Annotated in this window: 174 protein-coding genes and 2 pseudogenes (1 of these 176 cut by a window edge); 85 read left to right on the plus strand and 91 right to left on the minus strand. The window is 73.1% G+C overall.

The window, feature by feature from the left end:
- Positions 1–360: 360 nt before the first annotated feature.
- Entirely contained in the window at positions 361–2,310 is a 1,950-nt protein-coding gene (locus ABT369_RS25395) for a WD40 repeat domain-containing protein (RefSeq protein ID WP_350615478.1), read from the plus strand.
- A gap of 308 nt (positions 2,311–2,618) precedes the next feature.
- Here the strand turns inward: ABT369_RS25395 and ABT369_RS25400 are convergent, their stop codons facing one another.
- Positions 2,619–3,155 (minus strand): DUF4240 domain-containing protein, encoded by a 537-nt coding sequence (locus ABT369_RS25400; RefSeq protein WP_350615479.1) that lies wholly within the window; start codon positions 3,153–3,155, stop codon positions 2,619–2,621.
- Between the two features lie 118 nt (positions 3,156–3,273).
- Positions 3,274–4,065, minus strand: a complete 792-nt coding sequence (locus tag ABT369_RS25405) for a leucine-rich repeat domain-containing protein (RefSeq protein WP_350615480.1) — start codon at positions 4,063–4,065, stop codon at positions 3,274–3,276.
- Positions 4,066–4,494: 429 nt separating this feature from the next.
- Between ABT369_RS25405 and ABT369_RS25410 the strand changes: the two genes are divergently transcribed.
- The 5 genes from ABT369_RS25410 (at position 4,495) to ABT369_RS25430 (ending at position 8,688) form a co-directional block, all read left to right on the plus strand.
- Complete coding sequence (locus ABT369_RS25410; protein WP_350615774.1) at positions 4,495–5,523, plus strand: IS630 family transposase; 1,029 nt, start codon at positions 4,495–4,497, stop codon at positions 5,521–5,523.
- Between the two features lie 616 nt (positions 5,524–6,139).
- Complete coding sequence (locus ABT369_RS25415) at positions 6,140–6,367, plus strand: hypothetical protein (protein WP_350615482.1); 228 nt, start codon at positions 6,140–6,142, stop codon at positions 6,365–6,367.
- A gap of 295 nt (positions 6,368–6,662) precedes the next feature.
- A complete protein-coding gene (locus ABT369_RS25420) occupies positions 6,663–6,944 on the plus strand; it encodes a hypothetical protein (protein WP_350615484.1) in 282 nt (93 codons plus the stop codon).
- A gap of 313 nt (positions 6,945–7,257) precedes the next feature.
- On the plus strand, positions 7,258–7,728 hold the full coding sequence (locus tag ABT369_RS25425) for a hypothetical protein (RefSeq protein ID WP_350615485.1): 471 nt from the start codon (positions 7,258–7,260) through the stop codon (positions 7,726–7,728).
- Positions 7,729–7,926: 198 nt separating this feature from the next.
- A complete protein-coding gene (locus ABT369_RS25430) occupies positions 7,927–8,688 on the plus strand; it encodes a hypothetical protein (protein WP_350615487.1) in 762 nt (253 codons plus the stop codon).
- 192 nt (positions 8,689–8,880) lie between these two features.
- Here the strand turns inward: ABT369_RS25430 and ABT369_RS25435 are convergent.
- The 5 genes and pseudogenes from ABT369_RS25435 to ABT369_RS25455 form a co-directional block, all read right to left on the minus strand.
- Positions 8,881–9,207, minus strand: a pseudogene (locus ABT369_RS25435) (transposase); the annotation flags it as partial.
- Positions 9,208–9,321: 114 nt separating this feature from the next.
- Positions 9,322–9,660: a hypothetical protein gene (locus ABT369_RS25440; RefSeq protein WP_350615488.1), complete on the minus strand. Its 339-nt coding sequence runs from the start codon at positions 9,658–9,660 to the stop codon at positions 9,322–9,324.
- Positions 9,615–9,947 carry a hypothetical protein gene (locus tag ABT369_RS25445; RefSeq protein ID WP_350615490.1) on the minus strand — a complete coding sequence of 111 codons (333 nt, stop codon included), beginning with the start codon at positions 9,945–9,947 and terminating at the stop codon, positions 9,615–9,617. Before ABT369_RS25445 ends, ABT369_RS25440 begins: the two co-directional genes overlap by 46 nt.
- Complete coding sequence (locus tag ABT369_RS25450) at positions 9,944–10,870, minus strand: NADP-dependent oxidoreductase (protein WP_350615492.1); 927 nt, start codon at positions 10,868–10,870, stop codon at positions 9,944–9,946. Before ABT369_RS25450 ends, ABT369_RS25445 begins: the two co-directional genes overlap by 4 nt.
- Positions 10,863–11,297: a MarR family winged helix-turn-helix transcriptional regulator gene (locus tag ABT369_RS25455; RefSeq protein ID WP_350615493.1), complete on the minus strand. Its 435-nt coding sequence runs from the start codon at positions 11,295–11,297 to the stop codon at positions 10,863–10,865. Before ABT369_RS25455 ends, ABT369_RS25450 begins: the two co-directional genes overlap by 8 nt.
- Positions 11,298–11,495: 198 nt before the next feature.
- Here ABT369_RS25455 and chvE point away from each other — a divergent pair, with 198 nt between their 5' ends.
- From chvE to ABT369_RS25475, 4 genes are all read left to right on the plus strand, one after another.
- Positions 11,496–12,617 carry a multiple monosaccharide ABC transporter substrate-binding protein gene (gene chvE / locus ABT369_RS25460; protein ID WP_350615494.1) on the plus strand — a complete coding sequence of 374 codons (1,122 nt, stop codon included), beginning with the start codon at positions 11,496–11,498 and terminating at the stop codon, positions 12,615–12,617.
- Positions 12,618–12,680: 63 nt separating this feature from the next.
- On the plus strand, positions 12,681–14,216 hold the full coding sequence (gene mmsA, locus ABT369_RS25465) for a multiple monosaccharide ABC transporter ATP-binding protein (RefSeq protein ID WP_350615495.1): 1,536 nt from the start codon (positions 12,681–12,683) through the stop codon (positions 14,214–14,216).
- Entirely contained in the window at positions 14,213–15,427 is a 1,215-nt protein-coding gene (mmsB, locus tag ABT369_RS25470; RefSeq protein ID WP_350615497.1) for a multiple monosaccharide ABC transporter permease, read from the plus strand. Before mmsA ends, mmsB begins: the two co-directional genes overlap by 4 nt.
- A 118-nt stretch (positions 15,428–15,545) precedes the next feature.
- Positions 15,546–16,757, plus strand: a complete 1,212-nt coding sequence (locus ABT369_RS25475) for an endo-1,4-beta-xylanase (protein ID WP_350615499.1) — start codon at positions 15,546–15,548, stop codon at positions 16,755–16,757.
- Between the two features lie 68 nt (positions 16,758–16,825).
- Here ABT369_RS25475 and ABT369_RS25480 read toward each other — a convergent pair whose 3' ends face one another.
- Both ABT369_RS25480 and ABT369_RS25485 read right to left on the minus strand, forming a co-directional pair.
- Positions 16,826–18,082, minus strand: a complete 1,257-nt coding sequence (locus ABT369_RS25480; protein WP_350615500.1) for an alpha/beta fold hydrolase — start codon at positions 18,080–18,082, stop codon at positions 16,826–16,828.
- Between the two features lie 9 nt (positions 18,083–18,091).
- The gene (locus ABT369_RS25485; protein WP_350615502.1) at positions 18,092–19,642 is read right to left on the minus strand and encodes a CocE/NonD family hydrolase; all 1,551 of its coding nucleotides are present in this window, start codon (positions 19,640–19,642) and stop codon (positions 18,092–18,094) included.
- A 107-nt stretch (positions 19,643–19,749) separates the two neighbouring features.
- Here ABT369_RS25485 and ABT369_RS25490 point away from each other — a divergent pair, with 107 nt between their 5' ends.
- The gene (locus tag ABT369_RS25490; protein WP_350615504.1) at positions 19,750–20,235 is read left to right on the plus strand and encodes a TetR/AcrR family transcriptional regulator; all 486 of its coding nucleotides are present in this window, start codon (positions 19,750–19,752) and stop codon (positions 20,233–20,235) included.
- Here ABT369_RS25490 and ABT369_RS25495 read toward each other — a convergent pair.
- On the minus strand, positions 20,212–21,066 hold the full coding sequence (locus tag ABT369_RS25495; RefSeq protein ID WP_350615505.1) for a fumarylacetoacetate hydrolase family protein: 855 nt from the start codon (positions 21,064–21,066) through the stop codon (positions 20,212–20,214). The genes ABT369_RS25490 and ABT369_RS25495 overlap by 24 nt on opposite strands.
- A gap of 25 nt (positions 21,067–21,091) precedes the next feature.
- Positions 21,092–21,781, minus strand: coding sequence for a FadR/GntR family transcriptional regulator (locus ABT369_RS25500; RefSeq protein ID WP_350615507.1), 690 nt, complete (start codon positions 21,779–21,781; stop codon positions 21,092–21,094).
- Between the two features lie 79 nt (positions 21,782–21,860).
- On the opposite strand from ABT369_RS25500, the gene ABT369_RS25505 reads away from it, so the two are divergent.
- Positions 21,861–23,351: a branched-chain amino acid ABC transporter substrate-binding protein gene (locus tag ABT369_RS25505; RefSeq protein WP_350615508.1), complete on the plus strand. Its 1,491-nt coding sequence runs from the start codon at positions 21,861–21,863 to the stop codon at positions 23,349–23,351.
- Between the two features lie 20 nt (positions 23,352–23,371).
- Here ABT369_RS25505 and ABT369_RS25510 read toward each other — a convergent pair whose 3' ends face one another.
- Positions 23,372–25,051 carry a GDSL-type esterase/lipase family protein gene (locus ABT369_RS25510; RefSeq protein ID WP_350615510.1) on the minus strand — a complete coding sequence of 560 codons (1,680 nt, stop codon included), beginning with the start codon at positions 25,049–25,051 and terminating at the stop codon, positions 23,372–23,374.
- 239 nt (positions 25,052–25,290) lie between these two features.
- On the opposite strand from ABT369_RS25510, the gene ABT369_RS25515 reads away from it, so the two are divergent.
- Both ABT369_RS25515 and ABT369_RS25520 read left to right on the plus strand, forming a co-directional pair.
- Entirely contained in the window at positions 25,291–26,046 is a 756-nt protein-coding gene (locus ABT369_RS25515; protein ID WP_350615512.1) for a DUF2334 domain-containing protein, read from the plus strand.
- Positions 26,043–27,146 (plus strand): glycosyltransferase, encoded by a 1,104-nt coding sequence (locus tag ABT369_RS25520; RefSeq protein ID WP_350615513.1) that lies wholly within the window; start codon positions 26,043–26,045, stop codon positions 27,144–27,146. Before ABT369_RS25515 ends, ABT369_RS25520 begins: the two co-directional genes overlap by 4 nt.
- Positions 27,147–27,198: 52 nt before the next feature.
- Here the strand turns inward: ABT369_RS25520 and ABT369_RS25525 are convergent.
- Positions 27,199–27,975: pseudogene (locus ABT369_RS25525) on the minus strand (DMT family transporter); the annotation flags it as partial.
- A gap of 96 nt (positions 27,976–28,071) precedes the next feature.
- Between ABT369_RS25525 and ABT369_RS25530 the strand changes: the two are divergent.
- On the plus strand, positions 28,072–28,569 hold the full coding sequence (locus ABT369_RS25530) for a GNAT family N-acetyltransferase (RefSeq protein WP_350615515.1): 498 nt from the start codon (positions 28,072–28,074) through the stop codon (positions 28,567–28,569).
- Here the strand turns inward: ABT369_RS25530 and ABT369_RS25535 are convergent.
- From ABT369_RS25535 to ABT369_RS25545, 3 genes are read right to left on the minus strand one after another with little or no spacing between them, the layout of a single operon-like run.
- A complete protein-coding gene (locus tag ABT369_RS25535; RefSeq protein WP_350615517.1) occupies positions 28,521–33,401 on the minus strand; it encodes a DNA repair ATPase in 4,881 nt (1,626 codons plus the stop codon). The genes ABT369_RS25530 and ABT369_RS25535 overlap by 49 nt on opposite strands.
- A gap of 17 nt (positions 33,402–33,418) precedes the next feature.
- Positions 33,419–35,494 carry a flotillin family protein gene (locus ABT369_RS25540; RefSeq protein ID WP_350615519.1) on the minus strand — a complete coding sequence of 692 codons (2,076 nt, stop codon included), beginning with the start codon at positions 35,492–35,494 and terminating at the stop codon, positions 33,419–33,421.
- Positions 35,491–36,066: a hypothetical protein gene (locus ABT369_RS25545; protein WP_350615521.1), complete on the minus strand. Its 576-nt coding sequence runs from the start codon at positions 36,064–36,066 to the stop codon at positions 35,491–35,493. Before ABT369_RS25545 ends, ABT369_RS25540 begins: the two co-directional genes overlap by 4 nt.
- Positions 36,067–36,147: 81 nt before the next feature.
- Between ABT369_RS25545 and ABT369_RS25550 the strand changes: the two genes are divergently transcribed.
- Positions 36,148–36,603 carry a hypothetical protein gene (locus ABT369_RS25550; RefSeq protein WP_350615523.1) on the plus strand — a complete coding sequence of 152 codons (456 nt, stop codon included), beginning with the start codon at positions 36,148–36,150 and terminating at the stop codon, positions 36,601–36,603.
- Positions 36,604–36,793: 190 nt separating this feature from the next.
- Complete coding sequence (locus tag ABT369_RS25555) at positions 36,794–40,156, plus strand: 3-keto-alpha-glucoside-1,2-lyase-like domain-containing protein (protein WP_350615525.1); 3,363 nt, start codon at positions 36,794–36,796, stop codon at positions 40,154–40,156.
- A gap of 4 nt (positions 40,157–40,160) precedes the next feature.
- Here the strand turns inward: ABT369_RS25555 and ABT369_RS25560 are convergent, their stop codons facing one another.
- Both ABT369_RS25560 and ABT369_RS25565 read right to left on the minus strand, forming a co-directional pair.
- Entirely contained in the window at positions 40,161–41,192 is a 1,032-nt protein-coding gene (locus ABT369_RS25560; protein ID WP_350615527.1) for an alpha/beta hydrolase, read from the minus strand.
- A gap of 261 nt (positions 41,193–41,453) precedes the next feature.
- Positions 41,454–41,915: a hypothetical protein gene (locus tag ABT369_RS25565; RefSeq protein WP_350615529.1), complete on the minus strand. Its 462-nt coding sequence runs from the start codon at positions 41,913–41,915 to the stop codon at positions 41,454–41,456.
- 465 nt (positions 41,916–42,380) lie between these two features.
- Here ABT369_RS25565 and ABT369_RS25570 point away from each other — a divergent pair, with 465 nt between their 5' ends.
- Complete coding sequence (locus tag ABT369_RS25570; RefSeq protein WP_350615530.1) at positions 42,381–43,868, plus strand: cellulase family glycosylhydrolase; 1,488 nt, start codon at positions 42,381–42,383, stop codon at positions 43,866–43,868.
- A gap of 267 nt (positions 43,869–44,135) precedes the next feature.
- On the opposite strand, the gene ABT369_RS25575 is transcribed toward ABT369_RS25570, so the two are convergent.
- Positions 44,136–44,855 carry a nicotinamide mononucleotide transporter family protein gene (locus tag ABT369_RS25575; protein WP_350615532.1) on the minus strand — a complete coding sequence of 240 codons (720 nt, stop codon included), beginning with the start codon at positions 44,853–44,855 and terminating at the stop codon, positions 44,136–44,138.
- A 198-nt stretch (positions 44,856–45,053) separates the two neighbouring features.
- Here ABT369_RS25575 and ABT369_RS25580 point away from each other — a divergent pair, with 198 nt between their 5' ends.
- Positions 45,054–46,484 (plus strand): fibronectin type III domain-containing protein, encoded by a 1,431-nt coding sequence (locus tag ABT369_RS25580; RefSeq protein ID WP_350615534.1) that lies wholly within the window; start codon positions 45,054–45,056, stop codon positions 46,482–46,484.
- 582 nt (positions 46,485–47,066) lie between these two features.
- A complete protein-coding gene (locus ABT369_RS25585) occupies positions 47,067–48,347 on the plus strand; it encodes an EAL and HDOD domain-containing protein (protein ID WP_350615536.1) in 1,281 nt (426 codons plus the stop codon).
- Positions 48,348–48,419: 72 nt separating this feature from the next.
- Here the strand turns inward: ABT369_RS25585 and ABT369_RS25590 are convergent, their stop codons facing one another.
- The 6 genes from ABT369_RS25590 to ABT369_RS25615 all read right to left on the minus strand — a co-directional run bounded on the left by ABT369_RS25590 (position 48,420) and on the right by ABT369_RS25615 (position 55,027).
- The gene (locus ABT369_RS25590) at positions 48,420–49,613 is read right to left on the minus strand and encodes a sensor histidine kinase (protein ID WP_350615537.1); all 1,194 of its coding nucleotides are present in this window, start codon (positions 49,611–49,613) and stop codon (positions 48,420–48,422) included.
- 101 nt (positions 49,614–49,714) lie between these two features.
- Positions 49,715–50,527 (minus strand): hypothetical protein, encoded by an 813-nt coding sequence (locus ABT369_RS25595; protein WP_350615539.1) that lies wholly within the window; start codon positions 50,525–50,527, stop codon positions 49,715–49,717.
- Complete coding sequence (locus ABT369_RS25600) at positions 50,524–52,812, minus strand: hypothetical protein (RefSeq protein ID WP_350615540.1); 2,289 nt, start codon at positions 52,810–52,812, stop codon at positions 50,524–50,526. The genes ABT369_RS25595 and ABT369_RS25600 overlap by 4 nt, the downstream gene beginning before the upstream one ends.
- Entirely contained in the window at positions 52,809–53,363 is a 555-nt protein-coding gene (locus ABT369_RS25605) for a sigma-70 family RNA polymerase sigma factor (RefSeq protein WP_350615542.1), read from the minus strand. The genes ABT369_RS25600 and ABT369_RS25605 overlap by 4 nt, the downstream gene beginning before the upstream one ends.
- A gap of 144 nt (positions 53,364–53,507) precedes the next feature.
- A complete protein-coding gene (locus ABT369_RS25610) occupies positions 53,508–54,167 on the minus strand; it encodes a response regulator (RefSeq protein ID WP_350615543.1) in 660 nt (219 codons plus the stop codon).
- A 2-nt stretch (positions 54,168–54,169) separates the two neighbouring features.
- The gene (locus ABT369_RS25615; protein WP_350615545.1) at positions 54,170–55,027 is read right to left on the minus strand and encodes a hypothetical protein; all 858 of its coding nucleotides are present in this window, start codon (positions 55,025–55,027) and stop codon (positions 54,170–54,172) included.
- Between the two features lie 272 nt (positions 55,028–55,299).
- On the opposite strand from ABT369_RS25615, the gene ABT369_RS25620 reads away from it, so the two are divergent.
- Positions 55,300–55,941 carry a response regulator transcription factor gene (locus ABT369_RS25620; RefSeq protein WP_350615546.1) on the plus strand — a complete coding sequence of 214 codons (642 nt, stop codon included), beginning with the start codon at positions 55,300–55,302 and terminating at the stop codon, positions 55,939–55,941.
- Between the two features lie 40 nt (positions 55,942–55,981).
- Here the strand turns inward: ABT369_RS25620 and ABT369_RS25625 are convergent, their stop codons facing one another.
- Complete coding sequence (locus ABT369_RS25625; RefSeq protein ID WP_350615548.1) at positions 55,982–58,405, minus strand: hypothetical protein; 2,424 nt, start codon at positions 58,403–58,405, stop codon at positions 55,982–55,984.
- A gap of 185 nt (positions 58,406–58,590) precedes the next feature.
- The gene (locus tag ABT369_RS25630) at positions 58,591–58,878 is read right to left on the minus strand and encodes a YbaB/EbfC family nucleoid-associated protein (protein ID WP_350615550.1); all 288 of its coding nucleotides are present in this window, start codon (positions 58,876–58,878) and stop codon (positions 58,591–58,593) included.
- 298 nt (positions 58,879–59,176) lie between these two features.
- Between ABT369_RS25630 and ABT369_RS25635 the strand changes: the two genes are divergently transcribed.
- Positions 59,177–59,419: an anti-sigma factor family protein gene (locus ABT369_RS25635; RefSeq protein ID WP_350615552.1), complete on the plus strand. Its 243-nt coding sequence runs from the start codon at positions 59,177–59,179 to the stop codon at positions 59,417–59,419.
- A gap of 9 nt (positions 59,420–59,428) precedes the next feature.
- Here ABT369_RS25635 and ABT369_RS25640 read toward each other — a convergent pair whose 3' ends face one another.
- Genes ABT369_RS25640 through ABT369_RS25665 form a run of 6 tightly spaced genes read right to left on the minus strand, consistent with a single transcriptional unit; the run spans position 59,429 to position 64,126 of the window.
- Positions 59,429–60,040: a hypothetical protein gene (locus ABT369_RS25640; RefSeq protein ID WP_350615553.1), complete on the minus strand. Its 612-nt coding sequence runs from the start codon at positions 60,038–60,040 to the stop codon at positions 59,429–59,431.
- Positions 60,030–60,179: a hypothetical protein gene (locus tag ABT369_RS25645; RefSeq protein ID WP_350615554.1), complete on the minus strand. Its 150-nt coding sequence runs from the start codon at positions 60,177–60,179 to the stop codon at positions 60,030–60,032. Before ABT369_RS25645 ends, ABT369_RS25640 begins: the two co-directional genes overlap by 11 nt.
- A gap of 29 nt (positions 60,180–60,208) precedes the next feature.
- Positions 60,209–61,129, minus strand: coding sequence for a carbohydrate ABC transporter permease (locus tag ABT369_RS25650; RefSeq protein ID WP_350615556.1), 921 nt, complete (start codon positions 61,127–61,129; stop codon positions 60,209–60,211).
- A complete protein-coding gene (locus ABT369_RS25655) occupies positions 61,126–62,394 on the minus strand; it encodes an ABC transporter permease subunit (RefSeq protein WP_350615557.1) in 1,269 nt (422 codons plus the stop codon). The genes ABT369_RS25650 and ABT369_RS25655 overlap by 4 nt, the downstream gene beginning before the upstream one ends.
- On the minus strand, positions 62,394–63,689 hold the full coding sequence (locus tag ABT369_RS25660; RefSeq protein WP_350615558.1) for an ABC transporter substrate-binding protein: 1,296 nt from the start codon (positions 63,687–63,689) through the stop codon (positions 62,394–62,396). Before ABT369_RS25660 ends, ABT369_RS25655 begins: the two co-directional genes overlap by 1 nt.
- Positions 63,686–64,126, minus strand: coding sequence for a TOBE domain-containing protein (locus tag ABT369_RS25665; RefSeq protein ID WP_350615560.1), 441 nt, complete (start codon positions 64,124–64,126; stop codon positions 63,686–63,688). Before ABT369_RS25665 ends, ABT369_RS25660 begins: the two co-directional genes overlap by 4 nt.
- A 218-nt stretch (positions 64,127–64,344) precedes the next feature.
- On the opposite strand from ABT369_RS25665, the gene ABT369_RS25670 reads away from it, so the two are divergent.
- On the plus strand, positions 64,345–65,454 hold the full coding sequence (locus tag ABT369_RS25670) for a uroporphyrinogen-III synthase (protein ID WP_350615562.1): 1,110 nt from the start codon (positions 64,345–64,347) through the stop codon (positions 65,452–65,454).
- 6 nt (positions 65,455–65,460) lie between these two features.
- Here the strand turns inward: ABT369_RS25670 and ABT369_RS25675 are convergent, their stop codons facing one another.
- The 4 genes from ABT369_RS25675 to ABT369_RS25690 all read right to left on the minus strand — a co-directional run bounded on the left by ABT369_RS25675 (position 65,461) and on the right by ABT369_RS25690 (position 68,792).
- Complete coding sequence (locus ABT369_RS25675) at positions 65,461–66,441, minus strand: carbohydrate ABC transporter permease (protein WP_350615564.1); 981 nt, start codon at positions 66,439–66,441, stop codon at positions 65,461–65,463.
- Entirely contained in the window at positions 66,441–67,649 is a 1,209-nt protein-coding gene (locus ABT369_RS25680; protein ID WP_350615566.1) for a hypothetical protein, read from the minus strand. Before ABT369_RS25680 ends, ABT369_RS25675 begins: the two co-directional genes overlap by 1 nt.
- An 11-nt stretch (positions 67,650–67,660) precedes the next feature.
- Positions 67,661–68,248 carry a response regulator transcription factor gene (locus ABT369_RS25685; RefSeq protein WP_350615568.1) on the minus strand — a complete coding sequence of 196 codons (588 nt, stop codon included), beginning with the start codon at positions 68,246–68,248 and terminating at the stop codon, positions 67,661–67,663.
- Positions 68,249–68,363: 115 nt separating this feature from the next.
- Positions 68,364–68,792, minus strand: a complete 429-nt coding sequence (locus ABT369_RS25690; RefSeq protein ID WP_350615570.1) for a hypothetical protein — start codon at positions 68,790–68,792, stop codon at positions 68,364–68,366.
- A 147-nt stretch (positions 68,793–68,939) separates the two neighbouring features.
- On the opposite strand from ABT369_RS25690, the gene ABT369_RS25695 reads away from it, so the two are divergent.
- The 9 genes from ABT369_RS25695 to ABT369_RS25735 all read left to right on the plus strand — a co-directional run bounded on the left by ABT369_RS25695 (position 68,940) and on the right by ABT369_RS25735 (position 81,728).
- A complete protein-coding gene (locus ABT369_RS25695) occupies positions 68,940–70,484 on the plus strand; it encodes a S8 family serine peptidase (protein WP_350615572.1) in 1,545 nt (514 codons plus the stop codon).
- Positions 70,471–71,229 (plus strand): carbohydrate-binding protein, encoded by a 759-nt coding sequence (locus ABT369_RS25700; protein WP_350615573.1) that lies wholly within the window; start codon positions 70,471–70,473, stop codon positions 71,227–71,229. The genes ABT369_RS25695 and ABT369_RS25700 overlap by 14 nt, the downstream gene beginning before the upstream one ends.
- Entirely contained in the window at positions 71,226–73,991 is a 2,766-nt protein-coding gene (locus tag ABT369_RS25705) for a right-handed parallel beta-helix repeat-containing protein (protein ID WP_350615574.1), read from the plus strand. The genes ABT369_RS25700 and ABT369_RS25705 overlap by 4 nt, the downstream gene beginning before the upstream one ends.
- Positions 73,992–73,994: 3 nt before the next feature.
- Complete coding sequence (gene eccCa, locus ABT369_RS25710) at positions 73,995–78,038, plus strand: type VII secretion protein EccCa (protein WP_350615576.1); 4,044 nt, start codon at positions 73,995–73,997, stop codon at positions 78,036–78,038.
- 22 nt (positions 78,039–78,060) lie between these two features.
- A complete protein-coding gene (locus tag ABT369_RS25715) occupies positions 78,061–79,428 on the plus strand; it encodes an EsaB/YukD family protein (RefSeq protein WP_350615578.1) in 1,368 nt (455 codons plus the stop codon).
- A gap of 35 nt (positions 79,429–79,463) precedes the next feature.
- Entirely contained in the window at positions 79,464–79,775 is a 312-nt protein-coding gene (locus ABT369_RS25720; RefSeq protein WP_350615580.1) for a hypothetical protein, read from the plus strand.
- Positions 79,765–80,865 carry a hypothetical protein gene (locus ABT369_RS25725; RefSeq protein ID WP_350615582.1) on the plus strand — a complete coding sequence of 367 codons (1,101 nt, stop codon included), beginning with the start codon at positions 79,765–79,767 and terminating at the stop codon, positions 80,863–80,865. Before ABT369_RS25720 ends, ABT369_RS25725 begins: the two co-directional genes overlap by 11 nt.
- A 128-nt stretch (positions 80,866–80,993) precedes the next feature.
- Positions 80,994–81,383, plus strand: coding sequence for a WXG100 family type VII secretion target (locus ABT369_RS25730; protein ID WP_350615584.1), 390 nt, complete (start codon positions 80,994–80,996; stop codon positions 81,381–81,383).
- Between the two features lie 33 nt (positions 81,384–81,416).
- Entirely contained in the window at positions 81,417–81,728 is a 312-nt protein-coding gene (locus tag ABT369_RS25735; RefSeq protein WP_350615585.1) for a WXG100 family type VII secretion target, read from the plus strand.
- 52 nt (positions 81,729–81,780) lie between these two features.
- On the opposite strand, the gene ABT369_RS25740 is transcribed toward ABT369_RS25735, so the two are convergent.
- The 3 genes from ABT369_RS25740 to ABT369_RS25750 all read right to left on the minus strand — a co-directional run bounded on the left by ABT369_RS25740 (position 81,781) and on the right by ABT369_RS25750 (position 95,167).
- Positions 81,781–89,388 carry a hypothetical protein gene (locus tag ABT369_RS25740; protein WP_350615587.1) on the minus strand — a complete coding sequence of 2,536 codons (7,608 nt, stop codon included), beginning with the start codon at positions 89,386–89,388 and terminating at the stop codon, positions 81,781–81,783.
- Positions 89,389–89,514: 126 nt separating this feature from the next.
- Positions 89,515–94,536: a hypothetical protein gene (locus ABT369_RS25745; protein WP_350615589.1), complete on the minus strand. Its 5,022-nt coding sequence runs from the start codon at positions 94,534–94,536 to the stop codon at positions 89,515–89,517.
- Positions 94,537–94,627: 91 nt separating this feature from the next.
- A complete protein-coding gene (locus ABT369_RS25750) occupies positions 94,628–95,167 on the minus strand; it encodes a hypothetical protein (RefSeq protein ID WP_350615591.1) in 540 nt (179 codons plus the stop codon).
- 158 nt (positions 95,168–95,325) lie between these two features.
- On the opposite strand from ABT369_RS25750, the gene ABT369_RS25755 reads away from it, so the two are divergent.
- The 4 genes from ABT369_RS25755 to ABT369_RS25770 all read left to right on the plus strand — a co-directional run bounded on the left by ABT369_RS25755 (position 95,326) and on the right by ABT369_RS25770 (position 105,918).
- On the plus strand, positions 95,326–95,760 hold the full coding sequence (locus ABT369_RS25755; RefSeq protein ID WP_350615592.1) for a hypothetical protein: 435 nt from the start codon (positions 95,326–95,328) through the stop codon (positions 95,758–95,760).
- A gap of 28 nt (positions 95,761–95,788) precedes the next feature.
- Positions 95,789–102,919: a hypothetical protein gene (locus ABT369_RS25760; RefSeq protein WP_350615594.1), complete on the plus strand. Its 7,131-nt coding sequence runs from the start codon at positions 95,789–95,791 to the stop codon at positions 102,917–102,919.
- Between the two features lie 349 nt (positions 102,920–103,268).
- Complete coding sequence (locus tag ABT369_RS25765; protein ID WP_350615596.1) at positions 103,269–104,069, plus strand: hypothetical protein; 801 nt, start codon at positions 103,269–103,271, stop codon at positions 104,067–104,069.
- A 34-nt stretch (positions 104,070–104,103) separates the two neighbouring features.
- Positions 104,104–105,918, plus strand: coding sequence for a hypothetical protein (locus tag ABT369_RS25770; protein ID WP_350615598.1), 1,815 nt, complete (start codon positions 104,104–104,106; stop codon positions 105,916–105,918).
- A gap of 4 nt (positions 105,919–105,922) precedes the next feature.
- Here ABT369_RS25770 and ABT369_RS25775 read toward each other — a convergent pair whose 3' ends face one another.
- Positions 105,923–107,098, minus strand: a complete 1,176-nt coding sequence (locus ABT369_RS25775; RefSeq protein WP_350615600.1) for a hypothetical protein — start codon at positions 107,096–107,098, stop codon at positions 105,923–105,925.
- Between the two features lie 166 nt (positions 107,099–107,264).
- On the opposite strand from ABT369_RS25775, the gene ABT369_RS25780 reads away from it, so the two are divergent.
- Together ABT369_RS25780 and ABT369_RS25785 are read left to right on the plus strand one after the other, a co-directional pair.
- The gene (locus ABT369_RS25780) at positions 107,265–118,277 is read left to right on the plus strand and encodes a zeta toxin family protein (RefSeq protein ID WP_350615602.1); all 11,013 of its coding nucleotides are present in this window, start codon (positions 107,265–107,267) and stop codon (positions 118,275–118,277) included.
- Positions 118,278–118,360: 83 nt separating this feature from the next.
- Positions 118,361–125,416, plus strand: a complete 7,056-nt coding sequence (locus ABT369_RS25785) for a hypothetical protein (RefSeq protein WP_350615603.1) — start codon at positions 118,361–118,363, stop codon at positions 125,414–125,416.
- 6 nt (positions 125,417–125,422) lie between these two features.
- Here the strand turns inward: ABT369_RS25785 and ABT369_RS25790 are convergent, their stop codons facing one another.
- Positions 125,423–130,966 carry a hypothetical protein gene (locus ABT369_RS25790; protein WP_350615604.1) on the minus strand — a complete coding sequence of 1,848 codons (5,544 nt, stop codon included), beginning with the start codon at positions 130,964–130,966 and terminating at the stop codon, positions 125,423–125,425.
- Positions 130,967–131,156: 190 nt separating this feature from the next.
- On the opposite strand from ABT369_RS25790, the gene ABT369_RS25795 reads away from it, so the two are divergent.
- From ABT369_RS25795 to ABT369_RS25805, 3 genes are all read left to right on the plus strand, one after another.
- On the plus strand, positions 131,157–132,173 hold the full coding sequence (locus ABT369_RS25795) for a DUF1996 domain-containing protein (RefSeq protein WP_350615605.1): 1,017 nt from the start codon (positions 131,157–131,159) through the stop codon (positions 132,171–132,173).
- A 94-nt stretch (positions 132,174–132,267) separates the two neighbouring features.
- Positions 132,268–132,624, plus strand: a complete 357-nt coding sequence (locus ABT369_RS25800) for a ricin-type beta-trefoil lectin domain protein (RefSeq protein ID WP_350615607.1) — start codon at positions 132,268–132,270, stop codon at positions 132,622–132,624.
- A gap of 14 nt (positions 132,625–132,638) precedes the next feature.
- Complete coding sequence (locus ABT369_RS25805; protein WP_350615609.1) at positions 132,639–133,160, plus strand: RICIN domain-containing protein; 522 nt, start codon at positions 132,639–132,641, stop codon at positions 133,158–133,160.
- Between the two features lie 60 nt (positions 133,161–133,220).
- On the opposite strand, the gene ABT369_RS25810 is transcribed toward ABT369_RS25805, so the two are convergent.
- Positions 133,221–133,622, minus strand: coding sequence for a hypothetical protein (locus ABT369_RS25810; protein WP_350615611.1), 402 nt, complete (start codon positions 133,620–133,622; stop codon positions 133,221–133,223).
- Between the two features lie 309 nt (positions 133,623–133,931).
- Between ABT369_RS25810 and ABT369_RS25815 the strand changes: the two genes are divergently transcribed.
- From ABT369_RS25815 to ABT369_RS25825, 3 genes are all read left to right on the plus strand, one after another.
- Complete coding sequence (locus ABT369_RS25815; RefSeq protein WP_350615613.1) at positions 133,932–135,275, plus strand: dihydrolipoyl dehydrogenase family protein; 1,344 nt, start codon at positions 133,932–133,934, stop codon at positions 135,273–135,275.
- Between the two features lie 30 nt (positions 135,276–135,305).
- Entirely contained in the window at positions 135,306–135,755 is a 450-nt protein-coding gene (locus ABT369_RS25820; protein ID WP_350615614.1) for a VOC family protein, read from the plus strand.
- A gap of 321 nt (positions 135,756–136,076) precedes the next feature.
- Complete coding sequence (locus ABT369_RS25825; protein ID WP_350615616.1) at positions 136,077–136,373, plus strand: zinc-binding dehydrogenase; 297 nt, start codon at positions 136,077–136,079, stop codon at positions 136,371–136,373.
- Here the strand turns inward: ABT369_RS25825 and ABT369_RS25830 are convergent.
- From ABT369_RS25830 to ABT369_RS25840, 3 genes are read right to left on the minus strand one after another with little or no spacing between them, the layout of a single operon-like run.
- Positions 136,370–137,029 (minus strand): methionine ABC transporter permease, encoded by a 660-nt coding sequence (locus ABT369_RS25830; protein WP_350615618.1) that lies wholly within the window; start codon positions 137,027–137,029, stop codon positions 136,370–136,372. The two genes, ABT369_RS25825 and ABT369_RS25830, sit on opposite strands and share 4 nt — an antisense overlap.
- A gap of 1 nt (position 137,030) precedes the next feature.
- Positions 137,031–138,059: a methionine ABC transporter ATP-binding protein gene (locus tag ABT369_RS25835; RefSeq protein ID WP_350615620.1), complete on the minus strand. Its 1,029-nt coding sequence runs from the start codon at positions 138,057–138,059 to the stop codon at positions 137,031–137,033.
- Between the two features lies 1 nt (position 138,060).
- Positions 138,061–138,987, minus strand: a complete 927-nt coding sequence (locus ABT369_RS25840; protein WP_350615622.1) for a MetQ/NlpA family ABC transporter substrate-binding protein — start codon at positions 138,985–138,987, stop codon at positions 138,061–138,063.
- Positions 138,988–139,059: 72 nt separating this feature from the next.
- Here ABT369_RS25840 and ABT369_RS25845 point away from each other — a divergent pair, with 72 nt between their 5' ends.
- On the plus strand, positions 139,060–140,364 hold the full coding sequence (locus tag ABT369_RS25845; RefSeq protein ID WP_350615624.1) for a M20/M25/M40 family metallo-hydrolase: 1,305 nt from the start codon (positions 139,060–139,062) through the stop codon (positions 140,362–140,364).
- A 15-nt stretch (positions 140,365–140,379) separates the two neighbouring features.
- Here ABT369_RS25845 and ABT369_RS25850 read toward each other — a convergent pair whose 3' ends face one another.
- The 6 genes from ABT369_RS25850 to ABT369_RS25875 all read right to left on the minus strand — a co-directional run bounded on the left by ABT369_RS25850 (position 140,380) and on the right by ABT369_RS25875 (position 147,736).
- Positions 140,380–141,024 (minus strand): sulfurtransferase, encoded by a 645-nt coding sequence (locus ABT369_RS25850; RefSeq protein ID WP_350615626.1) that lies wholly within the window; start codon positions 141,022–141,024, stop codon positions 140,380–140,382.
- A 157-nt stretch (positions 141,025–141,181) separates the two neighbouring features.
- Positions 141,182–142,741: a nickel ABC transporter ATP-binding protein NikE gene (gene nikE, locus ABT369_RS25855; protein ID WP_350615628.1), complete on the minus strand. Its 1,560-nt coding sequence runs from the start codon at positions 142,739–142,741 to the stop codon at positions 141,182–141,184.
- Complete coding sequence (locus ABT369_RS25860) at positions 142,728–143,636, minus strand: ABC transporter permease (protein ID WP_350615630.1); 909 nt, start codon at positions 143,634–143,636, stop codon at positions 142,728–142,730. Before ABT369_RS25860 ends, nikE begins: the two co-directional genes overlap by 14 nt.
- A complete protein-coding gene (locus tag ABT369_RS25865; protein ID WP_350615631.1) occupies positions 143,626–144,567 on the minus strand; it encodes an ABC transporter permease in 942 nt (313 codons plus the stop codon). Before ABT369_RS25865 ends, ABT369_RS25860 begins: the two co-directional genes overlap by 11 nt.
- A gap of 74 nt (positions 144,568–144,641) precedes the next feature.
- Entirely contained in the window at positions 144,642–146,264 is a 1,623-nt protein-coding gene (locus ABT369_RS25870; protein WP_350615632.1) for an ABC transporter substrate-binding protein, read from the minus strand.
- Between the two features lie 92 nt (positions 146,265–146,356).
- The gene (locus tag ABT369_RS25875) at positions 146,357–147,736 is read right to left on the minus strand and encodes an NtaA/DmoA family FMN-dependent monooxygenase (RefSeq protein ID WP_350615634.1); all 1,380 of its coding nucleotides are present in this window, start codon (positions 147,734–147,736) and stop codon (positions 146,357–146,359) included.
- Between the two features lie 303 nt (positions 147,737–148,039).
- On the opposite strand from ABT369_RS25875, the gene ABT369_RS25880 reads away from it, so the two are divergent.
- A complete protein-coding gene (locus ABT369_RS25880) occupies positions 148,040–148,702 on the plus strand; it encodes a GntR family transcriptional regulator (protein WP_350615635.1) in 663 nt (220 codons plus the stop codon).
- 65 nt (positions 148,703–148,767) lie between these two features.
- Here the strand turns inward: ABT369_RS25880 and ABT369_RS25885 are convergent, their stop codons facing one another.
- The gene (locus ABT369_RS25885; protein ID WP_350615637.1) at positions 148,768–149,442 is read right to left on the minus strand and encodes an alpha/beta hydrolase; all 675 of its coding nucleotides are present in this window, start codon (positions 149,440–149,442) and stop codon (positions 148,768–148,770) included.
- 111 nt (positions 149,443–149,553) lie between these two features.
- Here ABT369_RS25885 and ABT369_RS25890 point away from each other — a divergent pair, with 111 nt between their 5' ends.
- A complete protein-coding gene (locus ABT369_RS25890) occupies positions 149,554–149,889 on the plus strand; it encodes a winged helix-turn-helix transcriptional regulator (RefSeq protein ID WP_350615640.1) in 336 nt (111 codons plus the stop codon).
- Positions 149,890–150,159: 270 nt separating this feature from the next.
- On the opposite strand, the gene ABT369_RS25895 is transcribed toward ABT369_RS25890, so the two are convergent.
- Complete coding sequence (locus ABT369_RS25895; protein WP_350615642.1) at positions 150,160–150,504, minus strand: ArsR/SmtB family transcription factor; 345 nt, start codon at positions 150,502–150,504, stop codon at positions 150,160–150,162.
- Between the two features lie 51 nt (positions 150,505–150,555).
- On the opposite strand from ABT369_RS25895, the gene ABT369_RS25900 reads away from it, so the two are divergent.
- From ABT369_RS25900 to clpB, 9 genes are all read left to right on the plus strand, one after another.
- Positions 150,556–151,851 carry an enoyl-CoA hydratase/isomerase family protein gene (locus tag ABT369_RS25900; RefSeq protein WP_350615644.1) on the plus strand — a complete coding sequence of 432 codons (1,296 nt, stop codon included), beginning with the start codon at positions 150,556–150,558 and terminating at the stop codon, positions 151,849–151,851.
- Positions 151,848–152,855, plus strand: coding sequence for an MsnO8 family LLM class oxidoreductase (locus ABT369_RS25905; RefSeq protein ID WP_350615646.1), 1,008 nt, complete (start codon positions 151,848–151,850; stop codon positions 152,853–152,855). Before ABT369_RS25900 ends, ABT369_RS25905 begins: the two co-directional genes overlap by 4 nt.
- A 140-nt stretch (positions 152,856–152,995) precedes the next feature.
- Positions 152,996–153,613, plus strand: a complete 618-nt coding sequence (locus tag ABT369_RS25910) for a DUF2267 domain-containing protein (RefSeq protein WP_350615776.1) — start codon at positions 152,996–152,998, stop codon at positions 153,611–153,613.
- Between the two features lie 293 nt (positions 153,614–153,906).
- The gene (locus ABT369_RS25915; RefSeq protein WP_350615777.1) at positions 153,907–154,338 is read left to right on the plus strand and encodes a YflT domain-containing protein; all 432 of its coding nucleotides are present in this window, start codon (positions 153,907–153,909) and stop codon (positions 154,336–154,338) included.
- A 51-nt stretch (positions 154,339–154,389) separates the two neighbouring features.
- On the plus strand, positions 154,390–156,297 hold the full coding sequence (gene dnaK, locus ABT369_RS25920; protein ID WP_350615648.1) for a molecular chaperone DnaK: 1,908 nt from the start codon (positions 154,390–154,392) through the stop codon (positions 156,295–156,297).
- Between the two features lie 3 nt (positions 156,298–156,300).
- Positions 156,301–156,843, plus strand: coding sequence for a nucleotide exchange factor GrpE (locus ABT369_RS25925; protein ID WP_350615650.1), 543 nt, complete (start codon positions 156,301–156,303; stop codon positions 156,841–156,843).
- Positions 156,836–157,798, plus strand: coding sequence for a DnaJ C-terminal domain-containing protein (locus ABT369_RS25930; protein ID WP_350615652.1), 963 nt, complete (start codon positions 156,836–156,838; stop codon positions 157,796–157,798). The genes ABT369_RS25925 and ABT369_RS25930 overlap by 8 nt, the downstream gene beginning before the upstream one ends.
- Positions 157,795–158,094, plus strand: a complete 300-nt coding sequence (locus ABT369_RS25935; protein ID WP_350615654.1) for a chaperone modulator CbpM — start codon at positions 157,795–157,797, stop codon at positions 158,092–158,094. Before ABT369_RS25930 ends, ABT369_RS25935 begins: the two co-directional genes overlap by 4 nt.
- A complete protein-coding gene (clpB, locus tag ABT369_RS25940; RefSeq protein WP_350615656.1) occupies positions 158,076–160,718 on the plus strand; it encodes an ATP-dependent chaperone ClpB in 2,643 nt (880 codons plus the stop codon). The genes ABT369_RS25935 and clpB overlap by 19 nt, the downstream gene beginning before the upstream one ends.
- Before the next feature lie 48 nt (positions 160,719–160,766).
- Here clpB and ABT369_RS25945 read toward each other — a convergent pair whose 3' ends face one another.
- On the minus strand, positions 160,767–162,137 hold the full coding sequence (locus tag ABT369_RS25945) for an ATP-binding protein (protein WP_350615658.1): 1,371 nt from the start codon (positions 162,135–162,137) through the stop codon (positions 160,767–160,769).
- Between the two features lie 44 nt (positions 162,138–162,181).
- Here ABT369_RS25945 and ABT369_RS25950 point away from each other — a divergent pair, with 44 nt between their 5' ends.
- The 5 genes from ABT369_RS25950 (at position 162,182) to ABT369_RS25970 (ending at position 167,115) form a co-directional block, all read left to right on the plus strand.
- On the plus strand, positions 162,182–162,307 hold the full coding sequence (locus tag ABT369_RS25950; protein ID WP_350615660.1) for a hypothetical protein: 126 nt from the start codon (positions 162,182–162,184) through the stop codon (positions 162,305–162,307).
- Between the two features lie 324 nt (positions 162,308–162,631).
- On the plus strand, positions 162,632–164,023 hold the full coding sequence (locus tag ABT369_RS25955; RefSeq protein ID WP_350615661.1) for a sugar porter family MFS transporter: 1,392 nt from the start codon (positions 162,632–162,634) through the stop codon (positions 164,021–164,023).
- A gap of 232 nt (positions 164,024–164,255) precedes the next feature.
- Entirely contained in the window at positions 164,256–164,693 is a 438-nt protein-coding gene (locus tag ABT369_RS25960) for an enolase C-terminal domain-like protein (protein WP_350615662.1), read from the plus strand.
- Positions 164,694–164,829: 136 nt separating this feature from the next.
- The gene (locus ABT369_RS25965; protein WP_350615664.1) at positions 164,830–165,963 is read left to right on the plus strand and encodes an alpha/beta hydrolase family protein; all 1,134 of its coding nucleotides are present in this window, start codon (positions 164,830–164,832) and stop codon (positions 165,961–165,963) included.
- A gap of 393 nt (positions 165,964–166,356) precedes the next feature.
- Positions 166,357–167,115 (plus strand): SDR family oxidoreductase, encoded by a 759-nt coding sequence (locus ABT369_RS25970; protein WP_350615665.1) that lies wholly within the window; start codon positions 166,357–166,359, stop codon positions 167,113–167,115.
- Here the strand turns inward: ABT369_RS25970 and ABT369_RS25975 are convergent.
- Positions 167,105–168,214 (minus strand): epoxide hydrolase family protein, encoded by a 1,110-nt coding sequence (locus ABT369_RS25975; RefSeq protein ID WP_350615666.1) that lies wholly within the window; start codon positions 168,212–168,214, stop codon positions 167,105–167,107. The genes ABT369_RS25970 and ABT369_RS25975 overlap by 11 nt on opposite strands.
- A gap of 113 nt (positions 168,215–168,327) precedes the next feature.
- Between ABT369_RS25975 and ABT369_RS25980 the strand changes: the two genes are divergently transcribed.
- Entirely contained in the window at positions 168,328–168,807 is a 480-nt protein-coding gene (locus ABT369_RS25980) for a MarR family winged helix-turn-helix transcriptional regulator (RefSeq protein ID WP_350615667.1), read from the plus strand.
- A gap of 31 nt (positions 168,808–168,838) precedes the next feature.
- Here ABT369_RS25980 and ABT369_RS25985 read toward each other — a convergent pair whose 3' ends face one another.
- From ABT369_RS25985 to ABT369_RS26010, 6 genes are all read right to left on the minus strand, one after another.
- Positions 168,839–170,692, minus strand: a complete 1,854-nt coding sequence (locus ABT369_RS25985) for an Hsp70 family protein (RefSeq protein WP_350615669.1) — start codon at positions 170,690–170,692, stop codon at positions 168,839–168,841.
- Positions 170,689–172,638: a hypothetical protein gene (locus ABT369_RS25990; protein ID WP_350615671.1), complete on the minus strand. Its 1,950-nt coding sequence runs from the start codon at positions 172,636–172,638 to the stop codon at positions 170,689–170,691. The genes ABT369_RS25985 and ABT369_RS25990 overlap by 4 nt, the downstream gene beginning before the upstream one ends.
- An 8-nt stretch (positions 172,639–172,646) precedes the next feature.
- Positions 172,647–173,750, minus strand: coding sequence for a hypothetical protein (locus tag ABT369_RS25995; protein WP_350615673.1), 1,104 nt, complete (start codon positions 173,748–173,750; stop codon positions 172,647–172,649).
- Entirely contained in the window at positions 173,747–174,838 is a 1,092-nt protein-coding gene (locus ABT369_RS26000; RefSeq protein WP_350615675.1) for a hypothetical protein, read from the minus strand. Before ABT369_RS26000 ends, ABT369_RS25995 begins: the two co-directional genes overlap by 4 nt.
- Positions 174,835–176,763, minus strand: a complete 1,929-nt coding sequence (locus ABT369_RS26005; protein WP_350615677.1) for a protein kinase domain-containing protein — start codon at positions 176,761–176,763, stop codon at positions 174,835–174,837. The genes ABT369_RS26000 and ABT369_RS26005 overlap by 4 nt, the downstream gene beginning before the upstream one ends.
- Before the next feature lie 160 nt (positions 176,764–176,923).
- Positions 176,924–178,174, minus strand: coding sequence for a diguanylate cyclase domain-containing protein (locus ABT369_RS26010; RefSeq protein ID WP_350615678.1), 1,251 nt, complete (start codon positions 178,172–178,174; stop codon positions 176,924–176,926).
- 90 nt (positions 178,175–178,264) lie between these two features.
- Here ABT369_RS26010 and ABT369_RS26015 point away from each other — a divergent pair, with 90 nt between their 5' ends.
- The 4 genes from ABT369_RS26015 to ABT369_RS26030 all read left to right on the plus strand — a co-directional run bounded on the left by ABT369_RS26015 (position 178,265) and on the right by ABT369_RS26030 (position 181,100).
- The gene (locus ABT369_RS26015) at positions 178,265–179,053 is read left to right on the plus strand and encodes a DUF4097 family beta strand repeat-containing protein (RefSeq protein WP_350615679.1); all 789 of its coding nucleotides are present in this window, start codon (positions 178,265–178,267) and stop codon (positions 179,051–179,053) included.
- A 120-nt stretch (positions 179,054–179,173) separates the two neighbouring features.
- Positions 179,174–180,307 carry an RNA ligase RtcB family protein gene (locus tag ABT369_RS26020; RefSeq protein ID WP_350615681.1) on the plus strand — a complete coding sequence of 378 codons (1,134 nt, stop codon included), beginning with the start codon at positions 179,174–179,176 and terminating at the stop codon, positions 180,305–180,307.
- Complete coding sequence (prfH, locus tag ABT369_RS26025; RefSeq protein WP_350615683.1) at positions 180,304–180,912, plus strand: peptide chain release factor H; 609 nt, start codon at positions 180,304–180,306, stop codon at positions 180,910–180,912. Before ABT369_RS26020 ends, prfH begins: the two co-directional genes overlap by 4 nt.
- Positions 180,913–180,956: 44 nt before the next feature.
- A complete protein-coding gene (locus tag ABT369_RS26030) occupies positions 180,957–181,100 on the plus strand; it encodes a hypothetical protein (RefSeq protein ID WP_350615685.1) in 144 nt (47 codons plus the stop codon).
- Between the two features lie 23 nt (positions 181,101–181,123).
- On the opposite strand, the gene ABT369_RS26035 is transcribed toward ABT369_RS26030, so the two are convergent.
- Positions 181,124–181,792 (minus strand): hypothetical protein, encoded by a 669-nt coding sequence (locus ABT369_RS26035; RefSeq protein ID WP_350615686.1) that lies wholly within the window; start codon positions 181,790–181,792, stop codon positions 181,124–181,126.
- An 81-nt stretch (positions 181,793–181,873) separates the two neighbouring features.
- Between ABT369_RS26035 and ABT369_RS26040 the strand changes: the two genes are divergently transcribed.
- The gene (locus ABT369_RS26040) at positions 181,874–183,520 is read left to right on the plus strand and encodes a methyl-accepting chemotaxis protein (protein ID WP_350615687.1); all 1,647 of its coding nucleotides are present in this window, start codon (positions 181,874–181,876) and stop codon (positions 183,518–183,520) included.
- 64 nt (positions 183,521–183,584) lie between these two features.
- On the opposite strand, the gene ABT369_RS26045 is transcribed toward ABT369_RS26040, so the two are convergent.
- Together ABT369_RS26045 and ABT369_RS26050 are read right to left on the minus strand one after the other, a co-directional pair.
- Positions 183,585–184,121, minus strand: coding sequence for a DUF6114 domain-containing protein (locus ABT369_RS26045; protein WP_350615688.1), 537 nt, complete (start codon positions 184,119–184,121; stop codon positions 183,585–183,587).
- Between the two features lie 6 nt (positions 184,122–184,127).
- Complete coding sequence (locus ABT369_RS26050) at positions 184,128–184,739, minus strand: DUF6230 family protein (RefSeq protein ID WP_350615689.1); 612 nt, start codon at positions 184,737–184,739, stop codon at positions 184,128–184,130.
- 149 nt (positions 184,740–184,888) lie between these two features.
- Between ABT369_RS26050 and ABT369_RS26055 the strand changes: the two genes are divergently transcribed.
- Both ABT369_RS26055 and ABT369_RS26060 read left to right on the plus strand, forming a co-directional pair.
- Positions 184,889–185,719 (plus strand): hypothetical protein, encoded by an 831-nt coding sequence (locus tag ABT369_RS26055; RefSeq protein WP_350615691.1) that lies wholly within the window; start codon positions 184,889–184,891, stop codon positions 185,717–185,719.
- Positions 185,720–185,729: 10 nt separating this feature from the next.
- The gene (locus tag ABT369_RS26060) at positions 185,730–186,410 is read left to right on the plus strand and encodes a Tat pathway signal sequence domain protein (protein ID WP_350615693.1); all 681 of its coding nucleotides are present in this window, start codon (positions 185,730–185,732) and stop codon (positions 186,408–186,410) included.
- A gap of 35 nt (positions 186,411–186,445) precedes the next feature.
- Here the strand turns inward: ABT369_RS26060 and ABT369_RS26065 are convergent, their stop codons facing one another.
- The 4 genes from ABT369_RS26065 to ABT369_RS26080 all read right to left on the minus strand — a co-directional run bounded on the left by ABT369_RS26065 (position 186,446) and on the right by ABT369_RS26080 (position 191,306).
- Entirely contained in the window at positions 186,446–187,555 is a 1,110-nt protein-coding gene (locus ABT369_RS26065; RefSeq protein WP_350615695.1) for a serine hydrolase domain-containing protein, read from the minus strand.
- An 80-nt stretch (positions 187,556–187,635) separates the two neighbouring features.
- Positions 187,636–188,454 carry a CPBP family intramembrane glutamic endopeptidase gene (locus ABT369_RS26070; protein WP_350615697.1) on the minus strand — a complete coding sequence of 273 codons (819 nt, stop codon included), beginning with the start codon at positions 188,452–188,454 and terminating at the stop codon, positions 187,636–187,638.
- A gap of 459 nt (positions 188,455–188,913) precedes the next feature.
- Complete coding sequence (locus ABT369_RS26075) at positions 188,914–189,588, minus strand: response regulator transcription factor (protein WP_350615779.1); 675 nt, start codon at positions 189,586–189,588, stop codon at positions 188,914–188,916.
- Positions 189,589–189,908: 320 nt separating this feature from the next.
- Entirely contained in the window at positions 189,909–191,306 is a 1,398-nt protein-coding gene (locus ABT369_RS26080; RefSeq protein ID WP_350615698.1) for a sensor histidine kinase, read from the minus strand.
- A 150-nt stretch (positions 191,307–191,456) separates the two neighbouring features.
- Here ABT369_RS26080 and ABT369_RS26085 point away from each other — a divergent pair, with 150 nt between their 5' ends.
- The 4 genes from ABT369_RS26085 to ABT369_RS26100 all read left to right on the plus strand — a co-directional run bounded on the left by ABT369_RS26085 (position 191,457) and on the right by ABT369_RS26100 (position 196,321).
- Positions 191,457–192,899 (plus strand): M28 family peptidase, encoded by a 1,443-nt coding sequence (locus tag ABT369_RS26085; protein ID WP_350615700.1) that lies wholly within the window; start codon positions 191,457–191,459, stop codon positions 192,897–192,899.
- Positions 192,900–192,966: 67 nt separating this feature from the next.
- Entirely contained in the window at positions 192,967–193,899 is a 933-nt protein-coding gene (locus tag ABT369_RS26090) for an ADP-ribosylation family protein (RefSeq protein ID WP_350615702.1), read from the plus strand.
- 66 nt (positions 193,900–193,965) lie between these two features.
- Complete coding sequence (locus ABT369_RS26095) at positions 193,966–194,958, plus strand: S66 family peptidase (RefSeq protein ID WP_350615781.1); 993 nt, start codon at positions 193,966–193,968, stop codon at positions 194,956–194,958.
- Between the two features lie 82 nt (positions 194,959–195,040).
- Positions 195,041–196,321 (plus strand): multidrug effflux MFS transporter, encoded by a 1,281-nt coding sequence (locus ABT369_RS26100; protein ID WP_350615704.1) that lies wholly within the window; start codon positions 195,041–195,043, stop codon positions 196,319–196,321.
- 210 nt (positions 196,322–196,531) lie between these two features.
- Here the strand turns inward: ABT369_RS26100 and ABT369_RS26105 are convergent, their stop codons facing one another.
- Together ABT369_RS26105 and ABT369_RS26110 are read right to left on the minus strand one after the other, a co-directional pair.
- Positions 196,532–197,536 (minus strand): NAD(P)-dependent alcohol dehydrogenase, encoded by a 1,005-nt coding sequence (locus tag ABT369_RS26105; protein WP_350615706.1) that lies wholly within the window; start codon positions 197,534–197,536, stop codon positions 196,532–196,534.
- Positions 197,537–197,897: 361 nt separating this feature from the next.
- Positions 197,898–199,022, minus strand: a complete 1,125-nt coding sequence (locus ABT369_RS26110) for a sensor histidine kinase (RefSeq protein WP_350615707.1) — start codon at positions 199,020–199,022, stop codon at positions 197,898–197,900.
- Between the two features lie 172 nt (positions 199,023–199,194).
- Between ABT369_RS26110 and ABT369_RS26115 the strand changes: the two genes are divergently transcribed.
- On the plus strand, positions 199,195–201,945 hold the full coding sequence (locus ABT369_RS26115) for an Hsp70 family protein (RefSeq protein ID WP_350615708.1): 2,751 nt from the start codon (positions 199,195–199,197) through the stop codon (positions 201,943–201,945).
- A gap of 6 nt (positions 201,946–201,951) precedes the next feature.
- Here ABT369_RS26115 and ABT369_RS26120 read toward each other — a convergent pair whose 3' ends face one another.
- The gene (locus ABT369_RS26120; RefSeq protein ID WP_350615785.1) at positions 201,952–202,170 is read right to left on the minus strand and encodes a hypothetical protein; all 219 of its coding nucleotides are present in this window, start codon (positions 202,168–202,170) and stop codon (positions 201,952–201,954) included.
- A gap of 76 nt (positions 202,171–202,246) precedes the next feature.
- Positions 202,247–202,507, minus strand: coding sequence for a hypothetical protein (locus ABT369_RS26125; protein ID WP_350615709.1), 261 nt, complete (start codon positions 202,505–202,507; stop codon positions 202,247–202,249).
- A gap of 46 nt (positions 202,508–202,553) precedes the next feature.
- Between ABT369_RS26125 and ABT369_RS26130 the strand changes: the two genes are divergently transcribed.
- Positions 202,554–204,572 (plus strand): hypothetical protein, encoded by a 2,019-nt coding sequence (locus ABT369_RS26130; protein WP_350615711.1) that lies wholly within the window; start codon positions 202,554–202,556, stop codon positions 204,570–204,572.
- Between the two features lie 57 nt (positions 204,573–204,629).
- On the opposite strand, the gene ABT369_RS26135 is transcribed toward ABT369_RS26130, so the two are convergent.
- Positions 204,630–205,745, minus strand: a complete 1,116-nt coding sequence (locus ABT369_RS26135; RefSeq protein WP_350615712.1) for a GH12 family glycosyl hydrolase domain-containing protein — start codon at positions 205,743–205,745, stop codon at positions 204,630–204,632.
- A gap of 301 nt (positions 205,746–206,046) precedes the next feature.
- Between ABT369_RS26135 and ABT369_RS26140 the strand changes: the two genes are divergently transcribed.
- Together ABT369_RS26140 and ABT369_RS26145 are read left to right on the plus strand one after the other, a co-directional pair.
- Complete coding sequence (locus tag ABT369_RS26140) at positions 206,047–206,346, plus strand: carbohydrate-binding protein (protein ID WP_350615714.1); 300 nt, start codon at positions 206,047–206,049, stop codon at positions 206,344–206,346.
- A 118-nt stretch (positions 206,347–206,464) separates the two neighbouring features.
- Complete coding sequence (locus tag ABT369_RS26145) at positions 206,465–207,256, plus strand: hypothetical protein (RefSeq protein WP_350615715.1); 792 nt, start codon at positions 206,465–206,467, stop codon at positions 207,254–207,256.
- Between the two features lie 6 nt (positions 207,257–207,262).
- Here the strand turns inward: ABT369_RS26145 and ABT369_RS26150 are convergent, their stop codons facing one another.
- Both ABT369_RS26150 and ABT369_RS26155 read right to left on the minus strand, forming a co-directional pair.
- Positions 207,263–207,682 carry an NUDIX hydrolase gene (locus ABT369_RS26150; RefSeq protein ID WP_350615717.1) on the minus strand — a complete coding sequence of 140 codons (420 nt, stop codon included), beginning with the start codon at positions 207,680–207,682 and terminating at the stop codon, positions 207,263–207,265.
- Between the two features lie 64 nt (positions 207,683–207,746).
- A complete protein-coding gene (locus tag ABT369_RS26155) occupies positions 207,747–208,343 on the minus strand; it encodes a TetR/AcrR family transcriptional regulator (protein ID WP_350615719.1) in 597 nt (198 codons plus the stop codon).
- Between the two features lie 96 nt (positions 208,344–208,439).
- Here ABT369_RS26155 and ABT369_RS26160 point away from each other — a divergent pair, with 96 nt between their 5' ends.
- Complete coding sequence (locus ABT369_RS26160) at positions 208,440–209,021, plus strand: hypothetical protein (RefSeq protein WP_350615720.1); 582 nt, start codon at positions 208,440–208,442, stop codon at positions 209,019–209,021.
- 92 nt (positions 209,022–209,113) lie between these two features.
- Here ABT369_RS26160 and ABT369_RS26165 read toward each other — a convergent pair whose 3' ends face one another.
- Positions 209,114–210,046, minus strand: a complete 933-nt coding sequence (locus tag ABT369_RS26165) for a GNAT family N-acetyltransferase (RefSeq protein WP_350615721.1) — start codon at positions 210,044–210,046, stop codon at positions 209,114–209,116.
- Between the two features lie 132 nt (positions 210,047–210,178).
- Between ABT369_RS26165 and ABT369_RS26170 the strand changes: the two genes are divergently transcribed.
- On the plus strand, positions 210,179–211,402 hold the full coding sequence (locus ABT369_RS26170; RefSeq protein ID WP_350615723.1) for a hypothetical protein: 1,224 nt from the start codon (positions 210,179–210,181) through the stop codon (positions 211,400–211,402).
- Here the strand turns inward: ABT369_RS26170 and ABT369_RS26175 are convergent.
- Positions 211,323–212,642, minus strand: a complete 1,320-nt coding sequence (locus ABT369_RS26175) for a phenylacetate--CoA ligase family protein (RefSeq protein WP_350615724.1) — start codon at positions 212,640–212,642, stop codon at positions 211,323–211,325. The two genes, ABT369_RS26170 and ABT369_RS26175, sit on opposite strands and share 80 nt — an antisense overlap.
- Positions 212,643–212,860: 218 nt before the next feature.
- On the opposite strand from ABT369_RS26175, the gene ABT369_RS26180 reads away from it, so the two are divergent.
- On the plus strand, positions 212,861–214,771 hold the full coding sequence (locus ABT369_RS26180) for a family 43 glycosylhydrolase (RefSeq protein ID WP_502891822.1): 1,911 nt from the start codon (positions 212,861–212,863) through the stop codon (positions 214,769–214,771).
- On the opposite strand, the gene ABT369_RS26185 is transcribed toward ABT369_RS26180, so the two are convergent.
- Positions 214,768–216,363 carry a sodium:solute symporter family protein gene (locus ABT369_RS26185; protein WP_502891824.1) on the minus strand — a complete coding sequence of 532 codons (1,596 nt, stop codon included), beginning with the start codon at positions 216,361–216,363 and terminating at the stop codon, positions 214,768–214,770. The two genes, ABT369_RS26180 and ABT369_RS26185, sit on opposite strands and share 4 nt — an antisense overlap.
- A gap of 35 nt (positions 216,364–216,398) precedes the next feature.
- Positions 216,399–216,614, minus strand: a complete 216-nt coding sequence (locus ABT369_RS26190) for a DUF3311 domain-containing protein (RefSeq protein ID WP_350615728.1) — start codon at positions 216,612–216,614, stop codon at positions 216,399–216,401.
- Between the two features lie 153 nt (positions 216,615–216,767).
- Between ABT369_RS26190 and ABT369_RS26195 the strand changes: the two genes are divergently transcribed.
- Positions 216,768–216,965 carry a hypothetical protein gene (locus ABT369_RS26195; protein WP_350615730.1) on the plus strand — a complete coding sequence of 66 codons (198 nt, stop codon included), beginning with the start codon at positions 216,768–216,770 and terminating at the stop codon, positions 216,963–216,965.
- Positions 216,966–217,021: 56 nt separating this feature from the next.
- On the opposite strand, the gene ABT369_RS26200 is transcribed toward ABT369_RS26195, so the two are convergent.
- The 6 genes from ABT369_RS26200 to ABT369_RS26225 all read right to left on the minus strand — a co-directional run bounded on the left by ABT369_RS26200 (position 217,022) and on the right by ABT369_RS26225 (position 221,834).
- Positions 217,022–217,762, minus strand: a complete 741-nt coding sequence (locus ABT369_RS26200) for an SDR family NAD(P)-dependent oxidoreductase (RefSeq protein ID WP_350615731.1) — start codon at positions 217,760–217,762, stop codon at positions 217,022–217,024.
- Complete coding sequence (locus ABT369_RS26205; protein ID WP_350615733.1) at positions 217,759–218,424, minus strand: type 1 glutamine amidotransferase domain-containing protein; 666 nt, start codon at positions 218,422–218,424, stop codon at positions 217,759–217,761. The genes ABT369_RS26200 and ABT369_RS26205 overlap by 4 nt, the downstream gene beginning before the upstream one ends.
- Before the next feature lie 12 nt (positions 218,425–218,436).
- Positions 218,437–219,477 (minus strand): phosphotriesterase family protein, encoded by a 1,041-nt coding sequence (locus ABT369_RS26210; RefSeq protein ID WP_350615735.1) that lies wholly within the window; start codon positions 219,475–219,477, stop codon positions 218,437–218,439.
- 34 nt (positions 219,478–219,511) lie between these two features.
- Complete coding sequence (locus ABT369_RS26215; protein WP_350615736.1) at positions 219,512–219,940, minus strand: DJ-1/PfpI family protein; 429 nt, start codon at positions 219,938–219,940, stop codon at positions 219,512–219,514.
- Positions 219,941–220,027: 87 nt separating this feature from the next.
- Positions 220,028–220,993 (minus strand): ROK family protein, encoded by a 966-nt coding sequence (locus ABT369_RS26220; protein WP_350615737.1) that lies wholly within the window; start codon positions 220,991–220,993, stop codon positions 220,028–220,030.
- Entirely contained in the window at positions 220,986–221,834 is an 849-nt protein-coding gene (locus tag ABT369_RS26225) for a cupin domain-containing protein (protein ID WP_350615739.1), read from the minus strand. The genes ABT369_RS26220 and ABT369_RS26225 overlap by 8 nt, the downstream gene beginning before the upstream one ends.
- A gap of 136 nt (positions 221,835–221,970) precedes the next feature.
- Between ABT369_RS26225 and ABT369_RS26230 the strand changes: the two genes are divergently transcribed.
- On the plus strand, positions 221,971–222,726 hold the full coding sequence (locus ABT369_RS26230; RefSeq protein ID WP_350615741.1) for a GntR family transcriptional regulator: 756 nt from the start codon (positions 221,971–221,973) through the stop codon (positions 222,724–222,726).
- Between the two features lie 11 nt (positions 222,727–222,737).
- On the opposite strand, the gene ABT369_RS26235 is transcribed toward ABT369_RS26230, so the two are convergent.
- Genes ABT369_RS26235 through ABT369_RS26245 form a run of 3 tightly spaced genes read right to left on the minus strand, consistent with a single transcriptional unit; the run spans position 222,738 to position 225,824 of the window.
- A complete protein-coding gene (locus ABT369_RS26235) occupies positions 222,738–223,562 on the minus strand; it encodes a carbohydrate ABC transporter permease (RefSeq protein WP_350615743.1) in 825 nt (274 codons plus the stop codon).
- The gene (locus ABT369_RS26240) at positions 223,559–224,518 is read right to left on the minus strand and encodes a carbohydrate ABC transporter permease (protein ID WP_350615745.1); all 960 of its coding nucleotides are present in this window, start codon (positions 224,516–224,518) and stop codon (positions 223,559–223,561) included. The genes ABT369_RS26235 and ABT369_RS26240 overlap by 4 nt, the downstream gene beginning before the upstream one ends.
- 4 nt (positions 224,519–224,522) lie before the next feature.
- Entirely contained in the window at positions 224,523–225,824 is a 1,302-nt protein-coding gene (locus ABT369_RS26245; protein ID WP_350615747.1) for an extracellular solute-binding protein, read from the minus strand.
- 317 nt (positions 225,825–226,141) lie between these two features.
- Here ABT369_RS26245 and ABT369_RS26250 point away from each other — a divergent pair, with 317 nt between their 5' ends.
- Positions 226,142–227,500: an IS1634 family transposase N-terminal domain-related protein gene (locus ABT369_RS26250; protein ID WP_350615749.1), complete on the plus strand. Its 1,359-nt coding sequence runs from the start codon at positions 226,142–226,144 to the stop codon at positions 227,498–227,500.
- Here ABT369_RS26250 and ABT369_RS26255 read toward each other — a convergent pair.
- Both ABT369_RS26255 and ABT369_RS26260 read right to left on the minus strand, forming a co-directional pair.
- Positions 227,451–228,395, minus strand: coding sequence for an amidohydrolase family protein (locus ABT369_RS26255; RefSeq protein WP_350615751.1), 945 nt, complete (start codon positions 228,393–228,395; stop codon positions 227,451–227,453). The two genes, ABT369_RS26250 and ABT369_RS26255, sit on opposite strands and share 50 nt — an antisense overlap.
- Complete coding sequence (locus tag ABT369_RS26260) at positions 228,392–229,354, minus strand: acetylxylan esterase (protein ID WP_350615752.1); 963 nt, start codon at positions 229,352–229,354, stop codon at positions 228,392–228,394. Before ABT369_RS26260 ends, ABT369_RS26255 begins: the two co-directional genes overlap by 4 nt.
- A gap of 131 nt (positions 229,355–229,485) precedes the next feature.
- Between ABT369_RS26260 and ABT369_RS26265 the strand changes: the two genes are divergently transcribed.
- Both ABT369_RS26265 and ABT369_RS26270 read left to right on the plus strand, forming a co-directional pair.
- The gene (locus tag ABT369_RS26265; protein ID WP_350615754.1) at positions 229,486–230,598 is read left to right on the plus strand and encodes a C45 family autoproteolytic acyltransferase/hydrolase; all 1,113 of its coding nucleotides are present in this window, start codon (positions 229,486–229,488) and stop codon (positions 230,596–230,598) included.
- A gap of 43 nt (positions 230,599–230,641) precedes the next feature.
- Positions 230,642–230,686, plus strand: partial view of a FadR/GntR family transcriptional regulator gene (locus ABT369_RS26270; RefSeq protein WP_350615756.1) — the 5' portion only. It continues 633 nt past the right edge of the window; only the first 45 of its 678 coding nucleotides appear in the window; it begins with the start codon at positions 230,642–230,644; its stop codon lies beyond the right edge, outside the window.

The following is a 230,686-nucleotide window of genomic DNA, read 5'->3' on the forward strand; positions in this document are numbered from 1 at the left end:
GGCGACTCGAGGCGGGTGCCGGGGGTAGGAAATGCAGCCATGTATTACGGTGCGTCACCAGCCACGATGAACGCCAGAGCCTCCGCCGCGGCAGATGTGTGCACCGGTGTGAGGAGGTTAGTCGTCGGCCTGAATCCGGCGGGTCACCCTATTTCGGTCAGGCGGAACATTCGCGACAAGGGCCTGCTCGATCAGCCCGTTGCGGTAACCCGACGTGAGGAAGCGCCGGCGCGAGCTCGGCCGCGGTCCAAAGACAGGCATGCTGGTTCCTTGTTCGAGAGCGACGGGTGAGCGCCCAGCGTGGACGATGGGCGCCAGCCGGCGGGTTCGCCACTTGCGGGCACTTCCTAGCATGCTGCCGTGATCACAGCCCAGACGGCGTTCGCCGATACCACCGCTTGGCGGGTGCGGTGGACGAACGAGCCCACCCGGCACAGGGAACTCGGCGTACCGGCGGGTGCGTCGGTCCACAACCGGCACCAGGCCCGGATCTGGGTGGTGACGACCGCGACGCTCGACGGCCGGCCGGTGGCGATCTCCGGCAGTGCGGACCGGACGGTGCGCATCTGGGACCTGCTCAGCGGGGAGCAGGTCGGTGATCCGCTGACCGGTCACGCCGACGTGGTGGGGGCTTTGGATGTCACGACCGTCGAAGGACGACCGGTGGCGGTCAGCGGCGGCTGGGACGAGACGGTGCGCATCTGGGACCTGCTCAGCGGCGAGCAGATCGGTGATCCGCTGACCGGCCACCTGAACGGCGTGACAACGGTGGCCACCACGATGATCGACGGTCGGCCGGTGGCCGTCACCACCGGATTCGACCGGACGGTCCGGGTCTGGGACCTCGTCGAGCGACGCCAGGTCGCCGAGATGACCGGCCACGCCGACGGCCTCTCCAGTCTGGCGGTCGCGGTGGTCGACGACCGGCCTGTCGCGGTCACCGGCAGCACGGACCGCACCGTGCGGATCTGGGACCTGGCCACCGGGCAACAGATCGGTGACCCGTTGACCGGGAACACCGGCATCGTGTTTCCGGTGACGATCACCGCCGTCGACGGACGGCCGGTCGCGATCACCGGCAGCAGCGACGAAACGGTGCGGACGTGGGACCTCATCGATCGGCGCCAGATCGGCGAACCGATGACCGGCCACGAAGGCGTCCTGAGCACAATGGCCACCACGACCGTCGACGGGCGGCCGGTGTTGATCGCCGGTGGTCAGGACGACCTGCTGCGGATGTGGGACCTGGCCACACGGGAGCTGCTCGGTGCCCCGTTGGCCGGCCACACCGGCTGGGTCCTTTCGGTGGCCACCACGACCATCGACGGCCGGCCGGTGGCGATCAGCGGCAGCACGGATTGCACGCTGCGGATGTGGGACCTCGCCCAATACGTCGAGACACCCGCGCCCGCCGCTCGACGCCCGGTGCGCGCGGTCACCACCGCGCTCGTCGGCGGCCGGCACGTGGTGGTCACCGGCAACGGCGACGACGGCATCCAACTCTGGGACACCGCCAGCGGCGCGCCCGCCCGCGCGATCGACACCGGCGACGACCCGGTTGACGTACTCGCGACCGCCGAGCTCGACGGCCGCGCCGTGGCCGTGACGGCCGGCGCCGACCACACGATCCGGACCTGGGACCTGGCGCTGGGCACACCGGTCGGCGCACCGCTGACCGGCCACACCAGCCCAGTCTCGGGGATCGCCGTCGCCGCAACGGACGGAGCACCGGTCGTGGTCACCGCGAGCCACGACAAGTCCGTGCGGGTCTGGAACCTCACCGACGGCACGCAGATCGGCCCGCCGCGCGCCAGGGATCGGCGATGGGTCCGGGCCGCCGCCACCACCACGGTCGACGGCCGGCCGACCGCCGTCATCGGCAACCGGAACGGCACGCTCAGCCTGCGTCCCCTCACCACCAACCGGGATATCGCCCGAGTCGCGAGCGGGGCCGGCGGCAAGCCGATCCTCCACGTCGCCGCTGCGACCGCCGGCGGCCGGTCCTTCGCGATCACCAGCAGCGAGCAGGATGAGACCGTCAGGCGCTGGGATCTCGCAGACCAGGACGTCACCGGCAGCCTCGCCGTCGGCTACGTCACCGCGGTCGCCGCGACCACCATCGACGACCGAGCCGTCGCGGTCACGGCCGTCCTGGCAGAGGTACAGGTCTGGGACCTCGCCACCCGTGAGCAGATCGGCCCGACCATGAACTTCCCGGAGACCGTCACCGCCGTCACCATCGACCCCCAGGGGCTGATCATCGCCTGCTTCGCCGGCAACACAGCCGTGCTGACGCCGCTGCCCGGCTGACGCGCGTCACAATCGGTCCAACCGCTCAAATCGAAAGGCTTCCGCACAGCCACCAGGTGGTATCCGCACGCCACCGCCGGCACCGTTGTCCCGTGCTAGCAGGATCCTACTCACTGGCACCCCACTGACAAGCCAGCATTTACGGAGCGTGACGAGTTGCCGACGAGTCAGAGCGCGGAACTTGCGGCAAATCCGGATGCCATGATCTTCCGTTGAAGTTTATGGCTCATGTCGGGCTTTTCGCCGCGCGTCGCGGTGAGGCACGCTGTCGCGATGCGGGCGCGGCCGATGGCGTGAGGTCGGCATGGTCAGTCCAGCAGCAGCGCGGCCAGGTGCGGCAGCCGATGCCGCACCTGTCGTTCGTCGTCGAAGTCCCACGTCGGCTCCAACGGCGGGTAACCGCCACCGACCGGCTCGGGCAAGTCCATCGTCCCAGTGAGGACCTGATAGGCGTCCCAAACCACGCCGTACATCGACTCACACTCGAAGTCGAACGGGTCCTCGGTCTCGGCTGCGCCGCGAACGGAGGGCAGATCCGCGAGAACGTCGGGATTGCCCAGCGCCTGATCGAACACCGCACGGCCCTGGGCGATCAGCCAGCCGCGGAAGTACTCGAAGCCGTCATCGGAACAGCCGCCATTCAGCAGATACGCGGCGCCCCAGAGATCCCACCGATACGAGACCGCACGGAGGTCCCATAGCGGCTGCGCCAACGCCGCCACCTCGGCCGCCGGCGGTCCGACCAGGAGCGACAGCGTTCGCTGCGCCACCTCCTCAGCGTCGAACCGGTCCTCCGCTGCAGCCAGGGCCTGCTCCACAACGCTCCAAAACCTGTCCACGCTCATAGCGCACGATCCTCCCAGGTGGCCCTCGAGCGGTTACCGCCGCCGCAGCGGACACCGGAGCACCGGCCCGTCCATCAGCGCTCGACCGGCGGCATGTTGGTGTGCGCTGCCCGCTTCATCACCGATGGGAGGGCTCAGGTTGGGGGACGTAGCGGCCACCCTGATGCGTCGTGGCCACGTAGCCCTCGGGTGGGTCCGGAAGCGCGCGGACGCAGTTTTCGGAACAGGCGTTGACCAGCAGCGGCAACACGTCGGTTGCGACCCGAAGGGAGATCCATACCTGTCGGAACCGTACCGGTTCGATCGGCCCGTCGCAGACGCTACAACTCCGGATCGTCTCGGCGCCCCAGATCTGCGGATCAAGATCGTCGCGATCGGGAACCTTGGCCAGTGCGCCCTCTGGTTGGAGCTGCGGAAAGTCGTATCGGTACTTGTAGTTGCCGTAGAGGGCCCGCGTGCTGACGGTGCTCCTGCCCAGATTCGCACACCTCGTCAGCTCCAAAGGGAACCAGTGCAACGCGTACGAGGTGTACGGCTCGAACACCTCCAGGCTCGCCATCGCACCGATCTCCGGAGGAACCCGAACGAGTGGACTGCCGTACAGCACGAGATGACGGACCCGCGTGAGCTTCGCGATGGTGGGCGGCAGCGTGACAAGGTCGGCCCGCTCGAGCGGGGTGAGGTCGACCAGCGGCCGGAACACCTCACGACCGTCCTCCACCGCCTCGTCGATCAACTCCAACAGCCGGCGCCAACCGGGCGAAGCAGTGTCCTGGCGTTCTCCATGAAATCGAACCCGTGTGTTTGGCTGCCGGAAACACGCCTCGTCGACGCGCCGGCTTCGGCCGGAGGCATCGACCGCGAACCGGTTACCGAAGACCCGCGACGCGCCGGGCATCGAGTCAGTCACGACCCGAGCCTACGCGGAGATCGCCGCCTCCCCGACGCCCACGGCCAGGCGCGCGGCCGGCCGGCACGAGGCAGCGCGAGCGCGGATTGCGTTCGAACACCAACGGAGTCCGCCCTGCCGACTCGTTCACTACACCCAATTCGGCAGCTCCGCACCTGCCGGCTCGGCCAGCATCCCGCCGCGTAGCGCGCATGCATCGCGGCATGAGCGCGCACGGTTCGCGGCCGCCGCACTGTCTTATGACCGGCTGACTCAGGATTGCTCGGGAACCACGTAGGGAGCCGGTGGTCGATCGTATTCACCTAAGCGGGTTGCCTGAAGTTATGTCCGTAACTCGCCCAAGTTGATCGATGAGGGCATGGAAAGGCCTCGTCGAGTTTGGATTTGGTTACCACACACAAGTCCGACCACGACGAGGCCTCGACCAGTATGCGCCCGGCGCACATCTACGCCAACCTGTCCGACGAGCAGCACACCGACCTCGTCACCGCCCTGCACCAGCAATGGCGGGTCGCCGCACGGGCGGTGATGGTCCTGCTGTCCGCCGGTGGCATGTCCGCCGCGGAGATCGCCGACGTGCTGCACTTCCACCCCCGCACCGTGCGCAGGTGGATCGCCCGGCACGACCTGCACGGCCTCGACGGACTCCCGGACCGACCCCGCAGCGGCCGGCCCCGGCTCGGCAGCCCCGGACTGGGCAACCGCATCCGACGACTGCTCTGCACGCCGAAAGCCTGGACCACCGCCCGGATCTGGCGAGCCCTCGGCCGACCGAACCTGAGCCTGCGCACCATCTACCGCCGGACCCGCGAACACGCCCGCTGGTCCCGACCCCGCCTCATCGCCAAAAGCGTCCCTGAGCACGACCAGATCTGCGCCGCCATCCGCGACCAGATCGCCGCCCTACCCACCGGATCAGTCGTGCTCGCCGAGGACGAAACCCACCTCGACCTCCTCGCCCGTGTCCGCGCCTGCTGGATGCCCGAAGGCGTCCGGCACCAGGTGATGACCCCGGGCAAAAACGTCCGCCGCACCATCCACGGTGCGGTCAACCTGATCACCGGCACCTGGCATCATCACATCTCGATCAAAAACGTCTCGGTCGTGTTCTGCTACTTCCTGGACCTGCTCCTGACCGCATATCCCGACGCCCCGATCGTCGCGGTGATCTGCGACAACGGCACAACCCACCACAGCGGGATCACCCAACGGTGGCTGGCCGAGCATCCCCGCCTGCTGCTCATCGAAGGCGCCCGCTACAGCCCCCAGGACAACCCGGTCGAACGAATCTGGGCCGTCCTGAAACAGCACATCGCCAACACCGCCCCAGCCACCATCACCGACCGAGTACGACAAGCCCACGCCTTCTTCCGCAACCGCACCAGCGACCAAAACCTCACCACCGCCGCGCCCTGGACCTCACCCTGGCTCCCCGAGCGTTACGGACAGAACTATTGATCAGGCGCTTAGGGCGTACCGCAGCCGGTGATTGAGATCGTTGATGGCTTGCCGGAGGTCTCGTTCGGTTCCACCGGGCGGCAACAATCGTGCGCGCTCGAGGCGCTCCCGAAGGTTACCGGCCAACTGCGGGCTGGCGTGGCCGGCCATGAGCTCGCCCTCAATGACGGCGAGAACTCCGATCAACGCCGACAGATCCTGAGCCTCGCAACTTCGCGGAGCTGGACACGCTGCCGAACCTGCACTCATACCCCGCACCCTAGCGAAGGGCGTGGCCAGTAGGAGCGAATCGCAAGCGCCTACGCGCCCTGACAGCGCCTGGTCAGGACGTCGGGCGCTGAGCCGGCCACTCGTGCCAGCAGCGATCACAATCCGGCATAGTGCAGTGCATCCAGCCGCCGCAGATCTCATCCGGCCCCCACAGCACGTGCTCGCTGATCGGATGCGGGCACTGGTCACACACCACCGGCGGCGAGAACCGCTCAGGTCCGCGATCGATCACCGCCACATTGTCACCCGCGAAGGCCATCAGCAGAGGTCGACCACCTCGACCAGTGCCGGACGCCCGAGGCGGCATGAGCGGATGCCTCCGAACGTTGGCGATCATGGTGGGATGATGTCGAGGCCGATCAGATCGCAGTCCGAGCGCATGCCCGGCTACCAGCGGGCGCTCGAGGCAAGAAGCCCCACAACGTCCTCGGCCCGGCTCCGCGAGCTCGCCACCGACGACGTCCGGCCTGTCCGAGTCCTGGTCGCCCGCAACTTCAACACCCCGCGCGAGACCCTCGAACAGCTCGCCACGACGAGGACGAATACGTCCGATGGAGCGCCGTCCACAGCCTGAACTTCGCCGAGATGGCCATGCGGTGGCGCGTCAACGGCGGACAGATCGCTCCACCAGGCCAGGAACTCAGCGGCTTCCTCCATGACGTCGTACACCACCTCGATGTGCCAAGGCCCCTCCGCGACGAGGTCCTCGCGGCCGGCCGGTGCCCAGACAGATGCCTCCGCCGACGTTACGACGACTTGGAGTGATCCAGTTTCAGCCCATCGTGCGCGACCGCATCGCGGCATGACAGGATGGTGCTGAGCTCAGGCCAGTCCGGTCGACTGCCTTCACGGGGCACAGCGGAGATGTCGTGGAACGTCGATACGCCGAATACCAGCCTGTGACGCCGTGGCGCCGGTTCCGGCGTCATGTCAAGCTGTTCCGCAGTGTGCAACTGAACGTGGTCGGCTGGTCGGCGGTCGCGGTGCTGTGTCTGGCTGGCGCGGGAGTCGGTTACAGCGGCGCTCGGCTCGTTGGTCTGCCGGTCGGGCCCTGCCTGGCCGGAGGTGCCGCGGCGGTACTGGCCGGTCTGCTCATTCTGGATCGTCGGCGATGGGCCCGGCATCGTGACCACGGCGCGTCCGAACGCTGACCGCTACGCCGCTGAACCATCGCTCCGCAGCGCAGGCGACCGCGCTGCACCCAGCGCCGGAAAGCGGGGTTGCCCTGGCGTCAGGCAACCAAGATGTTGCTGTGTTCTATGTACCCGCCGGCTGAGGCTGACGTCGGTGGTCATCACCGTCAACCCGTCCACGTGGTGTAGGTGAGGTACCCCCGCTTCGGCTCGTTCTCCATGCGCGCCAGGACGCCAACCGCGCCGTGCTCACAACCCTGGGCACGCCGGACTGACCCGTCCGGGCCCCGGCGGCGGCGGGGCAGCGTGCACGCGCCGGTACCCTCGCCAGGTGACCTCCAGCGACGATCCGGCCGACGGGCACGCCCGATTCCACCAGCTCAGCACCGCCGTGCGGGAGAGCGGGCCCGATGACGACCCGGCGCTGTTCGCAGCTCTGCTCGCCGAGCCTGACCGGCTCATGGCGGAGTCGGTGCTGATGTCTCTTGTGGACACCCGGGCCGACGGGCTGGCCTCGGCGGCGTCGTTCGCCGCGTGGGCGGAGCCGCTGGTGGACGCGGTGGGCGCCGACGGGTTCATCGCGCGGCGCGTGCAGGAGTGGGTCCTGTTCAAGGCGCTGCAGTCCGGCGAACCGGTGGATCGCGAGGCGGTGGCGGCCGCGTCGAACTGGCTCCAGCGCAAAGTGGTCGAGGAGGCCGACTCAGCCGCGGTACTGGCGGTGCTGGGCGAGGCCGGCCGCACGAAGCGGGTCCGCAACCTCGCGAAGACCCGCGCCGGGCGCCTGCGATCCCCAGGCCGGTGACCTGCAGACTCCGCCGCACCCCGGCCCGGAGTACCGGCCCCTGAATCGCACCGGCGCCAGACTCGCCCGAAGCGCGGTCCGGTCCCTGGGCCGGGCGTCGTTGGCCACGCCCTGTTCACAGTGCTGGCTGCGCCGCCGCGGCGGGACGCTTGATCGACCGCGCACCAGCCACTCTCCGCGAGAGCACTCCTTGTGCAGATGTACCACAAGCTGCGCACTGACGGCGGCATGTCAGTGCGTATGCTTCCCACCGTGAATTGGAGGGCATTTCTCAGGGGTCACGAGTTCGACCTGTACGAGCTGTGCGCGCTGTTCTCGTCCGGCGATACTCAGGTGATCAAGGACGGGGAAGAGTACTACCTGTCCTCGGTGGAGATCGACAATCGTCCGGAGAGTGAGGAGTTCTACCGCGCTGCCGAGCGGGTGCTGGCGATCGTGAACGGTATCGGCCAGGCCAACAATGGCAGCTATCGGCCGGTGGCCCTGGTTGGGCGATTCCAAGAAGGCGACAGCAAGCAGCATCAGGTCGTCTTCCCCGAGGGGATAGAGGCACGCGTCCGCTTGGGTGCCGTTGCGGTGGTCACCGATCCGGAAGGCAATGAGGTGCCGCCTCCCCCGCCGCTCGGTCCAGAGCGAGTGGGTAAGGCGATGCGGCACCCAGATGCTGCTGAGGCGCTCCAGATCATGGGCAGGCCCGAGCGGACGACCTGGATTGACCTCTACAAGGTCTACGAGATCATCCGCGAGGCGAAGGGCGGGGAGGCCGACCTCATTCGATCTGGCCTCGCGACGAAGCCCGACATCAGCGCGTTCACCGGGTCTGCGAACTTGCCGAGCGTTAGTGGCGAGAGTGCCCGGCACGCGCGCTTGGCCGGCACACCGAAGCGGACTATGCAGATCGCGGAGGCTCGCGACTTTATCGGTCGGCTACTTACGACATGGATCGATTCTCTTCAGTAAGGGTGCGTCGAGTGTCCAGGTTTTGAACCGACATTACACGCCTGACCTAGACAGTTGGGCAGGCACCGGAAGCACGCTCATCTCGGCATGAGCGCGCACCTGATCAGGCTGGTCGAGCGTCTCGATGGGTCGTGGATCGCGGCGCCGCTCCGCTCGTGATCGTGTCGCGATCGAGGCGGCTTGGACCATGTCTCATTTGGGGTGTTTAACCAGTTTGCGGTAGCAGATGAGGGCGCAGGCGATCGTGGCGAACGCGGCGAAGTGCTCGGCGTAGCGGTCGTAGCGGCGGACCAGGCGCCGGTAGTGCATCAGCCAGGACATGGTGCGCTCGATGACCCAGCGGTGTCGGCCGAGGCGTTGTGAGGACTCGATCTTCTTGCGGGCGGTGCGCACGGTGATGCCGCGCCGGCGGACCGCAGCCCGCAGTGCTTTGTGGTCGTAGGCTTTGTCGGCGTGCAGCTTGTCGGGCCGGCGGCGAGGGCGCCCGACCCGGCCGGAGACGGCGGGCATGCTGTCCAGCAGCAGCAGCGGCAGCAGCACCGCCGCGGGCGGGAGCAACGGGCCTGCGATCTCCCACAGAGCAACAGGACACCAACGCTCCACATCGGACACGCCGGAGATTGAACATCACGCTCAAGCCGGTGTCAGCCCCAAATGAGACGCGGTCTCAAGGTTGTGTCGGCGCCAGATGGGCGCGGCGCACGACGGCGGCTCCTCGACCCAGCCCCGGTTCGAGAACCACTCCGCGTCCCACCGCTCGAGCGGCCCCGACAGCACCGCGCGGGCCTGGACGGGGTCGGCGGGCACGGTCACGAAGATCTGGTAGTCCTCGCCCTGGCGCACCTCGATGACCCTCCGGCCGTCGCGGGGCCGGGACCGGGGACGGGCCGCGAAGAGCCCGCGCGGCAGCGTCAGGTCGTTGAGGATCAGCCGCTCGTCCGCCAGCGACGGCTCCTCGGCGGCCCGGCGCACCTCGGCGTCGTAGGCGTCGGCGGCGAAGGTGAACTGCGGTCCCGGAAGGTCCAGCGCACCAGGTCGCCGTCGCGCACGATCGTGGCGTCGTCGTGCCAGTCCTCGAAACCGCAGGACGGGCAGGACGCGATCGGCACCGTCGAGGGCGTCGGCCCCGCGAGGAAGCGGTTCACCGGCAGCAGCGCCTCGAACACGTCGATGCCGCCGTCGCCCGGCGCCACGAACTCGCCGTCGATGTGCGCCATCACGCGGTAGCGCTCGATCGGCAGGGTCAGCACCGACATCACGGGAGCAAGACTATTTTGCCGCGGGTGTGGCGGCGGTCCAGCTCCTCGAAGGCCTTCGCCACGTCGTCGAGCGCGTACGTGCCGGCGATCGGGATCTCCAGCGTGCCGTCGGCGACGAGGCCGGCCATGTAGGTCAGCACGTCCACAGTGGACGAAACCTCGCTGCCCTCCGCCCGCACGCCCAGGCGCGCCGCGGCCTCGAAGGCGATGATGGTGTTGACGCGGTCCTTCGGGATGCCGAGCTCGAGCGCCAGGTCGACGTACTGCGGCCCGAACAGGTCGATGAAGGCGTCGATCCCCTCGGGCGCCGCCGCGCGCAGCCGGTCCGCGAGGCCGTCGCCGTAGGGGATCGGGGTGGCGCCGCGGGCCGCGAGCCAGTCCGCGTTGGACGGTGACGCGATGGCCAGGACCCGCGCGCCGAGGTGGCGCAGCAGCTGGACGGTCACCGTGCCGACGCCGCCGGCCGCGGCCGACACGGCGATCGTCTCGCCCTCCCGGGCGCCGACGGCGCGCACGGCCGCGTAGGCGGTGCAGGCCACCACGTACAGGGAGCCGGCCACCTCCCACGACAGCGCGGCCGGCTTGGGGATGAGCTGGGTGACCGGCACGGCGGTGTGGGTGGCGTGGCTGGAGCGGGTCCAGGAGAAGCCCAGCACCTCGTCGCCGGTCGCGAAGCCGGTCACCCCCGGCCCGACCGCGGTGACCACGCCCGCCAGGTCGCTTCCCTCGCCGCAGGGGAGGCGGGTGGGGTACCTGAATTCCAGCGCCCCGCTGCGAATCCCGCTCTCACCCGGGTTGATGCCGGCCGCGCGCACGGCGACGACCACCTCGCCCGCACCGGGTGACGGCATCGGGATCCCGGTCACGTGGAGCACCTCGGGCCCGCCGAAGGTGTCGAATCGGACGGCTCGTGCCTCAGGCATGCTTCCTCCAGGTGCGCAGGGTGGACAGCGAGCGGGCGAAGCTGCGCAGGGCGCTACCCGTCAGCGCGCCGCCGAACCACTCGGCCAGCTCCGCGTCGAAGATCTCCTCGGCGGCCGTGAGCGAGGCCGATCCGGCTTCCGTGAGCTCCACAATGGAGGATCGGCGGTCGGCCGGGTTCGGCCGCCGGGCCAGCAGCTCGCGCGCCACCAGGCGGTCGACCGCCTGGCTCGCGCCGCCGATGGTGATCGACAGCGCGTCGGCGATGTCGTTCACGCGGCAGTCCGGCGTCCGGGCCACCACCTGCAGCACGTTGAGGCTCCCGAGGGGGACGGCCCCGGCCTGCCGCAGGCGCGCGTCGACGCCGTTCCAGAGATCGGTCTCGAACCGCACCAGGTCGTCGAAGACCTGCCGAAGATCCACGCTCACGGGAAGTACATTAGCAGTAATTAGATTAGAGCTTAAGGACTGTGTTTCGAAACATGTTGCCAGGTAACGGAGTTGACCATGGTGTTATCGATCTGTGACCTCTGATCACCGGTCCGGGGAGGTATGTTCGCGGCCATAACAAACCCCCGCACCCTGCGCGCACACCCCCTCCTCCCGATTCGAAAGGAGGCGTCAGGGATGGGTAAGACTCTCCGGATCCTGGCCGCCACCGCCCTGGCTGCCCTGCTCGCCACCACGTCGGCGTGCAGCAAGACCCGCTCCGACGACAACGCCGGGGGCGGCGGCGACAGTGGCCCGGCGCTGGTCGGCATCGCCATGCCGACCCGCAGCCTGGAGCGCTGGAACAACGACGGCGCCCACCTCGAGGACCTGCTCAAGAAGGCCGGCTACAAGACCTCGCTGCAGTACGCCGACAACAAGGTCGACCAGCAGATCACCCAGCTCCAGAACATGATCAACGACAAGGCGAAGATCCTGGTCATCGCCTCGATCGACGGCACGGCGCTGGCCCCGGTGCTGCAGCAGGCGGCGGACAAGAAGGTCAAGGTCATCGCGTACGACCGCCTGATCAACGCCAGCCCCAACGTCGACTACTACGCGACCTTCGACAACTACAAGGTCGGGCAGCTGCAGGGCCAGTTCATCGTCTCCAAGCTCGGCCTCGACGCGGGCAAGGGCCCGTTCAACCTCGAGCCGTTCGCCGGTTCCTCGGACGACAACAACGCCAAGTTCTTCTTCGCCGGCGCCTGGGACGTGCTCAAGCAGTACGTGGACAGCGGCAAGCTGGTCATCCCGTCGGGCAAGAAGCTGGCCAGCAACGACGACTGGAAGACGGTCTCGATCAACGGCTGGAAGACCGAGGGCGCGCAGGCCGAGATGGACAACCGCCTGAACTCGTTCTACACCGGCGGCAAGAAGGTCGACGTCGTACTGTCCCCGAACGACTCACTCGCGCTGGGCATCGCGCAGTCGCTGGACTCGCACGGCTACAAGCCCGGCGGGGACTGGCCGGTGCTCACCGGTCAGGACGCCGACCTCGCCAACACCAAGAACATCCTGGCCGGCAAGCAGTCGATGACGGTCTGGAAGGACACCCGCACCCTCGGCGACCAGGTCGCGAAGATGGTCGACGCGATCTCCAAGGGCACCGCGGTCGAGACGAACGACACCAAGACGTACAACAACGGCGTGAAGGTCGTTCCCTCCTACCTCCTCCCGCCGGTCGTGGTCACGAAGGACGACGTGAAGTCGAAGCTCGTCGACTCCGGCTTCTTCAAAGCCTCGGACCTGGGGTTGTAACCGATCAGCCGTACCGGGCCGGGTCCGCAGCCGCGGGCCCGGCCCACTGTCGCGGGAGGCCCCATGCCCTCACTGCTCAAGATGCACGGCATCAGCAAATCGTTCCCCGGCGTGCAGGCCCTGCGGGACGTCACCATCAGCGTCGCCGAGGGCGAGGTCCACGCGATCTGCGGTGAGAACGGTGCCGGAAAGTCCACCCTGATGAAGATTTTGAGCGGTGTGTACGCGCACGGCTCCTACGACGGCGACATCGTCTTCGACGGCGAGCCGTGCCACTTCAAGTCCGTGCGCGACTCGGAGCACCGCGGGATCGTCATCATCCACCAGGAGCTCGCGCTCAGCCCGTTCCTGTCCATCGCCGAGAACATCTTCCTCGGCAACGAGCAGGCCCGCCGCGGCATCGTCAACTGGCCGCAGACCAACCGCCGCGCAGCCGAGCTGCTGGACCGGGTCGGGCTGCGCGAGCAGCCGGACACGAAGATCCTCGACATCGGCGTCGGCAAGCAGCAGCTGGTCGAGATCGCCAAGGCGCTGTCGAAGCGGGTGCGGCTGCTCATCCTCGACGAGCCGACGGCGGCGCTCAACGACGCCGACTCCGAGCACCTGCTCGGCCTGATCCGCCAGCTCAAGGGCCAGGGGATCACGTCGATCATCATCTCCCACAAGCTCAACGAGATCGCCGCGATCGCCGACACCACGACCGTGATCCGCGACGGCCGCACGGTGGCCACGTTCGACATGCGCGGATCCGTGTCCGAGAGCCAGATCATCCGCGCGATGGTCGGGCGCGACCTCGCGCACCGGTTCCCCGAGCACACCCCGCGCATCGGCGAGGAGGTGCTGCGCATCGAGGACTGGACCGTGCACCACCCGATCGACCGCGGCCGGGTCGTGGTGGACAACGCGGCGCTGAACGTGCGCGGCGGGGAGATCGTGGGCATCGCGGGCCTGATGGGCGCCGGCCGGACCGAACTGGCGATGAGCGTGTTCGGCCACAGCTACGGCACCGGCATCTCCGGCCGGATCTACCTGCACGGCCGGGAGGTCCGGGTGCGCAGCGTCGACGAGGCCATCGGGCACGGGATCGCCTACGCGACGGAGGACCGCAAGCGCTACGGCCTCAACCTCATCGAGGACATCAAGCGCAACATCACCGCGGCCAAGCTCGCGGCCGTCGCGCGCCTCGGCATCGTCAACAACGCCGAGGAGGTCCACCGGGCCGAGCGGCTGCGCCGGGAGATGCGGGTCAAGGCCGACTCCGTCGCCGTGCTCACCGGCAAGCTCTCCGGCGGCAACCAGCAGAAGGTCGTGCTGAGCAAGTGGCTCTTCACCGAGCCGGAGGTGCTCATCCTCGACGAGCCGACCCGCGGGATCGACGTCGGGGCGAAGTACGAGATCTACGAAATCATCAACGCGCTGGCCGATGCCGGCAAGGCGGTCGTGGTCATCTCATCCGAGCTGCCGGAGCTGCTCGGGATCTGCGACCGGATCTACGCGATGAGCCAGGGCCGGATCACCGGCGAGATGGACCGCGCCGAGGCGACCCAGGAGGGCCTGATGCGATACATGACGATGGACCGGAGCGGGGTCTCGCGGTGAGCACTGTCGAGACCGTCGCGCCGGAGACCGAGCCGACCGAGGTGTCGTCGCTGCGGGGCTATCTGGGGCAGAACCTGTGGCAGTACGGCATGCTGACGGTTCTGATCGCCATTGTCATCACGTTCCAGGTGCTGACCGACGGGCGCCTGCTCTACCCCGACAACGTGGCCGCACTGGTGCAGCAGAACGCCTACGTGCTGATCCTGGCGATCGGCATGGTGATGGTCATCGTCGCCCAGCACATCGACCTGTCGGTCGGGTCCATCGTGGCGTTCATCGGCGGCGTCTGCGCCCTGATGATCACCCACTGGGGCTGGCCGTGGCCCCTGGCGGTGGCCGCGTCCATCGTCATCGGCGTCGTCGTCGGATGCTGGCAGGGCTTCTGGATCGCGTACGTCGGCATCCCCGCCTTCATCGTGACGCTGGGCGGCATGCTGCTCTTCCGGGGCCTGGCCGTGCTCGCGGTCAGTCAGACGGTGCCGGTGCAGGACAAGGGCTTCGGCGCCATCGCGGCCAAGTCGCTGCCCAACGCTCTGGGCTTCGTGGGCAACCTCGACGGCATGACGCTGCTCGTGGGTCTCGTGGCGATCGGCGGCCTGGCCTTCTTCCAGCTGCGCACCCGCCGCGAGCTGATCCGCTACGACCTGCGCCTCGAGCCGCAGGCCGCGTTCATCGGCAAGCTCGTGGTGTTCACGGCCCTCATCGGCTACATCACCTACCTGCTCGCCGAGAGCACCGACGGCACCCCCAACGTGCTCGTCATCGTCGGCGCGCTCGTCATTCTGTACACGTACATCATGGGCAACACGGTATTCGGCCGGCACATCTACGCGATGGGCGGAAATCTCGCCGCGGCGAAACTTTCGGGCGTGAAGACGAAGCGTGTAACTTTCCTCATCTTCGTCAACATGGGCATTCTGGCCGGTGTCGCCGCGGTCGTCACCACCTCGCGCGCCGGGGCCGGTGTCGCGGGCGCCGGCACGAACTACGAACTGGACGCCATCGCGGCCGCGTTCATCGGCGGCACGGCCGTGACCGGCGGCATCGGCAAGGTCACCGGGGCCGTGATCGGCGCGCTCATCATGGGCGTGCTGAACATGGGCCTGTCGATCCTCGGCGTCGACGCGGCCTGGCAGCAGGCCATCAAGGGCCTCGTGCTGATCGCCGCGGTCGCCTTCGACATCATCAGCAAGCGGGTGTCGCGCCAATGATGTTTCGATAACGGAGGCTTGTTGACTCGCCTTTCGTGTGGCAATAGCGTCGATGTCTCAAGGCGAATCCGGAATTGTTTCGAAACAATCGGGAGCCACCCTCATGACATTACGCAGAATGGCCACGGCCGGCCTTTTGGCGGCCGTGGTCGCGGCCACGCTGGGCGCGGTCGCCGCGTCGGCCGGCGGTCCCCGCCCGCCGGCGACGCAGGACCAGAGCCTGCGCGGGCTCGCCGCCCGCAACGGCCTGGCGTTCGGCACCGCCGTGGACGCGGCCGCCTACGCCGACGCGGCCGACCCGCAGTACCGGTCCATGGTGGACAGCCAGTTCTCCACCGTCACCGCCGAGAACGCGATGAAGTGGGAGAGCCTGGAGCCCACCCGCGGCACCTACGACTGGGCCGCGGCCGACGCGTTCGTCGCCGCCGCCGAGCGCAACCACCAGCAGGTGCGCGGCCACGTCCTGGCCTGGTACAGCCAGCTCCCCGGCTGGCTCAGCACCGGCATCCAGGACGGCACGATCGACGGCCCGCAGCTGCGCGCCCTGCTCAAGCGGCACATCACCGACGTGGTGGGCCACTTCCGCGGCAGGATCTGGCAGTGGGACGTGGTCAACGAGGCCGTCTCCGACCCGTGGGAGACCCCGGCGGCGATCCACCTCGGCGGCAACACCGGCTCGCTGAAGCAGAAGTTCGCCGACCTGCTCGGCCCGGACTACCTCGCCGACGCCTTCCGCTGGGCCCGCGCCGCCGACCCGAAGGCGCTGCTGTTCTACAACGACTACAACATCGAGGCGTTCGGCGACGGCGGCCCCGGCGACAAGACCCGGTTCGTCTACGACATGGTCCGCGGGCTGCGCGCCCGGGGCGTGCCGATCGACGGCGTCGGGAGCCAGGGCCACCTCAGCACCCAGTACGGCAACTACGACGTCTTCGCCGTGGCCGACGCGCTGCAGAAGTTCACCGACCTGGGCCTGGCCGTCGCCTTCACCGAGGCCGACGCGCGCAGCCTGACGAAGAACGCGTCCGACCCGGCGCTGGACGCGGCGGGCGCCGACCTCAACGCCCGCGACCAGGCCTCGGCGTACAACTACCACGTCCTGCTCCAGGCGTGCCTCATGAACCGCCACTGCCTGTCGTTCACGGTGTGGGGCTTCACCGACAGGCACTCGTGGATCCCGGGCTGGTTCAAGAGCCCGCCGGAGGGCTCCGGCTGCCTGTGGGACGCGAACTACCAGCCGAAGAAGTCGCTGCGCACGGTCCAGGGCGACCTGGCCGCGGCGGGTCCGCCGCTCGTGCAGCCGCGGGTGCCGCAGAAGCCGCGGCGTTAGAGCCTCCTGGGGGTCAGGAGACGGGGCGGGCGCCCGATCGGTGCCCGCCCCGGCGTCTGTGAGGCGGGTCAGAGCTCGCCGCGGACCATGCCGATCAGGCGGTCGAGCACCGGCCCGGAGCTGACCCGCAGGGCGTCGTGCTCGTGCTCGTTGGTGACCCAGACGCGGGCGCCGCGGATCGCGCCGGCGGTGGCCATCGACAGCTCGCGGTCGACGTACATGTCGTCGTAGTACACCGCAGCCGCGACCGGGATCTCGTTGCGGGCCAAGGCCTGCGGGTCGTAGAGGCGGGGCCAGGCGTCGCGGGCCGCGAGGAGCTCGGCCGCCTCGCGCAGGGGAGCCAGGGCCGGGTCGTTCGCGAACTCCCACGGATACGTCATCTCGCCGGTGAAGTAGACCGGGGCGTCCGTGGCCAGGGCGTCGAACTCGGGGTAGTCCGGGCGCAGGCGATGGGCGGCCCAGGCGGTGGCGCCGGGGCCCTGGCCGTAGATGGGCTCGTGCAGCAGCGGGAAGACCGGCCGCGTCGCGTAGCTCAGGCGGTGGTGGACCTCGGCGAGGAAGGCGTCGCAGAGCACGCCCGGAGCCTCGAAGGCGTCCTCGGTCAGGTAGTGCAGCTCGTGGGAGCCGGTGCTGGAGCCCAGCGCGACGCCCAGCGTCTGGAAGGCCTCCACGGTCAGCGGGGCGCCGTCGGGGAGCCGGACGTCGTGGGCGCGCAGGTGCTCGGCGATGGCGCGGACGGCGTCGACGTCGCCGGGGTAGCGCGCGTAGTGGGCCGCGTTCCTCGCCGCGACGCGCGGGTAGGTGTGCCGGTAGACGTCCTCGGCCCGCGCGTGCAGGCCGGGCAGCCCGCCGGTGACGATGACCTCGCGCAGTCCTTCGGGGGCGAACGACAGGTAGGTGACGGCGCAGAAGCCGCCGAAGCTCTGGCCGAGCACCGTCCACCGGGCGTCGCCGAGCAGGTGGCGGCGGAAGCACTCGGCGTCGCGGACGATGCTGTCGGCGCGGAAGTGCGACAGGTACGCGGCCTGCGCCCGCGGCCCGCCGCGCCGCGTGACGCTGTGGCGGCTGACGCGGGCCGAGCGGCCGGTGCCGCGCTGGTCGAGCAGCAGCACCCGGTAGTCGTCGAGGGCCCGGCCCACCCAGGACTCGCGGCCGAGCGGGCGCGGCGAGGCGCTGCCGGGGCCGCCCTGCAGGAACACCAGCCACGGCCTGTCCTCGCCGCCGGGGGCGACGACCTCGCGGGCGTAGACGGCGATGGTCTCGCCCGCGGGGTCGTCGTGGTCGAGCGGCACCTCCAGGACGTGGTCGGTGCGGATGATGTTCATGCACCCGTTCTACCTGATCGGCACGTCCACATATGATCCGCCCGCGATGGTGACGGTGCCGCCGAGGGCATTGTCGTCGTAGTAGAGCGGATCCGTGGTGTCGACGACGAGGGTGAGCGAGTGCCCGGCCGGCATGTCGTACGCGGTCGCGGACAGCGCCACATCGACGGAGCTGCCGCCGCTCCAGGACACCGGGGCGTGCGTGATGAGCTTGGCGTTGCCGAGGCTGTCGAGGTCGTACAGGTACGCGATCAGCGTCCCCTTCGGCGCGCCGGTCAGGTTCAGGTGGACCCGCGGGATGCCGCGGATGCGCAGCGCCGACCCGGGCCGCTCCGACGCCCACACGCCCGCGCGCAGGCGGTCCACGGCGGGCAGCCAGATCTGCGGCTGCTGGCCGGTGAACGCGCCGACGCCGTTGGTCAGCAGCACCACGCCGCCGTTGGCGACGGTGTCGAGGTCGCCCGGCAGCGTCTTGCTCCAGCCGGTGCTCGGGGCGCCGCCGAGCAGGCCGGTGCCGTCGAGCCAGCGGACCGCGCCGAGCCCGTAGCGCTTGACCGAGGTGTTCAGCGCCGACCACGACGCATACTGCTCGGCTCCCGCGTTCAGCGGTTGCAGCTGTACCGCCGGTTCGGCGCCGATGCCCGTGTCCACGCCCGCGAGGTACTGGTCGAACCAGCGGTACAGACTCGTCCAGGCGCCGTTGGGCAGCCCCAGGATGCCGGTGAACTCGGCGATCGCGTGGTCCCCGGGGCGCAGCTCGAGCCGCTTCGGGGTCTGCAGCCGGCCGAAGAAGTCCACGAGCTGGTCGGGCGGGAAGAAGGAGTCGCCCCACGCGTTCGCGATCATCACGGCCGGCTTGTTCGCGTTGATGGCGTCGAGGTACGTGGCCGCCGAGCGCACCCGGGCCCAGGCCTTCACCGCCTCGACGTTGCGGTTGGCGTTGAAGTCGGCGAGCTTGCCGCTCAGGTCGGTGCCGGGGTGACCGAGCAGGCTCGCGGCGAGGCTGAGCAGCCCGGCGGACTGCTGGTGGCGGGTGTTGTCGCCGTAGAGGCTGTAGACGAGGTCGGTCCAGCCGCTCATCATGACGACCGCGCGGATGCGCTTGTCGAACGCGGATCCGAGCAGGCTGATCCCGGCGCCGTAGCTGACGCCGGCCGCGCCGATGCGGGCCGGGTCGGCCGCGGTGTTCGCGATCGTCCAGTCGACGATCTTCGACAGGTCGGCGAGGTCCTGCGGCCCGGCGGTGTCGATCTCGCCGCCGGAGGCCCACCAGCCGCGCGGGGTGTAGGAGACGACGACGTACCCGCGCCCGGCCAGCGCGCCGGCCTGCGCGAGGTACTCGAGGTCGTTGAGCCCCCAGCTGGACGGGAACACGATCGCGGGGTGCTTCGCGGTGTCGGCGGGGGCGACGACGTTGGCCTTGAGGGTGACGCCCCCGGCTCCGGCGATGTCGACGAACTTCGTGGTGGGCGCGGCCGCGGCGGCCGGCGGCGCCTGGAGGGTGACCGCGGCGAGGACGGCGGCGGCGACGAGGGCGATGGTCTGGCGGGAACGGGTCATGCGCACGCTCCTGGCGGGGTAGCGCTTCGTGGTGGCGGGAGCCTAGGAGCCCGTTCCGAGAATTAGAAGTTCGTGACATTATCATTACCGGTCGGTAACATGCTTTGGTGCTCTACGGGGTTCCGACGCCGCAGCGGCGCGACGCGCAGCGCAACCGCTCGGCGATCGTGCGCGCGGCCAGCGAGCTGATGCTGAGCCGGGCCGCGGTGCTGATGCCCGAGGTCGCGCGCCGCGCCGGCGTCGGGCAGGCGACGTTGTACCGCCACTTCCGCGACCGGCCCACCCTCGTCGACGCGGTGGTGGTCGACCAGCTCGCCCGCTTGGAGGCCGACGACTCGCGCGCCTTCCGGGAGCTGCTCGCCTCGGCCCTGCGCCTGTACGCGGTCGTGCGCCCGCTCAGCGCCGCGCCCGACGGCCTCGACCGGCGGCTCGCGGCGGCGCTGGCGCCCGCGCTGCGCCGCGCGCAGGAGCAGGGCCGGGTGCGGCCCGACCTCGTGCCGGACGACCTGGCCCTGCTCTTCGCGATGCTGCCGGGGGCTTGCGGGGATGGTGAGCGTGCGATCGCGCTCCTACTCGACGGTGTGTGCCGTTAGCGTCTGCCGCTGGCGCCCCAGGCCCTCGATCTCCAGCTCCACCACGTCGCCCGCGCGCAGATACGGCTGACCGGGCAGGCCCATCGCGACTCCCGCGGGCGTGCCGGTGTTGATGACGTCGCCCGGGTGCAGGACCATGAACTGGCTGACGTACCACACGAGGTGCGCGACGTCGAAGATCATGTCGGCCGCGACCTCGTCCTGCCGCGCCTCCCCGTTGACCCAGGAGCGCAGCCGCAGCGCCGGCACGTCGAGGTCGTCCGCGGTCACCAGCCAGGGGCCGAGCGGGTTGAACGTTTCGCAGTTCTTGCCCTTGTCCCACTGGCCGAGGCGCTCGAGCTGGAACTCGCGCTCGGAGACATCGTTGCTCACGGCGTAGCCGGCGATGTGCGCTCCGGCGTCGGCGGGGCTGTCGAGGTACCGTGCCGCCGTGCCGATGACGACCGCGAGCTCGACCTCGTAGTCGGTCTTGACGCTGGCCTTCGGGATGCGCACGTCATCGTCCGGCCCGACCACGGTGTCGGCCGCCTTCAGGAACACGATCGGCTCGGAGGGCGGCTCGGCCCCCGACTCGGCGGCGTGCCGCGCGTAGTTCTGCCCGATGCACACGACCTTGCCGATGGCCGCCACCGGCGGCCCGATCCGGGTCCCGGCGGGGACGTCGAGGCGGGGGAGGGTACCGAGCGCGGCGCGGGCCCGGTCGAGGCCGCCGCCGGCCAGGAAGGCGCCGTCGATGTCGCCGGTGACGGCCGACAGGTCCAGAAATGTCCCGTCCTCGGCGACCACCACGGGCCGCTCCTCACCGGCATTGCCGATCCGCGCAAGTCTCATACCGGCCAAGCTATGCCCGAGATGGTCAAGTGGTCAAGCCAATCGGCCCGGCTCCGGCGGCGGCCGCGATGCGCCGCAGGTGCTCGGTCATCGCGGCGCGGGCGGCGTCGGGGTCGCGGCGGTCGATGGCGTCCACGATCGCCGCGTGCTCGGCCGCGGTGCGGCGCAGCACGCCCGGGCGGGTGGCGGTCATGGCCCGGCTCGCCCGGCCGAGCACCGAGAGCGTCTGCAGCATCGTGGCGAGCAGCGCGTTGCCGGCCGCGTCCGCGATCAGACGGTGCAGCGCGACGTCCGCGGCCACCCGGTCCGGCTCGGCCAGCGCCGCCCGCATCGCCGCGACCTGACCCGCGTCCGCACGCGAGGCGGCGAGCGCGGCCAGGGCGGGCTCGATCAGCAGCCGCGCCTCGAACAGCTCGTCGACCGTGCGGCCGCTGAGCGACATCACGAACTGCAACGGCTCCAGCAGGGCCGCGGTGTCCAGGGCCGCCACGTAGGTTCCCGACCCGTGCCGGCTCTCCAGGATGTTCAGGCTGACCAGTGACCGGATCGTCTCGCGCAGCGTGGGCCGGCTGATGCGCAGCATCTCGCTGAGCTCCCGCTCGGCGGGCAGCCGCTGCCCGGGCGTGAGCCGGCCGTCGACGATCATCTCCTGGATGAGCCGCACGGCCTCGGCGGCGGCGGAGGAGCGGTGGACCGGGGTGAACTCGGCGGTCACGGGTTTCTCCCAGATGACTTGGTGGCCTGGCCAGTTTAGGACGTAGCCGCGGTTTGGCGCCGACCTCTATCGTGACCGCATGGAGCTGCCCGACGGCCGTCTGCCGGAGTCGTTCGGCGCGCCGGCGTTCCCGGAGCCGAGGCCGTTCGAGATCGGCTCGCCCGCCCGGCCGGTCACGCCGCCCGAGACTCCCGCCCCGCCCCCGATGCCGTCCGCGCCGGCCGCCCGGGCCGCGCCGCGCGGCAAGGCGGCCCGCAGGCCCGCGAGCAAGGGGGCGGTCAACAAGGGGGCGGTCAAACGGCCGCCCGCGGTGCCCGTGCTGCAGCCGCCGCCGAAGCCCGCGGCGCGCAAGGCCGGTCCGGTGGTCATCGCCCTCGTCGCGTTCGCCGTCATGGCCGCGGTCATCTGCTGCGCGGTGGCGCGCAACGCCCGCGACGAGGCCGCGGGCGTTGCGCCCGGCGAGGCCGCGACCACGGCTCCGGCCCGGGCGGTGGAGGCGGTGGCGGCGCCGTCCGAGGTCTCGGGCCCGTGCCCGGCGATCGGGTTCCTCGGCGCCGACGAGCTCGGGCCGGACGCGGTGGACGCGCGGCGGGCGGTGCAGCTGGCGGTCAGCCGGCACAACGAGAGCGGTTCCCCGGCGTGCCAGGTCCGGCTGGTCGAGGCCGACACCGGGCACGGCGGCACGGGGGAGGCCGGCGCCGCGCTCGCCCGGTTCGGCGACGACGTCATCGGGGTCGTCGGGCCGCTGCGCGACGCCGACGTGTCGCTGCTGGGCCGCGACTTCGAGCGGCGGGACCTGCCGTTCGTCACGCCGTGGTCGGGCGACCCGGCCTCCGCGACGCTGGGCCTGACGGCGTTCCATCGCCTGTACCCGACCGACCTCGACGTCGCCGACGCCGCCGCGCGGCTGCTGAAGACCAGACTCAAGGCCAGCAAGCTGTTCGTGGTCCGCCACAACGCCGTCGCCGACCAGCGCATCGCCGACCGGCTCCGGCGCAGCGTCGACGTGTCCGTCGTGGCCACCGTCCAGGTCGAGGCCGCCGCGAAGGACTACCGGGCGCTCGTCGAGCGGATTCGGGCCTCCGGCGCCGAGGCGGTCTTCTTCCGCGGCGCCCCGGACGAGGTGGGCTACCTGACCATCGCCCTGCGCGCGGCCGGCTTCGGCGGGCCGGTCGTCGGCGGCGAGGCGCTGCTCGATCCCGCCTACGCCCAGTTGGTCGCCCAGTCCGGCACCAACACGTTCGCGCTGTGCGGCTGCGCGGACGCGGCCGACGAGCCGTTCCTGGCCGCGTTCCGGCGCACGTTCGGCGCGGCGCCGGGCCGGCACGCGGCCACCGCCTACGACGCGGCGACGCTGCTGCTCGACGCGATCACCGCCCGGGCCGGCTCGCGCGCGGACCTGCGGGCGGCCCTCGCGCGCGGCCCGTTCAAGCTCACGCAGGGCACGTTCGCGTTCACCACCACCGGCGACCTGGACCGTTCGTCGGTGGTCGTGCACGTGTACCGCCCGGACACGGCCACGGCCACGAGACCCGCGATGCTGCCGGTGACCGCGATCCGCCTGACCTGAGGCCCGGCGGATCGCGGGGCTCAGGAGCCGTTCACCTCGAGCTCGTAGATGCGCGTCGCGCCGTCGACCTGGTTCGGGGTGGTGACGCTCAGGCGCACGTACCGCGCACTGCGCGCGGCGATCGCGTGGGTCGTCACGCCGTCGGCGTTCGCGGTCACGGTCACCGCGGTGCTCCACGTGGTGCCGTCGGTGCTCGTCGCGATGGTGAAGGCGCGGGTGTCGTACGCCCCCTGCTCCCCGCCCGCCCCGGCGTGGCGCACCACGAAGCGCCGCACGGTCCGCGCCGAGCCGAGGTCGAGCTGCAGGCTCGCGCCCGCGACCCCGCTGCACCACTTGCTGTTGCCGGACACGACCCCGTCGACGGCCTTCGCGGCCGCCTCGGCCGCGACGCACGGGGCCGAGCCGGTCGCCGCGGCGCCGAGCGCGAGGTTGACGCCCGGGAAGGCGCCCGCCTCGTCGGCGATCGCGATGTCGTCGACGTAGCCGCGGAACGGCCCGGTGCCGCCCGGCCGGTCGAACCCGACGTCGATGCGCGACACCGTCCGGCCCGCGAGCCCGCCGAGGCTGACGCGCACGAGGTTCCACTGGTTCACCACGAGCCGCCCGCCCTCGCCCTGGAACTGCGGGTGGGCGCGCACCCCGTACTGGTCCACCGCCCCCGAGTCGCGCAGCGCCGAGCCGTCGGTGAACTGCAGGTCGACGGCGACGAACGTGCCGGTCGCCTGCTGCGGGTAGATCCAGTACGACAGCACGCTGCTCGCGCCCAGGGGCAGGTCGGCGGCGAAGACACGCTGGTAGGAGTACGACTGGGTGGCCGAGTTGTCGGAGCCGGAGTACATCAGCGCGCTCGTGCCGCTGTGCGCGACCTCGGCCCGCGGGGAGGACTCGGCGGCGGTGAGGGCGCAGCAGTACCCGCCGACGCCGATCGCCGCCGCCGCGCTGTCCGCCCACGTGGGGGCCGCGTCGGACGGCTCGAACGCGGTGGCGAACAGCGGCCAGTCGCGCCCGTCGCCGAGCACCGGCTCCAGGGCGGTGTACCAGCGCACGGCCATCTTCGCGTAGCCGGTGTCGTTGGGGTGCAGGGTGTCGTTGAGGTCGCTCGCGCTCAGCCCGCTGAGGTCGGCGATGCGCGTGCGGGCCTTGCCGGACAGCACCCCGGGGATCGCCGCGTTGAACGTGGTGATCCGCGACTGGATGGTGGCGTCGAGCGCGGGCACGATCTTCGCGACCACCACCGTGGCGGAGGGCCGGTCGGCGAGGATCTGGTCGACCAGGGCGGCGAGGCGCTGCGGGGCCGTGGCGACCTGGTAGTTCTGGTTCATGTCGTTGGTGCCGATGTGCAGCAGCACCACGTCGGGCTGGTAGGTCGCGAGCCAGCCGTCGATGTTCGCGGCGATCTGGTCGATGCGCCAGCCCGAGTGGCCCTCGTTGTCGGGGTCCGGCAGGGCGCCGGACTGCTGCGAGCCGACGAAGTCCACGCCGAAGCCGGCCTGGGTCGTGAGGCGGTTCCACAGGGCGGCGCGGTAGCTCGAGGTGGTGGGGCTGCCGACGCCCCAGGTGATCGAGTCGCCGAGCGGCATGATCTTGATCGGCCGGCCGGTGACGGCGGCCGTGGCGGCGTGGGTGGGCAGGACGACGGCGGCGGCGAGCAGGAGGAGGACGACGAGTAGGCGGCGCATCGGGAACCCCCAGGAAGGCATGGTATCGACCAGCGTCGCTGTCTGTGCGAGCTTTGTCAACCATTGACAAAACCCCGTCCGTTCATGCCCGGTTCATGTGGTCGCGAGCTGATGTTCATCGATGTGATCGTGACGTGCGCCGCATTGTCGGGCCGCGGGTGGTCGGGGTCGCGGGCGGTTGTGCGGCACGTGCTAACGTCCGGCGACAGGTACCCCGACTCGACGCGGCACGCCGCCCTGACCTGCTGTGATGGGCCTAGATGACGACCGTAGAACCGTTGTTGGTGGTCAGCGTCCACGACGTGGCGCCCGCGACCGCCGACGAGACCGCCCGCTGGTGCGCCGACGCCGACGCGCTCGGCATCCCGGTCTCGCTGCTGGTGATCCCCGGCCCGTGGCGCGGGATGGCGCTGGCCGAGCACGGGGACTACGCGGAGGTGCTGCGCGACCGCGCCGCCCGCGGCGACGAGCTCGTGCTGCACGGCTGGTGCCACCAGGCCGGGCCGGAGGGGCGCCCCGTGCGCCGCGCCGTCGGCCGGGCCGTGGCCCGCGGCGCCGCCGAGTTCGCCGCGCTCGACGAGGGGCAGGCCGCCCGCCGCCTCGGCGACGCCAAGGAGGTGCTCGACCGCCTCGGGCTGCGCACCACCGGCTTCACCCCGCCGGGCTGGCTCGCCTCGCCGGCCGCCGAGCGGGCGCTGGCGGGGGCCGGGTTCCGGTACACCACCGACCACTTCGGCGTGAAGGACCTCCGCGGCGACGGCCCCACCCGCGCCCGGCGCGGATTCGCGCTCTCGCACCGCCCCGGGGGCACCGGCGAGCGGCTCGGCGCAGCGGTCCTGCGCACCGGCGCGGCCTGGGCCACCCGCCGCCGCGGCCTGGTGCGCGTCGCGCTGCACCCCGACGACCTGCACCGGCCGCGCCTGCGCGACGACACCCTGCGGGCCATCGAGGGCGCGCTCAAGGCCGGCGCCCGCGCCACCACCTACGGCGCCGTCCTGGACGCGGCGGCGTCGTGAGGATCGTCCAGCTCGCGAACTTCTACACGCCGGTCTCCGGCGGGCTGCGCACGTGCGTGGAGCAGACCGGGCGCGGCTACATCGCGGCCGGCCACGAGCGCGTCACGCTGGTGCCCGGCACCGAGGATCGCGACATCACGCTGCCCGACGGCCGCCACCTCACCGTGCGCAGCCCGCTGCTGCCGGGCACCGGCGGCTACCGGGTGCTCACCGCCCGCCGCCGCGTGTGCGCGCTGCTGGACAAGGTCGAGCCCGATGTGCTGGAGGCCAACGACAAGCTCAGCATCGGATGGCTCGCCCCGTGGGCGCATTCCCGGGGTGTACCGCTGGTGCTGGTCTCGCACGAGCGCATCAACGCCATCCTGCGCACCCGGGTGCCGCGCTGGTTCCCGCTGGACGCCGCCGCCACCGCGGCCAACCGCCGCCTGCACCGGCTCGTCGACCACATCGTGCTCACGTCGGCCTTCTCCGCCGCCGAGTTCGAGGTCTTCGGCCGGGAGAAGATCCACCGCGTCCCGCTCGGCGTGGACCTCGACACCTTCACGCCGGTCGAGCACGAGCCCGGCGTGCGCCTCGTGACCGTCACCCGCCTGTCCACGGAGAAGCACCCGGAGCTGTCCATCGAGGCCCTGCGCGAGCTGCGCCGCCGCGGCGTGCCCGCCACCCTCGACGTGATCGGCACCGGCCCGCTGCAGCGCCGCCTGACCCGCCTCGCCGAGGGGCTGCCGGTGCGCTTCCTCGGTCACGTGGCCGAGCGGGGGCGCCTCGCCGAGCTCGTGGCCGGCGTGGACATCTCGCTGTCGCCGTCGCCGGCCGAGACCTTCGGCCTGGCCACGCTGGAGTCGCTCGCGTGCGGCGTGCCGGTGGTGGTCCCGTCGAAGGGGGCCGCGGGCGAGCTGATCCTGCGGCCGGAGTCGGGCCGGGTCACCGACGGCACCGCGCACGCGCTGGCCGACGGCGTCGAGTCGCTGCTCAGCGCGCCGCCGCAGCGCCGTCGCTCGGACGCGCGAGCGGTGGCGGAGCAGTTTCCGTGGTCGGCGACGGTCGGTGGTCTGCTGGAGGTGTTCGCCCGGGCGACGGGGCGCCAGCGCGTCCCGTAGCGAGCAGCGCCACGCCCGCGACGAGCATCCCCGCGACGACGACCTGGCTCCAGGGCCACCACAGGGCGCCGCGCCAGCCCGCGTGGAAGACGGTCGCGTCGAACAGCGCGCTCGCGAGCGGGTCGGCGATGCTGATCGCGGTCAGCGCGGTGGGCAGCGAGCCCGCGGCGAACGCATCCTGGGTGAGCAGGGCGCTGGCCGTGGTCGAGGCGGCCAGGGCCAGGATCGACCAGTCGTGGGCCAGGCCCCGGATGCCGTCGCGGGCCAGCGTGTCGGTGACGAGCACGACGAACACGGCGGTCAGGCACGTGCACACGCCGGCCGCGACCCCGGCGAGCGCGCCGCGCAGGCGGGCCTCGGTCCGGGCCGGGAGCAGGTGCGCGCCGACGACGAGCGCGGCCATCACCGCCGCGGCGAGCCCCACCGCCGGAGGCACATCGGTTCGCACGAGATCATGCGGCACCGACGGACGGGCCACGACCAGCAGCGCCAACCCGGCACACACGGCGACGGTGCCGAGCCAGGCCGTGGCCCGTGGCCGGCGGATCGTCAGCAGCGCGAACAGCAGCTGTGACACCAGCAACGCCTGCACGATCGTGAGCGATCCAAGGTGCAACGCAAGCGCGTGCGCGGCGAAGGCGAACAGGTTGAGCACCCAGCCCGCCAGCCACCAACGATCCCTTACGAGCGTCCGGATGAGCAGAAACACCCGCACGGGCAGCGCGCGATCGTGCACGTCCGGCGCGGCTCGGTGCGCCGCGCGCTGCTGCATGGCCGCCGAGAAGGCGAACATGGCGGCAGCCAGAACCGACAGCACGACAGCGAACATGATCAGGGGTTGTACCGCAACCGCACGACCACCCGGCTACCAGCACATGGCCATGCGGTGTTCACAGGAGTTGGGTTCAAGTTCTAGACTCAGCTCATGCTCATCCGGCCATGGCAGACGGGCGACGAGCACCTGGTGGCGGCCGCCGAGCGGCACCTGTCCGCGCGCAGCATCGACCGGCGCTTCTGCGTCGGCAGCGGCGGGCGCCTGCCCGCGTTCTACCTGCGTCATCTGGAGGGCGGCCCGCGGCCCGAGTGGGACGCGCAGGTCGCGCTGGACGACGGCGGGCAGCTGTGCGGGTGGGCCGAGTACGGCCGCCGCCCCGCCTGCTCGCCCGCCGCCGACCTGGCCGTGCTCGTCGCCGACCCGTGGCAGCGCACCGGCTTGGCCACCGCGCTCGTGCGCGCCCTCGTGCCCCGCATGGCCGCGGCCGGCGTGCGCACCATCGAGGCCGACGTGACCGGCGCCAACGCGGCCAGCAAGGGCCTGATCCGCGCCCTCGCCGGCCCCGGCCTGCGCCCGACCTACCAGGACGGGATGGTCCACTACGCCTTCGATCTGGCGGTCGTACCGTTCGCGCCGGTGACCGTCTGACCTGACGCGGCCGCCCGGTCGATCGCCGCCCCGACCGCGCCGACCCGGTCCGCGAGCAGTCCGACCGCGCCGACGGCCCGGCTCATCGGGTCGTCCTCGGCGCCGCCGAGCGCCTGCGCCCGGCGATAGGCCGCCTTGACCTCGGCCCACCGCTGCGCCCGCTCGGGGGTGAGGCGGCCTCGCAGCTCGGCCAGCTTGAGCAGGTTGGCCTCGGCCCCGGCGGTGAGCGTCTGCGCCTCGCCGGCGTAGTGGTCGTCGACGGCCGCCTCCAGCTCGGCGTCGTTCATGACCGGCACGACCCGCTCGGCGAGCTTGTTCATGTTGCGGTACGAGCCCTGCAGCAGGAACGGCGGCTCGGTGCGGGACGCGTCGGCCTGGGCCGCGGAGGCGATGTACGCGCGGTTGGTCGCCAGCACCACCTCCTGCACCCGCAGCAGCTTGCGCAGCACGGCGAGGATCCGGTCCACCTCGACCGCCGAGTACGGGTGGGCGAGCTGGTCCGGCCGCACGGTGCCGTCGCCGCGGGCCAGCCGCACCAGCAGCTCGACGTCGCCGCGGTCCCGCGCGGACAGCGGGGCGAGGACGGTGTTGGAGGTCAGGGCGTTCTCGATGTAGCTCAGCGCGAACACCTCGTCCCGGCCGGTCAGCACGTCGCCGAGGTTCCACACGTCGGCGCGGTTGGCCAGCATGTCGGGGATCCGGAAGCGCTGCCCCGACTCGGTGTACGGGTTGCCGGCCATGCACACGGCGAACCGCTTGCCCCGCAGGTCGTACGTGCGCGTCCGGCCGTTCCAGACGCCCTCCATGCGCCGCTGGGCGTCGCACAGGGAGATGAACTTCTGCAGCAGCTCCGGCGACGTGTGCTGGATGTCGTCGAGGTACAGCAGGACGTTGTTGCCCATCTCCAGCGCGAAGTTGACCTTCTCGATCTCCAGCCGGGCGGTCGCGTTCGGCGCCTCCGCCGGGTCCAGCGACGTCACGTGGTGCCCGAGCGCCGGCCCGTTCACCTTGACGAACGCCAGCCCGAGGCGGCTGGCCACGTACTCCATCAGCGTCGTCTTGCCGTAGCCGGGCGGCGAGATGAGCAGCAGCAGGCCCATCTGGTCGGCCCGCTTCGCCTCGCCGGCCGCGCCCAGCTGCCGGGCCAGGTTGTCGCCGATCAGCGGCAGGTACACCTCGTCGAGCAGCCGGTTGCGCACGAAGGCGCTCATCACCTTCGGCCGGTACTCCTCCAGCCGCAGCCGCTCCCGCTCGCGGGCGGCCAGCTCGTTGCGGCGGCGCTGGTAGGCCCGGAAGGCCGGGACGCGTTCGAGCCGGAACCGGCGGGTGCGGGCGAGCACCTCGTCCAGCCGCAGCTCCATCCGGCGCCCCTCGATGCGCGGATGGGTGCCGAGCAGCCCCTCGACGGTCGCGGTGAGCTCGGCCGCCGACTCGCGCCGCGGCAGCTCGGGGCCGCAGAGCACGATGGCGGCGGCCTCCTGGAGGTCCGGGCTGTCCGGAGCGAACGAGGTGAGCCACGCCGACACGAGCTGGCGGCGGGCGGCCAGATCGCCCTCGATGGCCCGCAGGTCCTCCGCGAGCTCGTCGGACGGCACGGCCCGCCGGAATCGGTCCAGCAATGCCCGCGCGCCCGCGCCGGTGACGAACCCGAACGGCGAACCGCTCAGCTCCTCGAACAGATACTCGGCGGCGAGACCCGAGGCACCCATCGACTGCTGGAGCTCCGCGCACAGCTCGCCGACCGCGGCCGAGGGCCCGAACGCCGCCCGGGCCCGGGCCAGCGACCGCGCCCGCCGGGTCCAGGCCGCCTTCGCCTCGTCGCCGGCGCCGAACGCCCAGAACAGCTGCGCCTCCGCCCGGTCCGCCCCCGGATAGCGCAGGAGCCCGGCGCCCGCGTGCAGCCGGAGCAGGGCCTCGAGGATCAGGGCCGCGTCGTGGTCGTGGACGCCGCGCTCGTAGCCCTCGTCGTACCGCTCGTCGGCGAAGCGCCGCACCAAATCGAGGAGGTCGCCGTCGGCCGGCCCGGTGCCGTCGAGGACCAGGGCGGCGAGGTGCTCGGCGCGGTACACCTCGGGCGACTCGGAGGCGACGAGCTGCCCCCAGAACGGGCGCGCCGCGGCGATCTCCGGGTCGTCCACCGGCGCGCGGTAGTCGGTCGCGGTCACGGTGAAAGCCAGCCCGTCGCCGTGCGGCACGAGCGTGAGGTCGATCGCCTGGGTGTTGACGGCGAACCGGTGGCGGCCGAGGCGGATCAGGTCGGCCGAGCCGTCGAAGAGGTCGATCCGGTCCCGCAGCAGCCGGCCGGCCTCGAGCCGGGCCCGCTGGATGCGGCCGTCCAGCTCCTCGGCGCGGACCTGGTCGCCCAGCTCGCGCAGCTCGCCGGCCAGGCGGCGGACCCGCGCGACCATCGGGTCGGTCGTGAAGTACGTGTTGACCTCGTCGGCCGACGTCATGGTGGCGACCCGGCGCCCGACGCCGGCGAGGATCCGCTCGGCGGACTCGGCGAGCCGGTCGGCGCGGCGGGCCCGCTCGTCCAGCAGCGCCTGCCGGCGGGCCGAGAACGCCTCGTAGACGTCGGTGCGCTTGTCCGCGAGCTGGGCCAGGAAGTCGTCGAACTCGCCGAAGCGGGACTCCAGGTTCTCCAGCTGCAGCATGAGCCGGCCCAGCTGCTCGTCGCAGCGCTCGGGGGTGCCGGCGTCCGCGAGCGCGCCGGTGACCGCCTGCCCGAGCAGCGCGAACTCGGCCGCGAACTCGGCCCGGCCCTCGACGGCGAGCAGCTCGCGGCGGCGGGCGTCGAGGGTGGCCCGGGCACGGTTGACGCCGCCGAGCACCTCGCCGATGCGGGCCAGGATGCCGACGCGGACGGTGGCGTCGGCGATCTCGAGGGAGCCGACCACCTCCGTGACGATCTGCAGCGCCTCCGCCTGCGCGGCCAGCCGCTCGCCGACCGGCGCGGCGTCGGCCACGGTCCGGATCGCCTCGGCGTCGGCGACCAGGCGCTCGACGCCGGTGTGGTACGCGGCGAAGGCGTCCTCGTGCTGCAGGAACCGCACCGCCCGCTGGGCCGCCGCCGTGAGCTCCGCGCCGAGGCGGGCCTGCAGCGCGGCGACCCGCTCGGTGTCGACGTAGCGCAGCTCGGCCAGCGGCACGAGGGAGCCCTGCGCGCGGCGCAGGTCGGCCAGGCGCCGTACCCATGCGTCGGTGTCGGCGGGCGTCTCGCCCTGGGAGCGGCGGATGAGCGACTCGATCCGCTCGCCCTGCGCGCCGAGCGCGGCGGCCGCCTCCTCGGTGAGCGCCCGCACCCGCTCGAACTCGCCGAGCACCTGCTCGGCGGTGTCGCGCAGCTCGGTGAGCGGGTGGCGCAGGTCGCCGAGGTCGGCCTCGCCGAGCCAGTGGTAGTGGTCGAAGGCGCGCCGGCACGCGGCGATGATGGCCTCGAAGACCGCCGCCGACGGGGCCATCTCGGCGACCATCCGGGCCACCGACAGGGCGTCGGAGATGCCGCGGACGAGGTCGGCGTTGCCCACCCGGTCCAGCGGCCCGGTCCCGATCGGCTGGGCGGCGGCGTACGTGTCCGACTGGTACGGCGTCTGCCAGACCTGCATGGTGTGGACCCGGGCCGGCTCCTCGGACTCGGCGCGGAACACCACGAGGGTCCCGTCGTCGAACAGCGAGTAGCCGTGGCACACGATCGGGTTCTCGACCGCCTTGCGGATGACGTTGTACGGCAGCAGCAGCGATCGGCCGTCGGCGCGGGCGTGGAAGACGTAGAGCACGTCCTCGCCGTTGACGGACCGGATCACGCGCTCGAACTCGAGCTCGGCCACGTCGGTGTCGAAGGTGCGGGCGACGCCGGTGGCCAGGTAGTAGCCGCCCGGGAAGATCAGGCCCTGGTCCTCCGGCAGGCGCTGGCAGCCCTGGCCGATCCCGTCGAGCCGCACGACCGCCCGGGTCCTCGTGTTGAAGACCAGAAAGCGATAGGCGTTCTCCTTGTACGGCCTGATGCGCAGCAGCACCAGGGCGCCGATGCGGGCGTAGCTCACGTCGGCGTCGGCGAGGCTCTGTAGCGGCTCGTCGACCGGCTCCCGGTAGATGCCCTCGCCGGTCTCGGTGTTGTTCTCCACCTTGACGGTCAGGTCGCCGCCGACGGTCTCGACGAACACCACGTCCTCGATGGAGATGTGCGGGTGCCGGCCCAGGACGTGCTGCTCGCGGCCGACCGGCGTCCACTCGAAGTCGTGCGACGGCGGGAACACGTGGTCGCGCTCGCCGCGGTTGTCCACATAGGACACGGTGCCGTCCGGGCCGACGGTCCAGCGCAGCACCTTGATGTCGTCGGTGCGCGGCCCGGTCTGGAAGACCGCGAGGAGCTTGCCGTCGAGGCGGCGCAGCTGCAGCAGCCGGGTGTCGCGGTAGTACTTGTAGACCTCGCCGAACTCGCGCAGCAGCCGCGGGTCGCGCAGCAGCGCGGCGTCGTCGTCGCCGGTCGGCCGGTCGAACCGGAACGCGTCGCCGTCGCGGGCGAAGCGGTGCACCGAGAACACGTCGTCGACCGTCGTCTCCGGCTTGAGGCCGATGAAGACGTTGTACCCGAACAGCATCAGGCCGCCGACCGACACGATGTCGCGCGGGACGCAGTTGTGCTCGGTGCGGATGCGCTCGGTGCCCAGCAGCCGCAGCTGCGCGCCCCCGAACACCTCGGTCCGCCGCGCGTTGAGGGCCTCGGCCCGGCGCGTCAGCTCGGCCGCCTGGGCGGCGAGCCGGTCGCGCAGCACCTCGTAGGTGCCGGCGTCCAGGCTCGCCGCCGGGGCCGCTTCGGTCTTGTCGCTCACCGCCGCGGTCGCTCCGGTCACCGCTGGGCCGCCGCCAGGGCCGCGACCGGCTTGTCGGCGATGCCGAGCCGGTGGGCCGTGTCGAGCAGGTCGCGCAGCTTGTCGCCGTCGGCCCCGCCGCGCTGGATCTGCTGGGCCAGGAACGCCGACAGCGTCAGGTTGGACACGTCCGCGGTGCTCATCGAGCCGAGCACCCGCCCGAGGTCGCCGACCAGGTCGCCGTTGCCGTTGAGGTAGGCCGCACCGACGCCCTGCACGACGTCGGAGTGCTGCACGAGCCCGTCGATGCTCTTGCCCAGCGTGATCGAGCCGAGCAGCTTGTCGAAGAAGACGCTGTCGCCGCCGACGATGTCGATGTTCGCCTTCTCCAGGCCCGCGGCCAGCACGAGCGCCTGCTGCTCGGCCACCTGCCGGTGCACGTCGATGCCGGCCAGGCGGACCTCCTTCTCCATCTCCAGGCGCAGGCGGTACTCCTCGTGCCCGCGGGTCGCGGAGTCCATCGCGGCGAGCGCGGCGGCCTTCTCGGTGAGCCCCTCGGCCTCGCCCTTGAGCTTGTCGCGCAGCGCGTCGGCGAGGGTGATCGCCTTCTGCCGCTCGACCGAGGCCTCGGCCAGGCCGGCCTTCTCGATCGTCTCGGCGTGGGCGACCGCCTTCTCCCGCTCGACCACGGCCTCGGCCCGGCCGACCTTCTCGATCGCCTCGGCGTTGCGCTCGCGGACCAGCACGTCGGCCAGGCCGGCCGCGGCCGCCTCGGCCTGCACGCCCTCGGCCAGGCGGATCTTCGCGCGGGCCTCCAGCTCGGAGGTCTGCTGCCGGGCCTCGGCCAGCACCAGCTCCTCGCGGGCCCGGAACTTCGCCGCCTGCTCCGCCGCCTCGGCCGCCTTGATCCCCTTGACCAGGTTCTCCTGCGCCTCGGCCTCGGCCGCGATGATGACCGCCTGGCGGGTGCGCTCGGCCTCCTCGACCACGCGGAGCCGCTTGATCTGCTCCTCCTGCTCGGCGACGGTCCGCTCGACCGCGATGCGCTCCCGGACGACCTCGGCGATGGCCCGCTTCTCGGCCTCGACCTCCTTGTCCTTGGCGATCGTGCTGAGCTCGGTCTCCCGCTGCCGGGCGATGACCTCGAGCATGCGGTCCTTCTCGATGCGCTCGGACTCGATGGCGATGACCCGCTCGCGGTTCTTCTCGGCCACCGCGATCTCGCGCGACTTGTTCTCGTGCTGGATGCCGACCTGCTCGTCGGTGCGGATCTCCGCGGTCTGCGACTTGAGCCGCTCCTCGGCCCGGACCCGGGCGGTCTCGGCGTCCTCGCGGGCCCGCAGGGTGTCGACCTCGCGCCGCTGCTTGATCTCCGCCTCGGCCTGCCGGCGCTCGAGCTCGAGGATGGCCTCGCGCGCGTCGACGTCCTGGCGCTTGATCTCCTTCTCCTCGGTGCGCCGGTACTCGTTCGTGCGCACGTGCTCGATCGCGGTCAGCTCGGTGATCTTCCGGATGCCCTGCGCGTCGAGGATGTTGGAGCCGTCGAGGCTCGACAGCGGCGTCTGCTCGAGGAAGTCGATGGCCGCGTCCTCGAGGCTGTAGCCGTTGAGGTCGGTGCCGATGACCCGGACGATCTGGTCGCGGAACTCGTCGCGCTTGGTGTAGAGGTCGACGAAGTCCAGCTGCTTGCCGACGGTCTTGAGCGCCTCGGAGAACTTGGCGTTGAACAGCTCCTGCAGGGTCTCCTGGTCGCTGGCGCGGACGGTGCCGATCGCCTGGGCGACCTTGATGACGTCCTCGACGGTCTTGTTGACCCGCACGAAGAACGAGATCCGGATGTCGGCCCGGATGTTGTCGCGGCAGATCAGCCCCTCCCGGCCGGTCCGCTCGATCTCGATCGTCTTCACCGAGATGTCCATGACCTCGGCCTTGTGCAATACCGGCAGCACGACCGCGCCGGTGAAGGTGACGTCGACCTTGCTGACCTTGGAGATGATCAGCGCCTTGCCCTGCTCGATCTTGCGGAACAGCCGGCTGATGGCGACGAGCACGCCGATCGCGGCGAGCACGATCACGCCGAGCACGACGAGGAAGCCGGTGGTAAGAACGGTCATGAAAGCTCCCTGTGTCCGGGGGTGGGTCCAGTTGGAGCGGGGACGACCCAGAAGAACTCGCCGTCCCGGTCGTATTCGTAGATCACCGCGACGCTGCCGGCGGTGAAGGTGTCGGCGCCCGTCTGGCGAACCTGGACGATCGCGCTGGAGCCGTCGTCGGCGGTGACCTCGGCCTGGCCGAACGACTCGGTCACGGTGCCGGTGCGGATCACGCACGACCGCCCGACGAACGCGGTGCGGGAGCCGCCGCCCGTCGCCGGGGTGAGCCGCCGCAGCGGGATCGCGGCCAGCCGGGCCGCCAGCCACCCGGCCGCCAGGGCGACGAGCAGCACGGCCACCCGGGGCAGGGCGCCGCCGGTGACGGACGCGCCGGCCAGGCTGACGAGCCAGGCGACCGGCACGAGCACCGAGAGCCCGACCGCGACCGGCGCCCCGAGCAGCCCGTGCCCCACGTCGATCAGGTCGGTGTCGGCGCCGCCGAGGAGCACGACGAGCCAGTACGCGATGACGAGGACGAGCAGGACGGTGAACAGGACGGTCGGGAATCCGAGAATTGCGCCGAAAAACTCCATCTGCCCCTCTCGTCTCCCGTCACTCGCGTGTCCGAATGGTGACAGGCCGCGTCAAGACCATGTTCGCGATAGCGTACGGGCATGAAGGCCGCCGACCAGGTGCCCCTGGGCCGCCTCGGCCTGGACCGCGTCGGCGTGGTGCACGTCCACGACCCGGACCTGGACTACGGATCGGTACTCGCCGCCCGGCTGGCCGAGGCCGGCCCGCGCCGTGGCGTTCACCCGCCGGCCCTGCGCTCGCTCGATCTCACGGACGCGACGCTGCTCGGCTCGCCCGCGCTTCCGGGCGCACTGGGGAGCCTGGCGCTGCGGCTGGAGCACGGCACCGACGCCGAGGTCCGGCGGCTGCTGGACGGTCCCGTCGTCGCGGAGCGCCTGAGCCTGCACGGCACGCCGGTCACCGACGCGCTGCTGGCGGAACTGGCCCGGCACGGGACGACATCCGTGGACGTCTCCAGGACCGCCACCACGGGCGAGGGGCGGGCGCGGTTCCGCGCCGAGCACCCCGATCTCACGCTGCCCCCACGGGACAAATAGCGCGAAACGGTCGAACTTTTCACGCACGCAGCGAAAGTTATCGACATCTCGACGGAAGTCCCCTAGCGTGTCGTGGCATATCGACGGTCGTCGGTTCCGCCAGTGCCGATGAACGCCTCGATGACCCGTGCCCGTCTTCGGCGAGCGCGCGCGGGAGTCCGTGACCGGCTCCTACCCCTTGGAGCGTTCCGTGAAGCGATGGACGACCCTCTTCGCCGTGCTGCTCGCGGGCGTCGGCCTGCTGCCGGCGATCCCCTCCGCGGCCGCGGTGCCACCGCAAGAGCCCGGTGTCACCCTGCGCGTCTTCGACCTGCAGACCCCGCAGAGCTCCATCTGCGTGCTCAAGTCCGGGCAGACCCCCAACGTCGACAAGCTCATGCCGACCGTCAACTGGACCACCGCCGCCGACTTCGGCGGGCTCGAGGACTACTTCCAGGCCCAGGTCATCGGCAACGTCAACATCACCGGCGCCGGCACCTACGCGTTCCGGCTCACCAGCGACGACGGCTCCCGCCTGGCCATCGACGGCGCGAACGTCATCAGCAACGACGGGCTGCACGGCGCGACCGCGGTCGAGGGCAGCGTCGCCCTCACGGCCGGCTACCACGCGCTGCGCATCGACTTCTTCGAGCGCACCGGCGGTCAGCAGTTGACCCTCGAGTGGCGGCCGCCGGGCTCGAGCGCCTACGCGCTCGTGCCGAACTCGGTGCTGAGCACCGATGCCGGGGTCGTGCGCGTCACCGCCCCCGGGCGCAAGGAGTGCGAGGGCTCCGCGGACTCGCCCGGCGACGGGCTGCCGCTGACGTCGGTGCACCCGGGGTACACCCTGACGAACCTGCGCCCGAGCGGCTTCAACCCGCAGGTGAGCGCGATGGACTGGTTCCCCGACGGGCGCCTGGCCATCGCCACCTGGGGCGGCAGCCTCAACACCACGGGCGAGGTCTACATCCTGCGCAACGTGACGGGCGCGACCTCGCCGTCGCAGGTGCAGTACACCCGGATCGCCTCCGGGCTGAAGGAGCCCATGGGGCTCAAGATCGTCGACGGCATCATCTATGTGTCGCAGAAGCACGAGCTGACCGAGCTCACTGACACCAACGGCGACGGGCAGATCGACCGCTACCGCACGGTCGCGACCTGGCCGTTCGACGGGAACTTCCATGAGTTCGGGTTCGGGCTGCTGTACCAGGACGGGTACTTCTACCTGAACCTGTCCGTCTCCATCAACCAGGGCGGCGCGACCACCGAGCCGCAGGGCTCGCCGAACCGGGGCACCAGCCTGAAGATCAACCGCTCGACCGGCGCCGTGCAGTACGTCGCCGGCGGCCTGCGCACCCCCGACGGCATCGGCTGGGGGCCGGCCGGGGAGCTGTTCGTGACCGACAACCAGGGCGGCTGGCTGCCCGCGTCGAAGCTGGTGCAGATTAAGCAGGACCGCTTCTTCGGCCACTACACCAACCCCGACGGCCCGTTCGACGGCCAGCCGGTCACCCAGCCCGTGCTGTGGCTGCCGCAGAACGAGATCGCCAACTCGCCGAGCACCCCGTTGGTGCTCCGCAATGGACCGTACGCCGGGCAGCTGGCGTTCGGCGACGTGACGTACGGCGGCATCCAGCGCGCCTCCCTGGAGCAGGTGAACGGCGAGTACCAGGGTGCGGTGTTCCGCATGACGCAGGGGCTCGAGATGGGCGTGCTGCGCATCAGCGAGGGCCCCGACGGCGCGATCTACGCGGGCGGCCTCGGCGCCGGGGGCAACTGGGGCCAGGAGGGCAAGCTCACCTACGGCCTGCAGAAGATCACCGCGAACGGCGCGAACGTCTTCGACTTCAAGGCGATGCGCGTCAAGCCCGGCGGCTTCGAGCTGGAGTACACCCAGCCGGTGTCGACCGAGACGGCGGCCCAGCTGGCCTCGCGCTACACGTTCAAGCAGTGGCGGTACGTCCCCACGCCGGCCTACGGCGGCCCGAAGGTCGACGAGGAGTCGCTGCAGGTCACCTCGGCCACGCTCTCGGCCGACCGGCTGAAGGTCAACGTCCAGGTCGCGGGCCTCAAGCCGGGCCGGGTCGTCTACGTGCGCTCGCCGCGGCCGTTCACCTCGACCACAGGCCAGTCGCTGTGGAGCACCGAGGCCTGGTACACCCTCAACGCCCTCGCCGACGGCACGCTCCCGCCGACCGGCCAGCAGGAGGCCGAGTACTCGGGCCTGAGCGGCAGCGCGGGCGTCGCGACCGACCACAGTGGATACACCGGCACCGGCTTCGTGGCCGGGTTCGGCAACGCCGGCGCCGCGGCCACGTTCAGCGTCGCCGCCCCCAGCGCCGGCTCCTACAGCGTGGCGCTGCGGTTCAGCAACGGTCCCAACCCCTCCGCGGGGACGAAGACCGTCAGCCTGTACCTCAACGGCGCCAAGGTGAAACAGCTGTCCCTCGCGGACACGGGCAACTGGGACACCTGGGCGACGGCCACCGAGACGCTCCAGCTGCGCGCGGGCGGCAACGCGATCTCCTACCGCGTGGACAGCGGCGACATCGGCCACGTCAACCTCGACAACATCACCGTCGCGCCGGCCGGCGGCGGGGGAGCGGCGGACCACACCGGCACCATCACCGGCATCGGCGGCAAGTGCGTCGACGTCAGCAACGCCGGCACCGCCAACGGCACGAAGATCCAGCTGTGGACCTGCAACGGCACCACCGCGCAGAGCTGGACCCGCACCGGCGACACGCTCCGCGCGCTGGGCAAGTGCCTGGACGTCGACAACGGCGGCACCACCAACGGCACGAAGGTGCAGCTGTACGACTGCAACGGCTCGGCCGCCCAGGTGTGGCAGGCCGGGGCGAACGGCACCCTGCGCAACCCGCAGTCCGGCAAGGTGCTCGACGCGGCCGGGGGCGCCTCGGCCGACGGCACCCAGCTACAGATCTGGGACGCGGCCGGGGTACCGCAGCAGAGCTGGGTCCACAATGGAGCCTCCCGGGTGACCTTGTTCGACGGCGGCAGCCTGAACGCGTTCGCCAACGCCGACGGCACCGCCCCGACCTGGCCCGTCTCGGGCGGCTCGGCGGAGGTGCTGGGCGGGGACATCCGCACGAAGCAGGCGTACGGCGACTTCAAGCTCCACGTCGAGTTCTGGCTGCCGAACCTCCCGGCCGACGTCACCGGCCAGGCCCGCGCGAACTCCGGCATCTACCTGCAGGACCGCTACGAGGTCCAGGTGCTCGACACCTACGGCAAGACCCCGCTGGCGAACAACGAGTGCGGCTCGATCTACCTCAAGCGGGCGCCCGACAGCAATCCGGCAACGGCGCCGGAGACCTGGCAGACGTACGAAATGACGTTCCGCGCGGCCCGCTGGAACGGCACCACGAAGACCGAGAACGCGCGGGTCACCCTCGTGTGGAACGGCGTCACGGTGCACAACAACGTGGCCGTCGACGGGCCGACCGGCGCGGGCGCGGCCGAGAGCCCGGCGGCGCTGCCGATCCGGCTGCAGGACCATGGCGATCCGGGCGCGAACGTGCGTTACCGCAACATCTGGATCGAACCCGTGTAAGGGTTCAAGGGGACAGGCGCTCGCTGAGCCAGGCCAGCGCGAGCGGGTAGCGGTACTCGATACCGCCGTGGCCGGCGTCGAACAGCTCGAAGTACACCCGTGGCTGTTGGACGCCGGCCGCGAGCACCTTGTCCAGGAACGCGGACGCGCCGAGGTCGAGGAAGTACTCGTCGCGCCGACCGGCGTCGATCCAGATGCCGCGCATCGAGCGCAGCGCCTCGGCGTACTCGGGCTTCCCGGCCATCACCACGGGGTCGCGGTCGAGCCACCGCTGCCACACGTCCGGGATCACGGCGCCGTTGGCGTCGAACGGCATGCGGACCGTGCCGTCCTCGTCGGCCGAGTACGCCGCGGCGTACGCGTAGAGCTCCAGCAGCTCGATGTCGCCGTCGCGCGGGATGCTGCGGCCGCGGAACTCCCGCAGGAACGCGTCGTAGGAGCCGCCGTACTGGTCGCGCAGCTGCCGTGCCAGCCGCGGGAAGGCGAGCTGGTTGCTCACCTCGAACAGCGCGTCGCCGGCGTGGGTCGCGAGGGCGCCGAACACGTCGGGGCGCAGCATCGCGGTCACCATCGCGCCGTAGCCGCCGCTGGACTTGCCGCTGATGCCGCGGTGGTCGCGGCTCGCGAGGGTCCGGAAGCGACCGTCCACAAAGGGCACGACCTCCTCGCAGAGGTACGTGTGGTAGCGCCCGGTCGCCGGGGAGTCGAGGAACTGGCTGCCCCCGAGCGCCGTCCAGGCGTCGAAGAACACCACGATCGCCGGCGGCGCCTCACCGCGGGCGAACATCGCGTCCATCAGCTCCGGGTACGGCTGCCGGAATGCGGGACGGTTCCACCACATGCCGAGATGCCCGGTGTACCCCTGGCCCACGTAGACCGCGGGGTAGCGCCGCGACTGGTCCTCGTCGTAGCCGGGCGGCAGGTACACGAGCAGGGGCCGCTCGTGCGGATCGCCGAGCGGGTTGCCGCGCAGGACGGCGCTGTCGACGACGAGCTCCTCGAAGCGCCCGGCCGGCTCGGATTTCCAGGGCAGCATTCGTACCTCCAGTGCCTTCGCAGATCCCGACGGCGCCCGGGGGCGGCGCGACCCGCGCGGTGCCGGGCGCCTTCACCCTACGTCGGCCGGTCTGCGGCGCGGCGGCTCCCCGGCCTCGTCCGGTCTGTGGCGCGGCGGCTTCCCGGTCTCGTCCGGTCTGTGGCGCCGCGGCTCCCCGGTCTCGTGCGGGGTGTGGCGTGGCGGCTCTCCGGCCTCGTCCGTGGCAGAGCATGCCCGGCGCTTGCCGCGGCGGCCGGTCCGTCACGCCGCGCCGAAGGCCGCCCAGTCGACGAGCCGGCCGTCGAAGGCGCCGCCGTCGCGCAGGATGTTCGCCACGCCGTCGCGCAGTGGGACGCTCATCTCGCGCAGCTGGTTCGCGACCAGCGGCTCGAACATCGCCGGCCGCAGGTGCCACCACCAGGCCATCAGGTGCTCCGGCCCGTAGCGGGACGGCTCGGCGAGCAGGTCCCGCCACTCGGCCCGCAGCGTCGGATACTCCTGCGGCAGCCGCTCCAGCACCCCGAACCAGTTTCCCCAGCTCACGACCATGAACAGCCGCAGCCGATCGCGGGCCCAGCGCAGCGCGGCGTCGTTCCCGGCCGCGCCCGCGTCGCGCAGGACGCCGGCGAGGTACTCCTCGACGACCGCGGCCGCACCGCTCACGTCGATCGTCCCGCGGTGGCGGATGGCGTCACGCAGCACGGCGAGTTCGAGATCGGGCACGGCGCCATTGTGCGCACGCGCGCACCCGGCATTGCACCGCCGTTCGGCCACCGCATTCCGGGATCCCCGTCGATCCCCGGCTCCAGCGCTCGCGTCCCTTCCCCGGCCCATCTTCCCGGCCGGTCTTGTGTTCATTCCTGCCGGGCTGCCTTCCGCCCGTCTTCCGCCCGTCTTCCGCCCGTCTTCCGCCCGTCTTCCGCCCGTCTTCCGCCCGTCTTCCGGCCCGTCCTCCGCCGTCTTCTGCCCTTCCTGGCGGCGCGTCGCAATGCCCGGCTTTACCGCGAAATGTCGAAGCGCTTCGAGGTGAATATTTCAGTCTTTGTGCTCGATTAACTCGCAGGTCAGAGCCCTTGTCCCGGGACATTCCGCCGCGCTGCATTTGAGCGGCTCAGCGGCGGTGCGTGACGATCCCGATCCCGGGCGAGCCAGCCGCCCGGCTCGACCCGTACCCGGAGGAACATCGACATGAGCCTGCTCAAACGTCTGCCGCGCGGCCGCACCCTCGGGGTGGCCGGCGCCGTCGGGGCCCTCGTGGCCGGCGGCCTGATCCTGGCGCCGATGGTCAACGCGTCCGCCGCGTCGGGCTGCCGCGTCACCTACACCACCAACCAGTGGCCCGGTGGCTTCACCGCGAACATCGCGATCACCAACCTCGGCGACCCGATCAGCGCGTGGACCCTCGGCTGGACGTTCGGCGACGCCGGGCAGAAGGTCGGCCAGGGCTGGTCGGCGGCGTACACGCAGAGTGGTACCGCCGTCACCGCCAAGAGCCTGGACTACAACGGCAACCTCGGCACCGGCGGCTCGACGAGCATCGGGTTCAACGGGACGTGGACGAGCGCCAACCCGAACCCGGCCTCGTTCACGCTCAACGGTGTCGCCTGCACCGGCTCGGTCGGGACCCCGTCGCCGACGACCGCCTCGCCGAGCCCGTCCAAGAGCGTGAGCCCCAGCCCGAGCCGCAGCGCCAGCCCGAGCCCGAGCACCAGCTCCACGCCGCCTCCGCCGCAGGGGACCACGCCGCTGGCCATCAACGGGCAGCTGCACGTGTGCGGCGTGAATCTGTGCAACCAGTACAACAAGGCCATCCAGCTGCGCGGCATGAGCACGCACGGCATCCAGTGGTTCGCGTCGTGCCTCAACAACGCCTCGCTGGACGCGCTCGCCAACGACTGGAAGGCCGACCTGCTGCGCATCGCCATGTACGTGCAGGAGCAGGGCTACGAGACGAACCCGTCGGGCTTCACCGCGCAGGTGAACAACTACGTGGACATGGCCGAAGCGCGCGGCATGTACGCGATCATCGACTTCCACACGCTGACCCCCGGTGACCCGAACTACAACCTCGACCGGGCCAAGACCTTCTTCGCCTCCGTCGCCCAGCGCAACGCGAACAAGAAGAACGTCATCTACGAGATCGCCAACGAGCCCAACGGCGTGAGCTGGCAGGGCATCAAGAGCTACGCCGAGACGGTCATCCCGATCATCCGCGCGGCCGACCCGGACGCGGTCGTCATCGTCGGCACCCGCGGCTGGTCGTCGCTGGGCGTCTCCGAGGGCTCGAACGAGTCCGAGATCGTGAACAACCCGGTGAACGCGACGAACATCATGTACACGTTCCACTTCTACGCGGCCTCGCACAAGGACGACTACCGCGCGGTCGTGGCCCGGGCCGCCCGCTCGCTGCCGCTGTTCGTGACCGAGTTCGGCAGCGTCACCTACACCGGCGGCGGCACGGTCGATCTCGCGAGCACCGGCACCTGGCTGGACCTGCTCGACCAGAACAAGATCAGCTACGCGAACTGGACGTACTCGGACGCGAACGAGAGCAGCGCGGCGTTCAAGTCCGGCACGTGCGCGGCGGGCTCGTACACGAACGCGAACTCGCTGAGCGAGTCCGGCACGTACCTGCGCAACCGCATCCGCACCGCCGACAACTTCCCGACGAGCTGAGCCTTCCGCCGAGCTGAGCCTTCAAGGCTGGCTGGCCCTTCCGCCGAGCTGAGCCTTCCCGGCGGGCTGAACCGAACGAACCTGAGCACGACCGATTGAGCGAAGGTCCACTCGCGCCGGGCGGAGCGCACAACTCCGCCTGGCGCGACTGTTCGGACACCATCGCATGAGCGAATGGACAACCAGGCGAGCGAGCCCTGGCCGGACAGGAACGAGCACCATCGCGTGAGCGAATGAGCGGCCGACCCGAACCGGCTGCCGGGGCGCTCAGGCGGGCTCCAGCGTCGGTGCCGCCGACCGGCGCTGGGGCCGCTCGCGGCGCGAGATGCGCAGCCAGACGGCGAAGCCCCACAGCACGAATCCCGCGTAGACGGCGTAGAGCGCGGCCGACGGGTAGTAGCGGAAGTGCAGCAGTTCCGGGACGCCCACCAGATCGACCGCGATCCAGCACAGCCAGAAGTCGACGAATCCGCGCGCCATCGCGTACGTTGCGGCGATCGAGCCGACGAAGATCCAGGAGTCGGCGAGGTAGTACCACCATGGCACGGGGAAACCCGCGCCGACGGCCCGGAACACGTAGAAGCACGCGACCACGGCGACCGCCGACCCGGCCAGGAGCGCGAGCCGTTCGCCGCGCGAGGCCCATCGCGGATGCACGGCGGGGCCACCGCCGGATGAGCGATTGTGTTTCCAGCGCCACCAGCCGTACACGCTGGTGAGCACGAAGAACACCTGGCGCGACGCCTGGCCGTACAGGGGCGTGGTCGCCTCCTCCGAGCCGGCCGCCTGCCCGACGAAGACGGTGAACAGCAGCAGGTTGCCCACGATCCCCACGGGCCAGGCCCACACGCTGCGGCGCAGCCCGAAGAGCGCCGACGCGAGCCCGAACGCGTTGCCCACGATCTCGCGGTAGCTGATCGACTGCCCGGCGGTGACCTGCCAGTGGGCGTCGTAGAAGCGGTCGATCAAGTCGGCGAACCAGTGCACGAGCCGCACGGTACAACTGCTGCGTTTTGGTCGTCGACCCCCGTGGCCAATCGCCCTCGCCGCCGTGGCCCTCATCACCTGCGTCAACCGGGCCGGCAACCGCGACGCCGGCGATCTCCGGCTTGCACAGCCCCCGACGCGGAGTTCGGGAGCCACGCGTGCCGGTAACTTTTGCCCTATTTGTGCGTTTAATGCAGCGTGTGGTCTCCGCGCCTCGCCGCCGCGCTCGTCCTGCCCGCTCTCGCCACGCCGCTCGCCACGCCGGTTTTCGCCGCCGGACGCCCAGACACGATCACCCGTTTCGCCGGTACCGCCGGCCTCGCGCAACTGACCGCAGACGCTCAAGGCGGCCTGGTCGCAGCCGATCCGAGCGGCGATCGAGTGGTGCGCATCGCACCCGACGGCGCCGTGACGGTCGTGGCCGCCGGCCCGGAGGCAGGACTCGACGAGCCCGAGGGCGTCGCGGTCGGGGGCGATGGCACGGTGTACGTCAGCGACGCCCGTCACCGTGTCGCGATGATCACGCCTGATGGTCGAACGCGCACTGTGGCCGGCAACGGTGTGGCCGGCGCTCCGGTGCCCGGCCCGGCGCTCGCGTCTCCGCTGGGCGCCCCGGCCGGCCTAGCCATGGACCGCGAGGGCAACCTGTTCATCGCCGACGACGGCGCCGTGTTGCGCGTTTCCCCATCCGGCACGCTGTCCGTCGCCGCCGAGACGACAGATTCGCGCACTGTCGCTGTCGACTCGCTCGGAAACCTGTACGTCTCCGGTCCCGGCTGCAGCATCGAGCGCATCGCGGCGGACGGTGTGCGCTCCGCGTACGCGGGGTCGGGCTGCGGCCACCCAACACCCGGCCCGGCACGGGAGTCGCGACTGGACGCGATCGAGCACTTGAGCGTGGACGATCGCGACAACCTGGTACTCGCGACGGACAACGGGGTCGCGATCGTCGCGCCGGACGGCACGCTCACCCTGCGTGGTGAGGGCGTGCGTGGTGAGGGCGTGCGTGGTGAGGGCGTGCGTGGTGAGGGCGTGCGTGGTGAGGGCGTGCGTGGTGAGGGCGTGCGTGGTGAGGGCGTCCGCGGAAGGTCGGCGGTCGCGAGCCTGACGGGCGCGGTCTTCGTCGGCGGCCCCGACGGCGTCGCCCGGATCGGTCCCGCCACACCGAGCGCCCCGCGCGATCTGCGTATCACGCCGCGCGATCGCTCACTCGAACTGTCGTTTCGCGCACCGCTGGACCCGGGCGCCGATCCGGTCATCGGCTATCAGGTCAGCCTCGACGGCGCCCAGACCTGGCAACCGCTGGCGACGGAGCCTGACGGGGACCGGCTGACGGCCGCCGTTCCGCGGCTGGACAACGGCGTGCAGTATGCGGTGCTCGTATCTGCTCGAAACACCGGTGGCGTGTCGCCGGGCAGCGTCATTCTGCCCGCCGTGCCCGGCGCGGCGTTCCTGGCGGTGACCGGGCCGGATGTGGCGGTGCTCGGGTGGGCCGGGCTGTTCGCGGTGCTGGTCGGGACGGGGCTGGTGGCGGCCGGAGCGGCGGAGCCGTCGTGCCGGCCGTACCGTGTGCGGCGTTTGTGGCGGCGGCGGGTGCTGCCGTGGTCGGGCTTGGCGGGGTCGGGCTGACTGGGTGCGGCGTTTGTGGCGGCGGGTGCTGCCGTGATCAAGCTTGGCTGGGACGGGCCGATCGGGCGCGGCACCATTTCCGTTGAGGGCACGGATATCACCGAGGCCGCGCGTGCCGAGACGGTCACGGGCTGCTCGGGGTGGCGCGGTCGGCGGCTGCGGCGGTTGACGAACGGCCGATGGAACGGGATGGAACGCGGGATAAGCGGAGTCCGGTCAGCCCCCTGACCCGGCACGGCGGCCCGCGTGCATGTTCTACCGCCTCGATGCCCGGGCGGGACCGGACCCGCCGGTGGCCCGCCCGGTTCGGTCGGTCCAGGGCCACCGGCCGGGCTGGCCGCCTTGCGCCGATTTCGGGCACGCCCGGCAGTGAAAGGCGGGTGCCGTTGTGGCCTCGAAAATCGCTGTCGAAGTGGCCGTCCTGGCCTGCGCAGGCAGCCGCGACCGGCCCCAGTTCAAGCGCGGGCGTCCGCTCCTGGTTCGGCCAGCCGACGCCCCTCGTGCCGGTTGCGAGCCCCGGGGTTTGCTGTCGATTTGCCGGTTTTGGCAGCATTGATGGGGGCTGGGGCCGACAATCGACGGGTGGAGCAACTGGGCACTGGTGGCGGCACGACCGCGCATGTCGGGCGGCAGCCGATCTACGACCGGGACGGGGCCGTTGTCGCGTATGAGCTGCTGTTCCGGGCCGGCACCGATGCGTTGAGCGCCGCGCGCACGGACGATCACGCCACTGCGCGCGTTCTTGTCGCGGCGTTCACCGAGTTCGGCCTCGAGGAGCTCACCGGCGGCAAGGTGTGCTTCCTCAACGTCACCAAGGCGTTCCTGACCGGGATGCTGCCGCTGCCGTTCGACTACAGCCAGGCCGTGCTCGAGGTGCTCGCCAGCGTCGAGGTCGACGATCAGCTCGTGGCCGGGCTGACGGTGTTGTCCGAACGTGGCTTTACGCTCGCGATCGATCACTTCGTGTGCGGCGGGCCCCGTGAGGTGCTGCTGCCGTTGGTCAGCTACGTGAAGATCGACATGCTCGGGGCCGACGAGGCGGGAGTGCGCGCGTGTGTGGAGCTTTGCCGGCGGTACGCCCACCTGCAGCTCGTCGCGGTGCGCCTCGAGAGCGCGGAGTCGCTGCGGCTCGCCTTCGAGCTCGGGTTCGATCTGTTCCAGGGGCACATTCTCGGGCGGCCGCACGTCGACACGACCTCGGCGCTCGCCCCGGGCAGACTCGCCCGGCTGCGGCTGCTCGCCGCGCTCACGGCGGACGACGTGGAACTCGACGAGGTCGTGGCGCTCGTCGGCCAGGATGCCGGTTTGAGCATGCGCGTGCTGCGCGCGACGAACGCGGCCACGTTCGGACTGAACCGGACGGTCACGTCGGTGCGCGAGGCGATCGTCGCGATGGGGCTGAACCGGCTGCGGCAGTGGGTCACGCTCATGCTCGTCTCGGACCTCACCACCGCCGACCACGAACAGCTCGCGCGCATCCTGGTCCGGGCGCGGCTGTGTCAGCTGCTCGTGGACTCCGCCGAGTTCCCGGGGGCCGAGGGGCAGGGCGACGCGGCGTACCTCGGCGGTCTGCTCTCCGCCGTCGCCGACCACTTCGCCGTCCCCGTCGACGAGATCGTGGACGGGCTGCCGCTGGGGCCGGAGCTGGGCGGGGCGCTGCGGGCGGGGGAGGGTCCGCTCGGCGCGATCCTGTACGCGGCGCGCGCCTACACCGACCCGGACCCGGACAACGACCACGGCGAACCGGGCGCGATCGTCGCCGCGTATCTGTCGGCCCTGCGCTGGGCCAACGGCGTCCTCGGCGAGCTGAGCCAGGAAATCCCGGACCGCGCCGAGGAACGGCTGCACGCCCTCGCCGGCTGAGCGTTCGAGGAGAAGGCGGGCATGCTGCGCATCGCCACCACTATGCGGGTGTGCGGCGCGATGCGGGCGCGTTCAGGAGGGGCGGCCGAACCTGACGGTCAGTGTCGTCCCGGCGCCCGGGGCGGTCTTCAGCCTCAGGTCGCCGCCGACCCGGGTGGCCCGCTCGTGTATGCCGACGATGCCGAAGTGGCCGTCGGCGTGCCAGCTTTTCAGGTCTCGCTGCTCGAATCCGCGGCCGTCGTCGTGGACGATCAGCTCGATCTGCCCGGCGGTGTCGGTGACGCGGACCGAGACGTGCGTCGCGGCCGCGTGCCGCTCCACGTTCGTGAGGGCTTCCCCAAGGATGCGTACCAGTTCGTACCGCACGTCCACCGGTGGTTCCACCCTGCCGACGCTGACCGCCGTCTCCACGCCGGCCCGCTCCGACCACTGCCGGCAGACCATCCGCACGGCGTCCGGGAACGGCTGGTCGGCGGTGTCGACCCGCAGGCCCTCCACGACCTCCCGGGCCTCCCGGGCCGCGGCTTCGGCGCCCTGCGACACGGTCATCGCCAGCTGCTCGGCCAGTGCCGGCTGGCGGCGCAGCGACTGCGGCAGTGCCAGGGCCGCGAACGAGATGCCGCGCAAGGTCTTGGCGACCGAGTCGTGCAGCTCCCGGGCCAGCCGTGCGCGCTCCGAGGCGGCCGCGGACTGCTGGGCGCGGCTGATGGTGTCGACGCTGAGCGCCATGAAGCGCACGAGCGCGTTCGTCGCGGTCGCGGCGCCGAAGCCGGCCAGGATGCACAGCACCGGGAACGCGGCGATGAACGCGGTGACGTCCGGCGAGGTGCGGGTCTGCTGCAGCAGCGTGTCGGAGGTGGCGAAGCCCAGCGCCGCATAGCCGAACCACACCGGCAGAGCGCGCATCCCGTTCAGCGAGCCGGCGAGCGCGGCGGAGCCGGCGAGGTAGCAGAAGTAGGCCATGCCGGCCATGCCGGCCTCGAGGAGCCCCAGGGCCACCGCGAGGTCGGCGAGCAGCGCCAGGTACGGGTGACGTACCGTCTGCGGCCACCGGGTCAGCACGCTGACCATGACGACGGTCGCGGTGGCGGTGATGGCGAGCACGGCCGCGACGCGCCACGGCTCGTCGACGACGAGGAGCCCTGAGCCGGACGCGACCAGCACGACCGCCGCGCGCGCGAGCAGCAGCGAACGGCAGACGGCAGCCGGTGCCACGGACGGGTCGATCCGGGCCACGCGGTGTTCCGGCGACGGCAGGGACGTCATGGGCCGATCGGTTCCCCAACGATGATCGTTTCGCGGACGCTGCCCATCGTCCGGTTTCGGGCGCCCCGGCGCAACTACTGCCGCTCACCGGGTGGCGGCGGCTACCCGGCGGCGCCCCGCGGGCGGGCGACGATCGACCAGCGCGCGCGGGGCACGTCACCGACGAGGACGAGGACCGTCGGCACTCCACCGGGCCCGGCGGGCGGCGGCGTCCCGCGCGGCCCGGCGTGGAACACGACGGCGAGCGCGCCGGAGGCGGGATGCGGCGTGTCGGAGCGGCCCATCAGCTCCTCGCCGGCGACCACGGTCGTGCCGCCGGCGAGCAACTGGCCGGCGAGGTAGCGGGCGTAGCGGATCCGGTCGGCGTGGGCGCCGGTCACCGTGATCACGTCGGGGGCGGCGGCGAGGTCGACGACCAGGGCGCCGTGCTCGGGGTGCACGCCGAGCACCACGGTGGCCGGCCGGTAGGCGCTGGCCACGCCGGGCGCGGTCCAGCGGAACGCCGGCGCCCCCCGATACGGCCGCGCGCCGATCAGGCTGACCGCCGCCGCAGTCGGACCGGCCACGACCTCGGCCCGCACGATCGCGTCGGCGTCCCGGCCGGACTCCTCCTCGGCGCCGTCAGAGACTCGCCGGCCGAATGGCTCGTCCGGCTCGTCGAGCGGGTCGTCGACGGGTTCGCCGGGCGTGTCGTCCCAGGCCTCGGGCGGGCCGGGGTCCGGCTCGGCGGCCGGGGCCGCACCGAGGGCGAGCGGGGCGCGCGGACGGTGGTGGGGCCGCGGGCGGGCCCGCAGCCGCCAGAGGGCGAGCTGCAGCACCGCGCCGGCACCGAGCAGCGCGACAGCGACGGCGAGCGCGGCCTGGATCAGGGGCCCGGCCTGGGAAAGCGCTGCGACGGCCTGCGACACGCTCATGCCGCCAGATCCTCGTGGCGGTCGCGGACGGCCCGGGCCAGATAGGCGGCGACACTGCGCCCAGCCCCGTGCGGCCGCAGCTGCCAGTGCGCGCCGCGGGCGTCGGCGAGGGCCACGACCTGGGTGGCCCGGTACGCCCGTCGCGGCAGCAGCAGCCGGGTGCCGGCGTCGAGGAGCCGGCCGGCGTCCGCCCGCACGGCCGGCAGGTCGGCGAGCCGGGCCGCGGTGGAAGCGACGTCGAGCGCGTCACCGGACCGGACGCGCAGCGTGGCCAGCCGGTGTTCCCGGTCGGGTGCGGGCGGGCGCGGGAGCAGGGCGAGCCCCGGCGGGGGACCGGTACCGACGGGGAGCAGCGCATAGCAGCGGCGGTACCTCCGCAGCGGGGCCGGCCAGACCGCCGACTCCTCCGGCAGGCCGGCGATGCCGTGCCCGGCACCCAGGCACCTGATCCGCACCGGCTCGTGCGGCACCGGCTCGGCGCCGATCAGCTCGCCGCCGGAGACGCGCAGCGCCGACACGGCCCGGCAGCGGTCCAGCCAGCCGGCCGGCAGCACGAACGCCCCGAGCCGGGCCGCGGCCAGGCTCGTGGAGCCGGGGGCGACGGCGTCGCTGGCCGGGACGTCGACCGCGCCGTGCCGGCCGACCTCGACCTGCAGCAGCCAGCCGTCGCGGACCTCCCCGGCCAGCTCGCCCGGGTCGAGCCGCCCGACGAGGAACAGCCGCGGGCTTGCCACACCGGCCGCGGGGTCGCCGCCCGCGGCCACGTACAGCGTGAACGGGTCGGCGTTGACCTGCGGCCGGTCCGGCAGCCAGGTCAGCGCGTGGCTGCGGTCGCCGCGGGCCGCCGACTCCAGCCGAGGCCCGAGCACGGGCCCGGCCGGCCAATCCAGCTGCTGCTCCGCCGGCCAGTCCACCGGCGGATCGGCGGGTGGGGCCGCCGCGGCGCCGGCGGCCGGGATCAGCCAGCCGTCGCGGCTCTCCCACCGCGGGGCGGGGTCGTCGCCGACGCGGACCCAGGTGCCGGGCCGGCCGTCGACGCCGACGACCCGCGGCAGATCGTCGGCGACGACGATCTCGGCGCCGGGCGCCGCCAGGTGGACCGTGCGGCTGGGCGCGGCGTGGCGCAGGTAGCGGCACAGCCCGTCCAGCTGCCGGCCGGTCACCGTCGCCAGCAGGGCCACGTCGCGGCCGACCGCCGCCGGGTCGCCGAGCATCCGGCCCAGCCGGGCCGCGCCGACGGCGAGGACGCTGCCGTCGGTGCACCGCCCGGCCAGCCGGCCGTCATCGAGCACGGTCAGGTCGGCGACCACAATGCCCTGCCGGGGCCGGACGCGGGGGTAGACGGACAGCAGGTCGCGGTAGCGGTGGTCCGGCACCGACACCGCGGCCACCCCGCGGTACCGGCGCACGACGAAGCCGCCGGCGGGCACGAGGCGTCCGTCGCGGTCGCTCTCGAAGCGGGGCGGCCCGGCCCGGCCGGGGCGGAACGCCTCCCACGCACCGCCGCTGACGGTGAGGTCACCGCAGTCGTCGGCGACGCGCAGCCGGGCATCCGGGCCGGGAGCCCAGACGACGGCGCCGGTGGCGCGGGCGAGCCGCTCGAGGTTGGCCCGCAGCCGTTGCCGGTGCCGGGGATCACCGGGCCAGTCCAGCCACAGCCGGACGTCCCGGCCGTAGAGCGTGAGCGTCGCCAGCTCGGCGGCGAACTCCTCGCCGGTGCGGTGCCGGACACTGCCGTCGTAGCCGCCGGTGAGCAGGTCACCGGCGGCGGTGCCGGCGCCGATCGTGACCAGGCCGGGGTGCCCGGGCGCGAGCCGGGCGGCGCGGGCCCGCCAGACGGTGAAGTCGTCGGCGGTGGCGAGGCACAGCCCGCCGGCCAGCGGGATCGTCACCATGCCGTGCCGTGGGCGGACCATCCCGGCGGTCAGCGTGAACCAGGTCGGCAGCGGCTGCCCGACGTCCGGCTGCAGCACGAGCCAGTCGGTGCGGCAGCAGGTGGCCCGGTCGACCGGCACCGGTTCGGGCCCGGTCGAGGCCGGCACGGAGCGGATGTCGGCCCCGGCCGGCGCGATGAACACGTCACGGCCGAGGATGTGCGCGACACCGGCGAGGAGGTCCCGGTGACGGGCGCCGTCGGCGAGCAGGACCCGCACGCCGAGGGCCGCGCCGTCGACCAGCGCGGCGATCTGCGGCGCCGACAGCGGACCGCGGACGCCGGGTGCCGTGAGTCCACGGTCGCCGCAGGGCGTCAGGGTGAGGTCGGCCAGCCCCGGCAGCGCGGTCATGCGGCGCGGCCTTCGGTCGGATCGTCGTCGCCGAAGCCGCGGGCCAGCAGCTCGACGCGCAGCGCCTTGAGCGCGTAGAAGGTGCGGGACTTGACCGTGCCGGGCGGGACCCCGAGCCGGTCCGCCGTCTCGTTCACCGGCCGGTCGTGCACGTACACGGCGACCAGCACCTCCCGGAACCGCTCGGGCAGCGCGGCGAGCGCCTCCCGCACCCCGGTGGCGTCGACGACCTGCTGGGCGAGGCCGTTGCCGTCAGGCCGCTCGTCGATCTGGCAGTCGCCGAGCTCGGTCGGCCGGGCCCGGGCCGCCCGGATGCCGTCGATGAGGATCCGCCGGCTCACCGTGCGCAGCCAGGCCCGGCTCCACGTGCCGTCCGGGCGCCGCGCCTGCGGGTGCCGCCAGGCCCGGATGAGGGTGTCCTGCAGGACGTCCTCGGCCCAGTGACGGTCCCCGCCGGTCAGCCGCAGCAGGTAGGTGAGCAGCGACGACGCGTGCTGGTCGTACAACTGCCGCAGCGAGTCGTCGATTCCCCCCGGCACGGATCGTGTCATCGTCGTCGTCCTCATTTCCGCCTCGATGCCGACAGCGGAAACGGTACGGATCAAGGTCCCCCGGCGGATGGGGCGAAGATCCCGGTTCACGGCCGGGGGAGGGTCCCGATTTCCGGGACAGGGGATCCCCCTTTTGGGGCACCGTCAGGACGGCGTGTTCCAGCGCACCGCGGCCTCGGTGCGGCTGACCACCTGGATCTTGGCGAAGACGCTGCTCAGATGGTTCTTCACGGTCTTCTCGGTGAGGCCGAGCCGCTGTCCGATCGTCCCGTTGGTCAGGCCGGCGCCGAGCAGCGTGAGGATCTCGCGCTCGCGGGCCGTCAGCCCGGTCCGGCGGGCCAGGTCGGCCCGCCACCGCTCGAGCCGGTCGTCGTCGTCCTCCTTGCGCAGCGCCGCCGTCGCGATCGGTACCGCCACCGGCGACAGCCAGCCCTGCCCGGCGGCGACCGCGCGCACCGCCCGCACCAGGTCCGGCGCGTCGAAGTGCCCGTGAACGAGATAGCCCTGGGCGCCGCCGCGGAGCATCGCCGCGATGACCCGCGGGCTGTCGTCGCTGGTCAGGGCGAGGACGGAGGTGTACCGGCTGAGCTCGGACACGACGTGCAGACCGTCGGCGACCGGCATGCGGTGGTCCAGGAGGGTCACGTCGGGATCGGTCTGGCGGGCCAGGTCGAGGGCCTGCTCGCCGTTGCCCGCCTCGCCGACCAGCACGATGTCCTGCTCGTTGCTCAGGATCGCCCGCAGCGCGGACCTGACGATCGGGTTGTCGTCCGTGATGAGCACCTTGATGGGCGAGTCGGTCATGGTCACACGAACGCGATGTCGTCGACGAAGAACCGGTAGGCGTGCGGCACGGCCTCGTGCACGACGGTCAGGTCGATCCGCTGGACCGTCTGGCCACCGGCGGGCAGCAGGTCGGCGACCGGGAAGGTGAAGTCCGTCCAGACGTCGGCCGGCGCGTTGACGAGCACGGTCCGGCTGCGGTTCGGCTCGGTCGTCGAGGACAGCGAGAGCCGGGCCACGGTGCCGTTGACGCGGCCGCCGTAGATCCGAAGCCGCAGCGAGGCCGGCATGGTCGCGGCCGTGGCGGCGCTCAGCCACACCGTCGTGCCGTTCTCCTTCGGCTCGATCCGGATGGCCACCACGTCGGAGCCGGGGACCCGCTCGGCCGCGAACACGTTGCCGTTCGCCGCGGCGACCTGCCAGCCGGGGCCGAGGGTGTTGGTGTAGACGGTGCAGGCCGGCGGCGACGCCGACCCGCCGGAGGTCGCGCACGGCACCGCACCGGAGCGGTCCGTCGCAGGCGGGGAGAAGGCGGCGACGGTACCGCTGGTGGCCGACGGCGCGGTGCCGCTCGGCGCCGCCGTGGCCGGGCCGCTCGAAGGGCCGCCCGACGCCCCCGCACTCGCCGACGGCGCCGCCGCGGTGCCCTGACTCGTCACCGCGCCCATTGCCGGCCCCGCACTGGGCTGGGCATCGTCGGCCGCGGGATCGTCGCCCGGGATGAGCAGTGGCGGCACCGCCACCGTGATCAGGCCGATCGCGGCCATCAGGCAGATGTTGCGCCAGCGGCGAAGCGTGGCGGCGCGCTGTGTGCCGTCGGCGTGCCGGCGGCCGCGGCCGGGCTGCTCGGTGCTCTCGGAGCCCTCGGTGGGAGTTGCCATGGTCGGAGTCGTCAGATCCATTCGCTGCACAAGCCCTTCCCCCAACAGGGGACCATGGTGCGGTGAAAATGATCGCGGCGCAACCACCGGCGGAGTCGTCCAGGTTGACGGTTCGTGTCCACCGCCGCTACGGGCGGGGCGTCCGTGAACCGGCCTGGCCCGGCGTACGTCATCCGGTCGTGACCTCCCCGGGTCCGGGCACTGATCCGGTGCGGGGACGGGTCGCCGAGGGGTGGCCGCCGGTGCCGGCCCGGATGAGGAGGATCGCCATCATGCTTGCTGTCGCCATCGTCGATGACCACCCGGTCCGGCGGGCCGGGCTGGAGAAGTTCATCGCCGAGACGCCGGGCCTCTCGGTCGCCCAGTCGGTGCCGGCCGCCGACGAGCTCGACGCCCACACGCGGTTCCGGGTGGCCATCCTCGATCTGCCGCAGCTGGCGAGCACGCCGGTCCTGGCCGCGATCGAGTGCCTCGGCGCGCGGGCGCCGGTCGTGGTGAGCTCCTCGTGGGAGGGGCCGCTGACGTTCGGTGCCGTGCTGCGGGCCGGCGCCTGCGGGTTCGTCTCCAGCCACTGCGACGGCCCGGTCATCGTCGCCGCCCTCGACGCGGTCGGTCACGGCGGGTTCTACGTCTCGCCCGGGCTGACCGGCCGGTTCCGCGGCGAGGTCGTGCGCCACGTCAGCGAGGACCCGGCGGGGCTCGCGCCGCGCGAGGTCGAGACGCTGCGCTGGATCGCCCGCGGCCTCACCCACGCCCAGATCGCCGGCCGGATGGGGCTGACCGAGGCGACCGTCAACACGTACGCGAAGCGGATCCGGGCGAAACTCAACGCCGGCAACAAGGCGGAGCTGACCCGCCTGGCGATCGAGCTCGGCCACATGTCCGGCGATCTTCGGCGCTTTCCGGCCGCCTGACGATTCGGCTTTGCCGGCGGTACCGCAGCCGCGGTGCCCGTCACCCATGAGCGTGCACTGTCTGCGTGCCGGAGACGGCCCAGCCGGCGAGCGTCTGCCCCTCGGCGCCGGGCCGGCGCTGCCAGCCGCCGGCGTCGTAGCGGTACTCGCGCAGGATCGTCGTCTGTGCGTAGGACCCGGCCGGCAGCAGCAGGTCGACGCCGTCGTCCGTCAGCCGCTCCGCCCGGCTGCGCAGCGCGGACAGTCGCCGCAGCGTGGTCGCGGTGGCCGGCACGTCGACGGCCGCGCGCCGCCCGACTCGCAGCTCCAGCAGCCGGTGCCCGGCCGCGGGCGCGGGCCGGTGCTGGTGCAGCCGCAGCCAGGTGCCCAGCGGCTCCGGCGACTCGGGGACGACCACGAAGCAGGAAACGGTGGTCCGCAGCGAGCTCTGGGGCCACCGGACGACCTCGTTCGGCAGCCCGGCCACGCCGTGCTCCGCGCCTTGGCTCTGGATGCGCAGCGGCCGGCCGGTGAGCCACCGGGGCGGGGCGACCCCGCCGGGCGTCACCCGGTACGCCGCCAGGAGGCTGGCCCGCGACAGCCACGCGGCCGGCAGGAGGTACACGTCGTTGTGGCCCAGCGCGGCGCGCAGCCGGTCCGGGACGACGGCCTCGCTCGCGGTCACGTCGACCGCCCCGCCCGGGCCGACCCGGACCGCGACGAGCCACTCGGCGTCGGTCCGTGCGGCGAGCCCGCCCTGGTCGAGATGGCCGAGCAGGAACAGGTGCGGGCTCGGGACGCCGTCGGTGACCATCCGGTCGGGGGTGGTCGGGCAGGCGATGTGGACCTCGAACTCCTCCGAGTTGGCCTGTGGCTGCGCGGGCAGCCAGCTGATCCCGTGCGGGGGCGTGCCTCGCACGACCGGCTCGATCCGAGGCCCGTCGAAGAACCGTGACGAGCTCGGCCGCGGCGGGCTAGCCGGCTCGCCCAACGGCTCGCCCAACGGCTCGTCCAATGGCTCGCCCGACGGCCGGTCGCCGGCCACGGGAGCGGCGGCCGCGCGCCGCATCTGCGCAAGCCACGAGTTTGCGGGCTTGTGCGCCGGCCCGGACTCGTCCGGCGGCGGGGCCTGCGCGGGCACCGCGACGGGCCGCAACGGCACCGCCGAGACCGGCATCTGTTCCCCGGCGCCCCCGATGGACGCCTCCTCGGGGCGGGGCCGGCTCGTGCCGGAGGTCCGGTCCCGGAGACGGTCGGCCGTGGACGGCTCGGCCAGCTCGACCGGCGCCCCGAGCTGACGGGCCAGATCGGCGGCGTGCTGCTGGGCGCCGGCCACCTGCTCCGGGGAGAGCGGCGACAGCAGCGTCACGGGACCGCCGGCCCAGCCGGCGTCGCGCAGCAGCCGTTCGAGCTGCCGGGCGCCGGCCGCGAGGAAGCCGCCGTCGGCGTACCGCAGCGCCAGCCGTCCGTCGGCCAGCACGGCGAGCTCGAGGCCGAACGCGGCGGCGGGGTCGGCCTGTCCGTAGCGCTGGGCCAGCTCGCGTTCGCGGTCCGGATGGGTGCTCAAGAGCATGCCCGGCAGGGCCTGGACACGGACGCCGCCGGCGGGGACCAGGCGTCCGTCCACATCGGACTCGTAGGCGGGCCGGCCGATCGCGCCGAAGGCCTCCCAGCCGGTCGGTTCGCCGTCCGGGCCGATCGCGGTCAGGTCGTGACAGCCGTCGAGCAGCGCGGCGCGGGAGCCCTCGCGGGGCGCCCAGACCGTCCCGCCGGTGGCGTCGGCGAGATCGAGCAGCCCGTCGCGCAGCCGCGCTCGGGCGCCGCCGCCGGCCGGCCAGGTCAGCCACATCCGCAGCTCGGCCCCGTAGAGCGGCAGCTGCGCCAGGCCCGCGGCCAGGTGCAGCCCGTCGTGACCCCGGGAGCGCCCGCTGTACTCGCCGATGACGAATGCGCCGTCGCGGACCCGCACGCAGACCGTGACGATCCCGGGATGCCCAGGCCGGATCGCCTCCGCGGCGGTCCGGTCCGGTCCGAAGGTCTCGCGGGTCGCGAACATCAGGCCGCCGCCCGGCAGCCGCAGCGTCACGGGCCCGGTACGCGGCAGCACCGGCTCGCCGACGAGCCGGAACCATGCGGCCACCGAGTCGATGCGCCCGGACGCCGGAATCGACCACCAGTCGGCCGGGTCGCTGTCCGCCCCGGCCACGGCCGCCGGGCGTGCGGGCCGTGGCCCGGCCGTGGCCGGCGGGAACAGGATCTCGCGGTCGAGCAGCCCGGCGAGCACGGCCAGGGTCGGCAGGTGCTGCTCCCCGACCGGTGCGGCGATCCGCACCGGCCCGTCCGGCAGCCCGGCCCGCCCGACCAGCGCCGCGAGGTCCGTCGCGCTCAGCGACCGCCCGGGCGCTGCGGGCCGGGCCAGCCCGCCGTCGTGCGCGGCCACGAGCCGCAGCTCGAAGGGGCCGCCGGTCGGCGTCTCGGTCCTCACCGCACGCACCCCGCCCGGCCCCGGCGGCAGCCGTCGCCCGGGTGTCTCGTCGTGATCGTCATCAACCGGCCCTGCCTCCTCGGTAGGTTCGCGGGGCACCGGTCGATCCGGCCGCGCGGGCCACGACCGTGACCCGCTGGTGGAACAGCTCGGGTCTGTGCTGACCGGCGGCCTCGTCGAGGCCGTCACTGCGGTGGTACGGACGCCTGGGCCACGAACGCCCGCAACGGGCCCAGCATGTCCTCGGCCCGGCGGCGGATCGTGTCGCCCACGGCCGCGTGGGCGAGCAGCAGGTGCCGTTCGATGGCCGCGACGTCCTCCGCGGCCCGGGCGTCGATGTGCACCGCGGTGAGCCGGCCGGTGAGGGTCATGGTCAGCCGGACGCAACCGGAGGCTTCGGTGACCTCCGACTCCTCCATTGTGGACGCCGCCGTGGCCAGCTGGTCGCGGAGCGCGAACGCCTGGTCCAGCATTGACGCAGTGTGCTCGGGCTGAGTCATCACGCCTTCCCTCCCGGTGTGGTGGCCGGTCGACGGTGGTCCCCGGCATCCAGGGAACGAGCACCGCCCGGCGTCCGGTTCATCGCGCGGCGGTGGTTCACGCGCGGTGACGGCCGGATGCCGCCCGTGCGCGCGTGGCACCACCGGCGGCACATTCGCCGCCGTCTGTCACCGCCCGGCCACGATCAGCGGCTATGCTGCTCGGCCAGGCGCACGAATAATGGAGACCTCGATCCATGACCCGATCAAGGTGCGGGAGTACGGGGGCCACATGAGCGCACATCCAGGCGTCGAAGCCGTGAACGTGCACGTTCTCGACCAGCTGGTCGCGTACTTCCAGGACGACCTCAGCCCGGACGAGGAGTACGCCGTCGAGGCGCACGTGCTGCGGTGCGAGGGCTGCCAGGCCGAGTTCGACGAGCTCAGCGCGGTCGTCCTGCAGATCGTCCGGCATGCGCCCGGCCTGCTCGCCAAGCCACCGGCGGGCCCCGGCCCGGCGGCCCCAGCGGCGTAGGCGTCGCGTTCACCGCCGGACCGTCCGCGTCGCCGGGCGGATCGTGGACAGCAGGGTGATCACACCCTGCCCGGCCACCTGGATCGTCTGGTAGCCGCGGGCCGGCCGCGCCCGGCAGGTCACGCCCAGCACCTGAGCCGCCCGCACCAGCAGCCGCACCGACGACCGGTGCCGCTCCCGCACCCGCAGCCCGGACGCGGTCACCTTCGGCCCCGCGGTGAGCAGCGCGGAGCGCCAGACCGCCGCGGCCCGCGCCCGCAGCTCCGAGCCGGCCACCCCGCGGCCGTCGAACAAGAATCCGGCGTTGCGGTTCCACTCCTCGCGCAGGCGCTGCACGACCGACGTCGGCTCGGCCCCTTCGACGTCCACGACGAAGGTCTCGTACCGCCGCCGGATGCCCGTCACGCGCCGGCGCATCCAGCACTGAGCCTCCGGAATGGACCCCATCAGGTCGATGAACCGGGCCGCCGCGGCCGCCGAGTCGAACTCGACCCGCAGCGGCGCGCCCGTGGCGAAGGCGTCCCACGGGTCGGGCGGCCCGCCGCGCTGGACGACATGGGGCACCGCCGCGGCGGCCAGCAGCATGAGGCTCGCCTCGAACAGCTCGCCGTCATCGGACATGGGCGTCTTCCTTCCGCCGGGCCGGTCCGGCGATGCGGAACCAGGCCTGGGTGAGGACCTCGTAGGAGACGGCGCGCTTGTACCACTCCCGGTGCGCGGGGCCGGTCGCCGGGAACTGCGCGGTGCGGTGCTCGGTCATGAGGGGTGTCCCGTCTGCGGGGGTGCGGGTCATCGGACGGAGCCGGCGAGCACGCTGTGCAGGAAGTAGCGCTGGAAGAGGAAGAAGACCGCCAGCGGTACCGCCATGGAGACGAGCGCACCGGGCGCGATCACGTCGATGTTGGAGGGGAAGGAGCGCATCTGCTCCTGCAGCACCGACGTGATCGGCGCGCTGTCGGAGCGGGCGAGGACGAGCGCGACGACGAGGTCGTTCCACACCCACACGAACTGGAACACGGCCAGCGAGGCCAGGGCCGGGCGGGCCGGGGGCAGCACGACCCGCAGAAAGATCGCCGCCTCGCCGCCGCCGTCCATCCGCGCGGCCTCGATGAGGTCGGCCGGCACGCCGGCGTAGAAGCCGCGCAGGAGGAAGATGGCGAACGGCAGCCCGAACGCGACGTGGAAGGCCACGACGGCCGGGATCGTGCCGGACACGCCGAGCAGGCGGAACAGCCGTGCGTCGGGGATGATCGCCGTCTGCACCGGCACGGCGATGAGCCCGGCGAGCACCAGCGTCACGACGGGCCGGCCGGGGAAGTCCAGCCAGGCGAGGGGGTACGCCGCGGCGGCGGCGATGACCACCACGAGCACCGTCGACGGGACCGAGATGAGCACCGAGTTCCACAGGGCGTGCCCGATCCGCCCGTCAGCGAGCACGCCCTCGTAGTTGCGCAGGGTGAGCTGGGTCGGCGCGGTCAGGACCGTCCACCAGCCGGTGTCGGCGTTGTCGGCGGGGCTGCGCAGGCTGGTGACGGCGAGGCCGACGGTCGGCACGAGCCACCACAGGCCGACGACGACGAGTACTACCCGCGCGGCGCCGCGGCCGGCCCGCCGGGCCGCCCGCACGAGCGGATGCACCCGGGGCCGGGGGTCGGGTTCGGTTCCGGCCGGCTGCAGCCGTGGCACGGAGATCGGCGCGAACAGGCTCACCGCTCGCTCCTTCGCAGGCGATGGACGTTGAACAGCACCCCGGGCAGGGCGAGGACGAGCAGCAGCACGCCCAGGGCGCTGGCCCGCCCGATGTCGCCGAACGAGGAGCGCCACATCTCCAGCGCGAGGACCGACGCCGGGCCCTGCGCCGACTCCGGCGCCACGACCAGCACCAGGTCGAACACCTTGAGCACGTTGACGGTCAGGGTCAGCAGCACGAGGACGATCACCGGCCGCATCAGCGGCACGGTCACCTTCCGCAGGATCTGCCAGTCGCCGGCGCCGTCGACCCGGGCGGCCTCGACGGTCTCCTTCGGGATCGCCGCCGACCCGACCGAGATGAGCACCATCGCGAACCCGGCCCAGACCCAGATGTACACACCGATCATCGCCGGGGTGACCAGCGCCGGTCCGAGCCAGGTCAGGCCGGCGAAGGGCTCGGTGAAGTTGGCGGCGGTGAGCCGCACGACGTAGCCCTGGCCGGTCAGCTGCGGCAGCCGGAACGTGCCGTCGCCCGCGGTGCGGGTCCGGGCGACGACGGCACCGTCGCGCAGGATCTCGACCTCGACCTGCGGCAGGCCGAGCTCGCCGGGGTCGATGACGCCGGGCCGCCCGCCGGCCGCGGTGAAGTCCGACCACACCACGCCGCCGATCCCCGCGCCGGGGGCCGGGGCCGGGGCCGGGCGGGCCGTCGGCGGCAGCCGGTCGGGTTCGAGGCCCAGCAGCGGCAGCAGGACGGTCTCGCCGGCCGCGACGGTCCGGCCGGTCTGCACGGCACCGCCGCCGGCGACCAGCCCCTGGCCGTCGCGGGCCCGGGCGCCCGGGTACGGCGCCGGCGGCACGAATGCGTCGTGGACACCCACCACGACGGCGTTGACGACCCCGCGGTCCGGGCTCTCGTCGTAGACCAGCCGGAACGTGATCCCGGCGCTGACCAGCGAGATGGCCATCGGCATGAACAGCACGACGCGCACCGCGGCGGCGCGGCGGACCCGCTGCGCCAGGACGGCCACCAGCAGCCCGGCCGCGGTGACCAGGTTGGGTGCGACGAGGATCCAGACGGCGTTGTTGAACAGCGCCTGGCGGATGCGCGGCGTGGTGACGACGTCGGCGTAGTTGGCGCCGCCCACCGCGCCGCGGCCGGTCGCGTCGTGGAAGCTCCACCACACCGTCTGCCCGATCGGGTACAGCACCAAGGCCCCGACGAGCAGCACGGCGGGCGCGAGGAACCACGCGGCGGGCCAGCTCCGGGCGGTGCGGGCCATCACGCGCCGCCGTACGCGATGGCGGCGGCCGTCTCGAGCCGGGCGGCGACCGTTGCCGGGTCGGTGCCGGGCGCGGCGAGGAACTCCTGCAGCAGCCGCCACATGCTGGCCCCGTTGCCGCCGCCGAACCCGGCCGGCGTCATGTCCGACAGGTCGAAGCGCACCGTCGTGGCCCGCTGCAGGCTCTCGGCGAGCGCGCGCGTGGTCGCGTCGGGGTAGACGGCGGCGTCCAGGCCGAGGTTGACCGACAGGAACCCGCCGCGGCGGGCCATGATCGCGGCGGCCTCCGGCGACGCCAGGTAGGCCATGAGCGCCATCGTCACCGGCCGGTCGGTGAACGCGACCGCGGCATCGCCGCCGGCGACGATCGCGCCGCCGGTGCCGTCCACGGACGGCCAGGCGAAGTACCGTGCGCCGTCGCCGATGCGGTACCGGCCCAGCCGGGCGATCTCGGTGGTGACGAAGTCGCCTTCGTACAGCATCCCGGCCCGGGGCCGTTGCCCGAAGACGTCGGCGACGGAGCGGGTGAAGGTGGTCTGCAGCGCGCCGGCCGGGCCGCCCTGCAGGAACCGCGGCGCGGCCCAGTAGCGGCCCATCGCCCGCAGGGTGTCCACGACCGCCGGGTCGGTCCAGGGCAGCTGCCGCGCCGCCAGCCGGTCGTAGGCGTCGGCGCCGGCCAGCTGCAGGAAGAGGTTCTCGAACCAGTCGGTGAGCGGCCAGCCGTCGGCGCCCGGCACCGCCATCGCGGTCGTGCCGGCGTCGACAAGCGTCTGCGACACCGTCGTGAGGTCGTCGAGGGTCGCCGGTGGCGTGACGCCCGCCGCGGTGAAGGCGTCGCCGCGGTACCAGATGACCGACTTGTTGGCGGCCTTGAAGTACACGCCGTAGAGCCGGTCGCCGACGCTGCCGAACCGTTGCCACTGCGGCGAGAAGTGCGTGCGGACCGCCTCGGCGGCCGAGCCGGTGATGGGTTTCGCGGCGCCGGAGGCCGCGTACCGGGCGATCACCCCGGGCTGCGGGATCATGGCGACGTCGAACGGCACCCCGGCCGCGACCTGCCCGGAGACCAGCACGCCGAGATCGCCGCCGCCGGAGGTGTACCGCACGCGAGCCCCGGTGCGGTCGCCGAACGCGCGCAGCACCCGTTCGAAGTTGGCCTGCTCGGCGCCGGTCCAGGTGCCGGCGACGTCGAGCGACTGCCCGGCGAACGGCTTGGCCGGGCCCTCGGCGGCGTCACAGCCGGCCAGCAGCAGGGCGGCGCACAGCCCGGCGGCCACGGCTCGGGCGGCCCTCACCACAGGCTCCGGCCAGTGTGCGCGTCGAACAGCATCAGGCGGGCCAGATCGATGCCGAGCATGATCGGACTGCCGACCCTGGCGGCCCAGCCGCCGCCCATGCGGGCCACCAGGGTCGGTGCCGGCTGGTCGAGGCCCTCGCCGTCGGCCAGCTCCAGGTGGACGAGCCGGTGCCGGCCGACGGGGAGGATGTCGCGCACCGTCCCGTGCAACACCAGCGCCGCTGATCCCGCGGCGGCGGGCCGGCGCTCCATCGCGTCTCGCACGTCCCCGGGGCGGACCCCGAGCACGACGGGCCGGCCGAGGTGGCGGCGCAGGCCCGGGCGCTGTCGCACCAGCGCGCGGACCGGCACCTGCTGGCCGCGGACGGCCAGGACCGGGCAGCCGAGCCGTTCGACGAGCAGCGCCGGCACCCGGTTGACCGCGATGTGTCGCATCGGTCCCTCCCGGTCGCGCTCGACGGCATGTGGGCCAAGTGTTGGCGGCCGGTGCCGGCGCACACCAGAGCCGGCGGCCAGGTGTGACGGTGCTGCAAGGCACCTCACAAGATCAGCAACCGGGTCGCCGGTCGTGAACTTGCGGGCACCCACGGGCGTTCCACAGGCGACAGCCAGGAGGAGACCCGGCGACCCCGCACCGGACCAGGAGGGCGACCGTGGCGCAGCAACCCGCGGTTGACCCGGATCTCCTGCGCGGCTTCACGATCGCGGTCGTCGGCCACCGTCGCCGCCACCGCGTCGCCGACCTGCTCGAGCGGCACGGGGCCCGGATCGTGTCGGTCCAGGGCGTCCGGGCGGTGCCGCAGCCGGACGCGGCGGTGCTGCGCCGGGCCACGGCCGCCTGCCTGCACACGCCGCCGGACGACGTGGTGTTCTCCTCCGCCGCCGGGGCACGGGCCTGGCTGCGGGCGGCGCCCGACCCGGACCGTCTGCTCAAGATCCTGCGCGCCGCCCGGCTGCTGGCCGCCGACGCCCGCACGGCCGACGCGCTGCGGGCCGCCGGCCTGCGCGACGTGCTGTCGACCGAGACCGGCACCGCCGACGGCGTGTACCGGCACGTGCTGGCCGCCCGGGCCGGCGGGCGGCGGTTCGCGGTCCAGCTCGACACGCCGGACCAGGCGGAGCACTGCCGGCGGCTGCGCATGAGCGGCGCCGACGTGGTGGAGGTGCCGACGTATGTCACGGCTCCGCCGAACGACGTCGTCGGCGTGCGCCGGATCGTCGAGCTGATGGGGCGCCGGCAGGTCGACGCGGTCGCCTGGCTCGACCCGGTCGCGGCCGGGCACATCCTGCGCTTCGCCGACGCGCACGGGCGTCTGCCGGCGGTGGCCGCCCAGCTCGGCGTCCACATCCCGGTCGTCTGCCGCGGCCGGCTCGGCGCTGCGGTGCTGCACCGCCACGGGGTGGAGGCGACGATCGCACCGATGCCGTTCGACGAGGAGACGGCCGCGGTGCTGGCCCGGTCGGTGCTCGACCGGGCCGTGCACGCCACCGTCGGCGGCCGGGCCCTGGAGGTGCGCGGGCACGCGGCGCTGCTGGACGGGGCGCTCTACCCCATCCAGCAGAGCCCGGTCGAGGTGCTGCGGCTGCTGGCCGCCGAGCCGGGCAAGGTGCTCTCCAGCGCGGACATCCGGCGGCGCCTGCCCAGCCCGGCCGACGTCGACGACCACGCCATCGAGATGGCGGTGTCCCGGCTGCGGCGGTCCCTGCCGGACGTCGGCCTCGTCCAGACGGTGATCAAGCGGGGGTACCGGCTGGCGGTCTGATGCCCGCTAGGTGTTGCGGCGCAGGCGGCGCAGCTGGAGCAGCGCGATCGGCACGACGAGCACGAACAGCAGCACGGCCAGCGCCGAGCCGCGGCCGCTGTCGTAGGACCGGAACGCCTGGTTGTACATCTCCAGGGCCAGGACGCTGCTCTCGAACTGCCCGCCGGTCGACGTGCGCACGATGTCGAAGACCTTCAGCGTGGCGATGGTGATGGTCACGATGACGACCACGACGGTCGGGCGGATGCTGGGCATCGTCACCCACCAGAACATCTGCCGCGGGCCGGCCCCGTCCAGTCGGGCCGCCTCCGCGATCTCCACCGGCACGTTCTTGATCGCGGCCGACAGCACGACCGTGGCGAAACCGGCCTGGATCCAGACCAGCGTGACGATCATGTAGAAGGTGTTGCCCGGGGCGTCGGTCAGGAACCGCTGCGGCCGGCCGCCCACCGCGACGATCACCTGGTTGAGCAGGCCGATCTGGTCCTGGCCGGCGTCGCGGTAGGCGTAGACGAACTTCCAGATGATCGTCGCGCCGACGAACGAGATCGCCATCGGCATGAAGATCAGGGTGGTGGCGAGCCGTTCCCGGCGGGAGTTGTTGACGAGCACGGCGTAGGCCAGACCGACCACTGTGGACGCCAGCGGCACACACACCACCCACAGCAGGGTGTTGCGCAGCATCAGCAGGGTGTCGTCGTCGGTGACGATCCACGCGTAGTTGTCCACGCCGACGAAGGAGTCGCCGGCGGCGTCGAAGAACGAGAGGTACAGCGTCCGCAGCATCGGGAAGGCGAGCCCGGCGCTCAGCAGCAGGAGGGTCGGGCCGAGGAAGACGGCGACGTACCACGGCCGGCCGCGGCGGCCCCGGCCGAGCACCGCGTCGAGGCGCAGGACGACGAGCGCGACCGCCAGCATGAACGCGCCCATGTACAGCAGGGCCGTCACGATCTTGCGGCCCTCGCCGAGGAGATCGAGCCCGGCCATCAGCGGCCGTCCCCGGGCGCCGGTTGGACCTGGACCGACCAGCGCGACCCCCGCTCGGCGCCGACCAGGACGACGACCGTGCGAGGGGCCTGCCGGATCGTCAGCTCCCGGATGCGGGCCGTGTGGTCCGGCTCCGCGGTGTCGCAGATGACGACGACCGGCTCGGTTGCCGACGGGAAGCCGGCGGCGTCGGCCAGGGACGCCACCGCGTGCACGTCCGGAAGGGTGGGGCCGGCCGCCGGGCCCACGACCACGACCGCCACGCCCGCCTCGGCGAGCTGGCGGGCGAGGCCGGCCGCGAGACGGCGGGCGCTGGGCGTCGGGCCGGTGAGGGTGAGCACGTCGGGGGCCTGGGCCAGGTCGGCACACAGCGCCGCGTCATCGGTCCAGCCGAGCGCGACGACGGTGGGCCGTGGCGGGCGTTCGGCGTCCGGGTCGAGCCAGAGCCACGCGGGTTCGTCGTGGTGACCGCGGCGGCCGGCGAGCCGGACGACCGCCCGGTCCTGCCCGGTCAGGGACATGACCTCGGCCTCGATGACGTCGCCGTCCGGCTGGTCGCCGGGTCCTGGCCGGTCCGGCGCCGGTCGTCGTCCCGGGACCGGCGGTGGCGGCGGTGGTTCGGCCTCGGCCGGGTAGTCGAGCAGCCGGCCGGGGACCTCCGGGCGGTCCCATGCGTCGGCATCGGTCGTGGCCGGCCCGGCCGGCACGGGTTCGTGCCGCCACGCCCGCCCGCGCGTGCGCAGCAGCAGCCACAGCGCCGCGACCAGGACGACGATGAGCACCACGGCCATGAGCGGCCGGTGCTGCCCACCGCCTCCGGTCGCCGCCTGCGGGGCCGGCCCGTCGGTGGGCGGGAAGCCGGGCGGTGGCCCGTCGTGGACACCTGGGCCGGCCGCGTCGGGCGGCAGGAGCAGGACCCAGCCGGGCCGCAGCGTCGCCGGGTCGCTGAGCTGCCCGCCGTCGGGCTGCGGCCGCCCCGCGTTGAGCTGCAGGATCTCGGTGTAGCGCCGGCCGTTGCCCAGGGTGCGGGCCGCGATGTCGAACAGGAACTCGTTGCGCCCGTTCACCGGCGGGCCGACGACGTAGTACTTCCCCACACCAGCGCTCGGCGCGTGCGCCACGGCCGGCGGGCCGGGGACGACGGAGCCGAGCACGACGGCGGCGAGCGCCGCGACCAGCGCCCGCGTCCACCGGATCCGTAAGAGCATCGTCGTCTTCCTCAGCCGGCCGGGTGCGTCTCGTGCCGCGGCGGCAGGTGCCCGAGCTCGATGGCCAGCCGGGTCAGCTCGGCCTTGTTGCTCACCTTCAGCTTGGCCCGGATCCGCTTGGCGTAGGTGTTCACGGTCGCCGGCGACAGCCCCATCCGGGTCGCGACCTGGGCGTGGGTGTAGCCCAGCGCGATCCAGCGCAGCGTCTCGATCTCCCGGGGAGCGAGGCCGTTCGGGTCCTCGTCGGCCGGGCGGGCCAGCTCGGCCCGGAACTGCTCGACGAGCCGCGGGCACACGTAGAAGCCACCCTGGGACACCACACGCAGCGCGTCACGGACCGCCTGCTGCTCGGTCCGGCGGGTGATGCACCCGCGGGCCCCGGCGCGCACGGCCGCGGTCAGCGCCGGCGGCTGCTCCCAGGTCGAGCAGATCAGCGGATGGCCGATGCGGGCCACCGTGGCGATCACGTCGACGATCACCGTCCGCGCCCGCAGCGGCAGGTCGAGGATCACGATGTCGAACGTGCGGTCCAGCGCGTCCACCGAGGCCACGCTGGCCAGCACGGCCAGGCTCCCGTCCTCCGAGATGAGCTTCTCCATCCCAGCCCGGGATACCGGCTGGTCACCCACGATCGCGGCGGTGAGCACCAGTATTTTCCTGCCTTTCGCGGGGTCGTCGCCGTCCCCTGAAGGACGGCTGGTGACGGACGCCGGTTCACGGACGTCCGGGATCGGCGTGCAGGTACAGCGACACCACGGCGACCCGGTCGGCGCCGGGGGCCGTCAGCCGGGCCAGCACGGTGCAGGATCTGGCCGCGCCGACGGGCCGCCGCCGGCCGAACACCACGGTCGGGGCGCTCCCGTGGGGGGCGGCGACGGCGGTACGGCCGGCACCGAACCGGGCCTCGAGGCCGGCGACCGGCACGTCGCCGGTGAGCACTGCGGTGACGAAGGCGACCCGGTCGGTGCCGCCCCGCTCGAGCACCAGCTCCAGCTGCTCCACGCCCTCCGGCGCCGGGCAGCACAGCTGCGACCCGACGCGGGTGACGAGGGCGCTGTCGATCCCGAGCGCGGCCATCACGTCGGCCGACGCCAGGGACGGGGCCTCGCACACGGCATCCGCCCAGTGCACGAACTCGATCACGGCCGACCGTCCTTCCCCGGGGTCCGGCATGACCCCCAGGGAACGTCCCGGTGATGCGTGCCGGTTCACGTGAACCGGGACCCCTCCCGGCTCCGTTCCCCAGGCGACACACACTCGTTCGAGACCGGAAGAGGGTCGGCACCGAACATGGCGATGCCACAGCGGCGACGACGCGGCCTCACAGCCTGCCTGCTCATCCTGTCCATCGCGGCACTGGCCCTGACCGCCGCCGGCCCGGCCGCGGCGCGGGCGCCGTCCGACGAGTTCGTCAAGTACTACGTCGTGGCCGCCGCCCGGACCGGCGGCACCGAGACCCTGTACCAGATCGCCGAGCGTCTGCTGGGCAGCACGTCGCGGTTCACCGAGATCATGGACCGCAACCAGGGTCGCCGCCAGCCCGACGGCGGCGCGCTCAGCGACCCGGCCCGGCTCACGCCCGGCTGGGCGCTGGTCCTGCCCTGGGACGCCTACGGCGACGGCGTCCGGGTCGGCCTGCTGCCGACTACGATGCCCGCCGCGACCCAGAGCCCGGCGCCGAGGGCCACGACCGGCCCGTCCGCACCGGCGACGGCATCGGCCCCGCCGACCCCGGCCGGGTCCGGGCCGCCGGCGACGGCGAGCGGGTCGGCCTGCCAGGCCACCGGCGCGACCGCCTCCGGCCCCGACTGGGTGGGCTCCCGCATCGCCGTCACCGAGGCCTGGACCCGGACCAAGGGCGAGGGCACGACGGTCGCCGTCGTCGACTCCGGGGTCGACGCCAGCCTGACCCGGCTCGGCGAGCACGTCGTCGACGGCGCCGACATCGTCACCGGCGCGGCCGGCGGCAACGACGACTGCTTGGGCAGCGGTACCGCGATGGCCAGCCTGATCCTCGCCAAGCAGGTCGACGGCGGCGGCATGTACGGCGTCGCCCCGGACGCGACGGTCATGCCGATCCGGCTGATCGGCAGCGGCGGCGACCCGGCGCCGACCGACCAGGCGGTCGCGATCGACGTCGCCGTCACCACCGGCGCCCGGGTGATCGCGCTCGGCGCCTACGTCGACCCGGAGGCGCCGGACGTGGCCCGGGCCATCGCCAACGCGACCGACCACGACGTCGTGGTCGTGGTCGGTGCGCCGGTCGGCGCGGCCGCGACCGCCGCCGGCGAGGCCCGCCCCGGCGTCCTGCGGGTGGCGGCCGTCGGGCCGGACGGCAGGCGGGCCGCCGACTACCGGGCGGGCGCCGTCGACGTGGCCGCCCCCGGTGTCGAGGTGCAGTACCTCGGCCCCACCGGCACGGGCACCCGGAGGGGAACCGGCACCCAGTACGCGGTGGCGGTGGTCGCCGGCCAGGCCGCCCTCGTGCGCTCGGCGCACCCGAAGCTCTCGGCGGCCCAGGTGGCCGACCGGATCAGGTCGACCGCCGAGCAGCCCTCCGGCCTGATCAACGTCGCCGCGTCGGTCGCCCGCGACCTGCCGGCCCCGTCGGTCGCGGGTGCGCCGCCGGGCGACTCGTCCGGCGGCTCCGGCGGCACGCTGCTGGTGGTGCTGATGGTCGTGGTGGCGGTCGCCGCCGTCGCGCTGGTCCTGGTCCGGGTGCGCGGCATGGTGCGCGGCCGCGCGGCCGCGCGCGACCGTGCCGACGGCGACGCCGACGCGCACCCGATCGAGGCGCCGGCGCCGGTGCCGGAGGTCCACCATGGTCGCGGCTGAGCCGGACCGGGCGGCCCGGGCCGCCCGGCTCGAGGCAATGACGGTGCGCGGCGAGTTCGTGCGCGCCTACACCGAGCACCTCGGGCCGCGCCCGGCCAGCGAGCTGAGCTCGGCCCGGCTGCCGACCCTGCTCACCGTCGCCGCGCTGACCGCGGCCGGCGCCCTGGTCGTCGGCGTCTTCTGGCAGATGCTCAGCCCCCGGCAGGGCAAGGCCGTCGCCGCGGGCACGACGGCGGCGAGCGCCACGGCCGTCGCCGGGTGGGGCTGCCGCAGCGCCGGCGACCGTGGCTTCGAGGCGCACGGCCGCACCGCGCAGTGGCTGACCGTCCCCGGCGGTGGCTGGTCGGATGGCGGCTGCAACGGCACCTTCCAGACCATTCCGGCGAGCGGCCAGGCCGGCGCCGACGACCCTGGGCAGTTCGCGATGTTCTGGTTCGCGGTGCCGTCCGCGGTCGAGTGTGCGATCGAGGTGTACGTCCCGCAGGCCCCCGACGCCGGCATCACGGCCATCGCCGCGCACTATGCCGTGCACGCCGGGCGCGGCGGCACCGCCTACGCCGAGTTCGTCCTCGACCAGACGGCCCGCCGCGGCCAGTGGGTCGCGGCAGGGTCATTCCCGGTGAAGCCGCCGGAGCTCGCCGTCCGGATCACCAACCGCGGCCCGGACGGGCGGATCGCCGTGTCGCAGGTCCGGGTCACGTGCGGCTCGGCCGGCCGGTCGGTGGCCCCGCGGAGCTCGTCGTGACCGCCACGTCCAACCCGAGCGCCGGGCCGCTGGAGCGGGTCTCGCAGCGCGTCTGGAGCCGCCACCGCACGATCGGCGCCGCCGTCCGCGCGGCCAGGGACGGCGCGGTGATCGCCGTCGCCGGCGGGGTGTACCGCGAACGCCTGGTCCTGGACAAGACGGTGACGATCGTGGCCGACGACGACGGCGAGCGCGTCGAGCTGGTGCCGGTCGACGGCCCCGCCCTGGTCGTCACCGGCGCGGCGACGGTCCGCGGCCTGGTCCTGCGGGCCGGCGCGGACAGCGACCGTGCGCAGGCCCTCGTCGCCGTCACGGCCGGATCGCTGCGGCTGGAGGACTGCCAGATCGTCGGCGGCCCGGTCGCGGTGGAGGGGCGGGCCGCCGTCGAGCTGCGCGGCTGCGCGCTGCGGGCCGCCCCGACGGCCGGCCTGGTCGTCTCCGACGGCGGGCAGGTCACGGCCGACGGCCTGCAGGTCGAGGACATCGACGGCGTCGGCGTCTACGCGACCGGTGCCGGCGTCGTACGGCTGCACCACGCCCGGATCGTGCGGACCAACGGTCCGGGCGTGCAGGTGACCGGCTCGGCGAGCGTCACCCTCGAGCACACCGACCTGAGCCGGATCGTCGGACCGGCGCTCAGCGTCGACGGCGGAGCCCAGGCCCGGCTCGCCGACTGCCACATCCATGACGTCTCCGGCGACGGCGTGCAGGTCATGTCCAGCGCGCCGTTCCCGGCCGGCTGGTGGGACCCGCTGCGCCCCGAACGGGACCACGCCGGCGGCGACGAGGACCGGCTGCGCGAGCCCGACGGCGACGGCGGGGTGCGCATCGCGCGGTGCGAGGTCAGCCGCACCGGCGGGGCCGGCCTCGTCGTCGACGGCCCCGCCCAGGTCCTCGTCGAGCTGACCACGGTGGAGCAGTCCACCGGGGCCGGGGTGGTGGCCGGGCAGGACGCCCGGCTGGCGCTGCTCGACACGAAGATCGTCCGGCCGGGCGCGACGGCGCTGGCGATCCGGGACCGGGCCGAGGTCCGCGGCGCCGGCAGCGCCCTGCTCGACGCGGCGGCCAACGCCGTCTTCGCCGCCGGGTCGAGCCGCGCCGTGCTCACCGGGTGCGAACTCGCCCGGCCGGCGTTCAGCGCCGTGCACCTCAACGGCGAGGCCTCGCTCGCGCTGCTCGACGGCGCCATCGCCACCACCCCGGAGTACGGCGTGCGGGCCTCCGACCGGTCACTGCTGCGGCTGCGCGCCACGACGGTCGAGCACGCGCAGCTCGGCGGCGTGTGCGTCGACGGCACCGCCGACGCGTGGCTCGACGAGGTCCGCATAACCTCGTGCGGCACCGGCGTGCGGATCGACACGCCGCACCGGCCGCTGCTGGTCGGCTGCGAGATCACCGACATCGTGGAGACCGGGATCGAGGTGGCGGCCGGCTCGGGGCCGCAGCTGCGCGCCTGCCGGATCGTCAACTGCGGCGCCGCCGGCATCTTCGTCGACGCCGGGGCGACCCCGGCGATCGACGACTGCGAGGTGTCCGCCGTGGGTGGCACCGCGGTCGCCGTGTGGGGTGCCGCCGCGCCGATCGTGCGGGGCCTGACCGTGCGGGAGTGCAAGAAGAACGCGGTGTTCCTCGGCCCCGGCGCGCACGGCGTGCTCGACGGCTGCGACCTGTCCAGGAGCGAGTACCCGGCCCTGTTCGTCAGCGCCGGCGCCGACACCGTCATCCGCCGCTGCCACATCCACGACGTCGACGAGGACGTGAGTCTCGCCCCGGGCGCCGCCCCGGTGTTCGAGGACTGCTGGACCACGGCCGTCGTGCGCTCCGCGCTGCCCGCCTCGGCGTCCGCCCCGTCCGGCCCTTCCGGCTCCGCGGCCACGGCCGGGACCGGATCGGGGGCGCGCACGCCCGGCCGGCCGGCGCCCGCGGCGGCGGAGCCCGGGGAGACCCAGGAGGAGCTGCTGGCGAAGCTGGACCGGCTGGTCGGCCTCGTCCGGGTCAAGCAGGACGTCGGCACCCTGGTCCGGCTGGCCCTGATGGTCAAGCGCCGCCAGGACGCGGGCCTGTCCCCGCCGCCGATGTCGCGGCACCTCGTCTTCGCCGGCAACCCCGGCACCGGCAAGACCACCGTCGCCCGTCTCTACGGGCGGCTGCTGGCCGCGCTGGGCATGCTCGCCAAGGGCCACCTCGTCGAGGTCGACCGCGGCACCCTGGTCGGCGAGTACGTCGGGCACACCGCACCGCGGACCCAGGCGGCCTTCCGCCGGGCCCTCGGCGGGGTCCTGTTCATCGACGAGGCCTATGCGCTGACGCCCGGCGGGCAGGGCAACGACTTCGGCCAGGAGGCGATCTCGACCCTGGTCAAGCTCATGGAGGACCACCGGGAGGAGCTGGTCGTCATCGTGGCCGGCTATCCGCAGGAGATGCGCCAGTTCATCGACGCGAACCCCGGGCTGTCGTCGCGGTTCTCCCGCACGCTGACCTTCGACGACTACACCACCGAGGAGCTCGTGCAGATCGTCGAGCTGCAGGCGGTCGAGCACGACTACGCGCTCGCCCCGGACGCGCGGCAGCGGGTCTTCGACCACTTCGTGGCCGTGGCCCGCGGTCACGGCTTCGGCAACGGCCGGTACGCCCGCAAGGTGTTCCAGCGGATGACCGAGCGGCACGCCGACCGGGTCGCCGACCTGGCCGACGCGGGCACCGAGGACCTGCGCATCCTGGTCGGTCCGGACGCCGACGTCGACGCCGAGCCGGCGGGCTGACGGGTGAGCCGCCGCGCCTTCCACCGCCCGGCCCGGGCCGTGCTGCCGACGCTGCCGTCCGACCCGGTGAAGCTGCCGCTGCCACCGGAGATGCCGGCGGAGAACCCGCAGAACACCGCCTGGAGCCTGGTACTGCCCTTGCTGAGCAGCGTCGGCATGGCCGCCTACATGATCACGTTCGGCCGGCCCGAGCTGATCGTCATCGGCGTCGTGTTCTTCCTGACCTCGACCGGCGCCGTGCTCGGCATGCGCATCAGCCAGCGGGGCATCGGCGGGCGGGCGATGCGCAAGCAGCGGGCCCGCTACCGGGCCCACCTGCAGGCCGCCCGCGACCAGGCCCGCACCGTCGCCGCCGCCCAGCGCACCGTCGCCGCCCACCTGCACCCGGAGCCGGCCCGGCTGCACGCCATCGCCGTCGACGAGCGGCGGGTCTGGGAGCGGCGCCCCGGCGACGAGGACTTCCTGCGCGTCCGGGTCGGCACCGGCGAGGTCGGGCTGGCCACGCCGCTGCAGCTCGACCCGAAGCTCGACCCGCTCGGCGACTACGACTGGCACTCGCTGCAGGCCGCGAAGCGGCTCGTCGCGCGCATGGCCCACGTCGCGGGGCAGCCGGTCACCGTGGACCTCGCCGACGCCGGCGTGGTCAGCGTCCTCGGCCCGCCCGCCCGCACCCACGAGCTGATCCGCGCGCTGCTCTGCCAGCTCGCCGTGCATCACGCGCCGGACGACGTCCTGGTCGCCGTCGACACCTCCGGCGGCGGCGAGTGGGGCTGGGCCAAGTGGCTGCCGCACACGTTCGAGCCGCAGGCCCGCGGCCCGGCCGGGGGCCGGTCGCTGATCACCGACGTGCCGGAGCACCTCGACGACTTCCTCGCCGCGCAACTGCGCCAACGCGCCGACGCGCACGCCAGCCGCCGGCTGGTCGGGTCGGGCGACCCGCGGCCACCCCAGCAGCGCCTCCTCCTCGTCGTCACCGGCTTCGTGCCGTTCTCCGACTGGGGCCGCTCCGAGCTGCTGCACGGGCTGCTCACCGGCGCCGGCGCCAATCTCGGCATCACCCTGGTGTTCGTCGTCGAGCGGGAGACCGACGAGCCCGGCCGGGTCGACCTGCAGATCCGCTTCGACGAGCACGACCACCTCGTCCTCGAACGGCGCTCCGGCGGCGCGCCCGGGCCGCGCGGCGCGGTCGGTGACCACGTTCCCGTCCGGCTGGCCGAGCTCATCGCCCGGCGGCTGGCCCCGCTGCGGCTGTCGGACGAGCCGGACCAGATCCTGGCCCGCACGGTGTCGCTGGCCGAGATGGTGCTCGCCGGCGACCCGGCGACGGCCGACATCGCCGCCAACTGGGCCGGTGTCGAGGACGCCGGGCTGCTGCGCACGCCGATCGGTACCGACGGCGAGGGTCTCCCGGTCGTGCTGGACGTCAAGGAGTCGGCGCAGGGCGGCTCGGGCCCGCACGGGCTCGTCGTCGGCGCGACCGGGTCCGGCAAGAGCGAGCTGCTGCGGACCCTGGTCACCGGGCTGGCCCTGCGGCACTCGCCCGACGTGCTCAGCTTCGTGCTCATCGACTTCAAGGGCGGGGCCACGTTCGCGCCGCTCACCGACCTGCCGCACGTCGCCGGCCTGATCACCAACCTGGCCGACGACGCCGCGACGATCGACCGGGTGCTGGCCGCCCTGACCGGGGAGCAGCAGCGGCGGCAACGGATGCTGCGCGACGCCGGCAATGTCGACACGGTCCGGGAGTACCAGCGGCGGTGGTCCGCCGGCGAGCCCGGCCCGGATGGGCGGACCCTGGAGCCGCTGCCGTACCTGCTCATCATCGTCGACGAGTTCAGCGAGCTGCTGTCCGGCCGCCCCGAGTTCGTCGACCTGTTCGTGCAGATCGGCCGGGTCGGCCGCAGCATCGGCATGCACCTGCTGCTGGCGACCCAGCGGCTGGAGGAGGGGCGGCTGCGCGGCCTCGACTCGCACCTGTCCTACCGGATCTGCCTGCGCACGTTCAGCGCCAACGAGAGCCGCGCGGTCATCGGCACGCAGGACGCCTACCAGCTGCCGCCGATTCCCGGCTCGGCGTACCTGAAGGTCGACGAGTCGATCTACACCCGGCTGCGGGTGGCGCACGTGTCGTCCGCCTACGTCAGCGCCACCGACCGCTCCGCGGCCGGCCCGGCCGAGGCCCGGATCGTCGTGTTCGGCCTCCGCGCGGCCGGCGAGGCGGCCGAGGCGGCCGAGGCGGCCGATACGGTACCGCCGGCGCCCGCCACCGCAGGCCCCGGCGCACCGACGGAGTTGCAGGTCGTCGTGGACCGGATGCGGTCGCTGACCGCGCCCGGCCACCAGGTCTGGCTGCCGCCGCTGCCCCCGGCCCTGGCCCTCGACCACCTCATCGGCGCGCCGTCGGTGCAGGCCGGGCGCGGCTACGTGTCGCGGCTGTGGCCGGTGTCGGAGCCGCTGCGGATCCCGATCGGCGTCATCGACATGCCGCTGCGCCAGGAGCAGGAGTCGCTGCTGATGGACTTCGCCGGCGCGCACGGGCACCTGGCCGTCGTCGGCGCGCCGCAGACGGGCCGCAGCACCCTGCTGCGCACCATCATGCTGGCCGGCATGCTCACCCACACCCCGGACGAGATGCAGTTCTACGCCATCGACTTCGGTGGGGGCACCCTGCACCCGTTCGCCGCCGCCCCGCACGTCGGCGGCGTCGCCGGCCGTAACGACCCGGAGCTGACCGCCCGCATGCTGGCCGAGCTGCGGGCCCTGATCGGCGAGCGGGAGCGGCTGTTCCGCCGGCTCGGCATCGACTCGATCGCCGAGTTCCGGGCGCGGCGGCAGGCCGGGCGGCTGCCGGCCGGGGCCCGGGCCGCGGACGTGTTCCTGCTCATCGACAACTGGGGCGCGATGCGGGCCGAGCACGACGGCGCCGACCAGATCCTCACCGAGATCGCGGCCCGCGGCCTGGGCGCCGGACTGCACATCGTGCTCACCAGCGGCCGGTGGGCCGACCTGCGGGCCGCGCTGCGCGACAGCATCGGCAGCCGGTTCGAGCTGCGGCTCAACGACCCCAACGAATCCGACGTCAACCGGCGGCTGGCCGCCCGGCTGCCGTCGAACGCACCCGGCCGGGGGCTGGTCCAGCCGGGCCTGCAGTTCCAGCTCGTGCTGCCCCGGGTCGACGGCGCCGACACCACCGGCGGCCTGCGCGAGGCCCAGGAGGACGTGCTGGCCAAGATCGCGGCGGGCTGGACCGGACCGGCGGCGCCGCCGATCCGGCTGCTGCCGGCCCGCGTCGCCGTGTCGGAGCTGGAGCCGGGCACGGGGGAGGGCGTACCCGTCGGGATCGCCGAGGCCGACCTGCGACCCGTCGCCATCGACCTGAGCGGCCAGGAGCGGCACCTGGTCGTCTACGGCGACGTCGGCTCCGGCAAGAGCACCGCCCTGCACACGTGGCTCACCGGGCTCACCGGCCGGTACACCGGCGACGAGGTCCGGGTCGTCCTGCTCGACTACCGGCGCTCGCTCATGGACGTGGTGCCGGCCGGGCACCTCGGCGCGTACGCCGGCGATCCGGCCCGGGCCCAGGTCTACGTCCAGCAGGTCGTCGAGAAGCTCAGCCAGCGGCAGCCGCCGGCGGGCATCACCCCGGCCCAGCTGAAGGCCCGCGACTGGTGGACCGGCGCCGACATCTACGTCGTCGTCGACGACTACGACCTCGTCGGCGTCGGCGCGCAGAACGTGCTCGCCCCGCTGGTGCCGTTCATCCCGATGGCGAACGAGGTCGGCCTGCACCTGGTGCTGGCCCGCCGGGTCACCGGCCTCACCCGCACCGCGATGGGCGACCAGGTCATGTCCCGCATCCGCGACCTGGGCTGCGCCGGGCTGGTGCTGTCCGGCGACCCGCGCGAGGGCGTGGTGACCGGCGACGTGCGGGCCGCGCCGCGGCCGCCCGGCCGCGGCGTGCTGGTCGTGCGGGGCCGCCCGCCCCGGCTGGTGCAGGTGGCCGTGGCCGACGACCGTGCGCCGGCCGAGCCGGTCGCCGCCGGGTAGCCGGACCGGAAGGAGGAGAACCGTGGCCGACGATCTGAGCCGGGTGACCGTCATCGGCGAGGGCAGGCGCATCGACGTGGCCGTGCCCGCCGCGACCCCGATCGGCGAGTACGTGCCGAGGCTTGCCCGGATGTGCGGGCAGCACCACGACCCGATGCTGCCGCCGGCGTGGTCGCTCGCCGTCGCCGGGGAGCGGCCGTTTCCGCTGAGCGCGTCGCTGAGCGAGCTGGCCGTCGACGACGGGCAGGTGCTCTACCTGCGCGACCTGGCCCGCGAGCCGGGCGAGGCGCCGCGCGTGGAGGACCTCGACGAGATCGTCGAGCTGGAGACCCGCCAGAGCCGCCGGCGGCTGGTGTGGCGCGGGCCGGGCGTGCTCGTCTTCGGGCTGCTCGCCACGACCGTCCTGGCGGCCTGGCTCAGCTGGCACCCGGCCGCCGCCGCGCCGGTCGCCGTCTGGCTCACCCTGCTCGCCCTGCTGCTGGTCGGGCTGGCGTGGCTGCTCGGGCAGCGCGGCACGGCCGTCGCGCGGCCGCTGCGCCTGGCCGTCGCCCTGACGTCGGTGCCCTGCCTGGCCGTGGCCGGGGAGACGGTCGCCGAGCACCTCGGCGGCCCCGGCGCTCGCTGGGCCGGGCTGGTCGCCGGGGGCAATCTGGCCGGGCTCATCGTGCTGGCCGCCATGGCCGACGTGGTGCTGGCCGTGGTGGCGATCCACCTGGCGGTCGTCGGCGGCACCCTCGCCGTGCTCATGTGGGTCGGTGCCAACCGGGTGCAGGCCGCCGGCTTCGTCGTGCTGGCCGCCTTCGGGATCTTCGGGGTCGTACGCCGGACCGCCGCGACGATGGCCGCCTGGGCCAGCGGGTCGATGCGCACCCGCGCGGCGGCCGCCGACGCGACCGTCGGCCTGGTCCACGAGTCCGGGCGGCTGCTGACCCTGCTGCTGGTGCTGCCGGCCGGCGCGATGGTGCTCGCCCTGCCGATCCTCGCCATGTCCGGCGGCTGGTGGGCGGTCGCGCTGGCCGCAACGGCGAGCGCCGGGCTGCTCGCCCGGGCCTGGCTGGCCGGCCTGCCGGGGGAGATGCTGCTGTTCACCGGCGGCGGCCTCACCGGCGTGTTCTTCGTCCTGGCCGCCGCGGCCGGGATGCTGTCCATGTCGCTGGGCATGTCCTCGGCGATGTACGTCGTGGCGGCCGTCGCGCTGATCGGGGCTGGCGTGGCCATGACCCTGTACGGCCCGGAGGACCCGACCGCGCCGAGCACCACCCGGCCACCGCGCCGCCGGACCCCCGCCGCCGTCGTGAGCACGGTGTGCAGCGTGCTCGTCGCGCCGCTGGCGATGGGCGTCTTCGGCGTCCTGCGCGACCTTGTGGAGCTGGGCCGCGGCCTGTTCTGACCCAAGCCCGTCCACCGAACGAAGGGAAACGACCCATGGGGCAACCGACACCGGACGACATCGGCCCGGCGCTGCCGGCCGGGCTCGTGGTGACACGCTACGACGACCAGGGGCGCCCGGCCGCCGGGTTCCTGCCCCGCCGGGGCGACGCGCCGGGCCGCGCCGTCACGATCGCCTACACCGAGGCCGGCCGGCCGTCGTGGGCATTCGTGGACCCGCCGGTGACCGCCGACCCGATCGGCCGGGTGGCCCGCCGGATCCACGAGGTGAGCCGGGCGTGGCCGGTGCCGTCCCGCCCCGCCGCACGGCCGGTGCTGCGCCATGACGGGGGCCGGCATGGGCACTGAAATCACGTACCACGACGGCTTCATGGTGATGACCGATGACGACGGCACGGCCACCACCTACAAGGCCGACGGGGCGGGCAAGTGGATCCCGATCCAGTTGGAGTCCGAGGGCTGGCGGTACCAGCTGGACTCGCACGGCAACCCGGTCAGCGGCGAGAAGCTCGACGACAAGGGCAACCCGATCACCGACCCGAAGCTGCAGGAGACGGTGACGATCGTCAACGTCTACGACCGGCAGGGCGAGCTGACCGGCAGCACCTGGAACTACAGTGACGGCTCCGTCGTGGTCCGCGACGGACACGGGGTCCCGACGTCGATGACCGCCGACGGCTGGACGTTCGACACGTTCAACGCCGACGGTCATCCGCTGTCCGGCCACAAGGGTGAGCTGACCGTCACCATCACCTACACCGACGACGGCAAGGTCGTCTGGGACCTCGGCAAGGACCTGCCGAAGCTCACCTACGACGACGAGGGAAACCTCGAGCGCATGGAGGGCTCGGACGGCTGGGTCTACGACCGGTTCGACAAGGACGGCTTTCCGCTGCACGGCGTCAACACGGCGGCGAAGCTCACCGTCGACATCAGCCGGCTCGGCGACGGCTCCTGGGAGTACGACTACTCCGACGGCTCCACGCTCATCACCGACGAGCACGGGGTGCCGATCGAACAGTGGGTGCCGGACGGCCAGGGCGGCTTCCTCGACCTCGTCTTCTCGGTCGATCTGGCCAAGATGCGCGACACGATCGAGCTGACCACGAAGCATCAGGCCGGCATCCTCGCCTCGTTCGACTCGCTCAGCAAGAAGGCCGCCGCGGCGGCGGGGGCCTGGCAGAGCCCGGCCGGCCGGTCCTACGAGGCCCTCGTCGGGGACGTCGAGGGCGTCGCGAGAAGGTTCAACGCCCTGTTCGACGAGGCGTTGCGCCGGCTGAAGACCGCCTACGACAGTTACGTCGAGGTCGAAGGCACCAACTACGAGAACCTGAAGTCGCCGCCGTCGAAGCAGGACTGGACGAGACCTCCGTACGAGCCGCACGAGACCTCGGCCGCCCCGTCGACCAGGAACGACGTGGTCGCGGCCCGGCCATGACGGCGGTCCGACGTCCACTGTGGAAGGACATGCGCCGGTACCGCGAAGAGGGCACTGTGCCGGCCCGGCACCACCTGCAACCCTGAAGTTCACGGACGGTCCATGACCTTCCTGGAGAGGAGTCAACGATGAGCTCGGAAAAGGTCCCCGGGTCGTACGTCACGGTGGAGAAGCCACCACTGGTCGGGCCGGTCAGCAGCGCGGCGACCGTCGTCACCCCGGAGTACATCAGTGCCGCGGCGACCAACTGCCACGACACGGCCACGCTCATCCGGCAGGAGCTGGACACCTTGAAGAAGTACGTGGAGCAGCTGCAGGACCAGTGGCACGGCGTCGCGGCGGGCTCGTTCGGCGCGCTGATGCACAACTACGACACCTTCGGCAACATGCTCTACAACGCCCTGAACGACATCGGCAGCGGCCTGCAGGGCAACTACGTCAACTACGAGGCGACCGAGGAGGCCAACGTGAAGAGTCTCGTCGCCGTCGACGGTGACATCCCCGGTGCCTACCTCTGATCGTCCGGCCGAACCTCACGAAGGGAACCCCTCATGCCCGACATCGCGGGAACCGAGCTCGTCGTGCCGGCCGACCTGGAGGTCGCCGGGGAGCGGCTCGCCCAGCAGTCCCAGGCCATCGTGGACCAGCTGGAGGCGCTCAAGACCCAGCTGGCACCGCTGGCCGAAACCTGGACCGGTGTGGCGGCCTCGTACTACCAGCCGCTGCAGCTGGAGTGGAACACGGCGGCCGACGGCCTGTTCGGCCCCACCGGCGTCCTGGGCCAGATCGCCGAGGCCATGCACGTGACGTGGGCCAACTACGCGGAATGCGAGTGGTCCAACGCCAAGGGCTGGCGGCAGTAAGGTCCATGCACTGCGACGCCCTCCGCCGCACCGGCGGAGGGCGTCCGGTCGTTCAGCAGTCGACGAGCGTCGCCGCGACCCGGCGCAGCCCCGCCGGGCCGGACGGCGCGGCCGGGGCCAGCTCGACGATCAGCTTGCGGACCCAGCCGACCCGCAGCCGCGGCCCGACCGACCCGCGCACCGCCCGCACCTCGGCGACCGGCGTCCCGCCGTCCACCGCGGCCGTGCCGGCCATGGCGCCGTCGCCCACGGCGGCCCGGACCGCCCGGACGATCACCGCGTCGGCCGGGCCGCCCGGCAGGTCCGCCGCCCCGCGGGTCAGCTCGGCGAAGACCGGCAGGAGCGCGAGCCGGTCGGCAGTCAGCAACCGGAACAGGCGGGCCTGACGCGCGACCGGCTCCGGCTCCGCCAGGTAGTCGTAGCCGGCCTCGGCCAGTCCGCTGCCGGCCAGGCGCAGCAGCGCCGCGTGCGCGGCGACCCAGTCGTCGTACGGGTGCCGTGCCGCGAGATCGGCCAGCGCCGCCGTGGCCGGTCCCGCGGTCAGGTCCGCGCGGAGCGCGGCGAAGCGCCGCCGCGACTCCCCGGCGTCCGGGGCGGCCAGCCACCGGTCCAGCGCCACCAGCCCGGTCGGCCGGCGGGGCGGGGCCGCCGCGACACGGGCGAGCACCGGCGCCGGGTCGGCGCGGGGGAACACCGATGCGCCCGGTCCCGTGACGCCGGTCGCGGGCGCCTCCAGGGCGGCGAAGATCGACGGCATCGGCCGGTCCTCCGGTCGTAGACGGCCGGAGTCGAGGATGTCGTCCGGGGCGGACGGCGGCGCCGATGGCGGCGGTGCGCCGACGGTCGGCTTCGCCCCCCGCCAGTTCGCCGGGTCGAGCAACGCGGGCATGACCTCGGCCGGCACCAGCAGCTTCAGGTCACGCACGACCGAGTCCCGCAGCAGCTGCCGGTGCGGGCCGAACCAGGAGCTGTCCCGCGGCGACAGCGCGACGTGCCACCGGACCCGCAGGTACACCTCGATGTACACGTCGCCGGTGGTCTTGACGCCGCGGCTGTGCCCGGCCCGGCCGCGCACCCGGGACCGCTGGTTCGCCGAGCCGATCACGTCCATCCCGAGCAGGGGACCCATCGCGTTCGTGTCGCTGGCCGGGTCGTAGTACTTCCAGTCCACCAGCGGATAGTCGACCAGCATCCAGGGCAGCATCTGGTGGCCGGCGGTCGCGTCGGTGTCGGCGGTCGTGGCCGAGCTTCCCCCGGTGAACCGGCGGGACTTGACGTCGTCGACGATCCGGACCGGCCAGATGCCTTCGACGCCGGCCAGCAGCTCGAGCGTGGCGACGGGCCGGGAGAAGCGGTTGCCCAGCAGCATCGGTGCCTGCACGCCGGTGGTGATCAGGTCCGTGCCCCGTCCGGCGAGGAAGGCGGCGTTGACGATGGCGTCGATCTGGTTCTGCAGGACCGCGCGGGGATGGAACCAGGACGCGCCCGGCGGTGCGTTCCAGATGTGGTTGGCCAGGGCGGCCGGCACCGTGCCCCACCGGCTGCCGGCCGTCGCGCCGCGCGGGACGGCCAGGGTGGCGGCGAGGGCGCGGAGGGCCTTGAGGTCGTCCGGGCCGAACCCGGCCAGCCGGACCTGCTCCAGCCGCCGTGGGTGGGCGAAGGTCGTCGGCCGCCGGTCGGTGAGCAGGTGCAGCGGCGTCGAGGCGTCGATCCGCCGGATCGGCTCGCGGGGCGGACCGGCCGGGACCGGTGGTGGGGGGAGCGGCCCGATCGTCTGGTACCGGTCGGGGCCGGCCGGTGCCGGGTCGAGCAGCCGCGGGTCGAACTTCATCCGGGCCGGCTCCGACGGCACGTACGGGTCGACGGTCCACGACTCGCCGGTCTGGGTCGCGCCGAGGGTCACCGCGTCGATCCAGGCGGCCGGGGCCGTGTCCATGGTGACGTCGGCGTCGAAGCGCAGCTTCACGTCGAAGACGGCCGTTCCGGCGCGGCCGTTGTGCACCGTGCCGGCTGGCGTGGGCAGGGCCGGCGGACCCACCCCGATGCGGGGCGCCGCCGGCAGGGCGGCGAGCAGCCGCCGGTACCGCCGCGAGGGTGCGGCGCTCCCGGCCGTACCGGCGGCTCGGGCCGCCTCGTCCGCGATCGCCTCGAACGCGTCGGTCAGGTCCTCCAGCGTGGCGACCTGGTCGGCGAGCGGTTCGCCCCGCCCGGCCGGGGCGAACATCGCGCCCAGGTGGTCCTCGTGCCGCAGCGCCGCCTGCCGGCCCCGGTCGATCAGGTCCCGCTCGTGGGCGGAGCCGGCGAGCCGTTCGAGGTCCGCCAGGAGCCCGGCGCGAATGTCGTTGAACCGTCGTACGTCGTGGCGGGCCGCCGCCTCCAGGGCGAGCGCCTCGACGGCGTCGACGTCCGGCGAGTCCCGCAGGGCCGCCCGGCGGGTGGCGAGGGCCGCCTGGTCGGCCGGCTGCAGCTGCTGCCATGCCGACGTGGTGATGTCGCGGGCGAACCGGTGCCGGCGCGCGGTCTCCGCGAGGTCTTCGAGCTGCTGGTTCGCCGTGACCAGGTCACTGAGCCGCCGGTGGGCGCGTTCGGGCGTGAGCTGCGGCCACCGCTGCGGGTCCAGTGCGTTGCGGCGTAGCTCGACCAGCCGGTTCGCGGCCGTGGTGAGCTGGTCCTGCAGCCCGGCCGGCAACGTGGCGAGATCGGTGCGGAACTGGTCGCGGACGGCGTCGTAGAGCGGGTCGGTCGCCGCGTGGTACGTGGTCAGGGCCGCGGTCGCGGCCGTCACGTCCGGCCCCGACCGCAGGAGCTCCTCGACGACGGCGGCGGGCGCGGAAGAACCGGTGTCGAGGGTCGTCGCGATCGTGTTTCCGGTGACCCGTGAGTCGCTGAGGGTCCGGGTGGTCTGGCCGTAGAAGGCCGCCTGCGGGTGCAGCCACGCGCTGTTGACCAGCGGGCCACCGGTGACGAACCAGCCGCGGACCGGGTCGAAGATGAGCCGGCGCCGGCGCATCTCGCCGGTGGTCCGGCTGACCTCCACGTCGTCGCGGCGGCCGAGGTTGTGGTGGGTGGACAGGCCGAGGTAGCGGGCCTGGATCGGCGTGGCCCGGATCGTGAACCGCAGCGTCCGGGTGGCCGGCACGAGCGGCACGGGGCCGAGCGGCGGCAGCGCCGGCCGGAACGTCCGGGCGCCCAGCTTGATCGGCAGCGGCCCGACCCGCGGCGTCGTCGCCCGCAGGTAGGAGCGGACGGGCACGGTGATCGACAGCTGGTCGAACATGGCGATGAGTGCCGCGGTGGCGCCCTGGAAGCCGCGCAGCTTGCCGAGCTCCTGTTCGGCCGCGGCGGCGACCAGCGGGCCGTACCGCTGCTCGACCGACGCGGTGAGCCGGTCGACGAGGACGTTGAGGTCCGGTGCGCGTTGCAGCCCGCCGTGGTCCAGCCCGAAACTCAGCTGGGGCGGGATCCGGTAGCCGACGCTGCGGTCGTACCGCAGCCGCAGTGCGGGTGGCAGCAGGCCGAGTTCGGTGGCGTCGGCGGACGCCAGCCCGGCGATGCCGGTCACCGGGACGCTCGCGCTGCGCCGCTGCCGCCGGTCTGCGCGGCCGCCCATCCACGACAAGGTGTGGCCGACCGGGTTGTGGTTCACCCAGGTCTCGATCTGCAGCTCGAGGTGCGCGCCGACCTCGGCGAGGGCCAGCCAGCTGATGTCGAGCTGCATGCGCCCGGTGGTACCGGTGATCGACTCCTCGGACGTCCGCGTGAGCTCGCGTCGCTGGCCGAGCTGCGGCTGGTAGTTGAAGTGGTCGATGTGCCACGAGCCGAGATGCTGGTCGATGGCGAGCGGGAACCGGACCCGCAGGGCGGGCCAGAGACCGCCCGTCTTGGACTGCTGGACGGCGACGGTCGACGACACGCCGAGGTCGGTGTACGTGCCGTAGCCGTTGGCGACGCCGAAGGTGGTGAGGCCGTCGGTGCCGCTGAACGTGAGCTTGGCGGTGACCGAGGCGGACACCGACCAGCCGGTGGCGGTGCTGGTCAGCGGGGTGGGGACGATCTCGCCCGACCAGATCTGCTTGGCGTGCCCGGCGGGCGCGTCGGGGCTCGGCAGCAGGTCGTTGGCGGTCATCATCGCCACGGCGAGTGCCTGCTCCAGCTCGATCCGGGCGGCGGGGGCGATGGACTTGTACCCCATCGCGGTCACCGCGTCCACGACCGTGCGCAGCAGGTCGTCCGCGGACAGCATCATGCGGGTGTCGCGGGGCAGCGGCCGGGCCGGCGTGGGCCGGAAGACCAGCGGGCCTCCGTCGGCACCGGTCAGCGCCGGGACCGATGGCGGCAGGTGCGCCAGCGAGTACGGCACCCAGGTTCCGGTGTCCGGCTGCTGGATGTCGGTGAAGTCGGCGGGGACCATGGCGGTCATCGACGCCGGCAGCGGGCTCGCCGTGCGGACCAGGGGTAGCGCGGGCGGCACCGGGAGCGTCGGGGACCCGTCGCCGGAGGCCGCCTTGCCGGCGCTCTCGATCCGCAGGAACAGCACGACGGGCGCGGTGAACTCGCCGGCCTCGTCGATCGAGAGCCCCTGCATGCCGGACACCTCGGTGCCGGCGGTCATCCCGGTCGCCCAGGCCTGCTTGCCCAGGCCGATGGGGCGAAACTGCGTGGACTTGAGCACGGTGGTCTTCAGCGTCTCGAACACGTGCATGACGTGCAGCCCGGTCCAGTACCCGGTCTCCACCGCCCAAGACGTCGTCAGATCCTGGGAGCTGGTGACGTTGGCGTCCATCTCGGTGAGCGGCAGCCAGCGCGTGTGCCGGGCGGGTGCGAAGGTCGCCGTCGAGCCGTCCGCGGCGAGGATGCCCTGGCGGGCCCACACCCGCACGACGACCTCGTCGCCGAAGCGGCTCGTGACGGTGCTGCGGGTGAGCCGGAACGCATAACCGTGGCTCGACAGCAGCAGGTGCATCTGGGCGGCCAGGTTGTCGTTGGACAGTTTCGCGCGCAGGGTGCGGATGTTCTCGACCGCCATGCGGGCGTCGTCCATCCACTTGGCCAGGAACACGCTGTGCCGGCTGGCCCGGCCGTCCGGCTGGGGCACGATACCCGGATGGTGCTTGCGGAGCAGGTCGAGGGCCTGCCGCAGGAGTGCCTGGCCGGCTGGGCCCGGCGTGCCCGCCGCCGGGGCCAGGGCCAGCTCGGAGATGCGCATCACCGGATGCAGCCGGCGCAGGTCCTGGTACCGCAGGGCCGGTACGGGCACCGACGCCGAACCCACGTCGCCCTCCAGTATCGGCAGGTCGATCAGCTGCTTCGCGTCCTCCCGCAGCATGCGCACGTACAGCGACCGGTCCAGGCGCAGCACGGCCGGCTCCGCCCCGGGCTTGCTCGTCAGCGTCAGGGCGACCTCGACGGTGAACCGGACGACGGAGGTGCGTTCGCCGGTGAACCGGACTCCGGACAGCTGGGTCGCGCTCTCACCCGCGCCCGACCGCACGAAGACGGCGTCGACCGTCGGCCAGAGGAAGAAATACGGCTCCAGATGACCGAGCAGGTTCTCCCAGACCATGGTGAACAGGAACAGGCCGGGTGGCACGTCGTGGGCGTCGGCCGCGACCTGCTCGGTGTTGAATGACAGCGAGACCTGGTCGTCGAAGTCGGCCCAGGTCTTGGGGTCCATCTCGACGACCGCGACCGGGTCGGTCAGGGTCATCGACATGACGACGCCGTCGGGCGCCTGACCCTGGAGGTGGCCGAAGATCAGCTCCGCGCCGAGGTCGTTGGCCCGGTGGACCTGGGCCTTGACCTGGCGAGCGGTGAGGGCCGCGCCGATGCGGCGGCGCTGCGGGGTGCTCGCCTTGGCGTGCTGCGCGGCGAAGGTCTCGACGAACTCGCGCAGCTGCCGGGTGGCGGTGAACGCCTCGACGCCGGAGTTGCGGGGCAGGTGCACGGGCCGGCCGGGGACCTTCGGTCCCTTGTAGGCCGGGGCGGTGTAGTCGGGGTGGATCGCGGGTGAGAACCGGCGGGCGGCATCGTCGATCGGCCGGGCACTCTCCCGGGACACGAGGATCGGCACGGCGCGCGCGACGGGTGCGGCGGTGGCCGCGTTGGTCCGGGTCGACGGCCACCGCCACGGCGTCCAGCTGCCCGGCGAGGCCACCGTGACCCGGACCGTGACGTCGAACAGGAACTCGTACGCGACGTAGGAGGAGGTCTTGATGGTCCGCTCGGCGGCCAGTTCGCTGGTGACGAGGCGGGCCTCCTCGTGCTCCTTCCAGACGATCATCCCGAGCCCGACGTACGCCTCGTTGTTGGTGAAGTGCCTGCGGACCAGCGCGGGGCTGTTGTCCAGGATGTACGCGAGGTTGACCGTCGTGTCCAGGAACGTCTGGTGGCCGAGGGCGCTCTGGGCGCGGTCCCGCCGGTTGGTGGTGTCCTTGAGCCGCACCTCGATCGCGTCGGAGGACTGCTCCCACTCGCCGTCGCCCTGCCCGAGGTCGAGCTGGAGGGTGACCTGATGACCGGCGACGTCGAACGTCCACCGGTCGGTGATGAGCTCGTCGATGTGGTCGAGCAGGGTCAGCTCGTCGAGCTGGCGGTCCAGGATCGCCTGGACGGACGGCACGGGGACGTAACGGCCGCCCAGCTCGCCGTCGTCGAACGCCTGCCATTGCCGCAACGTGTCCGGCAGGGTGGCGATGACGTCGGCCCGGATGCGGGCCATCAGCGAGGGAGTCAGCCGGCCGACGGCCTCCGTGCCCAGGGCGGGGCGCTGGCCCGGCTCCGGCGCGACGAGGTGCAGCGGCGGCGCGAACCGTTCGCGGGGCGTCCACGGCCGTCCGGCGGCGTTCGGGGGCTCGAGCGGGCGGGCGACCGGCGTCCCGCGGGCGTCGGCCTGCGAGCCGATCTCGTCGAGGAGCCGGGTCAGCGCCTGCCGGGCCGCCGCCTGCTCGGCCTGCAGCGCGTCGGGGTCGGCGGTGAGCAGCCAGGGCGGCCGTTCGTCGGCGTGTTCCGCCGCGAGCATCGCCGCCTCGAGCCGGCCGACCGCGTGGTGCAGGTCGTTGCGGGCGGTGTCCCGGGTCAGGTGCCGGGCGGGCGGCGGTGCGCCCGGGTCGGCGGCCGCGTCGCGTTCGTCGGTCGGCAGGTACGCCAGCCGCGGCCGGAGGGTGATGGCACGGTCGATCAGGGTCGTGTACCAGTCGGGGCGGCCGGCGACCGGATCGGCCGAGGGGTAGCGATGACCGACCCGCTGCAGGAGCTGCCGCCAGACGAAGAACCCGGTGCCGAGCCCCTCGATGCGGCGGGCGACGGCCGGCAGGTCGGCGTCGCCGGCGTTGGCGAGGGCCCGGGACAGCTCGTCGATGCGGTCGCCGACCTGGTCGCGCCATCCGTCGGCCAACGGGATCAGGATCAGGGCGTCGCGCATGCCGTGCAGCTCGGCCGACAGCTGGGCCCGCTGCCTCGCCGGTGGCGCGCTCGGCGGCGGTGCGCCCGGCCGTCGCCGCCGGATCGGTTCCGGTTGCCCGAGCTCCGACGGTGGCGGGCGGAATCCGGTGCCATGGCCCTGCTCCGGGTCGTGCTGGCGGGTCCGGCCGCGCCAGGCGCCGAACCAGCCCGGGTTGCTGGGTCCGGGCTCGCCGGGTCCGGGCTCCGAGACGTCGACCATGACCGTCCTTCCGTCCGATGCGGCACGTCTGGACAGCTTGCGTTCGCGTGATTTCCACTCTATGTCCCGGCTGTGTCGATCTCTGCTGATTTGTGGGTGATCGGCGCGGCCGCCGGACCTACGGTTTCAGCAGTCGACGAGGGCGGCGCCGATGCGGCGCAGGCCGTCGCGGTGCTGCGGGTACGCCTCGGCCAGCCGGGCCAGGGCATGGACCGTCGCGACGCGCTCGGCCGCGCCGACCTCGCCGCGCAGCTTGATGACGCGGGCCGTCACCGCCGCGCTGTCACCGGCGGCGAGCACGACGGCCACGGCCGTGCGCAGCGCGTCGCGGGCCGCGACCGGTCCCGCGGTGTCGGCCGGCCGGTCCGCCGTCCCGAACCGCGGACCGGGATCGAGCGGCCACGACCCGGGCAGCGGCCCGACGCGGCCCTGCACGCCACCGTTCGGCGGGCCCGCCGGGGACGGCGGCCGCCATCGCGTGACGAGGTCGTCGACGCCGACCGGCGTCACCTCCGTCTGCCGCTGCCGGCGGGCGATGAACTCGAGCAGCGACCGGAGGTCCTCGACGTCGGCGGCCGGGTGGGCCGGCTGCGGCCGGTGCGGGCCGCGCAGCTCGACGATCAGCGCCCGAAGGCCGGACCAGGTCCGCAGCTGCGGGCCGTCGTCGATGTAGCGGACCTCGAGCAGGGCCCGGGCCGCGACCAGCTCCCCGGCGCTCGCCCACCGGGCGCCGTCGCCGGCGTCGAACGTGGCGTGCACGAGCGACAGGGCATCCTCGAAGAGCCGCCGCTCGCGTTCGGCATCGGCCCCCGGCACGCGCACGGCGTCCGCGAGGGGCTGGTAGCGGCCCGCCTGTTCGTACCGCAGCCGCAGCGCGGCCCGTGACGGCTGCGACAGGAAGGCGGCCGCCGCGCCGTCGACGCCGACGGCGGACCGGTGCAGGTCGACCAGCGTGACCTGACCGTCGAGGGCAGCCAGCAGCTCGTGGAGGGGCCGTCCGGTGCCGGACTCGGACGGCTCGCCCTCCGGGAGCGCGGTCTGCCACTCGTGGAAGAGGTACCGCGCGAAACCGTCGATCCCGCCCCATCCGGCCAGCGGCCGGCCCGGCCCGGGCATCGTCGACCGGAGCGTGCGGTGCACCGCGGCGAGATCCTCCTCGGTGAACTCGAGCCCGTACAGCGCCAGCGCGACGTGGGCGGCGTCCCACAGGGCCTGCTCGGCGTCGGGGTCGTCCCGGCCGGTCACCCGGGCCGGCAGGCCGGACGATCCGCCGGTCGGGTCCGGGCCCAGCTCGCCCAGCCGCACGAACAGCGCCGTCGTCCCCCACCCCGGCGACTCCGTGACCGAGTCGAACGGCGCTTCCCAGCGCAGCGCCATCGCCAGCTCGGGAACGAGCCCGGACATGTCCCGCAGGCGCTCGAAGCCGGGGGCCTCGCCGCCGCCCACCAGGTCGGCGAGGAGCCGGACGTGCCCGGCGTGCACGAAGCGCGCACGGCCCGGCTCGTCCCGCCGGATCGCCCGGACGAGCGCCTCGAGGTCGCCCCAGCCGGACCCGGTGCGCAGCCCGAACGTGGCGAGCTCGACGAGATGGCGCACGGCCGCGAGGTCGCGCGTGGTGAAGTCCGGGCCGTTCACGGCGGCGGCGAGGTAGCCCAGCTCCTGGAGGGTCGTCTCGGTGGGCAGCGTGGACGGTACGCCGGCGGCCGCCGCCAGCCCGTCGACGCCGCCGGTGTCGGCGGCGAGGGTCTCCAGCCGCGTCTGGAGCGCATCGAGGTCGACCCGGAACCGGCCCGCGGCGTCCTGCGGCTCGCCGGCGCCGGGCGGACTCCAGTGCCCGCGCAGGTCCTCGAGGGTGATCCGGCGGTCAGGGACGGCCGTGCGCAGGTCGGCCGCGGCGCGCAGCAGCGAGCGGACGTCGTCGATGTCGGCGCCGGCGGCCCCGGACGCCGGCCGCAGCGGGCCTCGCACCAGCCGGACGAGCCGTTGCAGGTCGGCCCAGGTCCGCAGCCGGTCGGTGCCGCCGGCCGCGCCGGCCAGGACGAGCAGCGCCGCCAGATCCTCGCCGGCGACGTACTCGAACTCGCCGAACGCCGCGTGCAGCAGCGCGACCTGGTCCCAGAAGGCCCGCTCCCGGCCGGCGTCCGGGCTGCGGCCGAGGCCGAGGCCGGCCACGTGCCGGAGCCTGGCGTACGGCTGCTCGTGGTTCGCGAGGTAGCCGAACCGGAGCCGTCCGCGCCAGACGCGGTGCAGCGCCTGGGCCATGGGCCCGGCCGGGGCGTCGATGCCGGTGACCTGGCGCCGCAGGCGGGACAGGGTGACGTCGCCGTCGAGGGACTGGATCAGCTCGACCAGAGGCCGCGCGTAGTGGTGCGCGAACTGCTGGTACACGCGGCCTTCCGGTCGTGGCGCCTCGTTGAACAGCAGGCGCACGAACTGCTCGACCGTCAGCAGGCTCACCGGTCCGCCGGCCCGGGTGGCGGCCGCGGCGAGCGCCAGCAGCCGGTGCATCGCGCCCAGGCGCTGCACGGTCAGTCCGCCGAGGCCGTAGAAGGTCGCCGTGATCCGCGCGGCGTCGAACAGCGCACGGGCGTCGTGCGCGCCGGTCACCCGCTCGGTCAGCGCCGGCAGGCCCGCCGGTGCCAGCGCTCGTAGCTGGACGAGCAGTGGCCCGGCGCCGGACCAGAACGGTGAGACCGTCTCCTGGTCGGCCGGCACCGCCCAGGCCAGCGCGGCCGCCAGGTCCGGTGCGGCCCGCAGCCGGCGCCGCAGGTCGTCGAGGGTCCCGCCGGCACCGATCCGGGCCACCTCGTCGGCCAGGAGCCGGACCTGGCTGCGGTGGACCGTCCGGCCCGGTGCGTCCCCGCCGGCCGGTGCCGCGTCCCCGCCGGCCCCGCCGGTTTCGCCGGCCAGCGCCGTGCCGGCCAGCGCCTCCAGGTCGGACCACAGGGTGCCGGTCCCGCCGGAGCCGGCCGCGAGCTCGGCCATCCGCCGCACGGTGCGCAGCTGGGCGGCGTCGAAGCCGGCGCCGTAGACGGCCGCCGTCAGGTACGCCGCGTCGCGCAGGGCCTGGGCGACGGCCGGTTCGTCGCCGGGGACCCCGAGCATCCGGCCGAGGGCCAGGACACCGCCGGCCCGGTTGGTCATCGCGTCCAGCCGGGCAGTCAGCTCCGCCAGGTCGATGCGCTGCGGCGCGGAGTTCGCCCCCGCGAACCGGTCGCTGTGCTGGCGGTACCGCACCGGCGCCCGGACACCGGACGGGGTGTGGAGCTCGGCGTTGGGAAACCAGCCCGCGAGGAGGTCGAGCGTGCGGTCCGGCAGGCCGGTCACGCCCGACACGTCGACCGTGACCACGGCCGCGCGGGTGGCGGCGTCCAGCCGGATGTGGACGCTCTCGACCGCGTCCAGGTCATCCGGTGCCGCGAGCCGTACCGTCGACGGCTCCTGCCGCAGCTGTTCGAGCAGCCGCGCCGCGGTGAGCCGCAGCCGGCGCAGCGGGCCGTCGTCGGGCCCGGCGGCGGCGCGCAGCCGGTGGGCCGCGGCCGCCAGGTCCATGGGCGCGGCGGCCGGGGCACCGGTCACCGTCCTGGCCGTCACCGTGTCGCGGTAGAGCCGCCGGGCGGTCCGGCCCAGCCACGCCTCGACGGTCCGCCATCCGTGCGAGGCCCGCATCCCGCCGATCCGGGGGAACTCGCCGACGACCAGCGCGGTGTGCCGCAGACCGCCCCGGTTGTCGTCGAGGCCCTCCAGCGCCGTGTGCAGGCCGAGCCGCTCAGGGGTCACGTTGCCGGTCGCCTCGCTCGTGAGCCCGCCGCTGAGCAGGTCACTCAGGGTCGTCTGCGTCCCCGGCAGGTACTGGTGCAGCAGCCGGTCCTCCCCGGCACCCCAGTCGGCGAGCCGGCGCAGCAGGCGCGGGCTGCGGTGCGCGAGGTGGCCGGCCAGCCGCCGTTCGATCGCCGGCCGGTGCAGCTGCAGCACGAGCCGCAGTTCGCGTGGCAGGGCGGCGTAGATCCGGTCGAGCGGCACCCGCGGCGCGAAGTCGAGGCGGTCCCTGGGCAGGCCGGCCGGTCGCAGATGCTCCTCGGCCAGGACACGGAAGAGCGTGTAGAGCAGTGCGCCGTAGCCCGCCAGGGTCACCGCCGGCCCGGAGCCCGCCACCGGCTCGCCGGTCAGCCACTCGGCCAGGCCGCGGCCGAACTCGATCGCGTCGTGCACGACCGGAGTGACCCGCGGCCCCTGGTCGGCGGCCAGCCGGGTGTAGAGGTGGTACAGCGCCTCCAGCGGGATGCCCTCGGTGAGGTGGATCCGCATGCTGTTGGCCAGGGCCGTTCGCACCTGGGCGCCGCCCAGCGCCGGGACCGACGCGAGCCGCTCGGGCAGCAGCGCCGCGAGCGGCCGCCCCGTGCTGAGAATGAGCTGGTCCACCGCGGCGTCCGCGGCCCGCAGCACCGCGACCGGGTCGGCGCCGTTGCGCTCGTCGTCGTAGCGCAGCGCGGGCGCGGTCGTCACCTCGACGAGATTGCCCTGGGTGCCGTGGGTCTGCAGGGTGAGCAGGCCGGGCATCGAACCCAGCCACGTCCGGGCGTCCGGCGCCGGCTCGATGCCGGTGATCTCGACGCTCAGCCGGATCTTCGCGCCGCCGGCCCAGTCGTGCCCGCCGGTCAGGCCGTGGCCGCCCGGCGTCCGGACCGCCGGTGTGGTGCCGTGCTCGGACCGGTCGGCGGCCATCGCCGCGGCGATCAGGTCCGGTCCGAACGGCCGTTCGCCGTGCTCGCCGAACAACACCGACCAGGCCGGCCCGGCGCCCACGCCGCACAGCGTGCCCCGGCCGAGGTCCTGCCGGATCCGGCGCGGGGAGGCCACGAGCCGAGGCGCGGCCAGCCGCGCCCGCAGCCAGCCGGCGAACGTCCCGCCGTCCCACGCCGCCGACGTGGTGGCGGCCGCGCAGCAGACCAGCAGCACATCGGGGCCCGCCCGGCCGCGCCGCCGGGCGGACGCGGTGGCGGTGCGCCACTGCGGCGACAGGGTCACCGATCGGACGAACCGGTCGCGGGCCGCGGGGCCGCCGGCGCCGATCGCGTCGGCCTCGGCCTGGTGCAGTGCGAGGGTGAACCAGCCCTCCAGCACCGGCAGCGCCCGGGCGGCGGCCAACGAAGGGCCGTCCGCGGGCGCCGGGAGGTACAGCCCCCTCGGGAGAGCGACCGGCGCGGTGGGTGACCGGCGTGCCACGTCGATCCGGCGGCTACGCCGAGGTCGGCGGATATGACTTGATGTCGCACTTCGCGTAGCTCTGCGCGGCGTCGTTGAGCATCGCGACGTAGGTGCCGACGGTGCCGAGGAAGTCGCCGACGCCCTTGAGCAGGCTCCGGTCCTGCTGCGTCTGCGCCTCGGCGTCGTAGGGGTCCCCGGGCATGGTGCCCTGGCCGGTCTCCGACGCCCACTTTCCCTTGTTCTGGTTCTGCTGCGTGGGGTCGACCTCGAGCTCCTTGGGGTCGCCCACGCGATACACCCACGGCGTCAGTTCGAGGACCTTCTGCCGCAGCGCCTCGTACGTCGCGGCGGCCTCGCGGGAGCCCATGATGAGGATGTCCTCGGCCGACCGGATGGTGTCCGGCGCGATCACCAACCGGTCCGCGCCAGGCCGCTCGGGCTTCGGCGGGTCGCCGCTCGGCGCGCCCGATCCGTCCGCCCCGTCGCCGAGGATGAACCGGGCGCCGTCGACCTCATAGGACCGGCCGCCGTCGACCCGGACCTCGGGCATGTGGATGTCCTGTGCCGCCATGCCGACGATGGTCCCGCGCGGGCCGGCCCGCGGGCGAGGTCCCTCATGGCGGGACACCGCGGCGCCCCTCAATGCGGACGTGGGCCGCCGCACGGGTCGCGATCTAGCCTCGTCCTCATCCGCCGATCATGCCGCCATCGGGAAACGGGGGTTGCCGAATGCCCGCCGACTACAACCACGCCGACGGAAAGATCTCCGTCTCGCTGCACGACCTGTTCGACGGTGCGGAGGGCATGAAGGTCGACCTGGAGGCGATCAAGCTCGCGTGGCGGGACGTCATGGCGAGCTGGTCGATGCTCCAGCTGTCCTGGATCGGCCGGACCAAGGAGGAGGTGGAGGCCTTCCAGGAGAAGATCAGCCAGGTGAGCGGCGACATCTTCGGCAGCTCCAAGGACGGCGTCACCCTCGACCGGCCCGGGCTGTACCAGCACCTGTTCGGCCTGGCGCAGGGCGCGAGCCAGAACTACGCGGCGACCGACATCTCGGTCGCCGGCATGTTCACCGACTTCTGGGCCGCGATCACCGACGAGTCGCCGGGGACCCCGGCCGACCAGACCTGGGACAAGCCGCCGATCCACGTCATCTACGGCTGACTCCCGACGATTCCGAAGGCTGCCTGGGGTGGCGAACTCCTCTCATCCGGACCCGGCGAGGCTCCGGGAACTTGCCCACCGGTGGCGCCAGCTTGCGTACAACATCGAGCACCTCATGCAGACCGGCTCGGACGCCGTCGTCGGCGTCGACTGGTCGGGCCGGGGCCGCGACCGCGCCGTCGCGGCGATGACCGCGCTGGTCCTGCGGGGCAACAAGATGCGCGACGACCTCAACGCGCGCGCCGACGAGCTCGACAGGATCGCCGAGCAGGTCGAGAAGCAGCTCGAGGCCGAGAAGCTGGCCCTGATCCTCTTCGGCATCTTCTTCGTCGTCGGCCTGGTCCTCGGCTTCGTGCTGGGCCCGGTCGTCGGCGCGCTCGGCGGGGTCTTCGCCGGCCTGCTGGTGCGGTTCGTGTCCGCCGAGATCGCGGAGCTGGTCGGGCTGTTCGCGTCCGGCTTCGTGGTGTTCGGGGCGCTCGGCCTGGCCCTCGACCTCACCGCCGCGGGGATCGTCGCGGCGAAGACGGGTGAGTTCCACTACGACGGGATCAACGCGCTGATCCTGCTGGTCGGTGCCTTCGTCGGCGGGCTGATGCCCGGAGGCCGCATCCCGCGGGTCGGCCCGCTCGGTGGCGCGAAGCCCAAGACCGTCACCAACCATGTCACCGGCAAGACGTACGACGTCGCACTCTCGGGCGGGCTGAAGCCCTCCAACCCGGTCACGCTCGACGGTGGCCCGCGGCCCGGGCCACCGTCGCTGCGGCCCGGGGGTGGCGACGACCTGGGCGTGATGCCCGGCCGGCCCGGGCCGGCCCCGAACGGGCTGGACGGCCCGCTGGGGCCACCGAAACCGACACCGAAGCCCTCCGTCGAGTCGTTCAGCAGCCGCACCGATACACCGCCGATCCCGGTGACCGGCGGCGGCGCGAAGCTGGTCGGGCGGCCCGCCGCCGAGACGCCGGGGACGATCGCGCCGCCGGTCACGATCCCCCGGCCGGTCACGCGGGCGCCGGGGGGCGGGGCGCCGGGGCCGGACAACCGGGTCACCGCCCCGCCGCTGCGCTCCGGGACGGACGTGGAGATCCCGCCGTCATCGTCGCGGCCGCGGACGGCGCCGCCGGTCGAGCGGCCGCCCTTGTCGCACGACGGGCCCGGCAACCTGCCCAAGGTGCCCAAGGGGCTGCAGCACGGCCCCGGGGACGGCGGCCTGCCGAACACGGCCGGGCCGCGACCTGGGCCGAACCTGCCGGGGCCGCGACCTGGGCCGACCCTGCCGGGGATTCGGCCTGAGCCGGAGCTGCCCGGGGCTCGACCCGGGCCGGAGCTGCCCGGGCCGGCGCCGCACACGCCACCGAAGGATCCGCTGGCCGGGCGGCTGCCCCTCCAGCGACCCGGCGAATCCGGGCCGGTCGACCCGTTCGCGGGCCGGCCGCTCGGCGATCCGGTGAACGGGTCGCCGCACAACGGTCCGCAGTCGCCGGTGGCCAGGACGCCGTCGGGTGGGCATCACCGGCCGCCGTCGTTGCGGTTGCCTGGCGGGCCCGAGGCGGGGCCGGGTCTGCCGCGGGTCGAGCCGCACGCCGATCCGGTGGCGGGTCCGCCGGGCGTTGATCCGGTGCATGGGTTGCCGCACAACGGTCCGCAGTCGCCGGTGGGTAGGACGCCGTCGGGTGGGCATCACCGGCCGCCGTCGTTGCGGCTTCCCGGCGGTGGTGAGCCGCCGCGGGCGGGTGTGCCGGAGCTGGTGCGGCCGCCGTCGCCGAACCCGCTCGGATCGGGTGGTCCGGCGGAGGTCGTGGTGCCGCCGAACACGCGGCCGGTCACCGGGGACACCGGTGCGGCTCCTCCCGCGGTGCCGCGCGGGCGGGTCGGGGGCACGGAGCTGCCGAGGAGCCCCAGCGCGCACTCGTTCGACACCGTCGTCGAGACGCCGTCCGCGACGCCACGGCCCGGCACGCCCGACTCGACGACCCCTCTCCTGGAGCCCGCGCCGCGGCACGACGGGACGGCCGGCGCGGGCGGGCACCATGGCCCGCCGCGGTTGCGGCAGCCGCTGCCCGATCTGCCGGTGGGCGCCCGGCGGACGCCGGACGGGATCCACGAGAAGACCTGGGTCAGCGTCGACGGCGGCCGGGTGTGGACCCAGGCGCCCGGGAAGCCGTCGTCGGCGGCATTCGACGAGATTCGCTCCCATCTGCATGCCGCCGGCCGCACCCCGCCGGGCTCCGATCTCGTCCTGGCCCGGGACATGCGGTTCCCCGGTGCCGACGGCGAGCACCACACGGAGTACTTCCGGTACAGCGGGCGCGGCTGGACGCTGTCGCCGGAGCCGCCGCCCCAGGCCCGGTTCCCCGGCACGAAGGTGCTCGGCCCGTCCGAGTACCCGAACCTGATCAATCCGGAGGCGCCGAACCCGGCCGCGCTGCAGTGGCACGAGACGGCCATGCGCCAGCCGGGCGGCGCCGCCGTGCCGACCAACGTCGACCGTTACCATCTCAGCCGCGACGGCGGCGCGACCTGGGAACGCTTCGACCGTCCGGGCGAGACCCCGGACGCGGTGCGGCAGCGGCTCCAGCACGAGCTCGCGACGAGCGGCCACCCCGACGACCACGTGGTCGCGTTCGTCAAGCTGGGACTGAAGCCCGGTGACCAGACCACCTTCACCATCGGGCCGGAAGGCTGGAAGCTCCAGTCCGACTCGGTCCACGCGCCGCAAGCCCGGCACAGCTCGCCGGACGCGATGCCCACGGCCGTCCGGAGGGTCGAGGTCCTGCAGTTGGAGCGGGCGCCCGACGGCAGCCACACCACGCGGTGGCGGCCGATCGAGCGGTACGCCGACGGGGACAGCACCGCCCCGCGGCCGATCACCGCCAGGGACATCGAGGAGCATCTCGGGTTCACCGGCCCCCGCAGCACCGGCGGGGAGCGTTTCAGGGTGCGGATGACCGAGACGGCGACAACACAGGCCGATGTACGGCTGTTCCAATGGGACGGCGCCCACTTGCGGGCCACGGCGCCGCAGTCCCTGCCCCGCCTCGGCCGGGATGGCGGCCTGGGCATCCCCGGGGCCGACCCGGCAGCGTCGCACGCGCCGGGGCCGCACGCGACGAGCGCGTCGAGCCTGCAGGGGTCGCCCGCCGCGAGAGGCCGCACCGGCCAGCCGGGGAACGACGCCCCGGGTGGTGGCACCGCCCGGCGCTCGAGCCCCCCGAACCCGGACGACGTCACCACGTCGCCGATCGTGTTCCGGGTCGAGGTCCCGCCGGTCCGCCTGTCGGATCTGCCGTCGCTCGCCGGCCCCGTGCGCAAGGACTCGACGGTTCCCGTCGCGAACCGGGGCCGCACGGACGATCCGGAGCTGCCGAGGTACAGCGAGATCGCGCACGACAAGCCGCCGCAGCGCATCGACGGCCAGGACTACAGCCTCCTGTACCCGATGACGGACAAGCCGCTCGGCAAGGACCTGTTCGTCATGAAGGAGCCGGCCCGGCCGGAGCTGACCCCGCTGCGGGAGCCGAAGCGCCCGAACGAGGGACTCGACGCCGAGATCGACCGGGTGCGCGCCGAGCGGCGGGACGCGGTCGAGCACGCGACCGGCGGCGGGCCCCGGGCCGAGCAGCCGCGGACCCCGCCGGACCCCGGCCACGAGGCCGAACCCGCGCCGATCGAGCCGAGCCTGCGGCACCGGGCGATCGACGCGCTGGGCCGCGACGCCGACAATGTGGTGGTCAGCCAGGTCATCCGCGCCGGCGGCCGGTTGGCGGCGGGCGACGGCGGCGTGCCGGGCGGGACGGTCGGCGGGTCGCCGGGCCGGTCCTACGAGACGATCCGCGACGAGCTCCTCGCCCGGTCTGCCGACGGTGCGGGTGCGTCGCGGCTGCGGCAGTACGTGCGCAAGCTGAACCTGGGGGAGTTGCGCAACGGGCTGGACGCGACCGTCCACGAGCGGCGTGACCTGCTCGCCGCCGGGGGCACCGGCGACGCGGAGCGGCTTCGCCGGCTCGACCGGGCCGAGGCCGCGCTGCACGGCGCGTGGACCGATCGGCTGGGTGTACCGCCGGCGCCGGCCCCGGTCACCACCCGGCCCAAGCCGGCCGGCCGGGCCGGCATCGAACACGAGCTGCGGCGGATCGTCCAGGATCGGCGGCGCGCCTTCGTCGAGCACCCGCCCGGCGAGGTGCGCGACCGGGTCGTGCAGCGCCTGCACGTGGCGGAGGCCGAGGCGCTCGCCCAGGTCCCGGCCGCCCGGCGGGCCGAGCTGCGCGCCGACCTCAGGCACCTGCGGCGCGAGCAGGCCGAGGCCCAGCGCGAGCTGACCGCCGTCGTCGAGTCGCAGGCCGACCCGGCGGGCGCCGCATCGGTCGGCGAGGCGAGGCGGCGGTACGTCGAGCTCAGAAGGATGGCGGAGTCGCTGGACCGGGCACTCCGGGAGAACACGGCGAACCTGCGCCGGCTCCGCGGTGGCGGCGCCGACGGGCAACCGCTGCCCGACTGGGCGCGGTCGGCCGGCACGGCGAGGTCCGCCCCGCCGGTCGAGACGCCACCACTCACGAAGCCGCCGGTGTCGGCGGAGGCTGTGACGAAGCCGCCGGTGTCGGCGGAGGGTGAGGCGAATCCGCCCGCCACGGCAAAGCCGGTCACCCCCGCCGTGCCCGAGCCGGTCGCGGCCGAGCCCAGGAGCGAGGCGGAGCTCCGGCTGGAACGGATGCTGCAGGCCGCGGCCGGTGCAGGCAAAGTGGAGGTGCGAGGGCACACCGTCCTGCTGCGGGGGCCGCGCCCGGACGGTCAGCCGGAACCGCCGAGCCTCATGGGCGTGGCCAGATCAGCGCCCGGCTCCGGTGGCGCGTTGCGCGTCTTCCCGGACGCCGAGGCATTGCCTGGCCTGCAGCGCTTCCTGCGGTCACTGCCGGCCCAGCAGCGGTACCATGTCATCGTCGATCTGCGGCTCGTGCCCGACGGGACCGCGTTGCCGTTCGACCCCGCCGCCTTCGCCCGGCGCAACTTCGTCTTCGTCGACCAACCCATGCCGGCCGTCGCCGACCCGGACCCCGCGCACGGTTTCCCCGTCGGTCTCGACCGGCAGCGGACGATCGCCCCGTTCGCCGACGCCTACCGGTGGGCCCCGACCGCGCGGCACGTCCCGGAGGCGCCCACGCAGCTGCTGCCGAAGCTGGCGCCCCTGTGGGACCTGCCGGTGGGGAGCTCGGCCTACCACTGGCCCATGCCGACGCGCGAGACCCCGAGCCGGAGGTTCAACCCCATCGCGGCGTACCGGGACGTGACGGGCCCGGCCGAGCGGACCACCTTCCCGCTGTCCGACGGCTGGCACGGCATCGTCACCGGCAACGCGGTGTGGCTCGGCCCGGCCGACCGCGCGACGCCGCCCCCGGCCGTGACCGAGCACGCCGCGGCGTCGGCGCAGCCCAAGCTCTTCGTCGGCGACGCCGGCCTCGACGTGCCGGACAGCGTCTGGGACCTGCTGGGTGAGCTCTTCCAGAGGCTGAGCCGGGACGCGGCGGGAGGGCTCGACTTCGAGCCGCTCGGCCTGCCCACGCCCCCACCGCAGGTGCAGCGCGGGCCGGACGGCCTGCCCACGCCGGTGGCGTTGCGCGCAAAGATCGACGCGCTGGCCGCCGACGTCGCGGCGGCGCCGGGACCGGACACCATCGCGACCGCGCTGCAGTCCCTGACCGACTTCGCCTGGACCGGGCACCTGGAGGGGCTGCCGGCGCCGACGGTCCTGCTGCGGCCCACCGGGCAGCACGCGGTCACCGGGCACTTCGACCACATCACCTGGACCGTGTCGCTGCCCCTGCCGGCGGCGGAGACGCTCGACGCCTGGACGTACGGTTCGTGGCTGGACCTCGCGACCCGCACCGTCCATGAGCTCGTCCACGCCGACCAGTACACGAAGATCGCCCGTGCTCTGGCCCGCGACCACGACACCGTCGAGGGACTGGCGGCGCTGCTGCCGATCCAGGACCGGGCCGTGCTGGAGGCGGCCGTCGCGCACCCCTTCGCCGCAGGCAGCCCCGAGCTCACCGAAGGCCTGGCGCTGCACGACTCCGTCGGGCCGCACGGCACGGGCTCGGACGAACTACTCGCGCGGTTGCGGGAGCTGTGGGACCGGTACACCCGGCTGCAGCGCGAGCGGCCCGACGCGGGGGCGGAGCTGGCCGAACTGTACGTGGAGTACCAAGCCGCGCGGCAGGAGTACGAACGCCTGGCCCACGAGTCGCCGGCGATCGCGCTGGAGCGGCAGGTCCGGTACCCGCACCTTGCCCTCCGGCCGGCGTCGCCGAAGCCCGTCGCCGAGCCGGATGCCGTCGTCTGGCGGCAGCTCGAAGGGCTGCCGCCGCTCGCCGGTCGCGGCGCCGACGGCGAGCACCTGACCGGACTGCTCGGCCCGGCGCTCGCCGAACTGGCCCAGACCGGCCACACCGACGTCGAGCCCTTGGCCGAGCAGTGGAACGCCATGGTGGACGAGGCCGGGCCGCGGCCCGGCCGGGACGCTCTCGAGCGCATGCTGACCTTCGTCAACGAGGTCGTCGGGCGGGTCGGGATGCCGCCACCGGCATCGGCGGCGGCCGGCACCGACGTGGTGGGCGGCGCGCTGCTCGGCTGGGTCGCCCAGGACGGCTGGGCGGCGAAGGCGCGGTACTTCGCCGAGCACCGCGACACCCTGTCGTCCACGGCGGCCCGGGACGACTTCCGGACGATGTTCGCGGGCGGGGCGAAGCTCATCGGCCTGCACGCCGACGTGCTGACGCTCGCCGGGCTCGGCCACGGCGCGGCCGCGCACGCCTACCTCGCCGAGACGCGGCGCGACGCCCGGCGCGGGATCCTGCTGGACCTGTCCGCCCGGATCGCCGACCCCGACGGGCTGCGGGCGCTCAGCCGGCTGCCGGCCGCGGTCGACGCGAAGGGGACGTTCCACGGTGTCTCGTTCAGCGAGACCGCCTTCAGCAAGATGGCGGCCGCGATCGCCGACGCCCGCGACGGCGACGTCGCCAAGGCGGTGACGCTCGCCCGGCAGAGCCGGCGCTACCTGGGCGGCCTGATGCGGGTCGACTGGGTGATGACCCTTGAAGCGCTGCACTCGCCCGCGCTGGCCGACGCGATCCAGCGGCTCCAGGAGACCATTGTGGACTGTGACTGACACGGCCGCGTCGCCCGAACGTGGACGTTCCACCGACCGGCCGGCGCCCATACCGTCGAGGTAGCAGCACCACTCGCCGTTCACGTCAGAAGGATGAGCCTCGTCGTGAATCCACCCCCGAAACCGCCGGCCCCGCCGCCTCCGCCGGTGCGGCCGCAGCGCCTGGCCCCACCGGTCACCCGGCTGCCGGCGCCGCGCCCGACTCCGGTCGCCGCGTCGCACACCCGTGGCCGTCTCCCGAAGCTGCCGGCGATTCCGTACGCGCCGCCGGACCTGTGGCGCATCGTGCCGCCGCGCGTGGCGGACCTGAACCCTGCCGAGCATCCGAGAACGGAGTACCACGATGGTCATGTCCGCTAATTACGTGTACCACGCGGACGGCTCGCTCGAGATCCACATGAGCGACGGCTCCGTGATGGTCTACGCCGCCGGGAACGACGACGGCACCCCGGGGCGACTCATCTCCTACGAGACGCCCGAGCACGACGTGTACAGCCGCTACGACGACCAGAACCAGCCGGGACACGTCGACTTCGACGGCGGCGGCTCGGGCGACTACATCCGCCATACGGACGGCACCGTCTCGTTCCATGCGCTGCCGGAGGGCTACACGGTGGTGTTCGCCGACACCGACGGCGACGGCGAGATCGACGACGTCATCCGCTACACGACCAAGGCCGGCGACGTCTACAGCGACTACGACGACCAGGGCAACCCCGGGCACGTCGACTTCCACGACCACACCTCGGGCGACTACACGTACTTCCCCGACGGCACCGTCGCGTTCCACTCGATCGAGGAGGGCTACACCGCCGTCTTCGCCGACCGCGACCACGACGGCGAGGCCGACGACATCGTGTCGATGACGACGAAGGGCGGCGACGTCTACAGCGACTACGACGACCAGGGCAACCCCGGCCACGTCGAGTTCGCCAACGACACCTGGGGCGACTACACCTACCTGTCCGACGGTAAGGTCTTGTTCACCACGAACGCCGACGGCGGCTACACCATCCTGCTGGACGACCTCGACGGCGACGGCGAGGTCGACGACATCGTCACGCAGTCGATGCACAACGGCGACGTCTACTCGGACTTCGACCACCTGGGCAAGCCGCACCACGTAGAGTTCGGCGACCACACGCCGTAGATGACCGGCCACCGCACCCGCAGATCTCGACGCCGTGCCTCACGATGACCCGACGAGCCCGGGTCCGGACGAGCCGGCCGTCCTGGGAGTCCAGCTCCCGGCGCGGACACCGCTGTACGTGGTGATGAACCTCCTCGCCGCCCGGTCGGCCGTGCTCGACCATGCGGCGTTCGACTGGTACGCGTTCGACGGCGTCGCCGCGCCGAGCCCCCGGGCGGCGCTCGCCACGCTGGACGGAGACACCTTCGGGTGGGCCGTCGTGCGGATCCGGCTGCACCGGCCGGCGTCCGGCGTCCAGGAGGCGCACGAGGACGCGATCGAGTACGCCGACGACTGGCTGACCCACTACGAGTTCGTCGCGGACCCGGCCGGCATGATGATCCTCTCGGCCGCGACGCTGTCCGAGTTCTCCATCGACGCGGTGGCCGACGCCAACGAGCCCGCCGTGTGGAAGTCGCCGGATCGGTTCGTCGCGGGCATCGAGGCCCTAGCCGAACGGGTCGGACGTGGCCAGGCCGAGCGCCGCCGCGAGCCGTCGGCGCCGCCCGGGCTGGGCCCCGCCGCGGCGCCCCCGCCGATGGGTCCGGACGGTCCCGTCGGCGGGCCGGCGGCCGCGGAGGACCTGGCGGCGATCCGCTATCTCGAGTCCGCGCAGCGGTTCGAGCGGCGCCTGGCGGTGTATCTGCTCACCCGGCCGGACGTCACCGCGCAGCTGCGCACGATCGTCCGGGCGATCTGGGACCGGGCCGACGCCTGGCAGCGCCGCCGCATGGGCCGCGCGGCCGGCAACCAGCCCGGGACGGTCGGCGCCGAGTACGGGGTGCTCGAACGGGTCGTCGAGACCGGCAACCTGCGCGAGTTGATGGCCATGTACTTCGTCGCGCTTGCCGACGGCCTGGTGTACGAGATGCTCGGCCTGCCCGGGCAGGACCCGAAACCGGGCGTGCTGCGCCGCGCGCAGGGCCACCGGAAACTTCGCGACGACCCCGGGTCCGTGCGCCTGCCCGATCCGGATCGAGTGGTACCGCCGCTGAGCCCGGCCGAGTGGATGACGGTCGACGGCGGGCGGCTGGGCTGGGAGGTGGGCGCCATGCGCTACCACGTCCCGCTGCGAACGCCCGTCCAGCGAGCCGCTCAGGCGACCGGCGGGCTGGTGGTCGCCGCCGCGTCCGGCAGCGCCTACTTCAAGGCCACCGGGGCCATGCTCCTGCGCGAGCGGTGGGGTGTGCCGGTCGACTTCGAACTGCTGCGGCTGGCGCTGATCGCGGTGTACGTCGGCGTCGAGCACCACTCGCTGCACGAGGTCATGCTCGGCGTCCGGTACGCGGCCGAGCTGTACTCGCTGCCGCTGAGCCCGTACGTCGACGACTGGCGCCGCTACCGGTTCCTCGGGGCGGTGCTCACCGAGCAGGAGCTGCGGGCGCACGTCGCCGAGGGCGGGCTGTTCCCCGACGAGCACGCGTTCGGCGGGCCGGACCCGGAACCGGAGGTGTACCAGCGGTTTCTGCGTGCCGGGCCGGCCGAGCGGGCGGCCGTCGTCCTCGAGCAGGTCGCCCGGGCCGAGCCGGCCGTGCTGCGGGTGCTCGCCTCCCTCGCGGCGACCCGCGCTGCGCTGCGGTACCACTCCGACGTCACGGTCCTCGAGGCGCTGGCCGCGATCGGGGATGACGACCCGATCCCGGCCGGTGCCAGGGACTCGATCGTGGCCGAGCGCCGGACACCGGCGGAGAAGGTGGCCTGGATCCGGGCGCTCGGGGCCCGTGTCGGCCCGGCCGGTCAGGCCGGCCGGATCCGGGCGGTCGGCGGCTGGCTCGCCGGGTGCGGGCCGGCGGTGCCGCCGGCCCGCTGAGGCGTCAGCAGGAGCCGCTGACCGTCATCACGAAGATCTTCGTGGGCTGGTGGCGGACCATCGCCGTGCAGGGGGTGGTGCGGCCGGGCAGGGTCCGCGACACCTCGGTCGTGGTGGACTCGACGCCCGACGTCATCGTCCAGTCGTAGGACGCGGGAACGGTCCACGACTTGGCGCCGTCGACGCGGCCCAGGTTCTGCCGGTCGGGCTCGTTCTCGGCGCTCGTGTTGATGACCACGTACACGGGCTTGGAGCTGTCCGAGGTGGTCACGTCGAACCGCGTCGGCTTCCAGTAGGCGAAGCCGCCGTTGAGGTAGCCCCAGGTGACGCAGACCTTGATGCCGACGTCGCCGATCTTGATCTGGTCGATGCAGACGGTCTTCGGGGCGCTGAACGTGGGGACGGGGCCGGACGTGGCCGGGGCCGGCGGGCTCGTGCCGGCGCCGGTCGTCGTGCGGCGCGGCGTGGCCGGCTTGGTGGCCGACGGCGAGGCGTTGGTGCTCGTGGTGGGCCGGGCCGCCGACGCCGTCGCCGATGGCGCCGGGTCGTACGCGCCGTTGGACTCGTACCACCGGGCATAGCCGTCGACCGTGTTCACATAGGACTGTGCCGAGGCCGGCACGCCGCCTGCCTTGCGGACCGCATCGGCGCCGACCCGCTCGGCCGCGACCGCGGCCCGCCAGAGGTCGCCGGTGACTCCGCCGGTGACTCCGCCGGCGCGCAGCTCACCGACCAGGTCGCAGGTGTGGTGGGCCACCGCCTTGACCCCGGCGGCCGGGTCGGTCGGCTCGGCCATCGGCCAGGGCGCCCAGCGGTTCCAGGTCGCCGTGTCGATCCCGAGCCGGTGCAGTGCCCGCCGGGTCCCCGACGAGGCCTCCGGCGACGGGTTCACGGTCCGCGTGGCGGCCAGTTGGCCGGCCAGGCGCGGCGGGCTGAGCGTCGGGCAGGACGCGGCCGCGTCGCGGATCGCCGCGATCTCGGCCTCGGCGAGCAGGCCCGAGCTGGGCCGCAGCGGCTCCGGACCGGTCCCGGCCGCCCCGAACGGCGTGCCGGCCAGCGAGCCGACCAGCAGGGCCAGGCCGAGCACACCGCCCAGCCCGGCCAGCCAGCCGGCCCGTCCGAGCAGTGCCGGCAGCCGTTGCAGGAACCGGCCCGATCCGCGGATGTACCTCGAAACCATCAACGCCTCCGAGAGTGGGTCTCCAACGCCTCAGAGAACGGCGGCGGGTGGCACCGCGGTTCACGCGCGGGCATGAACCGATCATGTGCGCCGTACGTCATCTGGATGTCACATTCGCTGTGAGGCGCGTCACGGCCGGTCCGGCGGCGCGGTCGAGGAGGACGCCATGACCGAACCGGAGCCGTCGACCCGGGCGTCCACATCGCAGCGTCCGGCCCGGCCCGGCCGCGACTCCTGGTACCTCGTCTCCGGCGCCTGGCTGCACGGGCTGGGGCCGGTGGCGTTCAGCGGCGACGGGCGGCTGTGGCGGGGCGACGGCCAGGTCGAGGTCGGCGACGGATGGCGGTGGCTGGACGCCGCACACACGCTGCTGGTCAGCCCGGAGCACCGGCTGGTGGTCGAGGTCGGGCGCGGGGTCGTGCGGACGGCGTCCGACGGCGAGGTCGCCGCCGGACGGGCCGCCACCGAGCCGGTGACCCTGGTGGCCGACCTGCTCGGGCTCACCATCGCGACCCATGGCGAGGCCGGGCCGGCGATGCGGTTCGTGCCGCTGCGGATGCAGCCGATGACCGACCGGCTCCTGCTCGACCGGCCGTGGTCGGACCCGCTGGCGCGCCGCCAGCGTGAGCTGGTCGACCTCGTGCAGTACAACATCCTGACCCGGATCGACGGCCTGCCGCAGGTGGAGGCCGACCTCGTGCTGCGCCACGGCGGCCGGCAGGCCGAGTGGCGCCTGCGTCACCTGTCCGCGCTCGGCGCGCCGCACAAGGGCGGGGAGGGCACGGCCGACGAGGCGTCCCCGGTCACCTCGATCGACGGGGCGCCGCGGTGGCTGCCGCCCGGCTTCGCCGACGCGGATCCGCACGCCGCATCGGCTCGCCGCTTCGCGCTCGGGCACCACGGCCGGCTGCTGCGGCTCGGCGACATCCAGCTGACGACCGCGGCCGGGCTGGCCGATGCCGCGTCGCGGGCGCTGCCGGCGGCGCACGCCGGCCTGCGGGAGCCGCTGCGCCTGGCGGCACTGTCCTACCTCGCCCGCTTCGACGTGCGGCTGGCCACCCAGCTCATGCTCGAGGGCGGCCTCACGCTGACGGTGCCGGGGCACGAGGTCACCGTCAGGTTCGACCTGGGTGACCTGCGCCTGGCCCGCCAGGCGCGGACGGAGGAGGCCGAGCAGGTCCCGATCGGCTCCGCGTGGCACGTGCTCGTCAACGCCGACCACGAGGTGCAGTCGTTCGCCCGGGCGTCGGTGGCCAACACCCGCAAGCTGAGCCTCGGCTACGGCGGCCTGACCGGCGGGGGTCCCCTGACCGGCAGCCTGGGCCTGGGCGCCAGCAGCGGCCGCGAGTACGGCCAGGGCTCCGACTGGGTGTCGGCGGTCAAGCGGTACCTCGACGTCGCCGGCCACAGCGTCTACTACGACTTCGGCGGTGCCTCGATGCGCACGGAGGTCCGCGCCATCGGCGCCCGGCCGGGGACCGCGGCCGAGCACGGCTCGCTCGCCCGGCCGATCCGTGCCGAGTTCCCGCGGGATCTCGCGCTGGTCCGCCCGGACGGCCGGACCGGCGTGGTGGCCTCCGAGCCCGTCGTCCTGGGCCCCCAGCTGGGTGTCGGCACGGACGCGTACCGGCGTGCGCTCACCGCCTCGGGGGATGCCGGGGACGGCGAGCCGGTGGAGGTCCGTCAGGCCCGGGCGGTGACCCGGGCGCTGGGTCACGTCCTCACCGTCCCGGAGTCCGCCCCCGGGCTCGACCGGGTGCGCCGGGCGGTGCTCGAGCGGCTCGACGCCGGCCGGAGGAACCTGACCGAGGACGCGACCCACCAGGTCGAGTGGTGGCTCAGCGAGCCGGGTTTCCTGCGGATGTTCGCCGACGTCGTCGGCTCCGGCGCGATCTCGCCGGCGTTCGCCAGCGGCGGGTCGCAGCTCCATGTGACGTGGTCCGGCCGGCTGCTCAACGTGCAGGCCGTCTCTCAGGAGAACGTGCCGGTCAAGGAGGAGACGCAGCGGTTCGGCGCCGACCACCACGACTCCGTGGAGTCGGGCGGTCTCGGGCCGGACGGCCAGTTTTCGGGTGGCAAGGTCTGGGGCAACCCCGACGACGACCACGCGTGGTCGGTCGGGCTCAGCGGCGGCTTCTCGCTCTCGGCCGAGCACGCCGGGCACCGTGGCACCCGGGCCGTGCGCGGGGCCGGGGACATCCGCGGGCTGGTGTACGCCGGCGACAGCGTCCGGTATCGGCTGACCATGGAGGTCTCGGCGGAGATCGCCACCGATCTGCCGGGTGTCGACCAGAGCACGCCGGTGCGGGATGTGGTCGACGTCTTCGTCCGCATCCCGGTCCAGCACCGGGCCCGGTTCGAGGAGCTCGTGCGCCGGGCGGTGCGGGATGCGTCCCTGAGCCCACGCGACCTGGCCGGCCTGCCCACCGACCGCGACCCGGGGGAGGCCGCCGAGGTCAGCCGGCTGCACCCGCCGGCGGCGCTGGCCGCCAACCAGGGCATCGGGCAGAGTGCCCTCGAACGCCTGGCCGGCGCCGAGGACGTCCTGCCCGCCCTGCTCGCCATGGTCGACGAGGCCGAGCGGAAGATCGCCGGGCCCCAGCCCCGCTCGCGGCTGGTCCAGGCCGAACTGCACCGCCTGTTCAGCTCGAGGGTGTCCCGGGAGGCACTCATCAATGCCGGGTCCCAGCTCTACGACCCGGCCGGCGTGGGCTTCACGTTCAACCTGCGCGGCGATGGCGGTACCGAGACGATCCGGGTGAAGGTGCGGGGGCGCCACGACGCCACGCCCTACGACGCCGGCCGGGTGGCCAGCGGCAAGCTGGAGATCATGCCGGCCGCGTTCGCCGGTGCCACCGGCGACGACAAGCTGACGTCCAACCACGGCATCGGCGGCCGGCTGGGCGTGGTGGCCTCGTTGCCCTGGAAGCACACCTCGATCGGAGCCTCGTTCAGGGCCGCCTACAACCGCGCGGCCGACGAAGCTGGCAGCGTGTCCGTATCCGGGTTCCAGGTCCAGGCCATGCTCTACAAGGGACCGATGCGATGGTTCGACTACCGGGCCGATCTCCTGCTCGAGGTCGACGTCGAGTTCCGGCGCAGCTGGACCGGCGTCGTGCGGTCCGTGACGCAGTGGGCCAAGTCGCGCGGCGAGGCGAAGGTCGTCACGCGCGCGTCCGCCACGCCGCGCACCGTCGAGGCCTCCAGCCGGCTCGTGCTGCCCGAGCACAGTGCCCGGGCGGCACCGGCCTCGGCCGCGGAGCTCCTGGCCGGCCGGTCCAGGGAGCTCGACGCCGCGTCGGCGCGGGCCGCGGTCGAGGCCGGGCACGATCCGCTCAACGGCGACGACCTGGTCGTCGACGTCCTGGGCGGCAAGCCGCTGGCCGACCTCGTCACGATGATGCTGCTGGAGCCACCGGCTCGCCGGTCCGGGTGGTGGGGCGCCTTCGACCGGCTGAAGTGGCTGCTGCGCCGCGACCGGATCACGCCGGGACTGGCGGCCGATCTGGCCGCCCGGGCGAGCGACAACGCTCAGCTGGTGGGGTCGCAGGTGCGCGGCCCGTCGGCCGTGGAGCCGACGCTGACGGTGAAGGGCATGCTGACCGACAGTCACTACCAGGTGACGGTGGAGAACTTCCCGGTGTCCTCGCGGCCCGACGGCGAGGCGACCGAGCTCATGAAGATGGACGTGGCCGAGGGCACGCCGGTCATCAGTCACAGCCGCGGCCGGGCCAACAGCTGGAGCTGGGGCGGGGCGCTGTCGTTGCTGTGGACGCTCGGGAAGCACAACCTGGGCCTTGACCCGTCCTCCGGCGGAAGTTACGCCAAACACACAGGGCTGGCGACCGGCATCAGCCCGCAGGCCGGCCGGCTGACCCAGATCACCCAGTCGTACCAGCCCCGGGTCGGCAACGTCATCATGCGGGTCACGGTGACGTCGCGGCAGAAGAACATGCTCGGCAGTTTCTTCACCGTCCGCCGGGAGCGGTACCGCGAGGTCACGGACGGGATGCACTTCTACCGGCCGGCCGCGGCCCCGGTGACCCCGGCGCCCGTTGCCGCGGCGCCCCCGGCCGAGGCGCCGGTCGCCGCCGCGCCCGCCGCCGATCTCCCCGCCGGGAGCGCGGACCGGTCCGACCTGCCGGACGGGCGGGTGCACCGGCGATCGGTGATCCGCTCGCGGCGCTCCTCCGTGGTCGCACGGGACACGTCGCCGCAGGCCGAGCAGCGCGGCCGCGACGCGGCCCGCGTGCCGGCGCTGCGCGGCCGGTCCAACACGGTCAACACCGTCACGGCCATGGACCGGGCCCGCGCCATCGGCCTCGGCCCGCTGGCCCGGTCGGTGCCGCCCGGGGCGGTCCTGGCCCCGGTCACCGAGCACCGTTCGCCGGTCACCGCCGAGCCGGCCCCGCCGGCGGCGGCCGCCGAGGCCGGGCCGGCCCGGCTGACCACGGCGGAACTGGAGGCCAAGTACCCGGCTCATCTGGACCGCGCACCGATCGCCTCGGCGACCGAGCGGCTGCTCCCGGCGGGTCCTGCCGGCCGCGTCCTGAACCCGACCGGCGCGGAGAACGCCATGCTGTCGGTGGTCGACGAGGTGCTGCCGGACGCCTTCCGCAAGCAGCGCTGGACCATGGCGGGCCGCGAGCGCGGAACCCCGGCACCGCTCTCGGCAGTGCTCAACCCGGGCACCGCGGTCGCGCTGGTCGACACGCTCGTCAGTGGGATCAAGCTGACCACGACCCGGTCGCGGCTGCTGTACCACGAGCGGGCCGTCGTCGACCTCCGCCTGGTCCGCGACGTCAACGGGACGGGGTACACCCGCTCGGGTGTGCTCGCCAACGTCAATGTGGCGCGGTACGGGTTCCGGCTGCACAACCACACCCCGTCCGAGGACCGGACCACGACCGCGGAGACCGCGGCGCCGGGCACGTTCCGGAGGATCTTCGACGCCGTCAAGTCGCTGGCCCTGATCGTGACCTTCCGCGCCAGCAGCAGCGAGACCAGGTCACGGTCGCTGACGAGCATCGACGCGACCCGCGACACCCTGTTCCTGTCGGGGCATGCCGCGCGATACACCAGCGAAGGCCGGATCGAGGCGGACATGGTGCTGGTGCGCGAGCCGTCCCGGCTCCTCGACCTGCTGCTGCTCGGCTTCGGCCGGCCTCTGCTGCGCCTGCTGACCAGGCGGGAACAGGCCAGCCGGCCGGTGACCGAGCGGATCATCGTGCCGGAAGACCTGACGCTGCCGCCCGTCGACGCCGGCCGTTTCGTTCCGGCCGACCTGGCGGTCACGGCACTGCCCGAGGCCGGCCTGCCCGACGGCGCGCGGCCGTTCGACCTCACCGGGGAACACGTGCTCGCCCGCGACGCGTTCCCGCTGGGGGTCCACGCCGACAAGATCAATGCGCTCGGCGACACCGTGCTCGCCGACCTGCGATACCGCCAGCACCGCTGGTACCTGCGCCCGTCCGGCTGGCTGAACCAGCTCAGGACGTGGACCTGGCGCCGGCTCGTGCGCCCCGGGGCCCGCAGCAACGACGCGATCGAGATGCTCTTCAACCACCCGGCATTCACCAAAGAGCTGGACGTCATGATCGGCGAGGCCGGGCTCGAGGTGCCGAAGGTGGTCGCCGAGGGCGGCCCGCTGTTCGACTCGCACGGCCGGCCCAATATCAAGGTCAGGCTCGTGAACCCCCGCATCGTGAACCACATCAACGCCTGGCACGAGTACTCGTCGTACCACTTCACCGAGCACAAGCAGGGCAGCGGCCGTGCGGAGACCAACAGCCAGGAGGTGAAGGCCACCGCGGCCGTCGACGGCGGGACGGCGACCCTCGGCGGCGCGTTCAGCCAGTCGAAGTCCACGTCGAGCGCGGCGGTACTCAAGTCGCAGTGGCCGACGACCGGCAGCAAGCGGGAGGTGCCGTGGCTGCGGGTGCAGACCGACGCCGTGGTGACGGTGACGCTCAACGCCCGCAGCGTGCTGCGCTGGCTGCCGATACCCTTCCTGGGCTGGCGCCACCGCCCCGTGGCCAGGACATACCTGGTCAAGGATCTGTACGAGCTCGTGCTGTCACCCGAGGGGAGCCTGGAGTTCGGGCTGATCCACCCGCTGGGCATCCCGACCCCCGCCGGCTTCTACCTGCCGTCGCGCCTGGTCGTCACCGACCGCAGCGGCTCCGCGGAGGCCCGCCGGCGCCGTTCCGACGAGCTGCACGCGGCGTTCTCGTTCACCAAGGTGTCCGACGCCGTCCTGCTGCACGTGGCCACCGGCACCGCGGCCGACGGGTCGCTGCGGTTCCAGGTCCGGGGCGCCGAGCTCACCACCGCCGAGTTTCACGAGCGCGTGCTGGTACCGCTGCAGCTCGGCAGGAAGGACGACCTGCGCGGCCGCACCTTGGTGATCGTCGGCGCGAACGTCGGCGCGGCCGCCCACGGCGGCCGGTCGGCGGCCGACGAACTGGCCGACCGTATCGGCGGCGGGACGGTCGTCGGCCCGGCCGGTGACGTCCACACCGGCCCCGACGGCCACCTGCTGGCGGCCCGGGCCGCCGTGGCCGGCGGGCAGCCGTACCTGGCCGGGGTCACGACCTTCGTCGAGAGCGCCTGGACGAGTGAGGGCCTGCGGCGCCGGGTGCTGTCGGTCGACCTCGCCGAAAGCCTTCGCTTCCTCGGCCACACCGTGCCGTTGCCGCCGAAGCCGGTCCGGCCGCCGTCGCGCCCGGTGTCGTGGGGGACCGGCGCCGCGCCCGCCGACCCGCTCACGGGTGCCGGCGAGCCGGCCCCGCTCGAGGGCATCGCCCTCGCCGACGGCCGGTACCTGCTGCACCCGCGCGGCCAGACACTGACCCGGCCGCAGGTGGCCGAGGCGAACGCGTTCGACGGGCGGCCCGGCGAGGCGACGGTCCTGGCGCCCGGCGTGCACGACGCCGCCGCCGTCCTGGCCGCCGTCGGCAAGCTGATGAACATGCTCCCGGCCGCTGGGCGGACGGCGCTGCGCCTGCCGGTCAGGGAGGCCAACCTGCGGCTGGCCGACGGGCGCTCGGTCGCCGCCCACGCCGCCGAGCTGTTCCGGGTGCCGGTCCGGGCCGTGCTCGGTCCCGCCGAGAACGCCCGGATCTTCGCCGAGAAGATCGCGCCGGCGTACGACCACGGGGAGCCGGTCACGGGCCGGCGCCGCCCGGTGGTGCTGTTCGTCGGCGGCCAGACCGGCGCCGGCAAGACCGCGGCCACCACGATCGCGCGCAAGGAGATGCGCGGCCTCCCGCAGCAGTTCGTCGAGATCAACATGGATGACTACACCGGGCACCACGGCGGCTACCAGCCGGCCCTGGCGGAGGACCCGCAGACGGCGAGCGCCCGGGTGCGCGAGGACACCCAGCAATGGTGGGACAGCGCGCACCGGCTCGCCCAGGACCGCCAGCTCAACGTGCTGGTCGAGTCGGCCATGGCGACGCCGGACGAGTTCGAACGCCTGGCGCGGCAGTACCGCGATGCCGACTTCGAGGTCCGGCTCATCCTGCTCGCCGTCCCGGAGGCCATCAGCCTGCTCTCGGTGGACCTGCGGGCCGAGGAGGCGCCGGCGAGGGGCGAGCCCCGGCGGGTCGTGCCCCGCGCCGACCACGACCGCACCTTCGACGGGGTCCTCCGCGGCGCCGAGGCGGCCGACGAGACCGACCTCGTCGACCGGATCACGGTGCTGCGCCGCCACGGCGAGCTCCTCTACGACAACGAGCGCGGGACGGACGGGCAGTGGCGCAGGCCCCCGGCCGCGGCGGCAGCGGTGGCCGCCGAACGCGTCCGTCTCCTGCGCAGCGAGGAGCAGTGGTACGAGGAAAAGGCCGGCCTGATGCCGCAGGGGCTCCCCACCGACGCGGAGCGCCGGCGGCAGAACCAGCTGTTCACGGCCGCCGTGGCCACGTCCGTGCCGCTTCCCGAATCGGTCCTGACCGAGGACCTCGTCCCGTTCCGGGGCCATCTGGCGGAGCCGGTCGGCCGGGTGTACGCGGAACTGCTGACCGACCTGCAGGCGGCCGACGAGCGGGAACGCCAGCGCGTCACCCGGGAGTTCGCGGCGACCCGCGCCGGTATCGGCCGGCGCGGCTACCTCGGTGGCGGATCCGGGCATGTCGAGCATGTGCTCGTGGAGTCCTTCGGGGCGGCCATCCGCACAGCACTGGGTCTGGCGCCGTCGACCGGATCGGCCGAGGTCGTGCGGCGCCTGCGTTCGGTGGCGCGTGACGCGCTCGCCCAGGACTTCAGGAAATTCGAGCTCGAACAGCCCGATCATCCACTCGCGAGCCGCCTGTACGCCCGTGGCGTCGACGTCCGCGACCCGGCTGTCCGGGCGAAGTACCTCAACGCGCTCACCCTCGGCGGTGGCGGCGCCTGGAGCGCGGACTCCGCCCGGGCGCTGGCCGACGTGATGCTCACGACGCTGCGGCTGTCGGCGGTCCTGCTCACCGGCTGGGGGCCGGAGCTGCTCGGCTCGTCGCCCCACGAGCCGTCCGGGTATCTGTGGGGCGACAGCGACGGGGTCGACACCGTCATTCGGGATTCGGGCGCACCGATCCGGACGGTTGCCGCGCTGCGGCCCGCGCCGGAACCGGTCGACCCCGGGCTGCTGGGCCGGGTGTCGCAGCACCTCGATCCGAGGCCCATCACCGACCAGCGTCTCGCCCGGATCCGCCGGCTGGTCGTGACCGGCCGGCACACCGTGCTGCGGCGCCGGTCCGAGGTCGACCCGGCGTGGGATCGGCACACCGTGACGATCGGCGAGCTGAACCTGATGACCGACGCGTACCACCGCGCAAGGCAGGTGCACGAGGCGGAGCAGTCCGCCGCCTCGCTCGGGCAGCTGGTGGCCCGGCACCGCGACCTCGCCGCGCTGACCAGGGCGGCGGTGCCGGCCGGCCTCGAGTCCGCGCTGCGCGAGCTCAACGAACACTTCGGCGCCGACTATCCGGTCGACGACGAGCAGCGTCTGTGGCAGATCCTCGACGAGGTGGAGGCGTCACTCGAACAGAACGGTCTCAGCATGGCCGTGCCCGCCTCCGAGGCAGACGAGTGGGCGAACGAGCCTTACCCCACCGTCGATTCCCGGCAAATCATGAATCGTCACGTCGAGCACCCGCTCTCCCGGCCGGACGGCCGCCTCGTGCGGGCCCGGCTCCGGTTCAGTGCCGTTGTGCGGATGCTCGGGGACGCCGAGGGGACGAAGCTGGTCCGGGACGGGTGGACCGCACTGCTGCGCAACCAGGCCGGCGCCGAGGAGTTCCGCGAACGGATCGCGCTGGCCACCGGATTCCGCCACGACAGGAAACTGGTGCGGCGGACCGGGTACCTCGGCGGCGATCTCAGGCCCGTGCTGACCGGCCAGGCCACGTGGGGCGACATCGAGCACGTCACCGTCCACTCCGGCTACAGCGAGCGGCACGCCCTGGACCTGGCGCTCACACCGGCGCAGGCATGGTCACTGGCCCAGCGCATCAACCGTGCCGCTTTCGGGGGCAGGGCCATCGCATCGGCGGGCTCGCCGATCGGCGCCCCGTACGACCTCCAGGCGCACATGGAGGACCGCCTGCGGCGGGTGTACCACGTGACACCCGACGCCGGGAAGGCCGCGGTGGTGGAGCAGCTGAACGATCTGGCCGCCCGCCAGCCCGGGGCACCGTGGGTCGACCGGGCAGAGCTGATCGAGCTGGCCGGTGCGGCCGGCGTCATCGGCCGCACCGGCCGCAGCGTCCTGCGCGAGCTCCTGGTTCGGGCCCTCGAGACGGCAACCCGCGCACAGGTCCGCGGCTTGTTCGGGGAGCGGCTGCCGACCGGCCGGGAATACTGGCGAGCGGCACAGACGCTCGTCGAGATTCATCTCGGCGAGGCGTCCGACGCGGACGTCGCCGAGCTGGCCCGACTGGCCGGCGTCGCCGACCCCGATGCGGAGCAGACGATCGACCGAATCCGGCGGGAAGCGAGGGACCACTTCCGGCTGCCGCTCGACCCTGCCGCGCTGCGGACGGCCCGGCCGGTCGAACTCGCGTCGGGGGTGTACGTCCCACCGCTCGCAGGGGGCGACCCCGCCCATGACCCGATCGCAGGGACGGCAGGCGCGATGCCGGCGTCGGCGGGGTGGTTCGTCCTGGTGCTGCGGCGCGATCTCGTCGACCAGCTGGTCGCAGGCGACGAGATCGCCCGGATCCGGCTCGTGCGAGCATTGAGGTCGACCAAGCGATGGCGGACCGGCGTTGCGACCGCCAAGGCTTCCGGTCGGCCGAGGCCGGACATCGGCCTCTGGCTGCCGGACGAGGCCGGCGACGACCTCGGCTGGCAACGGACGAGTCAGGTCGCCCAGTGGCTGGTCGCGGCGCTCGATCTCCACCAGGTCGTCGCGGCCCCACACGTGCTCCGGCCGTCCGTCGGCAGGCTACCCGCCGGTCAGGTCGCCGCGCTGCGGGTGACCCGGCACGCGGTTCGTCGGCTGCGCGTGGGCCTCACCCAGGCCATGGCCGTCGAGCGACGGGTGCCATCGGCCGCGCCGGACCGTCTGCGCACGGTGGTGGAGGCACCCGAGGAAACCACCGGCGCTGCGCCGGCGGCGCCGGCCGCGCGGGTCGGGCCGTTGCCGTTGCCGCGGCCGGTGGTCAACGGTGACCTGGGACTGGCGCGATGGCTGGCCGTCGACCCGGTCGCCGACCCGGTCTCGTCCCGGCGGCTCTTCGACACCGCCGCGGCCCGGCTCACCGTCGCCGACGCGGTGCTGGCCGTCGACACGTTGCTGGCCGGCCGGCCCGGCGACGAGCGGCTGCTGGTCGCCAGGGCCTTGCTGTCCCTGGCCGAGGCCGGGCACCTGGAGCTCGGGTACCGGTACCTGGCCGGCGGCGGTGCGGTGGCGGCGCTGCTGCAGGCATCCAGGCCGGACGCGCTGGCGGCGCTGGCGGCGCTGGCCCGGGCGGCGAGGTTCGGCGAGGGCCGTGCCGCGCTGCTGGACGCGGTCGCGTCCGTGTTCGCGGCCGGCGGCGCCGGGCCGGCGGTGACCGGGGTCGCCGGTGGCCGCGCCGAGGTCGGCCGGGCGGAGCGGGTCGAGATCGTGCTGGGCCTCGCCGTGCTGGGCGCCGCGTTCCCGCAGCAGCGGGCCGGCCTGCGCCTGGTGGCGGCGACCCTGGTCGACTGCGACTGACCGGTCCAGTCCCCGAGAGGGGAACCGTGGCGCCCCCGAACGAGGAGATGTCCGCTGTGCGGGGGCGCGGGTAGGTTGGCCGCGTGGCGCAGCCGGGTGATCGACCGACTTCGCGCGAGTCCATCACGGTGTGGTCCTGGGACGTGGGCCTCGGCCGTTCGGTGCCGACGGTCGTGTACGGCCGCCGCACCGGCCCGGACACGTTCACCGCCGTCGAACCGGTGCGGGGCGAGTTCTTCCGGGCCGGCGACCTGTTCGGAGAGCCGCGGTGGCTGCCCCGGCTGCGCGGCGGGGCGATCGGCGCGGAGTTCGTGGTCGAGACGATCCTGCCGGGACAGGCGGCCGCCGCGCCGGCCGGTCGTACCGATCCGAACGACCGCACCGTCCTGGCCACGTCGCCGCAGGGGCCGCGGGTCGAAGCGCATGATCCGTGGAACGGCATCCCCGTCATCGTGACGCCCACGATGCTGCTCCTCGACGACGAGGAGGCGCACGGGGCCGACCCGCAGACCGTCATGCCGGTCGTCGAGGGTGCCCTCGGGCGGCTCCTGCGCGAGACCGGCGAGGTGGTGCACCTGCACACCGTGCTGCCGGGATTCGGCTTCGCCGATCCGCACACCGACCGCCCCGTCGTGCTCAGCGCCGCGTCGGTGGTCGTCCACCACACGGCCGGCGTGCCGATCGAGGGCCTGTACGCGTTCCACCAGGAGGTGCACGCCCGCCTGACGAGGCTGGATCTGGATCCGTACCCACGCCAGGTGCTCCGGACCGCCCTGGATTTCGGCGCCTGGGTCGCCGGGCTGTTCAACGCCGGCATGGCGCCCGACCTGACCGGCTTCGGGCCGGCGGCCATGGTGGCCGGCCACGCGGCCACCATGTATCCCATGGGCGCGGTCCTCGCCGGCCTGCTGGCGGGCCGGCCCGAGCCGCCGCAGGACGGTGTGGCCTGGTTGCCGCAGGTGTCGCTGTCGCGGCTGCTCGAGGGCCAGCCGGTCGAGCTGCGGCTCTTCTTCGAAGCGTACGCGCCGGCGATCCTCGAGAGGTTCCGGCGGACGGCCGGGGATGCGCATCCCCGGCTGCGGGGCCGGGACTGGCTGAACGAGCCGTTGCCAGGGCAGGACTCCGTCACCGTCGGGAGCTTCCTGGAGGCCGGCCTGGACCCGATCGCCGGTGAGGTCAGCCCGGCCGATGTCTTCCACATCCGGACCTCGCGGCCCACCCTCGACACGAACGGCGGCCGCCTGCACACGCAGCTGCTGCACGGGAACCTGCTCGGCCGGCGGGATTCGGCGGGGTCGCCGGGCACGGACCGGACGGCTGACCGCGACTGGCTGCAGGCCACGGTCCGTCGCCTGTATCGCCGGGTGATGACGACCCGCTCGGCGTCCGGAAACGACACGCAGAGGCTGCCCGGGCTGTATCTGGCCGGGCACGCGGCCGAGGCCGCCAGGCTGGACGTACAGGCTCGGGCCGCCGCGGCCCTCGGCACGCCGGTGGGACAGCGGCTGAGCCTGCTGCAGTCCGGCGCGGCGCGGCTGCTGCGGCAGCTGGACCGCGATGCGACCCGGCTCGACATGCGGACGCTGGATCCGGCGCTCACCGGTCGTCCCGGGCTGACGGCGGCGACCGCGGAGAGCGTCCAACTCCGGCTCGACCCGGACAGCCGGGCGGCCGTCCGGAGCGTCGATGTGGTCGGCCTCGGTCTGAGCGGTACCGCCGTGAGACGGATCCGGCGGTCCTTCCCGAGCGCCGAGGTGCATACCGACGGCGGCACCGAGCCGCCGCTGGGCCCGGCCCGCCCGAGCGACGAGTTCCCCGGGGCGAACTCCGCTCCGCTGCGGGTGTCGCTCGAGCGCGTACGCACGCGGCTGGACGACCTCGCGGGCACCGGCGGGCCGGAAGCGCTGGCCGATCGGATCGGGGTGTATCCGACGTGGGCGGAGGAACAGGTCCAGCGGTTGCGGAACGTGGCCTATCTGGCGGCCACGGTCTTCGGCCCGTCGTTCACCGAGTCCGACCTCGTGGCGGTGCGGCGGCTGCTCTCGGCGCGCCTCGGCGCGCCGGTCGTGACGTGGGACGATCTCGACGAGCTGGTCCGCGACGCCGGGGGCGGCACCCCGGCGGGGCCGCCGGAGCACCGGCTTGCGGTCGCCCTGGCCCTGGCCTTCGCCGTGCGCGAGCGCGGGCAGGACGCCTGGACGGTCGCCGGCCTGCGCGCGCTGCCCTGGCCGCCGGACGAGCGGATGTTCCCGGGCATCGGCACCGTGCCCGGCACCGTGAACCTGCATCTGGTGCTGCAGCGGCTGGTCAGGCTGGCCGACGCGCACGGCGGCGCCGCTGCGCTCGCGCTCGCGGCCGGTGTCGCGGCCGAGCCGTCGCGGGACGCCGGGGCGGTCCTGCGTGATGTGGCCCTGCTGGCGGCCGTGGCATTCGGGGAGCGGGACTTCACGCTGGAGGACCTGTCGGCGGTCGAACGCGTCCGCGGCGCGTCCGCGGCCGAGGGGCGGCCCCGCCCCGCCCAGTGGCCCGAGCTGGTCGAGGCGGTGGGGCGGCTGGCAGGCGACCCGGTGTGGGCCGGCACGGACCTGCCGGACGGGACCCTGGTACGGCTGCTGCTGCGGGCGGTGCGGGCGGCCCCCGCGGGCGAGCTGGATCTCGGCGCACTGCGGTGGGTGCCGACCGGCGCCATGTTCGCCGGCCTGGGCGGGCCCGGCGAGCCGTTCGACGTGGCCCGCGCCCTGCGGCAGCTGGCCGAACAGGCGGACGCCGGCGATGGGACGTGGACGCAGCTGCTCGACGAGGTGCCGCCGCGCCACCCGGCGTCGACGCCGGATGGCGGACCGCGCACGCCGACCGGCGATGTGGCGCGGGAGCGGCTGGTCGCCGAGGCCGTGTACCTCGCGACGATCGCCTTCGACGGGGACGTGCGGCTGCGCGACTGGCGGTCGATGGTACAGCTGCTGCGGGCGGCCGAGCTGGACGGCCGTCCGCGGCCGCGGACCTGGGCCGACCTGGAGGACCTCGTCCGGGACCTGCGTGGCGACGACCCGGCCGCCCGGCGCCCCGTCGGCCCGGCGCTCGTCCAGGTGCTCCTGCACAACCTGTTCAACTCCGGCGGCGAACAGCCCGACCGGCTCACCCTCAAGAGGCTGTGGGGCCTGCGCATGCCGCCGGCCGACAGGCTGTTCCGTACCGCGGCCGGCGCGCCGGCGCCGATCGACGCGGCCGAGGTCATGGCGCGGCTGGGCCGGCTGCGGCAGCTGGACGCTCACCCGCAGACGCGGTTCGTCCAGCTCCGCATCACGGGTGGACAGCACCTGCAGGACACTGCGGCGATCGCGGCCGTGCTGTTCGGGTCAGGGTTCACCTACGAGCAGCTCGGCACGGTCGTCTACGCCGCATCGCTGGTCGGCGGGGCGACCCCCGGGATCTGGGACCGGTGGAAGGCCGCGCTGGACCGGCTGCGGTGGGGCGCGCCGCCGGGGCCCGGGCCGGACATCGTCGAGCGGCTGCGCTGGCTGGTGGAGGCGCTCGGACGGCCCGGGGCCACGATCGACGGGCTGGATCGGGCGCTCTCCTGGTTCGACGGCCCGCAGCTGGGGGTGGGCGCGGAGCTGGCCCGGCAGCGCCTGCGGACCGTTGTCGGCCGGCTGACCGTCTGGGCGGGCGGCCAGGACGCGCTGGCCGCGGTCGCCGGCATCGACTCGACCCTGCCCGGGCTCACGGTGGACGACGTCGTGCGGCTCGCCCTGCCGCTCTTCGGCAAGGACACCGGGCTGGAGCACCTGGCGAAGGTGCGGCGGATGATCACCGCCGCGGTCCCGGCCGGCATGCCGCCATCGCTGCGGTGGAGCAGCCCGCAGGACCTGGGGCAGACCTGGGACCGGTGGACGCGGGTGCTGCGCGACCTGCGGTTCGACGACCCGGACAGGCCCGGGACGGTCTCCCTGGAGCAGCTGCGCTGGCTGGTGGAGACCCTCGGCGACCCCACGATGACGCTCGCCGGCCTGGACCAGGAGATTTCCCGGTACGACGGGCCCCCGGCGGGTGTGGTCGCGGAGCTGGCCCGGCTGCGCGTGCGGGCCGTCGCCGACCGGCTGACCGCCCGGGCGGGCGGACGGACCCGGCTGACCGCGGCCGCCGGGGTCGACCCGGCCCGGCCGGAGTCCACGGTGGACGACGTGGTGCGGCTCTCGGTGCGGCTCTTCGGCAACGAGACCGGGCCGGAGCACCTGCCGACGGTGTGGCGGATGATGACCGTCGACCTCCCGGCCGGCGGGCCGCCGCGGCGGAGGTGGGCCGAGCTGCAGGAGCTCGTGCGGACCGTCCGCGGCCGCGACGGCGACGTCGAGCGGCAGGACGTGCTGCGGCTGTACGACGTCGTCCGCACGGCCGCGGAGGGCGCCGACCTGCGCGGCGTGCCGTGGCGGCCCGGCGAGCGGATGTTTCCCGGCATCCGCACCGTGCCCCACCCCGTGAGCCTGGCCCTGGTGCTGGACCGGCTGACCGGGTTGGCCGGCGCCGAGGGGGGATTCGATGCGCTCGCCGCGGTGGCCGGCGTCGCCGTCCGGCCGCCGCAGGACGCCGAGGCGGCCCTGCGGGACGTGGCCCTGCTGACCGCGGTGGTGTTCGGGACGGACTTCTCCACTCAGGACCTGATGGCGATGGGGAAGCTGGTGCGGCAGCTGCCGGTGGGGCCGGCACGGTGGCCCGAGCTTGCCCGGCTGGTGCGGCAGCTGCGGGGCCCGGACGACGGCGCCGCGACGGTCGCGGAGGTCCGGCTGCTCGCCGTCGCGGTGCGCGACGACCCACGGGACATCCTGTCGCGGGACGAGCTGCGGGCGTTGCGGTGGCGCCCGGCCGACGGCGGTCCGCCGTCGGAGCCGGCCGAGGACGGCGAGTGGGTGACGCGGCGGCTGGTGGAGCTGGCGGCGGCGGCCGGCGGGCCGGCGGCCCTGCTCGACCGGGCCGGCGCGGCCGACGAGCGGGATCTGCGGGCGATCGCGTCGACCGCCGCCGCGGCGTTCGGCAGTTCGGCATTCACGGCGGATCACCTGCGGGCCGTTGTGCGGGTCCGGGCTGCCGTGGTCGCCGGCGGGGGTGCCCGCCCCGATCGCTGGCCGGAGATGGTCGCGGCGGCGCGGGGGCTGCTGGCCCACGATCCGTCGTGGGCCGGCCCGGGCCTGTCCGACGAGGCGCTGGTACGGCTGCTGCTGCGTGCCGTGGATACGGCCCCCGGCGGCGATCTGGACCTGGGCACGTTGCGGTGGGTGCCGGGCGGCGCGATGTTCGCCGGCGTGGCCGAGCCCGGCACCACCTTGGACGTGGCCCGGGTCGTGCGGCAGCTCGCCGCGCAGGCGGACGACACCAACCAGGCGTGGGGGACACTGCTTCGCCGGGTGATGCCACATCGCGCCGGCTTTGCGGAGTTGGAGGGGCTGGCCGCTCGGGCGGTGTATCTGGCGACGGTGGCGTTCGGTGGCGAGCTGCGGCGGCGGGACTGGGAGCCGATGGCGCGGCTGGTGCGGGCGGCTGAGCAGGGTGGTCGGCCGCGGCTGCGGACCTGGGCCGACCTGGAGGACCTCGTCCGGGACCTGCGGGGCGACGCCCGGTCCGCCCCGCGTACGGTCGATCGCTCGCACGTCGGGGCGCTCCTGGCCGCGGTGCCCCCGCTCGTTCGGTACCGGCGGACGGAGCTCACGCTCGATGCGCTGCGGGACCTGCGCTGGCCGCCGAGCGAGGTCCTGTTCCGGGTCGCCGACGGGGCTCCGGGCCCGGTCGACGCGGCCGGCGTCATGGCGCGGCTGCGGCAGCTGGACGTTCACCCGGAGCCGCTGCGCGTCCGGCTCGGGCTCACCGTCGAACGAGAGGTGCGTGACGTGGCCGCGGTCGCGGCCGTGGTGTTCGGGTCCGGGTTCACGGACGCGAACCTCGTCGCGGTGGCCCGCACCGCGTCGGCGACCGGCGGTCTGGGCCCGGGGATCTGGGACGAGTGGGAGCGGGTGCTGGGTGAACTGCTGCAGGACGGTCTGCGCCCGCCCGGGCCGGTGTCCGTACGACAGCTGCGCCGGCTGGTGGAGGCGCTCGGGCGGCCCGGGGTCACGGTCGGCGGTCTGCGGCGGGAGCTGTCCCGGGACGACGGCTCGGCGGTGGGTCCGGTCGCGGCGCTGGCGCGGCTGCGCGTGGGGGCCGTCGTCGACCGGCTGACCGTCCGGGCCGGCGGTTCGGCCCTGCTGGCCGGGGCGGCCGGGGTCCACCCGGCCGGGCCCGGGCTCGGGGTGGACGATGTCGTGCGGCTTGCCCTGCGGCTTGTCGGCCCGGATGTCCGGCCGGAGCACCTGGCGACGGTGCGGCGGATGATGACCGTCGGTCTCCCGGCCGGCGCGTCGCCACGGCTGCGGTGGGCCGATCTGGAGGATCTGGTGCGCACCGTCCGCGGCAGCGGCGGCGATGTCGGGGACCGTGAGGTGCGGCGGCTCTACGAGGCGGTCCGGGCGGCCAAGGAACGCCAGCTGTTCCGGCGGCCGCTGCGGGTCAGGGACGTACGCCGGATGTGGGTCTCCCCAGGCGGGGAGGGTCCCGCGCGGGTCGGGCCGCTGCCGCTGGCGCCCGCCGACGGTGGGACCGGGCTGCGGCGGTGGCTGGCGGTCGACGCCGTCGCCGATCCGGACTCCTCCCGGCGGGTGTTCGACGCGTTCGCGGGGGAGTTGCTGGGCGAGGACGTGCGGCGGGTCGTGGACCGGCTGGCGGCGGGGCGGCCCGGGGACGGGCGGCTGGCGGTGGCGCGGGCCCTGCTCGCGCTGGGCCGGCAGGGGCGGGTGGAGCTCGGGTACCGGTATCTGGGCGACGGCCAGGTGGGCGGGCTGCTGGGCGCGGGCAGGGCCGAGCTGCTGGCCGTCCTGCCGGGGCTCGTCCGCGGGGCCGGCCGGGGTGACGAGCGTGCGGTCCTGCTGGAGGTCGTCGCGGGCGTCGCCGGCGGTACGACTCCCGGAATGCTCGGCGTCATCAGCGCTCGGCGGGTCATGAGCGCCGCGGAGCGGGTCGGGTTCGTGCGCGGCCTCGCCGAGCTGGGCCGGACGCTGCCGGCGCATCGCAGCGGTCTGCGGCGGGTGGCGGCGACGCTCGTCGACTGCGACTGATCTGGTTCAGGTCGTCGGGCCCAGCGAGGTGCACGGGAGGGCGGCGGCCAGGCGGTCCAGGGATGCGCGGGCGTGGGGGATGCGGCGGCTCAGGTTTGAGACCGCCAGGATCCAGGTGACCCTCGCCGCCGGGTCGAGCTGGGTGCGCACGGCGGTGAGGTCGTCGGCGCCGGAGGCGTTGCGGAGGGCCCTGGCCGCGGCCCGCAGGACCGCGGCGTCGAGACGGTCGGCGGGCGTGGTGGCGGCGGCCGTGGTCAGGTCGGCCAGGTGGGCGATCGCGTCCGGCGTCAGGCCGGGCAGGGCCTTGGCCAGGGCCCGGCGCCGCCGGGCGGGGTCCGGGGCGGTCAGGTAGTCGCGGCCGAGGGGCGCGGCGCCCGCGGCGGCCAGGTCGGCCAGCGCCGCGGCGACCGGGTCCGGTGCCGTGTCGCGGGTGGTCTTCCAGGTGTGGGGGCCGGTGCCGGCCGCTCGGAACGGCGCCTGGTCCGGGACGGTCGCCGCCGGTGCCGCCGGGTCGACCTGGGCCAGCGCGGCGAACAGGCTGCCGGGGTACACGTGGGTGCCCTGGTCGTTGAACAGCATGGCCGTCGGGCTGCCGCCCGGGGTCTGCACGGTGCCGGTGCCGTCGCGCAGCTGGTGCAGGTCCTGGTCCGAGGTCAGCAGCCGGGCCGCGCCGAGGCTGGTGCGCAGGCGGGCCGGGAACCGCCCGGCCGGGGCCGGTTCGGCCTCGACCGGCTCGGCCGGCGGCGACTCGGCCGGCGGCGTGCGGACCGGGTCGCACGAGACCAGCACGATGTTCGGCACGCCGCCGGCCCGGGCCTTGGCGGACTTCCACTCGCCGGAGTCGACCACGAGGTGGATGAACTGGTCCCAAGCCGTCCCGTCGGCGGCGATCAGGGCGTCGACCTGGTCGCTGTGCAGCGCCAGGACGAACCATCCCTCGACGGACGGGAGGGCGGCGAACGCGCCCGCGTCCACGGTGGACGGTTGCGGGGCGAGCCAGGGGAAGTACAGGCCGTTGCGCAGCCCGACCGGGCCGGTGCCGAACACGCCGTGCTCGCCGGTCAGCGGCTGCGGCGCGCGGACCACCGGACCCGGCGGCTCATCGACGGTGGCGAGACGCTGCTCGGGGGTGGCCCGCTCGGCCAGCCGCCGGATCCGCCCGCGACGGCCGGACGTCCGCGCGGCGACGGCGGACGCGACGTCGAGGAGGCGGTCGGTGAGCCGCTGCGGATCGCGGGCCACCGCCTCGTCGACGGTCACGGCGTGCGGGGCCGGCCCGGTGCGCCCGAGCACCGCATGGAGGAGGTCGTCGGCGGCGAGGGTGATGCGGGCGGCGACGCCGGTGGGCACCGCGGCCTCGGTGACGTGCAGCTCGGCCGTCCGCCCGCCGGTCAGCGTGATGCGGACCGTCCCGGCCGGGGTCAGCCAGGCCCCCTCGACGCCGCGGGCGCCGGCCAGCCGCCAGACGGCGTCGAGCAGCCGTTCCCGGCGGGCCGGGTCCGGCCGGCGGCGGCCGGCCGCGGCCAGCTCCGCCTCCATCGTGCCGGCGGTGCTCGCCAGCCGGCGCAGCTGCTCGGCGAGGTCGAACTGGGCCGGCTTGAGGGCGCGGACCGCCGTGAGATGCGCCCGCGTCAGCCGCCAGCGCCCGTCCGCGGCGGCGGCCTCACCGGGGCGCCGGGGCCGGACGAGCAGGCCGAGGGCGTCCATCCGGGCCAGCGCCGTCACCTGCGTCGCCACGAGGTCGTGCGCGTCGTCCTGCCCGGACCGGATGCGGGACAGCCGGCGCAGGTCGGCCGCCAGCCGGTCGGCCGCGAGCCGGTCGGCGTGGGTCAGCCGGGTCCCGGGCACCGCGGGGCCCGGGACCAGCAGCGCCCGGCCGCTGGTGAACCCGTCCGCCGTGCGGCTGGCGAACTTGCGGACCCGGCGCCGCCAGAAGCTGTGCGCCCCGTCGAGCCGGAAGGTGAACGTGGTGCTCCGGCCGGCCTGGTCGGCGATGTTGGCCGCGGCGCTGGAGGTCGCGATCCGGTCGGCCAGCTCGAGCGGCGTGAGCGCCAGCTTGGCCGTGTACTCACGGAAGGCGCGGTCCTTGACGAGCCGGCCCTGACCGTTGGCGACCTTCCGGAAGAGGATCTCGCCCGCGCCCAGCGCGCCCTGGACGAGCGTGCCCGTGCCGCCGACCGTCGCCGCGGTGACCGGCTCGGCGAACCCGAACGAGAGGGACATCGCCAACAGGCGTCCGGCCAGCTGGGGCAGATGCTTGTGCCGGACCAGCATCCGCGCGCTGTGGTCCGACGGGCGGCCCCGCGCGAGATCGTCCTTGTGCTGGCGATAGAGCGCCTTGAAGATGCCGTGGTTCTCCAGCAGCGCCGGCTCGGGCGACTCGGTCGGCGGCACACCCCGCAGGATCGGGTCGATCAGGGCGATCGTCTTCGTGAGGAGGTTGAGCGTGTCGAGTGCCTGGATGGCCCAGCTGTCGTCCAGGGTGGCGCTGAGGTACTGCAGCTCGGCGACGCCTCGGCCGAGTCCGGCGCTGAGGAACGTGCTCAGGGCGATGGCACCGGCCGCACCGAAGTCGTGCCCGCCGGCGACCGCGACGACGATGGGCCCCACGCTCGCGCTGAGTGTGGACGGCACACCCTTGCGGGCGATCCACTGCACGGCCGGGACCTGGCCGAGCCGCCGCCGCTCGCCGTCGGCGCGCAGGGCGGCGTCGTTGCGCCGCTGGGCGGGCGGGCGTTTGCCGAGCGGCAGGACGTTGGCGCGCCGCCAGCGCAGCTGCGCCAGCCGCCGGGACACGTCCGCCTGAAGGCTCTCCCGGAACTCGGTCAGCTCGGCGTGGGCCCGGCTCAGCGAGGCGATGACCTCCGGCGCGACCCCGGCGCTGCCCGTGAGCCGCTTGGTGAGCTCGAGGGCCAGGTAGTAGGCGCTGGTCACGGCCTGGAGCCGGTCGCTCTCCGGCAGCTTGCGCTGGAGCTGCCGGAGCCGGTCGGCCGCCTTGAAGCTGGGCCCGTCGGCGATCTTCTCCGAAGCGCCCCAGCCCGCCCCGGCGGCCATGTTGAGGGCGAACGTGACCCCGGCGACCTCGGGAGATCCGCCGGCGGCGGACGCGACGGCCGCGGCGATCGCGCCGCCCACCGCCGGGGGCGGCACGAACTTGAGCTCGTAGGTGAACAGCGACGGCTCCAGCGACGTGCGCTGCTCGTCCACGTCGATCGCCAGGTTCATGGACTCGTGGGGTACCGTCGCCGGCAGCTTGGCCGGGTCGGCCAGGCGGTCCGGCCGGAAGCCCGGGCCGGCGGCGTCATGCTTGCGCTTGAAGTGGTCGAACAACTTGTCGACGATGCCCTGCAGCGGGTTGCTGACGGCTCCGGCGGCGCCCTGGGAGAGGAAGATGTACCCGGGGCGGTGGGCCTGCACGCCGACGACGGTCTGGGCCGCCATGCCGCCGATGCCGCTGAGGACCCGGCCCCCGGTGAACGCCCACCACGGCGGACCGGGCGCGCCCGACGGCGGCTTCGGCGGGGGTGTGGCGGCCTCGTCCCGCACCATGTCACGGTCGGTCGCATACGCCTGACGCCGGCGATGGCGCAGCATCGTGCGGACCGCCTCCGCCGGCTCGGACCGGTACTGGTTGAGCTGCACCATCCGGCCGGTGGCCACCGGGTCGGCGCCGGTCTCCCCGGCCACGATCGGGGCCAGACCGGCCTGCAGCGCCTCGACGCTCGCGTCGGTGCGGACCACGATCCGGTCGCCGTCGTGCCGCACCATCGGGATGCCGGGGCGGCGGTCGACCAGCACGACGGGCACGGTGACGATGGTGTCGTCGGCGGTGAGCAGCCGCAGCTGCCTGCCGCCGCCGGCGCTGACGTGGGTCTGCCCGCCCCTGAGGCTCGGCAGCCACCGCTCCAGCGCCGACAGGGCCAGATCGATCCGGTCCAGGACCTTGGCCTCCGCGACCTCGTGGCTCGTGTCCCACGCCCGCTCGAGCAGGCGGCGGCCGAAGGCGTTGAGCACGCCGCGCTTCACGAGCGGCGCGAGCTGCCCGAGCTCCGCGAGGTGCTCGTGCGCCCCGAGCTGGGTGAGCGGTCCGAGCTGCGCGAGCAGCCGGCGGCGGGCCGGGGCCTGTGCCTGCCCGCCGAGCAGGCCCATCGCGGCCAGCCGGCCGATCAGCTCGGTCTCGTCGGCCGCTGTCCAGGTCGCCTCGTGCTCGGCGGCGTGCCGGGCCAGCACCAGCGCCGCGGCCCAGCGGCCGCGGTCGGCCGGGCTCAGGGTCGAGGTCGCCGGGGCCGGGGTGTCGCGGAGCGCGTCCGGGTCCTCCCGCCGCCACAGGATCGAGCCGAGCCGGGACCAGCGGGTCGCGGCGAACCAGCCCACGACCGCCCCGGCCAGCTCGGCCGCGACGACGTGCGCCGGGGTTCCCGGCGGCACGAGCAGCCGGGCCCGCTGCGGACCGGAGCCGGTGAGGGCGGCCAGGCTGTCCGGGGCGATGAGCTCGACGCGCTCGCCGTCCTCGACGCGCACGGACAGCTGCCGTGACCCCTGCTCGAAGACGAGCTCGCCGTCCGTCGTGCCGGTCAGCGTCACACCGAGCCACGGGGTCTTGAACAGATCCGGGGCCAGCGCGTGCACGTCGGCCGGGACCGTCTCCGGCGGCGTGACTATCGACGTGAGCGGAACGATCCGTTCGATCGTGTCGCTCGCCTCGATCAGGTCGACCAGGCCGCGCGGACCGCTCCGGCCGCTCGGGCCGGCGGTGCCGAACAGTCCGACCGGGTCCGGTTTGCGCGTGGCGGCTCGCAGGTCGATCGTCTCAGGGCCCACCCGTAGCCCGGTGCCGGTCTGCTCGATCCGTTGACCTTGCGGATCCATGTCGGCCCGCATCATGGTGGCGGCCTCGTCGTCGAGCCGGGCCAGCCGGCCGTCGTGGCTCAGCCACCAGCCGGAGCCCGGGTGCAGGTGGCCGCCCGCGACCGGATGCCAACCGCTGGCGCTGAGGACGAGGCCGTCGACCCGGATCCGTCCGTCGGGGAACACGTCGTAGCCGTTCCCCACACGCCAGTCGGCCCGCACCTCGTCGTACATGCTCCGCAGCGCCGCCTCGGCGTCCCCGGTCGCCGGGACTCGCACCTGGCGGGCATCGCGGTCGAGGTCCGCCGCGTCCGAGGCGACGATGGTCCAGCGGTCGGCGCGCAGCGCGTTCACCAGTTCGTCCACAGTGGACGTCAGGTGGTTGTCCAGGGCTGTCGACCACCGTGCGGCCGTCACCGCGCCGTCGTCACCGACCCGTGCCCGGACCAGGACGGTGCGGCCCCCGACCATCGCCCGGTACAGGGCGTACCCGTCGAGTTCGAGATCGTCGCGCACGCGGCGGCCGGTGGTGACGAGATGGCGGACGAAATCGCCCGCCCGCCCGGCCGGCGCCCGGCCGGGCCGGCGGGCCGTTCTGTGCCGGTGCCAGTGCACCTCGTCGGCCAGACTGAGGAACGCGGCTTCGTCGGCCGCGGACAGGTCGAGTCGTCCGGTGCCGTGTCCCGGATCCGATGCCGCCATGGGGCAATCGTCGGGCGGCAAGGTGGTGCCGAGACGTCGTGACTGCCGACGGGCGGGTGGCCGGCCGGTGAAGAATCGCCCGGGGTACGGCATCGACGTCCCTGCCCGGGGACGTCCGCGACGCCCCCGTGAACCTCGGCGAGGACGCCGCCGTTTCCCTGCATGCCCTCGATGCTGAAGGAGTTCTGCGGTGCGAGTCCTTGATTTCGGTACCACGTCCAAGCGCGCCCGCATCGCGGCGGTCGCTGCGCTCGCGGTGGCGCTCATCGCCGCCGGCGGCTGGGGGATCGCGGAGGCGACCACCCGCCCGAAGGCCATGCCGCCGGTCAAGCCGTCGGGCCGGCCGACGGTGCCGTCCACGACAGCGCCGGCCGCGACGCCGGCCACCGCGACCGGCTCGGCGCCGGCCACGACCGCACCGCTGCCCACCAGGACCTTCGCGGACGCGCCGCCCCGCGCGGGATTCCATGAGTTCCCGGCCAACTGCACGGTGACCCACCGGCTCAACGACGACCCGATCGTCTTCCCCGGCCTGCCCGGGGCGAGCCACAACCACACGTTCGCCGGCAACCCGGTGACCACCGCCGGCACCGTGCCGCAGGACCTGCTCGGCGGCCGGACGTCGTGCCAGGATCCGAAGGACGCCTCCTCGTACTGGTTCCCGACGCTCCTGCAGCACGGCGTCCCCGTCCCCCCGCAGACGGTCACCGTGTACTACAAGTCCGGCGTCAAGGACTACCGGACCGTGCAGCCGTTCCCGGCCGGGTTCCGTCTCGTCGTCGGCAACGCCAAGGCGACGTCCGCCGACCAGTTCACCGGCACCTGGACGTGCGGCGGCGACGAGTACACCGACATCCCGCCGTCGTGCCCGGACGGGTCCTCGCTCATCGTGCGGCTGAAGGCGCCGAGCTGCTGGGACAACGTGCACCTGGACAGCACCGACCACCGCTCCCACATGGCGTATCCGGTCGACGGCGTCTGCCCCGCCACCCACCCGGTGGCGTTGCCGATGCTGCAGCTCAAGGTCCCGTACAAGCTGCCCGGCGGCGACACGGCCGGCCTGGCGTACGCGTCCGGTCCCGGCTACACCTTCCACTTCGACTTCATGAACGGCTGGGACCAGGCCCGCCTGGCCGGCGTCATCGCGCACTGCGTCAACGGCGGCCGCCAGTGCAACGGCGACGGCATCGACAAACATCGTCCCTGAAACGGGACGCTCGACCGGCGTGGGGGCGATGAACCGCTGCGGTGCGGCCGTCCGTTGCAGCGGTGGACCAACCAATTCGGCATCTGGAGGTGCAATGTCCACAATGGTGAGTGGGGGCCGTCGTCTGAGAGCGGTACTGGCAACAGCGCTCGCCGGGGCGGCTGCGGCGCTGGCCGTCCAGAGTCCCGCGGCGGCATACGTCGAGGACAACGTCCTGAGGAACAAGGCGACGGTTCGCTGCGACGCGATCGTCACCAACCCGTGCTCGGCGGCGACGATCAGCCAGCTGTGGTTCGCCGAGGGGCCGCACTGGCGCGACGTCGTCCTCCACCAGCCACCGGAGGCCGGCTCGCACCCCCGGGACATCTGCCTCGACAGCAACGCCTCGGGCAACGTCTACCCGCTCGGCTGCAACCGCGGCGACTACCAGCACTGGAAGCTCGGACTGTGAACCCAGGAGGAGCCATGTCCACAGCAGCGCGCCGGGCGCGGCGTCGCCGGCTGATCGGTGTGGGAGTCGCCGCGCTGGCCGCGGCCGCGGCCGTGCTCGCCGACCCGGCTCCCGCGCACGCCTACGTCGGCACCAACATCCTGCGCAGCTACCAGACCGGATGGTGTCTGAACAGCGATGCCCCGGGCACCGTCAACTCACGGCCGTGCAGCACGCCGATCGGCAGCAACAAGCGCCAGATGTGGGAGCCGATCTACCTGCGGCACGACACCAGTGACTGGGTCATGCTGCGCAACGTCGCCACGAACCAGTGCCTGCAGGCGGACGCGCCCTGGTTCGAGATCCTGACGGTCGGCTGCGTGGCGGGCGTCGGGCCGGCGTGGAAGGCCGAGGGGACCTGGCAGAACGTCATCTTCCGGCAGTGGCCGGACAACGCCGGGCGGGTTCCCATCTCCCTGGCCACCGACGCGACCCACGACGTTTTCCCGAAACGGTACGACGGCAGCAACTTCGACCGCTGGCGTTACGGCGGCTGAGCGTTCGGTTCGAGCCATGCCCGGCCGGCGCGGCGGGATGCCGCGCCGGCCGGGCGACGATCAGGTCGTCTTGTACGCGACCCACAGGGCGGTGGAGCCGCCGACCGTCCTGCTGTGGGTGTAGATCTTGAGTCCGGGGTTCATGGCCGCGCTGGCGGGGTGGCTGCTGAGCCTGATCGCCTGGATCGAGCCCGGCCCGATGACGTACACGTCAAGGTTCTTCACCCCGCTCTGGATGTAGTCCGCGATGCAGGCTCCCGGCCTCACGAGCACGGTGTCGAGGAACACCACAACCGGCGGCGGAGTGCCCCGGAACTTCAGCTGTGCGTAGGTGTCCTCCCGGGCGCAGAGCATGAACCGCCCCCTGCCCATCGGGTCGGCCGCGGCCGACCCGGAGGTGGTGAGGAGCGAGGCCGCGATCACCGCGGCCGTGACGGCGACCGCGGTCGCCGTCTTCCTCATGGTTTTTCCGGTGGTACCCATACGCAGGCCCCTCTGCTCGTCGGGCGGTCCAGATCGTGAAGCACCCGGAGAACGAGCCCGCCACGGTGGAGGTTCACGGCCCGGGGCCGCGGCGGGGACAGCGCGGTCCGGCACGCTGGCGCTGACTGCTTGCGGAGATCCGACGCGGGACCTCCGCTGGTCGCCGGCGGCGGCATGCCGCGGGTTCGCCCTCGCTCAAGTCGCCACCGCGGTGTGTAGTCGGACGCCCGCGGGGAAGTTCGCCGAGCACATGGTCCGGGAGCAGGACGCAGAGGAGGTACCCGAGCGATGAGCGACCACGACGTGATCGTCCTGGGCGGGGGATCGCCGGGTGAGCACTGCGCCGGCGAGCTGGCCGACGGCGGCCTGCGCGTGGCCTTGGTCGAGCGGGATCTGGTCGGGGGCGAGTGCTCGTACTGGGCGTGCATCCCGTCCAAGACGCTGCTGCGGCCCGGCGAGGCGGTGCACGGCGCTCGCGAGGCGGCGGCCACGGCGCGCGTCGACGTGCGGGAGGCGCTGGCCTACCGCGACTTCATGGTCTCGGGCTACTCCGACGCCGGGCAGCAGCAGTATCTGGCGGGCAAGGGCATCGACCTGATCCGCGGCACCGGCCGGCTCGCCGGGCCGGGTGTGGTCGAGGTCGACGGCGTGCCCCACACCGCCCGGCACGTCGTGGTGGCCACCGGCTCGGACCCGGTCATACCGCCCGTCCCGGGCCTGCACGAGCTGGACGGTATCTGGACCAGCCGCGAGGTGACCGGCATGCAGGCCGTCCCGCGCCGCCTGCTCATCCTCGGCGGCGGGCCGGTCGGCACCGAGATGGCTCAGGCCGTCCGGCGCCTGGGCGGCGAGGTGGCCCTGGTCGAGGGCGCCGGGCATGTGCTGGCCCGCGAGCCCGAGCCGCTGGGTCAGGCGGTCGGCGAGGTCCTGCGGGCCGACGGCGCAGAGCTGTACCTCGGCATGCGCGCGACCGCCGCGCGGCGCGACGGCGCGGACTACGTCCTGACCCTCGATGACGGTCGCGAGCTGCGCGGCGACCACCTGCTCCTGGCCACGGGCCGGCGTCCGCGGATGCCCGCCGGCCTGGACTCGGTCGGCGTCACCGCCGGCCCGCACGGCATCGGCGTCGACGCGCACCTGCGCGCCGGCGATCGGTTGTGGGCCATCGGGGACGTCACCGGCATCCGGCTGCTCACCCATGTCGGCAAGTACCAGGGCGAGGTCGTCGCCGCGAACATCCTGGGCGAGCCCCGCGAGGCCCACTACGAGGCCATACCGGACGTCGTCTACACCGACCCGCAAGCGGCCGTGGCCGGCGCCACCGAGGCCGCCTTCAGCGCCACCGTCCCGGTGTCCGAGGTGGCCAAGACGGCCACCTACACCCACGCCTACGCCACCTCCAACGGCTTCCTGACCCTGCTGTCCGACGGCGACCGGCTGACCGGCGCCTACGCGCTCGGACCCGAGGCCGGAGAGTGGCTGCAGCAGGCCACCCTGGCCATCCGCGCCCGGGTGCCGCTGCCGGTGCTGCGGGACGTCATCCAGCCCTTCCCCACCTTCTCAGAGATCTATGTCGCCGCGCTGAAGGAGCTCAGCGGCCAGATCGCGGCCGCCCGCCGGCCGGGCGAATGACGGTCGAGTCCCGACAAGTGGAGGTGCCAGATGGCCGAGCTCACACCGCCCGCCGGGGGCATGGTGCTGGCCCATTTCATCGTCTCGGATGATGTCGAGCGCTCGCGGCGCTTCTACACCGAGGTACTGGGCGGCAGGGTGGTCTTCTCCGGAGAGCCGACCTATGTCGCGCTGGCCAACAGCTGGATCGTCATCAACGGTGGGGGAGGCCCGACCGACGACAAGCCCGCGGTCACCCTGGAGACGCCACGCGAACCCGACCGGGTCAGCGGCTTCCTCAATATTCGGGTCGCGGACATTCAGGCCGTGTACGCCGAATGGAGCGCCCGGGGTGCTCAGTTCCTGACGCCGCCGAAGCAGCACCAGTACGAGATGCGCTGCTACATTCGCGATCCCGACGGTCATCTGATCGAGGTGGGCCAGACCACCGATCCGGAGGGGGACTGGTCGCCGTGGTTGCCGGCTCCCTCGGTGCCGTGACGACCGCGATGGTCGCTGCTGGGCGGGCGGGCTCAGGGCTTGGTGGCCCGTCTGCTATCGAAGGCGTTGTACGACAGTCTTGGCCCTGGCCAGGTCTCGTTGGTAAGCGGGATGTGTCACGGCCGGCCGCTGGTAGACGGCGACAGCCTCCTCGGCGGCGGTCAACGCGTCCGTCCGCCGCCCCGTCGTTCCCGCCAAGCCGATCGCGAAGCTGCTCAGCGCCATCGCGAGCATGCTGTCGTGTCCGCCTGCCGACAACGGCGTCGGCTGCGACGGGCGGCCGACCCAGGGCGGCTACGCCCAGTCGGTGGTCGTCACCGAGTGGTTCGTCTGCCCCTCGCCCGCACCTTCGACCTGATCATCAACACCGTCAGCGCCCCGGTCGACCTGGACGCCTACCTCTCGCTGCTGGCCGTCGACGGGGTCCTGGTCAGCGTCGGCGGCCCGCCCGAGCCGATGCGGGTGCACTCCGGCTCGCTGAGCCCGCAGCGACGCATCCTCACCGGCTCGATCATCGGCGGGCTCCCGCAGGCCCAGGAGATGCTCGACTTCTGCGCCGAGCACGGCATCGGCGCCGAGATCGAGGTCATCGGCATCGACCAGGTCAACGACGCCTAACGCCGCAGGGCGCGCCGGGCCAGAGCGTTGCCGAGGAACTGGCCCGCCTGCACGATCACGATGATGGTGGCGACGGTGATGTAGACGACCGGCCAGTTGTAGCGCTGCGAGCCGTACGTGACCGCGAAGTCGCCCAGGCCGCCGCCGCCGAACAGGCCCGCCTGCGCGGACATGTCGACCACGCCCACGAAGATGAAGGTGTACCCCAGGATGACCGGCCCGAGCGCCTCCGGTACCACGACGGTGAGCAGGATGCTGATCGGGCGGGCGCCGGCGGCCCGGGCGGCCTCGATGACCCCGGGCTCGACGGCGAGGAGGTTCTGCTCGATGATGCGGCTCACCGCGAACGCCGCCGCGAGCGACAGCGCGAACGTGACCGCGTTGGTGCCGATCGTCGTGCCGATCGTCACCAGCATGAGCGGCTGGATGGCGGTGAGGAAGATGACGAACGGGATCGGGCGCACCACGTTGACGAGGATGTTGATGATGACGAAAGTCAGCCGGTTCGACAACAGGCTGCCCGGTCGCGTGGCGTACAGCGCCAGACCCAGGATCAACCCGAGCAGGCCGCCGGCCACGACCGAGATGACGACGATGTAGAACGTCTGCCAGATCGCCTCGCGGAACACCGGCAGGTTGGTGACGAACTCGTCCACGTCAGTCCTCCTCGACGACATCGACGCCGTCGGCGCGCAGCGCGGCCAGGGCGGCGTCGATGCCCTCGGCCGGGCCGGTCAGCTCGAACGTGAGGCTGCCGACCGCCCGCTGCTGCAGCTCGCTGATCCCGCCGTACACGATGCCGGCCGCCACCCGGTGCTTCAGGAACGTCTTGGCCAGGGCGGTCTGGAAGCCGGTGCGGTCCCGCACGGCCACGCTCACCAGGCGCCCCGGGTGCGTGCGGCGCAGCCGCGCCAGGGTCTCGGGCGACGGCCGGTCGCGCAGGGCGCCCCGCACGAAGTCGGCGGCGGCGGTACTGCGCGGCTGGGCGAACACGTCGTACACCGTGCCCGCCTCGGCGATCCGGCCGCCGTCCATGACCGCGACCCGGTCCGCGACGGCCCGGATCACGTCCAGCTCGTGGGTGATGAGCACGATCGTCACGCCCAGCTCATGGTTGACCCGGCCCAGCAGCGCGAGCACCTCAGCCGTGGTGCGCGGGTCGAGCGCGCTGGTGGACTCGTCGGCCAGCAGCAGCGAGGGCTCGGTGGCCAGGGCCCGGGCGATGCCGACGCGCTGCTTCTGCCCGCCCGAGAGCTGCTCCGGGTGGTCGTGCGCACGGTCCAGCAGGCCCACGAAGTCGAGCAGCCGCGCCACCCGCCGGTCCCGTTCGGCCCGCTGCACGCCGGCGACCTTGAGCGGGTACGCCACGTTCCCCGCCACCGTCCGGGAGCGGAACAGGTTGAACTGCTGGAAGATCATGCCGATGTCGCGGCGGACCCCGCGTCTGTCCCCTTCGGACAGTGCGGAGATCTCGTGGTCGCCGACGAACACCCGGCCGCTCGTCGGCGACTCCAGGCCGTTGATGAGCCGGATCAGCGTGCTCTTGCCCGCCCCGGACTCGCCGATGACGCCGAACACCTCGCCCTGGTCGACCTCGAGGCTGACGTCGTCGAGGGCGACCACCCGGGAACCGTTGCGGCCCCGGGTGAACGCCTTCGTGACATGCTCGATGCGTACGTGCGGCACGTTACTTCTTGCCCGCGGCGACGGCCTGGTCCTGCACCGTCTTCAACAGCGACTGCAGCTCGCCCGGGGCGACCTTGCGGAACACCGCGGTGCCGCCGTTGGACTCCTGCACGCCCTGCTCGACGCTCGCCTCGTGGTAGAGCTCGGCGAGCTTGAGATACGTCGGGTCGTCCTTGTCGGCGGCGCGGGCCACGAAGATGTTGACGTAGGGTGCGGCGCTCGCGCTGGCCGGGTCGTCCTGGAACACAGCCGCCGTCTTCGGCAGCCCGGCACTGGTGGCGTAGTTGTTGTTGACGATCGCCGCGGCGACCGAACCGCTCTTGAGCGCCCCGGCGGTCTGCGAGGCGTCGAGCGTCACGACGTCGACCTTCTTGGTGTCGATGTCGGCCGTGCTGGAGAAGGCGGTACCGCCGTTCTTCAGCGTCACCAGCCCGGCCGCCTGCAGCACCAGCAGCCCCCGGGCCTGGTTGATGGCGTCGTTGGGGATGGCCACCTTGGCATTGGCCGGGATCGCCGAGGGCGACGTGTAGTTCAGGGAGTACAACGGCAGCGGGTAGACGGCCGTCGCGCCGATCGGCTGCAGGTCGTCGTGGGCGGTGACGTTGTAGTTGGCGAGGTACTGGATGTGCTGGAACTCGTTGAGCTCGAGCTGCTTCTCCTTCAGCGCCGGGTTCGGCTGGCTGTAGTCGTTGAAGTTCACGAACTGCACGGTCACGTTCAACCGCTGCTTGGCCAGGTCCGCGTAGGTCTTCCAGTACGGCTGGGACGCGTCGGTGACGCCGATGCGCACGGTCTTCGCGCCGTCGTCGTCCGATCCGCCGCGGGTGACGGCGAACACGACGATGGCGGCCACGACGACGACGGCGGCGATGCCCGCGATCCAGGGCCAGCGGCTGCGCTGCCGCGCCGGCAACTGAGGTTCTGACATGCCGCCAGATTAGACCACTATTCCGATAGGAAAAATGTGTCATACATCTATCCGGAGGTCTAGGGTGGGGGCATGACCGCGAGTGCCGTGGACGAGGTTGCCGCGCTGACCAGCGACCTGATCCGGATCAACACGACGAACACCGGCGACCCGGAGACGCTCGCCGGTGAGCGGGTCGCCGCCGAGTACGTCGCGGAGAAGCTGGCCGAGGTGGGCTTCGAGCCGCAGTACGTCGAATCGGGGCCCGGCCGCGGCAACGTTGTCGTCCGGCTGGCCGGGGCCGACCCGGGCCGCGGCGCACTGCTCGTGCATGGCCATCTCGACGTCGTGCCGGCCGACCCGGCCGAGTGGTCCGTACACCCGTTCTCCGGCGAGATCCGCGACGGCTACGTGTGGGGCCGCGGCGCGATCGACATGAAGCACATGGTCGCGATGAGCCTCGCGGTGGCCCGGCAGTTCAAGCGCGACGGCACGGTACCGCCGCGGGATCTGGTCTTCGCGTTCCTCGCCGACGAGGAGGCCGGCGGCTTCAACGGTGCCCGCTGGCTGGTTCAGCACCGCCCGGAGCTGTTCGCGGGCGTCACCGAGGCGGTCAGCGAGGTCGGCGGATTCTCGTTGACCCTCGGCGACGACGTGCGCGCCTACCTCGTCGAGACGGCGCAGAAGGGCATCATGTGGCTGCGGCTCAAGGCCGGCGGCACCGCCGGGCACGGGTCCATGGTGCACACCGACAATGCCGTGGCCAAGCTCGCGGCCGCGGTGGCCCGGCTCGACGCCCATCGGTTCCCGATCGTGCTGACCGGGGCCACCCGCGAGTTTCTGGAGGGCGTCGCCGAGCTGACCGGGGTGCCGTTCGATCCCGACGACCCGGAGGCGGCCGTGGCCCGGCTCGGCTCCGTCGCCCGGCTCATCGGCGCCACCCTGCGCGACACCGCCAACGTCACCATGTTCAACGCCGGGTACAAGACGAATGTCGTGCCGTCGCTGGCCGAGGCCACCGTCGACGGGCGGATGCTGCCCGGCCGCGAGGACGTCTTCGCCAAGACCCTGGCCGAGGTGCTCGGGCCGGATGTCGAGCTCGACTGGGACCAGCTCCCGCCGGTGGAGACGACGTTCGACGGACACCTGGTGGACGCGATGGCGGCGGCCATTTCGGCCGAGGACCCGGGCGCCCGGCTGCTGCCGTACATGCTGTCCGCCGGTACCGATGCCAAGTCCTTCCAGCTGCTGGGCATCCGCAACTTCGGCTTCGCACCGCTGCGCCTGCCGCCGGGTCTGGACTTCGCCTCGCTGTTCCACGGCGTCGACGAGCGCGTGCCGGTCGACGGCCTCGAGTTCGGCGTCCGGGTACTGACGCGGTTCCTGCTCGCCAGCTGAGTCAGCCGGCCTCGGTCAGGCCTGCTCGATCGGCCGGTCGGCATCGGCTGTCCACCCCGACCACGAGGCGACGTAGACCGGGACGGTGCGGCCGAGCGTGGCGTAGGCGAACGCGACGGTGGTGGCCGAGACACCCGCGCCGCAGTACACGGCCGCCGGAATGGGGAGTGCGGACCGCAGGGTCTGCGCGCTCTTGAGTCTGCCGTTGTCGAACACGGCACTTGGTACGAGTCGCGCGCCGGGAATGTGACCGCCGGCGTAGGCGGCCTTGTCGCGGGCGTCGAGAAGGTTCCCGCGGGCGCCGAACTTGGCTGCGCGGTCGGCGTCGATCGTGGGCAGGTGACCGGGCGATGCGGTGAAGTCGCCCGGCACCGCGGGAGCCGTCGTGGCGATGTCCTCGGTGTCGCCGCCCTCGGCCAGCCAGGCGTCGAGCCCGCCGTCGAGCAGGCGGACGTCGGGCAGCCCGGCCCAGCGCAGGACGAACCAGGCCCTTGTGGCCGCGGAGACGAGTTCGGATCGAGCGGCGTAGACGATCACCGGCGTTCCGCCGTCGATGCCCCAGCTTCGTATCCGATGCGTCAGGATGGGGGCGTCGGGCAACGGCAGCCTCCCGCGCACGCCGTCCGCGGGTCCCGCGAAGTCGTCCTCGAGTTCGGTCACATGGGCACCGGCGATTTTCACCTGTGGCGCCGGAAGCGTCGCGGACGCCCGGCCGATGTGCAGCACGACGGGTCGCGGCACCGGATGGTCGATCAGCTCTCGGGCACTGATCAGGTGTTGCGTGCGGGGATCGGACACGGGACTCCTCGGGATTGGTCTACAGCACGGACTCGAGCAGGACGCGGGTGTACTCCTCGGCCGGTGACCGGAAGACGTCGGCGACACGGCCGGACTCGACGGCGGTACCGCTGCGCAGAATCGTGACCGTGTGGGCGAGGCCGGCCACCAGGCGCAGATCGTGGGAGATGAACAGGTAGGTCAGCGAACGTTCGCGCTGCAGCGTCTGCAGCAGCTGCAGCACCTGATCCTGGATTCGCACGTCGAGCGCGGAGGTCGGCTCGTCGAGCACGATGAGTTTCGGGTTGAGGGCAAGCGCACGCGCGATCGCGACCCGCTGCCGCTGGCCGCCGGACAGTTCACGTGCCCGGCGCTGCAACACGTTGGCAGGCAGGCCCACGGCGTCGGCCAGCTCACCGATGCGTGCCTGTCGCTGCCGACGGTCCCCGGCGCGGTAGCCGACCAATGGCTCGCCGATGATGCGTGCCACCGTGTACCGCGGATCGAGCGAGCCGTACGGATTCTGGTGCACGATCTGCAGGTCGCGCCGGACCTTGCGCAGGGCAACGCGATCCGTGGGGTCGACCGGCTGTCCGGCGAGCCGCACCGCACCGGAGTCGGCGTGCAGCAGGCCCAGCACGATCCGGGCGAGGGTCGTCTTGCCCGACCCCGACTCACCGACGAGCGCGTGTGTGGTGCCCGACGGGACGTCGAAGGAGACGGCGTCGACCGCCGTCAACCGGCCGAACGTCTTGCTCACGCTGTCGACGGTGAGGGCCGGCCCCGGGGCCTCCCGGGCGGTGTCGTCGGCGCGTTCGGCGAGCGTGACGGCGACCGGCTTGGGGGCGCTCGCGAACAACGCTTCGGCATACGGCGCCGAGGCCACCCGGCCCCGGTCGAGCGTGACGACCTGATCGCTGTGCGCCGCGGCGAGGGCCAGATCGTGCGTGATGAGCAGAACCGCGAGGCCGAGCTCGGTACGCAGTTGATCGAGCGTGTCGAGGATGCCCTTCTGGATGGTCGCGTCGAGCGCGGAGGTCGGCTCGTCGGCGATGAGCAGCCGCGGCCGTCCCGCGATCGCCGCGGCGATGAGCGCGCGCTGCAGCAACCCGCCGGACAACTGATGCGGATAGGAGTCCAGCACGCGGGCGGTGTCGGAGACCCCGGCCCGCCGCAGCAGAGCCTCCGCTGCTGCGGCCGGACCGTGCTCGGGTCCGGTAAGGCGGAGGATCTCGTACAGCTGGCTGCGCACTGTACGCAACGGGTTGAACGACATGGTCGGGTCCTGTGGCACGTAGCCGAGCTCGTGCGAGCGGAGCTGCCGCAGCTGCCGTCGCGACGCCCGGCCGAGGTCGGTGCCGTCGAACAGGATCGTGCCGCCTGTGGTCCGCGCGTTGGCCGGCAGGATCCGCAGCACGGCGCCGGCGAGCGTGGTCTTGCCGGAGCCGGATTCCCCGATCAGCGCGACGGTCTCGCCGCCCCGGACGTCGAAGGAGACGTCGTGCACCACAGGGTTCCACTGCCGGGCAGCCCGGTAGGCGATCGACAGGTTTCGTACTCGCAGCAGCGGCGGATCGGCGGGTGCTTCAGAGCGACTCATCGAATGCCCTCGCGTCGAGGTAGGTGGACAGGCGGTTCACGGCGAGCACGACGATGACGACCACGGCGGCGGGGGCATAGACGAGCCACGGCGCTGCGTAGAAGAAGTTCGCGCCCTCGGCGACGAGCTGCCCCCACTCCGGGTCGGGCGGCTGGGCGCCGAAGCCGAGGAACGACAACGTCGACAGCGCCAGGATCGCCGCGCCGAACTCCAGAACCGCCAATGAGATGAGCGTCGTGGCGATGTTGGGCAGCAGATGTACGACCACGACTCCGACGCGGCTGGTGCCGGCGACTTCCGCGGCCTCGATGTACGGCGCCGAACGCACGCGCAGCGCTTCGATCCGGGCCACCCGGGCGAAGCTGGCGATCATCGAAAGTCCCACCGCGACGGCGGCGTTGGCGCTGGAGAACCCGAAGGCGGCGACGAACACCATCGCCAGGAGCAGTGACGGGATCGCGAGCAGCACGTCGATGAGCCGCATCAGCGGTGTCTCCAGCCACCGTGGCCCGAGTGCCGCGGCGAGGCCCGTGACCGTGCCGAGGCTCACGGCCACGGCGACGGCGAGGATCGCGCTGAGCACCGAGGTCCGGGCACCGTGGACGATCCGCGAGTACATGTCGCGGCCGAGGTAGTCGGTGCCCAGCCAATGTGCCCCGCTCATCGACGCGAGCTTGTCGGACGGGACGCCGTTGATCGGGTCCTGACCGGCGAGCAGCGAGGGCGCGACGGCCGAGACGAGCACGACCACAATGACGAGCACGGACAGCACGACGGTGGGCGGGATTCGGCGTCCCCGCAGGCGCGGGGCGGTGCCTGAGCGTCCGGCTTCGATACCGGGATCCGGTTCGGTACCGAGGTCGGCGAGCAGGGTGTCGTGGGCACTACTTGGCATGGCTGAACCTCGGCTGGACACGTGGGTCGAAGCGCGGATAGACGACGTCGACGAGGAGGTTGGCAAGCATGAACACCGCGGCGTTGACCACGACGATGCCGAGCAGCACCGGCTGATCGTGTTGCTGCACGGCCTTCTGGGTGAGCGCCCCGAGTCCGTAGCGGGTGAACACGGTCTCGGTGACGACGGCGCCGCTCATGAGGTAGCCGATGGTGATGCCCAGGACGGTCAGGCTCGGCAGCGCGGCGCCCGGCAACAGATGCCGGGTGAGTATCCGCAACTCGGGGATGCCCCGGGCGCGGGCGACGGTGATGTGCGGCAGGCGGTCCGCGTTGATCAGGCTGCGGACGAATACCTGGATCAGCGGTGGCGAGATGGTGATGCCGAGGACGCAGGCCGGCAGGAAGGTGGCGGCGAATCCGCCGTCGCCGTTGAGTGACACCCAGCCGAGCTGGAATGAGAACGCCTGGATGAACACGACGGCGACCAGGTACACCGGCAGCGAGTAGACGAGCGACGGCACCGACATGAACGCCACGCGCAGCGCCGGGACGCGGCCGTACAGCGCGCCGAGTCCGACGAGGGCGGTGAGGATGAGCACGACCAACAGCGCGATGCCGCCCAGCTCCAGCGTCGGTGCGAAGGCGTCGGCGAGCTTGCCGGTCACGGGCTGCCCGTCGGCGAGCGAGTGTCCCAGATCGCCGTGCAGAGCCCGCAGCAAGCCTTCCGCGTACCGCAGCGCCGCGGGCTTGTCGACGCCGTAGTACTGCTTGAGCAGATCCACCGTCTGCGGCGTGTAGCCCGCGTCCGGGTCGCTGAGGCGGTTGCTGATCGGATCGCCGGGCAGCACGACGAGCACGACGAACACGAGCGTGTAGACCAGGAACAGAACCAGCGCGAGTACGCCGGCCCGCCGCAGTAGCTGTTTCACTGTGCGCTCTCTTCGCTCAGTCCGGGCGGGACGCGCGCGTCCCGCCCGGTCGAGATGGTGGGTCCGGGGCCCGGCTACTTGCTCAGCCAGGCGTCGTAGAAGAACAGCCGCCCGTACGCGTCGACGTTCAGGTCGTGCACCTTCTTCGCCACGGCGAATGTCTGCTGGTTCGTGTCCAGCGGGATCACGTACGCCTGGTCGATCAGGTAGTTCTGCAGTTCGCCGACCGCCTTGGTGTAGCCGGCGTCGTCGGTGGCGTTGCTGAGCGCGTCGACATGACCGTCAAGCTCGGTGTCCTTGGCCAGCGCACCGCTGTTGAACCAGCTCGTGGTGACCGCGCTGTGGAAGTTGTTGCGCATCGGCCCGGACACGGTCGGCACGCTGCCCAGCGAGATGGACAGGCTCACGCCGGGCGCGCCGACCGCCGCCGTCTCGTTGTTGGAGTCGACGTTCTTGACCGTCAGCTCGACGCCCACCTTCTTCAGCTGCTGGGCCAGCAGGAGCAGTTCGGGCTGCGACTGCCGGATCCACGACACGGAGTACACCAGGAACGACAGGCGCTGGCCGTCCTTCGTGCGGAAGCCCTGCGGGTCCCGGGCGGTCCAACCGGCCTGGTCCAGCAGGTTGTTCGCCTTGTCCACGTCGTTGGTGAGCTTGGCGGACAGGTCCACCCAGCCCGGCACGCCCGACTCGATCACGGATGTCGCCGGCTTCCAGATGTCGGTGAAGTAGAGCGTGTCCACGAGCTCCTTGCGATTCACGGCGTGCTGGATCGCCTGCCGCACGCGGACGTCCGCCGTCGCGGCACTGTTCGGCCGGACGCGGATCTGCACCGAGTACGCGATCTGCTTGGCCGGCAGCACGGTGAATCCCGTCTGGCCGAGCCGCTGCTCGTCGGCCGGGGGCACGTCGCGAATGACGTCGGCCTGCCCGGACTGCAGCAGCCCGGTCCGCACGCTGTTCTGCCCGGCGATCCGGACGATGATCTTGTCCAGGTAGGCGGGACCGGCGTGCCCGACGCCGTCCGGAGCCCAGCTGTAGTCCTTGCGCTTGCTCAGGACGTACTGCTCGCCGGGGGTGTAGCTGTCGAACACGAACGGGCCGCTGCCGACGAGGTTCTTGATGTCGGAGCTGTCCTGGAAGCTCAGCTTGAGCGTCTTCTCGCCCACGATGCCGCTGTGGTAGAAGGTCAACGCCCGGATGAAGCCGTACGCCGGTCGGGAGAACTTCACGGCCACGGTGTCGGCGTCGGTCACGGTCGCGCTCTCGAAACCGGCGGGCCAGGTGTAGGTGCCCGGGATGCCGAGCGCCTTGTCGCCCTTGCCTTTGATCGTCAGGTTGTCGGCGACGACTTGCGCGTTCAGCGCCGAGCCGTCGCTGAACGTCACACCCTTGCGGATCTTCAGGGTGAACTGGGTGCTGTCGGGGTTGGCCGTCCACGATTCGGCCAGCCACGGCCTGAGCGTGCTCGACTTCGCGTCCCAATAGACGAGCCGGTCGACGAGAGCGCTGAAGATGATGCCCGGTTCCCAGTCGTTGACGTCGGTCCACTGGAAGTCGGGGTTGTCGTAGGAGGCGAGGTAGACCAGGTTACCGCCGGACACCGGCTCGCCGGCGTTCTGCGCCGGCGAGGCCGCCGGGTTCGCGCCGCACGCGGCCAGGACGGCGACGAGCGCTGCCGCGATGGTCGCGGTCAATGCTGAAGCGGTACGGCCTGAGCGGCGCCGGACGCTACCGGGCCGGGCAGGGGGTTGACCGTCGAACATGTGAAAATGCTCCTTCTCGGGGCTCAGGCGATGCCGAGGTTCTCGGCCAGCAGACGGGACTCGTACTCGCGGCGGAACAGCCCGCGCCGCTGCAGTTCGGGCACGACGTTGTCGACGAAGAAGTCGGCCGGCCCGCGGTGGTACGGCGGGAACAGCTGGATCCCGTCGAAGACCCGCTCGACGAAGTTCGCCTCGAGCCAGTCGGCGAAGCCGGCGGTGTCGCCGACGAAGATCTGCTCGCCGTGCAGGTGGCTCTGCACCGCGTGATACAACTCGGCCAGCGTGAGATCCTCGCCGAGTCGCTTGGCCAGCAGGTCGTGCAGCCAGTGCGCGTCGTCGAGCCCGCCGCGTTTCACGGTGCTCGCCTCCCTGGCCAGACCGCCGGTCTGGTTGGTCTTGAGGGCGTCGCCGTTCAGCCGTTCCAGCGGCAGCACGTCGGCCGCCCGGCTCGACGCCCGGACACCGGCCAGGTCGACGCCGAACACCTTCGAGAAGTAGGCCGGGATGACCTCTTCGGTCTGGACACGATGGGCCTCATTGAACTTCTCCCTCGCCTCGCGCTCGGTACCGGCGACGAAGAACGTGATACCGGGGATGATCAGGAACTTGTCGGGATCTCGTCCCGCCTCGGCGACCTGTTGCTTGACCTGTTGGTAGCGGCGCTTGCCCTCCTCGAATCCGTAGTACGGGGAGAAGCGCACCTCGGCGTGGCGGATCCCGAGTTCGAGTGAGCGGGCCGACTCGCCGACGTGGATCAGCGGCACCTTGGGCTGCACCGGCGGCGGCACGTTCAACGGGCCCCGGACCTGGAAGTGCTTGCCCACGAAGTCGATCGGGTGCCAGCTGCCCGGCCGGATCAGGGTGCCGCCGTCCCGGTCGTCGAGCAGGAGGTCGTGTTCCCAGCTGTCGTGCAGCAGCCGGAACAACACCTCGGTGAACTCGTCCGCGCGGTCGTACTTGGACTGCTCGTCGGGCAGCGGCCAGCCGCCGAAGTTGCCCGCCGGTCCGCCCTCGCGGTCGATGCCGTAGACGAGGTTCACGCCGATGCGGCCGGCACTGAACCGGTCCGCGGTCGCGATCTGCCGGGCGACGAAGTACGGGTGCTCGAAGGAGGTGTTGTAGCTGGGGAAGAACCCGACATGCTCGGTGACGGCCGCGAGCGTTCCGGCGTACACCGAGTTGTCCCACCGGAAGACCCGGTTCAGGCGGTTCGGTTCGGTCGCGAGCGCGCTGCCGCTGAAGACGTAGTCGAGCTTGCCCCGCTCGGCGATGCGGGCGACGTCGACGATGACGCTCGGGTCCAGCAGTCCAGAGTTCGTGGCGCCCGGCAGCCGCCAGGCCTCCAGATCCCATCCGGTTCCATAGGCGGCCAGGCCGATCCTGAGCCGGCGTGCAGAAGACACGGCTGTTCCTTCCGTACTGAGAGAGGCACGCGCCACGGCAGGAGCCGCCGAAGGATCGGCAGGCAGCAGGGATCGGGGGAGCGGCGCGCGGGTGCGGTGAAAGAGGCTGGGCTGATCAGCGACAGCGCGCGCTGCAGACCAGCATCATGTCGACGGCACGGCGGCGCGTCAGCAACGCTGACCGCATTCCCGCCATCACCGAACCTCCATGTGGATCCACAATGAATCCATACCGTATCACTAGGAACTAAGCATGGCTACAGTGGTGATCGACAGCGGCGCACAGCGAGGAGATGTTCCCAGGTGGCAGCACAGCAGGAGAACCCGGCGAAGCAGCTCGGCGCGGACGACATCTACGCCCAGATCCGGCGCCGGATCGTCGAGGGTCAGGTCACGCCGGGCCTGACGCTCGGCGAGGCTCAGCTCGCCTCCGAGTACGGCGTGTCCCGCACGCCGGTCCGCAACGCCCTGGCCCGGCTCGAACAGGACGGCCTGTTCGAACGCGTGCGCTTCGGCTACGCGGTGCCCGTTCGCAGTCCCGAACAGGTCGTCGAGCTGTTCGAGGCCCGCATCATCCTCGACGTCGCCGCGGCCGAGCTGGCCGCGCAGCGGCGCAGCGAGCTCGATCTGGCCCGGCTCCGGCACCTTCTCGAGCAGGCCGAGGCCGCCACCGGGGCAGACCTCATCCACATCAACGACGCGTTCCACGACGCACTGCGCGACGCGGCCCACAACCCGACGGTGGCACAGTTGGCGAGCCGGGTCGACGCCCAGCTGGCCGCCTACGAAGCCCGGCCTGCCGGCACGCCCGACGATCGGCAGACCACCCAGGACGAGCACCGGCGGGTGTTCGACGCCGTCCACGACCGTGATCCGGCCCGCGCGCGCAGCGAACTGCAGGCCCACGTTGAACGGGCGCGCGATCTGCGCATCGCCGTGCTCGCCCGCGAAGACCGCAAGGCCTGATCCGCCGGGGATCACCTCTCCGTCACGGCGCCGGCGGGCGCCCGTGACGGAGAGATTCCGTTTCCTCAGTGCGCTTTGAGGAGGAGTTCGGTGAGCTCGAAGGGCATGGTGATCATGCAGTCGTGGCCGGTCGGGAGCTCCCACACCTCGTCCTGCGGGGGGACGGGGCGCCGCGGCGGAGCGTCGGCGGTGCAGTGGATGTGGGTGCGTGGGATCGCGTGCGCGGCCGGATTGTCGAAGGCGACCCGCTGCTGCAGGCAGCGGACCGGTTGGTCGGACAACATCGTGTCCAGCCAGGCGAGGTCGGCCGGTTCCGTGACGCCGAAGGAGCGGGACATCGGTGGCAGGCGCCAGGGGGTGTCGGTCCGTGCCGCCTGGTCGATCAGGTGTTGGGTGGCCGGCATCACGTCGATGGCGCTTTCGCCGTCTTGGGGAACCATGGCATCGAGGAAGACGAGGCGGGCGATCTTGTCTGGTGTGCGGTTCGCTGTTCCGGTGATGACCATGCCGGCGTAGCTGTGGCCGACGAGGACGACGTCGTCCTGGTCGTCGAGCAGGCGCACGACGTCGTCGATGTGCGTGTCGAGTCCGACTTCGGGGCTGAGGAGGTGGATGCGGTCGCCGTAGCCGGTCAGGGTCGGCGCGAGAACCCGGTGGCCGGCGGCGCTCAGCAGCGGTACGACGCGGTCCCAGGCCGCCCCGCTGTGCCACGCACCATGGATGAGGACGTAGGTGGACATGCCTATCCTTCGCTGTGTGAGGGTGTGAGTGGGAGTTCGTTCATGCTCTGACGAATCTCACGCACCGGGCAATCAGGCACATTCCGGTGCCTCGGTTCTCTGGAGGTAACCATGCGCAGCGGATGTCGCCCGCTGATCGAGGACAAGTGGTCACTGCTCGTCATCTCGATGCTGGACGCGGGGCCGAGGCGGTTCAGCGAGCTCAAGCGCGGCCTGGACGGCATCAGCCAGCGGATGTTGACCGTCACCCTGCGTAATCTCGAACGCGACGGCATCCTCGTCCGTACCGTGCTCGAGGTCATGCCCCCGCACGTCGAGTACCGGCTCACCGAGATGGGCGTCACCCTCCACGAAGCCGTCAAGCCGATGATCGCCTGGGGCAGGGAGAACGTGGCCGGAGTGGAGCGAGCCCGTGCGGCCTACGACACCCGGGCCGTCGTGGAATGAGCCGAGCGGCGACGCCATCCGGGTCGATGGCGCGCCGGTGACCCGACCCTGCTGGTCGGCGCGGCCTCGTCCGTCATCATGCCGGCCACGGCGAGCGTGCACCGCGCGCGGGAGGTCTTCGACGCGACCGGCGCTGAGGTGGCGCTCGTCGTCCTCGACCGGGCATCGACCGTGCCGCCCCGGTCGGCCGGCGACGTGGTCGGCGCGCTGTGGCGCGATTCGCTCAAGGGCGAGGCGATCGAGCCGCTGACAGCGCTCGCAGGGGACCGCTCAGGCCCGGTCGGCCGCCGTGCCGCCCATCGGGACTTCGGTGGTGGTGAGGGCGTCGATCAGGCCGGGGAAGCGTGCGTCGAGCTCATCGCGGCGCAGCTCAATGGTGTGTGTGCGGCCGGCCACGACGGTGCGCGTCAGGCCCGCCTGCCGCAGCGTGCGGAAATGGTGCGTCATGGTCGATTTGTGCACGCCGAAGTCCCAGTGCGTGCCGCACTTGCCGTGCGGCTGGCCGTCGGCAAGCGTCTGCACGATGCGCAGGCGGATCGGATCGGCGACCGCCCGCAGTACGTCGACCATCGTCACGTCGGCGATGTCCGGCATCACGTCGTCTTCCCGGGCCATACCCCCACCCTACCGTTGGACATCCATCATACTATTGCCTATGTTGAAGGTATGACGGATGTCCAACAATCAGGTTCGGCCCGCTGGTCCTGGGACGCCGACGGCGTCGTCACCGTGACGCTCGACGACCCCGGCCGCACCGCGAACATGCTCAACCGCCGCCACTACGACGGGCTCGGCGCCTGCCTCGACGACCTCACCCGGCAGCTCGACCGGCTGCGCGGCGTGGTCCTCACGTCGGCGAAACGCTCCTTCATCGCCGGGCCCGACTTCGTGCCGAGCGAGATCACCCCGGACGAGGCGGCCGGCACCTACGACCTGCTGACGCCGCTGCGCGACCAGGCGCGCCGGCTGGAGACCCTGGGCCGGCCGGTCGCCGCCGCGCTCAACGGCTCCGCGCTCGGCGGCGGCTTCGAGCTCGCGCTGGCCTGCCACTACCGGGTCGGCCCGAACGACCCGTCGGTCGTGTGGGCGCTCGCCGAGACCGGGATGGGCATCATTCCCGGAGGTGGCGGGACGGTCCGAGTGACGCGGATGTTCGGGATCGCCGCGACGGTGCTCGAGATCGTCGGGCCGGGCACGGCGTATCACCCGGCACAGGCGCTGGCCGCCGGCTTGGTGGACGAGTTGGCCGATGACGTGGTCGCCGCGGCACGGGCCTGGGTGCTGGCGCAGCCGGCCGGGCGTTTCGTGCAGCGGTGGGAGCGGCCCGGCTATGAGATCCCTGGCGGGACCGCGGAGCCACCGGGTCTTGCCGATGAGGTGGGACGCCGCTCGGCGGGGTCGCCGGTGCGTGCGCTCGCCGCGGTTCTGCAGGTGGCGGCGCGGAGCGCGGCGGCGCCGCTGGATGAGGCGTTCGAGATCGAGACGGCGGCCTGCCGGGCGTTGCTGAGCGCGCCCGAGATCCCGAGTCTGGCGCATCTCTTCTTCGCGATGCGTGCCGCCGCCACGGCACCCGCCGAGCGTGCTGCGACAGGCGAGCCTGCCGGGTCTCCCTCGGCAGGCTCGCACGCCGGCGTGCGTGAGTTCCCACAGATCGTCGCCAACCCCCTCGCCGCGGTGTTCTTCGCCCCCGGCGCCCCGATCGTCGAAATCACCGACGCGGACCTCGTCCCTGAGGTCCGCGCGAAGGGCGGCATCCCCGTGCTGATCCACGGCGGCCACGTCTCCTTCGTGCGGACCCTCCTGGACGCCGGCCCCGATCCCGCCGCCATGACCGCCGCCGCCCGCCGCGCCCTCGACAACGGCCTGCGGATCGACCCGGCCGGTGCCGACGTCGCCTCGGTGCTCGCGGCCGGCTTCCCGTCCTGGACCGGCGGCGTCCTGCACGCCGGGGGCCTCGGGTGAGGTACTCACTCGTCGAATTGGCCCCGGTCGCGCCCGGCGGCACCAAGCGTGAAGCCCTCGACCGGGCTCTGGCCGCGGCCGAGGAGGCCGAACACCTCGGCTTTCACCGCTTCTGGTTCGCCGAGCACCATCACGCGACGGGATACGCCGCCCAGGACCCGGCCCCGCTGATCGCGGCGGCCGCCCAGCGGACCTCCCGGATCCGCCTCGGCTCGGGTGCCGTGCTCCTCAACCACTACAGCGCCTTCAGCGTCGCCGAGCGCTTCCTGATGCTCGAATCACTCGCCCCAGGCCGCATCGACCTGGGGCTCGGCCGCTCCACGGCCACACCCCTCATCGACCACGCGCTGCGCCGTGACCGCGGCAGCCGGCCGTCCGACGACTTCCCCGACCAGGTGCACGAGATCATCGGCTACCTTCACAACGCATTCGACCGCGCCCACCCCTTTGCGGCGATCGACCTCACGGCCGGAATCGACGGCGTTCCCGAGGTCTGGGTGCTCGGCTCCTCCGGCACCAGTGCCGGCCTCGCCGCGCGGCTCGGCATCGGCTACACCTTCGGCGGCCACATCAACCCGGCCCTGACCTCCCGCGCGCTGCGGCACTACCGGGAAGGCTTCACGAAAACACCCTTCGGAACCGGCGCCCCGCAGCCGATGCTCGCGTTGAACATCGTCGCCGCCGAAGACGAGGAGTCGGCCCACCGGCTGACCTGGCCCGCGCGAGCCCTGCGGGCCGGTGGACGGGACCGGCCCATCCCCACCGTGGAGCAGGCCCGGGCGGAGCTGAGCGTCTCGGTGAAGGCGCAGCCGAGCACGATTGTCAACGGCGTCATTCCGCCGCAGATTTCCGGGACCCCGGCGACCCTGCGTGCCCAGCTCGAGCCCGTGATCCGGGAATCGGGTGCGACAGAGGTCATGGTCCAGGACATGTTGACCGATTCCGTGGCGCGAACCCGCTCACGCCAGATCATCGCGGAGACTCTCCAGGCCATCAACCCGTGATCGCCGCGTACTGGTCCGGCGTCTCAGTCCTGGGCGGCTTCCGCCGCCATCTCCGCGGACGGGTGGACATTCGTCAGTGGGAAGTGTCGATACGCGAACCGGACCGCGCCCTGTCGCCGGTGCAGCAGCTCACCGATCGGGTGGGCCCTCGCGCAGTACGGGCACAGTTCACCACCGGATCGGCGCAACGGTTCGATTCCGCCGGCTTCGTGAGCCGGGTGGCCCACCGGGAGGACGCGCCGGTCGAGGCGGCGCAGCGGCACACGACGGTGGTGATGACAGCGCTGGGCCAGGTGCTGGACGACGAGACCTACCGGCACCTCACGGCACGGCTACCCCGCACGTACGCGCCCCTGCTGCCGAAGGTTGAATTCGCCGGCGGTGTCCCGGCGGAAAGCTTCGTGCGCAAGGTCGCGGACCGCGCCGGGCTCGACCCGGGGCACGCGCAGCGCGTGGCGGAGGTCGTCCTGGAGACCTTGGCCCGGCGGATCGGCGGCGAGGCCGAGGACCTGATGACGTTCCTGCCGGTCCAGCTGCATCCGGCGCTGCGGCGGGGCCAGGAGGCACCCGATCCGGACCTCGCTCCGGAGGAGTTCGTCGTCGAGGTCACCCAGCGCACCGGGTTCCCCCCGGACCGCGTGATCCGGTACATCCGGGCCGTGCTGTCAACGGTGCGGGACGTCGTCGACGACGAGGAGTTCTTCGACGTGCAGGTGCAACTGCCCGGCCGGTACCGCGAGCTGTTGCGGGAGCCATGAACGCACCAGTCTCACCCGCGAAGGATGGGCACCGTCGCCCCGACCCGGTGAAGGCTCGAAAACCAGGCCGCGAAGGGAGTGGCCCTCACGGTGCGCCCGGGGCGGCCGACAGATCGTTGTCGGCTGATCCCTCGGAAAGGAGCGCTGTCATCATGACCGTACCCGGCGATGCCACGAGCCCGTACGAGAGCAGCGCGATGCCGTTCCGTACGAACGAGCGCCCGCCCGCCACGCCGGGCGCCGCCGAGGGCCGCAGCGGCCGGGGGAGGGACGCCCGGGCGGAGGAGCGGCCGATGGTGACGGTCGCGACGTATCCGGACTACCTGTCCGCGCAGGGCGCCGTGGACCTCCTGTCCGACAAGAAGTTCCCCGTCGACCGCGTCACCATCGTCGGCACCGACGTACGCCTCGTGGAGAAGGTGCTGGGCCGGATGACCACGGCTCGCTCGGCGCTGGCGGGAGCCGGCACCGGCGCCTGGTTCGGCCTGCTGATCGGCATCCTGCTCGGCGTCTTCGCCGTCGGTGCCTGGTGGCAGGTCGTCGTGTTCGGCGTCGTCGCGGGTGTCGTATGGGGTGCTGTGTTCGGAGCATTCGCCCACGCGATGACCGGTGGCAGGCGTGACTTCAGCTCCGCGAGCGCCATCCAGGCGAACACGTACTCGGTGATGGTCGACGCCGAGTACGCCGACCAGGCGCGGCAGCTGCTCCGCACGCAGGAACGCTGACAGCACGTCCCATACAGGCGAGCGTCCGCACATGCGAGAGGAGTCCGACTCATGGCCAGGGCTGTAGGGATCGACCTGGGCACGACCAACTCGGTGATCGCGGCGTTCGAGGGCGGTCAGGCGACGGTCGTGCCCAACGCGGAGGGCAGCCGCACGACACCGTCGGTCGTTGCCTACACCGACACGGGCGAGCGCCTCGTCGGGCAGTTGGCCAGGCGGCAGGCGGTGCTGAACCCGAAGGGCACGATCTACTCGGCGAAACGGTTCATCGGCCGCAAGTTCGACGAGGTCGCCGAGGAGATCAAAACGGTGACCTACGACGTCGCGCCGGGTCCGGACGGCATGGTGCGCTTCGAGGTACGGGGCAAGCTGATCTCGCCGGAGGAGGTCTCCGCGCAGATCCTGCGCAAGCTCGCCGAGGACGCCGGCAAGTATCTCGGGGAGAAGGTCACCGAAGCGGTGATCACGGTCCCGGCGTACTTCAACGACGCCCAGCGGCAGGCGACCAAGGACGCCGGCAAGATCGCCGGTCTCGAGGTCCTGCGGATCATCAACGAGCCCACCGCGGCCGCGCTCGCCTACGGGCTGGACAAGAAGGGCCACGAGACGGTCCTCGTGTTCGACCTGGGCGGCGGCACGTTCGACGTGAGTATCCTCGATGTCGGCGACGGCGTGGTAGAGGTGCGCGCCACGGCCGGGGACACCCACCTGGGCGGCGACAACTTCGACCACCGCCTGGTTGACCACCTCGCCGAGGAGTTCAAGCAGGAGCAGGGCATCGACCTGCGCAAGGACCCGCAGGCGTTGCAGCGGCTCACCGAGGCCGCGGAGCGCGCCAAGATCGAGCTGTCGTCGGTGACGCAGACGCAGGTGAACCTGCCGTTCATCACCGCCGACGCGAACGGGCCGAAGCACCTCACGGCGACGGTCACGCGCGCCTTGTTCGAGGAGCTGACGCACGACCTGCTGGAGCGGACGATGGGCCCGGTACGGCAGGCGATGAGCGACGCCAAGGTCAGCGTGGACGACCTCGACGAGGTCATCCTCGTCGGCGGCGCGACGCGGATGCCCGCGGTGCAGGCCCTCGTCCGCCGGCTGACCGGCGGCAAAGAACCCAACATGACGGTCAACCCCGACGAGGTGGTCGCGCTCGGCGCGGCGATCCAGGCCGGGGTGCTCAAGGGCGAGGTGCGCGACGTCGTGCTGCTCGACGTCACCCCGCTCTCCCTCGGAATCGAGACCCTGGGTGGGCTCATGACGAAGGTCATCGAGCGCAACACCACCATCCCGACGCGGCGCGGCGAAGTGTTCTCCACCGCGGAAGACAACCAGCCCGCAGTCGACGTCGTGGTGCTGCAGGGGGAGCGGGAACGCGCCGCCGACAACCGGGTCCTCGGCCGGATGCGGCTGGAGAACATCCGTCCGGCCCCGCGCGGCGCGCCGCAGATCGAGGTCACCTACGACATCGACGCCAACGGCATCCTCAACGTCTCCGCCCGGGACAAGGACACGAACGCGGAACAGAAGATCACCATCACCGAGAGCGGCACGCTGGACACTTCCGAGGTCGAACGGCTGGTCCGCGAGGCCGAACAGCACCGGGCCGAGGACCGGCGGATGCGCGAGGAGGTCGACGCCCGCAACGCGCTGGACAGCATCGCCTACCAGGCCGAGCGCCGCCTGGGCGACCTCGGTGACCAGGTGCCGGAGCACGAGCGGGCCCGCGCCTCGATGCTCGTCGAGGAGGCACGGCAGGCGGTGCGTGACCGGGCGCCGCTGGACCGGGTCCGGCAGCTGACCGGGGACCTTCAGCAGGCGCTGTACTCGCTGAGTGCCCAGCCCGCCGGCGCGCAGGCAGGGCAGGGACCGGGCGGGCAGCAGCCGGGCGAGCAGCAATCCGCCGGTGCCCGCGCCCAGGGCAGCGACGACGTCATCGACGCCGACTTCTCCACGGGGTGAGCCATGACCGAGCCGATCGCATCCGCGCCCCCGACACCGCCGTCCGAAAGCGACGAGGTCGCGGAGCTCACCGATCGTCTGCACCGGGCGCTCGCCGAGGTGGAGAACACCCGAAAGGCGGCCGACCGCGACACGGCGGCGCAGCGGCTGTCCGAGCGGCTCGCCGTGTCGGCGGCGTGGCTACCCGTCCTCGACCATATCGACCTGGCGTTGCGGCACGCCGATGCCGACCCGGAGTCGATCGTCGCGGGCGTGCAGCAGGTGCGCGAGCAGGCCGTGCGCGTCCTGTCGCAGCTCGGCTTCGAACCGATCGACACGCCGGGCGTACCGTTCGACCCGCAGCGGCACGAGGCGGCCGAGGTGGTCCGGGACACCGGCGCCGAGCCCGGCACGGTGGTGCGGGTGCTGCGGCCCGGGTTCGCGGCCGGGGACCGGCTGCTGCGGCCCGCCGTGGCTGTCGTGAGCGCGTTGCCGGAACTGCCCGGGGACACCACCACCGGCGCCGGGGACGACACCCGACGGGACGGCGGAGCGGACGGTGGCTGACGGAACCGACTTCTACGAGGTGCTCGGCGTGCCCCGGGACGCCGACGCGGAACAGATCCAACGCGCGTACCGGACCCTGGCGCGCCGCCACCACCCGGACGTCAACAAGTCGCCAGGTGCGGAGGACCGGTTCAAGAAGATCAACGAGGCGTACGCCGTGCTGTCGGACCCGAAGAGCCGGCGCAAGTACGACCGGTTCGGCGAGGCGTGGCGGCAGGTGCCCGACGACTACGAGCAGGCCGGTGCGCGGGCCGGCGCCCGGGCCGGCGGGGGTGGCGCCGGGTTCGGAAGCTTCGGCGGGTTCGGCGGCCCGCGAGAGTACTCGTCCCGCGCCGGCGGCGGGATCGACGTCGAGGACCTCCTGGAGAGCCTGTATGGTCGGCGGTCCGGGCGGGCGCGCGGCTACGGGCCCTCGCCTGGCGCCGACACCGAGGCCGAGATCACGATCAGCGTCGAGGACGCCTACCACGGCGTCCGGCGCCGGATCACGCTGCCGGACCCCAACGGACAGCCGCGGCAGTACGACGTGAACATCCCGGCCGGGGTCACCGAGGGGCAGCGGATCCGGCTTGCCGGACAGGGCTCCTCCGGCGCCGGCGGCGGACCCCCCGGCGACCTGTACCTGGTCGTCCACCTAGCGCCGCACCCGCGCTACCACGTCGAGGGCCGCGACATCATCGTGGACCTGCCGGTGGCGCCCTGGGAAGCGGCTCTCGGCGCGACCGCGCCGTTGGAGACGCCCGGCGGAGCCGTGCAGGTGCGGGTGCCCACGGGCTCGTCGTGCGGGCGGCGTCTGCGACTGCGCGGCCGTGGCTTGCCGAACCCCCGGGGCAACCCCGGTGACCTGTTCGTGACCGTCAAGATCGTGGTGCCGACGCGGTTGCCCGAGGAGGAGCGCCGCCTCTTCGAACAGCTGGCGAAGGTCTCGTCGTTCGAACCGCGAGGTGCGTCATGACCTACGCGCTGGTGCGGCCGCGGTACCTGTCGCTGGACGCGTTCGCTGCCGCCGCCGGACTGCACCCGGAGCTGGTCGCCCGGCTCGCCGCTCTGGGACTGTTGGAGCCGTCGGTGGACGCCCGCGGCATCCGCTGGTTCCGGGCGGCGGACTTGGCCGTCGCGGCGCGGATCCACCGGCTGCACACCGGCCTGCCGCTCAACTACGCCGCCATCGGTGTCGTGCTCGACCTGCTCGACCGCATCGACGAACTGGAAGCAACGCTCAGGAGGCGGTCATGGATCTCAACCGACTGACCGAACGATCTCAGCAAGCCCTCCACGACGCCCAGACCAAGGCCCTGCGCTTCGGCCACCCCGAGGCCGACGGGGAACATCTGCTGCTGGCCCTCATCGACCAGTCCGAGGGTATCGTGCCGCGGCTGCTGGTCACCATGGACGGCGACGTCGACCAGGTCCGCGAGCGGGTCGAGAGCGAACTGAAGCGCCGGCCGTCGGTCTCCGGGCCGGGCGTCCAGCCCGGCCAAGTCCTGATCACCCAGCGGCTGGCCCGGTTGCTCCAAACCGCCGAACGCGAGGCCGGCCGGCTCAAGGACGAATACGTCTCCGTCGAGCACCTGATGCTCGCCCTCGTCGACGAGGACACCGGCACGGCCGCCGGCCGGATCCTGCGCGACCGCGGCATCAGCCGGGAGCGGCTGCTCACGGCCCTCACCGGCATGCGCGGCTCGCAACGGGTCACCTCCGCCAACCCGGAGGTGGCGTACGAGGCCCTGGAGAAGTACGGCCGGGACCTGGTCGCCGACGCGCGCGCCGGTCGGCTCGACCCCGTCATCGGCCGCGACGAGGAAATCCGCCGCGTCGTACAGATCGTGTCGCGCAAGACGAAGAACAACCCGGTACTCATCGGCGACCCCGGTGTCGGCAAGACCGCCATCGTCGAGGGTCTCGCCCAGCGCATCGTCGACCAGGACGTGCCCGAGGGCCTGCGGGACAAGACGATCTTCGCGCTCGACATGGGCTCGCTGGTCGCCGGGGCGAAGTACCGCGGCGAGTTCGAGGAGCGGCTCAAGGCGGTGCTGTCCGAGGTCAGCGCCGCGGAGGGAAACATCCTGCTGTTCATCGACGAGTTGCACACCGTCGTCGGCGCAGGCGCCACCGAGGGAGCGCTCGACGCCGGGAACATGCTCAAGCCCATGCTCGCCCGTGGTGAACTGCGGATGATCGGCGCGACGACCCTCGCGGAGTACCGCAAGTACATCGAGAAGGACGCGGCCTTCGAGCGGCGGATCCAGCCGATCCTGGTCGAGGAGCCGACGCCGGAGGACGCCGTCACGATCCTGCGCGGGCTGCGCGAGCGGCTGGAGGTGTTCCACGGGGTGCGCATCCAGGACGGGGCGCTCGTCGCCGCGGTCCAGCTGTCCCATCGGTACATCCCGGACCGCTACCTGCCGGACAAGGCGATCGACCTCGTCGACGAGGCCTGCGCCATGCTGCGCACCGAGATCGACTCCCAGCCGGCGGAGCTGGACGAGGCCAGCCGCCGGCTGATGCGGCTGGAGATGGAGCAGGCCGCACTGTCCAAAGAGGAGGATCCGGCGAGCGTGGCCCGCCGCGACCAGATCCAGCGGGAGGTCGCCGATCTGCGCGCCCAGGTCGACGCGATGCGGGCCCAATGGAACGCCGAACGGCAGGCGATCCGCAAGGTCCAGACGCTCCGGGAGGACATCGAACGCATCCGCCGCGATGCCGAGCACGCCGAACGCGCCTACGACCTGGACCGCGCGGCCGAGCTGCGGCTGGGCAGGATGCCCGAGCTGGAGCGCAAGCTGGCGGCCGAGGAGGAGCGGCTCACCTCGAAGCAGGGCGGTCACCGGCTCCTGCGTGAAGTGGTCACCCCGGACGAGATCGCGCAGGTCGTCTCCCGATGGACGCACATCCCGACCAGCCGGCTGCTCGAGGGCGAGCGGGAGAAGCTGCTGCACCTCGACGAGGTGCTGCACGAACGGGTCATCGGCCAGGACGAGGCGGTGCAGGCGGTCACCGACGCGATCATCCGGGCCCGTTCCGGCATCCGCAACCCGCGCCGCCCGATCGGTTCGTTCCTGTTCCTCGGCCCCACCGGGGTCGGCAAGACGGAGCTGGCCAAGGCGCTGGCTGAGGCGCTGTTCGACACCGACGAGAACATGGTCCGCCTCGACATGAGCGAGTACCAGGAACGGCACACCGTCGCCCGGCTCGTCGGCGCCCCGCCCGGCTACGTCGGCTACGAGGAGGGCGGCCAGCTCACCGAGGCCGTGCGCCGCAGGCCGTACTCTGTGCTGCTGCTCGACGAGATCGAGAAGGCGCACACCGACGTGTTCAACACCCTGCTGCAGGTGCTCGACGATGGCCGCCTCACCGACTCGCAGGGCCGCACCGTCGACTTCCGCAATACAGTCGTGATCATGACCAGCAACATCGGCTCGCAGTACCTCCTCGAAGGCGTCACCAGCGACGGAATGCTCACCGACGAGGCGCGCACGGCGGTCATGACCACACTGCGCGGGCACTTCCGGCCCGAATTCCTCAACCGCGTCGACGAGACCGTGCTGTTCAAGCCGCTGACCCTGGCCGAGATCGAGCAGGTGGTCGACCTCATGCTCCAGGACCTGCGCAACCGGCTCATGGAGGACCGCCGCGTCAGGCTGCAGGTCACCGAAGCCGCCCGTCGGCACATCGCGGCCGAGGGCTTCGACCCGGTGTTCGGCGCCCGGCCGCTGCGCCGGTATCTGCAGCGGCAGATCGAGACGCCGATTGCCCGCATCCTGCTGCGGGGCGAGATTCGCGACGAGGCAGCCATCCAGGTCGACCTCGGCCCGGCCGGTCTCCAGATTGAACCGGTCGGCGCACCGGCCGACGTCGGCGCCGCGCCGTCATAGCCGCGAGCCACGGGCGAGCGGTCGTGCGGCGGACCTGCGGTTCGTCGTTCAGCCGGAAGGGGGTGCGGCCGCTGGTGCGTCGGTGCGGGCGATCGGGATGGTGGCCAGCAGCGTTGTGCCGGCGTTTGGTGGGCTGGTGATGGTCAGCTGTCCGCCGAGGGTTTCGATGCGGTCGCGCAGGCCGGTGAGCCCGGATCCGCGGGCGGGGTCGGCGCCGCCGATGCCGTCGTCGTGGATGGCGAGCTGGAGGGTGTCGGTGTTGGTGGCCGCGTTGACCTGGATGACGGAGGCGTGTGCGTGCCTGGTCGCGTTCGTCAATGATTCGGACACGAGGTAGTACACGGCGGTCTCGATCGTCGAGGACAGCCGGCGGTCGGTGTTGATGTGCATTTCGACGGGGGTCGCGGATCTGCGGGCGAGCGCCTTGAGCGCCGGTTTGAGGCCGCCGGTGGCCAGTACCGATGGGTGGATGCCGCGGGCGAGCTCTCGCAGGTCTGCTATGACCTCGTTGAGGCTCGTCACCGCATGTACAATCTCCGACCGCATCTGCTCGGGTGCTGTGCCGGTGCCGGCCGCCTGGGCCGCGCGCAGTTCGAGGCCGATCGCGATGAGGTGTTGCTGGGCGCCGTCGTGCAGGTCGCGTTCGATGCGCTGGCGTGCCTCGTCGGCGGCGGCGGAGATGCGGGCGCGGGATGCGATGAGCTGGGCCCGGTTGTCTGCGTTGGTGAGCGCGGCGTGCAGTAGCGACGACAGTGGTGGGACGACCCGCTGCCGCAGTCGCTGTACGTGTCGGTCGGGCGTCCCGGCGGGCACGTGCAGGGCCCCGAGCAGGGTGTCACCGTGCCGCAGGAGGAAGGCCAACGGTTGTCCATCCTGTTGGATTGGCCCGCGATCTTCGCCGCCGGGTGCGTTGGCTTCCAGGTCGATCGTCGCGGCCGGCAGGTCGAGCGCATGCGCGATGTGCTGGCCCGCCGCCCGCAGTGCTGCGGTGAGGTCATCGGTGTTCAGCAGCAGCTGTGCCAGGTCCGCGGTGAGGTCGGACTCCTGGGCCCGCGCGGCGCGCAGCCGGGACATGTCAGCCAGCGTGCCACTCGCCAACGCGACGATGATGAACACGGCAAGCTGCACGACGTCACGGACGTCGGAGTCGACCAGGTTCCCGATCGGATGGATGTAGAACACGGTGAACATGAGGACGCTTGCCAGTGCCGTCGCGATCCCGAGCCACAGCCCCCAGACGATCGAGACCGCCACGACGCCGAGCAGGTAGACCACGCTTGGCGACGACTGCTTCGTGAACGTCTCGAGCGGATCGACGAGCAGTGTCTCGGCCGCGAGGATGAGCGCGGCGACCGCGATCCCAAGCCACCGCGACGGAGGCTCCGGCCGTACCAGCAGCGACAGGAGACCAGCACGCATAACGCCACTTTAGTCCGATTTCGGCCACGAGGCCGCGGCTGCGGATGGCGCTGCAGGCGTTCTACGATGCCGGCCTGGTCGTCGCCGCGGTGCACGTGGCCGCAGTCACCCACAGCGGCGACCTCGTCGGCGTGATCTTCCACGGCGACCGGGTGAACGATGCATGCTGATCTGTTCGGCTCAGCCTCCACAAAGCGGTGGCCGAGCGACTTTCTCCGCCATCGAGGTCGAGTACGTCCACCGCCGGGAGTTCCGCACCCGCATCGAGGCCAGGCTGAAGATCGCCACCCGGATCACCACTTCTGCGACCACTTCCCGGACATTGCCACCGGGCGGCGGCTCGACCACCTCGCGAGGCCATCACTGCCGCCGAGTGGCGGTACGTGGTGCACGCCTGGTCTGGGCTTCCCGCGTAACCAGGCCACCTCACCACGGAGTGAGAGTGCTGGAACGGGGTAGGGCTGCCCCCCGCGACTAGCAGGAGGTGTGCCGGCGTGGCCAGCCATCCCGCAGCAGAGGCCCCTCGTGGCGCCACCGTCATCCGTTGGTCGGTCCTCGGTCCGGCACTGGTCGCTGCGCTCGGTGGCTTTCTGTTCGGGTACGACACCGGCGTCATCTCCGCCGCCCTGCTGTACCTCTCGGCGAGATTCGCCCTGTCGAGCACGCTGCAGGAGGTGGTCGTCGCCGCGCTGCTGCTCGGGGCGATCGCCGGTGTGGTGGGCGGCGGGCCGCTCGTCGACCGCTTCGGCCGGCGCCGGCTGCTCATCGTCTCCGCCGCTGTGTTCTGCATCGGCGCGCTCGCGTCGGCGTTCACCCCGAGCCCGGGGGTGCTCATTGCCGCCCGGTTCGTGCTCGGCGTGGCGATCGGCATGTCGTCGCTCGTGGTGCCCACGTACATTGCCGAGATGGCGCCTCGCCAGGTGCGCGGGCGCTTGGTGTCGTTACAGCAGTTGATGATCACGGTGGGCATCTTCGTGTCGTACCTCATCGGCTTCGCGTTCTCCGGGGTGGACCAGGGCTGGCGCTGGATGCTGGGGCTTGCCGTCGTACCGGCTGCGGTGATGCTGTTCGGCCTGCTCGGCCTGGCCGAGAGCCCGCGCTGGCTGCTGTCGCGGGGCCGCGACAACGAGGCACGGGCCGTCATGCTGCGCTCCCGCGGACCCTGCGAGGCCGACGAGGAACTGGCCGAGATCCGGCGGATCAGCGCGACGGAGCGCGGCATGTCGATCCGCGACGTGTTCAGCCCCCAACTGCGTCCGGCCGTGCTGCTCGGCGTCGCCGTCGCCGCGACCAACCAGCTCGTCGGCGTCAACGCGGTCATCTACTACACGCCGACGCTGCTCACCCGGGCCGGGTTCGGTGACGCAGCGGCGCTGCTGTCCACCGTCGGCATCGGGCTGGTCAACATGCTCGTCACGATCGTGGCACTGCTCGCCATCGACCGGGTCGGCCGGCGCCCGCTGCTGCTCGGTGGCACCGCGGTCGTCGTGGTCAGCCTGGTCGCGCTCGGCGCCCTGTATCTGCTCCCGAGCCGCACCGGCGCGGCCGGTGCCGCCCTGGTGGCCGTGTTGTGCGTGTACATCGCCGCGTTCGCCGCGAGCCTCGGCCTCGGGATCTGGCTCATCAACAGCGAGATCTTCCCGACCGCGGTACGCGGCAAGGCGGCTGGCGCCGGTACCGTCACCCACTGGACGCTCGACTTCCTCATCTCGCTGACCGTGCTCACGGCCATCGCTGCGCTGAGCGCCACCGGGCTGTTCTGGCTCTACGCCTTCTTCGGCGTGCTGGGCTTCCTGTACCTGTTCCGCAACCTGCCCGAGACCAAGGGTCGCAGCCTGGAGGACGTCGAAAGGGACCTGCGCCGCCGGGCCGGGGTAGTCTGCTGACCCCGACAGCGGGGGAGGACCGGTCGACGGCGGCCGCCCCGCGGATGCCGGTGCGCGCTCGGTAGGGACGTTGTGCTTCGAGCCCGCTCGCGCGCGGTCGACCGGGCTCGGTCCGCTTGGGCCGCGTGTGTGGCGCGGGAAACTGGACCAGCTCCTGGCAGGAACTGCCACTGGACACCGGTGTGCGGCACGAACGGGGTCCCACACGGCACCTGCCGGATCCGCGATCCGGATGACCATCCACAATGGATGCCAAGGCCCATCGCCAATCCTTGTTGGGACGTTCACCCGGTACGAGTACATCGATCTGATGGCGAACCTGCCGTTCGACATCATCCAGCCGGACGCCGCCGGCGTCGGCGGTATCTCCGAGCTCAAGCGGATCGCGGACATGGCCGGCGCCTGGAACCTGCGGTGCGTCCCGCACATCGGCTGCTCGTCGGGAACCGGCATCGGCATCCACGCCGGTCTGCAGGTCATCCTCAGTTGCGACAATGCACCGCTCATCGAGTTCGATGCCTACGGCGGGCTCGGCTGGGAAGGCTTCCTCGTCAACCCGCCCGTGGTCACCGACGGCCGCGTCCAGATCCCCGCACGGTTCCAGGAAGCAAACGCGTGTCAAGAGGCGAGCCGTCGCGGCGGTAAGCCGTTGAGGAACGATTGTTCTTGACTGATCGTTCCTCGACGATTTATCGTCGTGGCATGGGCAGACGATCGCCGTCGCGCTCGGCATTCCCGCCGCCCTGGCCGCAGCCCTCACAGCGGCGTGCCAGTTCTGGGACGTCAAGGATCCATCGAAGGCCGCCGTGATCGAGCTCGCCGACGAGCGCTACGCCCGCCTGGTGCTCAAGTCGACAACCCCAGCGCGACCGTCGCGCTGGTCGAGAACGCCCTACGCCGAAAGAGGTAAGCCGATGTTCTCCCACCTCGTCGCGGTCGTGATGTCGTTGGCCGTCGTGACCGCCACCCCCGTCGAGGCGACGCCCGGCCTCGTGCCCGCCGCTGACCGGGAGGTCGTCTTCACCGTCGACGGGACGACGACATACGGCACCCTGCACGTTCCCGCGCACCGTGCCGGGCAACGGTTGCGCGCCGCACTACTGCTGCCCGGTAGCGGACCCAGCGACCGCGACGGCAACCAACCGCCCGCGTCCCCGAATACCCTGAAGCAGGTGGCGGAGGCGCTCGACAGCGACCGAGTCGCCACGCTGCGGTTCGACAAGTATGGCACCGGCCGCACCGGGCTCGGCGCCTATCGCGACCACCCGGAAGCACTCGACTACCCGGCGTTCGTCCGCCAGGCAGGGGCCGCCTATGAGTCGTTGCGCGACCAGCCGGAGACCGACCCGCACACGCTGATGGTCGTCGGGCACAGTGAGGGCGCAATGACCGCGCTGCTGCTCGTCGACACCGTCAGCCCGCACCCCACCGGCCTGGCACTGCTGCAACCGCAGGCGATCCGCCTGCTGGACCTGATCGCGCTGCAACTGCACGCCCAGGTCGCCGAGGCGACTCGGCAGGGCCAGCTCACCACCGAGCAGCAGCGCGCGATCGACGCGGCGATCGACGCCGCCGTCACCGCCCTGCGCGAACACCGACCGGTCGATACCACCAACCTGCCGCCCGCAGTCGCCCAACTCTTCGCGGGCCTCCAAGGGCCGAGCGGCCGGTTCGTGGACAGCGACGACGCCGTCTACCCGCCGGACATCGCCGCAGGCCTGCGGCCGGGGACCAGGGTGCTGCTGACCTGCGGCACGAACGACGCCCAAGTCCCTTGCGCCACAACAGACGCCCTGACCGCCGCACTGCGGCGCGCGCACGTCGGCGGACCGGGCCGGGTACCGCTGCCCGGAGTGGACCACCTGCTGCACGACGCCGACCACCCGAACACCCTCGCCCCGACCGCGCTCGACGCCCTGCACCGGTTCGCGAAGTGCTGAGGTAGACAGACCGAGGACGAAACCCCGAACCGCCTCCACGCAGACCGCGCCGGCATCGACTGGCTGGTCCGTTACCTGACGACCGGCTGCTGACCCACAGCCGTGGCGGGATCTCGCTCGCAGCCTCCAGCCCTGAGATCCCGCCACGCAGCCTGCTACGTGCAGCGGACTTCAGGCCTTGGCATCAGCGGCTGAAGCCTGCGCATCTGCCTCCGTGGCGTTGCGCAAGCGATGACAGCTGCGCGGCCGCAGTCACGCCGAAACCAGGTTTGCCCGGACGATTGCCGGGCATCCTGCGAGCTGCTCAGCGCGGAAGTCCCGCTCGCGCGCTGCCGGACGCGGTCGTCGCTGCTGCGCGAGACGGGTGTGTCCAAACACTCCCCGGAGGCCGGCATGACGAACGTGCAGCGCGACGGCAGGGTCGCCCTTGTCACCGGTGCGAGCCGGGGGATCGGCGCGACGGTGGCCCGGTTGCTGGCATCGCGGGGCATGCGGGTCGTGGTCAACTACCGCAGCAGCCGCGGCGAGGCGGACGAGGTGGTCGCGTCGATCGGGTCCGCCGGCGGCCGTGCGATGGCCGTGCAGGCCGACGTGCGCGACGGTGCCGCCGTGACCGGCATGCTCGAGCAGGTCCGCGCCGCCATGGGCGAGGTGGAGGTCCTGGTGCACAACGCCTTGATCCCGTACGCCATCAAGTCCTTCGAGGAGATCTCGGTCGACGAGCTGGGCAGCAAGGTGGAGCAGGAGATGCGAGCGGCGTTCCTGGTGACGAAGGCCGTGGTCCCCGGCATGACCTCCCGCGGCTACGGGCGGATCGTCTACCTCGGCGCCGTGCTGAGCCGCCGGCCGGACGAGGGCATGATCGCGCTCGGCACCGCGAAGGCGGCCCTGAGCTCGTTCGCCCGCTTCGTCGCGCAGGAGCTGGGTCCGCGCGGGATCACCGTCAACGTGGTGGAGCCGGGGCCGGTGGGCGGGCTCCTCCACGCCACCCTCGATCAGGAGCAGCAGCGGCGCATGGCGGCCCAGACGGTCCTGGGCCGCATCGCGTCCCCCGACGACGTGGCCCGGGCCGTCGCCTTCTACGCCGGCGACGACAGCGGATTCATCACGGGCACGACAGAGCCGGTCAACGGCGGACTGGTCATGATCTGACGCGGTTTCCGGTAGGGAGCTCGGCAGGCACGCGGGCGAGGAAGAAGCTGCGGATGTCGTCGGAGAGGTCGTCCGGCACCTCCATCGCGGCGAAGTGGCCGCCGCGTTCGAACTCCGACCAGTGCCTGATGTCGTAGAGCCGCTCGGCCAGCGGTCGCACCGACTGGGTGATGTCGTGCGGCAACACCGCCACGCCGACCGGCACCGGGCACGGCTCGGTTCCGCGCGGGGTCTCGCGGGACAGCCGGGCCGAGGAAGCCGCGGTGGCCGTCAGCCAGTACAGCGAAATGCCGGTGAGCATTCGCTCGTCACTGATCGGCGAGCGCGGGTCGGTCCACTGTGCGAAGCGTTCGGCGATCCAGACCAGCTGGCCGACCGGCGAGTCGGTCAGCGCGTAGCCGATGGTCTGCGGAGTCGTGGCCTGCAGCGTCTGGTACGCCGGACGGTTCGTCATCAGCTGCGTGACCTTGTCCAGCCGGGCCGCGTCCGTTTCGGAGAGTTCGATGCCGGGGACAGGCCGGGTCGGCAGGTAGTTGACGTGCACCCCGACGACCTGCTCGGGTGCCACCGCGCCGAGCGCCAGGGAGATGCCCGCGCCGAAGTCGCCGCCCTGCGCGCCGTAGCGCTCGTACCCGAGGCGGCGCATGAGCTCGGCCCAGGCCCGTGCGACCCGGACGATGTCCCAGCCGCGCTCGTGGGTCGGGCCGGAGAAGCCGAACCCCGGGATGGACGGAATCACCAGGTGGAAGTCGCGCGACAGCGGCTCGATCACGTCGAGGAACTCCAGGAACGAACCGGGCCAGCCGTGGGTGAGGATCAGCGCGAGCGCGTCCGGCTTCGGCGACCGGACGTGGACGAAGTGGATGTTCTGGCCGTCGATCTCGGTGGTGAAGTGCGGAAGCTTGTTGAGTTCGGCTTCGTGCCCGCGCCAGTCGTAACCGGTGCGCCAGTACTCGGCCAGTTCCTTGAGCCGGGCGAGCGGGAAGCCGTAGTCCCAGCCGGCGTCGGCGACCTCGTTGGGCCAGCGGGTGCGGGAAAGCCGATCGGTCAGGTCGTCGAGGTCGGCCTGCGGGATGTCGATGCGGAACGGCTCGATCATGGTCGCCACCTCCGGTGAGGTCGTTTATGTTCTAAACGTTAGTGTAATAAACGTTTATGGAGCTAACGGTAACATGATCGTTGGTGGCCCGAACGATTCGTTAGACTCGTCACATGGAGCACCCGGTCGAGAAGACACCCGCCAGGTGGGAGAGCCTGCCCAGCTGGCTGCTCACCCAGACCGCCGGCCACGCGCACCGCCTGGTGGGCGACGGGTTCTCGTCCGTCCACGCCCGCGGCTTCCACTACCGCCTGCTGGCAACGCTGGAGGAGTTCGGCCCGGCCAGCCAGGCCGCGCTGGGCCGCCGCAGCGGCATCCACCTCAGCGACATGGTCGCGGCGATCAACGAGCTCGCCGACCACAACCTGGTCGAGCGCGCCTCGGACCCCGCCGATCGCCGGCGCAACATCATCACCCTGACCACCGCGGGCAAACGGCAACTGCGGCGGCTGGAGAAGCGGCTGGCCGAGACCCAGGACGAGCTGCTGGCCCCGCTCGAGCCCGAGGAACGGCGGCAGCTGACCGAGCTGCTGTCCAAGCTGCTGGCCCACCACGACCGGCGAACCGGCACCCCCGAAGAGCCGCGGCGCTGAACGGGATCACGCCCGGAGACCAGCCGCGGGCTCAGTGGGCGTAGCGGTCGCCGGCGTACTGCTCCAAGGCCTCCTTCACCAGTTCGTCGCCGAAGGCGCTGGTGCTCGTCAGGAAGAAGACGCTGTACGGGCGGGACCAGAAGCGCGCGGTGCCGTGGTCGCTGCCGAGCGCGGTGTTGCTCGCCGGCGTGCAGACCAGCCAGCGGCTGCCGCGGTACGGCCGGATGTACACCGTCGCCATCAGCGACCACGGGAACGTCGTGTCGTGGCCGCCCTTCGTCACCGTGATCCCCGTCGCGTCGATCCTGATCGGGCGGGTGTCCCGAGCGCTCACCGCCCACTGGAACAGCTTCCACGCCAGGCCCGCGCCGCCGCCCAGGATCAGCAGCCAGCTCAGCAGCGTGAACAGGATGCCGTCGAAGAGGCCCAGGACGATGCCGGCCACGAAGACCGCCGCGAAGCGGACCGTCGCCCGGCCGTGGTGGCGGTACGGGTTCGGGATCAGCTTGCGCTTGTCCTGCTGCGGCGTGCCGTAGGGCGCAGGAGCCTGGGAAGCCGGCTGCGGGATGCCGTAGGGCGGTGGGGCCGGCTGCTGCGGCATCTTCACCGTGACCGACTCACGCCGGGTCGGCGGCGTGACCGGCGGCGGCCCGGCCACGACCGGCTCCCGCAGCGTCCCACCATCCTGCGCGGGAGCATCGAACGGATGACCCACGGTGTCACCCCGCCACGGGGCGAGCGTGGGCGGAGCGGAGACGGGCACGCCGACCGGAGCCGCGGGCAGCGGCGCCGTCCGGGCCCGGGGCGGGGGCTCGTTCGCCCGCATCGCGAGGTACCGCAGCGCCCCCTCGGCCACGACGAGCTCCGGGTGCTCCACCCGGCGCGGCGAGCGGCCCGTCGCCTGGCCCAGCAGCGTCCCGACGAGCGGGGTGCGGGTCGCGCCGCCGACGAGGAACAGCTCGGCGCGGTCGTCCCGGCCGATCTTCGCGCGGCGCAGCACCTGCTCGGTCATCGCGACCGTGCGCTGCAGCAGCGCCCGGGCGTCGCGCTCGAAGTCGCCGCGGGTCACCGACACGTCCTCGTCGACGAGGGGCACCTGCACGCGCGCGACGCGCTCGGTGCTGAGCCGCTCCTTCGCGCCGCGGCAGTCGTCCCACAGCAGCCGGGCCGACCACCGGTCCGGGCCCTCGGGCTCCATGAGCCGGGCCCACTCGTCGGGGTGGCGGTCGCCGACCGCGCGGCCCACGCGGCGCTGGACGACCTCGTCCAGGTCGAGGCCGCCCACGTCGTCGAGGCCGGCCTTGGCCAGCTGCTGGAACTCGCGGCCGGTGCGCAGCACGGTCGTCACGTCGCAGGTGCCGGCGCCGAGGTCGTACACGACGAGCGGGTCCCCGTCGGCGACCGTCGCGCCCGACGCGATGAGCTGGGCCGCGGCCGCCTCGGGCTCGCTGACCATCGTCGGCTGGTGCAGCCCGGCGTGCCCGGCCGCGGCGCGCAGCACGCCCTGGCGGTCGGCGGACCAGGCCGCCGGATGGGTCAGGATCACCGTCAGGACGTTGGTCCCGGCCAGGCGGACGGCCTCGGCGTACACCTGGGCCAGCGTCGCCCCGATCAGCTGCGCGATGTCGAACTCGTCGCCGCCGAGCAGCACCCGCTGCTCGCCGATGCGCCGCTTCGGGTTGGGCTCGTAGCGGCCGGGGTCGAGGCGGGCCGAGCGCACGGCGGCGTTGCCGGTGACGAGCGAGCGGTGCTCGTCGGCCCACACGGCGGAGGGCAGCAGCGGCCGGCCGTCGAACTGCAGCGCGAACGGGGCCTCGCCCGGCGGCTGCAGGTAGGCGACCGTGTTCGTGGTGCCGTAGTCGATGCTGAGCCGGAACTCGCTCACTTGGCTCCCCCCTGCATGGCGTAGATGACGACCGCGACGAGCGCCACCACGACGAGCGCGGCCCCGCCCACCATCAGCAGCAGGCGCGGCGGGACGCGCGGGGGCCGCTCGGCCGCGGGGACGGCCGCCGAGCGGGTCACGGTGCCGGACGGCGCGGCGCGCTGGCGAAGCGTCGTGCGCCGCTCGGCGAGCAGCAGCTCGGCGCGTTCCGGCCAGATGTCGCTGAGCCCGGCGGCGAGATAGAAGTCCCGCGCCGCGAGCTGGTCGACCCGCGCCTTGCCGACAAGGCCCGCCGGGAACCTGCGAAGGGCATAAGCCAGCGCCGGCGGTACCTCCGGAGCGTCCTCCCGCGCGAGGAACTTCAGCACGTCGTGCAGCTCGCGGCCCTGCTCGGCGCCGAGCCGCGGGCCGAACACGGCCAGCAGCAGCCGGTACCACCGGTCCTGCGCGACCGGCGCGTCGCCGGGCAGGAACGGGATGCAGTAGATGAGGAAGTCGGTGCGCTCCAGCGCGGTGTGGGCCTGGTCGACGGCCGCGGGGTCGAACCGGCGGCTCTCGGCGGCGCTGAGCAGCAGCTCGGTCATCTGCACGTCGGAGCCGGTGTGCCGGTTGGCCAGCTCGATGAGGTCGGCGAGCGCGATGCGGTCCATGAGCGCCCGGACGCCGGGCGACTGCAGCGCGGGCGGCACCCCGAAGGACGCGGCGAGCTGGGCCATCTCGACGATCGCGGCCGGGCTGGCGCTCGCGTTGCGGCCGTGGCCGGCCCAGGCGCGCAGGTGGGCGTCGACGAGCCCCGGGTCGAACGCGGAACGGCGCAGCGTCTCGCGCAGGGTCTTGCTGGCCCCGGCCCGCATCGCCCGCTGCACGACGTGCCTGGTGAGGACCTGGCTCGCGCCCGGGTGGCGGGCGGCGAGGGCCCCGCCGGGCTGCCAGGCCTGGTACGCCCCCGCGAGGTCCCCGTCGTTGAGCTTGGCCGCCTCGCCCTCGATCTGGCGCTGCCCGGCCTCGGTGCGCAGCAGCTCCAGGTGCTCGGGCGCGGCCCGGCCGGAGGTGGCCGCCTCCAGCAGCGTGGTCTGCAGGATGCGGCCGCCGACGAGCACGTCGCTCTGCCACTGCCGCACGTCCGCGGCGCCGGCGATGCTCCGCCCGCCGCGCAGCGGGGCGAGCTCGGCCGCACCGCCGCGGCGCCACATGTCGGCGAGCTGCTGGGCGAAGCCGTCGACCTGGCCACCGCCGGTGCCCGGGTACAGCCGCTCGCGGGTGGCCGCGTAGCCGCTGCCGCCGGTGACCGCGTCGAGGAAGACCAGCCGGGGCAGGTCCGGGTCGGTGTCGTCGTCCTCGTTGGCGGCGAAGGTCAGGTCGCGCACGTCGCCGAGCACGTCGACGAGGCCGCGCACGAGGGCCGTCGCGGGCGCGTCGGGCAGGACCACGGTGAGCGGGGCGGCCGGGTTGGCCAGCACCCGGTCGAGCAGCTCGTCGAAGACCGGGCCGGGGTCGGTGACGGGCTGGGCGTTGGCGGCGTCGGCGTGCTCGCGCAGGGTCGCGTAGGGCACGGCGCCGAGGCGGCCGGGCGGGTAGGCGCCCGGGTCGTTGCGCCCGGCCCAGTGCGGCCAGTGTTCGAGGCCGAGGGCGAGCTGCACGGTGACGAGCTCGGCCGGGCCGATGAGGGCGTGCGCGATCGCGGCGCCGGGGCGGTTCTTGTCGTCCCGGGCCGGCACCTTGTGCAGGATCACGCCGTGGCCCTCGACGCGCAGGTAGGCCAGCGACGGGCGCTCGTTGCGGCCGGAGGCGCGGGTGATGCGCAGGGCCAGCCGCTCGTCCCACCACGCGACGGCGGACTCGGGCAGCGAGGTGGCGTCGGGGCCGACGCCGTCGTTGCCGGCGGCCGCGGACCGGGCCCGCCAGCGGAACACGATCTGCTCGATGCGTCCCGTTGCCTGTGTCATCGGACTCCTCAGTTCCCGAGGATGGAACGGTCTAGGACGCCGGTCATGGCGAACAGGGACAGCAGCGGGCGCAGGACCCGGCGGGGGCCGAAGCCGTCGGCCGGGAAGTGCCCGTCGACGGGCGCGACCCCGGCCGCGGAGGCGTAGTGCAGGCTCACGTCGCTGACCCGGTTGACCGGCGGCAGGAAGCGCTCGGCGCCGTTGGTGGCGAGGAACTCGTACACCTCCTCGCTCTCCTCGGCGACCGTGTGCAGCCGCGTGTTGTCGTCGCGGCCCAGCCAGCGGGCCACCTCGGGCCGGCGCGCGGCGAGCAGGTCGGACTTGGCGAGCACCATCGCGGCCGGGATCGGCAGGAACTGGGTGCCGGACTCGCCCCGCACCTCGACCAGCCGGTCCATGACCGCGTTGAAGGCCGGGTCGCCGTAGACGGTCGCGGGCTCGCCGAGCGCGGCCGGCAGCGCCTTCTCCGGGTCGACCACGAAGATGAGCGCGTTGACGGCGGACAGGAACGACGTGTCGAGGAACCGGTCGCCGGAGCGGCGCCGGCGCAGCTGCTCGCCGGCCACGTCGAAGAACGCGACGGCGAAGTCGCGGCGGGCGTGGGCGCTGTACACCTTCGCCACATAGCTGAACGCGATCGGGCTGATCTGGGTCAGCGGCAGCTGCTCGCGCCGGTGGCAGAACGGCTCCACGTACCGGGTCATGTAGTTGTGCTCGATGGCCTCGTCGAGCCGCTCGACGCGCAGGCCGAGGTCGGCGAGCTCCAGGTTGTTGCGCAGCGCCTCGACCATCGCGGCCAGCAGCAGCGTCTTGCCGGCCGCGCGGTGCCCGACGAGGCCGATGACGATCGGGTCGCCGTAGTCGCCGTAGCGGTCCGGCAGGTAGTGGGTGGTGGCCATGCCGTCGCGCATGAGCGTGCAGGAGCGCTGGGCGCCCAGCCGTCGCTCGGCGAAGGCCTCCCTGGTCTCGTCGGCGCCGCGGGGGCGGAACGGCCGGTGCTGCTGGGTCTCCACGTCGACCTCGACCCGCTGCGCCTTGCTCCAGTGGATCCACTGCAGGCAGATCGGGCAGAGCACGCGGCCGAGCAGGCGGCTCGGGCTCGCGAGGTTCACTTGGACCCTCCCAGGTTCGTGGCGATCAGGATGATCAGCAGCAGGGGCACGCCCACGACGACGAGCGCGATGACGCCCATGATGATCCGGCTGCTCAACTCGTCGCGGCTGTACCACAGCACGTCGCCGAGGCCGCGGGCGAAGCGCCACGCGACCTGCTGGGGCGCCTCGCGCTGTTCGCGGTACTGCCGCTTCGCCGCCACCAGCCGCCGGAACTCGTCGCGGGCGGGGCTGAGCGGCACGGCGGCCCGGGCCACGGCGGGTGCGGCGGCCGCCGGCGCGGGGGAGTACTGCTGCGGGATCTTGATCGTCGCCGCGGTGGCGTCGGACGGGTCCGAGCTCTGCCAGACCGGCTCGTAGCGGGCCTCCTCGACCCGCCGCAGCAGCTCGTGGGTGTCGGGGCGGTCCCGCGGGTCGTCGGCGAAGACGCCCTCGAGCAGCGCCGACAGGGCCGAGCCGCCGCCCCGCCCGAGCTCCTCCCGCACGGCCGGGGCCGCGTCCGGCCCGCGCTGCAGGGCGATGCAGAACACGACCATCCCGGCCTGGTACACGTCGTGCGCCTCGGTCGCCAGCCGCAGCCCGTCCGGTCCAGGCGGCGGCTGCCACTGCGGGTCGAGGGCGGAGCGAGCCGGCTCGCCGACCGCGACCGTCTCGCCGAGGTTGACGAGCTGGGCGTGGATGCCGTCCCACAGCACGAACTCGGGCATGATCGCGCCGTGCGTGAGCCCGGCCTTGGCCAGGGTCTGGATCGCCACCAGCAGGTCGCCGAAGATCGTCAGCAGCGTCTCGGGCAGCGGCGCGCCGGGCTGCCCGGCCACGGGGACACCACGGTACGTGCTGGTGACGTACGGCTCCGGCCCGCTCAGGTCCGACTCGACGACCCGGCACAGCTGCGGCGGGTACGTGGTGCCGGGCAGCGCGTCGAGCTGCCGCCCGGCGTGGACCTCGGCGTGGACGAGCCGCTGGGCGTCGGGGTTGCGGGCGGTCCGGCGCAGCACGCGCTCGCCGGTGTCCGTCAGGCGGCCCCACTGCAGCTCGAACTGGTCCGTGAAGCGCCGGTCCGATTCGAACTCGATGTGCACCGTCATGTGGGCAGTCGCTCCCCGTCGTCGGCGTTGATGGCGAACAAGGTGTATCCGTTGTCGAGGTACAGCACCCCGCCGGCGACGACCGGCGCGCGGGTGACCACGATGTCCGGCGCGGACCAGCGCGGGGTGCCGTCATGGCGCGAGTAGGCGTGCAGCACGCCGGCGTCGACCACGTAGACCAGTGTCCGGGTCGCGTGCACGCCCGGCCACACGGCGACGCCCGGCACCTTCCAGCGGATCTCGCCGTCGGGGCCGAGCGCGGTGAGCCCGCCCGGCTCCGCCACGAAGACCGCGCCGGGGAACGCGTGCGGCACCCCGTCGCCGGGCCGCCGCCAGCGCAGCGCCCCGTCGGCCGGGTCGAGGCCGAGCAGCTCGCCGCCCGCGGGCTGCACCACGATCTCGGCGGTGGCGGCGGGCGCGAGGCGGGGCGGCAGGCCCGCGCGCCGCAAGCGCGGCACCCCGTCGTGGACACCGAGGCCGAGCAGCTCGTCGCCGGCCCGCACCAGCACCAGGTCCCCGGCGGCCGCCAGCGACCCGGCCGGCGCGGGCAGTTCGCCGTGGGACCAGCCGGTGCTGCCGTCGCCGCGCCGCTGCCAGACCATGCGCCCCTGGACAATGGCGACGCCGCCCGGCACCGGCACCGGGTGGACCGCCGAGGCCGCGGTGCGCCACACCTCGGCGCCGGTGGCGGCATCGACGGCGAAGAGGTTGCGCTTGCCCGGGCCGAGCACGTGGACCTGCCCGTGCGCGTAGACCGGCTCGCCGTGCGCCGCGACCGGGATCTGCCACCGCTGCGCCCCGGTGCGCACGTCGAGCGCGACGGTCCTCGTCTGCGCCGGGCTGATCAGCGTGTCGCCGGCGAAGACGGGACGGTACCCGGGGGTCGTGGGCTCGGGGTGCCGCCAGCGCACGCTGCCGTCGGCCGCCTCCAGCGCGTGGATGCCGTCGTCGGCGCTCACCACGACGGTGTCGCCGCTCGCCACGACCTCGCTGCGCGCCATGGCGTGACCGGCTCGCCACGGACGGTTGCGGCCCGGCCTGAGCAGCGCGTCCACGGCGGCCTGGCGCGCGTCGATCGCGGCCAGGACCGGCGCGGGCAGCCAGGGCCCGGCGGGCTCGGCGAGGCCGGCGGCGAGACGCTCGCGGACCTGCCGCGCCGTGGGCCGGTCCTCGGGCGCCGCCTCGAGGCATTTGCGCAGCGTCCAGGTCATGCCCGCGGGCACCCCGACGAGGTTGGGGGCGGAGTAGTGCACGGCGTAGAGGTATTCGGCCATGTTCCGGCCCTCGAAGGGCAGCCGCCCGGTCGCGGCGCGCACCAGCACCGCGGCGAGCGCGAACACGTCCGAGGCCGGCGTGCCCGCCTTGCCCGCGAACCGCTCGGGTGCGATATAGCCGACGGTACCGTGAAAATACTGCGACGCCGTGAGCCGGGCGGCATCGTCGGGCCGCGCGATCCCGAAGTCGATGATCCTGATCTGGTCGCGCAGGACGAGCACGTTGCTCGGCTTGAGGTCGCGGTGCACCACGCGCGCGTTGTGGATCGCGGCCAGCCCGCCGGCCAGCGCCGCGCCGAGCCGCCGGACGAGCTCCTCGGGCAGCGCCCCGGCGAGCTCCTCCACCTCCGCGAGGGTGATGCCGGGGAGGTACTCGGTCGCGAGCCACGGTGGCGCCCCGGCCGGATCGGCGTCGAGCAGCCGGGCGGTGTGCTCGGACTCGATCTTCGCGGCGAGCTCGACCTCGCGCCGGAACCGCTCGACGAGCTCGTCGTCGTAGCCGGCGCCGAGGTGCAGCGTCTTGACGGCGGCGGCCGCCCCGGCCGCGTCCCGGCCCAGGAAGACCTGGCCCATGCCGCCGGCACCGAGCCGCCCGAGCAACTGGTACGGCCCGAGGCGGCGCGGGTCCTCGCCCCGTAACGGGTCAACCACCGCTGCTCACGACGTCCATGGTGCCTGTCTGGCGCAACCCGCCCAGGCCGCACCCAGCGTGACGGCGCCGCCACGGAACGGACCGCTCATCGAACCGGTATGCCCGCTGCCGCCCCGAACCGCACCCGCCGCGAAGGTGAACCGGCGGTGTGGCGGGCCGCTACGGGTGGGCGATGGCGAGGCGGGTCAGCCACTCGGCGTCGCGGGACCCGTCGCTGAAGGCGACGTGGCCGGGACGGTGCTTCGCGCGGTACATGGCCTCGTCGGCCAGCTGGACGAGGCGCTCCGGGTCGATCGCCGTCTCCTGCGGGGACTCGACCACCGCCACGCCGATCGACGTCGCCACCGCGACCGTCTCGCCCGAGCACAGCTTGACCGGCTCGGCCACCGACTCCAGGATGCGCTCCAGCACCGGCGGGATGCGGTCCGCGGCGCCGATCATCTCCAGCAGGACCACGAACTCGTCGCCGCCGACCCGGGCCACGAAGTCGGTGCCGCGGACGGTGGCCGTCAGCCGGTGCGCGACCGCCACCAGCAGCTCGTCGCCCGCCGCGTGGCCGTAGCGGTCGTTCACCGGCTTGAAGCCGTTGAGGTCGAGGAACAGCACCGCCATCGGGCCGCCGCCGCGGTGGACCCGGCCCGCGGCGTCGTGGATGCGGTTGACCAGGCGGCGGCGGTTGGCCAGGCCGGTCAGGGCGTCGTGGGAGGCCGCGTGCTCCTGGAGGCGCTGCTCGGTGACGTCGCGGTTGACGTACACGAAGCCCGTCCCCAGCCCGTCGGGGCCGGTGAGCGTCGACACGGACGACAGGACGGTCAGCGGGGCGCCGTCGAAGCGCCGTTCGCGCAGCTCGCCGCTCCACCGGCCGAAGGCCGCCAGGTCCTCGAGGACCTCGCGGGGGCCGACCTCGACGCCGTCGTCGGTCGAGCACGTGGTGGCCAGCAGGGCGAAGAGGTCGCAGCCGATCGCCTCGCCGGCCGGGTAGCCGTACAGCCGCTCGGCGCCCGCGTTCCACGAGTCGATCACGTTGTCGGCGGTGCAGGAGATCACGGCGTCGGAGATGGCGTCGAGGAGGTGGGTCTGGCGCCGCGCGTCGTCGAGCAGGGCCAGCGCGGCGCCCAGGGCCCGGCCGTGCTCCAGCGCCGCCGAGGCCACGGCCGCGACGGCCCGCACGAACTCGGCCTCGCCGGGCGGCAGCTCCGCGTCGACGCAGACGGCGCCGACCGCGCGGCCGTGCAGCACGAGCGGCGCGGTGAAGACGCCGGACGCGCCCGGCTGCAGGGTCGCGGACACGGTGCGGTCCGGCAGTTCGGGGGCGAGCGCCGTCGTGAGGTACCGCAGCATGCGCTCCTCATCGGGTGCGGCGTCGAGCAGCCGCGCACCGATGCTCGCGACGACACCGAACCGGGACACGCGTCTTCCATCGGCACACGGCGGCCGGAGCTGAATCAATGTACGATGGCGCCATCATGGCGCCACGGGAGGACCGCGGGAGGACCTCGGATGCCGACCACGTTCGACACGGCCGGTCCGGTCGCGGTGAAGGTCGTCCTCGACACCGGCCGGGTGCGGGTGGTCGCGACCGAGCGCCCCGACGCGGCCGTCGCCGTGCTGCCGGCCGGGACGAGCGCGTCGGCGGTGAGCGCGGCCGAGCAGACGACGGTCGACCACGCCGCGGGCGCCCTCACGGTGAAGGCCCCGCACCGGGCGATCCTGCGCCCGGGCGGCGGCATCGACGTGCTCCTCGAGGTGCCGGCCGGGTCGAGCCTGGAGGTGCAGACCGTCCGGGCCGACATCAGCGCGCGGGGGCGGCTGGGCGACTGCCGGTTCGGTACCGTCTCCGGACCGATCCATCTCGAGCACGTCGGCGCGCTGAAGGTCTCCACGTCCGGCTCCGACGTCGTGGCGGGCCGCGTGGACGGGGTCGCCGACGTGCAGGGGGCGACGTCGAGCGTGCGGCTGCAGGACTGCGCCGCGGACGTCGAGGTGGCCACCGCGAACGGGGGCATCACGATCGTGCGCGCGGCGGGCAGCGTGAGCGCGAAGACCGCCAACGGCTCCATCCGGGTCGGCGAGGTGTCGCGCGGGAAGGTCCTGCTGAGCACCGCGCGCGGGTCGATCGAGGTGGGCATCGCCGCCGGCACGGCCGCGCTCGTCGACGCCCGCTCGACGCTCGGCAGCGTGCACAACCTGATGGCGGTGCGCAGCGGCCCGGAGGGGTTCGCCGAGCGCGCCGAGATCCACGCCCGGACGTGGTACGGCCAGATCACCCTCCAGCGCGCCATGCCCTGAGGGCGCGTAATTCGATTGCCGCGGCGCTGCCCGGGCGCGAGACTCGGGGGCATGACGTACTGACGGACCACCCCAGCCCCCTTCCTCCGTCCGTGCCGTCTCCTCGAAGGACCTCTCCTGTTGTCTGCCAGCGTTTCCCTGTTCGCGTCCGAACACAGCTGGATCGAGTCCGACGCCGTCGCGCAGTGCCACCAGGTCGCCGCGCTCGACGGCATGGTGCACGTGGCCGGGATGCCCGACCTGCACCCCGGCAAGGGCGCGCCGATCGGCGCCGCCATGCGCTCGTCCGTGCTGTACCCGTTCCTCGTCGGCTCCGACATCGGCTGCGGCATCGCCGTGTTCCCGATCGCGCTCAAGAAGCCGTCGCCGGAGCGGCTCGCGGCCCGCTTCCCGGACCTCGACGTGCCGCTCGCGCCCGACCCCGACGACCCCGCGTGGGCGTTCGCGTCGGGCGGGCGGGCGGTTCCGGCCGGGTACACCGAAAGCCTCGGCACCGTCGGCCGCGGCAACCACTTCGTCGAGCTCGCCCGCGTCCAGTCCGTCGAGGACACCGCGCACGCGCAGCGGCTCGGCCTCGACGGCGGCGACCTCGTGCTCATCGTGCACAGCGGGTCGCGCGGCCTCGGCGAGCGGATCCTGCGCGCGCACACCGAGGTGCTCGGCGCCGGCCCCGCGGCCGACCCGACCGCGTACCTCGCCGCGCACGACGACGCCGTGCGCTGGGGCTCGCTCAACCGGCGGCTGCTCGCGGCCCGGGTCGCGCTCGCGCTCGGCGCCGAGCCCACCGAGCCGGTCGTCGACCAGTGCCACAACCTCGTCGAGATCCGCGACGGGGACTACCTGCACCGCAAGGGCGCCGCGCCCGGCGACGGCCGCGACGTGCTCATCGCCGGCACCCGCGGCACCCCGTCCTACCTGGTGGCCGCGCACGCCGGGGCCGGCGCGGGCTGGTCGGTCGCGCACGGCGCCGGGCGCAAGATGTCCCGCGCCGACGCCCTGCGCCGCGGCCGGGCCAAGCACACCGTCGAGGAGCTGCGCCGCACGCCGGTCGGGTCCTACGTGGTCTGCGGCGACCGGCAGCTGCTGTTCGAGGAGGCGCCGACCGCGTACAAGCGCATCGAGCAGGTGATCGCCGACCTCGTCACGCACGAGCTGGCCACGCCGGTCGCGGTGACGGTGCCCATGGTCACCTACAAGACCGCGGAGCCGGAACCGGCTCGCCGGGACAAGCGGCGTTCCTGGACCAGATCATGACGGTGTACCTGATGTTGTCCGCCGGCCGCGGCCCGCTGGAGTGCTCGTGGGCCGTGGCCGAGCTGGCCGCGCGCCTGGAGTCCGACGCGGCCCGGCGGGCGGTGCGCGTGCGCCGCGCCGAGAGCGTGCCCGGCGAGCGGCCGGGCACGCTGCGCTCGGTGGTGCTGGAGCTGGACGGCCCCGCAGCGCAGGAGTGCGCGGCGGCGTGGACGGGCACGCTGTGCTGGCAGGCGTCCAGCCCGTACCGGCCGAATCACGGGCGCAAGAACTGGTACGTGATCGCCCAGCGCTGCTCGCTCGACGCCCCGAGCACCGCGTTCGACGAGTCCGACGTGGACGTGGTGCCCTGCCGCACCGGCGGCCCCGGCGGCCAGCACCGCAACAAGGTCAGCACCGCGGTGCGGGCCACCCACCGCCCGACCGGCACCGTGATCGTGGTCGACACCGAGCGCCAGTTCGGCCTGAACCGCCGCCTGGCCATGCGGCAGCTGCGCGAACGCCTCGAACGCGGCGACCGCGCCGCGGCCCAGGCCCTGACCACGGCCCGCTGGCACGTCCACGACGAGCTGATCCGCGGCGACCCGGTCCGCACCGAGCGCCCCTGAACCTCTGCCGTGGGCATGGAACGGGATGGAACGCCGTCAAGGGCATGAGACTCAAGACCGTCGTCCTGCGCACCCTGCTCGCGTCCGCGCTCGCCACCGGCGCCGCGGCCCTGATCGACGCGGGCGCGGCCCACGCCCGCCCGCTGCCGATCTCCGAGACCTGCCCGACCTGCGTCCGCAACCCCTAGCCACCGTCGAGGGGTGCGGGCGGTCACTCCTCGTCGAACTCCTCGTCGCCGCCCTCGATGTCGAGCAGCCCGAGGTGGACGCCGTCGACGTGGCGCAGGTAGCTGCCGTACGGCGGGGCGAGTTCGTCGGACCACGTCACCGCCGTCGTCTCGCCCGGGCGCAGCAGCGGTTCGCCCAGCGGCGGGGCGGCCGCGGCCACCGCGGCCCAGTCGAGCTCGAACGTCCCCCCGGAGCCGGGCGGCGTCGGCAGGCCGCCGGCGTCGATCGCGGCCAGCGCCGCGGCGGGGTCGGGGTGCAGCTCCAGGACGTGTGCGAAGACGCGCAGGGCGGTCATCGTCTCGTCGATGTCGCGGTGCACCCGGTTGAACAGGTCGCGCAGCTCGCCCCGGCGGCCGCCCGCGAGCAGCGCCGCCGCGGCCCGGTCCAGGCCCGGGTCGCCGGTGCGCAGCAGCGGGTGCAGGTCGGTGCCGGCGACGAGCTCGCCGGCCCGCACGGTCCACAGGTGCAGGATCGCGCCGTACCACAGCACGAGGTACGCCAGATGCTCCACGTCGTAACGGTCCTCGAACCCAGCCCGGAGCCGGTCGACGGTCAGCGCGCCCCGCAGGTCGCCCTGGCGGGCCCCGCCCGGGCTGACGGAGAACTCCAGGACGTAGCAGCTCGCGCGCACGAGGTCCGGCTCGGGTTCCACGACGCTATTTGATCAGACTAAACCCGGGGCGGTGACGGCCGATGATGCGAACATCCGCTGCATTCAGATAGGACGGCCACCGTGAGCTCCTCGCCGATCGAGGTGAACGTCCGGCGCAACGCGTTCGCCGGGTGGGTCGCCGACAGGCCCGTGAACGTCAAGAACCTCATCGGCGTGAGCGTGGTGGCCCTGGTCGCCATCGGCGTCGGCGTGCTGTCCATCGTGAGCATGGGGCGCATCAACGACCGGCTCGAGAACCTGCAGTCCGAGCACCTGGAGAGCGTGGCGCAGCTGGTGGTGATCCGGCAGGGCGTCGCCGAGAACTACCGGGCCCAGTCGCTGTTCGGCTGGGCGGCCTACGACCCGACGCTCGGCCCGCGCGCCCAGCAGGCCCGCAGCAACGGGGACACGCTCATCGACAACGCGCTGCAGGCGTACCGGAAGCTGACCGCCTCGTCCCCGCCCCGCGCCGCGGCCGTGGACACGTTCGCGACCGCCTGGGCCGGCTACGCGAACCTGCGCAACGTGGTGGTGTTCCAGGAGCAGCCCAAGGCCGGCACGACGGTCACGAGCGACGCGGCCGAGCGCACCAAGCTGTGGCAGAGCCTCGAGGCGCAGATGAACGACTCCCTGGCGCAGCTGCAGCAGCTGGAGAACACGGAGGCGTCGAACGAGGCGGCCGCGGCGCTGAACGCCTACCACACCTCGCGCAACTGGACGATCGGCTCGCTCGTCGCCGGGCTCGTCTTCGCCTTCGCGATCGTCGGGATCATCGGCCGGCGCATGAACCGCCAGCTGCACTCGGTCTCCGCCACGCTGCGGGCCGCGGCCGACGGCGATCTCACGAAGCGCGCCGACGTGCTCTCCCGCGACGAGCTCGGGGCCATGGCGGTGGCCGTGAACCAGGCGAATGAGGGCATCGGCCGTACCGTCGACACGCTCGCGACCGCCGCACGCACCCTGGGCGCGAGCACCCAGCGGCTCACCGGCGTCACCGCGCGCATCGGCGACAGCGCGCAGGCGGCCGCGTCCCGGGCCAACGTCGTCGCCGGCGACGCGGGCACCGTGTCGCACAACGTGCAGACCCTCGCCGCGGGCTCGCAGGAGATGGGCGCCTCGATCCGCGAGATCGCCCAGAACGCCAACGACGCCGCCCGGGTCGCCTCCGAGGCGGTGGGCGTGGCCGAGACGACCAACCAGACCGTGTCGAAGCTCGGGGACTCCAGCACCGAGATCGGCAACGTCGTCAAGGTGATCACCTCGATCGCCGAGCAGACGAACCTCCTCGCGCTCAACGCCACCATCGAGGCGGCCCGCGCGGGCGCGGCCGGCAAGGGCTTCGCGGTCGTCGCGAGCGAGGTGAAGGACCTGGCGCAGGAGACGGCCCGGGCGACCGAGGACATCTCCCGCCGCGTGGAGGCGATCCAGTCCGACACCGCCAACGCCGTCGACGCGATCGGCGAGATCAGCCGGATCATCGCGCGGATCAACGACTACCAGCTCACCATCGCCTCGGCGGTGGAGGAGCAGACGGCGACCACGGGCGAGATGAGCCGCAGCGTCGGCGACGCGGCGCACGGCGCGACGAACATCGCGGGCAACATCGCCGGCGTGGCCGAGGCGGCCCAGTCGACCACGTCGACACTGTCCGAAGTGGACCAGACGGTGGCCGAGCTGAACCGGGTCGCGAGCGATCTGCAGGCGGCGGTCGGCCGGTTCCGCGTCTGAGCCTCGGCCGGGCGCCATGGCCGGTTGCCTGGGGCCGGCCGCTCTGGTCGCGGGCCTGGTGCTGCTACTGCCCGGCACCGTCCTCACGACCGGCGACCTGGCCCTCAACCGCACTTTCCCGGCCGACGTCACGCCGCCCGCCCTGTGGGGCGGCTACCTGTTCTTCGGCGTCCGCCTGCTCAGCACCGCCGGCGTGCTCCTGCTCGCCGCCGCGCTGCCCCTGAGCCGCCTGCGCGCCCGCCGCTGAGGGCCGCGCCGGCCCGGGCTGCCACGAGAACGCCAGGCACCCGCCGACCACGCCCAGCAGCAGGCCGATCAGGAAGCCGCCGAGGTTGGACGTGATCCACGACGCGAGCGCCATGACGAGCGCGAGCACCGAGTAGAACGTGCGGTTGGCGGGGCTGCACCACAGCAGGACCCCGCACAGCAGCATGACGATCGGCACCAGGAACCCGGCGAGGCCCTGCACGCCCACGTGGACGACCACGGGCAGCGGGGCCTTCACCGTCAGGAAGATCCACACCGCGGAGGCGACGACGCACAGCCCGCCCCAGAAGGGCCGGGTGCGCCGCCACCGCCGGAAGGAGCGCCGGAAGCCCATCGTGACTCAGCAGCCGTCGCCGAAGCCCATGCGCAGGTTCGGCAGGTTGAACGTCGCGGCCGTGGTCGCGTAGTTGTTCTGCCGCAGATGCTTGATGCTCACCGTCTCGGCCTGCTGGCCGAAGATGCCGATCCCGCCGGTCGCGCCCGGCACCCGGGTCAGCGTGCTCGCGTCCTGGCCGATGTCGATCGACGTGAACGACGCGTCGCCGGTGATGAGGTCCGAGTCGACGATGAGCTTCGTGGCGGTGACGGGGTGCTCGGCGCTGCCCGCGGTCAGGCGCAGGTTGGTGCCGCCGAGGTTGATGCTCTGGCACAGGTTCGTGAGCTTCGCGTTGTCGACCGCGGACACGATGAGGATGAGCTGCCCGCCGGTGTCGCCCTCGTTCGGGCTGCCCGGCTCCATCTGGTCGAGCACCGCGTACTGCTCGAAGCCGGTGCCCTGCAGCTCGTCGGCGGTGACCACGAACGGCATGCCGGAGACCGAGAACGACGCCGCGATGACCCCCTGCCCGGTGAGCACGACGAGCCCGGTCGTGACCGCGGCGGATATGCCCATCATCAACGCGAACCGGCGCCAGCGGGTCTGGCCCAGCGGCTGCTCCTGCATGTCGGACATCGCGACTCCTCCCAGGTGGCGGCCCTGTGTACGGGGAAGTTACTCGCGGGTATCGATGGCGGTCAACCGGTACGGCGGAGATTTCACCAATTGAAAACTCTCGCGGTTTCTGACTCTGGATCAATAGATCTGCGCCAATGTGCTTGGGCATGTGGAAGCAATGTCTGGCCGGGGTGGTCGCGCTCGCGATCCTGCTGCCCGGCCCGCCGGCGGCCGCCGCCCGGCCGTCCGGCATCTACGCCGGGATGGACCAGTGCCCGCTGAGCGCGCCCGCCCTGCGCGATCCCGGCAACCTCCAGGTCGGCTGCGTCGTCTCGGTGACCCGCGGCGGCAGCTTCACCATCGGCTCCACCACCGTCGCGCTCACCTCGCCGATCACGCTGCAGTTCGGCGTGTACTGGCCGGCGAGCGCCCCCGTCGTCTCGTTCCCGGACGGGACCGAGGCCAACGTGTTCAGCACCGTGCCGCCGGCGAACGGCAAGGTGCTCACCTCGTCGCCGCTGCAGGTGCCCATCCCCGGGCTCGCGAACTTCCTGCCCGGCGTCACGAGCGTCTTCGCCCAGGTCGAGACGGCCGGCCCGATCACCGGGTTCGTCCCGCTGGCCATCGGCGAGCCGTACCCCGTGTTCAACCTGCCGATCCGCCTGCACCTGTACAACGCGCTGTTCGGGCTGCACTGCACCATCGGCCCGATCGCGCTGCGGCCGGTCATCACCGACCCCGGCACCGTCGACCTCGCGGCCGACCCCAACGGCTTCGACGCGTCCGTGGTCTCGTTCACCGGCGCCCGCCTCGCCGACGACGGCCTCGCCGTGCCCGTCGCCAGCGGCTGCGGGCTGGGCGGATCGCTCGACTGGATCATCAACGCCGTATTCGGGCTGCCGTCCGCCGCCGGGCACAACGCGGTCGTGTTCAGCCCCACGAACACCTCCCTGGCCGTCGACTCGAGCATCGACGACCTCACGAAGGCCATGTCATGAGGAGGCCACCATGCGCAAGACCCGCACGCGTCTGACCGCACTCTGCGCCGCGCTCGCGGCCGTGCTCGCCGCCGTGCTTGCCGCCATGCCCGCCTACGCCGACACCGTGAACGTGCTGACGTACGGCTCAGCCGGCGGTGCCAACGTCACCGACGGCGACGCGTTGACCGCCCCGATCAAGGCCGGCACGCTGGCCACCTTCTACGCGACGCCCGGCGGCACGAGCCTCATCAAGTGCGCCGACTCGGCCTTCGGCGCGACCGTGGTGTCCAACGTGGCCGCCGCGGGCACCGCGAAGGAGTCGCTGACGCTGCAGAGCTTCGGCACCTGCACCCCGGTGGGCATCCCGACCGTGTCGGGCGTGCAGTCGATCGTCGTGGACAACCTGCCGTACGCGACCACGGTGGACTCGGCCGGGGCCGTGCTCGTGACCGGCACGGCCACGGCCCCGATCCAGACCACGATCAAGCTGAAGTCCGCGCTGGGCACGGTGACGTGTGTGTACCGCGCGGACGCCGATCTCGTGTCGGGCGTGGCCTCGAACGCGGACCAGTCGATCACGTTCACGGATCAGAAGTTCAACCGGTTCTCGGGCCCGTCGGCGTGCTTCCCCAACGGCTACTTCACCGCGAGCTACGGCCCGGTCGCCGACACCTCGGTCACGGGTTCGCCTCTGGTGTACGTCAACTGACGCTTCGACTCGGACGCTGATCGCGGGGAGGCGCCTCAGATGAGCTTCTGGGCCTCCCACATCGCCATCAGCAGACCGAGGCCGCGCGTGTCGCCCTCGGCCGCGAGCCGGTTCGGCACGTACGTGAACGTGGTCCGCGCGTCGAGGTCCGCGAGGGCGATCGACCCGCCGAGGCCGCCCCAGTAGAGCGTGTTCGGGTTCGGCATCAACCCGCCGACGGCGAAGCCGAGCCCGAACCGCAGCGGCATCGACAGCACCAGGTCGGTGCCCTCGACCTGGACCTCGAGCGCCCGGCGGGCCCCGGCCTCGGACAGCAGGCGCCGGCCCCCCGCCTCGCCGCCGCACGCGAGCACGGCGAGGACGTTGGCGACCGCCCGCGCGTTGCCGGTGCCGTTGCCGGCCGGGATCTCCGCCGCGCGCCACGCCCGGCTGTTGGCGTCGTCCACCCGCAGGTCGGGGACGGCCGCGTTGGCCTGCAACGGCGTCGGGTCGGCGAACGGCATCGTGCTGCCGCCGACCGGCGGGACGAGCTCGGCCACGCGGGGCTCCTCGGACTCGGGCAGCCCGATGTGGAAGTCGGCCTTCAGTGGTACCGCCACCTCTTCGCGAAACAGCGTGCCCAGCGAGCGCCCGGTGATCCGGCGGAGGACCTCGCCGACGAGGAAGCCCTGGGTGATCACGTGGTAGCCGCTGGCCGTGCCCGGCGCCCAGAAGGGCTCCTGCGCGGCGAGCAGCCCCGTCATCTTGTCCCAGTCGTAGAGGTCCTCGACGGTGACCGGCTCGGCCCAGCCGGACAGGCCGGACGAGTGGCTCAGCAGGTGCGCGACGGTGACCGCGTCCTTGCCGGCGGCCGCGAACTCGGGCCAGTACCGCGACACCGGCGCGGTCACGTCGAGCTCCCCGCGGTCGGCGACCAGCAGCGCCGTCAGCGCCGTCATGGTCTTCGTGACCGAGTACACGTTGAGGATGGTGTCCCGTTCCCACAGGCGCGTCCGGGCCGCGTCGGCGTGCCCGCCCCACAGATCGACCACCGTTTCGCCGTCGACGGTGATGCACACCGACGCGCCGACCTCGGCATCGCTCGCAAGACCCTGTTCGAACACCGCGCCCACGGGCGCGAACCGCTCATCCACGAATCCCTGCACGCCGCGGAGTATCCGGCGGCGGGCCGCGCCCCCGCCACCGAATATCACGCTCCGATGGTGTTGATCACGCTGGGCAACCCCTAGCTTCGGGCCGCCGCTCCCAGCCGCCCGGTCCGGGCCGCCCAAACGATCAGCACCAGCGCCGGGATCGTGATGACGACCAGCGTCACGACGCTCGCCTCCGGCCCGAACTCCCCGCCGGTGAGCCACTGCGGCCCGGAGAGCGTGGTCCGGAACAAGGCGTGCGACGCGTCCTCGCCCGACGAGTGCACCCCGAACACCCCGGCCTGGACCGTGTTCCAGGCGAAGTGGAACCCGATCGTGAGCCACAGCGACCGGGTGAAGAGGTACAGCACGCCCAAGAGCAGCCCGCCGGTGAGCACGATGCTGAGCACCGCCGGCACGGTGGCGTTGGCGTTGACGAGGTGCATCGCGCCGAACAGCAGCGACGAGACGACCAGCGCCACCCAGCCGCCGAACCGCTCGGCCAGCATCCTCGTCAGCACGCCGCGGAACACGATCTCCTCGTTGACCGCGACGACCGCCATGACGCCGGCGGTGATCGCCAGGCTGCGGGCGGAGTCGCGGGTCTGCGAGTCCCAGCCGCCGAGCAGCCGGATGCCGAGCATGACGAGCCCGAACGCGGCGGCGCCCAGCAGGACGCCTGGCAGCAGCCAGCGCGCCGCGTTCGCGGGGGATACCTCGTCGGCGCTCGGGCGGCGCTCGATCCAGCGGCTGAGCAGGGCGTAGCCGACTACGGCGGCGATCGCGCCCGTGAAGCCGGCGGAGACCGCCCATGTGAGGTCGTCGGCCCGCGCGGCGGTCACTCCCTCGGTCACCGCGAGAAGCACGAAGGTGCCGATGAGCATGAGCGGGAAGCGCACAACAAACCTGGACATGACGAGCAAGATAGGGATCGATCCGGGCGAAAACGTCCCTCCGCCGGGGACATTCCGTGTGGCTCCCGCGGGGGACAACGGCGCGGTCACACTTCGCATCGATCGCCCGGCCTGCCGTTTCTATCTGCCACACCGCCGATGGCACACGCAGCCACGCGTGGCTCAACGACTCGTCCCCGCCGCGGCGTTGGCCACGGCCGGGTCTGGATGCGCGAGTGCGCGAGTGCGCGGCCGATGGCGTGCGCGGTTGCGCGTGGCGAACGGTTCGGCCGCGCGTCGGGTGGCGCCGGCTGTTCTGGATGCGCGAGTGCGCGAGTGCGCGGCCAATGGTGTGCGTGGTTGCGCGTGGCGAACGGTTCGGCCGCGCGTCGGGTGGCGCCGGCTGTTCTGGACGCGCGAGTGCGCGAGTGCGCGGCCGATGGCGTGCGCGGTTGCGCGTGGGACCTGAGTGCGGCCCGGTCATGCGTCGGGGCGGACAAGTCCAGTCTGGAACGCGTAGACGACAGCGTGCACCCGGTCGCGGAGGTCGAGCTTCGTGAGGATCCGGGAGACATACGTCTTCACGGTCTCCTGACTCAGCATCAGCTCGGCCGCGATCTCGGCGTTGCTCATCCCGCGCGCGATGAGCGTCAGCACCTCGCTCTCGCGCGGCGCGAGCGCGGCGGCCGGCCCGGGCGCGCCCTCGGCCGGCCGGATCCGCGAGCCGAAGTGACCGATCAGCCGCCGAGTGACGGCGGGGGAGACGAGCGCTTCCCCATCGGCGACCGTGCGCACTCCCGCGATCAACTCGGCGGGTTGCGCATCCTTGAGCAGGAACCCGGCCGCACCCGCGCGCAGCGCCCGGTACACGTATTCGTCCAGATTGAACGTCGTGACCACGAGCACCTTGAGCGGTTCGGCGACGTCGGGCCCCGCGAGCCGCCGGGTAGCTTCGATCCCGTCGAGCACGGGCATCCGGATGTCCATGAGCACGACATCGGGCCGCAGTTCCCGGGCGAGGCGGACGGCCTGCTCCCCGTCACTGGCGACCCCGGCGACGGCGAAACCGGGCTGGAGCCCGAAGATCGTGGCGTACGCGGTGCGAATCAACGCCTGATCATCACAGACAAGAATGCGCACCGGCGCACCGCTCATTCGCGCACCCTCCCACGCATCAACGTGCGTTTTCGTTTCGCTCACACGCATACCGTCCGTCCACTGTATGTGAGTTGCGTTCGCTCATCGGCGCGCTGTCCGCTCGCTCATCCGCTGGGTGCACATCGCCGCTCGCCCCGCGTGCTGTCCATTCGTTCATTCGTGTGCTGTTCGTTCGCTCATCCGCGAGCGCGCATCGTCGCTCGCCCGCGTGCTGTCCATTCCTTCATTCGTGTGCTGTTCGTTCGCTCATCCGCGAGCGCGCATCGCTCGCCCGTCCGTGCGCTGTTCGTTCGCTCATGCGCGCGCGTTCTGTCTGCTCATGTGCGCACGCCGGTGGGAATGGACGCGCGGATTAGGAAGCCGCCCGTGGGGGTCGGGCCGGCCTCGAAGTCGCCTCCGAACACGTTCACCCGTTCCCGGAGGCCGGCCAGGCCCCGGCCCGTTCGCGTCGCGCCGTTGTCCACGACCGTGGAGCCGTCCGTGTGCACCTCCACGGCGACCCGATCGTCCGAGTGCGCGATTCGCACGCGAGTGGGCCGGCCGTGCGCATACTTCACCGCGTTCGTGAGCGATTCCTGCACGACCCGGTACACGGTCAGGCCGACCCCGCCGCCGGTCGGGAGTGCGATGCCCTCCTCGCGCCAGTCGACGGGCTGGCCGAGTGTGCGCGTTCGCTCAACGAGGTCGGCGATCCGTCCGAGGACCGGGCGAGTGCTCGGGTCGTCCTCGTCCGCGTCGAGTACGCGCAGCAGGTGCCGCAGTTCGACGAGCGCCTGCCGTCCGGTTCCGGCCACCGAAGCCAAGCTGTCGCCGATCAATGCCAGACCGCCGTTGGTGAACGAGGGGCCGTCGTCCGCAGACGATCGGCCGCCGTTGGAGAGCGCCGGACCGTCGTTGGCGGAAGTTGGGTCGGCCGTGGCAGGTTCGCCGTCGGCGATGATCGGCCCGCTGTCGGTGGGCACCTGGCCGTAGTGAGAGTGCGCACGGTCGTGGTTCGTGTGGGCCTGGCCGCTGTTGGCGAGCTCGGGGGCGTCGCTGGTGGGGGCCGAGGCGTTGGCGGTCGGCGTCGGGCGGTCGCGCGTCAAGGGCGTGCCCATGTCGAGTGCCATCGCCGCAGCGTCGGCCTGGAGGACCATTGCGGTCACGTGGTGGGTCACGACGTCGTGCAGTTCGCGGGCAATCACCGCCCGTTCCGCCGCGGCCGCGAGCGCCATGCTGTCCCGGCGGTGCCGCTCCGCCGCGGCGCGCTGGTGGCGCATCCAGCGCCCGGCCAGCCAGAACGCGGCGAGCAGGGCGCCGAACTCCGCGTACTGCACGACGTTCTGCCCCGAGCCCATCCGGTGCAGGAGCACCGTGAGCCCGGCGTAGGCGACGGTCAGGACGACCGGCAGCACAGCGCGGCGGCGCGACTGGTGGGCGCCCAGGGCGTACAAGGCGAATGGAAAGCCCAGCGTCGCCGCCGAGTGGGCGTAGCCGAGGCACTGATAGAGGCCGAAGGGTGCCGCCGTGAGCACGGCGCACGCGGCCGGCCACCGCCGCCGGATCGCCAGCGGGGCGCAGAGGGCGACGACCAGGAACCAGCCGAGCGCGTCCAAGGGGCGGTCGGGGAACTCCGGGAGGTCGGCGCCGATGCCGGACATGCCGGGCACGAGCGCCACCACGAGCAGGCCGCCGGCGCCGACCGAATCCGGCAGCCGTTCCCACCAACGGGTCATGGCCGGAGCATAGTCAGCCGTCGAGATCCGATATCCATCCCGCACCGGCGATGGCAGTGATCGGGTCGATGCCAGGCCGTCGCGGTATGGACGGGACGGTATGCATCCGGCCCTTGAACGTACATATTCAAATATGCGAATGTGCACGCCATGCTATCCAGACCCGCGGCGCTGACACTGATCGTGTCCGCCACGCTCCTGCTGGCCGGTGCCGGCCTGGCCATCCCGGCCGCCGCCGCGCCTCCCGTGACCCTCACCCCCGTACTCGCCGCGGCGCCCGACATCGCCGTCGCCAACGTGCAGGCCCACCTGACCCAGCTCGGCTCGATCGCGTCGAGCAACGGCGGCACCCGCCGCTCGGGCACCGCCGGCTACACCGCGTCGGTCGCCTACATCAAGGGTAAGCTGCAGGCCGCCGGCTACACGGTCGCCGAGCAGACGTGCACCAGCTGCACGTACCGTGCGAACAACCTCATCGCCGACTGGCCGGGCGGGCCGTCGGACCAGATCACCATGCTCGGCGCGCATCTCGACAGCGTGGCCGCCGGGCCGGGGATCAACGACAACGGCTCGGGCTCCGCGACGCTGCTGGAGAACGCGCTGGTCCTGGCGCAGCAGAACCCCACCATGAGCCGCCACGTCCGGTTCGCGTGGTGGGCCGGGGAGGAGCAGGGCCTGCAGGGCTCCGCGTTCTACGCCAACGCGCTGAGCACCACCCAGCGCGGCCAGATCAAGGCGTACTACAACTTCGACATGGTCGGCTCGCCCAACGGCGGCTACTTCATCAACCACATCACGTCGACGGCGGCCGCGCCGATGAAGGCGTACTGGGACTCGCTGGGCCTGCAGCCGGAGGAGAACACCGAGGGCGCCGGGCGCTCCGACGACTACTCCTTCGAGCGCGTGGGCATCCCGACGTCCGGCTACGCCGCGGGCGCCAGCGCCAAGAAGACCTCCGCGCAGGCGTCGAAGTGGGGCGGCACCGCCAACAGCGCGTACGACTCCTGCTACCACCAGGCCTGCGACACGACCGCCAACATCAGCGCCACCGTGCTCAACCGCGCCGCCGACGGGGTCGCGTCGACGATCTGGGCCACCTCGGTGGGCGGCACGACGACACCGCCGCCGACCGGCTGCACCGGGGCGCAGCTGCTGACCAACCCCGGCTTCGAGTCGGGCGCGACGGGCTGGACGGGCACCACGGGCGCGATCGGGCAGTGGTCCTCGCAGGGCCAGGCCGCGCACGGCGGGACCTACAGCGCGTGGCTGCTCGGGTACGGCTCGACGCACACCGAGAGCCTGTCGCAGTCGGTGACCATCCCCGCGGGCTGCTCGGCGACGCTGACGTTCTGGGTGCACGTCGACTCCGCGGAGACCACGACCACGTCGGCCTACGACAAGCTGACCGTCACCGCGGGCTCCACGACCCTGGCCACGCTGTCGAACCTGAACAAGGCGACCGGGTACGCCCAGAAGTCCTACAGCCTGTCCGCGTTCGCGGGCCAGAGCGTCACGCTCAAGTTCACCGGCACCGAGGACTCCTCGCTGCAGACCTCGTTCGTCCTCGACGACGCGGCCGTGCAGATCAGCTGACCCCCGACCGGCGGGCGGGACCGGCCCCGGACCGGTCCCGCCCGCCTCCGGCTGATATCAAGGGCACATGTCCTCCCTTGAGCAGATGCACGAGCGCTTCCCGCTGGTCGAGAGCCATGTCCGGCGGGTGTACGGCCTGAGGCTGCCCCGCCACCTCGCGGTCTTCGCCGCGTTCTGGGCGTCGCTGCCCGCCGGCGCCGCCGCGTGCCTCGGCGAGCGGCTCGGCCTGGCGCCGTGGGGGATCACCGACCTGTTCGCCGACGGCGGCCTCGACCGCGTCGCGCGCGACGGGCTCGACGAGCGGCTGCACTGCCGGTTCCGCCGCGACCCGGCCGAGTTCGTGACGGTCATGAGCGGCGACAGCGACGGGCTGCACTACGGGTTCTGGTACGACGACCCCGCCGAGCTCCCCTCGTTCGTCGCCTTCAACTGGGCGCGCGACTCCGCCGAGACGTGGACGAACGGTGCCCCGACGCTGCTGGAACAGATCCGCATCCGCGTCGCCGCCGCACGCCGCGACGTCGAGCTCGACGGGCCCGAGCACTACGAGGGCATGCCACCGTTCGAGCCGCTGGAGGCGGCCCTGGACGCGTTCGCGGCCGCGGACGCCGAGGCGCGCGCCGCCGACGGGCCGCCGCGCTGGGCCGACCCCACCGGCCGCCCGGACGCCGCGATCACGATCGGCCCGGTCCTGCCGCCCGGCGCCGGCGACCCGCGCGCCGCCGAGGCCGGCAACCGCCTCGACTCCTACCGCGACCCGGCGGCCGCCGCCCCGGTGATCGCGCAGGCCCGCGCCGAGCTCGCGGCCGGGCGCCCGGCCCTGGCCCTGATGGTCGGCGGCGAGCTGCACTGGCTGGACGCGGACGAGTACCGGGCCGAGTCGACGGACCTGCTCGCGGGCGCGTACCGGGCGCTGGGCCGCGACGCCCTGGCCGAGATCGTCGAGATCCACCACGCCAACCGCGACCTGCGCTCGGTCGAGATCCTCGTCGCGCGCTGAGAGGTTGGTGGAGTGGACGCGTTGGTCCGGCCCCCGAAGGCCCGCCCGGGTGACCGCATCGCGGTGCTGTCGCCGTCGTTCGCCGCGCCCGGGCTCTTCCCGGCCGTGCACGAGCGGGCGATGGGCCGGCTCGCCGAGGTCACCGGGCTGGTGCCGGTGGAGTACCCGACCACGCGCCGGGTCGGCGCAGCACCCGAGGACCGCGCGGCCGACGTCAACGCGGCGTTCGCGGACCCGTCGGTCCGCGCCATCATCGCGACGGTCGGCGGCGAGGACCAGATCACCGTCGTACCGCACCTCGACCCCGCCCTCGCCCGCGCCGACCCGAAGCCGTTCCTCGGCACGAGCGACAACACCAACCTGCACCACTGGCTGTGGGCCAACGGCATCGCGAGCTTCTACGGCGGCTCCACCCAGGTGCACCTCGGCCCCGGCCCGGCCGTCGACGACGTGCACGCCCGCTCGCTGCGCGCGGCCCTGCTCACCGGCGCGCGCCTGGAGATCACCGACCCGGGCTCGTCCGAGGACGTCGGCGTCGACTGGAACGACCCGCGGGCGCTGACGTCGTACGGCGACCGCGTCCCGACCGAACCCTGGAGCTGGCACGGCCCGGCGCGCACGGTGACCGGCCGCACCTGGGGCGGCTGCCTGGAGGTGATCGAGTGGGTGCTCACCGCGGGCCGGTTCCCGTTCCCGCCCGCCGCCCTCGACGGCGGCGTCATGCTCCTGGAGACCTCCGAGGAGCTGCTCCCGGCCCGCAACGTGGCCTGGATCGTGCGCGCCCTCGGGGAGCGGGGCCTGCTGGCGGCGGTCTCGGCGGTCCTGCTGGCCCGCCCGCCGGTCTCGGACCTCACCCGCCGCCCGGCCCCGGCCGAACGGGACCGCCTGCGAGCCGCCCAGCGCGACGCGGTCCTGGCCGAGGTGACCCGCTACAACCCGGAGGCGGTCTTCGTGTCCGGCATCCCGTTCGGCCACACGAGGCCGCAGTGGCTCCTCCCGCACGGCGGCGACGTCACGGTCGACGGTGCCGAGCGGCGCGTGTACGCCGACTTCGGCTAGGACCCGGCCTCATGAACGCAAGCGAACGTGATCGGGGTAACGAGCGGGAAGAAGCCGGAGTCCGTACGCCTTGTCACCAGTCGTGGCCGAGACCCTGACGACGACCCGACCCGACGACCGCACGACACCCGGCGAACTGCTGCCCGTCTCACGCCGGTTCCGGCTGGTGCTGCTGCTCGGATTCCTGACCGCCCTCGGGCCGCTCACCATCGACATGTACCTCCCGTCGCTGCCGACGATCACCAGCGACCTGCACGCGTCCGCCGCCGCGGTGCAGCTCACGCTCACCGGCACCCTCGCCGGGCTGGCGATCGGGCAGCTGATCGTCGGCCCGCTCTCCGACGCGCTCGGGCGGCGGCTGCCCCTGCTCGCCGGGATCGGCGTGCACGTAATCGCGTCGGTGCTGTGCGTGTTCGCGCCCGACCTGGCCGTGCTCGGCACCCTCCGCGTGCTGCAGGGCCTCGGCGCCGCGGCCGCGTCCGTGGTCGCCATGGCCATCGTGCGCGACCTGTTCAACGGCCTCGCGGCGGCGCGGCTGCTGTCGCGGCTCATGCTCGTCGTCGGCGTCGCGCCGATCCTGGCCCCCACGGTCGGCGGCCTGGTCCTGAAGCTCACCCAGTGGCGGGGCGTGTTCGTGGTACTGGCCGTCGCCGGCCTCGCGATCCTCGCCGCCACGGCGTTCGCGCTGCCCGAGACCCTCCCGCGGGAGCGCCGGCGCGGCGGCGGGATCGCCGGCACCGTGCGCGACTACGGGCGGTTGTTCGCCGACCGCGTGTACGTCGGGCTGATCGTCGTCGCCGGGCTGTCGATGGCGGCGCTGATCGCGTACGTGGGCGGGTCGAGCTTCGTGTTCCAGGACCAGTACGGCATGAGCGAGCAGCAGTTCGCGCTCGTCTTCGCGGGCGGGGCGGTCGGCCTCATCGCCGCGACCCAGCTCAACGTGCGGCTGCTGCGCCGCTGGTCGCCCCAGCGGATCCTCGCCGCCGCGCTCGTCATCGGCGTCGCGTCCGGTGCCGTGCTGGTCGCGCTCGCCGCGACCGGCGCCGGCGGGCTGCTCGGCGTGCTCGTGCCGCTGTGGGCGGTGCTCGCGATGGTCGGCCTGGCCATGCCCAACGCGCCCGCCCTGGCGCTGTCCCGCCACGGCGAGGCGGCCGGCACCGCCGCCGCGCTGCTCGGCGCCGTCCAGTTCGGCGTCGGCGCGACGGCCGCCCCGCTGGTCGGCGTCCTGGGCGCGGACTCCCGCGCCATGGCCGTCGTGGTCTTCGGCGGCATGACGGCGGCGGTGCTGGTGCTGTGGCTGGTGGTACGGCCGCGAAACCTGCCCGCCGAGGCACTGGAGCCAGCCGTCGCCTTGGCACACTGAACCACGAGGATGTTTCGGCTCGGGCTCGTCGGGGCGCGGACCGTTGCTCCCGTCAGCGCCTGGTCTGGGTCGGTCTCCGCGAAGCCTCACCGAGCCAGACTGGGCGAGTCGCTCGGCGCTGCGCGCCGACGCTGTCAGCTCCGCGGTTGGGCCCGCTGATCTCCTGTCAGTGCGACGGTTCCCGAGACTCCGGCACCGTCCCGCCCGCGTTCAGACGGTGATGACGACCTTGGCGCGGGCGTGGTCGATCTCCAGGTAGCGCACCGCCTCCGCCGCTCGGGCCAGGGGGAAGGTGCGGTCGACGACGGGGGTGATCTCGCCCGACTCCAGGTACCCGCGCAGCGTGGCCAGGCCCTCCGGGCTCGGGGGTACGTTCGGCATCGGGTGCACGCGCTTGTCGCCGAAGCGGGCGGCCAGCTGGGCGCGGATCACCAGGGCCATGGGGCCGAAGACGCGCGGGCGGCCGCCGGCCGAGGTGCCGCCGCCCGCGGTCACCAGGCGGCCGCCCGGCGCCAGGGGGCGCAGCAGGGCGCTCAGGGTGTGGTTGGCGACGAGGTCGAGGATGACGTCGTAGCGCCGGTCCGCGCGCGTGAAGTCCTCGCGCGTGTAGTCGATCGCCTCGTCGGCGCCCAGCTCCGTCACGAGGCCGAGGTTGCGGGCGCTGCAGACGCCGGTGACGTAGGCGCCGAAGGCCTTGGCCAGCTGCACGGCGAAGGTGCCGACCCCGCCCGAGGCGCCGTTGATGAGCACCGTCTCGCCCGGGCGGGCCCCGGCGACGTCCCGGAGGGCGACGAGGGCCGTGGTGGCGGCCAGCGGTACCGCCGCCGCCTGCTCGAACGTGAGACCGGCCGGTTTGCGCTCGAGGCAGCCGACGGGGACCCGGGCCAGCTCGGCGAAGGCGCCGTCGTCCTCGCGCAGGTCGCCGTAGACCTCGTCGCCCGGCTCGAAGCGCGTCACGCCCGGGCCGACGGCCTCGACCACGCCCGCGAAGTCGCTGCCGCGGACCGCCCGCCGCGGGCCGCGCGGGCCGAAGTGGGACGGCATCATGACGCGGGCCAGGTAGGGGTCGCCGCGCATGACGTGCCAGTCGCGGGCGTTGACCGCCGCGGCCCGCACCCGGACGAGGACCTCGCCCTCGCCGGGCACGGGCGCGTCGATGTCGATGAGCCGCAGCTCCTCCGCGGAGCCGTACCGTTGCTGCACAATCGCCTTCATGCCATCGATGGTGGCCGTGCGGGCCGCGGCGCTCATCGGCACATGGGCCTCGGCTTTCCCGTACTTTCGGCGGCGCCCGGTACGAGTTCGCCACCGCCGAGCGGGCACGGGCCGGACGGGGCCTCAAGCGCGGTGAGGGACCGCGATGGGCACGACTGGCCTCCGCGCGGGCGCGGGACGGCGGGCCTCAAGCGCGGGGGAGGACCGCGGTGGGCGCGGCCGGCGTCCGCGCGGCCCAGGACCGGGCGGACGCCAGCCGCGGAGAGGGCCGCGGTGACCGTCCAGTCGCGGGTCACCGCCACGAGCGCGGCCGGCGCCCGTGCGGGCCGGGCCGGGGCGGACAGGGCGGACGGGGCGGGTCTCAGGCGCGGGGGAGGACCGCGGTGACCATCCAGCCGCGGGTCGGGGCCGGGCCCGCCGAGCACGTGCCGCCCACCAGGCCGGCCCGCTCCGCCATGCCGACCAGGCCGAAGCCGGCCGGTGCGGGCGTGCGGGACGCGGGGGCGTCGCCGTCGTCGGTGACCCGCAGCCGCACGGCGGCGCCGTCGGCCTCCACGTGCACCTCGATGCGCGTCGCGTTGCGGGCGTGGCGGCGGGCGTTGGTCACCGACTCCTGGGCGAGGCGGAACAGGGCCGTGCCGATCGGGGCCGGCAGGTCGTCGAGGTCGCCGGTGACCGCCACATCGACGGCCGGGCCCGCGCGGTGGGCGCCCGCGAGGCCGTGCAGGTCGGCCAGGCCCGGTGTGGGGGCCAGGTCGGCGGGCTCGTCGGTGCGCAGGACCCGCACGATGCCGCGCATCTCGGCCAGGGCGCGGGTCGCCTCGGCCTCGATGAGGCGCAGCGCGTCGGTGGCGGCGTCGGGGTTGAACGGGGCCGTGGCCAGGCCGGCCTGGGCGCGGATGACCATCGCCGAGACATGGTGGGCGACGGTGTCGTGCAGGTCGCGGGCGAGCCGCTCGCGCTCGAGGAGCTTCACCTGGTCCAGCTCGCGGTGGCGGGCGCGGGCGCGATACCGCACCGCGGCCCCCAGGGCCGTCACGGCGAACAGCATGCCGACCCCGCCGAGGGTGTCGTTCGGCCCCGAATGGCCGGCGAGCAGCCCGACCGTCAGCTTCGCGAGGATGATCGCGGTGCCCAGGATCGTCTGGCGGCCCGAGCCCCAGCGGGTCAGGGCGTAGCCGAGCAGGAGCACGAACACGAAGGCGTTCAGCCCCAGGTCGAGCCCGGTGACGAAGGGGGCGAGCCCGCACGCGCCGAACGCGATCGCCACCGCGGCCAGGGGCCGGGTGCGGCGGATCAGCAGCGACGGCAGCACAGCGAGGCCGACGGCGCCCGCGAACCAGCGGAAGGGCAACTCGGGCCGCAGCAGCACCTCGAGCACCATCGCGACCGCGAACCCGGCGAACAGCACCCAGTCCCGCCACACCCGCACGGGGGCGTCGGCCGGGCCGGCCTCGTCCCAGAAAGAGCGCAGTCGAGCGAGCATCTTCCTCATGGTATGGGCGAGACCCGCGGGGCGGATCGGACCAAAGTACGACTTCCGCGGATGCCGGTTTTGTCCGTTGTACGGCGCGACCGCCCGATTCCCGCGCAACGTACGCATCCGTCCTCGCCGTTCTGTGGCCTTTGACCCGCTTTGGTCGTATTAACTGGTACGCGTGGGGGGCTACCACCTGGGGATCGACTTCGGCACCGCACGCACCACCGCGGTGCTGGCCAGGCCGGACGGACGGCGCGAGCTGCTGCTGCTCGAGCCGTCCGCGGTGTGCCTGGACAACGCGCCCCACTTCGTGGCCGGCAGCGCCGCCTGGACGGCCGGCGAGGCGAACCCGGACCGCTTCGAGCCGTTCCCGCGCCGCACCATCGACAAGGGCTCCGTCGTGCTCGGCGGCGTCGAGTGCCCGGTCCGCAGCCTCTTCGCGGCCGTGCTCACGCACATCGCGGCCGTCGCGCGCAAGGTCGTCGGCGGCCCGGTCGCGAGCGTGGCGATCACGCACCCGGCGCACTGGCACCGGCCCCAGACGCAGGTGCTGGAGAAGGCGGCGGCGCTGGTCGGCCTGCGCCCGCTGCGGCTGGTGCCGGAGCCGGCGGCCGCGGCACTGCACGCGGACGAGCTCGGGTTGCTGGCGTTGCCGGACGGTACCGCGGCCGTGGTTCTGGACCTCGGTGCGGGATCCGCCGACGCCGCCGTCGTCCAGCGCACCGGCCGGACCGTGTCCGTGCTCTCCTCGGCCACCGTCCTTGAGGCGGGCGGCCTGGCCCTCGACGCCGCGATCCTCACCCACCTCGGCTCGACCTTCGCCCGGCGCAAGGTGTGGCGCTGGAAGCCCGACCGCGCGCTGCTGGAGGGCGCCCGCGAGGGCCGCGAGGAGCTGAGCGCGATCAAGGCGGCCACGATCCCCGTACCGTGGTCCGCCTCCGGCACGCCCCTCACCCGCACCGAGTTCGAGAACCTGGCCCGGCCCGCGTTCGAGCGCGCCATGCACGCCGCGGCGTCCCTGGTCGCGGCGGCCGGGGTGCCGGAGCTGGCGGGCGTGCTGCTCACCGGCGGCCTGGCGCACACCCCGCTCGTGACCGAGATGCTGGTCGAGACGCTGGGGGTGCTGCCGGTACACCTCGACGGCCCCGTCCTCGCCGAGGGCGCCCTGCTCGCCGAGCCCTCGCCGGTCCCGCGCCGCCCGCGCCCGGCCCCGCCCGCAGCGGCCCCGGTGGCCCCGGCCTCGGCACCCCCGGCTCCCGCGGGCGGCCCTCGTGTGGACCCGAACGAGATCTGGGCCGCGCTGCAGCAGCAGCCCGACGGCCGCCGCGCCGTCCGTCCCGCCGCTCCGCTGGCCAACCCGGGCGGCCGGGTGTGGGCGGCCTCGGCTCAGGCGGGCGCGCAGGCCGCGTCCGACTGGGCGGCCGCCGCGCCCGCCAGTCCCCCCGAGGACCCTTGGGCGGCCCTGAGGCGGGAGAGTGCCGCGGGCGCGCCCCCGTCGGCGCCGTGGCGCACCGGCGCGGCCTCGGCTCCCCGCAAGACGGGCCGCATGCTCTACGACGCCCGCGCCGCCGCGGCCGCTCCGGTGGCGCCGCCGCCGGTCGAGCCGGCTCCGGCGATCGCGGCCGCCCCGCCCGCGGCGGCCGCCGCCAAGCCGAAGCAGCTGGAGCCCTGGGAGATCCGGGCCGAGCTGTGGGCGCTGGAGCAGGACAAGCCCTGGCGGTTCGAGAAGGAGCTCAAGGCCATCCGGGCCGAGTGCCGGGCGGCGGAGATCGGGGCCCGCACGGTCCGGGCCGACCTCGTCTCCATCGCCAACGAGGTCATGCAGCTGCGCAGCGAGATGGACCTGGCCGACACGGACCTGAACGCGGCGGGGATCGGGCTGCGGGCGGCCGGTGCGGAACTGGACGTCTTCGAGGCCGAGCTCGACCTGATGGTGACGAAGTTCCGGACCCTGCGCGAGTCGGAGGAGACGGCCGCCCCGCCCACGATCCCGACGCCCGAGCCCGAGCCGGTGCTCGAGGAGCCCGAACCAGAGCCGGAACCAGAACCGGAGCCGGAACCAGAACCGGAGCCCGAGCCCGAGCCCGAGCCCGAGCCTGAACCAGAGCCGGAAATCGAGGAGGCCGCGGAAGAGGAAGAAGAAGAGGAAGCGGCGTCCGAGTTCGTGCCGTGGGCGTCCGTCTCCGGCAGCGAGGCGGTCGAGGAGCCCGACCTCCTGGCCACCCTGCGCGCCATCAGCGACCCCCAGCAACCGGGGACGGAGGACGAGGACGAAGTCGACGAGCAGCCCGAGGAAGCCCGTCCGGTGGTCGAGCAGGCGGGCACGACCACGAAGGTCGAGGCCGAAACGGACGTCGAGGACTTCGGGGCGCTCGTCCGGGTGGTCCGCCGCTACATGCAGTCGGCCCGCCGCGGCGACCTCGCCGACCCGATGGACGGCGACGACGGCGGGAACCCCGACGCCGAGCCGCCGCTGTCCGACGTCGCCGTCTCGCCCGCGCCGCGCTTCCCCGCGCCGAAGCTCACCCTCGCCGACCGGCCGCGCAAGGAGGCCCGCACGCGAGCGTTCCACTGGCGCCGGGCCAAGTCGCAGGCCAAGCCCGAGACGACACGGCCGCGGGCACATCGGCGGAGGCGGCTGAGCCCGCCGGTCAGCGCCGCGCTCACGCTGTTCGTGGCGCTGGTCGCGCTCGGCTCCGGTACCGTCGTCGCGCTGAACATGACCGGCTCCCTGCCGGAGCGGCGGTTCCAGGTGGGGGAGTGCGTGGCCCAGACCGCCGATCGCGCGACGGTCGTCGACTGCGACGCCCGCGGCGCCTTCGAGATCACCAAGCAGATCCCGAAGGCCGAGCGCTGCCCGGACGTGAACCAGCCGTTCGTCATCAAGGACGACGCCCAGTTCTGCCTGGTGCCGGTCGGCCGCCGATAGACACGGCTAGGGGACGGTCCGCTCGATCGCCGCCGGCCCGAACTCGTCGAGCTCCGCCTGCGCCCGGCGCACATTGCCCGGCGTCGGGTCGCGCCCGTCGGCCGCGGCCAGATCCTCCGCCGTCCACTCCTGGTCCGCCCCGGTGCGGGCGGCGTGCTGCCCGGACGCGTCGACCGTACGGGCCGCGGCCGGATTTCCCGAGATGATCGGTGTGTTGTCGTCCATGCCCAGGCAGTACCCGCCCGAGCCGGTGCTAAGCGCTGTGGCACGCTGTCCGGTATGGCGGCTGAGCCGTCGCCGGTCAGGCGGCGGGCCCGGCCACGACGCTGTCCACGCCGACGTACGCGGTGCGCAGGCGGCCCCGGGCGGCCAGCCGCGTCAGGGGCTCGTTCCACGGGGAGACGAACTGGATCGGGGCGCTGCCCGCGGTCGCCTCGACGCGCACGGCGGGCGCCCACCGGTGCAGCACGTGCAGGGCGGCGGGCAGGGGCGGCTGGAGCCGGACCGGCGTCACGCCCTGGCTCGCGTTCCATGCGGTTCCACCGGCGCCGGGGAGTACCATCGCAGCGCACCGCATCGATGACGTTCGGTAACCGAGGGTGAGGGCGATGACCGACCGCGAGCCGGAGGAGCCGTCGCCGTGGGCCCGGCCGGCCGAGCCGTCACCGTTCGACGCGCCCTCGCCGTGGTCCTCCCCGCCCCGGTGGGCCGAGCCCGAAGCGGCGCCGATCTCGCCGGCCCCGCACATCCCGGAGGCCCCGGACATCCCGGAGGCCCTGGACGTCCCGGAGGCCGCGGACATTCCGCCGGCTCCGGTGAGGGCGAGGCGACGGCCGGCCGCGCTCATCGCCGCCGGGGTGGTGCTCGCCGTCGCGGTCGCGGCGGTCGCCGGGTTCGTCGTGCTGCGGCCGTCCGCGAACAAGTCTCCCTCCGACGCGATCGCGGGTGCGGTCGCGGCCATCGCGGCATCGGGTGGTACGACGGCGGCATTGACCTTCGGCGATCGCAACGGCACGCTCGTCGATGCCGAGTTCACCGTCACCGCGGCCGGGCTCGGCACCGGCGTCGTCACCGACCCGGGCGGCGGCCGGGCCGAGGTGCGCACCAACGGCACCCGGACCGTCGTGCGCGCCGACGCCGACTGGTGGTCGCGCCGCGCCCCGGGGCAGGCGTCCGCGCTCGCCGACAAGTGGATCCTGCCCCGGGACGGGCTCATCCTGCCGATCGACATCACCCGCGCGCTGACGCCGAAGGGGATCGCCGAGTCGGTGCGCTTCGCCGCGTCCGGGCACCCGAAGGCGGCCGGCACCGTGCCGTGGCCGGGCGGGGACGCCGACCTGCTCGACAACACCGGCTGGCTGCTGCTGCTCACGCGGGCCGAGCCGCGCTCGGTCGTGTGGTTCGGCGGCCACCTGACCGGCTTCGGCCCCCTGCAGCCGGCCGCGCTGCATCGCGGCGGCGGGGCGGGCCCGCACTTCGTCCCCGCCCACCAGCCGAACAACGTCCCGCCCTACGTCGGCGTCACACTGTCCACTCCGGACGGTGCCGCGCTCGCCAAGGTCGCCGAGCAGGTCGGGCAGGTGCTCCCGCCGCCGGACCGGGCCGCGGCCGCCGACGCGCCCGAGCCGCCGCTCACGCAGGCGACGGTGCCGCTCACCGCGCCGCGGTTCGTGACCCAGCCCGACGACGAGGGCTGCGGCGGCGGGCAGTGCGCGTGGACGGTGAAGGTGACGAACACCGGCACCGCCCCCTGCGACGCGACCCTCATCGCGACCGTGAACCCCGGCATGGAGCCGCGCAGCACGCGCCTCGGGGTGCTGGCGCCGGGCGAGTCCCGCACGACGCCGTCGATGACGTTCCGGGAGCAGGCCCCCAGGGCCCTTTACAACGCGCAGGTGTACTGCCCGGCGCTCGACGGCCTCGACCCCGCCGCCCGGCAGCGGGTCGCCGCGCTGCAGCTCGACCCGTCACAGTCGCCGAGGGTCAAGGAGCTCGACCCCGCCCTGCAGACGGTGCTCCTCAGCGCCGCCGACGCGATGGTCCGCGGCCGCCCGAGCCTGTCGCCGGCGGACCGGCAGCGGGTGCTCGCCGCGCTCGACCTGGTCATCGCCGGGCAGCTGATCCCCGAGGTGCGGATGATCACCGGGTCGGGCCGCGTCGAGAACCCGGACGCGCTGCCCGAGATCCTGCGCAACGCGTCCGGCGCCGCCCCGGCCGCCGACCAGCTGCCGTTCCGCCGTGAGCTGGAGCTGGCCGCGAACCTGCTCCGCAACGACCCCGGGGCGCGCCTGCGGCTGGACGACCGGACCCCCTCACTCACGGACACGGCGTCCGGGAAGGTGTACCGGCTCGCGGCCGTCACCGGCGACCGCCTGCTGCCGGACCGTCCGGCGCCCGCCGGCAAGCTGGTCCTGATGGTGTACCTCGAGCCGACCCGCCCCGAGCACGACCTCGGCCGCCCCGGGTTCGTGAGCCTGCTGCGCGAGCCGCGCAACCGGGCCGCGGCGGCGGACACGCTCTGCCCTGGCGGCCGGCCCGCGGTCGCCGAGCTGGTGCTGGTCAACCGGCACGGCGAGGAGCGCTGGACCGCCGCCCAGCTGCACGAGCTGGCCGACGCCTGTCCCTGAGACCCGGGCCGGCCGCCGGTCGGGACGGCCGGCCCGGGGCACATCAGCCCGGACGTCTCAGCGGATGCTCCAGACCTGGTTCGACTGGGTCCCGCCGCCGCCGTAGCAGTCCCAGATCTGCAGGACGGTGCCGTTGGCGGTGCCGCGGCCGGACGCGTCGAGGCACTTGCCCGAGTTCGGGTTCACGATGGTCCCGTTGCCGTTGACGATCCACTGCTGGGCCGGGTTGCCCAGGCACGTCCACAGCCAGACCTGGGTGCCGTTGGCGGTGCCCTGGCCGCGCACGTCGAGGCACTTGCCCGACTGCGGGTTCACGAACGTGTTGCCGCTGCGGACCCACTTCTGCGCGCCGCTGTTGTTGCAGTCCCACAGCTGCACCTTGGTGCCGTCGGCGGTGCCCTGCGCGTCGACGTCCACGCACCGGTTGGAGCCCTGGCCCACGATGGTCTGCGCGTTGCCACCGCCGCCACCGGTGCTGCCGCCCGAGGTGCTGTACGTGAAGGTGTTGACGGTCAGCCCCGCGCCGCCCTGCCACGGCTCGAACCCGGCCTGGACGCTCGTGAGCCACCAGCTGTTCTGCGCGTAGCCGCGGCCGAGCATGTCGTTGTAGAAGTCGCGCACGTTGAACGCGATCGAGCCGGTGCCGGCCGTGCGCACGTACGACACGACGTTCCAGCCGATGTTGCCGAACCACACGTCCCACGTGCCCCCGGCGATGCTCACCGTCGCGACCCGGCCGCCGACCGGCTGCGGCGCGCCCGCGTGGTTGAGCCACACCATGAGCTCGGCGCCGGTGTTCTGCCCGTCGGTGCGCGCGGTCGGGTCGAACCAGATGTCGTAGGCGGCGTCCCACTGCCCGCCCGCGAAGCCCATGGACACGCTGGTGTTCACGTTCTGGAAGGCCGCGTCGGAGACCCGCATCGGCAGCCCGGAGCCGCTGGTGCAGTTGGCGTAGTGGCAGCCGGCGTAGATGGACGGGTACGAGCCGGGCGCCCCGTTCGTGGGCTTGTTGTGGTCCGAGCGGGTCAGGGCGAAGCCGGTCCCGGTCACGTTGATGCACTGGGTCGTGTCGTCGCCCCAGTTGTTGTTCTGGACGATGTACTTACCGCCGGCGATGGACGTCGAGCCGTACTTCTCGCAGATCGCGGTGTCGGCGTGCGCGCTCGGGGCCATGGCGACACCGACCGCGACGGCCGCGACACCGGTGGCCGCGGCGATGAAAAGCGCGCGGAAACGCTTCAGCCATGTGACTCCTTGTGATGGCTTGGCGGTGCCCAATCAGGCGGAGAAAAGCTAGCTCAGCGCACATTTTTCATCTACGGTTTTCGAAACTGCTTGCCCGTGGTAGCGCTCCCATATCACGCTGTGTTCTCATGAGGAGACTCGTACTCGCAGGAGCCGCCACCCTGCTGGTCGCGTCGTCCGCCTGGGCCGCCCTCCCGGGTGCCCAGGCCGCGCCGACACGCCCGCGGAAGTGGCCTCCGTCGACTCCTCGGTCGCGTTCGTGCTCGACGCCCCGGCCGACGGGCAGTACCGCATCGGGGTCGGCTACAACAACGGCACCGCGTTGCCGACCACGCACGGCATCACGGTGGACGGGGCCGCGCAGGGGACGGTCGCCTACGCGCCGACCGGCCACTGGTTCGACACCGCCGCCCAGGACGGCGGCGAGGGTCTGGCCACGGCGACGGTCACGCTGCGCGCGGGCCCGAACCGGGTCGTGCTGACCCGCGCGTCGGGCTGCGCGGAGCTCGACTTCGTGCGCCTGGCCTGAGGCAACCTATCCGACCGTTCCACCGCTGGTTGCCGACACTGTAAGACGCGTCGTAGCCCCCGCTGCGGCGCGGCCCCTACCCTCCGGGTGCACGTCTTACCTGGAGGACATACAGCTCATGAAACCCATAACTGTCGCGCTCGTCGGGGCGCTCGCGCTCGCCTCCCTGGCGGGCTGCGAAACCTCGGTCACCACCACCAGCACGCCGGCCTCGGCCCGGGCCGTGAACACCGCGCTGCCGCCGCCGGAGGCGCTCGCCAAGTCGGTCAAGGCGCTCGACACCACCGCGTTCAACGTCGCCGTCAAGCAGGGCGTCATGACCGGCGGCGGCCGCGTGGACCCGGCCGCGGGCAAGGCCGTGCTCTCCATGGGCGGCACCGTCGACCTGGGCACCGGCGTCGGCGTCACGCGCCTCTCGCTCGGCTACACGGTGCTCGCGCCGGAGCTCTACATCAAGGCCGACTTCGGCGACACCCTCAACGAGCACTACGGCATGGACCCGACGACCTGGATGCACGTGGACCGCGCGAAGCTCACCGGCAACGCGCTCCCGCTCTCCGAGGACGGCAAGCTGGACGTCGGCATCACCGAGCTGCTGTCGGGCACGGCGGACGTGCAGCGCACGGACAAGACGCACTACACCGGCACGATCGACGTGTCGGCGGTGCGGGGCTCCCTGGCCCCGACGCAGGACTCGGTGCAGAAGGCCGGCGCGAAGGCCAAGGCGATCCCCTTCAAGGCGACGCTCGACGAGGAGGGCCGCCTGACCGTGTTCACCATCGACGGGGCCTCCATCGACGAGGATCTCGCGATGGAGCTGACCTTCACGGGGTACGGCTCGATCGACCCCGTCACCGTCCCGGCCGGCGCCATCGAGTGCCCGGCCTCGGTGTACGAGCTCATCGGCTGAGCCGCTTCAGCCCGCGGTGCCGTCCCGGCCGGACGGTGCCGCGGGCGCGGGCAGGAGGTGGTCGCGCAGGAGCGGGGCGAGTTCGACGCCGGCGGGGCGGGCGGGGTCGAGCCAGTAGAGCTCCTCGATCTCCGCCAGCGCCTCGACCGGCCCGGACAGCGGGGCGGTGTAGACGTCCGCGTCGACGGTGAAGCCGGCCTCGTTCGCGGCGGGGGCCTCGAAACGGCCCACGTGCCCGAGCGCCGACGGGTCCACGCGCAGTCCCAGCTCCTCGGCCAGCTCGCGCACCAGGGCGTCCGCGGCGGCCTCGCCCGGCTCCAGCTTGCCGCCCGGCTGCATGAAGACGCTCGTGCCGCGCTTGCGCACGAGCAGCCAGCGGCCCTCGGGATCGCGGAGCACGGCGGCGACGATGCGGAGCACTGGCACGCGACGAGACTATCCCGCGCGGGCCGCGGTCAGGCCGCGTGGTCCGCCACGGCCGGCGGGCGGCTCACGCGAGGGCGCCGTGCAGGAACAGGTCCACGAGCTCGGCCGCGGTCACGTCCGGCGCGAGCGGTGAGCGGCCCCGGGCGAAGATCAGGCCCAGGAACACGTCCGCCGCGACCGCGGCGGGGATGCGCAGCCGATCCCGTTCGGGTTCGAACAGGTCGGCGACGGCCGCCTTGGTGGCGGCCTGTGACGCCTCGCGGCCGGGCGCGCCGGACGGCGGGGTGCGGTGCAGGGGTCGGCCGGTCGAGGCGAGCGCGCCCAGGACCGCGCCCATCCGCCCGAGGTGGCCCTGCAGCGCCTCGGCCGCCTCGACGAGCCGGTCGGCGAGGGGCTGCTCGAGGGAGATCGTCTCCAGGTGGCTCAGCAGCTGCGAGGGGTCGAGGGCGCGCGCGATGCACGCCTGGATGAGCTCGTCCTTGTCGGTGAAGACGCGGAAGATCGTCGCCTCGCCGATGCCCGCGGCGCGGGCGATCTGGGCCGTGGTGACCGCGCTGCCGCACTCGGCGACCAGGGGCAGCGCGGTCTGCAGGATCATCTCGCGGCGTTGTTCGGTGCTCATGCCCGGCGCGCGCCGCCGGGGGGCGCTGGGTTCCGTCATGCGTCCACGCTAAGGAGTGAGTGCTCACTCCGTCAAGCCGGGTATTGCCCACGGTGTATACCCTCGTGGCCGTCCGGGGTGCGGGGGAGGCGGGCGATGCGGTATCTGCGGGGACTGCTGGCCGCCGCTGTCGTGGCGGGCGCGGGCGGGCTGTGCTTCTGGGCCGGGCACATCGGCGCGTCGAGCTGGTGGCGCGGGGCCGCGACCGTGGTCATCGGGCTCGTCGCCTGGCTGATCCTGACCTTCGTCGTGGGGGTGATCGTGACCGGCGACGGCGAGGCCGGCTGCGTGATGTACTTCCCGGCGCTGCTGCTCGTCGGGGCGCTGATCTGGCTCGTGGCCATCGACATCGAGGTGCGCACCGGCCAGTGGCAGGCGGTCACGGTCATGGACACGCGGTGTGTGTCCACGGACAACGGGTGCGCCTGGCAGTACCGCGTGAGCGACGACAAGACCGAGCGTGACCTCGGCTGGATCCCGTGCGGCGATCGCGGCCTCGGCCCCGGGGACCACACCCGGCTGCACGTCGACCCCGCGGGCAAGCACCGCTCCAGCCTGGAGCCGTGCGCGTTCACCTCGCCCGGCTGGACCACGGGCCTGCGCGTGGTCGAGGGCCTCTGGGTGCTGACCATGGTCGCCGCGTTCGGTGCGGCCGTGTTTGCCGAGGACTTCGGCTGACCGGTTGACACGCCGAAAGTATCGACGTACAACAATGTGAGAGCGCTCTCACGAACCTCGCCCGGGCCGGCCGCCACCGGTCCGGGCGGGGCTCACACCCTCCGGATCCGGCGCAGCACCGTCCACTGCGGCTCGAACGTGAAGCCGAGGGACTCCTTGGCCTCGCGCGCCCCCTTGCCCGCCAGCACCATCGGCCGCCCGGCGTCGAGCAGGAACCGCAGCTGCCGGCTGAACTGGTCGAACCACAGCCCGGTGCGCCGGTCGCCGAGCGGGGGAGCCGCCCACGGGCCCAGCAGCGGCGCCACCGGATGGTCGAACATCGCCGTCGCCGCGATCAGGGCGCCGCCCGGTTCCCGGTACGTCAGCACGCGCACCTCAGGCAGCGCCATCATGGTCTCGAACAGCCGCGGCGACCACATGCGCAGCGGCGGCCAGCGCACGGTGTGGTTGCGCCGGGCCGCGTCCGCGCTGAGCCGGTGCATCTCGGCCAGGTCGACGCGGGCCTCCTCGCGAGGGCCGAACCAGACCACCGTGTCCGGGTCGGCGTCGATGCGCCGCAGCAGCCGCCGCTGGTCGCCCCGGCGGGACTTGCTCAGCGTGCCCAGGTACCCCTCGTAGCCCCCGCCCCGGTTGCGCAGCACGGCCACGGGCGCCCCGGCCCGCACGAGCGTCACGCCCGGCAGGAAGACGGGCAGCTCGTCGCGGTACACCTGGCGATAGGCGATCGCGGGCACCCTGGGCCCGAACTCGGCCCGCACCGCCCGCTCGAACGCGAGCACCGCCTCGCCGAGCAGCTGCGGCCCCGGCCGCCCGGCCGGGTCGAGCGTCCCCGGCAGCCCGTCCGGCAGGCCCAGGCCCGGCAGCGCGCCGATCGCGGGGTGCTCGACGTCGGCCACCCCGCCGAGCACGCGCCGCCGCCCCAGCCCGTGGACGCGGGCCCCGGCCAGGCCGATCGGGCGCCCGCCGTCGCGGAACACGCCCGCGATCACGCCGCCGCCGCGCTCGGCCGCGATCGTGTGGATCACCGGCCAGTCCCACAGGTGGTGCAGGTTCGCATGCTTGACGGCCTCGGCCCAGCCCGGCGGCGGGGCGGGGGAGAGGGGGTCGGCGAGCTCGAGGACGAGTCCGGTGATGGATGCGGATGCTTCAATGGCGGCATGCGTGCTCGCACCGTGGCCCTGCTGCTCGCCGGACGCGGGGCCGGGCGGCTGGCCCAGTACGGCGCCGGATTCGCGCTGCTGGCCGTCTGGGGCCCGGACCGGTTCGCGGGCTACGCGGCGGCGGTCGGCGTCGGGCTGTGGGCGTTCGCCCTGGCCGCCACCGGCGTCGAGCGGTCCGCGCTCGTCACGCTGGAGCCCGTCGCCGCCGGTGACCCGGTCCCGGCCGAGCGGCGGGCGCTGGAGGGGATGTTCGCCGCGCTCGGCCTGCTCCCGTTCGCGCTGTCGCTGGCGGCGTGTGCGGCGGCCGGGCTGGTGGAACCCGGCGGCCCCGCGGTCCGTTACGCCGCCGGGATCGCCTTCATGACCGGCACCGGCGCCCTGGCCGTGCTCGTCGCCCTGCTCCGGCTGCGCGGCCGCCCCGGGGCCGACCCGGCCGCCTACGCCGTGCTGTCCGTCGCGTACGGCGCCGCCGTCGCCCTCGCGGCCCTGGCCGGGCTCGGGGTCGGCGGCGTGCTCGCGTTCCTCATCACCGTCACCGCCGCGGTCGTGGCCGTGCTGCTGCTCGTGCTGCGGCCCGTCAGGCGCGGGTTCGGGCGCGCGGCCGTCGTCGCCGCCCTGCGCACCGCGGGGCTGTTCGCCGCCGGCGACGTGCTCGGCAACGCGGCCGTCTCCGTGCTCTACGCCGAGCTGGCCGCCCTCGCCCCCGCCGCCCAGGGCAGCCTGCTGTACGTCGGGCTGACCGTCTCCGTGGCGCTCGGCGCGCTCAGCAACTACGTCCTGCGGCTCTGGCAACCTGCGATCCTCGTCTGGTTGGCGGCCGGCCCGGCCTCGGCGCCGGTCCGGCTGCGGCGCGGGCTCGTGATCGCCGGGGCGGCCGGGCTCGTCGTGACCGTCGCCGCCGGCCTGGCGGGCAACGTGGTCGTCGCGCTCGCGGTGGAGATCGTCACGTTCCTGGCGGTCTCCGGCGCGGCCTTCGTGATCGAGAGCATCGACGACCGGGCCAGGCTGAACTCCGCGCTGAGCGCCCTGGCCGGGCTCGGTGTCGTGGCCCTCGCCGGCCTGCTGCTCGTGCCGTCCGGCGGCGCGGCCGGCGCGCTGGTGGCGATGGCGGCCGGCTGGCTGGCGCGGGTGCCGTGGCTGTTCACGGCGGCCCGGCCGCGGACCCCGGCGCCCCGGGCCGAAATCGGGAGCGCACCAGGCGAGCCTTCCCGCCCGGCGTGAGCTCGAGGCGGTCGATGCGCCGGAAGTGCAGCGGCAGGTCGAAGCCGAGCAGGTCCCGCAGCATCCCGCGCACACCGTCGCACACCTCGTCGAAGCCGAGCCCGGCCGCCGGGTCCAGCTGCAGCGAGACCGTCACCTCGCCGGCCTCGTCCTGGCGCACCGAGAACTCGGCGATGCCGGGCTGCTTGAGGGTCACCGCCGCGAACGCGCCGAAGTAGACGACGGTGCCGTCGCGCAGCACCAGGCTGTCCTCGATGCGCCCGTCGAGCAGGCGCATCCGGCCGAACCGGCTCCCGCACGGGCACGCGCCGGGCACCACGGCGACGCGGTCGTCGATGCGGTACCGCACCAGCGGCATCGCCCGCTCCCGGAAGTGCGTCACGACCGCCACGCCGGGCGTCCCGGGCGGCACCGGGCGCCCGTCGGCCGGGTCGACGACCTCGAACACGACCCGGTCGGCGTCGACGTGCATGGACCCGTGGCGGCACTCGGTGGCGATGGTGAGCACCTCGAACGCCGAGTACTCGTCGCGCACCGGCACCCCGAAGCCCTCGCTGAGCAGCGCCCGCGTCTCGGCCGTGAGCAGCTCCGACTCGCTGAGGATTAGCCGCAGCGAGCGCCGCAGCCGGGCCAGCTCCTCGCCGGTCAGCTCGCGCAGCACCGCGCGCAGCATCACCGGATAGCCCATGAGCACGCCGGGCCGCAGCGCCAGGATCGCCTCGGCGAGCTCGCGTTCGGGCAGCCCCGCGTGCACCACGGTGCGCCGGAAGACCCCGAAGCGCTGGAACCAGCGGCTCGGCCGGGGGAACGGCTTCAGGTGCGCGATCGTCCACCAGGGCCGGCAGCCGGCCCGCAGGAACCGGCGCAGCAGCGTGGCACCGTGGTAGCCGTAGGCGCCGGCGTCGTGGCGCACCCGCAGCACCGAGCCGGTCGACCCGGCCGTGGTGTCGGTCTGGAACCAGCCGCGCTCAGGGGCGTGGAAGCGCTCGGGGTCCGCGCGGACCTGGGCCTTGGTCACGATCGGCAGCCCGGCGAGGTCCGGCAGCCGACGCAGCGGCCCGGCGTAGGCGGGGTCGCGGTAGTGCGCGACATCCGCCCGGGCCGCGGCGAGCATCGCGTTGACCCCGGCGAGCTGCCGCCGCTCGATCGCCGCGACCGACCGCCGCGGGGCGATCAGCGCGGCGGCGGCGTACAACAGCTCGCGAACGGCCACCGCGGCACCCTGGCTCATGCGATCCATCGCAGTGATGATCGCCGTCGATATCAAGAGCGCGGTCGTGTTTCCGACCCAAACGATCGATCAGAGCGACCATGCTCGATGGCATGCCCCTGCGCCGTGGGTCAAGTCTTGACAGAACCGGCGACTCCAAACCATCGATGACGCTTGACTCGTCCGTTGGGTTGTGTGCATCTTTGACGGAACCTGAGCGTTTCCCTCCAGCATCGGAGCCGCCACCGATGAACCGACGCCTGCTCGCCGGCCTCGCCGCCGCCGGGCTCCTCGCAGTGCTCGCGCCCGCGGCCCCCGCCGCGGCCGCCATCACCGACTACACCACCGCCGAGGCCGGAAACCCCTTCGCCGACGGCTGGTACGCCGACCCGGACATCGCCATCTACAACAACACCTACTGGGTCTTCCCGACCACGTCGAAGAGCTACGCGGAGCAGACCTACCTCGACGCCTTCTCCAGCACCGACCTCGTCACGTGGACCAAGCACAGCAACATCCTCACGACCGCGAACGTCTCCTGGGCGTCCTACGCGGTGTGGGCGCCGGCCCCGATCGCGCGCAACGGCAAGTACTACCTGTACTTCGGGGCCAACGACATCCAGAACAACTCGGCCCTCGGCGGCATCGGCGTCGCCGTCGCCGACAATCCGGCCGGGCCGTACCGCGACGCGATCGGCAAGCCGCTCATCGGGCAGTACTACAACGGCGCCCGGCCCATCGACCAGGACGTCTTCGTCGACGACGACGGGCAGGCCTACATCTACTACGGCGGGCACGGCCACGCCAACGTCGCCCGGCTGAACGCCGACATGACGAGCATCGGCACCTTCCCCGACGGCAGCACCTACAAGGAGATCACGCCGTCCGGGTACACCGAGGGCCCGCAGATGTTCAAGCGCAACGGCAAGTACTACCTGATGTGGTCCGAGGGCGGCTGGACCGGCCCGGACTACTCGGTGTCCTACGCCATGTCGAGCTCGCCGACCGGCCCGTTCACGAAGCTGGACAAGGTCCTCGCGCAGGACCCGGCGGTCGCGAAGGGCTCCGGGCACAACTCGGTCGTCAACGTGCCGGGCACCGACACCTGGTACATCTTCTACCACCGCCGCCCACTGAGCGAGACCGACGGCAACCACCGCCAGCTCGCCTACGACCGGATGAACTTCAACGCCGACGGCACCATCCAGCGCGTCACCATGCGGGTCAAGGACAACTTCGCCGACGGCAACGCCCTCGGCTGGAAGACCTACGGCGGCAGCTTCGCCGCGGTCGGCGGCCGCTACGAGGCCGGCAGCTCGCTGGGCGGCAAGGCATTGCTGGACACCAACTTCGGCGACTTCACCTACGACGCCGACGTGACCGTCACGTCCGGCTCCGGCGACGCGGGCCTGGTGTTCCGGGCCACCGGCGCGGCGAATGGCACGGACGCGTACAACGGCTACTACGCCGGGATCAGCCCCGCCGGCCGGGTGGTGCTGGGCCGGGCGGCCAACAACTGGACCCAGCTCGGCACGGCCGGCCTCACCGTGGCGGCCGGCACGACCTACCACCTGCGCGTGACCGCGATCGGATCGTCGATCAAGGTGTACGTCGACGACATGGCCAATCCGAGGATCTCCGTCACCGACGCGACCTACGCCTCCGGCGCCGACGGCGTGCGGGTCTTCAACGCCGCTGCCGCCTTCGACAACGTGGCCGTCGGCGCGCCGACCGGCCCCGGGACGAACCTGGCCCAGGGCCGCCCCGCGACCGGCTCGACGCCGTGCGCGGCGTCGGAGGGCCCGGAGAAGGCGGTCAACGGCAGCGTCTCCGGCGGCAACTCGGACAAGTTCTGCTCGTCGGTCGCGGGCCCCTGGCTGCAGGTCGACCTCGGCGCGACGAAGAGCATCACCCGCTTCGAGGTCGCGCACGCCCAGGCCGGCGGGGAGGCGGCGGCGTACAACACGAAGGCGTTCACGATCGCGGTCTCCAACGACGGCACGACGTGGACCCAGGCCGTGAACGTCACCAACAACACGGCCGCGAACACCACGCACCCGGTCACCGGGGTCTCCGGGCGGTACGTGCGCCTGACCGCCGGCACCCCGACCCAGGGTGCCGACGGCGCGGCGCGCATCTACGAGCTGCGGGTCTTCTAGCGCGGATGGCGGTGCACGGCGTGGACGCCGGCGGGGCTCGTGGGCAGGCCGTCGAGGAGGTTCTCGAGGCGCTTGACCATCGGGTCGTCGGCGTCCGCGTCGTAGTCGTCGGGGCGGGTCTGGTCGCGGCCGCGGCGCACCCGGGCGGCGCGCAGCAGCAGCGTGCCGGCCACGGCGACGGCGAGGTTCACGAGCAGGGCGACGATCCCGACGTACACCGGCCAGCCGCCGATCGTGGTGATCGAGCCGCCGAAGTGCGCCTTGGCGATCGTGCCGCCGGGGCCGGCCTGCGGGATGCGGTACAACATGACCACCCCGGCCGCGAGCCCGGCCACGAGCCCGGCGATCAGCGCCAGGCGGTGGAACCAGTTGGTCAGCAGGCCGATGAAGCCGGCCGGGATGGTCTGCAGGATGATGACCCCGCCGATGAGCTGCAGGTCGACGGAGAACGCCGGGTCGAGCAGCAGGATGCAGCCGACCGCGCCGATCTTCACCACCAGCGACGTCCAGCGGCTGACCCGCGCCTCCTCCGCCGGGGTGGCGGCCGGGCGCAGGTAGGCGCGGTAGATCGAGCGCGTGAACGCGTTCGCGGCGGCGATGGACATGACCGCGGCCGGGATGAGCGCGGCGATGCCGAACGCGGCCAGCGCGATGCCCGACGACCACGGCGGGAAGAGGCCGTGGAACAGTTGCGGCATCACGGTGTTCAGGTCGCGGCCGACCGGCAGCACGCCCTGTGAGAGCGCGAAGAAGCCGAGCATCGCCATGAGCCCGAGCACCAGGCAGTAGATCGGCAGGGCGGCGGCGTTGCGCTGCACCGTCGAGCGGTCCTTGGCGGCGAGCATGGTGGTCAGCGCGTGCGGGTACACGAAGATCGACAACGCGGAGCCGATGACCAGGGTGAGGTACGCGCTCTGCCCGGCCGACCCGCCCAGCAGCAGCCCGTCCGACGGGTTCGGGGTCGCGGCGAAGTGCGCGCCGGCCCGCTTGAACGACTCGCCCCAGCCGCCGTTCATGGCCACGATGAGCAGCGCGGCGACGACCACCCAGCCCAGCAGCACGTCCTTGGCGATCGACAGCAGCGCGGGCGCGCGCAGGCCGGAGCGGAACGTGCACAGCGCCACGACGGTGACCGCGGCCAGCAGCGGCCACTCGCCGGCCAGCCCGACCGTCTGCAGCACCGCCTGCAACGCGCTGAGCTGCACCGCGATGTAGGGCATGGTGGCCGCGATCCCGGTCAGCGCGACGGCCGCGCCGAGCCCGCGGGAGCCGAACCGGGCCGCGGTGAACTCCCCGGGGGTCACGAACCCGTGCCGGTGCGCCACCGACCAGGCCCGCGTGGTGAAGATGAACGACAGCGGGGTGGTGATCGTCGCGAACGGGATGGCGAAGAAGCCCATCGCGCCGACGCCGTAGGTGAGGGCGGGGACGGCGACGAACGTGTACGCGCTGTACATGCTCCCGCCGAGCAGGAACCATGTCGTCCAGTTGCCGAACGCGCGCCCGCCGACGCCCCACTCCTCGAGGCTGTGGATGTCGCGCGGGCGCCGCCAGCGGGCCGCGCCGATGCCGAGCAGCAGCATCGCGCCCATGAGCCCGGCGAAGACGGCGGACTCGACCCCGCCGCTCACCGGTCGAACTCCCGGCGGCGGTTGCGCAGGTGCACGGTGGCGAGGATCAGCATCGCCAGCAGGACGCAGGCCATCTGGTACCAGTAGAAGAACGGCACGCCCCACAGCATCGGGGTGGCCCGGTCGTACAGGGGCGTGAGCAGCGGCGCGATCGTCGGTACGGCCAGTAACCAGTAGCCGGAGCGGCGGCGTCGTCGGGCGGGCGGAGCCATCGAGCCTCCTTGCGGACGGATCCGGGGTGTGGCGCGATGGTACTGGCAAGTAACATCGCGTGGAACCCCGTCCGTCACGCCCGCGCGGGCCGGACCGGCCGTCGCCCGGCGTCCCTCCACTGTGGACTCTTCGCGGGCGGTAGGATGGACCGGGTGATCGACCTGGACCACTGCGTGCCCCGGACGCCGGGGCAGCTGCGCCGGCCTTTGCCGCGGCTGGCGATCGTGGTCGCGGCGGCCCTGCTCGCGTCGTCGCCCGCGGCCCCGGCGCGCTCGCCGGCGCTCGCCCGCACCGTGCCCAACCGTTGCGCCGTCGACACCTATCACGTGTTCGGCACCTGCACATCGTGACATTTGCCGCGAACGTGGACGAGACCGGACCCGGCGGCGCCCGGGCCCGCCCGATGTCAGGCGGAGAGCAGGCCGCCGTCGACGATCACGGACTGTCCCGTCAGGTAGGCCGAGCCCGGACCGAGCAGGTACACGATGAGGGCGGCCACCTCCTCCGGATCGCCCTGCCGGCCCAGGGGCACGCGCGCGACGATGCCGTTCAGGGCGGCCTCGGTGTCGGCCTGCGCGTTCCAGTACGGATCGTTGAACGGGGTGTCGATCCACCCCGGGCACACGCTGTTGACGCGAATGCCGCGGCCCGCGAGCTCGACCGCCAGCGACCGGGTCAGGCTGACGAGGGCGCCCTTGGACGCGGCATAGGCGAACGTGCCGGGGCTGCCGCGGTGGGCCGCGGTCGAGCCCGTGAACACGATGCTGCCGCGGGTCTCCGCCAGCGCCCCCACGGCCGCCTGGGCCAGCAGGTACGGGGCCCGCACGTTCACCGCCATCGTCGCCTCCCACGCCTCGAACGCGAAGTCCTCCAAGGGGGCGACGACGTGCAGGCCGGCGGTCACGATCACGTGGTCGAGCCGCTCGAAGGCCGCCAGGGCGGCGTCCACGGCGGCCTTCGGCGCGTGCCGGTCGGTCAGGTCGTGGTGCCCCACGGCGATCCGCCCCGGGGCCTCCTGCGCCGCCACCTCCCGCGCCGCCGGGTCGTTGACGTCGGCCAGGTAGACGTCGGTCCCGGCGGCGCGCAGAGCCCGGACGGTCGCCCGTCCGATGCCGGTGGCGCCGCCGGCGACCAGCGCGACGGTCACTCGCCCGCCACCGCGTAGGCCCGGTAGTTGGCCGATCCCGGCCCCGCCGCCCGGTTCTTCACCACGGCCGCCGCGCGGTAGACCGCCGAGCTCGGCGTGGCGTCGCGGACGGCGGCCGGGACGTCGCCGCCCTTCGCGTCCGCGGCGGCCAGGGCGTCGAGGATCCGGGCGAGGAACTGGGGCAGGTCGTTGGGCAGCTGGGCGGTGATGAGGCTGCCGTCGACCACGACCGCCTCGTTGCGCCAGTCGCCGCCGGCGTGGATGACGTCGTCCTTGATGACGGGGACCGACGTGACGGCCCGCCCCCGCACGATGTCCGCCGTCGCCAGCAGCCAGCCCGCGTGGCAGATCGCCGCGACCGGGGCGGCCCGCTCGTGCAGGGCACGGACGAACGCGACGAACCTCGGCTCCCGGCGCAGGTACTCGGGGGAGAAGCCGCCGGGCACGATCACCGCGTCGAAGTCGTCGGGCGACACGTCCGCGATGCCGACCTCGGCCACCGCCGGGTAGCCCAGCTTGCTGGCGTACACCTCGCCGGCGCGGGCGCCGACGATCGTGACCCTCACGCCGGCCTCGCGCAGCCGCAGGACCGGGTACCACAGCTCCAGCTCCTGGTACAGGTTCTCGGCAAGGACGGCGACTCGAGCCTTCTGCAGTTCCATCCAGGTCCTCCGTCAGACCGCGATCGACAGGATGCGTCGGGGGTTGTGAATCATGATCTGGTCGAGCTGTTCGTCGGTGACGCCCTTGGACTTCAGGCGCGGGACCCAGCTGGTGAACATGTAGTTCAGGTTGACCTTTTCGTTCTCCAGCTGCGGGTCGGACTCGGTGACCGTCGCCCGGGGGTTGAAGAACCAGCGGTCGAACGACAGGACGATGCGATCCAGGTAGCCGTCCCCGATGAGTTCGACGAGGGCGTCGGCCATCGCCTCGTCCAGCTCCTCCGCGCTGCTGATGCGCCAGGGAATGCCGATGTGGTCCAGCTGGACGTTCGCGCCCATCTCGAGGATCTCGCGCATCATGGCGACCTGGGGCGGCACGAAGGCGTGGCCGATGATCACCTTGGACAGGTCCATGCCGACCTCGTCGAGGATCTCCAGCTGCTCGCGGCCGGGGTTCGTGACCTCGAAGTCCATCGGGTCGATGTGGGTGTTGATGCCGCAGCCGGTCGCCATGGCCGCCTTGCCGGCCGCCCGGATCACGCGGTCCTCCACCTCGTGGACGTGGCGGCCGTACGCACCGACCGGGCTCGGCTTGGGAAAGACGCTCTCCTGGCCGGTGGCGATCTTGATGGCGCCGGCCTTGTAGGGCGTCTGCTGCCAGGCGAACACCATGCCCTCGGTGAGGTCGCGCACGAAGAACTCGGTGAGCTCCTCGACGGTCTGCCGGCGCCAGTAGTACGGCACGCCCATGCGCTCCGGGAAGAACCCGGTGATCGCCACGACGTTGATGCCGGTGCGCCGGGCGACGTCCACCATGAACTGCGGGTGGCGGCCGACCTCGGGCGGGGTCATGTCGATGAGCGTGCGGTACCCGTTGGGCAGCATGCCGTCGACGATCTGGCCGCTGACCCGCTCGACGGCGGCGGGGTGGTCGAACACGGTCCGGTGGTCAAGCTCGGCCCCGGGGTAGCCATAGAGCAGGTGCTCGTGGGTGAGGATGCGGCCCGACTCCTCGGCCGGGACGTCACCGAGCACGGTACGGAAGATCTGCATGACGAACGCTCCTTCGACGTCGACGAGCGGCGGCTCAGCCGGCCAGCTCGGTCCGCAGCCGGGTGAACAGGGTTGGAAGGGCGTCGGCGTCCGCCGCGACGCGGTCGGGATCGACGTCGAGGACGAGCTCCCGGACCAGGTGGGCGCCGGAGCCGCTCGCGAAGACGGGAACCTCCGCCGCGCGCAGCCGCCGCAGGAGCGCCACCTGCTCGTCGCTGACCGCGGGGCGGCCGGTCACGGTTCCCGGCACGACCAGGGCGTCCACGTCCCCGGCCACGACCTCGTCCGGGGCGGTGTCCCCGAGGACCGGGTAGCCCAGGTGGCTCTCGCACGGACCCGCTCCGGGGCCGACGACCTTGACCTGCGCCCCCTCCTCCCGGGCGCGCAGGACCGGGTACCAGAACTCGAGCTCCTGGTAGCCGTCGAAGGCGAAGACGACGATCGAACGGTTGGACAACGTCATGGGGGAGTGACCTGGCCTCTCGAGAGAACTGGTCTACTAAACGAACCAGTTGCAGTTTGCCACACGGTGGATCGGCGGGGAAGGTCGTCAGGAGCCCGGCCGCGTCCCGGTGGACCGGCCGAGTGCGTAGGACGCGGCCCCGAGCAGTGCCGCGTCCTCGTCGTCGCCGACGTGGTGCAGCTGCGTCCGGGCCCAGCGCGGCCGGGTGCGGTCCCAGTGCGTGCGCACCGCCCGGCCGAACCACGTGTCCGGGGCCAGGGGCGCGCCGGCCAGGACGATGTGGTGCGGATCATGCGTCGCGACGATCGTGCGCAGGCCGGCGGCCAGGGCGGCCGCGGACCGGTCGAGCACGCCTGCCGCCCGGTCGTCGCCGTGCTCGGCGGCGTCGCGCAGGTCCCCGGCGTGCAGCATGCGTCCGCCGCGGGCGCGGGCGGCGAGCAGGGGACTCGACCCCTGCTCCGCGAGCACGTTCGCGGCCTCGGCCAGGACCCGCCCGGAGACCAGCGCCTCGAGGCAGCCCGTGCCGCCGCAGGGGCAGTGGGGGCCGCCGGCGTCGATCACCACGTGGCCGAAGTCGCCGGCTCCGCCGAGCCCGGGCTCCAGCGAGCCGTCCCTGATCACCGCGCCGCCGATGCCGGTGCCCATGGTCAGGACGCAGGTCGTCCCGTGCGGCCAGCGCGCGGCCACGCCCAGCGCCGTGGCCTGCGCGTCGTTGAGCAGGTAGGTGGGCAGCGGCAGGTGCGGGCGCAGGGCGGCCGCGACGTCGGTGCCGTCGGTGAAGCCGAGGTTGAGGGCGGTGCCGACGACGCCGTCCTGGACCACGCCCGCGAGGCCCACGCCCACCGCGGCCGGCGCCTGGGCGAGCCCCGAGGTGGTGCGCAGGACCATGCCGGCGACGGTGGTGTACTGCTCGGCCAGGCTCGGCGGCTTGGCGCGACGGTCCTTGCGCACGACGCGCCCGGCCGACACCGCCGCCACCCTGATCCAGGTCCCGCCCCAGTCGACGGCGGCCACGAGGGTGTCGCGGCCGCCGCCGGCCGCGGTGTCAGGCAACGCTGCCCGGCCGGTACTCGCCGGCCACCGAGAACAGGCACGAGGCCGGCTCGTGGCTCATGTTGTAGAACGAGTGCCGCGTGCCGGCCGGAATGCGCAGCCCGTCCCAGGGGTCCAGCTCGACCCACTTCTTCGTGCCGGTCAGCTCGACGTGCAGGTTGCCAGACTCGACGAAGATCACCTTGTCGGCGCCGTGGCTGTACACGTCGCTGCGCTGGCCGCCCAGGAATGACATCTTCCCGGCGGTGAGGTGCTCGGTGCTGGCCAGGATGCCCACGAGGATCTCGCGGCCCCGGGTGGAGCCCTCCATGCGCCAGAGGATGTCGGCCTCCCGGATCATCCAGGTGGTCCGCTCGCGCGGGGTGTCGCGGGCCATCGGCCAGTTGCCGAGCAGCTCGTCCTGGCCCTGCTTCGGCGGGCCGTCGAGCGGCGGCTGGGCCCGCGCGTAGGCGCCGCCCGTGCCGGCCTTGGGCGCCGGCTGGAAGAACTCGAGCATCCGCAGCTGCACGTCGCTGTGGTTCCACTGGTAGTGCCAGGTGTCCTTGCGGAAGAAGATGGCCTCGCCCGGATTGACGACGAAGACCTCGCCGGTGACCGGGTTGCTCTGGACCATGCGCCCCTCGAGCACGTAGAAGAGCTCGTCCGCGCCGAAGACGGTGGGGTGCTCGGGCGAGGAGATCGCGGAACCGTTCGGTGGCATGCCGACGATGTTGAGGTTCATCGTCGCGTCGTCGGCGTAGAACCAGTCGCACAGCCGCCCGGTGGTCTCGTCGCCCCACGTGCGCCGCTCGAGGTCCCGGTATCGGAGGATCTGCGGCTCACGGATGCTCTCGTCTGTCATGTCGCCCTCTCGTGAGGCTAACTGGTCTATATTCTAGACCAGTTTGGAGGATCGGTCCGGACGTGTCAATCGATTCGGCCCGCGCGGCGAGGGCGTTAGGATGCAGCGCACACGAACGAACCAAGGAGTGGCTGCCGTGGTGAAGGCGCTCGACCTCAAGGTCTCCCCGGCCCGGGTGGAGGGCCGCAACAACGCGGTCGAGGCCTACCGGGTCCTCCAGGAAGCGCTGACCGTCGGGCAGTTCCCGGCCGGCACCCGGCTGCCCGGCGAACGCACCCTGGCCGCCGAGCTGGGGGTCAGCCGGGTGACGCTGCGGCAGGTGCTCAGCGCCCTGGCCGACGCCGGGCGGATCGTGCCGTCGCCGCAGCGCGGCTGGTTCGTCGCCGAGAACCGGCTCGTGCACGAGCCCAACCGGCTGCGCGGGCTCAGCGAGGTCGCCCGCGAGCGCGGCATGGCCGTGTCGGCCCGGGTCCTGCGGGTCACGGTTCGCCCGGCCACCCTGGCCGAGGCGGAGGTCCTGGGCATCGGCTCCGCCCAGCCGGTGGTGGACCTGCGCCGGGTCAGGTTCCTGGACGGGTCGCCGCTCAGCGTCGACCACTCCTGCCTCGACGCCGCGCGGGTCCCTGGCCTTGAGAACGTCGACTTCACCGGCCAGTCGCTCTACGACGTGCTGCGCGACCGGTACGACATCACGGCCAGCCGGTGCGACTACGAGCTCGCGGCGGAGGCGGTCAAGGCGCGCGAGGCCAAGCTGCTCGGCCTCGCGCCCGGCGATCCGGTGCTGGTCGGCTACCAGAAGACCTTCGACCAGCACGACCGGTGCTTCGACGTGGGCCGCCAGCTGTACCGCGGGGACGCCTACCGGTTCCAGGCATCCCTGTTCCGCTTCTAGCCCGTCATCCTCTACCCCTTCATCGCGCCCGAGGCCATGCCCTGCATCAGCCGCTTCTGCACCACGAGGAAGAAGATCACCACGGGGATCGTGAAGATCACGCTCGCCGCCATCACGCCGCCCCAGTCGGTGTAGTAGCTGGAGAAGTACTGCTGCAGGGCGACCGGGAGCGTCTCGATCGCGGGCCGCTGCATGAACGTCGCCGAGAACATCAGCTCGTTCCACGACGTGATGAACGCGTAGACGGAGCTCGCGGCCAGCCCCGGCCACGCCAGCGGGAACACGATCGACCACACGGCGCGCAGCCGGCTCGCCCCGTCGACCAGCGCGGCCTCCTCGAGCTCGAACGGGATCTCCACCACGAACGAGCGCAGCATGAAGGTGCACAGGCCCACGGTCAGGGCCAGGTGGCTCAGGGTCAGCCCCTGGAACGTGTTGAGCAGGCCGGCGTTGCGGAACAGCGTGAACAGCGGGATGACGAGGATCGTCTGCGGCAGCAGCTGCGTGACGAGGATGACGACGGTGAGGATGTGCCGGGTCCGCAGCCGGTAGCGGGCCAGCGCGTACCCCGCCAGCAGGGCGATCAGGCCGGTCAGCACCGTCGTGGCCACGGCGACGACGAGCGAGTTGCGGAACTGGGTCGGGATGTTGCCGTCGAGCAGGTGCGTGTACCGCTGCACGGTCGGTGACGTGACGATGAACCGGGGGCTGCGGGTGAACAGCTCGCTGTCGGGCTTGACCGACGTGACCAGCATCCAGAAGAACGGGAACAGGCTGCTCACCACGATCACCGCGACGAGCAGGAACAGCGCGCCGCGGCGCAGCAGAGACGTCATCGGGCGTCCTCCCGGTTGAGCCGGACGTACAGCACGCTCACCGCGGCCAGCATGAGGAACAGGACCACGGCCATGGCCGCGGCGGAGCCCTGGTCGAGCTGGGCGAAGGCCTCGAGCCAGGTCAGCAGGGACAGCACCTCGGTCGAGTGGTCCGGGCCACCGGGCGGTGTGGTCATCACCAGGAAGTGGTCGAAGGACTGGTACGCCCAGATGGTCGAGATCGTGGTCATCACGACGAGCAGGGGCCGGATCATCGGCAGCCGGATGCGGCGCAGGATCTGCCAGGCGCTGGCGCCGTCGACCCGGGCCGCCTCCACCACCTCGCCGTGGGTGCCGCGAAGCCCGGCGAACAGGGAGACCGCCACGAAGGGCACCGAGTGCCAGACCACGGCGACCGTGATGGCGACCATCGCCGGCGTGCCGGTGCTGAACCACGAGTAGCCGTCGAACGAGTCGAGGCCGAACCAGTGCACCAGCAGCCAGTTGACCACGCCGTACTGGTCGTCGAACATCCACTTCCAGACGATGCCCGACGCGACCCGCGGCATGGCCCACGGCAGCAGCACGATGACGCTGAGCACCCTGGCCGCGCGGGGTGCGGCGTCCAGGACCAGGGCGATGGCCAGGCTCAGCAGGATCGTGGTCGCGACCACCGCGACCGCGAACAGGGTGGTGCGCAGCAGGGCGGCCGTGTAGTTCGGGTCGGCGAAGATGTCGCGGTAGTTGCGCAGCCCGACGAACGGCCCGCTCTGCAGGTACTCACCGTCGTGGAACGAGAGCCAGATCGTGCGGACGACCGGGTATCCGACCGCGCCGGCGATCACCGCCAGCAGCGGTGTCAGGAAACCCCACGGCAGGAATCGCCGCTCGAAGCCCCGCGGCCCGCGTGGTGAGCGCCGCTCGCGCGGCGCCCCCTGGGTGGCCGGGGACGCCGCGCGACGGACTGTGGTCTTCACGTTCTCAGCCAATGGCCTGGTTCACCTGATTCGCGAGTTCCTGCATGGCGGCGTCGGCCGTCTTCTTGCCGCTCATGATCGATTGCATGGCGTTGACGATGGAGTTGGCCCCCTCGACCTTGCCCCAGCTGGCCACCGGCGGGATGGAGCGGGTGTGGTCGGCCTGGTCGGCGTACGCCTTGAACAGCGGCGCGGAGAACGATCCGGTGGCCTTCTCCTGGGCCAGCGCGTCGTTCGTCGCCGGGAGCAGGCCCAGGTTCGAGGTGACCGGCACGAGGTTGTCCTTGTTCATCATGAACTTCACGAAGTCCTTCGCCACGGCCTTGTTGCCGCACTCGCGGAACACCGCGAGGTTGCTGCCGCCGGCGAACGTGTCGTTGTTGCCGCCCGGGCCCTTGGGCAGCACGGCCGTGCCCAGCTTGCCCTCCAGATCGGGGCTCTGCTTGAGGATGGTCCGCAGGTCCCACGAGCCGCCGACCATCATCGCCGTCTGGCCCAGCCCCATGGACTTGTCGACGTCGGCCGCGGTCCAGGCTGAGGCCCCGGCGGGCGACAGGTGATCCTTGGTCAGCAGGTCGGCGTAGAACTGGAACGCCTGGACGGACTGCGCCGATCCGGCCTCGGAGACCCACTTGTCGCCGCTCTGCTTGGCGATCTCCCCGCCCCAGTTCCAGATCAGCGGCAGGTAGTACCAGTGCGCGCCGCCGATGATGCCGAACCCGTTGACGCCCTGCTGCTTCGCCTGGATGGCCAGGGCGTCCTCGCGCAGTTCGTCCCAGGTGGCGGGGGCCGAGGTCTTGCCGATCGCCTCGAGCATGTCCTTGCGGTAGATCAGGGCGCGCACGCCGGTGTCGTAGGGGACCGCGTAGGACTTGCCCTTGAAGATGGTCGACTCGATCATGCCGGGCACGTAGGTGCCCTGCAGCGTCTTGGGGTCGTCGGCGAACACGTCGAGGGCGTTGAGCGCCGCGAACTCGGGGGTCCAGGTGTTGCCGATCAGCGCGACGCAGGGAACGCTGCCGCCGGCGATCGAGGTGAGGTACGTCTGGTGTGCGTCCTTGCCGAGGAACCGGAGGTTCACCTTGGTCCCCGGATGGGCGGCGGCGTAGTCGTCCGCCAGCTTCTGCATGATCGGCTGCTGGGCGTCGCCGATGGGGTCGCCCATCCAGAAGTCGATGGTCCCCTTGATCTCGCCCGAGCTGTTCGCGCCCGAGTCGCTTGCCCCACCGCAGGCCGCGAGGGCGAGGGCCCCGGCCAGCCCGATGGCCACGGCGACACGGCCGCGCCAAACGTTCCTTGCACGCATCGCTGCTCTCCTCTGCTGGGGACCGAAGACCTGCCAGGCGCGAGGTACGCGGTGCCTCCGGACCTGTCGACCTGCCCGGCTGTCTGACAGCCCTATAGGTTGCCCCTCAGGGTGCACCGCGGTCGGGTGGATCGCAAGGGCCTCCGCTCGGTTCGTTACGAAGTCTCCTTGCGCCCGGGGCCCGTGGTTTGGTACACACGCGGGAGTATTCGATCTCGGATTGTGCTGGTCAGCGGCTCGGAAGGGCAGAAGTTGTAGTAACACGACGCAGTATCTTGACCTTGTGCTGGAAGGTCAAGGATGGTTTGGTCTCACGCATGTTCCTGCGGTTCACGTCGCGGACCAACGCCGACGGCGCGGTGGTGCGCTATGTCGCCCTGGCCCACAACCGGCGGGTGGACGGGCGGGTCAAGCCGGACGTCCTGATGAGCCTGGGCCGGGTCGACCAGCTCGACGTGGCCGGGCTGCGGCGGCTGGCCGCGTCGATCGGCAAGCACTTCGGCGTCGAGCAGCCGGCCGGCGCCGCGCCGGCGGAGGTCGTCGACGTCCGGACCGTCGGGACGACCTGGCTGCTCGACGGGGTGTGGCGCCGCCTCGACGTGGGCGCGGCCGTGCGCGCGGCCGTCGGCGCGCGGCGGTTCAGCACCGGCCTGGAACGGGTGCTGTTCGCGCTCGTCGCCCACCGGGCGGTGGCCCCGCCGGGCGGGCCCCCGGCCGCCGAATGGGTGCGCGCGGAGGCCGTCGTGCCCGGACTGTCCACGATGGACGATGGGCGGGTGCGCCGGGTGCTCGACCTGCTCGCCGACGCGGGCACGCTGGCGCGGGTGCAGGAGACGCTGCTGCCCGCCGTGGCCGAGCGGTCCGGCCCGTTGTTCGTCCACACCGTCCGGGCCGAGTGCGACGACGGGGAGCACGTCGTCATCGGCCTGGCCCTGACCAGGGACGGCATCCCGGTCCGCTGCTGGGGCCGGCCGGTCGGCGCCGGCGACGACACCGTGGCGGCCGCGGTCCGCGACGACCTGCTGCGCCGGCATCCGGGCCCGGTCGTCACCGTGGTCGAGCGCGCCTTCTCCGGCGCGGACGACCTGGCCGGACTGCGCCGCGACGGCGGACACTACATCGCCGGGATGCGGATGCGCGCCGGCGACCGCCTCGTCGAGGCGGCCTTGTCCCGCCCCGGCCGTCACCGGTCCGTCCGCGGCAACCTGCGCGTGCGGGAGATCCGCCTCGACAGTCAGGACACCCGGTTCGTCGTCTGCCGCGACCCGGCGCAGGCCAGGGCCGAGACCGGCGCCGGATACCTCATCGCCACCTCCGACCCGCACCTCAGCGCCGAGGACGTCGCCCTGGGCTACCTGCACCTGCGCAACGGCCGGGACCCCGGGACCCGGCCGCTGCCCGGACCGGCCGCCCGCGCGCACGTGCCGGTCTGGTGGCTGGCCCTGCTACTGACCCGGATCGCCGAGCACGCCAGCGGCCGGACCTGGCCAGCCATCGAGCGGCAGCTCGGGCGGGTCGCCCAGGTGACCCTCGCCGGCCCGGGCGGCACCGTCACCCAGACCACGCCGCTGTGCCCCGAGCAGGCGGCCATCTACCAGGCGCTGTCCGTCCAGCCGCCGGCCCGGGTCACCGCGTCCGCTCCCGGTCCCCGAGCAGCTCGCGGGCGTTCCCGCTGAGCACGGCCGACCGCCGCGTGTCGCCGAGGTACTCGCCCAGGAGGGTGAAACGCCCGGCCACCTCGTCGAGCGACGAGAACGGGAAGTCGGTGCCGAGCACGATGCGCGTGTCGTCGATGAAGGACAGCAGTGCGCCGAGGTCGGCCGCGGTGTGGGACAGGGCGGTGTCGTAGCGGAACGCCGCCAGCGCGCCCAGGACACCCCGCTCGGCGACGGCCGCGAGCTCCGGCATGCCCTCGGCGAGCACCATGCGCGGGGCGACGGCCGGCATCGCGCCGCCGCAGTGCGAGAAGACCCACCGGATTCGCGGGAACCGGCGCGGCACGTCGGTGAGGAGCAGGTTCGTGATGAGGCGCGTCGAGTCGAAGAGGTACTCCAGGACCGACGGCCGGAGGGGGATCTCACCCTCCGGCCACCAGGCCGGCAGGACCGGATGGACGTGGACGAGCGCGCCGCGGTCGTCCAGGGCCTGCAGCAGGCCGTCGAACCTGGGATGGCCGACGTACGACCCGGCGTAGCTGGTGAGCAGGCCGACGCCGACGAACTCCGGCCGGTCGAACACCCGCTCGACCTCGGCGAGCGCCGCGTCGACCGAGGGCAGCGGCAGGCAGGCGACCGCCGCGAAGCGCCCACCGCCGTCGCGGACCACGTCGGTCAGCTCGTCGTTGGTGTCCCGGCACAGGGCCGTGGTGAATGGCTGGTCGCCGAAGTAGAAGCCGGGCGAGGCGACGGACAGCACGGCCAGGTCGATGCCCAGCCGATCCATCATCCGTACCGAGTCCGCCGGTTCCCACACCGGGAACGGGGCGCCCGGCTGCGCCTGGATGCCCAGCGCCGTCAACCGGCTGACGTAGGACGCCAGCGGCGCGTGGTGATGAAAGTCGACGATGGTCATGACACCAGCTCTCGGACGGCGCGAATGGTTCGAAGGAGGTCTTCGGGCCCGCCCGCCTCATGGCCGTTGAACTGCCACACGGTCATCTCCTTGGGCCCGGCAAAGGCATTGTATGCGGCGAAAACGGTGGAAGGCGGGCTCACCACGTCGTGCAGGGCGACGCAGAAGCGGCCCGGACAGGCGGCTCGCCGGGCGAAGGACACGGCGTCGAAGTAGGCGAGCGTCGCGAAGGCGCGCTCCTGCGAGCCGCGGTGGGTGGCCAGCCACTTGACGATCTCCCCGTGCGGGTTGTGGTCGGTCACCTCCACCGCGCGCCGGAAGGCCGACAGGAACGGCACGTGCGGCATCGCCAGGCGGACGTCGTCGCGCAGGCCGGCGGCCACGAGCGCGAGGGCGCCACCCTGGCTGCGCCCCGTCACCGCGATCCGGTCGCGGGCCACGGCCTCGTGGGTCGCCACGGCATCGACGAACCGGTACGCGTCGGTGAACAGGCGGCGGTAGTAGTACCGCTCGGGGTCGAGGATGTCCCGCGTCAGGAACCCGGGGGCGGACGGGCCCGCCCCGTGCGGGTCCGCGGTGTGGCCGGCCCGCACGGCGCTGCCCTGGCCGCGGGAGTCCATGACGGCGTGCGCGAAGCCGGCACTGGCGTAGGCGAGCGACTCGACCGGGTGCCCGCGCCCGCTGCCGTAGCCCAGGTACTCCACCACCAGCGGCAGGGGGCCGGTGCGCTCGTGCGGCAGCAGCAGCCACCCGCGCACCTCGTCCCCGGCGTACCCGCGGAAGGTGACGTCGTGCACGTCGACGGTCCGAACCAGGGCGTCCACCGGCTCGAACCGCGGATCGAGGGGGTGGGCGCCCTGCTCGCGCAGGGTCCGGCTCCAGAAGGCGTCGAAGTCCCCGGGCTCGGGGTGCGGGTACTCGTACCGCACCAGTTGATCGAGGGGTAGGTCAACCCGCATCGCGCTACTCCTGTCCGACAGCCTGACAGGAGTCTACGCGGGGACGGCCCTGCCGGGGAAGGACAACCTGTCATGCAACCTGATAGCCTGCTGACCGGGCGAAGGCAGGACATCCAAGTGGAGGTGCGGGCATGGCGCGGACAGTTGCCTCCGGGTACGACATCGTGACCGTCACGGGCGACCCGGAAGCGCGGGGATACCAGTACGGGATCGCCGCCAGGACCCGGATCGAGCACGCGTTGCGGACCTACGCCGACGTGTTCCGGCATTACGCATCGTGGGACTGGGCGACCGTGCGCCGGCACGGACTGCGGTTCGCCGGTCCCATCGAGGACTTCTCGCCGGCGTCCGCGCGCGAGATCCGGGGCATCGCGCGCGGGGCCGGTGTCGAGGTGGCCGACATCCTGGCCCTGAACACCCGCAGCGAGATCATGTTCGCCGCCCCCGGACGGGCCCGGGCCGTGGCGTCCACCGAGTGCACGTCGTTCGCGCTGACCCCCGCCCGCACGGTCTCCGGCACCGTGCTCATGGGCCAGAACTGGGACTGGATCGAGGGGGCCCGGCACACCGCGATCGTGCTCCGGGTGCTGCGCGACGACGGCCCCGACTTCGTCACCGTCGTGGAGGCCGGGATGCTCGCGAAGGTCGGCGTCAACGCCAGCGGGGTCGGCCTGTGCACCAACACCCTCATCTCGGACGGCGACGAAGGCCGCTTCGGCGTCCCGTACCACGTGCTGCTGCGCTCGGTGCTCGACAGCGACAGCGGCGCGGAGGCCGCCCAGCGGGTCCAGTCCGCGTCGCGGGCGAACTCCGCGAACTACCTCATCGCCGACGCGGGCGGGTTCTGCGCGGACGTGGAGACCGGGCCGGGCGACGGCCCGTGCGGCGTGATCGCGCCCGTCGACGGCGCGGTCACGCACGCCAACCACTTCCTGGTCGACGGCCTCACGGGGGTGGACCGCTACCTCGAACGCAAGGCCCACACGCGCAACCGGCTGCACCACCTGACCGCGCGCGTGCGGCAACACGAACGACACACGGTCGGGAGCCTGCAGGAGGCGCTGGCCGACCACGCGGACGCGCCGTACAGCGTGTGCCAGCACCCGGACGCGGCCCAGCCGGCCGCCGAGCGCACCTGCACCATCGCCGGCATCGTGATGGATCTTGGCGCCCGCTCGCTGGTGTACGCCGCCGGCAACCCGTGCGAGTCGGCCTGGTCGGCGCCGGTGCGTATCGATGCCTAGTTCTGACCGGCCGGCTGCCAGACAGGCTGTTAACCTGGCAGCCGTGAAGGTGATCCCCGTCGCGCAGCGCACCGCCGCGGACCACGTG

The organism is Dactylosporangium sp. NPDC000244, assembly GCF_040300725.1.
Lineage (GTDB): Bacteria > Actinomycetota > Actinomycetes > Mycobacteriales > Micromonosporaceae > Dactylosporangium.

What these genes read in the sequence shown, in the direction of transcription:
- ABT369_RS25400 (WP_350615479.1), bottom strand. Translation starts at nt 3,155, where the DNA reads ATGAGCGTGGACAGGTTTTGGAGCGTTGTGGAGCAGGCCCTGGCTGCA.
- ABT369_RS25410 (WP_350615774.1), top strand. Translation starts at nt 4,495, where the DNA reads ATGCGCCCGGCGCACATCTACGCCAACCTGTCCGACGAGCAGCACACC.
- ABT369_RS25415 (WP_350615482.1), top strand. Translation starts at nt 6,140, where the DNA reads ATGTCGAGGCCGATCAGATCGCAGTCCGAGCGCATGCCCGGCTACCAG.
- ABT369_RS25430 (WP_350615487.1), top strand. Translation starts at nt 7,927, where the DNA reads ATGTACCACAAGCTGCGCACTGACGGCGGCATGTCAGTGCGTATGCTT.
- ABT369_RS25450 (WP_350615492.1), bottom strand. Translation starts at nt 10,870, where the DNA reads ATGCCTGAGGCACGAGCCGTCCGATTCGACACCTTCGGCGGGCCCGAG.
- chvE (WP_350615494.1), top strand. Translation starts at nt 11,496, where the DNA reads ATGGGTAAGACTCTCCGGATCCTGGCCGCCACCGCCCTGGCTGCCCTG.
- mmsA (WP_350615495.1), top strand. Translation starts at nt 12,681, where the DNA reads ATGCCCTCACTGCTCAAGATGCACGGCATCAGCAAATCGTTCCCCGGC.
- ABT369_RS25475 (WP_350615499.1), top strand. Translation starts at nt 15,546, where the DNA reads ATGGCCACGGCCGGCCTTTTGGCGGCCGTGGTCGCGGCCACGCTGGGC.
- ABT369_RS25480 (WP_350615500.1), bottom strand. Translation starts at nt 18,082, where the DNA reads ATGAACATCATCCGCACCGACCACGTCCTGGAGGTGCCGCTCGACCAC.
- ABT369_RS25485 (WP_350615502.1), bottom strand. Translation starts at nt 19,642, where the DNA reads ATGACCCGTTCCCGCCAGACCATCGCCCTCGTCGCCGCCGCCGTCCTC.
- ABT369_RS25495 (WP_350615505.1), bottom strand. Translation starts at nt 21,066, where the DNA reads ATGAGACTTGCGCGGATCGGCAATGCCGGTGAGGAGCGGCCCGTGGTG.
- ABT369_RS25505 (WP_350615508.1), top strand. Translation starts at nt 21,861, where the DNA reads ATGGAGCTGCCCGACGGCCGTCTGCCGGAGTCGTTCGGCGCGCCGGCG.
- ABT369_RS25510 (WP_350615510.1), bottom strand. Translation starts at nt 25,051, where the DNA reads ATGCCTTCCTGGGGGTTCCCGATGCGCCGCCTACTCGTCGTCCTCCTC.
- ABT369_RS25515 (WP_350615512.1), top strand. Translation starts at nt 25,291, where the DNA reads ATGACGACCGTAGAACCGTTGTTGGTGGTCAGCGTCCACGACGTGGCG.
- ABT369_RS25530 (WP_350615515.1), top strand. Translation starts at nt 28,072, where the DNA reads ATGCTCATCCGGCCATGGCAGACGGGCGACGAGCACCTGGTGGCGGCC.
- ABT369_RS25540 (WP_350615519.1), bottom strand. Translation starts at nt 35,494, where the DNA reads ATGACCGTTCTTACCACCGGCTTCCTCGTCGTGCTCGGCGTGATCGTG.
- ABT369_RS25545 (WP_350615521.1), bottom strand. Translation starts at nt 36,066, where the DNA reads ATGGAGTTTTTCGGCGCAATTCTCGGATTCCCGACCGTCCTGTTCACC.
- ABT369_RS25550 (WP_350615523.1), top strand. Translation starts at nt 36,148, where the DNA reads ATGAAGGCCGCCGACCAGGTGCCCCTGGGCCGCCTCGGCCTGGACCGC.
- ABT369_RS25560 (WP_350615527.1), bottom strand. Translation starts at nt 41,192, where the DNA reads ATGCTGCCCTGGAAATCCGAGCCGGCCGGGCGCTTCGAGGAGCTCGTC.
- ABT369_RS25570 (WP_350615530.1), top strand. Translation starts at nt 42,381, where the DNA reads ATGAGCCTGCTCAAACGTCTGCCGCGCGGCCGCACCCTCGGGGTGGCC.
- ABT369_RS25590 (WP_350615537.1), bottom strand. Translation starts at nt 49,613, where the DNA reads ATGACGTCCCTGCCGTCGCCGGAACACCGCGTGGCCCGGATCGACCCG.
- ABT369_RS25595 (WP_350615539.1), bottom strand. Translation starts at nt 50,527, where the DNA reads ATGAGCGTGTCGCAGGCCGTCGCAGCGCTTTCCCAGGCCGGGCCCCTG.
- ABT369_RS25600 (WP_350615540.1), bottom strand. Translation starts at nt 52,812, where the DNA reads ATGACCGCGCTGCCGGGGCTGGCCGACCTCACCCTGACGCCCTGCGGC.
- ABT369_RS25605 (WP_350615542.1), bottom strand. Translation starts at nt 53,363, where the DNA reads ATGACACGATCCGTGCCGGGGGGAATCGACGACTCGCTGCGGCAGTTG.
- ABT369_RS25610 (WP_350615543.1), bottom strand. Translation starts at nt 54,167, where the DNA reads ATGACCGACTCGCCCATCAAGGTGCTCATCACGGACGACAACCCGATC.
- ABT369_RS25615 (WP_350615545.1), bottom strand. Translation starts at nt 55,027, where the DNA reads ATGGCAACTCCCACCGAGGGCTCCGAGAGCACCGAGCAGCCCGGCCGC.
- ABT369_RS25620 (WP_350615546.1), top strand. Translation starts at nt 55,300, where the DNA reads ATGCTTGCTGTCGCCATCGTCGATGACCACCCGGTCCGGCGGGCCGGG.
- ABT369_RS25630 (WP_350615550.1), bottom strand. Translation starts at nt 58,878, where the DNA reads ATGCTGGACCAGGCGTTCGCGCTCCGCGACCAGCTGGCCACGGCGGCG.
- ABT369_RS25635 (WP_350615552.1), top strand. Translation starts at nt 59,177, where the DNA reads ATGAGCGCACATCCAGGCGTCGAAGCCGTGAACGTGCACGTTCTCGAC.
- ABT369_RS25640 (WP_350615553.1), bottom strand. Translation starts at nt 60,040, where the DNA reads ATGTCCGATGACGGCGAGCTGTTCGAGGCGAGCCTCATGCTGCTGGCC.
- ABT369_RS25645 (WP_350615554.1), bottom strand. Translation starts at nt 60,179, where the DNA reads ATGACCGAGCACCGCACCGCGCAGTTCCCGGCGACCGGCCCCGCGCAC.
- ABT369_RS25655 (WP_350615557.1), bottom strand. Translation starts at nt 62,394, where the DNA reads ATGGCCCGCACCGCCCGGAGCTGGCCCGCCGCGTGGTTCCTCGCGCCC.
- ABT369_RS25665 (WP_350615560.1), bottom strand. Translation starts at nt 64,126, where the DNA reads ATGCGACACATCGCGGTCAACCGGGTGCCGGCGCTGCTCGTCGAACGG.
- ABT369_RS25675 (WP_350615564.1), bottom strand. Translation starts at nt 66,441, where the DNA reads ATGGCCGGGCTCGATCTCCTCGGCGAGGGCCGCAAGATCGTGACGGCC.
- ABT369_RS25680 (WP_350615566.1), bottom strand. Translation starts at nt 67,649, where the DNA reads ATGCTCTTACGGATCCGGTGGACGCGGGCGCTGGTCGCGGCGCTCGCC.
- ABT369_RS25685 (WP_350615568.1), bottom strand. Translation starts at nt 68,248, where the DNA reads ATGGAGAAGCTCATCTCGGAGGACGGGAGCCTGGCCGTGCTGGCCAGC.
- ABT369_RS25695 (WP_350615572.1), top strand. Translation starts at nt 68,940, where the DNA reads ATGGCGATGCCACAGCGGCGACGACGCGGCCTCACAGCCTGCCTGCTC.
- ABT369_RS25700 (WP_350615573.1), top strand. Translation starts at nt 70,471, where the DNA reads ATGGTCGCGGCTGAGCCGGACCGGGCGGCCCGGGCCGCCCGGCTCGAG.
- ABT369_RS25720 (WP_350615580.1), top strand. Translation starts at nt 79,464, where the DNA reads ATGGGGCAACCGACACCGGACGACATCGGCCCGGCGCTGCCGGCCGGG.
- ABT369_RS25725 (WP_350615582.1), top strand. Translation starts at nt 79,765, where the DNA reads ATGGGCACTGAAATCACGTACCACGACGGCTTCATGGTGATGACCGAT.
- ABT369_RS25730 (WP_350615584.1), top strand. Translation starts at nt 80,994, where the DNA reads ATGAGCTCGGAAAAGGTCCCCGGGTCGTACGTCACGGTGGAGAAGCCA.
- ABT369_RS25735 (WP_350615585.1), top strand. Translation starts at nt 81,417, where the DNA reads ATGCCCGACATCGCGGGAACCGAGCTCGTCGTGCCGGCCGACCTGGAG.
- ABT369_RS25740 (WP_350615587.1), bottom strand. Translation starts at nt 89,388, where the DNA reads ATGGTCGACGTCTCGGAGCCCGGACCCGGCGAGCCCGGACCCAGCAAC.
- ABT369_RS25750 (WP_350615591.1), bottom strand. Translation starts at nt 95,167, where the DNA reads ATGGCGGCACAGGACATCCACATGCCCGAGGTCCGGGTCGACGGCGGC.
- ABT369_RS25755 (WP_350615592.1), top strand. Translation starts at nt 95,326, where the DNA reads ATGCCCGCCGACTACAACCACGCCGACGGAAAGATCTCCGTCTCGCTG.
- ABT369_RS25765 (WP_350615596.1), top strand. Translation starts at nt 103,269, where the DNA reads ATGTCCGCTAATTACGTGTACCACGCGGACGGCTCGCTCGAGATCCAC.
- ABT369_RS25775 (WP_350615600.1), bottom strand. Translation starts at nt 107,098, where the DNA reads ATGGTTTCGAGGTACATCCGCGGATCGGGCCGGTTCCTGCAACGGCTG.
- ABT369_RS25780 (WP_350615602.1), top strand. Translation starts at nt 107,265, where the DNA reads ATGACCGAACCGGAGCCGTCGACCCGGGCGTCCACATCGCAGCGTCCG.
- ABT369_RS25790 (WP_350615604.1), bottom strand. Translation starts at nt 130,966, where the DNA reads ATGGCGGCATCGGATCCGGGACACGGCACCGGACGACTCGACCTGTCC.
- ABT369_RS25800 (WP_350615607.1), top strand. Translation starts at nt 132,268, where the DNA reads ATGTCCACAATGGTGAGTGGGGGCCGTCGTCTGAGAGCGGTACTGGCA.
- ABT369_RS25805 (WP_350615609.1), top strand. Translation starts at nt 132,639, where the DNA reads ATGTCCACAGCAGCGCGCCGGGCGCGGCGTCGCCGGCTGATCGGTGTG.
- ABT369_RS25810 (WP_350615611.1), bottom strand. Translation starts at nt 133,622, where the DNA reads ATGAGGAAGACGGCGACCGCGGTCGCCGTCACGGCCGCGGTGATCGCG.
- ABT369_RS25815 (WP_350615613.1), top strand. Translation starts at nt 133,932, where the DNA reads ATGAGCGACCACGACGTGATCGTCCTGGGCGGGGGATCGCCGGGTGAG.
- ABT369_RS25820 (WP_350615614.1), top strand. Translation starts at nt 135,306, where the DNA reads ATGGCCGAGCTCACACCGCCCGCCGGGGGCATGGTGCTGGCCCATTTC.
- ABT369_RS25840 (WP_350615622.1), bottom strand. Translation starts at nt 138,987, where the DNA reads ATGTCAGAACCTCAGTTGCCGGCGCGGCAGCGCAGCCGCTGGCCCTGG.
- ABT369_RS25845 (WP_350615624.1), top strand. Translation starts at nt 139,060, where the DNA reads ATGACCGCGAGTGCCGTGGACGAGGTTGCCGCGCTGACCAGCGACCTG.
- nikE (WP_350615628.1), bottom strand. Translation starts at nt 142,741, where the DNA reads ATGAGTCGCTCTGAAGCACCCGCCGATCCGCCGCTGCTGCGAGTACGA.
- ABT369_RS25860 (WP_350615630.1), bottom strand. Translation starts at nt 143,636, where the DNA reads ATGCCAAGTAGTGCCCACGACACCCTGCTCGCCGACCTCGGTACCGAA.
- ABT369_RS25885 (WP_350615637.1), bottom strand. Translation starts at nt 149,442, where the DNA reads ATGTCCACCTACGTCCTCATCCATGGTGCGTGGCACAGCGGGGCGGCC.
- ABT369_RS25890 (WP_350615640.1), top strand. Translation starts at nt 149,554, where the DNA reads ATGCGCAGCGGATGTCGCCCGCTGATCGAGGACAAGTGGTCACTGCTC.
- ABT369_RS25895 (WP_350615642.1), bottom strand. Translation starts at nt 150,504, where the DNA reads ATGGCCCGGGAAGACGACGTGATGCCGGACATCGCCGACGTGACGATG.
- ABT369_RS25900 (WP_350615644.1), top strand. Translation starts at nt 150,556, where the DNA reads ATGACGGATGTCCAACAATCAGGTTCGGCCCGCTGGTCCTGGGACGCC.
- ABT369_RS25915 (WP_350615777.1), top strand. Translation starts at nt 153,907, where the DNA reads ATGGTGACGGTCGCGACGTATCCGGACTACCTGTCCGCGCAGGGCGCC.
- dnaK (WP_350615648.1), top strand. Translation starts at nt 154,390, where the DNA reads ATGGCCAGGGCTGTAGGGATCGACCTGGGCACGACCAACTCGGTGATC.
- ABT369_RS25925 (WP_350615650.1), top strand. Translation starts at nt 156,301, where the DNA reads ATGACCGAGCCGATCGCATCCGCGCCCCCGACACCGCCGTCCGAAAGC.
- ABT369_RS25935 (WP_350615654.1), top strand. Translation starts at nt 157,795, where the DNA reads ATGACCTACGCGCTGGTGCGGCCGCGGTACCTGTCGCTGGACGCGTTC.
- clpB (WP_350615656.1), top strand. Translation starts at nt 158,076, where the DNA reads ATGGATCTCAACCGACTGACCGAACGATCTCAGCAAGCCCTCCACGAC.
- ABT369_RS25945 (WP_350615658.1), bottom strand. Translation starts at nt 162,137, where the DNA reads ATGCGTGCTGGTCTCCTGTCGCTGCTGGTACGGCCGGAGCCTCCGTCG.
- ABT369_RS25950 (WP_350615660.1), top strand. Translation starts at nt 162,182, where the DNA reads ATGGCGCTGCAGGCGTTCTACGATGCCGGCCTGGTCGTCGCCGCGGTG.
- ABT369_RS25960 (WP_350615662.1), top strand. Translation starts at nt 164,256, where the DNA reads ATGACCATCCACAATGGATGCCAAGGCCCATCGCCAATCCTTGTTGGG.
- ABT369_RS25970 (WP_350615665.1), top strand. Translation starts at nt 166,357, where the DNA reads ATGACGAACGTGCAGCGCGACGGCAGGGTCGCCCTTGTCACCGGTGCG.
- ABT369_RS25975 (WP_350615666.1), bottom strand. Translation starts at nt 168,214, where the DNA reads ATGATCGAGCCGTTCCGCATCGACATCCCGCAGGCCGACCTCGACGAC.
- ABT369_RS25980 (WP_350615667.1), top strand. Translation starts at nt 168,328, where the DNA reads ATGGAGCACCCGGTCGAGAAGACACCCGCCAGGTGGGAGAGCCTGCCC.
- ABT369_RS25990 (WP_350615671.1), bottom strand. Translation starts at nt 172,638, where the DNA reads ATGACACAGGCAACGGGACGCATCGAGCAGATCGTGTTCCGCTGGCGG.
- ABT369_RS26000 (WP_350615675.1), bottom strand. Translation starts at nt 174,838, where the DNA reads ATGACGGTGCACATCGAGTTCGAATCGGACCGGCGCTTCACGGACCAG.
- ABT369_RS26015 (WP_350615679.1), top strand. Translation starts at nt 178,265, where the DNA reads ATGCCGACCACGTTCGACACGGCCGGTCCGGTCGCGGTGAAGGTCGTC.
- prfH (WP_350615683.1), top strand. Translation starts at nt 180,304, where the DNA reads ATGACGGTGTACCTGATGTTGTCCGCCGGCCGCGGCCCGCTGGAGTGC.
- ABT369_RS26030 (WP_350615685.1), top strand. Translation starts at nt 180,957, where the DNA reads ATGAGACTCAAGACCGTCGTCCTGCGCACCCTGCTCGCGTCCGCGCTC.
- ABT369_RS26045 (WP_350615688.1), bottom strand. Translation starts at nt 184,121, where the DNA reads ATGGGCTTCCGGCGCTCCTTCCGGCGGTGGCGGCGCACCCGGCCCTTC.
- ABT369_RS26050 (WP_350615689.1), bottom strand. Translation starts at nt 184,739, where the DNA reads ATGTCCGACATGCAGGAGCAGCCGCTGGGCCAGACCCGCTGGCGCCGG.
- ABT369_RS26055 (WP_350615691.1), top strand. Translation starts at nt 184,889, where the DNA reads ATGTGGAAGCAATGTCTGGCCGGGGTGGTCGCGCTCGCGATCCTGCTG.
- ABT369_RS26060 (WP_350615693.1), top strand. Translation starts at nt 185,730, where the DNA reads ATGCGCAAGACCCGCACGCGTCTGACCGCACTCTGCGCCGCGCTCGCG.
- ABT369_RS26070 (WP_350615697.1), bottom strand. Translation starts at nt 188,454, where the DNA reads ATGTCCAGGTTTGTTGTGCGCTTCCCGCTCATGCTCATCGGCACCTTC.
- ABT369_RS26075 (WP_350615779.1), bottom strand. Translation starts at nt 189,588, where the DNA reads ATGAGCGGTGCGCCGGTGCGCATTCTTGTCTGTGATGATCAGGCGTTG.
- ABT369_RS26080 (WP_350615698.1), bottom strand. Translation starts at nt 191,306, where the DNA reads ATGACCCGTTGGTGGGAACGGCTGCCGGATTCGGTCGGCGCCGGCGGC.
- ABT369_RS26085 (WP_350615700.1), top strand. Translation starts at nt 191,457, where the DNA reads ATGCTATCCAGACCCGCGGCGCTGACACTGATCGTGTCCGCCACGCTC.
- ABT369_RS26090 (WP_350615702.1), top strand. Translation starts at nt 192,967, where the DNA reads ATGTCCTCCCTTGAGCAGATGCACGAGCGCTTCCCGCTGGTCGAGAGC.
- ABT369_RS26105 (WP_350615706.1), bottom strand. Translation starts at nt 197,536, where the DNA reads ATGAAGGCGATTGTGCAGCAACGGTACGGCTCCGCGGAGGAGCTGCGG.
- ABT369_RS26110 (WP_350615707.1), bottom strand. Translation starts at nt 199,022, where the DNA reads ATGCTCGCTCGACTGCGCTCTTTCTGGGACGAGGCCGGCCCGGCCGAC.
- ABT369_RS26120 (WP_350615785.1), bottom strand. Translation starts at nt 202,170, where the DNA reads ATGGACGACAACACACCGATCATCTCGGGAAATCCGGCCGCGGCCCGT.
- ABT369_RS26125 (WP_350615709.1), bottom strand. Translation starts at nt 202,507, where the DNA reads ATGGTACTCCCCGGCGCCGGTGGAACCGCATGGAACGCGAGCCAGGGC.
- ABT369_RS26130 (WP_350615711.1), top strand. Translation starts at nt 202,554, where the DNA reads ATGACCGACCGCGAGCCGGAGGAGCCGTCGCCGTGGGCCCGGCCGGCC.
- ABT369_RS26135 (WP_350615712.1), bottom strand. Translation starts at nt 205,745, where the DNA reads ATGGCCCCGAGCGCGCACGCCGACACCGCGATCTGCGAGAAGTACGGC.
- ABT369_RS26145 (WP_350615715.1), top strand. Translation starts at nt 206,465, where the DNA reads ATGAAACCCATAACTGTCGCGCTCGTCGGGGCGCTCGCGCTCGCCTCC.
- ABT369_RS26155 (WP_350615719.1), bottom strand. Translation starts at nt 208,343, where the DNA reads ATGACGGAACCCAGCGCCCCCCGGCGGCGCGCGCCGGGCATGAGCACC.
- ABT369_RS26160 (WP_350615720.1), top strand. Translation starts at nt 208,440, where the DNA reads ATGCGGTATCTGCGGGGACTGCTGGCCGCCGCTGTCGTGGCGGGCGCG.
- ABT369_RS26170 (WP_350615723.1), top strand. Translation starts at nt 210,179, where the DNA reads ATGCGTGCTCGCACCGTGGCCCTGCTGCTCGCCGGACGCGGGGCCGGG.
- ABT369_RS26175 (WP_350615724.1), bottom strand. Translation starts at nt 212,642, where the DNA reads ATGGATCGCATGAGCCAGGGTGCCGCGGTGGCCGTTCGCGAGCTGTTG.
- ABT369_RS26180 (WP_502891822.1), top strand. Translation starts at nt 212,861, where the DNA reads ATGAACCGACGCCTGCTCGCCGGCCTCGCCGCCGCCGGGCTCCTCGCA.
- ABT369_RS26185 (WP_502891824.1), bottom strand. Translation starts at nt 216,363, where the DNA reads ATGGGCGCGATGCTGCTGCTCGGCATCGGCGCGGCCCGCTGGCGGCGC.
- ABT369_RS26190 (WP_350615728.1), bottom strand. Translation starts at nt 216,614, where the DNA reads ATGGCTCCGCCCGCCCGACGACGCCGCCGCTCCGGCTACTGGTTACTG.
- ABT369_RS26205 (WP_350615733.1), bottom strand. Translation starts at nt 218,424, where the DNA reads ATGGAACTGCAGAAGGCTCGAGTCGCCGTCCTTGCCGAGAACCTGTAC.
- ABT369_RS26210 (WP_350615735.1), bottom strand. Translation starts at nt 219,477, where the DNA reads ATGCAGATCTTCCGTACCGTGCTCGGTGACGTCCCGGCCGAGGAGTCG.
- ABT369_RS26215 (WP_350615736.1), bottom strand. Translation starts at nt 219,940, where the DNA reads ATGACGTTGTCCAACCGTTCGATCGTCGTCTTCGCCTTCGACGGCTAC.
- ABT369_RS26225 (WP_350615739.1), bottom strand. Translation starts at nt 221,834, where the DNA reads ATGACAGACGAGAGCATCCGTGAGCCGCAGATCCTCCGATACCGGGAC.
- ABT369_RS26235 (WP_350615743.1), bottom strand. Translation starts at nt 223,562, where the DNA reads ATGACGTCTCTGCTGCGCCGCGGCGCGCTGTTCCTGCTCGTCGCGGTG.
- ABT369_RS26245 (WP_350615747.1), bottom strand. Translation starts at nt 225,824, where the DNA reads ATGCGTGCAAGGAACGTTTGGCGCGGCCGTGTCGCCGTGGCCATCGGG.
- ABT369_RS26250 (WP_350615749.1), top strand. Translation starts at nt 226,142, where the DNA reads ATGTTCCTGCGGTTCACGTCGCGGACCAACGCCGACGGCGCGGTGGTG.
- ABT369_RS26255 (WP_350615751.1), bottom strand. Translation starts at nt 228,395, where the DNA reads ATGACCATCGTCGACTTTCATCACCACGCGCCGCTGGCGTCCTACGTC.
- ABT369_RS26260 (WP_350615752.1), bottom strand. Translation starts at nt 229,354, where the DNA reads ATGCGGGTTGACCTACCCCTCGATCAACTGGTGCGGTACGAGTACCCG.
- ABT369_RS26265 (WP_350615754.1), top strand. Translation starts at nt 229,486, where the DNA reads ATGGCGCGGACAGTTGCCTCCGGGTACGACATCGTGACCGTCACGGGC.